Origin of the sequence: Paractinoplanes abujensis (assembly GCF_014204895.1) — a bacterium.
GTDB classification, from domain to species: Bacteria; Actinomycetota; Actinomycetes; order Mycobacteriales; family Micromonosporaceae; genus Actinoplanes; species Actinoplanes abujensis.
In genome coordinates this window covers 3,983,741-4,211,346 of the sequence record NZ_JACHMF010000001.1, presented here as the reverse complement: position 1 = coordinate 4,211,346, position 227,606 = coordinate 3,983,741, and the positions used below count along the sequence as shown (strand labels likewise).

Here is a 227,606-nt window from a genome sequence, read left to right as displayed (position 1 = left end):
CCGACGTCGCCGAACGGGGCGGCCACTGTGCCCGCGGCGCGCATCGATGCGGCCCAGGCGAAGGCGTTGGAGGCGAAACCGCCGGGGCGCAGGATCGTCCACTCCGGACCGGCTTCCCGTACGAGGTCCTCGATGGCCCGCAGGGGAGCGTGCGACACGGAATCGGGTCGTGTGCCGGCTGCCTGCGACGACTGCAACACGACACGTTTCACCCCGGCCTCCTTGGCCACCCGCAGGATCGCGGCCGTGTCGAGGTGCGCCCCGGCGCCCTCCACGAGTAGATACATCGCCTCGGCCCCGGCCAGCGCCGGCCTCAGGCTTTGCGGCTGGGCCAGATCAGCCCGGTGGTGGTGAACCCCGTCCGGCACCGCGATCGGGCGTCGCCCGCGCGACACCGCTGTCACTTCCGCCCCCGACTCGGCGAGGAGGGACACGAGCGTGCGGCCCACGTTTCCGGTAGCGCCTGTCACAACAATCATGCGGGAGAAGTTAGTAGCCTCGGGATAGTAGGTACCTAGAGGAAAGTATCGAGAATGTGATGGAGGGCACGTGCAGGAAACCGCGGATCCCGAACTGGCGTGCCCGGTCGCGCCGGTCGTCGACATCGTGTTCAGCCGCTGGACGACACCGATCCTGTGGAGCCTGCACACCTTCGGCCGCCAGCGGTTCGTCGAGCTGGAACGACGGCTGACCAGCATCACGCCGAAGGTGCTGACGCAGCGGCTGCGTCAGCTCGAACGTGACGGCCTGATCGCCCGCACCTACTACGCCGAGATGCCACCCCGCGTCGAATACGAGATCACCGAGCTCGGCGCCAGCCTCGGCCCGCTCTTCGCTCACCTGGCCACCTGGGCCGACATCCACCTGCCGGAGGTGGACCGGGCGCGGCAGACCTACGACGCCGCACGATAGGGACCCGTACGACGGCCGCCTCAGGTTTCACCTGTCCAGGCGAGGGGCAGACGAGCCCCGGTGCGGTTTTCGTGGTGCGAAGGGACGATCACGTCATGCCCGAGTGGTTGCAGGCTGGAGGATGGGGACTGCTGGCCGGTTCCGCGCTGGTCATCGGCGCGGCCATCGGCTACCTGGTCCGCATTCCGCGTCACGCTGTCGCCTCGGTCATGGCCTTCGGCGCCGGTGTTCTGCTGTCCGCGGTCGCGTTCGAGCTCATCTCCGAGGCCGACGACCGCGGCGGAATGATGCCGACCGTGCTCGGCGCCGTCGCCGGGGCGCTGATCTACACCGGTTGCAACGTCCTGCTGGCCCGGCGCGGGGCCCGGCACCGCAAGCGCTCCGGCGATCAGCAGCCCTCCGAGCAGCAGCAGGCCGGATCGGGCACGGCCATCGCCATGGGGGCGTTGCTCGACGGCGTGCCCGAGTCGATAGTGATCGGGACCAGCTTGCTCGGCGGGGGCGCCGTCGGACTGGTCACGGTGGCCGCGGTGTTCATCAGCAACGTGCCGGAAGGGTTGTCCAGCGCCGCCGGCATGCGCAACGCCGGCCGCAGTCCCCGCTACGTCTTCGGTCTGTGGATCGCGATCGCGCTGATCAGCGGACTGGCCGCCGTCGCCGGATACACCCTGCTGGGCGGGGCCCCGGCTGCGGTCCTGGCCGCGGTGACCGCCCTGGCCGCCGGGGCGATCCTGGCCATGGTGGCCGACACGATGATCCCGGAAGCGTTCGAGTCGGCGCATCTGCTGATCGGGCTGGTCACTGTCGCGGGCTTCCTGGTGGCTTTCGGCCTGTCCCAGGCGGGCCGCTGACGGCAGCGCAGGGTGCATGAGGCCACGGAGGCCGGCCACGTGGTCCGAGACCTGCGCCGATCGGCGGTCTCTTCGCACGGACCGGCCGTTCCGGTGCCGTATGGCCGGGGCCGCTCAGGCGCCGGGCCGCTCGACGTCGCCCCGCCACGAACCGGTGGCGCCGCCACGGTTCTCGATGAACTCCTTGAAGCGCTTCGTGTCGGCCTTGACCTGGTGGCTGTCCACTCCGACGGCGCTGCCGACCTTCTCCACGAAGCCCTCGGGCTCCCAGTCGAGCTGGACGGTCACCCGGGTCTTGGTGTCGTCGAGGCGGTGGAACGTGACGACGCCGGCGTGCTTGGTGTCGCCGCTGGTGCTGGTCCACGCGACCCGCTCGTCGGGGTGCTGCTCGGTGATCTCCGCGTCGAACTCGCGGGTCTGCCCAGCGATCTTGGTCACCCAGTGCGTGTGCGTGTCGTCGATCTGGGTGATCGACTCAACCCCGTCCATGAACTGCGGGAAGTCCTCGAACTGGGTCCACTGGTCGTAAGCGGTACGGATCGGTACGTCGACGTCGACGGACTCGGTAACGGTGGTCACGGTCATCTCCTTACGAGTGTGGTGACCATGCGATACCCCGCCTGAGCCGCTCCAACCCAGTTGCATCGATTCGTGCGTCGTTTTTCCGCGCGTCACCGCCGGGCCAGGAACGTCGCGCCGGTCAGGTTCTCCGAGATGCGCCAGATCCGCTCGGCGTCCTCGGGGCTGCGCAGCCGCGAATACAGTGCCTGCTCGGCGGGCGCGCCACTGAGGTGCCCGAGACCGCTGGGGCCGTAGAAGAGGCCACCGCGCGCCTCGGGTGACGTGGCGGCCATCAGCGCCGGCAGAGCCCCCGAATCGGGTGTCCCGGCCAGAATGCCGTGCCGGGACAGTGTGCGGATGAGCCGTACGGAGGTGGTGTCCTTGGCCCGTCCCATGTGCGGCTGGGCGGCCAGCAAGTTCGTCGGCGCGATGCCGGGGTGGGCGATGTTGCTCGTGATGCCCCAGCCGCCGGCCTGGCTGCGCCGTTCCAGTTCCAGACCGAACAGGCCGAACGCGATCTTCGACTGGCTGTAAGCCCGGCCCGCGTTGTAGGACTTCTCCCAGTTCAGGTCGTCCCAGTTGATCGAACCCGAGTTGGCAGCCACGCTCAGTTGCGACGTCACCCGCGCCCGGCCGGCCCGCAGCAGCGGCAGCAGGTGGGCCACCAGGGCGAAATGCCCCAGGTGGTTGCTGCCGAACTGCAGCTCGAACCCGTCGGCGGTGGTCTGCCGGCTCGGCGGGGTCATCACCCCGGCGTTGTTGATCAGCAGGTGGATCGGCCGCTCCTCGTCACGCAGCGTCGTCCCCAGCGCGGCCACCGACGCCAGCGACGACAGGTCGAGGTCACGCAGCGAGACCGCGGCCTTCGGGTGTTCCTGTTTGATTCGCGCGATCGCCTTCTCGCCCTTGAGGCGATTCCGTACGGGCATGACGACCTCGGCGCCGGCCTTGGCCAGCCGGGCGGCGATGCCCAGCCCCATGCCGTCGCTGGCGCCGGTGACGACGGCGATCTTGCCGGTGAGATCGGGAATGGTCAGGTCGGGAGCGGTGCGGGCCATGGTCTCGCCTTTCTGCGGCAACGGATGCCATTTCAGGCTGCATCGCCCGCGGCGCCGGAACCACGGCCTGCCGATCCCAGGCTGCCCGGCCCGCGAAGGGGGGATCGGCGGGCCGAGGATACGGCCGGGGATCGGTGATAGAACCGAGGCATGATTGACCGAGCCGGGCTGGCCGAGTTCCTGCGCCGCCGCCGCGAGTCGCTGCAACCCGAGGACGTGGGCATGCCGCGCGGGCAGCGCCGCCGCACAGCCGGCCTGCGCCGCGAAGAGGTCGCCACGCTCTGTCACATCTCCGCCGACTACTACAGCCGCCTCGAACGCGAGCGTGGCCCGCACCCGTCCGAGCAGATGATCGCCTCGATCGCCCAGGGCCTGCACCTGTCGCTCGACGAACGCGACCACCTGTTCCGCCTGGCCGGGCACAACCCGCCGGCCCGCGGCGCCACCAGCGAACACATCAGCCCGGGCATGCTGCGCATCTTCGACCGGCTCACCGACACCCCGGCCGAGATCGTCACCGAGCTCGGCGAGACCCTGCGCCAGACCCCACTGGGTGTCGCGCTCACCGGCGACCTCACGCGTTACACCGGGCCGGCCCGCAGCATCGGCTACCGCTACTTCACCGACCCCGCGGCCCGCGAGCTCTACCACCCCGACGATCACGCGCTGCACGCGCGCGTGTTCGCTTCCGGCCTGCGCCGCATCGTCACGTTGCGCGGCCCCCGCTCGTACGCCGCGCACCTGCAAAGCCTGTTGCTGGAGAGCAGCGAGGAATTCCGCGCCGTCTGGAACGACCACGAAATCGGCGTCGGCTACAACCACACCAAACGTTTCGTGCACCCCGAGGTGGGCCATCTGGAACTGGCCTGCCAGGGTCTGTCGGATCCCGACCAGTCCCATGCCCTGCTCGTCTACACCGCCGTTCCCGGCAGCGAGAGCTACGAAAAGCTGCAACTGCTGTCGGTCATCGGCAACCAGGACCTCCTGGCCCGTACGCCCCCGGGGCCGTAGGCCTTCATCGCCGGCGCGGCGCCAGCAGGCCGCGCGGGGGAATGGAGAAGACCTGATTCGGCCGTACGCCGTAGCGGCGCAGAATGGCGTTCGTGGCGATCGCGGCCGAGGCGGCCGAGCGTTCCATCAGCGCCGACGGGAACGGCATGCGGACCCAGTCGCCGGCCAGGAACAGCCCGTCGGCGCCGGTGATCACGCCCGGGCGGGCGGCGTCGCTGCCCACCCCGAACGACGGCGCGTCGTAGCCGATCCGGGTGTCGCGCTCGACCGTTCGCATCCAGCCCGCTTCCCGCCAGATGCCCGACAGCTCCGACCACATCTGATCGGCCGCCGCCTCCGCCTCGACGCCGGGATCGGCCGCGTACGCGTGCAACTCCACGACCGCGCCCCCGGTGCGCCGCGCCCACTGCTCCGCGCCGCGCTCGACGCGGTGGAACAGGCTCACCGAGTCCAGCAGAGGTTCCCCGCCGACACCGCTGAACGCGGCCCGGTCGGCGGCTACGTCCCGGTCGGTCCAGAACCGGCTGACCGCGTACGGGGCGGTGGTGGTCACGGTCTTCATCCGGCGCGCCAGGTCCTGCGGCAGCCCGGCCGAGGCGGCCACGATGTCACCCGTGGACGCCGGGTCGGTGGCCAGCACGACGTGGTCGGCCCGCAGTTCTTCCCCGCCGGTCAGCGTGACGGTCCAGCCCGGTTCGACCCGGTCGACGGTCGCTCCCGTACGGATCTCGGCCCCCAGCGCCCGCAGCCGCTCGCTCAGCGGCCCCCAGATCGTGCTCTGGTAGTCGTCGTCCGGCGCGTCGAAGTCGAGCCCTTCCGGATTGCGCAGGAAATAGAAGTGGAACTGCATGATCATCTCCGCGGCCGACATCTCCGTCGCGGGATTGAAGAACGAATGCGCGAACACGTCGAACAGCAACGACCGGGCCCGTTCCGGCATGGCCAGACGGTCGAGGAACTCCGACGCCGGCATCGAGTCGTACTCGCGGTAGGTCTCGGCCCGCGAATACCGCACCAGCGCCAGCGAGGTGGGCCCGTCGACCTCCCGCATCTCGCGCAGCGGCAGGCTGGGCGAGCGGGCCAGCAGCGCGGCCAGGTTCCACGGGGGTGTGCCGGGCAGCCCGGCGAAATCCTCCTCGGGCCACGAACGGGAGATCACGGGATAACGCCGGGCCGGGCGCAGGAACGACAGCGCCGGGTCGATCCGGCGCAGAACGTGACGCCAGTTGTAGTACTGCCGGAAGAAGGCGTGAAAGCCGTGCCCGACCATCTGGGTCGAGCCGTCCGCCATGCGTCTCGGCCACGCCGCGAGCCGCCCGCCCAGCCGCTCGTCGCGTTCGAGCAGGGTCACCGCGACGCCCCGCTCGGCCAGCAGCAGCGCCGCCGTCACCCCGGCGATCCCACCCCCGGCGATCACCGCGCGCACGGGCTGCCCGACCTGATGGGGCAGCGAGCGGTCGACGCGCACAAGACGCCGGGCATGGTGGCTGACATGGGCGGTGCTGCTCGAAGCCATCATGCCCCTGATGTTCCCGGCCGCCGGTGATCCACGCGTGCCTCCGTTGTCCGCTGAGCCTCGGTGTGCCTTCCAAACCGTAGTGGATCGCTGCCTGACCAGCGCACACGGCTACCGGCAGTCACGGGCGCCAGCGCGGGTTGTGCAGCATCGCCAGGTTGCGCAGAGCGTTTCGCCGAGCTGCCTCCAGCGATTCGCGGTCGTCCCCACGCGGACGACGCCCGTGGCCCAGCGCCGCGGTGGCGTCGTCGAGCAGGGTCCAGTAGATCGGGATCGCCGCGCCCCGGCCGCCGTTCACGCCCAACGTGAAGGCCCAGTTGTTGCGGGCGGCCACGGTGGCGGCGGCCGTCGGACCGAGGCTGGCGGTGCTGACCTCGACGACCGCCTCGAGGATCGACAGGGCCGTGGTCTCGTTGCCTTGCCGGCGCTGCGTCTCCGCGGTCTCGACCCAGCCGAGGACCCAATCCTTCGTGATCTTCCGCGCCCGGATCCGCCGCTCGTACACCGCCACGCCCGACTCGCCCGCCGGCACGTTCCACTCCAGGTGGATGACGATCTTCTCATTTGCCTTGCCTACCACCCACGACCGCAGGTCGTCCCGAACCTGCTGCGGCGTGCGCCCGGGCAGCCGGAATCGGGTGACGACCGGGCCGCGGTGGAACGCCAGCAACGGCTCGGCGCCGCCCGTGGCGGTGATCTCGAGGCCGGTCATCTCGCTCCACGGCAGGTTCAGATGCCCCCAGGCCAGCACACCCCACGACGAGAACCAGATGCTGCGGCCGCGGCCGGCCTCGGCCTCGCCGTCGCGCTGAGGTGCCGCGTCCGGGATCCTCACCGCACGTCCCCAACGACGCTCATCAATGGACGATACCTCGGCTCCGCCACCTCTCACGTCAGGAGACAGCGGGTGGCCGCTGCCGCACTACGTCCCAAGCGGCCTTGCCGCTGGCGAAGTAGTCCCGTACGGCTTTCTCGGCCAGCAACGCCCGCCCGCAGCCGTCGCAGCGGGCCTTCACCCCGTCCGCGTCGAGGCCCAGGCTGCGGCAGACCGTCACCGCGCGCGACAGGTGATACGCCTGGGTGACGACGAGTGCGCGCCGGACCCCGAACACGTCGCGGGCCCGGATGCACGAGTCGTAGGTGTCCAGCCCGTACGGGTCGGCCACCACGCGGGCCGCGTCCACGCCGAGCGGCCCGGTCAGATACGCGGTCATCGCGGCCGGTTCGTCACCGGAGTCGCCCCCGCCGTCCCCGGAGACCAGCACCGTCCGCGCCCGGCCCGCCGCAACCAGCTCGGCCGCCGTCTGCAACCGCCCGGCCAGCCGCGCCTCCGGTTGCCCGCCGGCACCGACCGTCGTCCCCAGCACGATCACCACGTCGGCGGCCGGCGCCTCGGCCGCGTCGTGGACGTGCCCCAGCGCCGCCGTCGTCGTCCACATCCACGGCGCGCTGACCAGCAGCACCAGCACCGCAGCGACGAGCACCAGCCGGCGCGGGCGCACCCACGTGATCAACCTCGACCTCACCGGCGCAGCGTAGGCAGGCCTGTCGAGTTACCGCGTGTTCCCGGCCCGCAGCCACGCGACGTAGTCAGCCGCCGCGGCGGCGGTGTCGTAGCGGGGCTCGAAACCGGTGTCCTCGCGCAGCCGGGTGATGTCGAGCCACGTCCGCGGGCGGTCACCCGCCGACGGAAGCTCGGCCCGGAAGCTCGGCTCGACGGACCGCAACGCGGTGACGACCTCGGCGTTGCTGGTGGCGTGCCCGGAGGCGACGTTGTAGGTCGTGTGCCGCAGGTGCTCGGTGAGCTGCAGCAGGGCCAGGGCGCGACCGGCGTCCCGGACGTAGAGCAGGTCAAGGGCGTCCTCGGCTTGCGGCGGCGCGGGGAAGGTGGACAGGTCCGGTTCGCTGCGCTGCGCCGCGGCGTTGACCAGCACGGACGTGGGGAAGAAGGGGTCGGGAAGGTGCCCGCCGGGTCCCCAGATCGCGGAGATGCGGGCGTTGACGATCGACACGTCGGTGACGGCGGACAGATGCCCGTCGAGCAGCTCGAAGATCTTCTTGAACGTCGGGACGGCGTGCGTGTAGCCCACCGGAAGCGGCATGTCCTCGGTGAGCGCGCCCGTCAGGGCGAGGTTGTAGACGCCGATGGTGCTCGCGGTGACGATGCGGTGCACGCCCCACGCCTGCGCCGCGCGGGCGATGTTCAGGTGTCCCTGCAGGGTCCGGGCGGCGACGTCGACGGCGTCGATGCCCCGCTCCGGCCCCGGCAGGGACATGGCGAGGTGCACGATCCCGGTGATCGGGTGCTGTTTGCCCACCCCGAGCAGGGCGTCGAGGTCGGCCACGTCGGCCTGCACGGCGTGCACGGGCAGGCCGGCCAGGTGCGCGGGGACGTCGGCCGTGCGTCGTTGCAGCAGGACGCTCTCCTGGCCGGCTTCGGCGAGGGCGCGCACAGTGTGCGAGCCGATGAAGCCCGCCCCTCCGGTTACGAGGATCATGACAACTCCTGTCGTGGTTCTGATCGTCAGTACTACTGACGATCAGGCTAGCCCTAGAATGGCGGCATGTCCACCGAGCACAGCGCCACCCCCGACCCGCACGACCTGCTGGGCTATCTCCTCAAACACGTGAACATGCAGTTCACGGCCCTGACCGACGCCGCGCTGAAGCACCTGGGCATCGACAGCAAGGACTTCGGGGCGCTGCGGGTCCTGGCCGGGCCCGAACCGGCCTCCCAGCTGCAGGTCGCGCAACGACTGGGCATCGACCGCACCACGATGGTGGCGATCCTCGACACCTTCGAGCGCCAAGGCTTCGTCCTGCGGCGTCCGGACCCGGCCGACCGCCGCCGCAACATCGTCGAACTCACCGAGCAGGGCCGGCAGACCTTCGACGCCGCGGAAACGGCTTACCAGGAGGCCGAAAACATGTTCCTCGCGCCGCTCGACCCGCGCGCGGCCGACCAGCTCCGCCACACGCTGCGCGACTTGCTGAAGTAGAAGAACTCCCGGTCAAGAGCCGGATGTCCCGGCGGGGTGGGTGGTGCTGACCGTCGCTCGCGCGGGGGCCCGGGCGGGCTTCGCCGGCCGCTGACGCGTCCCAAACGGGTTCTGTAACAGTATGGGCGATAGTCACCCGCCTATGTGGACGCGGGAGGGTGCGAAGCGCCGGTGCGGGGCTGCTTACCGTGTGGGCATGGTGAACACGGCACTGGCTCAGGAACTGATCGACATGACCGACGAGGACCGGCGCCTGCAGCCGGGTGCGCTCGGTGACGACCTCGCGGCCCAGCTGGCCCACCGCCGCGTCACCACCCGCAACGGCGACCGCCTGATCGAGATTCTCGACGAGCACGGCTGGCCCACCCCGGACCTCGTCGGTCCCGAGGCGGCCCGGCGGGCCTGGCTGATCGCGCAGCACGCCGACCGGCAGCTGCACCTGCAACGCCGCGCGCTGCACCTGATGACCGCCGGCCGGGCCGACCCCGCGCAGGTGGCCATGCTGCACGACCGGGTTCTGGTCAACGCGGGCCACAAACAGCGCTACGGCACCCAGATCGCGGGCATCGTCGACGGTGCACCCGTCCCGTGGCCGTGCGACGACCCCGACCACCTGGACGAGCGCCGCGCCGAGGTCGGCCTGGACCCGTACGCGGTCCACATCGCCAAGCACGCCCCGGCCTGATCACTGCCGAGCGGTGTCGCCCGGCGCGGCCAACCGGCGGCCCTCGGCCACCGGTTCCTCGGCCCCGTCCGGCTCGACCGCCTGGCCGTCGCGGGCGCTGAGCTCCTCGAACGATTCCCGCTCGGCCGCGACCAGGTCGGCGAACGAGTCGTGCCGGTCGCCCAGACCCGGGTACCACGACGCCCAGACGTACGCCGCCCACTCGCCCTCGTCGTTGACGTCACCGGGGTCGAGCAGCCAAAAACAGGCGTCCGCGTCGGCTGACACCAGCAGCGCCCGGGCCATCAGCTCGTCGTCCTCGTCGCCCGCGCCGATCATCTCGGGTTCGAGGTCGCGCAGCCACCCGACGTCGGCCGTCGTCCGCATCGTCCACACGAACGGGCTCATCTCGAGCCACCCGTCGGAGGCTTGCAGGAAGGCACGGTATCCCGGCGGCAGCCCCACCCCGAGCCGCTGCTCAGCGGCGGCGAGCGCCGCCGGGCTCGCACCCGCGAACCCGAGCCACCCGGAGGCCACCCGTTCGTCCCCGAGCTCGCGACGCTGATCGGCGTCGGCCACCCGGAGGAAGTCCGCGCTGTACTCGGTGAGGTGGGCCCGCCATTGCTCGGCCGTCCGGGGCCGCCCGCTCGAAGCCACGCCTCACCTTACGAGGTGGCAAGTCTCAAGCGCGGGCCGGCGGTGCCGATGGGACGACCTGTGGGCTCACCGGCGGACGTGATGGTGGCGTCGGCTGCGCACTGGCTGGCCGCCGCGGACCGGGTCGACGAGTTCGAGGTGGCGCTGGCGCTCACGGCGAGCGCAGGCGAGCGGGACGACCTGATGCGAGCCCGGCTCCTGCTTCTCACCGGACGTCCGCGGGAGGCGCTGGGCCTGCTGGCCCGGGAACAGATCACCGAGTTGTCCCCGGAATCGAGAACGTCCTGGCCGCATCTACTGCTGGCCGCGTGCCGCGCCGCCGGCGGCGACCTCGGCGCCTACCGCTGGCTGCTGTCCACTGTCGCGGCCTGGCCCGGGGCGTGGCAACCGCTCTACCTGGTCGGTGCGGCGGCCGAGCAGTGCGGTGACTACGCCACGGCCGATCAGGCTTGGACGGCCCTGGTGCGGGCGCACGGGATCGTCACGTCGTTCACGCTGTCCCGCTTCCTGGGTTCCGTCGTGGCTCGGCGGGACCGGCACGACGGCGCGGCGGCCACCCGGACCGTGCTCGACGTGGTGGAGGAGTTCCTCGCGGCCGATCCCGACGTGGAGGCGCATCCGGAGCCGATCCTGGCCGCGGTGAACTATCTGCGGCGGCGGGGCGACACCGCCGGCTCCGCGCTGCTTCTGCATGTCGCCCACCACCGGTTCCCGGAGGCCGCCGCATTGCGGGCGGTCGTCACTTCAGCACCGATGCGCCGTTTCGGTCGCCGCCGGACCGCGCTGCGCCTGGCGTCCGCCGCCCCGCTGGTTCCGGCGGCCGCCCTGGCCGTGTGGTCCGGCGTTCCGCCCCTCGTGGTGGCCGGGCTCGTGCCCGTTCTGCTGGTGCATCACTTCGGCGCCAGAACTGTGCCCGGCTTCACCGCCGCGGACAGCGCGGTGTGGCGGGCCGGGGCGAAGCTGCGCCAGGGGCCGGCCCGCCGGGAGCTGACCCTCGACCAGCACGTCGGCGCGGCGCTGGCCCTGGCCCTCGTCGTGACCGCGGCCGTGCCCATCGCCGGCGCCTCAACCGGCCGCGTCACGCTCAGCGCCGTCGTCTTCGCCGGGCTCATGGCCGTGGTGACCGCCATCGGGCAGGCCCTGATGCGTCTCGCCCGGTGGCACAACTGGCGCTCCGAGCGCCACCGCAGGCAGCAGGCGGACCGCTACCGCCTCGCCGACGCGGGGGACTGCCGATGCTGGCAGGCCGGCGCCCTCACCGGCAGCTACGCGACCGCCTACCTGAACCGTCATCTGACCGTCGCCGGACCGGCCGGCCGGCTCCTGGGCGCCGCAGTGCTCCGCTGCCCCACGACCGGGACGCTGTGGCTGAGCACCACGGCCGGGCCGAGCGGCAAACACCTGCTGCTGCGCGGAGTCGACCAGCTGAGCATCGATCAGCCGGCCCCGGCCACCGGTGGTTATCTCTGACGGTCCCGGCGGCCGCAGCCGTCTACGCTCGTCGGCGTGCGACGCGACCTCGTCCTGCGCGGACTGGCCCAGAACCCGGCGATCCCCGACGAGGGGCTGCTGCGGCTGCTGCGCGACTGGCCCGTACCGGTGGCCCGGGGTCTGGAATCGCGGGCCGGCCTGCCGCTGATCGTGCAGGAACGGATGGCGGCCCACCCCGAACGTCAGGTGCGGGCCGCGGTCGCCCGCAGCGCGTGGGCGGACCCCGCCGTGCAGGATCGGTTGCTTCAGGACCCGGACTGGCGCGTGCGGATGAACGTCTACGCGTACAAGAAAAGGCGCCCGATGTCCGAGGGGGCCCTGCAGCGGCTGATGACCGAGCTGCTCGACCCGCCCGACGACAGCCCCATGGCGAGCCACGAGTTGTTCGGCGAGCTGTTCTTCGCCGACTGGGGACGGGCCGAGGTCGCCGCCCGGCACCCCGATCCGCGGGTCCGCCTGATCGCCGTGGGACAGGTGCGCCCAGACCGGCTGCCGGCCCTGCAAGCCGACCCGGATCCGCAGGTGGCCGCGGCCGCCGCCGCCGCGATCGCCGAACGTCGACGGCCCATGCAGCCGGCCGACCTGCCGCCGATGCACTGCCACGCCTTCTGGACGGTGCTGCACTCCCCGCTCTCCCCGGCGCTGGCCGCCCAGGTGGCCGCCTCCGATGACCTCGAAGCCATCGCGACGATCGCCGCCAACCCGACGTTGCCGCCGGCCGTCGCCGAAACCCTCGCGCACCATCGCGACGCCGGGGTCCGGGCCACGCTGGCGGCCTGCGCGGGGCCGATCGCTGTTTTCGTCGCCGACCGCGACCCGCACGTGCGGGCCGCGGTGGCCACCCGTGCCGGGCTCACCGCCGAGCAGATAGCCGTGCTGGCCGCCGACCCCGACGACGCCGTACGCCAGGCGCTCACCACCCACGCCTACGTGTCCGACGCCGAGCGCGCGATCCTCGACGGCCAGGCCGACCTCCGTACGGACGAGGCCACGCGCTGGGCCTTCTCGACCAACCCGCGCCTGCGGCGCCGCGCCGCCCAGGACCCGCACCTGCCCCCGCCGGTGGTCGCGCACCTGGCCACCGATCCCGATGAGCCCGTACGGGTGGAACTCGCCCGCCACCACCCCGAGGCCCCGGGCGAGCTGTTGCTGAGCTGCTTCCTGAAGAACCGGAAGCTGTCGGCGTTGCTCGAGCGGCCCCAGTTCCCGCAGGCCGGGCTGGCCGCCCACGCCGGCCACCCCGATTCCCGCGTACGGGCCCTGGCCGCCCGCGACCCCGAGGCGGACCCGGCACTCATCGCGCACCTGAGCACCGACCCCGACCCGCTGGTCCGCAAGGCGATGGCCCGCTGCCCCCGCCTGCCCGCCGACCGCCTGGCCGTCCTGCTCGACGACCCCGACCTGGCCGTCGACGCCGCCGCCAACCCGTCGCTGGACCGGGCGGCGGTGATCACGGCGATCCGGTCCGCCGGTTGACGCCGGCGGCGAGCGTCGTACGGGCGCCCGCGATGACGGCCCCGTCCGGCCGGCCGGCCGAGACCGTGCGCCGACCGGCCGAGGAACCCACCCCGGTTCGGCTCACTCGTCCCGATAGCGGGCCGATGAGCAATTTGTGGACCAAGCGCTGACTCCGGGCACGGCCGCGGCCGCGCCGCCGTGGCGGCTGACCCGCATGCTGGCCGCGGCCATCGGCATCGACGTGGTGGCCTGGGTGTGGTTTCTGATCGGGCTGGCCCGTCCGACGCCGCCGATGGCCGGGTGGGGGCTGCTGGTGTTCGCGGTGCCGGTGGCCGCGGCCGCGTCGTGGCGGGCCGGTGGGGCGGGCCGGACGTTCTGGCGTTACGTGTCGGCCGGCATGGTCGGGCTGGGCCTGGCCTCGGCCGCCGCGGCCCGCGACTATTTCAGCGGTGAGCAGCCCGGCCAGATGATCGGCGGGTTCACCGCGGTGCTGTACGTCGGCAGCTTGATGCTGATGCTGCTGGGACTGTTGCGCATCCCGGGGGCGCAGCGGACCCGCATCGAGTGGACGCGTTTCGGGCTGGATGTGGCGACGATGGTCGTCACCGTCGTGGTCTTCAGCTGGCATCTGGTGCTGCCGCGCTGGGAGAGCTGGACCGACGGCAGTGCCGCGGGCACGGCGTCGGTGGTGGTCGTGGCCACGGCCGCGATCATCGGGATGCTGGCCTTCGTCAAGGTGTCGTTCACCGGCACCGGCTTGATCGACCGCCGGGCCCTCTACATCCTGGCCCTGACCGGTGCGGTGGGGGCCGTCGGCGGGGCTTTGGCGCCGCTGCTGGCCGAACGGCCCTACCTGAACACCGGGCACGTGCTGCTGCCGACGACCAGCCTGCTGGTGTGCCTGGCCGCCGACCGGCAGCTGCGGGCCACGCGGGCCGGACGGCCGGCGCCCCGGCCGCTCCCGCGGCGACCGAGCGTTCTGCCGTACACGGCGGTGCTGGCCACCGGAGCCCTGCTGCTGAGCTGCGTCGACGGCCGTACGGCGGACCTCATGGCGGTCGCTCTGGGCTCGGTCACTGTCACATTGCTGGTCGCGGCGCGGCAGATGGTGGCCCTGCGCGACAACGTCCGGCTGCTCGACGACCTCGACGTCCGCCAGGGCGAGCTGGCCTACCAGGCCGGGCACGACGGCCTCACCGGCCTGGCCAACCGTACGGTCCTGATCGACGCGATCACCGCCATGCTGGCCGAGGGGCGCTCCGGGCTGAGCGTCGCCCTGATCGACCTGGACGACTTCAAAGCCATCAACGACGACCTCGGCCATACGGTCGGCGATGCTCTGCTGGTGGCCGTGGGCGAACGGATAGCCGCCGGGCTGCCGCCCGGCGCGGTGCTGGCCCGGCTGGGCGGTGACGAGTACGCGGTGCTCCTGCCGGACGGCTGCCGGTCGACTCTCACCGCCACGGCGGCGAGTCTGCGCCGCCCGTTGCCCGCCGCCGGGCACGAACTGGTCGTCGAGGCCAGCATCGGGCTGGCCGAGGCCCGCCCCGGCGACACCGCCAGCGAACTGCTCCGGCGGGCCGACGTCGCCATGTACGAGGCGAAAGGGCAGGGCAAGGGCCGGCAGGTGGTCTTCGACGACCGGATGGACCAGCGCACCGCGGAACAGTCCCGGCTCACGGCCGAGCTGCGCAACGCGGTCGGGACCGACCAGTTGTACCTGCTCTACCAGCCGATCGTCGCGATGCCCGGCGGTGAACTGGCCGGGGTGGAGGCCCTGGCCCGCTGGACCCACCCGAGCCGCGGACCGGTCAGCCCGGCGGTCTTCATCCCGGCCGCGGAACGCACCGGATCCATCGTGCCGGTCGGCGCCTGGATCCTCGAACAGGCCTGCCGCCAGGCCGCCCACTGGCGGGCGACGATGGGCGACGCGGCTCCGCGCACCGTCAGCGTGAACGTCTCCGCCCGGCAGCTGCGCGAGGACGGCTTCGCCGAGGAGGTCGCGGCGATCCTGAGCCGTACGGGACTGCCTCCGGCGGCGCTCACGGTGGAGGTCACCGAGACGGCCGTGTTCGACGGGGGAGCGGCGCTGGAGGAGCTGAAGAACATCGCCGGGCTGGGCGTCAAGATCGCACTCGACGACTTCGGCACCGGCCACTCGTCCTTGGGCCTGCTGCGCACCTGCCCCGCCGACGTCCTGAAGGTCGACAAGTCGTTCGTCGACGACGTCACCGCCGACGGTCCGCAAACGGTCGTGGCGGCCGCCCTCATCAGCATCTGTGACGGCATGCGGCTGCGCGCGGTGGCCGAAGGGGTGGAGACCGCGGAGCAGGCCGCCAAGCTGCAGCAGCTCGGCTACCGCTACGCGCAGGGCTACTACTACGCCCGTCCCCTGCCGGCCGAGGACATCGCCGGCTACCGGCCCGCGACCCCGGACGTGCTCAGTTTTCCCGCGCGGGCACCGAAGTGAGCGTCGTGGCGGTTTCGGGGATCCGCGCGCTGTGGATCGGGTACGGCGCGGTCAGCGTCGCGCTGACTGTCGTCCGGGCGGTCGTCGCCGAAGGGTCCACGGCCGCGGCCCTGGTGACGTACTGCTATCCGGTCCTGACGATCGCCGCCATCGCCGTCGGCCTCCGGGTCAACCGGCCGCCGCGCGTGCTGCCCTGGACCCTGTTGCTGGTCGTCACGATCGCGGGCGGGATCGGCAACGTCATCATCTCGGTCTACCTGATCCGCGGCGGGGTGCCGTTCCCGTCGGCGGCTGACATCTTCTTCCTGGCCTGCTACCCGCTGCTGCTGGCGGGACTGATGCTGCTGGTCGACGGCCTGTCCTGGCGCCGCGACCGGGCCGGCATCCTGGACACGCTGATGATGACCGGCGGCCTCGGCCTGGGCCTGTGGATGCTGTTCCTGCGCGACCTGATCGCGCCGGCCATGCCGCTGGAGACCCGGCTGATCACCCTGGCCTACCCGCTGGCCGACCTGCTCCTGCTGGCCGGGGTGATCCGGATGTTCACCTCCGCCGCCCGGCGCGGCCCGTCCTTCTGGCAGCTGGTCGCGTCCCTCGGCGTGCAAGGCCTGGCCCACGTGGGCTGGGTCTGGCAGTCGTCGCACGGCACCAACAACAACGAACTGGCGCCGGCCTTCGTGCTGAGCGCGCTGCTGCTCGGCGGGGCCGCCCTGCACCCGTCGATGGTGAAGGTGGGCAGCGCGGGCGCCCGGCCCACCGCGGGCATCACCCCGCAACGGGTGCTGCTGATCAGCTCGGCCTGCCTGCTCAGCCCCCGTCCTGCTGATCACCGACGGCCTGGCCGGCGCGGGCACGGCCGACTGGATGGCCGCTTCCGTCTGCTCCATCGCGGTCTTCCTGCTGCTGATCGTGCGCATCCTCGGCCTGGTGCGCACCGTGCAGGATCAGGCCGACCAGCTCGAATCCATCGCCTACCTGGACGGGCTGACCGGCATCCCCAACCGCCGGGCCTGGGACGCCGAACTGGAACGCCGGCTCACCGTCGCCCAGCGCCACGGCGCCACCCTCGTCGTCGGGCTGATCGACCTCGACCACTTCAAGCACTACAACGACCTGCTCGGCCACCCCGCCGGCGACGAACTGCTGCGCAACGCGGGCCTGGCCTGGCAGCAGCAACTCCGGGCGGGCGACCTGATCGCTCGCTACGGCGGTGAGGAATTCGGCCTCATCATGCACTGCCGCCTCAAGGACGCGGCGATCATCATGGACCGCCTGCACGAGGCCACCCCGGGCGGCCAGACGTTCTCGGCGGGGCTGGCCCAGTGGACCGGCGGTGAATCGGCCCAGCAACTGACCGCCCGCGCCGACGCGGCCCTGTACGCGGCCAAACGCGACGGCCGCAACCGCTTCTCCGTGGCCGGCCATCCCTCGTACACCGACTTGCAGGCCGACTTCGTGAGCGGTGTTTCCCCGCGTTAGCCGCCCGCGCCGGTGCGGTGCATGATGTGGCCCGTCGCCGCGAAGGACTCGTTGCCGACCAGCGAGCCCGTCCGGGTCTCGGTGATCGTGAAACCCTCGCTGAGGTAGAGCTGCAGCGCGGCCGGGTTGCCGTCGAGCACGGTGACCTCGACCCGGGGCCCCGCGGCGGCGAGAGCATGTCGCAACAGGGCCCGGCCGATGCCCTGGCGGTAGCGGTGCGGATCGACGTAGAGCCAGGTGACCTCGTCGTCGTCCAGGGCGACGAAGCCGGCCACGCCGTCGTCGGTCTCGGCGATCCAGACCTGGCCGTCGAACAGCCCTTCGCCCTCGGCCGTCTCGGCGAGCGTCAGGAACGCCGCGACGCCCGCGGAGTGGCGAAGCTCGTCGAGCCGGGCCGCATCGTGAATGCGCGCGATCGCGTTCCAGTCATCGTCGCGGTAATGACGGATGCGGATGCCGGGCTCGCCCATGCGCATGATCCTCGTAGCCGGCTCCGTGCCCCGCCACTGATTTCCGGTTGGCCGTGCCGGTGCCGCTCGCGACCACGGACGGCCGGCTACCGGGTCGGCCGAGGCTTGCCGTCAGACGGCGATCTGATCAGCACGGGCACGCAGACGGCGGGCGATGCCCGAGCTGGCCAGGTCGTACCCGACGGTGAAGGGGGTCCGGGCAGACAGCTCGAGCGCAGGCAGAACCGACGGTATGAAGAGGGGTCCGTCGGTCCGGCCCGACGAGGGCCGGACACCGTCCGCGCCGGATGTGCGCACCTGCTGCGCTCGAGCCCGCAGGTTCCGCAGGCACGAGTCGCGTCCGGCGCGGAACCCGATGCGAGCCGGATGACGGCGGTTTCCTGCCCCGCATCGTCGCTCGACGGCCATCCGTACCTGGTCGAAGCTCACCGGAGCCGAGGGGTCGAACGACATGCGTCTATGGTGTACGCCTGACGTCGCCGCCGCGAGCCGGAAGCTCGCACCGATGCGACGTTCCTGCGGGTGCCGCCACTACCGCACCGCTCCTGCTCTACTGGGGTCATCGCGTCCGGACGGCGAGCACGGGGTGGCAAACGATGGGCTGGGAAGCACTGCAGCAGTGGGGCGACAACGCCACACGCCTCGAGCGGCTCACCGGTGGGGTCGCCAACGACGTGTGGAGCGTACGGGTCCAGGGGGAACTGGCCGTCGGGCGCCTCGGCCGCCGCAGCGACGCCGACCTGGCGTGGGAGACCGAGCTGATGGGGTATCTCGACCGCGCGGGCCTGACCGTGCCGGTGCCGATCCCGACCACGGACGGGCGGCTCTTCGCCGGCGGCCTGGTGGTGATGACGTTCCTGGCGGGCGGCCCGCCCGCGACCCCGGACGACTGGCGCCGTGTGGCCGACACGCTGCGCGAGGTGCACCGGCTCACCCGGGACCGGCCGCAGCGCCCCGGCTGGCGGTCGTCGGGTGACCTGCTGGACGCCGCGAACGGCACCAAGGTGAACCTGGGCGCGATGCCGCCGGAGGCCGTGGCCCGCTGCCGAGCGGCGTGGGCGCGGCTCGCCGGCCGGCCGACGTGTGTCGTGCACGGCAACCCGGCCAACCCCGGCAACGTCCGCGTCACCGCCGAGCGGGTCGCACTGATCGACTGGGACGAGGCACACGTCGACGTGCCCGATCTCGACCTGGTGCTGCCCGGCAACGCGGCCGGGCTCGACGACGGCGCGCACGACATCGCCGCGCAGGCCTCAGCCGCATGGGAGGCCGCCGTCAGCTGGCCCAGCGACTATGCCGTCCGGCGCCTGGCCGAGGTGCGGACCGCACGCTGATCGTGCGACGCGCGTCCCGTCCGGCGCACAGCGCGGGTCAGGGTGTCGCCCCGCGGTGGGTGAGCCACGGCCCCAGACCTTGCGCGTCCTCCGAGGCGATGAAGGCCCCGGGCGCGTTGATCAGCGCCTCGTCGGCGTGTGTCAGGCACGCCCACACCGTCGCTCCCCAGGTGTCGGCAAGCTTGATCTCCGCGGGCAGAGGGCAGGGGTTGCCTTCCGCGGCGGGCACCTGGCAGGTCGCGGGCGCACCCCCGCGCCGGCTGATGGCCTCTGCCGCCTGTCTCATCAAGGAGAAGCGAGCCTCTTGTGCGCTGGGTGCACTTCGTTCGTCCGCAGCCACCGCCGTGCGCTGACCCACCAGCACCACGTTGCCGTCGGGGTCCTGGGTGCGCAGCTCGCCGCCCGGTGCGTGATCGGGGCGACCGCTCGTCTGGTAGTCGTGGCCCGCGTGGTCCAGCTGCTCGCGTACCTGGCCCAGGTCGGTGACGTACAGATAGATCACCAACGGCAACTCGTGGGTGATCAGGGCCGGTTGCACGCACACCAGCAGGAGGGTGTGCTCACCGCATTTCAGATATGACCAGCGAGCGTCGTCATCACCGCCCGTCTGCATCTCGCGATAGCCGAACAGCGCGTAGAAGGCCTGCGCGGATTCGACGTTACGCACATAGAGCACAGGGACGGCGGCCTCTACCTCAGCTTGCATCCCAGCACCGTATAGCAAGCGCACTGCGCGCCGACGGCCGCTGCTGGGCCGGCGCCGTTCAGGCCAGGTGGGGTACCTCGAGGTGCCGGTGTGTCACCGAGTACGGGAAGTGCAGGCGTACGGCGGTTTCGCCCTGGCCGGTGCGGGTGAGTACCACGTCGGTGAGCTGGCGGGCGACCCAGAGCCCGGTGGGGTCGGCGGGTGTGGCCGGCGGCCGGTATCCGGCGGTGGCCGGGATGGGCCGGCCGCCGTGATCGTCGACGTGGACGATCAGCGTGGCGTCGTGCTCCCAGGCGCGGACCCGGACCGGCGGCCGGCCGTGGTGCACGCCGTTGCTGACCACTTCGCTGGCTGCCGCCACCACCTGCGCGGTTGCGGTGGGGACGAAGTGGCGCGTGGCCGCCCAGCGGGCGATGGCGGCGCGGCAGTCCGCGACCTCATGCAGGTGCTCGAGGGTGATGTCGAGGTCGGTGACTGCGGGAGGTGCCGCCATGGCCGGTTGCCGGGGCCGGGTGAAATAGTCGGCCGGTGTGATGAAGCCGGGGTTGCCCGCGGGGCCGGATGCGGTCCACTCCTGCGGGTGAACCTTGCGGATCTCGTCGATGATCGGGGCTTTCTGCTGGCCGTCGTGCCAGATGCAGGTGATCGGGCAGCCGTAGCCGGCGAGGGTGCTGTTGGCCATGGCCTCGTAGCTGAGGTAGGCGGCGGCCCGGTCGACCGGTGTCTCGGGAACGGTCACGAGGTCGGGCTCGGTGATCAGGTGCACGCGCCGCCGTCGGGCGTGCTGGTCACGTACGTACCGCAGAAACCGTGCGTAGGTGAAGCCGAGCCGCTGGTAGAAGCGGTCGGTAGGGGCCCAGAGCAGCTCGTGGGCGTCGCGGCCCAACCCGTCGCGGACCTCTGCGGCGGTCTGCGGGCCGACGACCATCAGGATGTTCTCGCGGGCGGCGACAGCGCGCCGTAGCTGGGGCAGCAGGACGCGTTCGACGGTGTGCTCATCGTCGGCGATCAAAGCGTAGTGCTCGAGGCGCCCAGCGTGGTGATGATGGTCGCGGAGGGTCATGGCGAGCTCCGAGGTCCGTCATGGTGGTCGTGGTCGAGTTGCAGACGGGGCACTTCGCGGACTCCGCAGACACAACCGTCGCCACATCGACCACAGCACCTTGAGGCACAGACCCGCCCAGCTTCGACCCGCCGTACCGGCATGCGCAACTCCGCCACCACGAAAGGGGGACCCGCACGCCGGGCGTTGTTCGCGTCCGGCCGCTGCGTGCTTGACGTGGCCACACCGGCAGTGCTGCCCGCCCATGGACCGCTGTTCACTCCGGACGGTTGATAATGGCTCGATGACGCAGGCGCTCCCGCACACCGTCGACACCCTGGCCGCCGATCTGCGTGCGCTGGGGTTGTCGGCGGGGGACATGGTGCTGGTGCACTCCTCGATCCGGGCCGTGGGGCCGGTGGCCGGCGGCGTGCAGGCGGTCGTCGAGGCGCTGCTCGACGTGCTGGGGCCGGCGGGGACGCTGATCGTGCCGACGCACACTCCGGCCAACTCGGACCCGGCCGAGTGGAGCAACCCGCCCGTGCCGGAGGCGTGGTGGCCGGTGCTGCGGGGGCAGAGCCCCGGCTTCGACCCGGCGCGCACCCCCAGCCAGTGGATGGGTGTGCTGCCCGAGGTGGTCCGGGCGTGGCCGGGCGCGGTGCGCAGCGCCCATCCGCACGTGTCGTTCGCGGCGGTGGGGGCGCAGGCGGTGGCGGTCACGGAGCAGCACCCCGTGGAGGACGGGCTGGGGGAGCGGTCCCCGCTGGGTGCGCTCTACCGGGCGTACGGGAAGGTCTTGCTCCTCGGGTGCGGGCACGGAAGCAACACGTCGCTGCACCTGGCCGAATGTCGTCGCGCCCGGCCCGTGCCGGCCGAGCACGGCGCCGCGGTCCGGCTGCCGTCGGGTGGCAGCCGGTGGGTCACCTGGACGGCGCCGGAGGCCGACTCCTCCGATTTCGAGCAGCTCGGCGCCGCTTATGAGGCCGGGAACGACGTACGGGTCGGCCGGGTCGGCAATGCGGAGACGCGGCTGATGGCGCAGCGCCCACTGGTCGACTTCGCCACGGCGTGGCTGGACGAGCACCGGTCCTGAACTCCGGTGGGGCCGGCACCGAGTTCAGGCGGCTGCGCGGTGGCGGCCGCCGTTGCGACATCGGCGTTCGCGTACGGCCTGCGGGCGCAGGCGCTCGTCGACCGGTACTGGTTCTTCCCGCAGTTCCGGCCGGACCCCGGGGTCGGCGACTACAGCGTCATGCACCGGCCTCAGCCGGTCAGGTGCCCGGCGATGCGGCGAGCCGCCTTGCGGCCTGCCCGCTGGGGGATGAGGCCCTCCTTGGCCACCCCGCGAACCGTGGCGACGACTTGCCCTTTCTGCTCCCGGACCGTCACCGTGACGACGGCCGGATTCGTGTTCATCGCGCCCGAGCCCAGGAAAGCTTGGGTCTCGGAGATCCGCGCGCCCGTGGCGTCCAAGGTTCGGCCGACCAGTTCCCGGGCCGCCGGCAAGGACAGGGCAAGCTGCACCGTCGTCTCGAAGATGTCGGCTCGCATCCTGCGCGCCGCGAAGCGGGCCCCCCACCCCGCGCCTCGTTTCGTGCTTTCGCCCAGCGCGAAGAGCCCGGCGAGCAGCAGTTCGTTCTCCTCGGGGGTGAGGTCCACGCCCGGCAGTAGATCATGCTGGCCGGTCGGCGCGTGCCGGGCGGGCTGCGTTGTGTGACACTCTTGCGGCCCGAGCACTTCAGCCGGGTGGCGGGCGGCCGATTGTGGCGCAGGTGGATGTGATCCGGGACTACGCGGTGCGCGCTCGCGCCCGATGGTGGCGAGCGGACCCGGACCCTCTGCTGATGTGGCTGGCCGCCGGCACCGCCGCCCTGGTCGCGCTGTACGCCGCCGATGTCGCCTCGGCCGGCGTCCAGGTGGTCGGGGCCTGGGTGTTCGTAGCCGTCATCCACGTCGGCCTGGCCTTCGTCGCCCGGTCGACCGCCCGGATGCCCGGTCTGCCCGCGCCGACCCGCCGGTTCTGGCGCTCGGTCGCGGCGGCCGGTGTGGTCTATCTCGTCGGTGACCTCGCTCAGGTACTCGTGGCCGTACGGGATCCGTCGGCTGCCGTCGCGGCCACCGGCGGCACGGTCCAGGTGGTCACGCTCGCGGCGGGCAGCGCGCTGCTGATGGTCACCCTGCTCACCGTTCCGCTGGGTTTCGGCTCCCGCCGCGAGCGCACCCGCTTCTGGCTGGACGTGGCGACCGTGATGGTGGCCGCGGTGGTGGTCGGCTGGTATCTCGTGGTGCCGGAACGCCCGGCGGCGCTGCTGCAGATGGCGGCGCCGGTTCTGGCCGGGCCCATGATCATCCTGCTGTGCGTGTTCGTGGTGGCCAAGCTCGTCATGTCGGGCACCGCGCCGTTCACCCGGCTGTGCGGGCTGATCGGCGCGGGCGGGGCGGCCCTCAAGTCGGGTGCCGACGCGCTGGGCCGCGACGGGCTGAGCGACGGCCGGCTGCACTGGTTCCTGGCCTGCACGGTGGCCGCCCACGCCCTGCTGACGATCGCGTTGCGGGTCAACCAGCGCCGGCTCGCGGTGCGTCCCGAGGCGTTGCAGCCGCGCCCGCGCAAACCGTACAGCCTGCTCCCGTACGGGTCGATCGCCGTCACCTACGTGCTGCTGACCATCGCGGTGGTGCGCGACGAACCGGTCACCGTGGCCGTCGGGCTGGCCGGCGCCGCGATCAGCACGGTGCTGGTGGTGCTGCGGCAGCTCACCGCGTTCCGCGACAACGCGCGCCTGCTCGCCGAACTGGACGCCAAGGTCCGCGAGTTGCACCTGACACAGGAGGGCCTGCACGCCTCGCTGGCCGAACGCGACGCCCTCGCGGCCCGGCTGCGCCACCACGCCCTGCACGACAGCCTGACCGGCCTGCCCAATCGGGTGCTCTACGCCGAACGCCTGGACGCGGCCCTGGCCCAGGGGCGCGCCGCGGTGGCCATGCTGATCGACCTGGACGGCTTCAAGCAGGTCAACGACGAGCGGGGCCACGCGGCCGGCGACCACGTGCTGCGCGAGGTCGCCCGGCGGGTGCAGGGCAGCCTGCGCGGCACCGACACGGTGGCGCGGATCGGCGGGGACGAGTTCGCCGTCCTGGTGCTGCCCGAACCCGGTGATGACCTGCACGACATCGCGGCACGGATCATCCGTACGGTGGAAACGCCCGTCGCCGTCGAGGGCGGCACGGCCCGGGTCGGGGCCAGCGTGGGCATCGCCGTGGCCACGGAACACACCGAGAGCGGCGACGCCCTGCTGCGTGCGGCCGACCGCGCCATGTACGAGGTCAAGCGGGACGGCAAGGGCTCCTACGCGCTGGCCCCAGCGCACTGACCGCGCCCCCGGGCTGTGGGGTGCAGCGCCTGCCCGTGATCGGGTGAGGTCGAGGTCGTCTTTTCGGTCGATAAGGCGGTGCGTTCATCACCCGTTCGGTCTTCGACTGAAAGGCCCATTTGGTGTTTATGTCCTAAATGATAATTTTGTCGTACTGCGGCGAACGGTTTCGCTGTTCACGGGCCGGCCGCTGCAGCCGGACAAATCCCTAATCAGCGAAGGACCGCAATGTTCAAGGCTCTTGCCACTGGCACCGCTCTTCTCGCCGCCCTTGCCGGTGCCGCTTCACCCGCATCGGCGTCACCCGCACCGACGCCTCGTAACCAGATGACCATCAACGTGGTGGCCGCCAACGGCTCCGGGTGCCCGTGGCGCAGTGCTCAGGTGCTCCCCTCGCGCGACAATAGATCATTTACCGTGACATACAGCCGATTCACCGCTCAGGTGGGTGTCGGCGCACAGCCGATGGACGCTCGCAAGAATTGTCAGCTGGCGCTCGACGTGCGCGTGCCGCAGGGCTTCACCTATGCGATTTCCCGGACCGATTACCGCGGGTTCGCTCATCTCGAGCGCGGTGCGTACGCGTCCCTGAGCGCCTTCACCTACTTCCAGGGTGAGTCGCGTACCGACCTGAGCCGGTACACCTTCTCCGGACCCATGGATGCGAATTGGCAGCGCAGCCGCGCGGTCGGCATCAAGGCTCTCTCGTTCCGCCCCTGCGGGGATCAGAGATACCTGAACGTCAACAACGAACTGCGCGTCTTCGGCGGCTCCTCGAAGGTGAGGAAGACAACGAGTTCTCTCACCATGGACTCCACCGACGGCCGCCTCGACACCGTTTACCACGTGTCCTGGAAGAAGTGCTGATCCGCCTGTAAGGCACCATCGGCCCCTGGCGAAAAGGCACCGCAGACGCGGTGCCTTTCGCTTTCAGCCGGCTGCTCCGTGCCGGTGCCCCACCTCCGGCGCACGGGCCGCGCTCAGCTGAGCGCGGCCCGCCTTCATCCGTCCCGGACCGTCAGCACTTCTTCCAGGACACGTGATAGACCGTGTCGAGGCGGCCGTCGGTCGAGTCCATCGTCAGCATGCTGGTGGTCTTCTTGGTGTTGGACGAGCCGGCGTTGACGCGGAGCTCCGTGTTGACGTTCAGATAGCGCTGCTCGCCGCACGGCAGGAAGGCCAGCGAGCTGATGCCGACCGTGTCGGTGCGCTGCCAGTTGCCGTCGAACGGGCCCCGGAAGTCGTGCCGGATGCGCGTGCTCTGACGTTCGCCCTGGAAGTAGTAGTTCGCGGTTTCGGACGCAGTCGCCCCGCGCGCCAGCTGGGCGAAACCGCGGTAGTCGGTTCCGGAAATGGCATAGGTGTACCCCTGCGGGACATGCACGTCCAGAGCGAGCTGACAGTTCTTGCGGAAATCGGTCGGCTTCGTCCCGACACCCACCTGAGCGGTGAACTCGCTGTAGGTGACGGTGAAGGCCTTGTTGTCCGGCGAGGGGGTCACCTGGGCACTTCCGAACGGACAACCGGAGCCGTTGGCGGCGACGACGCCGATGACCATCTCCTCGTCCGGACGCGGAGTTCCGGCGGCGTTGGCCGGCGATCCGACGGCGACGAGGGAAGCGGCCAGAGAGGCGCCGACAGCAAGAGCTTTGAGCACGGTGAAACCCTTCGGTGCGCGTTTCGATGGATATATTCGGGGCCGCTCAGAAAGGCAGCAGAAATATCCCCCGGTCCGATAAGGGATGCTCTGCGAATTTCCGTCGGCGACAACGGGACAACGACATGGAAGGCCCCCGCGTAACCGTCCGCTGCATATGCGGCCTGAGTAGGCGAACGGCGTTTCGTCCTTTCGGGTCATTCCGCTCGTGGGTGAGCGAATGCGGCAACGCTGACGCTCGCGCCGAAGCCGCCGGGACCGGCCCGAGGTAGGCACGTTCTGCCGGTGCCGTGGCTGGATTCTGCCCCTACGGTGGTGATGATCGACGGGTACGCGGGCCCGGGCCCGCGCGCACGCGCAGACCAGAGGTCGTGAGGCAGCTATGCAGAACTTCGGCCAGGATTTGCCCGCGCAGTTGCTGGCGACCAGCGCCGGGCTGGGCTGGCAGACCGTCGAGGCACGCCAGTACGCCGATCCCGCCGTGGCTGACGAGTTCAGCACCGGCTCCGACCGGTTGCTGCTGGTCCTGGTCACCGGCGGGCGCTACCGGATCGAAAGCCGGAGCGGGCGCTCGTGGCGACGGGCCGGCTACCGGCCCGGCTCGCTCGGCGTCACGGCGCCGGGGAATGTGAGCGTGCTGCGCTGGCGCAGCTCACACCCCGACCCGATGGAGTCGCTGCACCTGCACCTCGACCCGGCCCCGGCCGGCGGCGTCGTCTTCCCGGACGCCCTCACCCTGCACGACCCGTTCGTCCTCTCCGGGGCGCGGGCCCTGGGCGCTGCGCTGCGCTCCGGCGCACCCGGCCTGTACGCGGACTCGGTAGCCCAGGCGCTGGTGACCCACCTCGCCTACGGGGTGGTGCGGCCGCGCCGGGCCGCCCCGAAAGCCGTCGTGCCGCTCAGCGAGTCCGAGGTGCGCCGGGTCGAGGAACACATGCGGGCCCGGATCGCCGACGACGTGACCGTCGACGAACTGGCCCGGGCCGCCAACGTCAGCAAATACCACTTCATCCGCGCCTTCGCCGCCGCCACCGGGCTCACCCCGTACCGCTATCTGCGCCGGCTGCGGATGCGGGCCGCGGCCGAGACGCTGCGCACCACCGCGTACGGCGTGGCCCGGGTGGCCGCGATGAGCGGGTATCGCAGCACGGGACAGTTCGCGGCGGCGTTCCGGACGGAAATGGGTGTCTCGCCGGTCGAGTTCCGCAATTCGCGGTGATCACCGAGCAATAAACCGCGCTCCCGCCCGCGGCCGACGGGTACCTCACCGGCGTTCACCCGCACCCTCGTCATCATCTTTTTCCCGTACGAAAGGCACCGTCATGTCCAAAATCGCGCTGATCACCGGCGGAAACCGCGGCCTCGGCCGGGCCACCGCGGTCAAACTCCTCGACGCCGGGTTCGAGGTCATCTACACCTACCGCGACGACCCGGGGGAGAAGCTCGACGCGGTGGCGCTGCCCCTGACCGTCGGCGACCTGAACACGTACGACGCGTTCGTGACCGAACTGCGCGGGGTGCTGCGCGACCGGTACGGCCGGGAGAACTTCGACATCCTCATCAACAACGCGGGTGTCGGCCTCGGCGCGACGATCGAGCAGGCCACGGTCGACGACTTCGACCGGATGATGAACGTGCACCTGCGCGGCATGGTGTTCCTGACCCAGAAACTGCTGCCGCTGATCGCCGACAACGGCAAAATCATCAACCTGTCGACCGGGCTGGCCCGGTTCACCGGCGAAGGCCTGTACGCCATCTACGGCGCCCTGAAGAGCGCGGTCGAGACGTTCACCCGCTACCTCGCCCGCGAGGTGGGGCCGCGCGGCATCACCGCGAACACCATCGCGCCCGGGGCAACCGCGACCGAGTTCGGTGGCGGTGGTCTGCAGGACGAGAACGTGCAGAAACACCTCGCGGCGGCCAACGTGATGGGCCGCATGGGCCAGCCCGACGACATCGCCGGCGCGATCGTCGCCCTGGTCGGCGAGGGCACCCAGTGGATCACCGCGCAGCGCATCGAGGTGTCCGGCGGCATGCTCATCTGAGCCGGGCGGCGGGCTCACCTGGTGGACGCTGCCCGGACCTCCTTCGCCGCTGAGGCTTCCTCGCTAGCCTGGGTGAAACGAAGGAGGAAACTACGTGTCGGCGTCGGCAGGGCAAACGAGACCGGTCGTGCTCGTGGTCGACGACGATCACGACTTCCTGGACATGGTGTCGCACACCTTGACCGTGCGCGGATTCGATGTCGAGACGGCGTCCGACTCCGACGAGGCCATGACCGTCTGCCGGCAGCGCGCCGGAGGGATCCACGTGCTGCTCGCTGATTTGTCTCTTCCGGGAGATCTCAGCGGCGGTCTCGCCCGCCGGGTCGCCGCTGAATACCCGGACGTCCAGACCATCTTCGTGACCGGAGTGCCGCGTTACATTGCTCTGGGCGGCGGGCTGGTCACCCCGGACGCCCCGTATCTGGAGAAACCGATCAGCCCTGATGTGCTGACCAGCTTGATCCGCAGCAAGCTCCCGCAGTCCGCCCCGTAGCGGAGCCCCACCGCAGCGCTGTCATCGAGGTCTGCCGCCCACGGGACCTCGGCGAAACCCCTTCCCGTCCGGGCAGTTCGGCATAACGGTCATACGTGATTCGCCGCGCATCCCGCCCTCGCTTGCGGAAACGACGCCGGACTGCCGATACGAAAGACATGACCGCGGCCGAGCGCTCAGCCACCGATCCGTCGCCTCGCGAAGGCATGCACCGCACGTACACCGACCTCACCCGAACGGTGGCGTTCGCCGTTCTCTACGCCTTGGCCACCTACGTCGGGCGGCTGACGGTCATGGACACGACCAACCTCAGCCTGGTCTGGCCCGCGGCAGGCGTCGGCGCGGTCTGGTTTGTCGCGCAACGCAGGTCCCGCCTGTTCTGGCTGGACGTGAGCGCGCTGGCCCTGGTGACCGTAGCGATCAACACCGCCACCGGCGCGCCGGCCGCGCTGGCGGGCTGGTTCGTGGCGGCCAACGTGGCGCAGGCCGGCTTGTTCGGGTGGCTGTTCCACCGATGGCTGCCCGATCTGTGGGGAGGCGGCGGAGCCAGGGCGATATCGAAGCTGACCCACCTGTGGCGGTTGCTCGCCATCGCGGCGATCAGCACCACCGCCGGAGCGTGCATCGGTCCGACCGGCGTCTGGGCTGTCTCGGGAACGTACTCCTGGGCCGGCACCGCGGTATGGCTCACCCGCAACACCGTCAGCATGATGCTGATCGGCGCGGCCGGGTTACGCATCGGCTACCTGCTGCACCAATACTGGACGACCAATCCGGGCTGCCGCCGTTCCGCGTTCGCCGGCGCCTGGCGGGCCACACCGACGTGGCACCGGCTCGAGTACGTCGCCGTCACCCTGTTCTCCGTGCTCGCGTACGTGGTCGCCTTCGGGCTCAGCCACGGCTTGCCGCTGGCCTTTCCGCTGCTGGTGATGACGGTGTGGGCGGCGTTGCGGCTGCACACCACCTTCGTCATCGCGCACGATGTGGGTCTGGGCACGATCGCGGTGCTGTTCACGCTGGCCGGGCTGGGCCCGTTCGCCGGGATCGCATCCAACTCCACCCGCGCGTTGATCGTCCAGCTGTTCGTGGGCGTGGTCGCCGTCGTCGGCCTCGCGGTCGCCCTCGGCCGCGACGAACGTGACGCCCTCATGGCGGAGTTGCGAGACGCCCAGCTCGCCGCGGCGCAGCAGGCCCAGATTTTGGGGTCCGTCGTCGATTCGATGGCCGAAGGGCTGGCCGTCATCGCCGAAGACGGGTCGTTCCTGCTGCGCAACCCCGCGGCAGCCGCGTTGCTCGGCGGTATCCGCAGCGAGACAGGCAAATTCAGCACCAGCGAGTTCTACGGCCTCTACCGGCCCGACGGCACCCACATCCCCGCCGGCGAGCTGCCTTTCCGCCGGGCGCTGGACACTGGTGAACCGCACGACATGGACGTCATCGTCCGCAACGCCGCGCTCGCCGAAGACCGCGTCCTGGCTGTCCGTGCCTCCGTCATTCCCGGCCTGATCAACGGCCGCCGGTACGCCGTCAGCGTGTTCTCGGACGTTACGGCCGACCGCCGTCACCGCGACGAACTCACCTCCTTCGCCGGCGTGGTCGCTCACGATCTCATCAACCCGCTCGCCACCGTCGAAGGATGGTCCGAAGAACTCGCCCATGTGCCGGATGCCGCCGACGGCATTGCCCGGATCCAGCGCGCCGCCGGCCGGATGCGTGCCCTCATCACCGACCTGCTCGCCTACACCACCAGCCGCGACGGCCGGCTCCAGCCGGACACCGTGTCACTGACCGACATGGTCGCCGACATCGCCGCCGCACGCGTCGACCAGGCCCAGAGCAACGGGCAGCCCGTACCGTCGATAGCCGTCCGCGACCTCAGCCCGATACACGCAGATGCGGCCCTGACCCGACAACTGCTCGACAACCTCATCAGCAATGCCATCAAATACACGGCGCCGGGCGTCACCCCCCACATAACGGTCACCGGCTCACCCGTCGAAGACGACACCTACATCCGGATCGACATCGCCGACAACGGCATCGGCATTCCGACCGGACAACACGACGCGGTGTTCAACAACTTTCATCGCGCGCATCGCACCGAGGGTTACGCCGGCACCGGACTGGGCTTGGCCATCTGCAAACGGATCGTCGAACGCCACGGCGGGCTGATCACCGCGGCACACAACCCGGCCGGGCCGGGAACCCTCATCTCGTTCACTCTGCCGGCGGCCACGCGCCGGTCTTCCCCCCGGCCAGTAGCCACGAACGTCCGGTGACGGACACGCACAGCATCAGCGCGTTGCCGTCAAGACGGAGAACATCTCAGTGAAAACGCTGAACGAAGCCCAGCGCAGTGTCCGCGACCTCCCGCCAGCCGCTGTCGATGGTGAGCGAGTGACCGCGGCCCGGGATTTCGGCGATCTCGGTGACACTCGAGTTGTCCTTCTGCTGTCGGTAGGCGGCGTGGGCAATGGCCCATGGAACGGTGTGGTCCTTCTCCCCTGAGATGATCAGCAGCGGTCCGCGTTCCGGGTTGCCGGTATCGACCTTGGCCTCTGTCCATGGGTTCAGGTTTGCGGTGGCGGCCTGGAACAGCGGCTCACCGGAGGCCGGAACGGCGAAGGTGGCATACAGATCGCGGGCTTCCTGCTCGGAGACAGCGTTGGCGAAGCCGTACCGGAACTGCTCGTAGGTCAGCGGGACGGCGCGGTGATAGTTGGCCGGGTTCCCGATGACGGCGCTCGCGACCCGCAGTGCGGAGACAGGGAGGGGGAGCACTCCGCGGAACGGGGCGGGATCGATCGCCACCGTTACGCCGGCCAGACCCCGGCCGGCGCTGATCTGGGCGATCAGCCCACCGAACGAGTGCCCGATGATTGCGGGCCGGCGGTCCAGTTTGCCGATCAGGTCGCAGAAGTGATCAGCGACCTGCCCGACACTCTTGTTCGCGAACACCTCGGGGTGTGTATTGGCCTCCTCCACGGTGTCCGGGTCGTCGGGCCAGCCCGGCACCACGGGCGCGTAGCCCGCGTCGCGGAACAGTTGCGCCCACCGCTGCCAGCTCGAGGGCAGCAGCCACAAGCCGTGGATGAATACCACCGGCGGTTTGCCGGAAGCATTGGCGGCGTCGATCTGCGCAAGATCGGTCGTCAAACTCATGTCAGTTCTCCTCGGCGGCTGAGCACGAGTGCGTCTGCCGTGTCGGCGGGGGCGGCAAGCGCCGGCGATCAGCAGCAGACTAGGCAGCGAGGCGGGAAAGAAGTTGGTTGTGAGCGCACAGGTGATGGCTGTGCCGGACCACCGACCGGATGCCGTTGCGCCGCAGCGGCGTGACATGTCACCGTGACGGCGTGGAGGCGATACTCGACACCGTCACCCTGGCTCCGGCCGAGCGGGAGGACGCGATCCGCTGCCTCGTCCGCGACAACGTCGTACGCGTGGAGATCGAGCACCACGTCGCAGCACCGCAGCTGGCGGTCTCGCTCACCCTCGGCCAATACGGTGACGTCGGCGTCTGCGCCACCCGGGCCACCCCGACCACGGTGCGCCGGACCCCACGCCTGGCCCGTGAGGACACCGAGCCCATGGTCTTTCTCAGCCTCCAGCGCACCGGCTCCAGCATCGTCGTGCAACACGGCCGGGAAGCGGTGCTGACCGCAGGTGAGTTCGCCGTCTACGACACCGCGTCGCCGTACAGCCTGCTGTTCGCCCAGGGCATCGACACCGCCTTCTTCCGCCTGCCGCGGGCAGCAATCGGCCTGCCCGACGCAGCGGTCCGCGACGTGTCCGCGGTACGGGTCGGCGCCGGCAATCCGCTCGCCGGCTTGACCTACCAGTACCTGGCGCGCCTCGCCGGCGACCCGACATTGCTGCGTAGCGGCTACGGCACTGCGGTCGCGGCTCCCACCGTCGAACTGATCCGGGCCACCCTGGCCGTGCAGCTCGGCGACGAGCATCTCAGCCGGGACCCCCTGGAGAACACCGCCGCCGCACGAATCCTGGCCGACCTGCGGTCCCACCTCACCGATGCGCAACTGTCGCCGGCCACGGTGGCAGCCCGCCACCACATCTCTGTGCGCTACCTGCATCGCATCCTGCAACGCGAGAACATCCGCTTCGCCGAGTGGGTACGCCATCACCGGCTCGAGGGCGCCCGCCGCGAGCTGACCGACCGGACCCGGACCAATCTTCCGATTGCCGCGATCGGGCGCCGCTGGGGCTTCCCTGATGCCACCCACTTCAGTAAGAGCTTCCGCGCCGCGTACGGAATGAGCCCGCGACAGTGGCGCGACGCCCACTGCACGACCGCCGGCACCTGATCAGGAGAGAACACCACCGGCTGGCATGCTCGTGGCACCCGGGCGGCGGGCTCACATGGTGGCGCCCGCCGCCTGCAATCCGCACAGCGTGTCCAGCGCGGATGAAGCCGTCATCGACGGCGGGTGGAACGACCCACGGTCGATGACGTTGATCGCGCCCATCGACCAGTCGGGGAACAGCCGTTCACCGACCTCCTCGAACGCCATCAGGGTGACCCCGGTGTGCCGGGGGTCGCGGGCGATGGCCAGGAACTTCCGGGTGACCACCTCCCTCGACCCCTCCAGGCACTGCAGGAACCACCGCCGGTCGAAGGCGAGTACACCGGTGATCTGCTCGCGCTGGTTCCCCGCCCGGGCCTCGTCGAGGATCCGGAGCACCCCGTGCACGCCGACGTCGTGTTCCTCGCTGTAGTAAAGGAGGCGGCTGAGCATCACCTGCACACCGTAACCATGTGATCGGAGGTGCCGGGGGTGTTCCGCTTCATCGTGGTGGTATCAGGCCGAGCAACGTCAGGTCGTCCAGGTACTTCGTGATCAGTTCGGCGGTCATGGTGGGGATGGCGCCACCGGCGGCCGCGCGGAACCGGTCGGTGGGGATGGCCAGGGTCTCGCCCGGAGCGGCGAACGCCTGCAGCAGCGGCAGCAGTGAATGCTGTCGCTGCTGCATTGGCTGGGATCGCAGCGCCGCCTCGAAACGGCTGAGCCAGACGCCGTAGTCGTCGATGCGGGTGATGGGCCGGCCCGCCTCGACGAGCCGGTCGACAACGGTGTCGAGGTACGTCTCGGTGACGTGCGGATCGGTCACGTTGTAGGACCCGCCGGCCGCCGCGCCGGCCACGAAGCCGGCCACGAAGTCGACGGGCAGGCCGCCGTAGTGCGCAGGGGTGTTGTGCCCCCGGAACGAGCGCGGTGCGAGACCGGTCGTCACCACGCTCAGCAGCAGACGGGTGAACACGTCGGGCACGTTTACCTGCCCCGGGTGAAGGCTGTGGGCCAGCAGGAGCCCGGGGCGGACGATGGTCACGGGCAGGCCGAACCGGTCGTGGGCCTCGCGCAGCAGCACCTCGGAAGCCCACTTGCTGTTCGCGTAGCCGACGGCGTACCCGTCGTCCACCGGGCGGACCGGATCGGTGACGCGCGGGTCACCATCCTCGGTGGACGCTTCGGTCAGCACACCGATCGTGGACACGTACGTGACCGGTTTGATCTGCTCGCTCACCGCGAGGCGGATCACCTCCGCGGTGCCCAGCACGTTGGGCGCGAACAGCTGCGAGTAGGGCAGCACGTGGTTGACCAGCGCGGCGTCGTGCACGATCAGGTCGACGTCGGCGGCCAGCCGCTGCCACACCTCGGTGTCCAGCCCGAAGCGGTCCTCGCCGAGGTCGCCGGCCAGCACCTGCAGGGTGGTGCCGGCCAGTTCCCGGTACGTGCGGCCGGGCTCGGTGCCGGCGTCGCCGAACGTCGCGTCGAGCCGGGCCCGGGCGGCTTCGTCGTCGCTGCCGCGGACCAGGCAGACGAGCCGGCCACCGGTGGGCTGCAGCCGCCGCAGCCAGGCCAGGCACAGGAACCGGCCGAGGTATCCCGTCGCACCGGTCAGCAACACCGTACGGGGTGGGTCGGCCGCCGCTGGCGGGGCCGGGCTGACGGGGCCCAGGAACTTGTCGAGGGTCAGGTCCGCGGCCCGCAGTTCGGTGGCCGCCGGGCCGTGCACGGTCGCGGGGGTGGGGCGTTCACGGCCGGGCTTCAAGTGCCGCTCGATGAAGGACGCCACCGCGCCGAGGTCGTTGACCGGGCTGATGATCTCGGCGACCGGCACGGTGAATCCGTACGTCTCGCTCAGCAACGTGGACAGCCGCAGCGCGGACACCGAGTCGCCCCCGAGGTCGGCGAAGCGGTCCTTGAGGCCCAGGTCGTCGGCGGGGGAGCTCAGGATCGCGCGGGCGGCGGTGACGACAGTGCCGGGGACCGGGTGGTCGCGGCCGGTGACACGCAGCCGGCGCAGCTCGTCGGTCTCGCGCTCGGCGAGCTCGGCGTAACGCTGTTCGAGCCGGGCCCCGTACCGCTGCTGCAGTTTCGGCCGCATCAGTTTGCGGGCTGCCGACATCAGCCCGTTGTCCGTCGAGAACGGCTCGGTCTCGATCAGGAAGTCGCGCGGGATCTCGTACGCCTCGAGGTTTTCGGCCCGCCCGGTGCGCCGCAGCGAGTCCCGGACCAGGGCGGTGACGCGCTCCGGGTCGCCCGCGGCCTCGGGCGTGGGCACGACGACGGCCAGCAGATAGGAGCGCTCACTGTTGCCGTACAGGTAGATCTGCTGAATCACCGGGCCGGTCGCGAACACGGTCTCCAGGCGGGAGAGCGCGACGAATTCGCCCTGCGACAGTTTCAGCAGGTTCTTGCGCCGGTCCAGATAGCTCAGCGTGTCCGGGGCGAGTTCGGCCACGATGTCGCCGGTGCGGAAGTAGCCGTCGGAGGTGAAAACCTCGGCTGTGGCGCCGGGCTGCTGGTAGTAGCCCGGGATCAGGGTTGCCGACCGGATCAGCAGCTCGCCGCGCGGATGCGGCCGGTCCGTGCCGTAGTAGTTGAGCTCCGGGACGTCCTCGAGGCGGTAGTCGAGCACGTGTTCGCGCATCACCCGGCCGTCGAACAGGACCGCGCCGGCCTCGGTCGAGGCGTAACCGTCGGACAGCCGGATCCCGAGCACGGAGGCGACGAACGCCGACAGTTCCGCGGCCAGCGGCGCCGAACCGCAGACGGACCACAGCACCCGGCCGCCGAAGACCTCTTCCCGCAGCGTCGACTTCGCCGCGTCCTCGTCGATGCCGTCGCTGATCATCAGCTGGTAACGCTGGTGGACCACGTCGACGAGCCGGGGCACGAGCATCAGGATCGTCGGCCGGGCCAGCGCGAAATCCTCGAACAGGGTCGACAGGTCACTGCGGCCCACGAAGAACGAGGTGCCGCCGCGGGCCAGGGTGCTGAACAGGACGGCCCGGCCGGCCAGATGGCTCATCGGCAGGTAGGCGACGTCGATCAGGGGCAGCCCGGGCCGTTCCGGGAAGAAACCGCGCCACAACTCGGCGATCAGCCGGGCCGGGTAGGCCGCCCCCTTGGGTGAGCCGGTCGTCCCCGACGTGTAGATGACCAGGGCCAGCCGCTCCTCGTCGGTGGCCGTCGCCGCCGGAACCGGCCGGGTGCGTCCCCGCTCGAGCACGTCGGTCAGGGTCTCCACGACGATGCCGGTGAGTTTTTCCCGTACGGCCTCGATCCGCTCCCGCTCGTCGTCCACATCGGCGTGGTGATCGAAGACGACCAGCCGCCGCACCGAGGTCCCGGCCTGCAGAATCTCCGCCGCCGTGCCCAGGTGTTCGAGGCTGACGGCCAGCATCCGCGGCTTCGTCTCGTGCAGCAGAGGCAACAGTTGCGCCGGCGACGAACCGGCCGACAAGGGCACACCGGTCACATCGAGCCGGACGTACGCCATCTCGAGCGTGGCGTAGTCCCCGCCGGTGGACCCCAGCGTCGCCACGAAGTCACCGGGCCGGATCGGCTCGCGCTCGTCGTCATGCCAGGCCGCGGCCAGCGCACCCGCCCGCCGCCACAGCTCGCCGTAACTGACCGTGTCGAAGCGCGGCAGCAGCCGCCGGGTGGTCCGCCCGGTCTGCGGGTCGACGACCACCTCGGTGGCCCGCACGCCGTACGCGGGCCGGTCGGCATAGCCCGTCATCACCTCGGCCACCACCGCCTGCAACGGCGTGGACGGACGCCGGACGACCTCGGTGATCCGATCGTCGGGCCGGGCCGCCGCGAACTGCTCGTCTGTTTCCGTCAGCAGAGCGATCCTGTCGGGGTCGACAAGGTCAGTACGAGTCACTGGCTACCTCCGTGTGTCCCGTACGAAGGTAGCCCGCGTTCCGCCGGTCCATTTCCACCGGCAACCTCCCGGCCGGCTGGAACGCGGGCCAGCTGAGTCACACTTTTCACTACGCCGTCCGGGCTTCGTGGCCCGAAGCCCGGACGCCCACGGCCCGCCCCGGTGGTGCACCGGAGCGGGCTCGCCCCCGTCAGCAGAGAGTGCTGGGCAAGCGGTGCACCTGGAGCTGGTAGTCGTAGGCGAAGGACGTCGCCCGGCTGTCCGGACCCCGGAAACTGTCCCAGAAGGACCAGGCGCCACCGGTGCCGGCCGCCCTTCGGAAGGTTCGCACGCAGTATCCGCGGCCGATGTAGTACCTCGAGGCGTGGTCCCAGCCGTACTCGTCCCAGGTGTTCTTGTAGGCGGGCAGGACGGCGTTGTAGATGGGGTCACCGTCGTCGTGCCAGACACCGACCCCGACGTTGCTGTTGTTGAAGATGTAGTTGTCCGGCCGTGCGGCAGCCTGGGCGGCCCCGGCCGGGGCGAGACCGGCCGTGGCCGCGACGACGAGCGCAGCGAACCACGATGAGACGCGGCGAGGGGACATGTCTTCAGCTCCTTGAACGGATGTGACGTATGGGCTGCAGCAGCTGCCGGTAGCTTCGCCGCCGGATGTTGTGGGATTCCTGTGGCCGCAGGCACAGCACGTCCTCGCCCGCATCGGTAAGCGTGCGGTGGCCGTCCGGCGTAATAGAGGTGTGGAACATCGACGGGTGGAGTTCGCCGCCTTCTACGAGAGCGCCCGGGACGACTGCCTGCGGGCGGTGACGGCGTCGCTGGGCAGCCGGCAGGCGGCTGAGGAGGCGGTGGCGGAGGCGTTCGCTCGGGCGTGGGCGCGCTGGCCCCGGGTGGCCGAGCACCCTTCACCCCGGGCCTGGGTGGTGCGCACAGCGCTCAACCTGCACGTTTCCTGGTGGCGGCGGTGGCGGCGGGAGGTTCCCACGCCCGAACGGTTCGACGACTCCGGCCCGGACAGTCCGGAACCGGCGACGTTGGATCCGCGGATGGTGGCGGCCCTGCGGTCGCTGCCGTTGCGTCAGCGGCAGGTCGTGGCGTTGCGCATCTTCCTGGATCTCGACAGCAGGACCACTGCCCGCACGCTGGGCATCGCCGCCGGAACGGTCACCGCGCACCTCGCCCGCGCGACCCAAGCCTTGCGGGCGCATCTGACGTCCGTCACCGAAGAGGAGTAGACGCCATGGCTGACGATGATGACCTGTACGCCCTGGTCCGCAGCGAGTTCGAGCCGGTGCGGCTGCGAACGGGCCTGGCCGACGTCACTGCTCGGGGCCGGGCGTTGCGTCGGCGTCGGCAGGCCGGAGTCGCGGCGGGCCTGACGGCGGTGGCCGCCGTCTCGGTTCTGGCGCTGAACTTGATACCCGAGGTGCAGACCGATCGACCAGCTCCGATGAAACTTGCGGCCTGGTCGGTCGAGGCGGCCCCGGACGGCAGCGTCGTGCTGACGATCCGGCAGTTGACCGACGCCGACCGGCTGACCGACGCGTTGCAGTCCGCCGGGGTGCCCGCTCTCGTCGAGTTCGAGCGGGTCCCTCCGCAAGCGCAGCAAGTGGGGTGCGCCGAGGACGACCAGGCGGCGCTGCCGCAGCTGAACAGCGTCATGCCGGTCGGCCGGAGCGTCGTCCGCGACAACGAGCGGGTGTTCACCATCCGGCGCGATCGGATGCCGCCGGGCACGAGCCTGCATTTCGTGCTCTTCGAGGAGCAAGCCGACGACGGCACTGTGGGACGTAGTGTCAGCACCCGTCTCGTCGACGGAGCACCACTGCCGTGCCGGCCACTGTGGAGCGGTCAGAAGTAGCGGGCCGGCTCCGGCCGAGGACGGAGCCGGCCCGGAAGACCTTTCAGCACTTCTTCCAGGCGACGTGGTACACCGTGTCGAGGTTGCCGTCGGTGGAGTCCATCGTCAGCATGCTGGTGGTCTTCTTGGTGTCCGACCAGCCGGCGTTGACCCGCAGCTCGGTGTTGACGTTGAGGTTGCGCTCTTCGCCGCAGGGCAGGAAGGCCAGCGATCCGATGCCGAGGCTGTCGGTCCGCTGCCAATCGCCGTCGGCCGGGCCGTTGAAGGTGTGCCGGCTCTTGGTGGTGTGCCGCTCGCCCTGGAAGTAGTAGAACGACGTCTGGGTCGCCGAGGATCCGCGCGCGAGGCGGTGGAAGCCGCGGTAGTCGACGCTGGCGATGGCGTAGGTGAAGCCTTGCGGTACGTGGACGTTCAGCCCCAGCTGACAGTTCTTGCGGAAGTCGAGGGGTTTCGCGCCCACGCCCACCTGGGCGGTGAACTCGCTGTAGGTCACGGTGAACGCTTTGCTGTCCGGGGACACACTCACGTCAGCCGAGCCCCACGGGCAACCTGATCCGTTGGCCGAGACCACGTCGATGACCATGTCGTCCTGGGGGCCGGGGAAGGGTGCCGCCTGAGCGGGCGTCGAGGTGAACAGGGCGGCCGCAGCAGTGGCGCCGACGGCGAGGGTCTTGAGCATGGTTTCCCTTTCGAGGTTCAGTGGAGAACGTGCCGACGTAACGTACATATCGGACACCTCGTTTCGCCGGGTTTGCCGAAGGATCGAACGGTGCCGAGCGCGGGCTGAGCTGTCATTCGGCCCGACTGGTGGAGCGCCCCCTCGGCCGATCGGACGGCCCCGTTCGCGAACCGGTCGGCGGCGTACCACGCGACGGCCGGTCCGGACCTGATAGGCCGAAAGTCGTAGGGGTCTTGCCCGCGATCTCTACCCTGGGCCGACGCGACGCCGGGCCGGGCCGGGAGAAGCTGTCCCGACTCCGGACGGATGAAGGTGGCCGACGTTATGGCAGACAGCGCGGTGATGGTGGACAAGCGGGAGCAGCACGCCCCGCAGCGGCCGTCGTGGCGGCCGCCGCCGTCGCGGATCGGTGTGGCTCGCGTCGTCCAGGTGGTGGGCGCGTTCGACGCGGTGACCGCGGTCCTGCCCGGCTGGCACCACCGCATGGCGGCGCTGGCGCATGTCATGCCGACCACCGGCATGCTGACCGCGCGGGCCGCCACCGGTGTCGTCGGGTTGCTGCTGCTCTACCTGGGCGCCGGGCTGCGGCGGGGCAAGCGCCGCGCGTGGCAGCTCACCACGGCGCTGTGCGCGCTCAGCGTGGTGCTGCACCTGGCCAAGGCCACGGTGGCGCCGGCCCTGGTCGCGGCCGGCGTGCTCGGTGTGCTGCTGATCGAACGGGACCGTTTCCACGCCCGCGGCGACGCGCGCAACCGGTGGCGGGCGCTGGGGGTCTGCGCCGGGTTCCTGGCCGCCGGGTTCGTGCTCGGGTTCGTCGAGGTGGCGCTGCGCGCCGGGCAGCTCACCGGCGACGCCGGTCCCCTCCGGTGGGCTCAGCACGTCGTCCTGGGCATGGTCGGCGTCACCGGCCCGCTGCACTTCCAGCACGCGGTCACCGGCACCGCGGTGGCCGTCACCACCGGCACCTTCGGGCTGCTGGGGTTCGCCGTGGGCGCCGTGGTGCTGCTGCGGCCGGGCACCCGGTGCCCCGGGTGGGCCGACGGTGACGAGGCCGAGGTGCGTGAGCTGCTCGGGCGGCGAGGCGACGGCGACTCGCTGGGTTACTTCGCGCTGCGCTCCGACAAGCTGATCATCTGGGCGCCGTCGCGCAAGGCGGCCGTGGCCTACCGCGTGATCAACGGCGTGAGCCTGGCCTCGGGCAACCCGCTGGGTGCCCCGTCGGCCTGGCCGGACGCGATCGCCGCGTGGCTGGCCGACTGCGCCCAGCACGGCTGGACCCCGGCGGTCCTGGCTTGCGACACGGCCGGCGGCACGGCGTACCGGCGGTTCGGTCTCGACGCCATCGAACTGGGCGACGAGGCGATCATCGACGTGCCCGGGTTCTCGCTGGACGGCCGCCCGATGCGCAATGTGCGCCAGGCCGTCGGCCGGGCCCGCCGGGCCGGGTACACCTGCGAGGTGGTGCGGCAGCGCGACCTCGACGAGGCCGGCCTCGAACAGGCGCGGCACTGCGCGGTGGCGTTCCGGCAGGGCGGGGTGGAACGAGGCTTCTCGATGGCGTTGTCGCGGTTCGGCGATCCGGCCGACGGCGACTGCCTGCTGGTGCTGTGCCGCGACACCGACGGCCGGCTGCGCGGGCTGCTGCAGTTCGTGCCGTGGGGCGGTGCCGGCCTGTCGCTCGACCTCATGCGGGCCGACCGGGCCGCCGACAACGGCCTGATGGAACTCATGGTCGTGAGCGCGGTCGAGGCCGCCCCGGCGTTCGGGGTGCAGCGCATCTCGCTGAACTTCGCGGTGCTGCGCTCGGTGTTCGCCCGGGCCGAGCAGCTCGGAGCCGGCCCGGTCACCCGGGTGTGGGCGCGGGTGCTGCGGGCGGGCTCCCGGCTGTGGCAGATCGAGTCGCTCTACCGGGCCAACGCCAAGTACCAGCCGAGCTGGCAGCCGCGTTTCCTGTGCTTCCCGTCCGCCCGTGACCTGTCGCGCATCGCCGTGGCCGCGCTCAGCGCCGAGGCGTTCCTGCCGGCCGGTCGCCGGGGTGCCCGCAAGCCGGGCCCATGAGCCTGATCAGCCTGCCGCTGATCCTGCTGACCGGTGCGGCCGCGGTCACGGTGTCGGCGGCCACCGTCCGGTTCTGGTCCCGCGGGGGCCGCCGTCGCCGGTTGATCACCCGTACGGTGGGACTGCTGCTGGCCGACCTGCTCATCGTCGTCACGATCGGGCTCGTCGACAACCGCGTGCAGACCTTCTACCCGTCGTGGGGCGATCTGGCGGCCGACGCGGGGCGCGCGGGCGGGCCCGCGCTGAGCATCGACTCCGGCGTCACCGTCGCGCTGGCGGCCGTGACGGTGTTGGTCTCGGCGTACGCGCTGGCGCACTGGTGGGACGGGCGGCGGCGGACCGGCCGTACGGCGCTTGTTCTGCTCGTCGTCGTGACCTCGGTGGCCGTGAGCGCCCTGCAGGCCAACCGGCTCACCACCACGTACGAGTCGTGGTCGGCGCTGGCCGGGCGCCCCGCCCCGCTGTCCGCCGGCCCGCCCGCGCCCGGTGGCGGCCGCCTGCTCTCGGTCGTCGTGCCCGGGCCGGCCAGCGGCCTGCACCTAACCATGGGCGTCTACCTGCCCGCCGCCTACGACACGCCCGGCGCTGCGAACCGGCGGTTCCCGGTCGTCGAGGCGTTCCACGGCTACCCCGGATCGCCGACCGTCTGGATCCGGCGGCTCGACGTGGTGCACACGCTCGACCGGGAGATCGCCTCGGGCCGGATGGCCCCGACCGTGGTGCTCTTCCCCAGCCAGACGCCGCGCCGCCTGCTCGACACCGAGTGCACCGACCTGGTCGGCGGCCCGCGCACCGAGACCTTCCTGACCGCCGACGTGGCCGCCTGGGCGACCGCGAACCTGCGTGTGCGCACCGACCGCGGCGGGTGGGGCCTGATCGGCTACTCGGCCGGCGGTTTCTGCGCGATGAACCTCGCCCTGCGTCACCCCGACCGGTACGCCGCGGCCGCCTCGCTGTCCGGCGACGCCGGTCCGGGCATCACCGTCGGCGACGGCAGCGAGAAGACCACCAACAACGTCGCCTGGAGGCTCACTCACCGGCCGGCGCCGCGCATCTCGATGTACGTCACGTGGGCCGCCGACGACACCCAGTCCCGCGACGGTTCGCGCGCGGTCGTGCGCGCGGCCCGGCCCCCGATCGCGCTCACCGCGGTCGAACTGCCGCACGGCGGCCACAGCATGGCACTGTGGCGGCGCATGGAGGGCCCGGCGTTCGCCTGGCTCGCCGACCGGCTGACCGCCGCCGATGTGACGGCGGCCGGACCCACCCGATGACAACCAACCCGGGCCGACCGAGCGGAGTTCTGCGCCGGTAACGCCGCAATCCTCGAGCGCCGCCCCGCACCCCCGGTCAGCCGATCCGACCGGCGGGCGGGGCGTCACCCTTTCGGGCCTCAACCGAACGGACGATTTGGGCGATATGTCCGGATTGCTAAGTTGATCAAGGCGCTCCGGTCGCGACGGTTCGCGTCGCGGGCTGATCCGCAGCACGACGGCATTCTCCTGAGCGAAGGGAAGCTATGGTCAAGGCACTCCGCGCCGTTTCAATGGGCTCCACGGCGGCGGCCCCATATCGACGGCAACGGTATTCCTGACCGGCTTCGGCAATTCGCTCATCATGGATCCGGTTGTGCCCGGGCATTCATCCCGCCGACATTCCGGATTGCTTCCGTCGCGGTTTTCGTAACGGAAACACGAAGGGCTGAAACGTCGGCCGGAAGCGTCAGTCGGCAGTTTTTGGGGAATCTCCCCATCGGAAGTGCAAACGAGAAAGGAAAAACCATGAACCGTATTTCGCGTCTCCTCGCCACCGCGGTCATCGCGGCCGGCCTCAGCACCGCTGTGGCCGCCGGGGCGAGCCCCGCGCAGGCGGCGGACAGCTCCGCTCAGGCCGGCACGAAGAAGAGCTCGGCGACGGCGCGGGTCGGCTGGCGCAACGACGAGGTCGTCGGCTACTTCCGCACCCTGCGGGCCTGCGAGCGGGTCGGCCGGATCGGCGAGTTCCGCGACCGCTGGGACGACTACGACTGCTACCGCGTCCGGTACGGCTTCAACCGGGGCGCCTGGGTGCTCGAGGTCTCGGAGAACGACTGGAACGGCCGCTGGAACAACGACAACTGGTACGGCGGCTGGTACAACAGCTGGCACGGTGGCGACTGGAACAACGGCTGGTTCACCCGCGACCGCGGGCGTTTCCCGTTCATCACGGCGATTCGCTGACCCTGCGGCACGCAGTCGGTGAGGCGGGCCCCGCTCGGATGAGCGGGGCCCGCCCGCCGGGCGTCAGCACCGTTTCCAGGTGACGTGGTAAACGGTGTCGATGTGGCCTTCGGTCGAATCCATCGTCAGCGTGCTGGTGGTCGTCTTGATGCTGCGAGGCGCCGACGGCGGGAGCTTTGAGCACGGAAGACCTCCGATCACAAATGCCGATGAACAGTGTTGCCACTCAGCGGAATTCCGGGCCCGCGCATTCCTGAGGCGACACTGGAGACAACGACGCAGAAGATCGCCACGTAACCGCCCGTCGAATATGCGGCCCGAGCAGGCAAACGGCATTTCGTCCTTTCGGCCTATCCGGCTCGTGGGCAGATATCGCCACTCATCGCCAGCGCAACGGTCCGGGATGCACGCTCCACAGCAGCCGCCGCCACCAGCTGCGACGCCCGCGCAACTCCTCGGCGTACGCGATCGCCTGGTCTCCGGCTCTGGCCGCCTGCCCGTCGTCGGCCGCGCCCGGCGCGAAACCGACCGTGTTGATCCCCGCCACCAGCTCGTCCAGCGGCGGCATGTCCTCGCCTGCGGCGGGCTCCGGCACGGCCTTGCGCAACCGCTTCTGCGGTGGTTGCGGTTTTTGCGCGTACGCCGCCGCCTCGCTCGCCGCCAGGTGCCGCGGCACGGGCTGCCCCGCCAGCCGCAACGCGTCACGGAACTCCGACCACGCCCCGGTGATCCGCTCGTCCGGGCTGCCCGCGGTCAGCCGCCGCCTGCGCAGCGAACGCCGCATCAGCACGATCGTGCCCGCCGCCGCGACCAGCATCAGCAGCACCGATCCCGACGCACCTCCCGCCACCACCGCAGCCGACGGCCCACCGTCCTGCTTCACCGCCGGCACCGCGGGTGGCCCTGACGACGACGGCGTGCTCGACGGCGCGGGTGGCTCCGACGGCGGTGTGGGCGGTTTCGACGGCTTCGGTGTGAAGTCCTCCTCGACCGGCCGCGGGGTCCTGCTCTTGGGCAGCGGGTCGAAGGCCACCCAGCCCAGCCCGTCGAACAAGACTTCCGGCCAGGCCAGCGCGCTCGCCGCCGTCACGACCCCACCGGCGGCCGGCGCGTCGAACCCCACCACCACCCGGCTCGGCAACCCGGTCAGCCGGGCCAGCAGCGCGAACGACGCCGCGAACTGCTCGCTCGTGCCCACCTGCCCGCCCTGCTCCCGCGGCCCGAACAGAAAAAAGTTCAGATTCGGGTACGCGTGCCCGCTCGGTGCGTCGGCCACTTTCCGATAATGCTCGGCCAGGAACTCCTCAATGGCCGTCGCCCGGTCGAACGCCGCCCCGTTGCCGTCCGCGAGCTGATCGGCCAGCCGCTGAACGCCCTCCGGAACGTCGGTCGCCACGGCCAGATACCGCGCCACCGCATCCCCCGACGGCGAATCCGCGGTCGGCAGCAGGTTCAGATCGGGCGTCTGCAGCTGCGACGTCACCGAATACCGCAGCCCCGCCTGCAGCCCTTCCGGCCGGATCATCGTCCCCGTCGTGGCGTCAAAAGCGACCCGAGCCCCCTGTACGCCGGTGGGCGTGGGCACGACCGGCAGCAACCGCCCGGTCAACCCGTCGATCACCACGTCCTGGCGCACCTCGGTCACCGCCGTGTCCGGCAGTTTCGGCTGCGCCGGCAACACCCGGCCCGCATTGCGATACGTCGCCCCGACCCGCCAGGTCACCCCGTCGTAATCCGGCAGCACGGCCAGTCGCAACCGCAGCCTTTTGCCCGGCGAAGCCGACGCCCGCGACACTTTCAGCAGCGGCTCCTTCGGCGTCAGCGCCCACCCCGAGATCCGGTTCAGCGGGCTCTCGTCCAAGCTGTCCACCTGCGGCGGCTCCACATACTGCCGCGGATCCACCGGCGTCGCCCCGACCCGCCCGCCCACCATCGGACCCACCGCGACGATCAGCGCCAGCAGAGCCACCAGCCCCGCCGCGGCCCCGGCCAAAGCCCTTCCCCGTACGGCTCTGGCCACCTCACCTGTGACCTCGGCGCGCTGAGCCGGCCGCGCGCTGACCGCCAGCGCCACCACGCTCAACGCCGCGAAGATCAGCGTCGGCGTGCCCGCGCTGTCCGCGTTGGGCCCCACCACATACAGCGCGCCCCCGTAGAGGGCCGCCACCGGCAGCAGCCCGAGCAGCACCCGCCCCGCCCGTACGGCGATCTCGGCTCCCGCCAGCCCCGCCAGCCAGGCCGCGATCACCGGCACGACCACGGTGTCGGGTGTCGGCTCGACCGGAATCATCGCCGTCAGCAGCCGCGGGATCCCGTTGCGCACACTGTCCCGCACGATGTCGGCCAGCGGATCGGTGATGTCGGCCTGGCTAGCCGCCAGCCGCAGCGCCAGCACCGCATACCCTGCCATGAGCACGGCCGACAGCGGCGCCACCACCCAGTTCGGCACCCGCCGGCAGGCGAGGCTCAGCCCCACCGACCCGGCCGCGGCCCCCGTCATCAGCTGCAGCAGCAGCGACCCGGCGAAGATCCGCCCCAGCACCACCCCGGACAGCGCGATCATCCCGGCCAGCGCCACCGCCACGACAGCCGCGCGAACCCACTTCACCATCCGCGCACACCGTCCCAGGCGGCCGCGAACTCGGAGCCGTCGGCGGCTTCGACGACGATCAGCCCGTCGCCGCCGGACACCGGGGCGCCGTCCCGATCGCCGAGCAGCCCCGCCATCACCACCGGGTACGGCCCGCGCAACGCGCTCACCGCGCCGAGGTCGTCGCGTCCACCCGGCCCGGTGAGGAACACCAGCGTGTCGCCGAGGCGCTGAGCCCGTACGCGCCGAAGGGTCGCCGCCAGATCACCGGGGGACAGGGCGGCCTGGGTCAGCACGTCGAGGTACGGCCCCGACGCCACACTGGTCACCAGGTGCAGGCTGACCGGGATGTCCTCCCGTACGGCCGCCGCCACGATCGACGCCGCAGCCTCACACGCCGACTCGAACGACTCGGCTGTGCCGTCCCGCACCTCCGGATGCGCCGAAGCCCGGTCGTCGAGCAGCACCACCATCGTCGGCTCGGACGTGTCGAGCTGCTCACGCACCATCAGCTCGCCCACCTTGGCGCTGGACCGCCAGTGCACCCGCCGCAACTCGTCCCCGACCACATATTCGCGCAGCGAGTCGAACGTGATCGTCCCGTGCGGCACCTTGTCGATGCGCCCGTCGAGGCTGCGCGCCATCCCCGCCGGCACCGCCCGCAGCAAGTGGATGCGCGGGTGGACCCACACTTCCGCGAGCCCTCCGTACGTCCGAGCCAGGGTGATCAGCCCGAGCGGGTCCCCCCGCGTCACCCGCAGCGGCCCGATCTTCACCACGCCGCGCCGGCTGGTCGGCACCGGATAGTTCGCCGTGGTGTCCCGGCCCGGCCGCAGCCGCAACAAAGGCACCGGCACCGACTGACTGCCACACCGATCCGAGGCCACCAGATTGGCCGCCCGCACCCGGCTGGTGTTGCGCACAGTCAATGTCATCTGCGCAGCCTCACCCCGCGCCACCCGGTCGGGCTCAGCCACCCGCTCCACCCCGAGCCGCGGCCGCCAGAACGCAAACCCCACAGCGCAGAGGAGCGCGATCCCGGCCGCCGCCCCCAGCAGCGCCAGATCGGGATACCCGTACCGGAACCCCGCCGCCAGCAGCCCCACCGCAGCCACAATGACGCCGTAACCACGCGCGGTCACCCCGGTCGTGCGCCGCCACCTCTGCAGTCCACCACTCGCCCGCGCCCCGACGGCGTTCCGCGTCAGGGGAGTAGGGACAGCGGGTCGCGGCTCACCGCTCGAACCGGCTCCCGCCGTCTCTGCGGCCGGGGCGGATGGCCTGCCGCTGGTCGCTGCGTCGTGAGCGGCCCGGGTGGAGGGGCCGCCGGTCGGCGGAGCGCTGCCGACCGGCAGCGGCGGCTCTCCGGCAGGCGGGGGAGTGCTCACGCCCCGGCCGTGACGCGGTTGGTGTCGGGCAGCGGCACCGGCACCGAGCGCACCGCGTCGCCGAGCACCTCGGCCGCGGTCACCCCGCGCAGCTGGGCGTCGGCCGACAGCAGCACGCGGTGGGCGAACACCGGCTCCAGCAGCGTCTTGAAGTCTTCCGGCAGCACATACCCGCGCCCGTTGATCAGCGCGTACGCGCAGGCCGCCCGGGTCAGCGCGATCACCCCACGCGGGCTGACCCCCACGCGTACCTGCGGGTGGTTGCGGGTCGCCGCCGCGAGGCGCACCGCGTACGTGTAAAGCGGGTCGGCCACATGCACCCGCGTGGCCATCCGCACCATCTCGCCGACGATGGTCGTGTCGGTCACCGGTTCGAGCGTGTCGGGGGAGCGCAGCGCCGCCCCGCGCAGCACCTCGACCTCGACGTCCTCGCTGGGGTAGCCCACCGACAGCTTCACCAGGAAGCGGTCGAGCTGGGCCTCGGGCAGCCGGTACGTGCCGTCCATCTCGACCGGGTTCTGCGTGGCCACCACCAGGAATGGCTGCGGCACCGGGTGCGGCACGCCGTCCACGGTGACCCGGCGTTCCTCCATCACCTCCAGCAGCGCCGACTGGGTCTTGGGGGAGGCCCGGTTGATCTCGTCGGCGATGACGATGTTGGCGAATACCGGCCCGGGGTGGAACTCGAACCCACGGCTGGCCTGGTTGAAGATCGTCACACCGGACACGTCGGAGGGCAGCAGGTCGGGGGTGAACTGGATGCGCCGCCACTGCCCCTTGATCGAGGCGGCCAGCGCGCGGGCCAGGGTGGTCTTGCCGACGCCGGGCACGTCTTCGAGCAGCACGTGACCCTGGGCGAACAGGGCGGTCAGGGCCAGGCGCACCACCTCGGGTTTGCCCAGCACGACCGCACCCACCCGGTCGGCGAGCGCGGCCGCCACCTCGGCGAACCCGTGGATGTGCTGCGGCGGCAGTTGTTCCGTCACTGTTGGTACCTCACCATGGAGCGCTAGCAGGTCGGCAGGTCGTTCAGGTCATCCCCGCCTTCGAGGTTGAGCCACGCCCACGGGATGTAGTTCTTGCCGCTGTAGTTGACCTGGATCCACCAGGTGCTGCGCTTCTCGTTGTTGTAGATGTAGGCGTAGATCGACTCGCCGCTCTTCTTGCAGTACGCCTGCAGGCGCGTGCCCGGTTTGGCCCAGCCGACCTGTTTGTCGTCGTCCTGCCGGGTGACGCTGAAGATCTCGTTGCCGTTGCGGCCGCTGACGTCCTTGTCGCAGTAGGTCGCGGTCTCGCCGTTCTGGCCGTTCTTGCAGGTCGCGATGCCGTACAGGTTGTCGGTGGTGCCCTTGGACTGTGCGGTGACCGTGCCCGCCGCGTTCTTGGCGGTGATGGTGAACGTGTACGCCGTGCTGGGCTTGAGGCCCGTCACCTTGAGGCTGGAACAGTTGCCGGACGCGCTGCCGCCGCCGCCCGAGGAGGCTACCGAGCAGCTGGCCGTGCCGCCGCCCGCGTCCACGCTGAACTTGACCGTGGCCGTGTTGAACGTGGCGTCCACACCGGTGCCGGTGATCCGGGGCAGCGCGACCGTCTTGGCGGTGGCCGTGCCCGGTTCGCCCTCGCCGGCCTCGTTGACCGCGCGCACCTCGACCGCGACCGTGGCGCCGGCGTCGAAGCCGGTCAGTGTGGCCGCTGTGCCGTCGGTGACGTCCAGACTCTTGCCGCCGCCGCTGACCACGTACTTGGTGATCGGCCGCCCGTTGTCGGCCGCCGGCTGCCACGCCACCTGGATCGAGCCGGCCTGGTCGCCCGCGGTCGCCGCGTCGGTGCCCTCGGGCGCGCCCGGCTTGGTGAACGGCACGACGCTGCCGCTGACCGGTGACGCCTTGGAGCCCGCGCCGCGCTCGTTGACCGACACGACGGTGAACGCGTACTGCTTGCCGTACTCCAGCTGGCCGTCCTTGATCGTCAGGGACGCCTCGGCGGAGTCACCGATCGGCGCGCTGCCGCCCTCGCTGATCGCGGTCACCGTGTACCGCCGGATCTCCAGTCCCTGGCCGTTGGCCGGGGGCCAGCTCACCACGACCGTGCCGTCCGGCTTGGCCTCCGCGGTCACCGCGGCCGGGGCGTCGGGCACCTCGGACGTCGGTTTCACGGCGTTACTCGTCCGGGAGGGACCTTGACCCTTTTTGTTGACCGCGCTCACCGCAAACTGATACGTCTGCCCGTTGACCAGCCCCGTCACGGTCAGCGCGCGCTGGTCGGCGCCCACCTGGAACGTACGCCCGGCCCCGACCACGACGTAACGGGTGATCACGGCGTTGTTGTCCTGCGCGGCCTGCCAGGTCACCCGCGCCTCGGCGTTGCCCGCGGCGGCCCGCACGTTACGCGGCGCGCTGGGCTTGCTGACCACCGGCTTCTTCGGCTTGGGCGGCGGCGGGGGAGCCTGCGGCGGCACCGGCGGGCGGTCGCTGCCCAGCACGTCCCCGGCGTACTTGTCGACCGTGCGCACCGCGTGCGACGCGTCCACGACCCGCGCGATCGAGCTGCCGGGCGCGTTGATGAACAGGTAACCTTCGCGAACCTCGAGCTCCAGCTTGCCGCCCGGGTTGGGGAAGCTGATGTCTTTCTGGCGCTGCCCGGCCGAGTTGAACACGTGCACCTGGCCCGAGTCGTCGGCCACGTAGAAGTAGCCCTGCCAGGCCACCGCGGGCTGCAGCCCCTCGCCGTCACCGGGCACCTGGAAGTCGGCCGCCACCCGCCGGTCGCCCACGATGTAGACGTGACGCGAGTCGGGCACGGTCACCGGCACCTGCTTGCCGTCCGTACGCGGCGCCAGCGTGCCCGGGCCGGCCAGCGGCAGCGTCGTGTTGGCGAAGCCGGGTTCGCTGCCCTTCACGACGGCCAGGGCATTGTTCGTACGGTTGAGCACCGCCACACCGTCGTCCAGCGTGGAAAGCGTGAGGTCGTGCGCCGCCGGGGCCACCGACTCCGTCCGGACGCGCTGGGGTGTGCTCGCGGTCTGGTCCGTCGCGGCCGACGCGATCGTGGCCGGGGTGACCGCGCTGACGGTGCCCTCGGTCGGCGAGGCGATCCACAGCTTGCCCTCGCCGTCGAACACGCCACCCGCGATGCCCGGCGGGAACCGCAGCGGGTTGCCGACCGGCCCCAGCGTGCGCGGGTCGAGCTGCTGCACCGAACCCTGCACGGCGTCGATCACGAAAACGGAGTCCTCGTGCAGCGCCACCCGCACCCCGATGCCCGAGGTGGACGAGGCCGCCCAGTACTCCTGCAGCGTGGTGAGGTTCATCGACCCGATCGCGCCCGTGGTGACATCGCGCATGATCACAAACTTGTCGTTCTGAACGATCTGCACCTCGTGCCCGCGCGCCTTGGGCACGTCGACCCGCGTGTCCACCTTGGCGGTGACGCCGTTGATGCGCGCCACCTCACCCTTGGCCTTCGACCACACCCACGAGGCGGCGTCGAAACTGGCCACCGCCTGATCGGCCGAACCCAGCCCGAACACGGTCAGCCCGAGACCACCCGCAAGACTGAGCACGGTGCCCATCGTGACCAGATAGCCGCGCCGCCAACGGCGTTTCGGCCGGTCCAATGTCACCCCGTCTGCGCTGGTCACTGCCGCTTCCTCCCCGTCGGACGGCCACCGGAATCCAGAACGCAGGCCATCATAGGGGGATGCAGATGGGTGGTTCTACCCGTTGTGGATAACCCCGATCACCATCAGTGATCAAGCTAGCGCAGAGTGGCCGTGATCTATCTCGGAGTAGCCGACGCCCGGCTCGTGCACGCCTGCGGCGAGGTCGCGAACTTGTTACCGCTGTAGACCGCCACCACGGCGAAGCAGTAGTTCAGATTCGCGTTCAACCCATCCATCTCGAACGACGTTTTGCCTGGCACGAGCGTCCCCGCCGGCTTCAGCTCCTGCCCCGGCCTGCCCATGATGACCATGAACGGCACGGTCCCGCCGGTCGGATCGGCCCACGTGACCGCGACCGTTGTGCCCCTATCGTCCAAGGTCACCTCGCTCGGCGGCGACCCCGCCAGAGTTGGCACATCGCCGCTGTCAGACCCGTCACTCGACCGATTAGCCAGCACAAAAACCAGCGCCGCCACCGCGATCACGGCCGCCATAACCGCAGCAATGGCCGCAAAAACCCCCAACCCCTTACGACCCTTCTCCCCGTACGGCGGGGGGCCGCCCGGGTACGCAGGCGCGAACACTTGCCCGCTGGTCGGCGCGTTCCCCGGAAAACCCGGCGCGCCGCCCGCCGACCCCCCGTACGGCTGGGGTCCACCCGGCCACGGCTGGGCGCTCTCCACCGGCGCCTGCTGCGACGCACCCGTCCACGGCTGCGCGCCCCCCACGGGAAGCTGATGCGGCGCATTCGTCCACGGTTGCGTGCTCTCCACGGGGGCTTGGTGCGGTGCACCCGTCCACGGTTGGGTGCTCTCCGTAGGGGCCTGGTGCGGCGCACCCACCCATGGTTGCGTGCTCTGCGCCGGCGCCTGCTGCGGCGCATCCGCCCACGGCCGCTCGTGCGGGGCCGGCCCTGGCGTGATCGTCGGCTGGGCGACCGTCGGCCCGTCCACCGGGCGCGGCGCAGGCACCCCCGACGCCGGCCGCGTAGCCGATTCGGCCCGGACCAGCTGATTCGCCGAAGTCGGCGGCTGCACCGTCGACGGCCGCGCCTCAGGCCCCATAGCCCCGGAAACGCTGGTCGGCGCCTCTTGAGGTCGAGGCGGCGGCGGATTCACCGCGGCTGCCGGTGGTTGAGGTGGTGCTGCGCTGAAGGCGGGCGCCTGCGAATGGGGCGGAGCCGAATCGAACGTAGGCGTCTGCGGCTGTGCCGGGGCCGGGTCGAAGGCGGGCGGCTGCGCCGGGGCCGGGCTGAAGGTGGGTGCCTGTGGCTGCGCCGGGGCGGGGTTGAACGTGGGTGCCTGTGGCTGCGGTGGGGCCGGGTTGAAGGTGGGTGCCTGCGACCGCGGCACGGCTGAATGGAAGCTGGGCGTCTGCGGCTGCGGTGGCGCTGTATCGGATCTCGGCGTCTCCCGCTGCGCCGCGGCACTGAACCGGAGCGGCGCCGGCGGCCCGGGCTCACCTCGTACAGGGGAAGGCTCTTGATCAGGCCCCAGATAAGCCCGCGCCTTGACCACCGCCGGATGCCCGTCCCCCAGAGTCGCCGGCCCCAGCTCAGCCACCCGCGTGAAGGCCTTACGAGCCTCATGCCGGTTGCCCAGCTCCTCAGCCGCCACCCCGATCTCGTGCGAGATCTGCAGCATCAGCGCGTCAGAATCCCCCAACCGCCACTGCCCAGCCGTATACGCATCCTCCAGAACCCGCCGAGCCGCCGCCGGATCATCCGCCCGCTGCAGCAGCACCCCCAGCTCGTACGCAGTGCGAAGAACGTCCGGATTATCCTCGGAAAGGTTAACTTTCCCCAGCTCAACCGCCTGCTCAAGCAGCGCCCGAGCCCCCGCGACATCCCCCGACGAGGCCAGGGCGTGAGCTCGCTGCCGAGCGGGACCAAGGGGTGAGGGCTGAGACACGCAGGCCATGCTGCCCGCTACCCCCACACCACCGCCATCCCACCCGCATCACAGCACCCAAATGCCCCCAATGTCTCCACCCCACCCTCCCCGCAACCCCCTTGAGGGGCCGTGTAGAGTTCTCTCCTGTGCGGCCCGCTGGGACGCCGATCCACCACGATCGGTTAACCTTCAGGCCGTAGTGCAGGTCCGGGTGGCGGAATGGCAGACGCGCTAGCTTGAGGTGCTAGTGCCCTTTATCGGGCGTGGGGGTTCAAGTCCCCCTCCGGACACATCACAGGTACACGATCGATGTCAGTCGATCGAATCTCGGCCAGGACCGTTCGGGTTCCTGGCCGATACGGCATCTGGAGCCCGATCCGCGCGTAGACCTCTGCGCGGTCATGCTGGTCCGCTTGCCTCAGCAGGCCGAGGAGCCCGCCCAGCGCTTCGACGATCGCGGCGATCCGCTCTTCGCTCATCCGTTCGGGTGGTGCCTCGGTGAAGCCGAGTCGGGTTTGCGCCGCCTTCTTGATCGCGGTGGTCTCGCTGATCCAGCCGGCCAAGAGTGTCGGGTCTCCTCCGGCATCGACGGTGCTCCGGTAGCGGGCGATTTTGGCGTCGCAGTCGTTGATCGTCTCGCGCAGCCTCGGCGCCTCGTCGCCCTCTTGATGCTGAGCGAGCGCAGCGCGGTGGCTGGCATCGGCAATCCGCCTCAGCGTCTCGGTGAGGTTGGCGTTTCCCAGCTCTTCGCTGAGGAAGCGGTCGACTGGATCCGTGATCGCTTCTTGCCGGAGGTAGAGGACGGGCGGATGGGCGATGCCGTGCTGGCTGACGTAGTCGCGGGATGCCTTGCACCGGTAATAGATGCGTCCGTGGTTGACGCTGCCCTCCCATCACGCGGTCGCATAGACCGCATCGCAGCAGGCCACGGAAGAGGTAGGGGTGCCGACTGCGCCGTGGAGCCTTGCCGCCCTCGCCGATGGCACCGCGCGTCTTGACCGTTCGCTGCGCCCGTTCGTAGTGCTCGGTGCTGATCAGCGGCGTGTGGGACTCCGAGCGCGACCATGCCCACTGGCTTGGATCGTTCCAGCGGTGCCGATTCTCATGACCGAGGGCGACGTCATCGACGTCGATCAGGACCTCATTGGTGCGTGCCCGGTTCCATACCTGGCGGCCGGTGTAGCGCGGGTTCTGCAAGATTGCGCGGACCGCGGTCGTCTCCCACACCTGCGTGTGCCGGTGAGGGTAAGCCGGCGCCATTCTGCTGATCCGCCGCTCGGACAACGACAACTGGGCCCTGCCCGGTGGCGGCATGGACCAGGGCGAGTCGCTGCCGGACACCGCCGTCCGGGAGACCGCTGAGGAGACTGGGATCGACGTCGAGATCACCGGCCTGGTCGGCATCTACACCGACCCTCGCCGCGTCATTCTCTACACCAGCAACAACGAGGCCAGGCAAGAGTTCTCGGTGGTGTTCACCGGCCGCCCGATCGGCGGAATACCAACGACCAGCGAGGAGTCAACCGAGGTCCGCTGGGTTCCCCCGGCCGACATCAGCTCGCTGGTCTCGTACTCGATGGGGGTCAATCGGGCTAGCGATCGTTGGCGTCGGCGGCGGTGGTAGGTCCGTTCGATCCAGGTCACGATCGCGGTCCTGAGGGCCTGTCGGGTGGTCCAGGTCCGGCGGTTGAGGACGTTGTTCTGCAGGAGGCCGAAAAACGATTCCATGGCGGCGTTGTCGCCGGCGGCACCGACGCGGCCCATCGACCCGATCACGTGGTGCTGGTTGAGGACCCGGACGAATGTCCGGCTGCGAAATTGCGACCCGCGGTCGGTATGCAGCACGTAGCCGGCCACGTCACCGCGTCGTGCGACGGCGTTGTGCAGGGCGTTGACGGCCAGCCTTGATTTCATGCGCGAGTCGATGGAGTAGCCCACGATCCGGTTGGACCACACGTCCTTGATCGCGCACAGGTAGAGCTTGCCTTCGCCGGTGCGATGTTCGGTGATGTCGGCCAGTCACAACCGGTTCGGGCCGTCCGCGGTGAAGTCACGCTTGACGAGGTCGTCATGCACCGGCGGGCCCGGCCTGCCGCCCTTACCCCGCCGTCGTTTGCGGCTGAACGCGCTCCACCAGCCCATCTGAGAGCAGATCTTCCAGGCGGTGCGCTCGACCATCGGCTGCCCAGCGGCGCGGGCCTCGTCGGCCAGAAACCGGTAGCCGAACTCCGGGTCGTCGCGGTGGGCGCCAAACAACGCGTCCGCCCGGTAGGCCTCGGCTAGTTCGGTGGTGGTGACAGGCCGGGCAAGCCACCGGTAGTAAGGCTGACGAGCGGCACGTCACCGCGACAGGGATACCGTCGGCGGCCAGCTCGGTCACGAGCGGGTAGAGCCTTTTCCCGGCAGGTTCGCCTGTGACAGGTACGCCGCGGCTCGGCGCAGGACCTCGTTCTCCTGCTCGAGTAGCTTGATCCGCTTACGGGCCTCGCGCAGCTCGGCGAACTCACTACGGCTGACCGCGGGCTCGGCGCCTTCGTCGATGCCGGCCTGACGCAGCCATTTGAACAAGGTCATCGGGTGGACCCCGAAGTCCTTGGCGATCTGCTCGACGGTTACGCCGGGCTCGCGCTCACGGGCTACCCGCACGACGTCGTCGCGGAACTCACGAGGGTAGGGCTTGGGCACAGCAACATCCTTCCAGCCTGCCGTCACGGCAAGCCATCTCAGATGTCACCTATCGGTGCAGCAGACCCCTCACTGGTGTCGGTGCCACTCATTGGGTTCCCGATCTGGACGTCAAGATCCTCGGGCAGGAAGCAGCCGTAGTCCTGCAGCGTCGGCACGTCCAGCTCGAACGTGGTCAAAGCGCCTGCCGGTGACAAACCGTCGGGGCGGTCGCTTACCCGGTCACCCGGCAGCAGGCCGAAACCGCCATGCATGGTCGGTCGCGCCGTGCCGGTGGCGGCGACGTCGGGATGCTCAGAAGCCAAGCTTCCGTAGCGTCCGATCAGAGCCTCGGCGGCGTCATAGGCGTCACTGACGGCATGGGCTGCCTCCGCCGCGCCGGCGCCGGGGTGATCGGCCAGCCAGGCGCGCCGGGCAGCGGCGAGGAACCGGTCAGGATCAACAACAACGGCATCCTGACGGACACGGACGCTGATGACCATTCCTGCTCGCGGAGCGACAGCGGCCGGGTCCTCCTCATCGTTGCTTGTCATAGATGTCAGGCTAGGGGAGCGGCGCGGCCAGCGGATGCCCGCAGCGGCGAAGCAATGAATCGAGTGCCGTTCGTTTACGTTTCTCTCCGGGTTGTGCCGCCTGCTTTGGGTCTCGCCGTGACCGGGATGCCATCCCGGATAGCCGTCAGCAGACCGGCCACGCGAGGGTCCTCGAGGGCGCCGGGACGGTGGATGGCGTGGAAAATGACCCGGGGCAGGTCGGTCACAGGACGGGTGACCAGCCCCGGTGCCGGGGTGACGCAGCCGGCAACGACAGCGAGCCCGACTCCAAGAGCAGCGAAGTCCAGGGTCATCGGGAGACCCTCGGCCTCCACCGCGATGGTCCACGGCACGTCAGCGTCGATGAGGGCACGTTCGAGGTTGATCCGGTGCGGGCGGGCCGGTGGCGGGACGATCAGGTCACTACCGGCCAAGTCTCGCAGCCTCAGCGTTCTGCGTCTCGCCAGGCGGTGGTTCTTGGGCATGAGCAGCATCTGCGAGTAGGCGGCGATCGGTGTGGCGACCAAGTCGGTAGGCAGCACGTGCAGGCTGAACACACCGAGCTGGGCACGGCCGGTGCGAACCGCGGCCTGCATCTGCGTCCGGTTGGTGTGCAGCGGGCGGATGCTGCCAGGCCGCTCGGCCAGCATGCGCCGGATAGTCGGCCCGAGCAGATACAGGTAGGCGGTGTGACCGGCGGCGGTCACCAGGGGCTGGTCGGCGGGAACGCCATGCAAGTCTTTGAGGAACAGATCAAGCCGGTTCTGGTGGTCGCGGGCGAACTGCGCGACCCGTTCCCCGCCGGGGGTCAACCTCAGCCGGTTGCCGGTGCGCTGGTACAGCGGCATCCCGAGTTCCCGCGCAAGCGTGGCGATTTTCGAGTGCAGCGAGGGCTGGCTGATGGCGAGTGCCTCGGCGGCCCGGGTCAGATTGAGGTGATCGGCGAACACCACGAACGCGTACAGCGCATCGGATGACACCCGGATCCCGGTCATAGAACAACCCTATAGCCGAGAAGCCAGTTCATAGTTCCTGTGAAGATCCGCAGCAGCGATCATGGAGGTATGACCACACACGACAGGAACCAGATTCTGGTAACAGCGGCGCAGCTTCGAGTGATGCCGTTGCACGCCGTCACGGAGGTCTGCGGTACGGCGGGTCTCTGGCGCCGTCTCGCCGTGGAACTCGATCAGTTGCCGCTGGCGGCTCGCGCCACGATCGCGGATGCGGCCGGCTCGGCTGGTGTGCTGCACGCCCAGCAGCGTCGCACGCGGGAGCCCTACGTGAACCACGTGCTGCGGGTGACCCTGCGGATGCTGTGCCACTACGGGATCACCGACCCGGACGTGCTGGCTGCCGGTCTGCTCCATGACGCCGTGGAAGACCAGTCCCAGGCCATCACCGGCATCACCCGGCACGGCCCGCCCCCGGGTCGAGCAGACCCTGGCGGTGGTCGCTGCACGGTACACGCCGCGGGTGGCGCGGCTGGTCGCCGCGGTGACCACACCGCAGCGACCCGACGGCGTCGACCGGATCGAGCACTACGTCACCCACCTCGCGACCGCCCTTGACGGCGAGCCGTGGGCGCGGGTCATCAAGGTCTCCGACTTCACCGATAACGGGGTCGGCATCATCCACGCCACCGTCGCCCTGGTGGCCCGCTCGGCGCGCAAGTACGACGCCGCCCTGCCAACCCTGCGGGAACTCGTCGACTGGCCGGACACGCCCTTGAACCCGGATGTGAAGGCGCACGTCCAGCGTCAGTTCGACCTGGCCCAGCAACGGTTCGCCGCCATCCTCGCGGCCTGACCACAGCGCAAGGCGACGTAGCGACGGGCTCCGGGCGGCCTCTGCCACCCGGAGTTCCCCGTCGACATCGCTCGCACTTGCGCACCGGAATTCTGGGGTACGACAACGACGCGGTGAATACCATGCCGGGAATGAAGGAGCCTGTGGCTACAAGAGTGCGCGGCCGGTATGGTGTAACGGCGCAAACACCGTCCGGCACCGCCCTAACTGACGCAGCTGCTCTTGTCCAAAAGTGCGCCCGGCGGGTGGCGGGTGGCGCCACAGATAGCCGACGACTACCACGGCATGAGCCGTCAATCCGTCATGGTCGTCGGTCACACACGCCACGACTATTGCCGTCCACCGCCGACGTACGTCGTGGACACCTCACGAGCTGGCGGGTGAGGCTGATTCACTAAACCGCGAATTTGCCGCATCGCAGAGATGTGCTGTTACAGCGGCTCTGCCCACCGCTGGAACCTGGCCACCTACCGGGCCAGCAACAACGGCTATGAGGACCAATACTGGGTCAGCGGCACCACTGAAAAGGCCCTCGACCTAGTCTGCGACGTCCTCATCAGCCGGATCATCGACCAGCTTTATCCACACCCCGAACCGTCAACCCCCAATGGACTTACGAACTGAGGTACTACGGTCCTCATCCTCTTGGATGTAGCTCGCGCCGGCTGGAAGGACCGCCCACGGAGTCGGGCATCACCGACGACCTCGCCCACTACGGCGACCAGGACTCGACGTACTGCCCGGCCCGGGCAAATCAGCTTGGCGGCAGGGACTGAGCCGAACCGCCCGTCCTCATCAGGGGATGCGGCGGGATCCCGGCTCCGACGGCCACAGCGTTTCGTTACCGTTCTGGGCATGGACTCCGCTGACCAGCAATTCGCGTGGCTGATCCGGCTGTCGGATCGGCTCGACCACCTCGACGACGTCCTCACCCGGGATGAGGGGCAGTCTCTGGACTTCTCGGCGGAGTCCCTGGGTGTCCTCGAGCGGTACCTTCACGGCCGGTACGGCGATCAGGAGAGCATCGACGCCGACGAGGAGGCAGAGTGGATCGTCGAGGGCGCCGCCGCGTACACCGGGGAGCTGCTGATGCGACTCGCCGGCGGGCGCTGGGACCAGGAGACCGAACCGGCGACCTGGCGGGTGCCGCCGATCCACGCCGACCCGGCCTTGAAGCTGCCGGCGGTGGCGCCGCTCGAACTGGCGCTCACGGCTGCGCGGGGCGGTGGGCCGGCGCTGACCCGGTCGTACACCGAATGGAATGTGGTCGTAGGGGAGAAGCGGCTCGCCGAGCCGTCATGGGAACCGGTCAAGCAGCCCACCATCGGTGTCGACCCGCCGACGGTCGAGGCGTCCGAGAGTGCGTACCTGGCGGACTGGCTCGCCGCACAGGAACGCGCGTTCCCCGCCTGGGCGGATCGTTTCGGTACGGCCGCCGGCTGGGACTTCTCGCGGGAGTCCCTGGTGGCCCTCGGTGCGCTGGTGCTGCGCGTGCTGCCTGGGCCGGACGCCTTCCGGGACCCGGCGAACCTGCCGTTTCGTGAGGTCGCCGCCTGGTACGGCGGGGAGACCATGCGCCGGAGCGCGGGCGGGCACTGGAAGTACCGGCACGGCGACCCGGAGACGACGCCGTTCGCGGGCTGGCCCTACCTGCGCCGCCGACTCGACGACGGCGCCTTCGGACAGCCCTATCTGGCGATCCAGCTGGGAGTGGACTGGCGGGACCCCGATCTGCTGGTCCAGCAGTACGACCTCTACATCCAGTGACACGTGTGGATAGAGTGGCGGCGTCGGAGGCCACGGATCCGCAGCCGGGGGGACAACGTGATCCGCCAGTCGCTCGCGCACCGGATAGCCACGTTCCTCGTCGTGCTGTGCACGGTGCTGTCTGTCGGCGCCGGGACAATGCCGGTTCTCGCCGACCCGATGGAGCCGCCTGCCGGCTGGTTCGATCCCCTTCCGGGCTATGACCCGAACGACCCCAGCATCCCGACGGAGAACCTGCCGGAATTCGACTATCAAGGCATCGAGCATCTGCGCGTCTGGGCCACACTCGACCCGCCGACCCCGGCGGAACTGCTGAACATTCTGCCGCCCAAGAAATATGCCTACGGCAGCTATCTGTGCATGATTGCCGAGTGGAAGGAGAGGCACGCCGAGAAGTACGCCGTCGAGTCGGCCGAAGCCCGTAAGGCCAAATGGGAGTCCTTCGTCAAGGCGCACATCAGCGGGTACGACAGCAACCGCCGCGGTCGTGCCTTCGAGGACTGGAACTGGACCGACCTCGGCATCGCCGGGTCACCCGACTGGCAGTTCGACCGGCGGATCGACCCCGGCATCCCGTTGAAGCCGGACGCCTGGCCCAAAATCGTGATCCTGACCCGGGCCTATGAGAGCAAAGACGCGCTCAAACTGTCGAAGAGGGCGAAGAACCAGCTGAAGGCGTACGTCCTGGCGGTGAACAAGTACGGCAGACAGATCGTGGTGTTGAGCCGCCGCATGCCGACGAAGACCATGCGCGAGGACATCGAGAAGGCCAACAGAGAGACCGACGTCAACAAGGCCCGCATCGCAGCCGGCCTGCCTCCGGTGCCGGCGATCGTCCTGCGTATCAAGCCGGCCGCCGTACGCATCGTGTCGGCGCCGCCGGACCCCGACCACATCAAGGCCCTCGCCCGGCGCGGCATCACCATCACCATGCCGCCCGCCGGCACCCCGATGGCGCCGCCCGCCGGGACCCCGATGGTGGCGCCCGGCGCGGCACCGCAGACCGTCGCCGGACCGTTGGCCGACGTCGTCGCCGGCTCGGCCGACACCGCCGAGGACGCCGCCTTCGAACAGCAGGTCGTCGATGACGTCGCCGAGGCCACCGGCGATGTGGACGTCGCCGCAGCCCGGGTCGGCGGGGTCGACTTCGCCAGTCTCGAACTGCGCTACGTCTCCGACACCTACGCGAAGCGGGCCGGCCCCGGCTTCGCGTTCAGCGCCCGACCCGCCCCGGAGGACAGCCCCGCCTACGGAGGCCGCCGCAACGCGCTGCTCGCCTCCGACGCGTTCTTCGTCTGGATGGCGCTGCCCACCAGCGCGTTCACCGTCAACCTGCATCCCGATCAACCGGACCGGATCATTGACGCGCGGCTCGGCCGAACCGACGCCGGCCGGGTGCTGCTCGAGGCCGACCTGCAGATGAAAAAGACCGTCGCCAAGCTGATCCACCCGAAATCAGCGACCGGCAAACGGTTCTGGAATGACCTGGCCGGCGACAAGTGCCTGTCGATGCGGCAGTGGATCGTCCCAGGCACCGGCCCTGGTCCACCAGGACGACGACGAGCTCTACATCATCGACGCGCCACTGGACGTCAAGATGGAGACCGAAGTCGTCGGCTCCACCACCCCGGGCGGCTCCGGCGCCGGCGACTGCCGGGCCCAGACCGGGCCGGAGTCCGAGCACAACGAGGCGCTGTTCCGGACCACGATCCTGCCGCTGGTCACCAAGGCGGTGAATACCGCCCCGGAGTACGCCGACCTGCGCCGCGTCTACATGAGCCGGGTCGCCGCCCAGTTCTTCCGCGACCGCAACCGCACCACGACCACCGCCTATTCCACCCTGATCGACCAGGGCAACGCCGACGCGTGGCCGTCCCGCCGGCCGTGGGATCCCAAGCAGGTCTGGCGGCGCTTCGTGAAGTCGTACACCGACGGAGAGTTCAAGGCCGAGATACGCACGAAACGCGGCAACGTGGTCGAGGTGGCCACCTACATCTACGGCGGCGTCGATTTCACCACCATTGCGCGTACGCCGATGGCAGCGGACCAGTTCGCCGGCCGACGGCCCGACCTGCCCCGGGTCGTCAGCCAGGCAGACCAGCAGATGACCGCCGAGCAGGGCCAGAACTTGGTGTGGCTCGGCGGCCGAGCCGAGCCCGGACCACCGCCGGGAACGCAGGCCCGCGCCTCCGGCCCGGGGAGGTTCCGCCAGGTCGTGGTCCCGCTCGTCGGCGCCGTCGGGGCGTTGATCGTGGTCGGGGTCGGTGTGGCGGTGGCCGTGCTCGTCTTCGGCAAGCGGCCACGCCGACGATCCCGCTGACGAGACGGCCGAGCCGTTCAGGACACCTGGGGACGGACCAGCTTCATCAGCTCCATCACGATCTGCCGGGCCTTGCGTTCCGAGATCTCCAGATCGGCGCGGATGAACAGCATGCCGGTGGGGAGTTCCAGGCTCAGGTACGTCTCCTCGGAGTCCCAGATCGCGCGCCGGCCGTCCAGCTTGAAGACGCGGTCCTCGGTGCCCGGCAACATCCGTCTGCCCTCGGTCCACTCGATCTCGACGTACCGGTCGCCCTTGAACGCATACTCGCAGCCGAGGAACCCCTCCCCGACCGTGGGAACCCGACGTGGCAGACCGCCCGCCCGGGCGACGACATCGCCGACCTGCTGGGGGCTCAGATACTGGCAGTCCGGGATCTGCGCGGCCGCCTTCGTCTGCGACGGCGTCGGTGACGGCACCGGACTCGGCTTCACCGCGACACCGGTGAACTCGTCCAACGGGAACGTGACATTGCAGATGCCCAGATTGCTGTCCACGGCGGACAGCACCCCGTTGATGTGGATCGAGCAGCGCAGGTGCGGTGGAATCCCGCTCAGAGGAGAGTCAGCCGGTCCCCACGCCGTCGCGTTGAGAGTCAGAACCGAGCCCTCACCGTGGGTGAACTCGCCGGCGCGCACGAACGCCGGCAGGCCGGCCGGCATCGGCTCGTTCTCGTAGCCGCGGTCGCTGGTGGTGTAGCCGACGTTGCCGTTTCCGACCAGGCCGAAGATCTCGACCATGAAGACGACCTTGCGGGACGGGTCCGTCAAGGGCGAGGCGCCGGGCTCGGGCAGCGCACCTAGGTTCGGAAACTTCGGCAGATCCGGCACGTCCGGAACCCGCTCGACGGCCGACAGGACGGTCGCCGGCACCGAGATCACGATCACCGCGGCGAGCGCCCCGAGGACGAGGCGCAGCCGGGCCCGCGCGGGTGACGGCGCCGCCGGCCGGGGACCGAAGTAGGCGTTCGCCTCCGGGCGGGTGAGGAGCCATACCGCGGCGGCGACCATGAGCGCCGAAACCGTGAACAGGCCGTAGTTGACCGGCGGAAACCAGCCCGGGATCACGTCGGTCTCGTAGACGGTCCGGAACCCGAGCAGGTCGGACAGCGCGTCCAGCCGGGCTCGGAGCCGCTGCTGCGCGACGGTCAGCGCGATCAGCCAGACCACGGCCACGGCACTGAGCGCGGCCAGCGCGAAAACCGTCGTACGGGCCCGGCGGGAGCCCCGCACCACGTGGAACGCCAGAACGCCGAGCACGATCGCCTGGCCGAGCCCCACCACCGCGGTCACGCCGAGCTGCAACCACATGGCCGACAGCATGTCGTCGACGAGCCGCTGCCCCTCCTCGACGCCATCGGCCGTCAGCCGCGCCACCAGCGTGCCGGCCGTGTCCTGGGCCTCGGCGACGGCGATTCCCGCGGCGACCATGCCGATCACCCCGACGACGGGAAGCGTCAGCAGAATCAGGCCGGCATTGGTGACCGTCCGCGGCCGCTCCGCCGGCTCCTGACTGTCGGTCTCCGCTGCCGGCTTCCCCGGTCTCGGTTCGTCTGGTTCCGGCTGCAGGTTCTCCATGTCCGATGTCTCGTCGACCATCAGCTGCCCCTCCGCCCCCCCGTGGCCGCCGCCCACGCCTCAGCTATCGGCCTACGTCATTATTCCTGCACCGGGTCGGCCGGGGTGCCCGGCCGGTGTGGGGCGTCGATTCGCGGCCGCCCGAAGTAGGCCCCGCCTGTGTGGGGCCGGGCGCGGTCGGAACCGGGGAAAGACCTCGCTCGGCCCGGAGCGCCCGGCCGCTGCTGCGGCGCGCCGCCGACGGCGTGTTCGCGGTGTTCGTGGCCGTCGTGGTGGCGGCGGCCGTGGCAGTCTTCAGTCCGGCGGGCGCCGGCGCTGCCCCGGAGACGACCACGGTCACCGGGCCTACGGTGGCCGACGTCGTCGGAGAGGGGCTCGATGTCGCCGAGGAGGCCCTGCGCACAGCGGACATGGAGACCAGCGTCGACGACTTGTCGTCCCTGGACCGTCAGCCGATGATGGACAGCAACTGGGCCGTTGTCGCCACGACGCCGGCGGCCGGGCAGCCGTACGACCCGGCGACTCCCGTCGTCCTGTCGGTGCTGCGGAAGACCGAGGCGGCCTGGTTCAAGGCGCATCCCACGATGCCGGCCATCCGCGCCGGGACCGCGGCCGACCAGCTCACGGAGACGCCGTACGACGAGACCGGACCGCCCGGCGTGCTGGCCGGCGTCGAGGAGCTGGTGCTTTTCCGGTACGCGCCCGGGTACGCCCCGGATTGGGCGTCGGAAGACAGCGAGTACGGCGTCGACGACGACGAGCCGGCCGCCGAGCGGAATGCCCGCGCCGGTCTGAAGGAGGCCCGCCCCGGCATCGACGATCTCGTTCGCGCCACCATCCCTCGCGCCGGCACCAAGCTGCGGACGGGGCAGCTCATCGTCGTCACGGTCCGGACGGCGCCCGGCTCCCCGTGAAACCGGCCATAGTTGATGGTTCAAGGCAGGAGATGAAAGGCGCCAGACCCCTTGATCTGAACTCAAGGTTCGCAGGTTCGAGTCTGAGCCATAGCCGCGGTTCATGGCAGCAAGAGGTCTTCGCTTAACTGCAATATGTAGTAGGGGTTCAAGTCGGGCTCCGGACACGCTTTAGTACATGATCCACTTCCATGACTTTCGGAGGAGTGGTGATTCGTAGGGCGCTTCAGGGTTTTTTAGTTGCCTGATCCGGGCGCTGTGGCCTCTGCCTGTATCAGGTGGAGGCCTGGTTTTTTTGTGAGCTTGATTCCGAGTTGCCGGCAGACCTCGGCTTTGCTGGTGGGGTCAGCGCGGCGGAGAATCGTCACGATGCTGGCCATTGCTTCGACCAGGGTATTGATCTCGTCGGCGGTCATGATGCGACGGGCTGTGGCCTGGCTTAGTTCGGCCTCGGCGATGGCCTTCTCGGCCTGGGTCTGAGCGATCCACTGCTGTACCAAGGCGGGGTCCTACCGGCCTCGAGCGCTGCTCGGTATCTATCGAGCTTGGTCTGGCAGGAGCTGATTTTCGCTCGGGCGGCTGCGGCGCGGTGGTGATCGGTGTCGTCATGTTGGGCGTTGTGTGAATGTGTCGGACGCGAGTCAAGGGCTCTGTCCTGCGCGCCGCAACATCGAGCAGTGGGGTCTGGATCTCGTTCACTGACCATAGGCCGCATGTCGAGGGCTGCGTCTGCGCCCGTGCAACGTGACTGCACACTCTGCATGGTGAGAAAAAGCGTGCGAATGCATCCCCGGGCCTGGCTGGCGGTCGCGGTCGTAGTCGTGGTGGCGGTGGTCGGCGGGTGGGTGGCGGTCAGTGCCGGCGACGGCGCGTCGCCTGATGACGACAGGGCCGTGGATGTTCTGACCGGTCACGACTGGACCCATCTCGCGGGGGCCACGGCCGGCCCGGGCGGGGTGAGGATCGTCGGCCTGGGAGGGCGGATTGTGCGGCAGGACGGCTCTGGCGGTCAGCCGAACCCGCCGGTCAATCTGCGCGGGCCGCGGCTCGCGGTGAGCGGCCCGGTGGAGATCACCGCCGGGATAGATCGGCCGGCCGGTCAGTCGGCCGTGCTCGCCCTGCATGGCGATGTGCCGGTGGTGTACGACGAGTGGCGGCACAATCCGCCCGGGCTGGCCGTCACCGTCACCGACGGGGAGCTGAGCCTGGCGGTCTGGGACGGGCGGGGCAACGAGCCGGCGATCCGCCGCCGGGCCACGACGGCTGCATCGGCCGCGGGCACGGTGACCGTCACCCGGGCCGGTGGGCAGCTCACCGTCCGGCTCGGGGACACAAGCCTGTCCGTCACCGACCCCGGGGTGTTCAGCTCCGGACGGGTGTTCTTCGGCGCCGACGCCGCGCCGTCGACCTCACCCAGCGGTCCGGCCGGCTGGACGTTGACCTCGTTGCGGGCCGCCGGGCTGGACGGGGGCAGCGCCACTGTTGTCGACGCCCCGACGCTCGGCCAGCCGGCGCCCGGGCCCGGGTCGCTGCGAGTGCTCGCCGAGGCCCGCCGCAAGCTGCCCGTCGGCGTCGCCGTGGCCGCCGAGCCGCTGCTGGCCGATGACGGATACCGCCGCCTCATCGCCGCCCAGTTCTCCATGCTGACCACGGAGAACGCGATGAAGCCGCAGTTCGTCCACCCGCAGCCGGATCGCTACGACTTCACCGGGGGTGACCTGCTGGCCGACTTCGCGGCGGCCAACGGCATGGCGGTGCACGGCCACACGTTGGTCTTCGGGGAGGCCAACCCGCGCTGGATGCAGGACGCTCCGGCCGGCCGGCGCGAGCAGATCATGCTTGATCACATCAGCGCCGTGGCCGGTCACTACCGCGGCCGGGTCGCCGAATGGGACGTCGTCAACGAACCGCTGTCCACCGACAGCGAGGACTATGAGGACGGGGGAACGGGACTGCGCCGGCACCTGTGGCAGCGGGCGATGGGCGAGACGTACATCGACAAGGCGTTCGCGGCGGCCCGGACCGCCGACCCCGGCGCCAAGCTATACCTCAACGATTTCGGCCTGGAAGCCGACGGTGAGCGCTGGGACGCGCTGCTCGGCCTGCTCGGGCGGCTCCGGGAGCGGGGGGTGCCGATCGACGGGGTCGGGTTCGAGGCGCACATCCATGAGGCCGGCGACCGGGTCACCGCGGCCGTCCTGCAGGATCACTTCGCGGACCTGGCCCGGCTTGGACTGTCGGCGCGAGTGTCCGAGATCGATGTGTACGGCGATCCGGCGGCCGGGCAGGCCGAGCAGTACGCCACCGCGTTGACCGCTTGCCTGGCCGCCCCGAACTGCACCTCGTACACCACCTGGGGGGTCACCGACCGGTACGGGTCCACCACCGAGTCCGGCACCTACCCACCTCAGGTCGGTGACGACCTGATCTTCGACCGCAATCTGGCGCCCAAGGCCGCGTTCACCGCCCTGACCCGGGTCCTGCGCGGCTGAGTCGGACCCGTGCGGCCGGCCGGGACCGAGCCCGGCCCGGCCGGACGACCAGAGCGAGCGCTCGGCTCACATCCAGTGAAACTCGCGCACGGCGCCGGGGTCAGAAGTCACGCCCAAGCAGGACCGCTGCTCGCGCTCCAACAGGCCGCCGAACTCCGCGTGGTCATCGGCGCCCTGTACGGAGCTCGACCAGATGAAGCATGACCTTGGGTTACGAGCCGATCGTGCGAGCGGTTGAGTTGATGTGACGAAGGCGGTGAGGAGGGACGCCGGCCGCCATCAGTTGGGTGGCGGTGGACTCGGACGGATTGTCGAGGAACACGGCGACGTGATGGTCGTCGCCGAGTTGGCAGGCGGCAGCTAGGGTGCCCAGATTGATGGGGTCGAGCCCGTCCACATCACGCAGGTCGAGCACCATGCGCAGTGGTCGTTCGCGCCGGATCGCGTGAACGATGGTCCGCCGTAGGTGGACGGCGTCGCCGGCGTCGAAGTGGCCGCGTGGGTGGATGACGAGTGTGCCGTCAGCGCTGGTGTCGACGTCGACCGTGGTGTCGGACATCGCGTGGCCTTTCGTAACCCGGTGTTTCCCGCGTTGTCAGGCTAGAGGCTGGGCGTCTCGCAGTCGACCGATGCCGAAATTGTTCAACTGGTAACGGCTATGTCACGGATACCGAAAGCTCCGCGATCGGCGTACGTCTGTCCTGAGTCGCGCTGTAGCCGCTCCAGGTGCCAGTGTTGGCGCGCCCAGGTGCGAGTGCGGTGGCCGGGCGAGCAGGAACCGTCATCACTCCCGTTGAAGCTTGTCCTTCGGCCTAGTTATCTGACGTGGATCGTCAACGATCAAGACTGCTTCCAGCACCGCTCGCCGCAGACGTCCCCGGCCGCAGGGCTGTCATCTGTGGAGCTGACGCGCACGCTCGAAGCAGTGGGTAGGGATGCGGCGGTCATGTCTTGCGTGGCGGTGGCAAGTCCTGATCAGCGTCGCCGCAGCGTTCCTTTGATTTGGGTGGCCGTTCTGGTCGCCCTCGTGATCGCCAAACCGGGCAAGGCTCAGCCCGCAGAAGCGCTCCTGTTGCCCGACCTGCTACGGCTTCTGCGCAGGCTTGCCGACGACCGGGGTTTGCCTGCGGGTGCGAAATGTCAGGCGTCCATGCTCACGGTGGCCGTGCTTAAAGATCCAACGTCCGGCTCTCCTACGTCGCGATGTCGGCCGCGGCAGCCATCGCCGGCCGGTCAGCGGATCCTGGGGCTCAGCTGCTGGATGGCGCCGTCGAAGCAGAGTCGCAGAGATGACCGGGGTTCGCTTGTTCCTGCCGCGGCCGAACCGGCACGTCGAGAGTCACCGCCGGTGCGCGCTGGAACTGGAACGTGAGGCTGATTGTCGTGCCGGCCAGGACCTCGCGCGTCAGGCCGACCAGCCGCAGACTGTAGGACTCGAACGGTGCGGTCGTTGACGGGTTGTCACTGTTGGCGGGTCCGGGACGGCTCGAGGCCGGCGGCAGGGTCAGTGAACTGACGACGGTGGGCGTTCCGTCGCAGTCGTCGTCGGAGCGGATGACCACGGAGCTTGCGGCCGGTGACGACACACCGGTAAGAGTGTCGGGCTGCCTGCCCTCGTTGAGCAGGGTGAGCCACACGTCGGCGTCGGCGCCGGCCGGATACTGCGGCTGGGGAGGTGCGGCGACTCGTACGCCGCGGAGCAGAATGTCGCCGCTACGACCTTCGGCGCCGATCGCGCCGCTGGCGATGACCTGCTGGGGATCACCGCAGGCGGTAAGGGCCGCGGTGAGGGCGATGACCAGAAGGTACAGCGGTCCCGGATGCCGATGTAGCTGTCGGCTGCGGCCGTACGGCTGCTGAGGGGAGGCATCAGGTCTCCTTGCAGCGGCTGGCTCGAGCTGTTGTAGAGGTCGCATGTTCTTGCTCTACCTCGGCGCGGTGCGCCGGAAACTTCCGCCTTCGAAAAATCTTGCTATGTGCAATGTTTGTTGGACGCATCGAGCGGTATTTTGATGGCCATGAAGACGTGTGCTTCTCCGGCGAGGGTTACCTCTCGTGGCAGTGCGCTGGCGCGTCGGAGCGATGATCGCCGGAGCGCCGTCTTCTGCCGTGCCTCGGCGGCCCGCCTGGCTGGTGTCACCGATATGCAGGGTGCGGCCAGGTCTGCGCGTCGACGCCGGCATGCTCACCGAGGAGTACGAACCGGTGCACCGGCGTCATCTCGACAGCACCCCATAGGCGTTCAGCCGTGCTCGGTGGTCAACAAAGCCTGGCAGCTGGCGGGCACCAATGTCCCTTCCCGTTCCCTACCTGACGAGCACCACACCACCACACCGGCTATCAGCGCTTCAGGTGCCCGTTGGACCACTCTCCGGAGGTTTGCGATGACAGCACCGATGTCCGTCGTCAAAGAGGCGCCCAAGGCCGGCAGTATCCGGCTGCGCATCACCGGTGAGATCGACATGTCCACCAGCGACGTTGTCGAAGCTGTCATTGCCACCGCCCTCCGGCATGGCGCACCACCGCGAATGATCATCGACTTGTCAGCGGTCTGGTTCATCGACGCCGCCGGCGTGCAGGCGCTGCTCGACGGGCAGCGATACGCCCGCGCCCACGGGGTGCAGCTCTTTATCGACCAACCGACTGGCATCGTTCTCCGGACCCTCACCATCACCGGGACGCTGTCCGCCCTCAGCGACGCTCATCCTGCGACCAACCGGCCGCTCACTGATGAGGGACGGGGTCAGCGGTCCTGGACGATCGCCCCGCAGCAGCCGGTCACCGCCGTACCGGCCATGCAGGGCGTGTCATGCGCGTGATGTTCATCGGCTGCCTGGCTTTCATCGCGGTCGCACTGACCTACTTCATCGCGCTGGGGCATCGGTGACCTGCCCGGACAACGACCACTGCGGCCATGCCTGCGGCTGAGAGCCGGCTGGCAGACGAGGCTCGTCGTGTCAGCGGTTGTCCAGTTCCGGCAGTTAACGTGACCGGCGGCTGATCGAGGTGATATGGCAGCAGGGGAAATTGGGGGGTGCATCGATGGCGTCGTCGCGGGGGAGTAGCCATCGCGGTGACGCGCACCTGGCCGAGACGGTGAGCAGGCTACGGGCCGAACTTGACGGGTTGCGCGCCAGGCAGCGCTCGCAAGCCATCATCGAGCAGGCCAAAGGGCTGCTGGCCGGGCGCTTGGCCTGCTCGCCCGAGGAGGCGTTCGAACACCTGGCTGCCATGTCGCAGCACACCAACATGAAGGTCATCGACGTCGCCGCGGGGCTGATCGGCATCGCCGCCCCCGTCACGGTGCCGGCGACCCGGCCGTCGGCGCCGCACACCGAGATCGACCTCGGCGTGCCGCGCGACGATGCCGTCGAGCTCAACGCCTCGACAGTTGTGTCGTTGCCGCCCGAGCTGGCCGCCCGGTACCACTTGAGCTGTGCGGCCATGGCCGCCGCCGCGGACGCCAACGAACTCGCCGAGACCATGTGGACACACGGGGTGCAGCAGCTCGGCGCGCACGCCGTCATGCTGACGATTGTCGAACCCGACGGGGCAGTCCGCTTGGTCGGAGCACATGGCTTGCCGGCCACGGTCGTCAGCGCCTGGCACCGGGTCCCGGGATCATTGAAGGTCGCCTTCCTGCGCACGGCCGCTGAAGGCCGCCCCTGGTGGATCAGCCGGGCTGAGGCGGCCGCACTGGGCTACGAGTTCATCGGTGATGGGCAGATGCGTGCCTGCCTGCCGATGCGCCTGGCCGATCACGTGTTGGGCGTCGCTGTGGTGATGTGGCCGCAGGCTCTTGACGTGGACGCCGCCACCCGGAGCTACCTGCAAACGATGGCCGACGCCGCCGGCCGGCGGCTGTCCGCATTGGTGCGCGCAGCCGACGGCCGGCATGCCGTTGCGGCGGCGCACTGGATCGACACGGTCCTGCACGCTCTGCCCGGGTCGGTCGCGTTGCTGTGCCCGGTGCGCGACGACAGCGGTGACATCCTCGACTGGTGCCTGCAACGGTGCAGCCCCGGCGCGGTCGACTCGACCGGCCGGACGGCGGCCGAACTGACCGGTCGCCGGCTGCTCGAGCTGTACCCGCACGCACCGCTGAAGGCGCTGTTCGCCGGCTACCGCGATACGCTCACCACCGGTGAGCCGTTCGAGGTGAACTCGTTACGGCTCGTGTAAACCGCGGAGCCCCGGCCCGTGCCGGTGACAGTGAGCCTGCGGGCGACGCGTTTCGGCTCCGGTCTGCTGCTCAGCTGGCGTTACCACGACCACGATCGACGCCTTGCGGCGCGGATCGACCGGATGCAGCGCGTCGCTGACCTGGGGTGGGCCGAGTGGGACCTGGTGACCGGCCGTACCGAATGGTCGCCGCTGACCTACGAGATCCTGCGTCGCGACCCGCACACAGGACCCGTGAAGCTGACCGGGCTGCACCGTTATGTCCATCCCGACGACGTCGGCGCATTCCATGAGGCGGTGCGGGCGGTCAGCCGCGAGGCGCGGCCGGTGGACGTCCGCGTCCGGTTCCGCCGCCACGGAGGCAGTGTCGCCGTCCGGTTGATCGCTGACGCGGTCTGCGACGTGAACGGCCGAGTGGTGGCGGTCCACGGCGTCCTGCGACCGTTGAATGCGGCCGGCCAGCAATGAGCGAGCCCGGCCACTGGTCCGCTTGTAGCACTGGCTGTCCCTGTGCAACCGAAGTTTCCATGGCGGGATGAGCGCTGACACGTCGCTGTGGGGTAGAGCCCGCCCATCGACGACGCAGGCGTTGCCGGCGCAGGCGGATCCGCACCGGCTGACGCTCGCACTGCCGCCACTTCGGAAGGGACACCCTGCCATGAGCGAACGCAGCGCGGCCACGCTGACCCGTCTCGGTGACACCGACCAAACCTTCGCCGACCCCGCCGACGACATCCGTGGTCGGCGGGTGAAGGACCTTGACGGTGAGGATCTCGGCAAGATCGACGAATTGCTCGTGGACAGCGACGAGCGCCGGGTGCGGCTGCTGCGTGTCGAGCACGGCGGCATCCTCGGCTTCGGCGCCTCGGCGTCGTTCATCCCGGTCGAAGCCGTACGCGACATCACCGAGAACGTGGTGGTGATCGACCAGTCCCGGCAACGGGTGGCTGAGGCCCCGCCGTACGACCCGGATCTGGTCGACCAGGACGCGTACTACCAAGACCTTTATGGCTACTACGGATACACGCCGTTCTGGACTTTGCCGTACGGCATGGCGCCGGCGAGTGTTCCGCCGCCGCATCCGCGAACGATGCCGTAGCACCCTGACGCAGGCGTACACCGGTGGCGGCGCGATGGCGCGTCCGCCCACCGGGTATGCCCGCCTGCTGAGCCGATGGGTCCATCAAAAGTGAGCGCTCAGGAGATGAGTGCCAGACCGGAAGAAAGCGGGTGCGGTGAGCAGCAGCCGGAGGGTGCCGGAAACCACCGGCACGCACGAGCGAGCGACGCCGTACCGGGTGGTGCGCCGCTGCGGTGCAAGGCGTTTTGCTGCGGACACGTTCCGGCGGTTCCGTTACGGCGACGGCTTCAGCCACGCTCGGGCGGTGGGATTACTGCTGTGCCTGGCCGTAGTGCCGTTCTTCATCGCGCTGACCGGCCTGGCCGAGGAGGCGGGTGCGCGCGGCGCGGGCCGGGTGGTCGCCTATACCGCACTTGCTCTCACACCCGGACGCAGTGACGCGCTGGTGCGCCGGCTGCTTTTGGGGGAGGAGAACGGCGACACCGGCGAGTTCGCGCTCGCGACCGGGCTGACCGGAGCCGGATTAGCCGTGGTCGCGGCCATGGCGCAGATCGAGCGGGGTGCGAACAGGCTGTACGGTATCCGCCGAGACCGGCCCGCAGCGCACAAGTACGGCCGTGCGGTGGTCCTGACCGCGACAGCCGGCATCCCGGCGTTCTGCGGCTTCGTGATGATCGTTGCGGGTCAGGCGGTCGGCGACGCATTGCAACGCGTGTACGGGTGGGGTGTGTGGACCGAGCGGATCTGGACGGCACTGCACCTGCCGGTGGCATTGCTGCTGACTGTCGCTGCGGTCGCGCTGCTGTTTCGCCACGCATCGCGGCGACACCAGCCGTCGACGGTCTGGCTGCTGCCCGGGGTGGTGCTGGCCACCGCATTGTGGCTTGGAGTAACCGCGGCGCTCGCCTGGTACGTCAACAGCGGACTTGCTTTCACGCAGATCTACGGTCCGCTGGCCGCAGTGATCGCGGTGCTGCTGTGGGGAAACGCCAGCGGCGTCGCCCTGTTGTTCAGCTTCGCCTGCACCGCCCAGCTGGAGGCGTGTCGGAGCGGCGACTGCCGGCCGTGCGAACCCGACTGCTCGAACGGATGGGCCTGACCTTGCCGTGCCGGGCTACGGACATCGGCGCCCGTCGGGCGTTCGCCGGGTTCCGAGGCCCTCACCCGCCCCGTACCAGCTCTGACTGGTCGTATGACCTTCGCCCACCAACAGTTGTTTGCTCCGGCCTGGACGACGTTTCGGGGGAGACGGTACGGCGACGAGAGCCCCATTCGGTGAGCGGAGCTCAACTGCTCGACGGCAGGGCCGTTGTGGCCCGTCGAGCGGCATCGTCCTGCCCACCCGAACCCGGTGAAGCCGCTGGACGGATGGCCCACCAACAGGCAGTGACCCAACAGATGGCCAGCAGCAGACTGCCACCCAGATCCAGCGGATGATGCACGCCCCAGTACAGCCGGGAAAAACCGACGTAGGCGGGGACCAGGACACCGGCCCCGACGGCGACCCAGCGCAGCCACCCGCGTGACCAGTGCCAGACCAGCAACGCCAGCGCGCCGTACAGGCACAGTGGTGCCGCTACGTGCCCGGACGGGAAACTGGCCGTCGGTGGAATTTCCGGACCGAGGTGAGGGACGTCGGGACGGTCTCGTCCCACGACGGTGGACGCGGCCAGGAACAGGGTCACCTCGCCGAGCATGACTACGGCCAAGAACACCACGGGACGCCAGCGGCGGGGCAGCGCAACAATGAGCACCATGGCCGTCAGCACTGCCGCCATGATCCAGTGGGTGTTGCCCACTTTGCTGCCCAGCGCCGCGAGTGGGCCCAGTGCCGGATCACGGGATCCGGCGATCCACTTCACGATCGCCTCATCGGTCGTGACCAGTCGCGAGCCGGCGAGCGGACCGGTGAGCAGCGACCCGGCGCCGAACAGCATCCCGAACACGAGCATCCAGGCCACGGTCAGCTCCCCGGCGGTGCGCCAGGGATGTGCCAGCACTTCCGGCTCGTGCGGGGCGGCGCGCAGCGCATCACCGGCTTCAGGTGCCAGGCCGCTGCTGATCGGCTGCCACGCCGGCAGCCGATCGCCGCGCCGGCGCCGGAACGCGGCGGCGGTGATGGCCAGCCATGCGATCCCCAGCAGCCAGCCGGCCACGACGGCACTGAGAGAGTGGACACCCAGCGCTACGCGGGTGACGCCGACGACGGCCACCACCAGCGCCGTGGCTGCCATCGCCAGCGTCTTCCTGCGGCCCATGGCGGGCAGGAAGACCAGCAGCAACACACCGTAGGCGACCAGTGAGCCCAAGGCGTGACCGCTGGGAAAACTCGTACCGGAGGCAACAGCCACTGGTGCGTCCAGCGCGGGGCCCAGCGACCCGACGAGAAACTCCCATGAAGGACCCGGTATCAATGCGCCCAGCACCGTCACCACCGCATAAGCCGCCAGGTGGTACTGCCGTCGAATGAGCAGATAAAGAGGGACCAGCAGCAGCACCCGAAGCAGCAGGGTGTGGCCGCCGAAGTCGGTCAGCCCGCGCAGAACCTTCACCGCCACGTCGTTGCCGGCCACCATCGCGTTGAGGGAGTCGGTGACGCGCTGGTCGGCCCGGTGCAGCGGCGTCCACGCCATACGGACCACCGCCAGTAACAGCAGCAGCCCCAGGGCGCCGCCCACCAGCGCCACCGTCTTTCTCTCCGGGTGCTGCACTTCTGAGGGCGTCCCGTATCGTCGCTGCTCGGCCACGTGCCTCTCCTCGATGGCGGGACAGATGGTGGCCGCCACGGCCACCACCTGCGGTCAGCTCTCGCGCATCAGGGACGCGCGGCCCCTGCCGAGCCGCACCGTGTTCTGGTACACCGCGGTGATCTCGTCGGCGGGCGCGTAGACGTCGCCGGTGAACAGACCAGAGCAGTCGATCTTGAGGTAGCCGGTCCGCAGAAGGCGGGCGGCGAACTGGTCAGGCACGTCGGGTTCGCCCCCGCGGATCAGGTCGGCGACCGTCATCCCGGCGAAGGCCTCGGCGATGGGTGGCTGGTTGTTGCGGTCGCTGTGCACAGCCGTCTCCTTTGCGCGGTGTCGACATTGCGTCGTGGCGCGGCCCCTACCCGGACTGTGCAGGACTCAACATCCGTCGATCGAGTAACCGCGTGCACCGAGGTCCAGACAGGCCGACGTCGCATATCCGGCGGCGATCATGACTGTCAGTCCGACATCATTGGGTGAGCTGGCGCGGCTGAGATCGTCGTCGCTCGGGTGCCGCTTCCTGTGGTTGATCCCTCGCGTGACTAGCCGCGGACAGATGCAAGGTGACGTGCGGCGACCGCTGCCGGTCGAGGAATTGCAGTGATCCGGCCCTGCGCCACAGGCTGCGGCGACAACGCGTAGTCCGACGCCGATCGGGTAGCTGCGATCACATGGACGACCTCTTGGGCGAGCAATGGCTGTCGGCCGCCGTGGACCTGCTGGTACGGGTGGTGGAGGCCGCGGGAGCGCTGATCATCTTTGTGGGCGCGATGGTGGCTTTCGTTCGTTTCGTCATCAACGGTGTACGGCATCGACGGACCGAGAGTTTCGTGCCGGTCAGGCTGGGTCTCGGTCGCTTCCTGGCGCTCGGCCTGGAGTTCCAGCTCGCGTCGGACATCCTGCGCACGGCTATTGCTCCGACCCTGCGGGAGATCGCCGAACTGGCAGCGGTGGCGGCCATCCGTACCGCCTTGAACTTCTTCCTCAGCCGTGAGATCAAGGAGGAGCGCGCCGAGTTGGCCCGCCGGCAGGGAGGCGCGCCCGACCCGGCCGATCCCGGCGCCGCTGTTTCGGCGGAACCGTCGCGATGACCATCGTGCTGCAGTACGTATCGCTGGCCTGCGTCGTGGCTGGTCTTATCAGCGGTGCCGTCGCGGTCGCGGTGTCGCACGACGTGCGGATCGGCTTGCAGATCGCGCTGGATCTGTGGGTCGCGGCCGGGCTGATCCGACTGGGGTTGCCTGCCTCCGCTGAGCAACTGCTCGCCGCTGCGGCCATCATCGTCGTGCGGCAACTCGTCGGTTCGGCGCTGCGCCGCCGTCCCGCACTCTCCCGTGACGATCAGTCTCGCGGCAAGCCTGTTCGACGGACTGTGTGAGAGCGTCTACCACGCGTCGAAATGGCGATGATGTCTCAGTTCGGTGACAGACCGATGTTGACGGTTTACCGACACCCGGTTGGGTGAGAACTACGGGCGAAGCTCCCTACCGCGGGTGTCAAGTCACGGCACCGTGAGCCGTAATCGGCTCGTCGACGGCGGAGCGTCGGTTGCTGATTGACGGCCTTCGTCGGTCGTGCTCAGCGCCGCCTCGCGTGAGCGTCTGTTCGTGCGCCGCGCCACCTCCATTCGCCGTACGAGACGTACGCCTTGTCAGGCCGCGTCCTCAGCTTCTTTCGGGAGTCACCATGCTGACTGCTGTCCACCGTGCCCGCCCAGTGTCGCGCCCGTCGCGTCCCGGCGCCCACGCCGCAGCCGAGCGGCGCGACGCCGAGACCGTCAGCCTCATTCGCCGCATGCGTGACCCGCAATGCTCCCATGAACAGCGCCGTGCGCTGCGCGATGAAGCGGTGCGCATCAACCTCGATCTCGCCTACCACTACGCCCGCAGCTACCGCGATCGGGGCGAGGCCCTTGAGGACCTGCTGCAGGTCGCTGCGCTCGGTTTGGTGAAGGCCGTCGACGGCTACAACCCCGCCAGGGGCATCCCCTTCACCGGCTACGCCACCCCCACAATCTTCGGCGAGCTCAAACGCCATTTCCGGGACCGGGTGTGGAGCGTGCACGTGCCACGCACCCTGAAGGAGACCTCGCTGGAAGTGACCCGCACCCGCGCCGATCTGACGCAACGGCTGCAACGCGCACCATCGCTTGCCGATATCGCCGCGGTCCTGGACCTGACTCCCGATCAGGTTCGCGCCGCCGAGGCCGGTGCCGCGGCGTACCGCGCCGACTCGCTCAATCGTTCCTGCGGCCCGGACGGCGACACCGAGCGCCACGACATCATCGGCGACATGGACACCGCGCTCGAGGCCGTCTGCGACCGGATGGCGGTACGCGCTCACATCACCCGGCTCCCGCCGCGAACCCGCGAGGTCATCACTCGCTACTTCTACGCCGGTCGCACCCAACTGCAGATCGCAGCGGATCTCGGCATCTCCCAGATGACCGTGTCCAGGCTCTTATCGGCCGGCCTGGCCGCGCTACGCACCCACATGAGCCACGACCACCGCCCGCCGGCGGCCGAAGCGTCCTCGTCGACATGCCGGATCAGTGAGGTCGCCGGTCGATGCGTCATCGTGGCACCGTCGGCAGTGCCGGACGATACGAGCGCCGCCACGCTGCGCGACACTCTGGTCGACCTGGCCTTCACCCGCCGGCCACGAACCATCGTGGTCGACCTGCGACACCTGCGGCAGGCGCCACGTGCTCTCGCCCGCACGCTGCTGGACGCGTACCGGGCGGCCGGGCACACCGGAGTCAGATTCGTTGTCGTCAACCTCGGCCCGCGAGTGCACCAGCTGTTACACCGGCTGGCCGTCACCCACATCATCCCCTGCCACCCCCGGCCGGAGACGACGGCCGCACCGCACGCCCGAGCAGCCCAACCAAACGCCGACACGCCGACCGGCCGCACTCGACATGATCCGGACCAACCCGTAGCCAGGCGAGCAGCGCATCGGCCGGCCTGCATCGCAACGGCCGGCCCCCACGTACGTCGTCGCCACGCCCACGACACCGCAGAGCCACGCCCGGCCGCGGCCGCTGATGTGCAACCGTCGACACACCTGAACTCTCGGCACGGCATCGGACGGTCGTCACCAGCGACGCCGGGCCAGGGCTTCGTCGCCCGATGCCCACCATCACGACCGGTTCTCCTGCGTCAGCGCCCACCACGCTCGGGTAGGCCCCACGCCATGGCTCGCATCCGCACCAACCTGGCCCTCGGATCCCTCGTACTCATCCTGCCGCTGGCGGGATGCACTGATGACAATCCGGCCGCTTCGCCGCCGTCCAGCTCGGCTGCTCCGCCCGCCGTGGCGGCCGCCGGCCTGCCGCAGATCGTCGCCGCCGTGGAACCATCAGTGGTCACGGTGCTCGTCGGCGAGGGTCTCGGCTCCGGAGTCGTGTTCCGCGACGGTGGACTGGTCCTGACCAACCAGCACGTCGTCGGCGACGCCCGCACCGTCACCCTCGCCCTGGCCGACGGATCACGCGTCGACGCCACCGTCGAGGGCACCGACGCGGTCACTGACCTCGCAGTCCTGCGGGCTGCCCGCACCGACCTGCCGCCGGTGCCGTTGCGTACCGAGCTGCCCCTGCCGGGGGAGACGGTCCTGGCCATGGGCAGCCCACTCGGATTTCGTAACAGCGTGACCGCCGGGATCGTCTCCGGCGTCGGCCGGGAAATTCCCGGCTCCGCGAGTCAGGGCCGGCCTCTGGTCGACCTTCTGCAGACCGACGCGGCTATCTCACCCGGAAACTCCGGCGGCGCCCTGGTCGACACGTCCGGCCGCGTGGTCGGCATCAACGACGCCTACCTGCCCCCGGCAACAGGCGCGGTCTCAATCGGATTCGCCATCCCGGCCGCGACGGCCCTCGACGTCGCCGACGACCTGCTCGACGACGGGAAGGTCACCCACCCCTACCTCGGGGTCGCGGTCGGCCGCCTGACCCCGCAGATCGCCCAGGCCCTCGGAACCGGAACCGACCGCGGCGTCCTGGTCCGCGACGTGGTCACGGGTGATCCCGCCGCCAAGGCCGGCCTCCGCGCCGGCGATGTCATCACCACGTTCGCCGGCGAACAGGTCACCAGCGTCGAGGCGTTCCTCGGCGCGCTGCGTGGCGTCGAACCCGGCGACACCGTCGACATAGGCCTGTTGCGCGGCGGCAAGCAGCAGAGCGTCAAGGTCACCGTCGGCGCGGCGGAACGATAGACCGTGTCACACCCCGTGCTACCTCGACCGGTCCGCACCGCAGTTGTGTGGGCCGGCAGCTTCATCATCGTTCTGACCGGCCTGTACTTGGCCGGCCGGCTCGCTGTGCGGCTGGCACCCCTGGCGCTCGCGCTGGCCGCCACCGCGTTCCTCGCAGCCCTGCTGCATCCGCTGTACCGCTGGCAGCGCCGCCTGCACCTGCCGGGCGCCCTGGCCGCCCTCATCACCGTGTTTGTGCCCATTGCGGCTCTGACGGTGCCCGTACTGCTGGCCTGGCAACGCGGCGCCGCCCAGCTCGACGACCTCACCGCCCAGCTGACCCGAGGCCTGCAACGACTCCGGGACCTGATCATCGGACCCGGGGCGCTGCTGAGCGAACGGCAGGTCGACACCGTCACCAACGAGGCGCTCATCCGCCTGCGGCAGCTGCTGCCCAGCCCCGTCGCAAGCGCACGGCTCACCCTCGAGGTCCTCGCCGCACTGCTGCTCGTGCTCGTCCTGCTGTTCTTTGTCCTCAAGGACGGTCCGGGCATGTGGCGATGGACCGTCACCCACACCGGTAGCCGCCGGGACACCGTCGCCGAGGCCGGCGCAGCCGCCTGGACGACGCTGAGCAGCTACGCCCGCGGCACCGCGGTCATCGCTCTCATCGACGCCACCGGTATCGGTCTGGCCCTGGTGCTGCTCGGTGTGCCGCTGCCCATCCCGCTCGCCTTGATCACCTTCTTCGGCGCCTTCGTGCCGATCCTGGGCGCTACCGTGACCGGCGCCTTCGCCGTCCTGGTCGCCCTCGCGGCCCGCGGACCAGGCATAGCGTTGCTCACACTGGCCGCGGTCATCGTCGTGCAACAAGTCGAGGGCAATCTGCTGCAGCCGCTGATCATGAGGCATCAGATCCATCTGCACCCGGTCGTCATCCTCATCGCGGTCACCGCCGGCACCTTGGCCGCAGGCGTCGCCGGCGCCTTCGTTGCCGTGCCCCTGACCGCCGTCGCCTATCAGGGCATCACCGTCGCGCACCGCCACACACGTAACGAACGCGCTGAGCCCGCACCCCAGGAACCGGCGACCGGCTGACCCTGCCAGTAACCGCGTCATCGACCCTTATCAGCAAAGGAGTGTCACTATGGCGGGCCATCGAGCACGCAGCACAATGATGGCGCTGATCGCAACACTGTGCTTGCTGATCGTGAGCGGATGCGGCCAAGACTCGCCCACGCAGGGCAGCACGACCGCACCGGCCAACAGCAACTTTTTCGGTGACACCTATTTCATCGGCCGGACCGTCACGATCACCGGCATCGTGACCCGCGTGATCACCGAGCAGTCGTTCGTCCTCGACACCCGCGACTTCGGTGACGAGTCGCTGCTGGTGCTCTGCGAACCCAGCAGAGATGTGGCCGCCGGCGACCGCATCCACCTGTCCGGCAACGTGCAGAAGTTCGTCTACGGGGCCTACGCCGAGCAGTACGGCCTATCCACCGACGCCGCCTACAAAATGTTCGCAGGGGAGGAGTTCCTCGTTACGGCGCAAGCCATGCGCGCCGAGTAGCGCAGGAAACGCCGACGTCCCGATGGCGACAACCCGGGTACGCCACGCCGTATCGATTCGGGTTTTTCTTGCGCTGGGGCTGCCTCAATCGTCAGTACCGACCACACGCAGGAGGTCCCGGCCAATGCTGGATGAGAAACCGGAGTGTGCCCAGCCCCTGGCGAATAGGGGAGGTGGAAATCGTCACGACAGAGGTCCCGGGCCGGTGGAGGTTCGTGGCGGTCATAGCTCTTTCCTCGCGCTGATTCCTGCCCTGCTGGCCTTTCTGGCCGCAATCTGGCTGATCACCATGCCGCCGTCGACGCAGTCGTCACCACCGTCGACGACGTGGCGGTTGACGCCGTCGTGGCATTGCTCGCAGCCACCGGCTGGTGCCTGACCCGCTGAACCGACGAGAAGGAAACGACTCGATGAGCAGCCCCACACCTGCCCCGTCCTCCTCGACGTGACCAGTACCGGCTGACTGCGCGCCCGCGAGCAGCGACAAGAGCCTTTGGGACTGCCACGAAGGGACCTTCGACCCTAGGGAAATATTTGCAGTACGCAATTGCTGCGCCGCGTCACCAACATCGTTAATGTGACGATCGCAGAGCCGTGGCGATGACGGCCGCTGTGCGGCCGGGAGGTCAGACGTGGTCAGCAGCACATCACGAGGGTCCGCCGACGAACGCGGGCAGGTCGGTCTCGACGATCCACTCATCGAGGCCCTGGTCGGGACGCGTCGGTTCTTCACGAAGGCACAGGTCTCGCCGGACCGGCGCACGCTGTACCAGATCGGAGGCCGGCAGGCGGACGCCTTCTACCGGGACCGGTGGTCGCATGACAAGGTGGTGCGGTCCACGCACGGGGTGAACTGCACCGGCTCATGCTCCTGGAAGGTGTACGTCAAGGACGGCATCATCACCTGGGAGGCCCAGCAGACCGACTATCCCAGCGTCGGCCCGGACCGCCCGGAGTACGAGCCACGCGGTTGCCCCCGCGGCGCCGCGTTCTCCTGGTACACGTACTCACCGACGCGCGTGCGATACCCGTACGTCCGCGGGGTTCTCCTGGAAATGTTCCGTGAGGCTCGCAGGCGTCTCGGCGATCCGGTGGCGGCCTGGGCGGAGATCACCGGCGACCCGGACAAGGCCCGCGCGTACAAGTCGGTGCGCGGCAAGGGCGGCCTGGTCCGCGCGAGCTGGGACGAGGCGGTCGAGATGATCGCCGCCGCGCACGTGCACACGATCGAGAAGTGGGGGCCGGACCGGCTGGCCGGGTTCTCGCCGATCCCGGCCATGTCGATGGTGTCGCACGCGGCCGGCGCCCGCTTCTACAACCTCGTCGGCGGGGCCATGCTGTCGTTCTACGACTGGTACGCCGACCTGCCGGTGGCCTCGCCGCAGGTGTTCGGCGACCAGACCGACGTGCCCGAGTCGGGGGACTGGTGGGACGCCGGCTACCTGATCATGTGGGGCTCCAACCTGCCGGTCACCCGCACCCCGGACGCGCACTGGATGGCCGAGGCACGCTACCGCGGCCAGAAGGTCATCGCGGTCGCGCCGGACTACGCCGACAACGTCAAGTTCGCCGACGAGTGGCTCGCCCCGGCGCCGGGCACCGACGGCGCACTGGCCATGGCCATGGGCCACGTCGTGCTCAAGGAATTCTTCGCCGACCGGCCGGAACCCTACTTCGCCGAGTACGTGTCGAAGTACACCGACCTGCCATTCCTGGTCACCCTCGACGATGCGGGCGACGGCTCCTACCGGCCGGGCAAGATGCTCACCGCGGCCCAGTTACCCGGAGCGCTCGCCGACACGGAGAATGCCGCGTTCAAGACCGTACTGCTCGACAGCGACGGCATGCCGGTGGTCCCGAACGGCTCGCTCGGACACCGGTACGGCGACGCCGGCGCCGGAAAGTGGAACCTGGACCTCGGCGACGTACACCCCTTGTTGTCCGCCGAAGGCGGTCCGGATCCCGCGGTGACGGTTGTGCTGCCCCGGTTCGACACCGGGAACGGAACTGCGGCGCCGATGCGCCGCGGCGTGCCGGTGCGCCGGATCGGCGAACATGTGGTCACCACCGTCTTCGACCTGCTTCTCGCGCAGTACGGGGTGGCCCGCGACGGGCTGCCCGGCACCTGGCCGACCGGTTACGACGACGCTGCCGAGGCGTACACCCCGGCCTGGCAAGAGACGATCACCGGTGTGCCCGGGCCGGCCGCCGCGCGGATCGCCCGCGAGTTCGCCCGTAACGCCGCCGACACCCGCGGCCGGTCGATGATCATCATGGGGGCCGGGACCAACCACTGGTTCCACTCCGACACCATCTACCGGGCGTTCCTGACACTGACCACGTTGACCGGCTGCCAGGGGGTCAACGGCGGCGGCTGGGCGCACTACGTCGGGCAGGAGAAGGTCCGCCCCATCACCGGGTACAGCGTGCTGGGCACGGCGTCGGACTGGGTGCGGCCGGGCCGGCAGATGATCCAGACCGCGTACTGGTACCTGCACACCGACCAGTACCGCTACGACCCGTTCTCGGCCGCCGCGCTCAATGCGAGCCCGGACGGCGGCACGTTCGCCGGGCGCAGCACCGCGGACCTGATCGCCGCGTCAGCCCGGATGGGCTGGATGCCGTCGGTTCCGCACTTCAACCGCAACCCCTTGGAGCTGACCGGCGACGCCGAGGCCGCCGGGAAGCCGGTCGCCGACCACATCGTCGACCAGCTCAAGTCCGGTGATCTGCGGTTCGCCTGCGAGGATCCGGACGCGCCGGAGAACTTCCCGCGGGTACTGACGATCTGGCGGGCCAACCTGCTCGGCTCCAGCGCCAAGGGCAACGAGTACTTCCTGCGGCACCTGCTCGGCACCGACCACGGTGTGCGTGCCACCGAGGCGCCGCCGCAGGCCCGTCCGAACGACGTGACGTGGCACGAGCAGGCGCCGACCGGCAAGCTGGACCTGTTGCTGACGCTCGACTTCCGGATGACCTCGACCACGATCTATTCCGACATCGTGCTACCGGCCGCCACCTGGTACGAGAAGCATGATCTGAACACCACCGACATGCATCCGTTCGTGCACTCGTTCAACCCGGCGATCGCCCCGCCCTGGCAGACCCGCACCGACTGGGACGCGTTCATGACGATCGCCCGGACGTTCAGTGCTCTGGCGAAGGACCATCTGGGCACGCGTACGGACGTGGTGGCCGCTCCGCTGCTGCACGACACGCCGGACGAGATGGCCAATCCGCACGGACGGGTCGTCGACTGGAAAGCCGGCGACTGCGATCCGGTGCCCGGAAAGACCATGCCCAAGCTGGTCACCGTCGAGCGGGACTACACCGCGATCGCTGACAAGATGGCCTCGCTCGGCCCGCTGCTGGACACCCTCGGCGCGACCACCAAGGGCGTGACGTTCGAGGTGGGCCCGGAGCTCGACTACCTGCGGCACAAGAACGGCGTGGCCCCGAACGGGCGGCCGTCGATCGCCCGGGATGTCCAGGCGTGCGAGGCGATCCTGGCGCTGTCCGGCACCACCAACGGGCGCCTGGCCACCCAGGGCTTCCACCAGGTCGAGAAACGCACCGGGGTGGAGTTGGCGGATCTGGCAGCCGAGCACGAGGGCAAGCAGATCACCTTCGCCGACACACAGTCCCGGCCGGTCCCGGTGATCACCAGTCCGGAGTGGTCCGGGTCAGAGTCCGGGGGCCGGCGCTACTCACCGTTCGTCATCAATGTGGAACGGCTCAAGCCGTGGCACACGCTGACCGGGCGGCAGAGCTTCTACCTCGACCACGACTGGATGGCTGAGCTGGGGGAGTGGCTGCCGACCTATCGGCCGCCGCTGAACATGAACGCCCTGTTCGGCGAGCCCCAGGTGGGGGAGAAGGGCGAGCTGGGGATCACCGTGCGGTATCTGACGCCGCACAACAAGTGGTCGATCCATTCGGAGTACCAGGACAACCTTTTCATGCTCTCCCTCTCGCGCGGCGGGCAGCTGATCTGGATATCGAAGGAGGACGCCGCGAAGATCGGCGTGCACGACAACGACTGGGTCGAGGCGGTCAACCGCAACGGCGTGGTCGTGGCCCGCGCCGTCGTCTCGCACCGCATGCCGGAGGGCACGGTCTACATGCACCACGCCCAGGACCGGCTGATCGACGTGCCCCGCACCGAGACCAACGGGCGGCGCGGCGGTATCCACAACTCGCTGACCCGGCTGCTGATCAAGCCGAGCCACCTGATCGGCGGGTACGCACAGCTGTCCTTCGCCTTCAACTATCTCGGCCCGACCGGCAATCAACGCGACGAGGTCACTGTCATCCGCCGTCGCTCCCAGGAGGTCGAGTACTGATGCGCGTCATGGCCCAGATGGCGATGGTGATGAACCTCGACAAGTGCATCGGCTGCCACACCTGCTCGGTCACCTGCAAGCAGGCCTGGACCAACCGCTCCGGCGTCGAGTATGTCTGGTTCAACAACGTCGAGACCCGGCCCGGGCAGGGCTACCCACGCCGCTACGAGGACCAGGAGACCTGGAAAGGCGGCTGGACGCTCAACCGGCGCGGCCGGCTCACCCTCAAGGGTGGCGGCCGGATCAAGAAGCTGTTCAGCATCTTCTCCAACCCGAAGCTGCCGAGCATCCAGGACTACTACGAACCCTGGACGTACGACTACGAGACGCTCACCAACGCCCCGCTGCAGGAACACACTCCAGTCGCCCGGCCGAAGTCTCTGCTCACCGGCGAGGACATGAAGATCAGCTGGTCGGCCAACTGGGACGACAACCTGGGTGGATCACCCGACCACGGCGACAAGGACGTGCTGCTCAAGGGCATCGCCGACAAGGTGAAGTTCGAGTTCGAGCAGACGTTCATGTTCTACCTGCCGCGGATCTGCGAACACTGCCTCAACCCCTCCTGCGCCGCGTCGTGTCCGTCCGGAGCGATCTACAAGCGCGAAGAGGACGGCATCGTGCTGGTCGACCAGGACCGATGCCGGGGCTGGCGGATGTGCGTGTCGGGTTGCCCGTACAAGAAGGTGTACTTCAACCACCGCACCGGCAAGGCCGAGAAGTGCACGTTCTGCTTCCCGCGCATCGAAGTCGGCATTCCGACCGTGTGCTCCGAGACGTGCGTGGGCCGGCTGCGCTACATCGGCCTGATGCTCTACGACGCCGACCGGGTGCTCGAGGCGGCCTCCGTCGCCGACGACCACGACCTGTACGAGGCGCAACGACGGGTGTTCCTGGACCCGAACGACCCGGCGGTGATCGCCGCCGCCGAAAAGGCCGGCATCGCCCGCGACTGGATCGAGGCGGCTCAACGATCCCCGGTGTACGCCCTGATCAACAAGTACAAAGTGGCGTTACCGCTGCACCCGGAGTACCGCACCATGCCGATGGTCTGGTACATCCCGCCACTGTCCCCGGTCGTCGATGTAGTCCGCGACACCGGCTACGACGCCGAGGACCGCGGCAACCTGTTCGCCGCGATCGAGGCGTTGCGCATCCCGGTCGACTATCTCGCCCAGTTGTTCACCGCGGGCGACCCGGGGCCGGTGGACGCGGTGCTGCGCAAGCTCGCCGCGATGCGCTCGTACATGCGCGACATCAACCTGGGCCGCGACACCGACGAGACGATCCCGGCCGCGGTGGGCATGAGCGGCGAGCAGATCTACGACATGTACCGGCTGCTCGCCCTGGCCAAGTACGACGAGCGGTACGTCATCCCGCCCGCGCACGCCGAGCAGGCCCACAGCCTCGAGGAACTGGCCACGGAGTGCAGCCTCGACTACGACGGCGGCCCTGGCATGGGCGGCTCCGGCCCCTTCGGTGAGATGTCTGGCGCACCCACCCCGATCGCCGTGGAGAACTTCCACATGCTGCGTGAACGCCAGACCAGCGGCGCCTTGACCGACCCGGCCGACAAATCCGCCCGGGTGAACCTGCTCAACTGGGACGGCAAAGGTCGTCCCGAAGGTCTGTTCCCGCCCCGGCGCACCGATGATGCCGGCGGCGACCCGGACGGCGAGGTGGAGCCGAAGCCATGACCGATCAAGCGATGCTGAGCCGGGCCTGGCAGATCCAGTCACTGCTGATCGGATACCCGGACGAAAGCCTGTACGAGCGGGCCGGCCTGCTGCGGCAGGGCGCCGCCGGCCTGCCCGCAACGCTCAGCGACCCGCTGATACGGTTCCTCGACCACCTGACCGCCACCCCGCCGGGCACTCTGGCTGCCGACTACGTCGCCACCTTCGACCACCGCAAACGCTGCTGCCTGTATCTCACCTACTACGCGCACGGCGACACTCGTAACCGCGGCATGGCCCTGCTCGAACTCAAACAGGCGTATGCCGCGGCGGGTCTGCAACTGACCGACGAGGAACTACCGGACCACCTCGCCGTGGTCCTCGAGTACGCGGCCATCGACCCCAGCGCGGGCGTCGACCTGCTCCTCGCGCACCGCGCCGGTCTGGAACTGCTGCGCTTGGCGCTGCACGACGCCACCTCGCCCTGGTCGCAGGTCCTCGACTCGATCTCCGCAACCCTGCCGCCCCTGATCGGCGACCAACGTACCGCCGTGGCCCGCCTCGCCGCTCAAGGACCGCCTGTCGAGCAGGTCGGTCTGACGCCGTACGCGCTGCCGCACCCGGAAGGAGCTCCGCGATGACCGGCACGTTGCTGTTCGTCGTCGTACCGTACCTGTGCCTGGCGATCTTCATCGGCGGCCACATCTGGCGATACCGCTACGACAAGTTCGGCTGGACCACCCGCTCGTCGCAACTGTACGAGCGCCGGCTGCTGCGCATCGGCAGCCCGCTGTTCCACTTCGGCATCCTGCTGGTCGCCGTCGGGCACATCGGCGGGCTGCTCATTCCGGAGTCGTGGACCGAGGCCGCCGGGATCAGCGAGGACGCCTACCACGCGGTCGCGGTCGGGCTCGGCACCATTGCCGGTATTGCCACGCTCGGGGGCGCTGCCATCCTGATCTACCGGCGTCGCACCGTCGGACCGGTCTTCTCCGCGACCACGATCAACGACAAGATCATGTATGTGCTCCTGATCGGCACCATTCTGCTCGGGCTCGGCACGACCGTTCTCGGCAACCTGACCGGCCATCCGCACGACTACCGGCTGACCGTCTCACCGTGGTTCCGATCGATCTTCTACCTGCAGCCGGACACCGGCCTGATCGAGGCCGCGCCCATCGGCTTCCGGCTGCACGCCTTGGCGGCCTTCGTGCTGTTCGCGTTCTGGCCGTTCAGCCGGCTGGTGCACGTCTTCTCTGCCCCGCTGGGCTATCTCACCCGCCCCTACATCGTCTATCGCAGCCGCGACGCCCGGCTCGGCAGCCGGGCGCCGCGCCGGGGCTGGGACCGCGTGCCATGACCGGTGCACCGCCGATCCCGGCGGCCGACCCGTCACAGACTTACCGATGTTCAGGGAGAACACCATGCAGAAGTCGTCGCTGACCGAACTCGCCGGACAGCACCTGGCCACCGCCCGGACCGCCTCCAGCGGCCGTAGCGCGCACACCGTGCACGGCGGGCACGCCACCACCCTGCGGCAGACCCTCATCGCCCTGGCCGGTGGACAGCAACTGGACGAGCACGAGAATCCGGGCGAGGCCACCGTGCACGTGCTGCACGGCACGGTCCGGATGATCGCCGGCGACGACACCTGCGACGCCGCCGCCGGCGAAATGATCGTCGTACCCGACGCCCGCCACAGCCTCGAGGCCCTTGACGACGCTGTGGTGCTGCTCAGCGTCGCCAAAATCGCATGACCGCCGGCACCCGGGCACCGCGACTCGACCTGCCCGCCGCCATGACTCCTGCCGAGCCGTCGGCCTGTCTGCGCCACACGGGGGCGGCGCTGTCATGGCACCAGGCCCGTGCCCGTGCCCATCGGCTCGGACGCGCCGAACCGCTCGGCACCGAGCAACTGTCTGTGCACCATGGCGCGGGACGAACCCTCGCTGAGGCAGTACATGCGCTGGTCATGCTGCCCGGATTCGACAACGCCGCCATGGATGGTTACGCGGTGCGCGGCGTTGGCCCCTGGAAGGTCATCGGTCGGGTCCTTGCCGGCGAGTGCGCTCCTCGGCGGCTTGGTTCCGGCGAAGCGATGGAGATTGCCACCGGCGCTGCGGTGCCCGAAGGCACCGACCGCGTCGTCGAGTACGAAGCAGCGGTCAGGGGCGGCGACATTGTCGACGCTTCTACAAGCGGCCGCGACCATGTTCGTCGACGTGGTCAATATGTAACCACCGGGCAATGCGTTCTGCCTGCCGGGCACCCGCTCACGCCCGCGGCTCTGGGCTTGGCCGCGAGCGTCGGAGCTGACATCGTCACCGTTCGCCGCCAGTCGACCGCTCGGATATTGATCACCGGTGACGAGATCGTCGACAGTGGCGTGCCGTCCCACGGCAAGGTTCGCGACGCGATCAGTCCGGTCCTCAGCGCGCTGCTGAAGAACTGGAACGTCACGGTCGACGGCGTCAGGGTCGACGACCGGCCGGCTGAGGCGCTGACCGCCGCGGTCGACGATGCCCTCGACCGCTACGACATCACGATAGTGTGCGGGTCCTCATCGGTGGGGCCAGCTGACGGGCTTCACGACACTGTCACCGCGGTAGGCGCGCTCACCCACGTTGACGGGGTCGCCTGCCGGCCCGGCCACCCGCAGCTTCTCGCCCAGCGGGGCCGGCACTGGCTCGTCGGCGTGCCCGGCAATCCGTTCGCCGCGGTCGTCGCCGCGGTCACGATCATAGAACCGTTGCTGACCGGGCTCAACGGGCGCGATCTATCGGTTCTGCCGTCTGCTGACCTGCAGGGAACAGTACGGGCGGCGCCGCAGGCGACGCGCCTCGTGCCGGTGCACCTGCGGGGACAGCAGGCACACGTCATCGAAGGCGCTCATCCTGGCTACCTCGGCCCGGCAGCGTACGCCGACGCTCTCGCCGTGATACCGCCCGGCTGGAACCACGAGGCTGTCGACCTACTGTCGTTGACCGGCTGACTGTGGGCCGCTGCCCATCCGGGCCTGCCGCGGCGGCGCAACCCAGCCGGCGGCTCGGCCCGGGCCGGTCTCGAGCGGTGTGGGTCCCGCGACTCCGGGTCCAAAGTCCCTACTGCGCCAGACCCGCGGTCCAGGATGCTGACCTGGTACGAGATGCGTCATCGCGGACATCGCCCTCGTGCCCAGGTGACAGCAGAAAGCAATGAGATGCGAGCCGTTTCACCGACGATCAACAGCGGAGACTTGTCATGAGCAGTGCGTCGGCCCGCAGTGTGCGGGGATCTGACACGTCCGGCCGGGCCGGGATGATGCTGGCCGTGGCCACGATCGGATTCGCGGTCAACTTCTGGGCATGGGCTCTCCTGAGCCCGCTCGCCGTCCGGTTCACCGCAGCTCTCGGCCTTAGCTCGTTCCAGCAGGCCCTGCTGGTCGCGGTACCGGTCGTTGTCGGCTCAGTGGGTCGGATCCCGGTCGGGGCCCTGACCGACCGCTTCGGTGGCCGCATCATGTTCCCACTCGTCTCGCTGGCCACCATCGTGCCCGTGCTGTACCTGGGCCTGTTCGGCCACGACTCGCTGGCCGCTCTGCTGATCGGCGGGTTCTTCCTCGGCATCGGTGGCACCACCTTCGCCGTGGGAGTGCCGTTCGTCAACGCCTGGTTCCCGCCGCACCGCCGCGGCTTCGCCGTCGGTGTCTTCGGCGCCGGTATGGGAGGCACCGCCATCAGCGCCCTCACTACCGTCAAACTCGTCGACGCGGGCAACACAGCCACCCCGTTCCTGCTGACCGCCACCGTGCTCGCCATCTACGCGATCGCCTCGTGGCTGCTGCTACGCGACGCCCCCAACCGGCCGGTGCCGTCAGCTCCGCTGGCCGCCCGGCTCGCCGCCACGCTGCGGCTGCGGATCACCTGGCAAGCTTCTGCCCTGTACGCGGTCGCGTTCGGTGGGTACGTGGCGTTCTCCGTGTACCTGCCTGCCTACCTCAAGACGGCATACGGGCTCACGCCGGCCGACGCCGCGAACCGGATGGCCGGCTTTGTGCTGCTCGCGGTGCTGATGCGCCCGGTCGGTGGGTGGCTGTCCGACAAGATCGCTCCGAGCAGGGTCCTGGCGGCTTCGCTGATCGTCGTGGTGGCCGGGGCGATCGTGCAGGCGTTCACCCCGGGGCTGGCGCCCGTCGGCACGATCGCGTTCCTGGCCATGGCCGCCGCCCTCGGTGCCGGGAGTGGTGCCACCTTCGCCCTGGTCGCTCAGGTCGCGCCGGCGAACCAGGTGGGGTCCGTCACCGGTGTCGTCGGCGCCGCTGGCGGGCTCGGCGGGTTCGTGCCGCCGCTGGTGATGGGTTCCATCTACGGCCAGTTCGAGTCGTACGCACTCGGGTTGGTCCTGCTCGCGCTGGTCGCCGCGGCCGCGCTGCTGCTGGACGTGGTCTCCGTCGGCCGCACCACCACGAACAAGGGCAAGACCGCCCATGTGTGAGTACTGCGGTTGCCAAGAGGTCACCGCGATCGGTGACCTCACCCGCGAACACGACGAGGTCGTCGGTCTGATGAGCGCGGTACGCGCGGCCCACGCCGCCGGAGACATCGACGCCATGGCGGCGCAGGCCCGCCGGATCGCTGACATCCTGGCCCCGCACACCGCAGTCGAAGAAGAAGGCCTGTTCCCGCTCCTGACCGACGACTTTCCGGATCAGGTCGCTCTGCTGCGCGCCGAACACCGGCACGTCGAGCAGATCCTCCGAGCAGCGGCCACCGCGACACCTACGGACCCGGCCTGGCCAGACGCGCTGATTGAGGTGCTGCACGAGCTGCGTGTGCACATCCTCAAAGAACAAGACGGGGTGTTTCCGGCCGCGCTGACCACGCTCGACGGCGACGGCTGGGATCAGGTCGACGCTGTCCGAGCCCGTGTTGGCATCCGGGTGGCACCGACGGAAGTCCGGTAGCGCCTGGCTGCACAGCGCGTCCGTACGCCGGTGCTGCCGGTGCACGGGCGGCCTACTGGCGCCTGCTACTGCTGTTGGCTCGGCGCGCCGCCGAAAGTTTGTGTAGTAGCTCCCAAGCGGTGAAGGGCTTTTCCAGGAAGGTGATGTCTTCGTCGAGGACGTGGGTGGTGCCGAGCAGCCCGTTGCTGTAGCCGGACATGTAGACCACCGGCAGTTCCGGGTCGCGCTCGTGGAGGAGGTCGGCGAGTCGGGGCCCGGACATCTCGGGCATGATCACGTCGGTGAGCAGGAGATCACAGCCGTGCTGTTCATGCAGCTTCAGGGCTTGGGCGCCGTTCGCGGCGACGATGACGTGATAGCCGTGGTTGCCGGCGATACGGGCTACGACGCGGCTCAGCGCTGGTTCGTCCTCCACGGCCAGGACGGTGTACCCGTCGCCGCGAGCGGGTTCTTGTCGGCTGACAGGTGTGTCGACGGCGGCTGGGTTGGCCACCAGGGGTAGGTAGATGCGGAAGGTCGTGCCGAGGTCGGGCTCGGAGTAGATATTGATGCTGCCACCGGCCTGAGTGACGATGCCGTAGACGGTAGCCAGGCCCAGTCCGGTGCCCTTGCCGCGGGGTTTGGTGGTGTAGAACGGCTCGAAGACCCGCGCGGCGGTGTCGGCGGACATACCGTGGCCGGTGTCGCTGACCAGCAGCCGTGAGTAGGTGCCGGCCGGAAGCGGCGGCTGCATGTTGATCTCGTCGCCGTCGAGGGTGGCGATGCCGGCTTCCATCACCAGGGTGCCGCCCTCGGGCATCGCGTCGCGGGCATTGATGGCCAAGTTGAGCAGCACCTGCTGAATCTGGCCGGGATCGGCGTGCACGACCAGCGGCTGCTGCATCGGCAGAGCCATCAGAGTGATGTGCTCGCCGATGGTGCGCTCCAGCATGGCGTGCACTTCGGCTATCGAGGCGTTGAGGTCGATGTCGCGCGGCTGGATGGCGTCGCCGCGGGTGAAGGTCAGCAGCTGCCGGGTCAGGTTGCTGGCCCGTTCCACCGCGGTGCGGGCCTGCTTCAGGTCGTCTTGGACTTGCGGTTTGTCGGTGGTTTCCTCGATGGCGAAGTCGGTGTAATTGCCGATGATCGCCAGGATGTTGTTGAAGTCGTGCGCGACTCCGCCGGCCAGGTTGCCCAGGCTTTCCATCCGCTGGGCCTGGTGAGTGCGTTCCTCGACGGCATGCCGGCGTTCGGCGGCCTCCTTGGCCGCGGTGATGTCCCGGGCGATCGCCGAAACTCCGATCACCGTGCCGGCTTGATCGGCGATCGCGGTGACGGTTACTGCCAGGTCCACCGGCGTGCCGTCCTTACGCAGCCGGCGCGCCTCGTAGGAACGCCCGCCCGCGCCGTGACGGACGTCGGCCAGCAGCTCGTGCTGGTGTTCGGCTCCTTGCTGGTCGGCCAGCAGGGTGGCGGGCCGGCCGAGCATCTCCGCGGCGGTGTAACCGAACACCTTCTCCGCGCCTCGATTCCAGGCGGTGATCAATCCTTCAGGGGTGAGACCGATGATCGCGTCGTCACTGTGCTCCACCACGGTTGCCAGCGTCGCGCGTTGCGCTTCGGCGACGTCGCGGGCGGCGCGTTCGCGGGCGACCGCCTCGTCCAGGCGATGCTGTCCCCACGGGTCGACGTAGATGGCTCCTTGGCCGAGCAGAACTCCGTAGCTGCGGCGCAGAGTCCAGTAGTAGACGCCAACGGCGGCGGTGCCTGCGTCCCACAGTGCTGAGGTCCACGACCAGCCGAGCGTCTCCGCCGTCATGTGATGCGTTTCCGAGCCGCGCAGGATGGCGTGATACGCCATTATCGCGTGCAGAGCGTGTCCCACGGCGCAACTGAAGAAGATCATCGAGGTGGCCACGGCCAGCTTGTTGGTGCGCAGCTGTCCGGCCCGGCCGACCGGGACGAGGATTGCCACCATGATCGACACGTAAGCGACCATGATGACAAGATTCGCCAGGAGAAACATCTGATCCGGCATGGTCCCTACTTCGGCGGCGAACCATAAATACTGAGCGCACCGTCAGCCGGCCCTCGAGGGACACGCCCGGACAGCGGCACAAGGGCCTGACAACCAGCACCTCATGCCGTCTCGCACAGGGGTCCGGCGGACCGCTTCATGGCTGCAGTGCCGCGCTGTTTAGTCCTCGGGCCTAGGTGGTAGTGCCGCTGCACGATGCCGCAAGCGCGGCCGAGACTCATCGTGGAGCCAGTCATGACTACAGCGCCGATCGAGAACCATGAGAAGACCTTCTTCGGCCAGCCCCAGCCGCTGGCGAATCTGTTCGGCGTCGAGCTGTGGGAACGATTCTCCTTCTACGGCATGCAGGGCATCCTGCTCATCTACTTGTACTACTCGGCGGCCGACGGTGGACTCGGCCTGAATCGGGACACCGCGACGAGCATCGTCGGCGCCTACGGCGGTGCCGTCTACCTTTCCACGGTGCTGGGCGCTTGGGTGGCTGACCGCCTCCTTGGGTCCGAACGAGTGCTGTTTCTCAGCGCGGTCCTGGTCATGGCGGGGCACATCGCGCTTGCGGTGTTCCCCGGGTTTCTGGGTGTGACCGCCGGCCTGGTGCTGATCGCCGTAGGCAGTGGCGGCGTCAAGGCGAACGCCACGTCGCTGGTAGGGACGCTGTATCGCGAAGGCGACGACCGGCGCGACGCCGGCTTTTCACTGTTCTATCTCGGCATCAACGTCGGCGCGCTGGCCGGCCCACTGCTCACCGGTTCGCTGCAGAAGAACGTGGGCTTTCACTACGGCTTCGGACTTGCGGCAGTCGGCATGGCGATCGGCTTGGCGCAGTATGCGTTCGGACGGCGTCGGCTGCCGGAGGCGGCCAGCGAAGTGCCGCATCCGTTGCCGGCGCGGCACCGGTCAGCGGTTGTGCTCGTGTCCGGCGTCGCCCTGGTGCTGGTCGCCGTTCTGGTGGTGTTGGGTGTGATCACTGCGGACCGGTTGGCGACTATCGTGGTCCTGCTCAGCGCGGTGGCGGCCGTCGCTTACTTCGCGGTGATCCTCACCAGTCGCGAGATCACCGCCCAGGAGCGGCGGCGGGTACTGGCCTTCATTCCCATGTTTCTGGCCAGCGTCGGTTTCTGGTCGCTCTATCAGCAGCAGTTCACGGTGGTGACGATCTATTCCGATCAACGACTCGACCGGACCATTCTGGGCTGGGAGATGCCGGTGTCGTGGGTTCAGGCCGTCAATCCAATTTTCATCATTGTGCTGTCCGGCGTCTTCGCTGGGGTGTGGACCCGTCTCGGGAACCGGCAGCCGAGCACGCCGGTGAAGTTCGCCGCCGGGACGGTGGTCATGGGGCTCGCCTTCTTGCTGTTCCTGCCTCTGGCCGGTGGCGGCCCCAACAGCACTCCGCTGCTCGCTCTGGTCGGGATCCTGCTGGTCTTCACGATCGCTGAGCTGCTCCTTTCGCCGGTCGGGCTGTCCTTGTCGACGAAGCTGGCACCTCGCGCGTTCCATACGCAGATGGTTGCGTTGTTCTTCCTTTCGGTGGCACTCGGCACCGCCCTGTCCGGCAGCCTGGCCCGCTTCTACGACGTGGATCGGGAGACTTTGTACTTCGGTGTGCTGGGTGCCCTTGCCATCGCGCTCGGGCTGGCTCTCGCGATTGCTGCTCGCTGGATCGTTCGCCTGATGGACGGCGTGCGATGACGCGGCGGCTCCGAGGACTCGAGTGAACGTCGCCCGGCTGCCGCTACGCAAGCACGCCGGGGGTGAGCCTCACGCGGCGTCGACCGCACCGAGCGGTACGCGCAACGGGCTGCCTGTGGCAGCGGGGCGGCTGAGGTGGCTGCGGAACCCCATGCGGCCGTGCTGAGCCGTTCGGGGGTCTGAGTGCAGGTCAGTTGGGCCGGGACCTCGCCTGGTAGCGCAACCTGCGCATGGCCATGCTATGAATAGTTGTTTATGGCAAATATTGCTGTAGCCCCTGGGGTGGGGCACAGTGTTGGCAAAGGTCGTGCAGCAGTGCGACCGCGGTCGGTGTGGATGGCCTGAGGGGAGCGTCGTGGCAGACAGGGTGGCTGACATCTGGGGCGCCGGCATGCCGCACGCCCGGGGCACGGTGTGGCCGGCCCGGGTCGACCAGCACCTGGCGGACGGCGTGACCGAGGATCAGGTCGACCGGTGGGTGGGCAGTGCCTGCCTGCTGTGCAGCAACGGGTGCGGCTGCGACATCGCCGTCAAGGACGGCCGGATGGTGGGGATCCGGGGCCGGGCCACCGACGTGGTCAATCACGGCCGGCTCGGGCCCAAGGGCCTGTACGGCAGCACCGCGTGGGCGCACGCGCCGGACCGGCTGACCCGGCCGATGATCCGCGACGGCGGCCTGCTGGTCGACTGTGACTGGGAGACGGCGATGGGCCGGGTCGTGGAGGTGTCGAAGCGGCTGTTGCGCGAGCAGGGACCGTTGTCGCACGGCTTCTACACCAGCGGCCAGCTGTTCCTGGAGGAGTACTACACCCTCGCGGTGCTGGGCAAGGCCGGAGTCGGGACGCCGCACATGGACGGCAACACCCGGCTGTGCACGGCCACCGCGGCGGCGGCGCTGAAGGAGTCGTTCGGCGCCGACGGCCAGCCCGGCTCGTACACCGACATCGAGCACTGCGACGCGATCTTCCTGTACGGGCACAACATGGCCGAGACGCAGACCGTGTTGTGGGCCCGCATCCTCGATCGCACCCGGGCCGCGGACCCGCCCCGGCTGGTCTGCGTCGACCCGCGGCGCACCAAGGTGGCCGAGGAGGCCGAGCGCACCGGCGGCGTGCACCTGGCCCCCCGCGTCGGCACGAACCTGGCCCTGCTGAACGGCCTGACCCGTGAGCTGTTCGAGCACGGCTGGGTCGACCACGACTGGGTGCGTGAGCACACCCTGGGGGCCGACGACCTGCGGGACATCGTCGAGGCGTACACGCCGGAGAGGACGGCCGAGATCTGCGGCGTCGCGCCGGACGACCTGCGCCGGGCGGCGCGCATCTTCGGGGAGAGCGGGAACGTGCTGTCCACCGTCCTGCAGGGCTTCTACCAGTCGCACCAGGCCACGGCGTCGGCGGTCGCGGTCAACAATCTGCACCTGCTGCGCGGGCTGATCGGCCGGCCCGGTTCCGGCATCCTGCAGATGAACGGGCAGCCGACCGCGCAGAACAACCGCGAGTGCGGGGCCGACGGCGACCTGCCCGGCTTCCGTAACTGGGACAACGAGCAGCACATCGAGCAGCTGGCGAAGCTGTGGAACGTGGACCCGCTGGTGATCCCGCACTGGGCGCCGCCCACCCACGCCATGCAGATCTTCAGCTATGCCGAGGAAGGTTCGATCGGCTTCCTGTGGATCTCCGCCACCAATCCCGCGGTGTCGATGCCGGAGTCGGCGCGCATCCGCCGGATCCTCGACGGTGACCAGTGCTTCGTGGTGGTCCAGGATCTGTTCCTGACCGAGACCGCGCGACTGGCCGACGTGGTGCTGCCGGCGGCCGGTTGGGGCGAGAAGACCGGTACGTTCACCAACGTCAACCGCACTGTGCACCTGTCCGACCAGGCCGTCGAACCGCCCGGTGAGGCCCGCAGCGATCTCGACATCTTCCTCGCGTACGCCGAGGCGATGGATTTCCGCGACCGCGACGGTGAACCCCTGATCACGTGGCGGACGGCCGAGGAGGCGTTCGATGCCTGGCGCGAGGTCACGCGTGGCCGGCCCGTCGACTACACCGGTTTGACGTACGAGAAGCTGCGCGGGCCGACCGGCATCCCGTGGCCGGTCAACGAGCACGCGCCCGAGGGCACCGACCGGCTCTACGCCGACGCGGTGTTCCCGACCGCCACCGAGACCTGCGAGACGTACGGCCACGACCTGCTCACCGGCGGGGCGGTGACCGAGCAGGAACACCGCGCGTTGCGACCGGACGGCCGGGCGTTCCTCAAGGGAGCGCAGTACACACCGGCCCACGAGATGCCGAGCGAGGACTACCCGCTGCTGTACACCACCGGTCGCACCGTCTACCAGTTCCACACCCGCACCAAGACGGCCCGCTCGCGCTCACTGCGCGAGGCGGCCCCCGACATGTGGGTCGAACTGTCCCCGGTCGACGCCGAACGGCTGGGCATCGCCGAGGGCGACATCGTCCGGGTCGAATCGCCCCGCGGCGCGTTCGAGGCGCAGGCGCGGGTCGGTCAGGTGATGCCGGGGGCGGTGTTCGCGCCGTTCCACTACGGCACCCCTGGCCTGCCGGGCGAGGTGCCCCGCCAGGCCAACGAGCTGACCATGACCGTGTGGGACCCGGTGTCCAAGCAGCCGTACTTCAAGACCGCCGCCTGCCGCGTGCGGAAGATTCGCGACGGCGGGGGACCGGCCCCGGCGCCGACCACGGCCGCCTCCGCACCGGCGCAACCGGGTGCTGCGCCCGCGACGGCTGGGGGAGCGCTCACGGTCAGCCGGGCGGTGCCGGTGCCGGCGTACCCGAACGATCCGTCCTGTGCCGCCGAGCCGGGGAGTCGCTGATGTACGTGGTCATCTATCTCGGCCTGGTCCACCGGGCCGAGCAGACGCTGGCCGCCTCGTTGCGCACGGTCGGGCAGGGGCATGCCCAGCACCCGGACGTGCTGTTCACCTGCCAGGCCCTGGCGGCGATGAGCGACGAGCATGTCGAACGACTGACCCCGATCGTTGCCCGGTACGGCGAGCAGCGGCGTGGCGCCGGGGTCGACGAACCCGAGCGGCTGCACGCCGCCGGTCTGGCCGAGGTGCGCAGCGGCCCGGTCGGGCTGCTGCGCGACCTGCAGGACCTGCACGTCCTGGGCACGCTGGTGCAAACCACGTGGACCGTCGTCCGGCAGGCCGCCCAGGGCCTGCGCGACCACGATCTGATCGAGGTCTGCGAGTTCGCCTCGGCGCAGAACTCCCGCCAGCTGTCCTGGCTCAACACCCGCATGAAGGCCGCCGCCCCGCAGGCGCTCATCGTGTCCCGCTGAGCCGGATCGGGTCCGTCACCCGTCCTGGCACAGGACCGGTACGGCTGCGGGCGGTGCAATGATGGGCTTATGCAACCTTCTTCCTCGGACGCCCATGAAGCCGCCGTGCAAGCTCTGATGCTGGCCAGCCGCGCGTTCGTCGGGCTGACCGCACGGTCGCTGGCCTCCGTCGAGGGCGAGGTCACGCTGCCGCAATTCCGGGCGCTGGTGGTGCTGGCCGTACGGGGCCCGCAGCGCAGTATCGACATTGCCGAGGAATTGCAGGTCAACCCGTCGACCGGCACCCGCATGCTGGACCGCCTGATCCGCAAGGGCCTGGTCCGGCGGCTGCGTTCCACGTCCGACCGCCGGGTGGTGCGAGTCCGGCTCACCCCGGCGGGCCGCGAGGTTGTCGACCAGGTCCTCACCCGCCGGCGCGCGGACCTCGAGCGGCTGGTGGCCGCGACGGCACAACTGTGGCAGCCCGCGGTCACTGAAGCGCTGACGGCGTTCGCCACCGCCGCCGGTGAGGTGGGCGAGCACGACTGGTGGCTTGGGTGGGCGGCCCACCGCGACGACGCCGATACCGAGGGCCGGGATTCGGGCCTGCCCGTCGCCGATTCTTCGACGGCCTGACCGCGCGCGTCAGCACCTCCTTCCGGCCGCCGGGAACTACCGTGCTGTAACTAATTGCATAGTGCAAAGATGGTTGTGCGCATGTTGCGGGGGAATCACCGTCTGGACGATGAGGAGGTGCCAGATGGACCGCACGGGCGAACACCACGTGGCCCGCATCGACGACACCGTGACCGCGGACAATCTGCATGCCCGCGCTGAAGCGGTGGCCGTACCGGACTTCAACTACCTGGAACAAACCGTGGAGGCTATCGCCGCTGGCGTTACCCGGGGACGCCGTCATCGCGGAGGCAGCCTCCCGGCTCCCACGCGTGACGTGCCGGAGTCCCGGTGATCGCGGTGGTGCCGGGCCCCGGCATGACGGATCGATGCCGGCTCGTGAGCCGGTCCGGCACCGGCGCGGACGTGCTGGCGATCGCCGAAGCGGGGCGCGATGAGCACTGCGGCAAGGCGCTGCGCCGGCTGGGACGGATACGCCTCGCCCGCTGACACCTATGACGCTGTCGGTCACCGTTGCGATGAAGAAACTCGACCGTGATCAAGCGTGTGACAAGGAAGGACCAGCGTGGGCAAGACGCACATCGTCATCGTCGGAGCCGGGTTCGCCGGCTATCACGCCGCCCGCCGCCTGACCAAGCGGCTGCGGGGCTCCGCGGACATCACGGTGCTCAACCCGACCGACTACTTCCTCTATCTGCCGCTGCTGCCCGAGGTGGCCGGCGGTGTCCTCGAGCCGCGGCAGGTGACCGTCCCGCTCGCCGACAGCCTGCGCGGCGTGCGGGTCGTGCTCGGCGAGGCCACCGGGGTCGACCCGGCCCGGCGCCGGGTGCGCTACCGCGACCCGGAGGGCCGCGCCGCGGAACTGGCCTACGACCGGCTGCTGCTGACCGTCGGCAGCGTGAACAAGCTGCTGCCCATCCCGGGCGTTGCCGACAACGCCCACGGCTTCCGCGGCCTGCCCGAGGCGCTCTACCTGCGCGATCACCTCATCCGCCAGATCGAGATGGCCGCTACCGCTGACGACGTGGCGGAGCGGCAGGCGCGGTGCACGTTCGTCGTGGTGGGCGCGGGCTATACCGGCACGGAGGTGACTGCGCAGGGGCAACTGCTCACCGCGCAGGTGGCCGCGCGGCATCCGACGCTGGCCGGGGTGCACCCGCGCTGGCTGCTGGTCGACCACGGTCAGCGTGTGCTGGGCCACCTGGACCGGCGGCTGTCGGACGCCGCCGCTCGAACCCTGCACGAACGCGGGGTCGAGATTCGTACCGGCACCTCGGTCACCGAGGCCACCGCTGACGGCATACGCCTGGACGACGGCACGTTCGTGTCGAGCCGCACGCTGGTGTGGTGTGTCGGCGTCCGCCCGGACCCGCTGGTCGACGATCTCGGCCTGCGCACCGAGCACGGCCGGCTGGTCGTGGACGCGTACCTGAGCGTGCCCGATCACCGCGACATCTATGCCTGCGGCGATGCTGCCGCCGTCCCCGACCTGACCCGGCCGGGAGAGCTCACGGCGATGACCGCCCAGCACGCTCAGCGGCAAGGGGTCCTGGCCGCCGACAACATCGTCGCCGAGCTGCGCCGGGGCCGGCGCCGGGCGTACCGGCACTCGAGCCTCGGCTTCGCCGTCGACCTCGGCGGGCGCCGGGCCGCCGCCAACCCGCTGGGTCTTGCCTTGACCGGTCTGCCGGCCCTGACCGTGACCCGCGGCTACCACCTCGTCGCGCTACCGGCCAACCGGGTCCGCACCGCCACGGCCTGGCTGTTCGCCGCCGCCGGCCACCGACCCGACACCCAGCTCGGGCTGGTCCCCGCCTCAGCGGTGCCGCTGGACACTGCCGACCCCGAAACCCTGCACACCACCGCCTGACCCGGAGGACACCCATGCGTGCGCTGACCGTGCAACCCGGTACCCACGGCACTGCTCGAGTCGACGAGCTCCCCGACCCCGTCGCCGGCGACAGTGAACTGCTCGTCGAAGGCCTGGCGCTCGGTGTCTGCGGCACCGACCGGGAAATCGTCGCCGGCGACTACGGCTGGTCCCCGCCCGGGCGTGACCGCCTGATCCTGGGCCACGAATCGCTGGGCCGGGTCCGCCACGCCCCCGCGGGCAGCGACTTCACCGACGGCGACCTCGTCGTCGGCGTGGTCCGCCGCCCCGACCCCGTGCCGTGCGGAGCATGTGCGCACGGCGAGTTCGACATGTGCCGCAACGGCCGTTACACCGAACGAGGCATCAAAGAGGTCGACGGGTACGCCGCCGAGCTGTGGACGGTCGAGCTCGACTACGCCGTGAAGCTCGACGAGCGGCTGGTCGATGTCGGCATGCTGATGGAGCCGACCACCGTGGTCGCGAAGGCCTGGGAGCAGATCGACCGGATCGGCGCCCGTTCCTGGTACGAGCCGCGCACTGTGCTGGTCACCGGGGCCGGCCCGATCGGGTTGCTGGCCGCCCTGCTCGGCACGCAACGCGGCCTCGACGTCCATGTCCTGGACCGGGTCACCGACGGGCCGAAGGCGGACGCCGTCGCCGCGCTCGGCGCCACCTACCACCACGAACCGGTCGCCGCCGTGGCCGGCAAACTGCAACCCGATGTCGTCATCGAGGCCACCGGAGCCGGATCGGTCGTGTTCGACGCGATCGCCAACACCGGCACGTACGGCATCACTTGCCTGACCGGGGTCTCCACGCCCGGCCGGACGATCAGCATCGACGCCGGAGCCGACAACCGGCAGATCGTGCTGGAGAACGACGTCGTCGTCGGCAGTGTGAACGCCAACCTGCGCCATTACCGGGCCGCGGCCGACGCGCTCGCCCACGCCGACCTGGACTGGCTGCGCCGGCTGATCACTCGCCGCGTCCCGCTGGAGCACTTCGACGAGGCGCTGACCGCCCGGCCGGACGACATCAAGGTCGTGCTCACCCTGACCGGCGAGGCACGGTGACCCGCATGGCCGCCGCCATCGAGGACTACGCCCTGGTCGGTGACCTGCACACCGCGGCCCTGGTCGGCCGGGACGGCTCGGTGGACTGGCTGTGCCTGCCGCGCTTCGACTCGCCGGCCTGCTTCGCCGCCCTGCTCGGCGACGACAGCAACGGCCGCTGGCGCATCGCCCCGCTCGGAGCGGGCGCCGCGACCCGCCGCCGGTACGCCGGCGACACACTGATCCTCGAGACCGAGTGGGACACCGGCGACGGCACGGTTCGGCTCACCGACTTCATGCCGCCGCGGGGCGAGGCCGCCGACATCGTCCGCATCGTCGAGGGCCTCGCCGGCACCGTGCACATGCGCACCGATCTCACACTGCGGTTCGACTACGGCAACGTCGTACCCTGGGTCCGCCACCACCAGTACGGCATCACCGCCATCGCCGGACCGGACGCCGTCTGGCTGCACACCGACGTGCCTCTGGACAGCCACGACCGGACCACCGCGGGGGAGTTCACCGTGACGGCCGGGCAACGGGTCACCTTCGTCCTGACCCATCAGCAGTCCCACCTGCCGCGGCCGAAGGCGGCGCAACCGGAACAGGCCCTGGCGGACACCCGCGGCTTCTGGGAGAACTGGATCGCCCGGCACCGCTACACCGGGCCGGCGGGAGACGCCGTACGCCGCAGTCTGATCCTGCTGAAGGCTCTCACCTACGCGCCGACCGGCGGCATCGTTGCCGCCGCGACCACCTCACTGCCCGAGCAACTCGGCGGGTCACGCAACTGGGACTACCGCTACTGCTGGCTGCGCGACGCCACGTTCACCCTGCAGGCGCTGCTGGGCACCGGCTACGTCGCCGAGGCGAAGGCGTGGCGGGAATGGCTGCTGCGGGCGGTCGCCGGCGACCCGGCCGACCTGCAGATCATGTACGGCCTCGACGGCGCTCGCCGGTTGCCGGAATCCACCCTGGACTGGCTGCCCGGCTACCAAGGGGCCGGCCCGGTGCGGGTCGGCAACGCCGCCGCCCGGCAGTTCCAGCTCGACGTCTGGGGAGAAGTCCTGGACGGGCTGCATCTGAGCCGCGCAGCCGGTCTCACGGCCTCCGACGACGGCTGGGACGTGCAACGGGCGCTGCTGGAATTCCTCGAGAGCAACTGGCAGCAACCGGACAACGGGCTGTGGGAGGTCCGCGGGCCCCGCCGGCACTTCGTGCATTCCAAGGTGATGGCGTGGGCCGGCTTCGACCGTGCCGTCACCGCTGTCGACCACCACGGACTCGACGGGCCGGTCGACCGATGGCGTCGCCTGCGCGACACCATCCACGCCGACGTGTGCGCGCACGGCTTCGACCCGCACCGCAACACCTTCACCCAGTACTACGGCTCCACCGGACTCGATGCCTCCCTGCTTCTCCTGCCCGTGGTGGGGTTCCTGCCCTACGACGATCCGCGCATCGTAGGCACCGTCGACGCGGTCCGGAAGGAGCTGTGCCAGGACGGGTTCCTGCTGCGCTACCGGCCCGAGCACGAAGGCGTCGACGGGCTGCCGGGCACCGAGGGCGCCTTCCTGGCCTGCACGTTCTGGCTGGTGGAGGCTCTACACGGCATCGGACGCGCCGACGAGGCAAACCGATTGTTCCAGCAGTTGCTCGCCCTGCGCAACGACGTCGGAATGCTCGCCGAGGAGTACGACCCGGCCACCGGCCGGCAGCTGGGCAACACCCCCCAGGCGTTCAGCCTGGTCGGCCTGGTCAACGCCGCCCATCGCCTGGGAACGCACCAGGCGGGTCAGTAACCCGTTGTCCAGCGCAAACATTGCACAGCGCCCTAGGTTTGCTTGCCGGGGCGGTGGGCCAGTCGACGACCATCCAGCACCAGCCGACATCTCGACAGCATGTTCGCTGGGTGCGTTCGTAGAGATCCGTGCTGACCCATGCAGTGGAAAGGAGGCCCCGGCTGACGCGCGGGCCGAGCCGGCCTGACCCGCTCTGGCTCGATGACCCTCTCAACTCTGTCGTGAAGCGCGCTGACCTGCATTTTTCATGACGCTCCAGGTATGAGTACCCGCAGGGCATGGAGAGGCTTCCCGCAATGTGACTGCCGTTCCCGCGGGCGTGAGCCTCCGCGACTTCGGCAAGATCACCGTCGACGAGTTCGACTCGTTCGTCGCCTTCCGCGACTTCCTGCGGCTGACCCTGCTCGGGCTGGATGACGCCCTCAACGACGTTCAGTCCGGACGCGAGATGCTCCCTCTCCGCCCGTGGCGCCGTACTCGGGGCGGCCGGCGCCGAGGTGGGCGCAGCTCAGACTGGCTGGAAGTGGGTGTTCTGCGCGAGAAAGTGCAGCAGTGCCTCGTCCATCGGCCCAGCCTGGAGGAGACCCGCGACCCCGGATGAGCGGAGCGGGTCCCCGTACGGTGGAGAAGTTGTTCACTGCGTGGTGACCATTGCGCGGGAACGATGGCACGCTGTGTTCCCGCCGTTCTTGCACGGTATCCACGTGACGACAACCTCACGACAGACGATGGCGGCCGCCGCGGCGACCGTTGTGATCTCAGCGCTGGCGGTGGTGCCCGCCGCACCCGCCACGGCCGGCAACCCGAAGTCCTGCGGGCCCGACGCCTCGCTGCTCGGCTTCTCCGACGCGCTCGACAAGACCACGTTCCAGGGCACCCAGGTCGCGGGGCTGTCCGCGCTGGCGCCGGCCCGGGGCTCGCGGGCGCTGGCGCTGGTCGACAACATCGGCACCACCCCGGCTCGCATCTACGACGTGGACCTGGCCCGCAAGGCCGTCCGCGGGGTCACTTTCCTGACTCGAGCGGACGGGACGGCGTACACGGGAACCGATTTTGACGGTGAGGGGCTCGTGGTCGAGCGGTCCGGGCGGACCGTGCTGGCCAGCTCCGAGCGGGAACCGTCGATCCGCCGGTTCGGACTCGCGGACGGCCGGGAAATCGCCTCGCTGCCGGTGCCGGCGCGGTTCCAGGTGACGCCGGCCGGCCAGGCGGCGGTCAACCAGACCTTCGAGGCGTTGGCCACCACCCCGGACCGCCGGGTGCTCTACGCCGGCATGGAGGGCCCGCTGGCCGGCGACGGCGGCGGGCACCGGATCATCCGGTACGAGAAGGACAAACCGATTTCTCAGTACGCGTACCGCACCGACCCGGCGCTGGGCCTGGTCGAGCTGGTGGCACTCGGCGACGACCAGTTGCTCGCCCTGGAGCGGGGCTTCACCGCGGGCGTCGGCAACACCGTACGGATCTATCGGGTCTCGGCCACCGGCGCGCCCGACGTGACCGGGGTCGAGTCGCTGACGACGCTTACCGACCCGCGTGCCTGGCTCGGCAAGGAACTGCTGGTCGACCTCGTGAACTGCCCGCCTTCCGGCGCGACCGCGAAGCAGCCGCAGCCCAACCCGCTGCTCGACAACGTCGAGGGGATGGCGCTCGGCGAGCGGCTGCCCGGCGGCCGTCGCGTGCTGCACCTGATCTCCGACGACAACGGCAGCGCCACCCAGATCACCCGGCTCTACAAGCTGGCCGTCACGATCCGCCCGACGGCGACGCTGCGGGGGCGGGCGATCCTGTCCGCCACGGCCTACCAGCCCGGCCCGGTCTCCGGCACGCAGCTGGACCCGGCCACGGTCAACGGCATCACCCCGCCGTTCCCCGGCCAGCCGATCCCCGGTTTCTCCGCCGTGATCCCGGCCGACGCCGGTGACCGGTCCGGCCGCCACCTGCTCGCCATGCCGGACAACGGTTTCGGCGCGAAGAACAACTCGGCCGACTTCCTGCTCCGCGCCTACCGCATCGACCCGGACTACCGCACGCACAAGGTCGACGTCCGCGGCTTCATCAGCTTCCGCGACCCCGACCGCAAGGTGCCGTTCCCGATCGTCAACGCGAACACCAAGGACCGGCTGCTGACCGGGGCCGACTTCGACATCGAGTCGCTGGCCCGGGACTACCGCGGTGACCTGTGGCTGGGCGAGGAGTTCGGGCCGTACCTGGTCCGCACCGACCGCACCGGCAAGGTGTTGCAGGCGCCCGTCCCGCTGCCCGACGGCGGCAAGTCGCCCCAGTCGCCGGACCTGGCGCCGGGGGAGACCGCGACCGTGCCGGCCAGCCGCGGCTTCGAGGCGATGGCGGTCAGCCGCGACGGCAAGACGCTCTACCCGATCCTCGAGGGCGCCCGCACCGACGACCCCGACCAGCGCCGCCGGATCGTGTACGAGTTCGACGTACGGGCCAACCGCTACACCGGCCGCACCTGGACCTTCCGCGTCGACGATCCGTCGCTCGTGGTGGGTGACGCCGCGGTGCTGGACGGCCGGCAGCTGCTGTTGATCGAGCGGGACAACGCGATGGGCCCGCAGTCCGCGGTCAAGCGTCTGGTCGTCACGGACCTCGACGAGGCCGGCGCCGCCGGTGTCCTCCCGCGACGCACCGCCGTCGACCTGATGCGCATCGCCGACCCGTCCGGCGTGTCCACCCCGGCCCGCCCGAACGAGTACGGCGTCGGTCCGCTGTTCTCGTTCCCGCTGCAGTCGGTCGAGTCGGTCCTGCCGCTCTCCGGCGACAAGGTGCTGGTGGCCAACGACAACAACTTCCCCGGCAACGACGGCCGCATTCCCGGCCGTGCCGACGACACTGAGCTGATCGTCGTCGACGTCCCCGGCCTGCGCTAGACACCATCCACGAACCCGCCCGGCCAAGCCGTCCCGGGCGGGTTCCGTACCGCCGGAAGGCACGACAAGATGCGTTACCAGTACAGCTAGGCCGGGCCGCTACCAGTGCAGCCGCAACGTCAACAGGTACGAAGCGGCGGCCGCGTTACGTCCTCCCGCCGGCGTCATGCCGTGCCGCTCTCCACCGTCGTCCACACCGTGGCCATGGTCGCGACCGGCACCCTCATGCTGGTTCTCGCCGCGTTCCTGCTCGGCCTCGTCCTGGCCCTGCAGCGCATTGATCAGCTCGCTGCGGCGGGGACCTTCCGCCGTCCGAGACCAGGACGCCGGAGGGCCGGGCCGGTCAGCTCTGTACCACTGTTCGTCGGCGCGATGAACTTGTAGCCGACCTGCCGGACAGTGCCGATCATCGACTCGCAGCGAGGGCCGAGTTTGGCCCGGATCCGTCGCACGTGCACGTCGACGGTTCGTGTGCCGCCGAAGTAGTCGTAGCCCCAGACCTCACGCAGCAGCTGGTCGCGGCTGTACACCCGGCCGGGCTGCTGGGCCAGGTATTTCAGCAGCTCGAACTCCTTGTAGGTCAGTGCCAGGAGCTCTCCACGGAGCCTGATCGTGTAGCTGTGGGGGTCGATTGTCAGGTCGCCGATGCTGATCAGTTCGTCGGCCGCCTCGCTGCCGGCTGCGTGCCGGTCCGCGATCAGGTTCAGGCGGGCTGCCACCTCGGCCGGTCCCGCGGTGGTCAGTACGAAGTCGTCGATGCACCAGTCGGCTCCGACAGCGGCCAGGCCTGCTTCACGAACCAGGATGATCACCGGGGCGTTGAGCCCGTTCGCGCGGAGAGCGTGGCAGGTGGTACGTGCATGGCTCAACTCGGCGGAGGCGTCGACCAAGACGGCGGACAGGTGGGGATCCTGCACAGCCTCGGCCCATTTGTCATGGGGCGAGACCTGGACGTCGAACGGCAACAGATCCAGTACGGGCAGGACGTCGAGGTGACGGTCTGTCAGCAGGCAAAGTCTCATGACGTACCTTCCGTAGCGGCCCGGACCGCGCCCACGCTAAACGCGAACTGTTTCTGCTGCATATCGCGCCGATGCACGCAGACGACACTCGCAACATCAGACCAGCGGCAGCGGATCGCTCTCGCTCCTCCGCGCTGGACGGCCAGTCCGCGGGCCGGCCCTCCCTACGCTCGACGGCTGGGGGAACGGACAGGCCACTCAGGTTGTCCGTCCCGCGACCGATCAGCATAGGGGTTGGTACTGCGAGCGGGAGGACACGGACGTGTCGGATCAGACAACCACCACGGGGAGCGCGGACGAGCTTCTGGCCGAGCTCCAGAGCCAGGTCGAGGCGTACGAACGCGGATCGGCCACGGCCGAGTACAGCCCGGAGGGCCGGATCCTGCGGGCCAACGATGCCTTCGCCGAGCTGGTGGGCGCCGACCCGGCCGAGATCGTGGGCACCGAACACCGCTCGCTGGTATCGCCCGAAGTGTCCGGGTCGGCCGAGTACGCCGGTCTGTGGGAACAGCTGCGTTCCGGCAGCAACCATACGGGTGAGTTCCGGCTGCTCTGGCAGGGCAGCGGCGACCGGTGGATCCGCTCGAGCTGGGTGCCGGTGAAGAACCGCGCCGGCCAGGTCGTCAAGGTGATCGAGCACGCCCTCGACGTGACCGAGGGCAAGCGGGCCGCAGCCGACGCGCAGGGCAAGATCCAGGCGATTTCCCGCTCCCAGGCGGTGATCGAGTTCGACCTCGACGGCCACATCCTGGACGCCAACGAGAACTTCCTGGCCGTGGTCGGGTACGGCGCGGACGAGGTGATCGGCCGGCACCACCGGATGTTCGTGTCGCCCGACACGGCGGAGTCCGCCGAGTACGCGGACTTCTGGCGCCGGCTGCGGCAGGGCGAGTTCGTCTCAGGGGAGTTCCACCGCTACGGCAAGCAGGGCCGCGACGTCTGGCTTCAGGCCACCTACAACCCGATCTTCGGCCCTGACGGCAAGCCGTGGAAGGTGGTCAAGTTCGCCAGCGACGTGACCGAGGCCAAGACCCGCAACGCCGACTTCGAGGGCAAGGTGACCGCGATCCGGCGCTCGCAGGCGGTCATCGAGTTCGACCTCGAGGGAACCGTGCTGGAGGCCAACGACGTGTTCCTCGGCCTGATGGGTTACCGCTTGGAGGAGATCGTCGGCCGGCATCATCGGATCTTCGTCGACGCCGCGGAGGCGGACCGGCCGGAGTACCGGGCCTTCTGGGAGAAGCTGGGCCGGGGGGAGTTCCACTCCGCCGAGTACCGGCGTATCGCCAAGGACGGCCGGGAGGTGTGGATCCGGGCGACGTACAACCCGATCCTCGACGCCGACGGCAAGCCGGTGAAGGTGGTGAAGTTCGCCAACGACGTGACGGCCGAGAAGCTGCGCAACGTCGAGTACGCCGGTCGGCTGGCCGCGATCGACCGCTCCCAGGCGGTGATCGAGTTCGACCTGGACGGCCGGATCCTCACGGCCAACGAGAACTTCCTGAACACCGTCGGGTATGCGCTGGAGGAGATCGTCGGGCGGCACCACTCGATGTTCTGCACCGACGAGTACGCCGCCTCCGACGAGTACCGGGACCTGTGGGCGCGTCTGCGCAACGGTGAGTTCCGTTCCGGCCGTTTCCACCGGCGCGGCAAGGACGGCCGTGACGTCTGGCTCCAGTCCAGCTACAACCCGATTCTGGACCTGTCCGGCCGGCCGGTGAAGGTGATCAAGTACGCCTACGACGTCACCGAGCAGGTCCGGCTCGAAGAGCAGTTGAACGCCCGCGCCGAGCACCTGAGCGTGCCCGCGTAGCCGAACCGGCCGTACGCCCGAGCCATGGGATGCCGAGGGGTTGTTCACCCACGTCCCGGCCCGAGATAACGCGCTCGACGACGCAGAGCCGGCCGTGCCCGACCCGGTAGAGGCGTGCATCACTCGCGAAGCCTGCGGGTGGGCGGTGCAGGGCACCGCCCTTGCGAGGAATCGGGCCGTAGCCGCTCTCGCCGCCTGCTCGTTCACCGGGTGCAACGACCGGGCGATGGCGGTCGTCGGCGTCCTGCTGGTTGTCGTGCCGCTGGCCTGCTGGCAGATGTTCCGGTACTTCTGGACGGGGGACCACGAACCCAAGGGCCACCCCGGCTGGTACGTCGCAGGTTATGCGGTGCTGTGCTTGATCCTCGCGGTGTCCATCCTCTGGATGCCGGCCCCCAGCCACTCGTCGCGGCGGTCCAGGCCTGACCGGTCGAGCGGGTACGGGGATGGGCACCGCACCACGCCGACGTGGAGAAGGTGGGGTCGTTGCCCACCTCGTATTTGTCAGGCGGAGCGGCTGCGGGCGGCGGGGACCCGGCCGGCGCGGCCGGGTCCCCGCGTCACCTCACGGGTTGACTGTCAGCACGGTCTGACCGATGGGCGCCGTGCCGTCGCCGTAGACGACCGCGCCCAGATACCGGGTCCCGGCTGTAAGGCCGGTCCAGGCGGCGGTCACCCGGGCGGGCTCGCCCCGCGTGACCGGCTGGGTGGCCGGGGTGACCGTCAGGTTCCCCGCGGCGGTGTCGCCGACGACCCAGGAGTGCAGCACCGCGTCCTGCTCGGTCACTCCGGCCGGAACAGCGAACTGCACGACGTAGATGTCGTACGAACCGGCCGGCAGTGTGATCTCCTCCTCCGCGGTCCCGCCGCCGCTCGACCCGGCCGGCGTGTTGGTGCCGGCGCGGTAGGCGAACAGGTCCAGGTCGGTGCCGGCCGGGTGATCGGCGTCGAAGGTGGCCACCCGGGCCAGGCGGGTGCCGGCCGGCACGGTGAGCGTCACCTTGGTCACCGCGGGTGTCTCGGCCGGCGCGCCGGTGTCGAAATCGGTCTCCGTGCCGACCAGGCGGCGCCGCTCGACGGTGGAGGCGACCAGGCCGGCCGGTGCGGCGGTCAGCGTGCCGGAGAACCCGGGCGTGACCGGCAGCGTCGCCGACCCGCTGACGCCGGTGCCCTCGACCTCGGCCGGGGCCGCGAGGGCAACCGGCCGTACGGCGATCGGACTGCGGACGTCGGACGAGACGAGCCCGCCCGACCCGGCCTTGTTGACCCACGTGAGCGCGCCGAAGGACCACTGGCCGACGGGCGCGTCGGTGCGGGTGACGGTGACCTTGTAGGACACCGACTTGCCGGGCAGGATGGCGAACCGCTGGGGCGTGACCGTCACGGTCGTACCGGCCGGCGCCTGGATCTTCGCCTCGTAGAGCCCCGGCAGTTTGCTGACGTTCTTCACCGTACGGGTGATGGTCTGCTTGCCGGCCAGGTCACCGACCGCGATCGACGGGTAGTTGAGATCGCTCGGGTCCCTCGAACCGTACTGATCGCAGGCCGAACCGGTGGCCCCGGCGCCGCAGACGAAGCGGATCCAGTCGGGGTAGGCCGAGTCGTAGACCAGGCCCGGACGGTAGGCCCGGCCGGGCCGCACGTGCCCCGCGCCGAAGTCCAGCGGCGTCGCCGGCGTGCCGGCCCGCTGGATCGGCTGACCGGCGTTGTCCGTCTGACCGGCCGTGGTCATCATCGCCGATTTGATCCACATCGGTGACCAGCCGGGGTTCTCGCCGGCCATCAGGGCGGCCAGGCCGGCGATGTGCGGGCTCGACATCGAGGTGCCGGAGTACGCGTCCCACGTACGGCCGTTGTTGTTGGGCGGGGCGACCGGTGCCACCACGTCGACGCCGGGCGCCGTGATGTCCGGCTTGAGCAGGTCGCCGCCGCCCGCCAGGGCGGGACCGCGGGACGAGAAGGCCGCCATCTCGGGTGCCCGGACCTTGACCTGGGTGCTGGCCGACAGCGACGCGGTGGCCCCCGCCGCGGCCGCGTACGCCTTGATCGCCAGCCCGGCCGCGCTGTTGACGTGGACGGTCGGGACGAAGTGGTAGTCGGCGTTGACCGAGTTGTCGGGGTTGTTGTAGAGGATCATCCCGACGCCGCCGGCCTGTCGCACAGCGAGGCTCTTGTCGGTACGGCTGTTACCGCCGCGCAGGCACAGGACGATCTTGCCGGCCACCTTGGCCGGATCGAGCCGGCCGGAGTAGCACAGCCCGACCTCGTTGGCCGGAGCCCCGGCCAGGCCGGCCTGCGGCGAGTCGATCAGCGGGGCGGACGGCACGGCCGGTCCCTGCCCCACGCCCTGGTAGGTGACGCCGTTGCCCAGCGTCACGGACTTCTCGGCGCCGCGGTCGTGGGTGCTGGCGGCCACGGTGGTGATCCACGGCGAGTTGTGCGCGACGGTGCCGGCGGCCGGGCCGCTGTTGCCGGCCGAAGCGGCGACGAACACGCCCGCGTTGGCCGCGTTGAGGAAGGCCAGCTCGACCGGGTCGACGAACGACGACGTGGAACCCGAGATCGAATAGTTGATCACGTCGACCCCGTCGGCCACGGCGTCGTTGATCGCCGCCACCAGGTCGACGGTCGACCCGCTGCCGCTTCCGGTGCCCTGGTCCCACAACACCTTGTAGACGGCGAGGCGGGCGGCCGGGGCCATGCCCGACGCGTCGCCGACGACGCGGCCGTCGATCGTGGCCGGGACGTCATGGTTGCCGACAGCCGTACCGGCCGTGTGCGAGCCGTGGCCGTTGTAGTCGCGCGGCGACCGGAACTCGCGTTCGTTGGTCTCGTCGAGCGAGCCCTCGGTGTAGTAGCGGGCTCCGATCAGCTTGTTGTTGCAGGTGACAGTGCGCGCCGGGTCGGTCTCCTCGCCCCGCTGGCACACGCCGCGCCACTTCGCGTCGATGGTGCGCTGGTCCGGCCGTGGGCTGGGCAGCGCGGCGAAGGCCGGGTTCTCCGGCCAGATGCCGGTGTCGAGCACGCCGACGATCACGCCGAGGCCGGCCTTGGACGGGCCGCCGAACTCGCGCTGCCACACGCCGCCGCGACCGGTCAGCCCCAGCATCTCCGGTGTGGAGATCGTGTCGGCCTTGTGCACGGTGTTCTTCGACACGGCGAGCACACCGGGACTTTGTCGCAGTGCCTGCGCCTCGCCGGCCGACAACCGCGCCGCGTAACCACTGAACGCGACGTCGTACTCGTAGACCGCCTCCGAGGCTGACAGGCCGACCCGCTTCTGCGTCCGCTGCCGCTCGGATCTCAGATGCGCCCGGTACGCCTTGACGGCGTTGCTGGCCAGGTCGACCTTGCCGCCCGGAGCGGGGCGGGTCGCGGGAATACCCGTCACACCGCCGGTGTACGCGGCGACGGGCGGTGCTGCCAACTGCACGATGTAGAGGCTCGTGGCCACCGCCGGTGCGCTGCGGGCAGCGCCGGCGCCGCCGGCCACGAGTGCCACCGACGCCGCGGCCGCGACGGCGAACTGAACGGATCTTCTGGGTGACACGGGCATCCTCCCGGTTGCGAACAATCGTTCACATTGAGCGGAGCCTATTCGTGTCCATCGAGGTTCGTGAAGATGTGGCGGTGATGCCCGTACGGACGGAGGATGGCCGGGTGACCGCGAAAGTGCGCACTTTGACCGGGACCGTGACGGCCGGGGCCGAGCATCAATGCCTGTTGCTCGAGGGCTATCTGCTGGTCGGAGGTGACCGCGCGGTGATCCGGGCCGGCGCACGCCTCACGGTGACCGGCCGGGTCGTGCCCGATCTGGTGACGACCTGCCAGCAGGGCATCCCATTGGTCGTGACGTCGGTCCGATCCGCCACCGAGTAACGGCTCGGCTCATTTCTGACCGCGGGCGCGGGCGTACTTGGCGCGGAACTTCTCCACCCGGCCCGCCGTGTCCAGCAAGCGGGTGCGGCCGGTCCAGAACGGGTGACTGGCCGCCGAGATCTCCACGTCCACAACCGGGTAGGTGTTGCCGTCCTCCCAGACGATCGTCTTGTCGCTGGTCGCCGTGGAACGGGTGAGGAAGGCATAGTCGGCACTGCGGTCGCGGAAAACCACGTAGCCGTACGCGGGATGGATGTTCTTCTTCATGATGTCTCCCCTGGGGTGACGTGCTGGTAGCGGCGCTCGCAGCACACTTCGGTGATCTGACGCCCGGTCACGATGCGGCTCCTTCCGTGACCGTGGCCGGCTCCTGGTCGCCCTCGAGCGGGAAGTAGCCGGCGAACGGGTCGGGCAGGGTGCGCCAGCCGTCGACCCCGCCGGCGATCTCGGCGTCGGTGAGCAAGCAGCTCTCCAGCAGCGCGGTCATGGCGTCCACGTCGAGGTCGAAGCCGATGAACGACAGGACGGTGGCACGGTCGCCGTAGTACGGGTCCCAGGTGGCGTCGGCGGCCAGCCGTCGCATGTCACTCGCCTCGTCCCAGCGCTGCTGGGGCAGGCTGACGAGCCATCGGCCGAGGTTGCCGAGCATCAGGTCGCCGCCGGCGGACTCCCAGCTGACGGCCGTGCCGGGCTGCGAGGCGATCCACAGCTGGCCGCGACCGCGTAGCGCCTCGCCGGACAGGTCGTCCAAGGCGTCGTGCAGTCGTTGCGGATGGAACGGGCGGCGGCTGTGGAACAGCATCGCGTTGACCCGGTGATCGCCGACCGGGTCGTGGAGGCCGATCGGGTAGCCCTCCAGGGCTCGCCCGGCCATGCCCGGCACGGCCGGGTCGTGCCGGCCGGTACGCAGCAGGCGGGCGGCGAGATCGGCTTCGCCGGCCGCAGGACTGCCGTCCGCGCGGACCCGAGTCGCCCACGGGGCCAACCGGTGCAGCAGTGCCGTGATGTGGTCACGCTCGAGCACGTCAGCCTGCGAGGTACCCCAGAGCACGACCGTGTCGGCGAACTCGATCTGACGGCTGATCACCTCGGCCACGCCACGGCGGTCGTTGCCGGCCGCGTGCCGGCCGCGGTCGCGGAGATCATCGGTGCTGGTCAGGTCGTCGATCAACGTGGTGGCATCCACGACGGTGACGTAGGAGTCGAGACGAACCGCGTCCGTGACGGCTATGCCGTCGCAGGTCGAGACGGCGCAGACGGCGGCGACGGCCTCAGGTTCGACGGCGGGCGGCAGTGCCAGGACCAGGTCGCTGCCGGGGTGCCGGCGACTCGTCCGCACGAGGGTGGGGACGACGTCTTCCCGCAAGGTGCAGGACACGCAACCGTGCACCAGTTCCGTGTGGTCCTCCTCGAGGACCCGGGTCGCGGTGCGGACCGTGCGCCGTACGACGCCGTCGACGATCCCGGCGAGGTCGTGCGTGATGAGGATCAGCGACGGGTCGGTGACCAGCAGGCTACGGGCCACGACGTCGGTGGCTGCGGGAGAGAAGCCGGCGAGCACGGTCACATGCGGACGAGGGTCGGTCATGCCCCCCATCTTGTTGGAAACGATTTTCATTGTAAAGTCACGGCATGTCATTCGTCTGTGATGTCACCGGCAAGCAACCGTCGTTCGGCAACAACGTCTCGCACTCGCACCGCCGCACGCGGCGGCGCTGGAATCCCAACGTGCAACGTCGTCGGTACTACCTGCCCGCCGAAGGCCGGCACGTGCGCCTGAACGTCAGCACCACCGGGATCAAGATCATTGATCGGGACGGCATCGAGGCTGTCGTGGCCCGGCTGCGGGCACGCGGGGCGCAACTCTGATGGCCGCGCCGAGCTCAGCGCCCGGCATTTCGAGCGCCGGGCCGAGCTCAAGCGGGCCATTGCCGCGCCGGCGACGGACCCCGACGCCCGGGCCGAGGCGGTGCGCCGGCTGGCCGCGTTGCCCCGCGACTCGAGCCCGTCGCGGCGGCGTAGCCGTGACATGGTGGACGGGCGGCCGCGGGGAGTGCTCAGCCGCTTCGGGCTGTCCCGGGTGCGCTTTCGCCAGATGGTCCACGAGGGCGAGCTGCCCGGCGTCCGCAAGGCGTCGTGGTGAGGGAATGCAAGAAGCCACGGACCTGATGCAGGAGCGGCTCCGCTCACGGTTGCGCCGCGCCTCGATCGGGCCTCGCCTGCTCGCCGCCCGGTCGGGACCATGGCCCAGGACCGGACGGGACTTTCGGCCCTGACCGGCCGGCGGTGTGATCACCAGACTCGGGGGCATCCGTGGAAAGGACCCCGCCGTGGACGCGCTCGATCTGGCCCGATGGCAGTTCGGCATCATCACCGTCTACCACTTCCTGTTCGTGCCGATCACCATCGGCATGTCGGCCCTGGTGGCCGGCCTGCAGACCGCCTGGGTGCGCACCGGCAAGGAGCACTACCTGCGCGCCACCAAGTTCTGGGGCAAGCTGTTCCTGATCAATTTCGCGATGGGCGTGGTCACCGGCATCGTGCAGGAGTTCCAGTTCGGCATGAACTGGAGCGACTACTCCCGCTTCGTCGGCGACATCTTCGGCGCCCCGCTCGCGATCGAGGGGCTGCTCGCCTTCTTCCTGGAGTCGACGTTCCTCGGCCTGTGGATCTTCGGCTGGGACCGGCTGCCCCGCAAGGTGCACCTCGCGACGATCTGGCTGGCCTCGGCCGGGACGCTGCTCTCGGCGTACTTCATCCTGGCCGCCAACTCCTGGATGCAGCACCCGGTCGGGTTCGAGGTGAACACCGAGTCCGGCCGCGCGGAGCTGCACAGCATCTGGGCCGTGCTGACCAACTCGACCACGCTGGTCACGTTCCCGCACACGATCACGGCCTGCTTCCTGACCGGCGGCGCGGTGCTGCTCGCGGTCAGCGCGTGGCACCTCAAGCGCCGCAACCAGGTCGAGGTGTTCCGGCCCAGCCTCAAGCTCGGCGCCTGGGTCGTGCTCATCGCCGGCGTCGGCGTGCTGATCACCGGTGACCTGCAGGCGCGCATCATGACCGAGCAGCAGCCGATGAAGATGGCCGCGGCCGAGGCGCTCTACGACACGTCGAAGCCCGCGAGCTTCTCGATCTTCACCATCGGGTCGCTCGACGGCGACGAGGAACTGGCGAGCGTGCGCATCCCGTCGCTGCTGTCGTTCATGGCTACCGGCAGCCCGAGCGGTGAGGTCGAGGGGATCAACAACCTGCAGACCGAGTACGCCGAGAAGTACGGCCCCGGCGATTACAAGCCGTACGTGCCGGTCACGTACTGGTCGTTCCGCCTGATGATCGGGTTCGGCGGCCTGGCCGTGCTGGTCGCGCTGGCTGCGCTCTGGGCCACCCGGCGTGGCCGGGCGCCGACCAACCGGTGGCTGTGGCTCGCGGCGATCGCCTCGATCGGGATGCCGCTGGCGGCCAACTCGTTCGGCTGGATCTTCACCGAGATGGGCCGGCAGCCGTGGAGCGTGTTCGGCGTGCTCAAGACCGCGGACAGTGTGTCCCCGTCGGTCGGCGCCGGGACGGTGGCCACCTCGCTGATCGTGCTCACAGTCCTCTACGGAGTTCTTGCCGTCGTCGAGGTCGGGCTTTTCGTCCGGTACGCGCGAGCCGGCGCCCCTGCGGTGGAGGAACACACCGACGACCCCGACCGCCCGCTGGCGTTCGCTTACTGAGAGGCCGGTCATGGAACTCACCACCGTCTGGTTCGCGCTGATCGCGGTCCTCTGGGCCGGCTACTTCCTGCTCGAAGGCTTCGACTTCGGCGTCGGCATGCTGCTGCCCGTGCTCGCCCGCGACAACCGCGAGCGCCGCCTGCTCATCAACACGATCGGCCCGGTGTGGGACGGCAACGAGGTGTGGCTGCTGGTGGCCGGCGGTGCCACCTTCGCCGCGTTTCCCGAGTGGTACGCCACCCTGTTCTCCGGCTTCTACCTGCCGCTGCTGCTCATCCTGGTCGCGCTGATCCTGCGCGGGGTCGCCTTCGAGTACCGGGGCAAGCGCGACGACGACACCTGGCGCAAGCGTTGGGACGCCTGCATCATCGGCGGCAGCCTCGTTCCGGCGATCCTGTGGGGCGTCGCCTTCGGCAACATCGTGCGAGGCGTACGCCTGGACGCGAACCACGAGTACGTCGGCAGCTTCTTCGACCTGCTCAACCCGTACGCGCTGCTCGGGGGACTGACCACGCTGACGCTGTTCCTGTTGCACGGCGCGGTGTTCCTGGCTCTCAAGACCGGCGGCGAGATGCGGGAGCGGGCGGGACGGCTGGCCGAGCGCCTTGCCCCGGCCGCGATCCTGATCGCCGGTGGGTTCCTTGCCTGGACGGCGAGCACCCATCACGACGTCGCCGGCTGGCTGCTGTTCGCAGCGGCCGCGCTCGCGTTGGCCGGTGCCGCGCTCGCCACCCGCGCCCGCCGCGAAGGCTGGGCCTTCCTCGCCACCGGGGCCACGCTCGTGATCGCCGTCGCCGGCTTGTTCGTGACGCTGTTCCCGGACGTGATGCCGTCCAGCATCGCCGCGGCCAACAGCCTCACCGTCGACAACGCGGCGTCCACGCCGTACACGCTCAAGGTGATGACCTGGGTCGCGGTTGCCTTCACCCCGATCGTGCTGGCCTACCAGGGCTGGACGTACTGGGTGTTCCGCAAGCGTCTCACGATCGAACGGATCCCGGTGTGAAGCCCTTGGACCCGCGGCTGTTGCGGTACGCCCGCACCACCCGCACCTACCTCGTCGCCACGGTGGCCCTGGGCGTCCTGCTGGCCGGGCTGATCGTCGCCCAGGCGACGCTGCTCGCCCACGGCATCACCGCCGTGTTCCTCGACGGCGCCGGTCCGGGCGTCCTCCTTCCGCTGGCCGCTGTGGTCGCCGCCCGGGCCGTCGTGGCGTGGGCGCAGGAGGCCACCGCGGCCCGCTCGTCGGCCGCGGTCAAGAGCGAACTGCGCGGACGACTGCTGGCCCACCTGGCCGCGCTCGGCCCCGGCCGCGGTCCGGACACCGGCGCGGTCACCACGCTGATCACCCGCGGGCTGGACGCGCTGGACGCCTACTTCGCCCGCTACCTGCCGCAGCTCGTGCTGGCCGCCCTCGTCCCGGCCGTCGTGCTGGCCCGGCTGCTGCCGGCCGACCTCACCGCCACCGTGACCATCATGGTCACCCTGCCGCTGATCCCGGTCTTCATGGCGCTGGTCGGAATGCACACCGAGGCGGCCAACCGCCGCCAGTTCCGGCTGCTCTCGCGCCTGTCGCACCACTTCCTCGACGTGGTGGCCGGGCTGACCACGCTCAAGGTCTTCGGACGGGCCGGCGCCCAGGCCGCGACGATCCGCCGGGTCAGCGCCGAGCAGCGCCGGCTCACCATGCGGACCCTGCGCGTCGCGTTCCTCTCCTCGCTGGTCCTCGAGCTGCTGGCCACGCTGTCGGTGGCGCTGGTCGCGGTCGGTATCGGCCTGCGCCTGGTCTCCGGCCACCTCGACCTCACCACCGCGCTGCTCGTGCTGATCCTGGCCCCGGAGGCGTACCTGCCGCTGCGCCAAGTGGGCGCGCACTACCACGCCAGCGCTGAGGGCCTGGCCGCCGCCGAGGAGGCCTTCGCCCTGCTGGAAACCCCGGTGCCCGCTCCGGGCACGGCGCCCGCGCCGACCGGCCGCATCGTGTTCGACGACGTCGTCGTCCGGTACCGCGACCGTGAAGCCCTGCGCCTGTCCGCCGCGGTGGAACCCGGCGAGGTCGTGGCGCTCACCGGCCCGAGCGGCTGCGGGAAGTCGACCGCGCTGAACGTCCTGCTCGGCTTCGTCACCCCGGACGAGGGCCGCATCACCGTCGGCGGCGTCGACCTCGCCACTGTCGACGTGGACGCCTGGCGGTCCACAATCGCGTGGGTGCCGCAGCGGCCATATCTTTTCGCCGGCACCATCCGCGACAACATCGCCCTTGGCCGCACGCCGATCCCGATGCCCCCGCCGCCCACCGCCTTCGCCCACTGCTTCACCGGAACCGCCCCCACGGCACCCGGCCCCGATGTGACCGCCGCAGCCCGGCTCGCGGGGGCGGACGAGTTCGTCGCCGCGCTGCCCGACGGCTACGACACTGTGCTCGGTGACGACGGTGCCGGGCTGTCCGCCGGTCAGCGGCAGCGGATCGCGCTGGCCCGCGCCTTCCTGCGCGACGCCCCGATCGTGCTGCTCGACGAGCCCACCGCCAACCTCGACGCCGGCACCGCCGCCGAGGTCATGGACGCGATCCGGCGGCTCGCCCACGGCCGTACGGTGGTCATGGCCGCCCACCGCCCGGAGCTGATCGCCTTGGCCGACCGCAGCATCGATCTGACCCCGTTCCCGGTCAGTGCCGATCCCATCCTTCCGGCCGGTGCCGGTCTCGCTCTTCCGGCAGGTGCCCGATGAGCTGGATGCGCCTGTTGCGTACCGCCGCCGCGCCCGCTACCGGCGGCCTGGTGCTCGCCGCTCTCGCCGGCGCCGGGGCAGCCGGGGCGGCCGTCGGGCTCATGGCCGTCTCCGCCTGGCTGATCTCCCGCGCCGCCCTCCATCCGCCGGTGCTGCATCTCATGGTCGCCATCGTGGCGGTCCGCGCGTTCGGGTTGAGCCGCGGCGTCCTGCGCTACGCCGAACGGCTGGCCGGCCACGACGCCGCGCTGCGCGTGCTCGGCCGGCTCCGGGCCCGCGTCTTCACCCACCTGGCCGAACTGGCCCCGGCCGGGCTCACCGGATACCGCCGCGCCGACCTGGCCCAGCGACTGTCGGCCGACGTGGACGCCGTGCTCGACATGCTGACCCGGGTCCTGCTGCCCTACGCGGTCGCGGCCATCGTCGGCGCCGGCTCGGTGGTGCTGGTCGGCGCGTACTCCGCGGCGGCGGGACTCGCGCTCGCGGCCGGCCTGCTGCTCGTCGGTGTCCTCGTGCCCGTGCTGCAGTCCCGCGCGGCCCGCCTCGCCGACGGTCGCCGGGCGCCGTTGCGCGCCGAGCTCGCCACCGGCACGGCGGATCTCTTGCACGGACTGCCGGACCTGCTCGCGTACGGCGCCACCGGCGACCGTCTGGCGCGACTCGCCGGCGTGGACGCGCGGCTGCGCCGGGCCGAGCAACGCTCCAGTGCCATGGCCGGCCTCGCCGCCGCTGTCACCGCCCTCGCGACCGGCATCTGCGTGCTGGTCGGGCTCGCCGCCGGCGCGGTCGCGGTCCGCTCCGGCACGCTCCACGGTGAACTGCTCGCTGTCGTCGTCCTGACCCCGCTCGCCGTCTTCGAGACCGCCGCCGGCCTGCCCGCCGCGGCGCAGCACTTCGCCGCCGGCCGCGCCTCGATGCGCCGGCTGGCCGACGTGCTGTCCGCAGCGCCGCCGGTCATCGCCTCAGCCACACCGGTCGACGTCCCCGACGGCCCGCACACTCTTCGCCTCGAAGCGGTCGAGGCCGCCTGGACCCCGGGCCGTCCGGTCCTGCACGGCATCGACCTCGAGCTCGCCCCCGGCGACCGGGTTGCGCTGACCGGCCCGAGCGGCAGCGGCAAGAGCACCGTCGCCGCGCTGCTCGTCCGCTTCCTCGACCCCACCGCCGGCCGGGTCACCCTCGACGGCATCGACGTGCGCCGGATCGCCCCCGGACGTCTCCGGCAGATCGTCGGCTACCTGCCCGAGGACGCCTATCTGTTCGACTCCACCATCGCCGCCAACCTGCGGATCGCCCGCCCCGATGCCACCGACGACCAGCTGCGCGGCGCCCTGGCCGAGGCCCGGCTGCTGGACTGGGTCGACACCCTGCCCGACGGCCTCGAGACGCTGGTCGGCGAGCACGGCCGCGAGCTGTCCGGCGGCCAGCGCCGTCGCCTTGCCCTGGCCCGCGCCCTGCTGGCCGACTTCCGCGTCCTGATCCTCGACGAGCCCACCGAACACCTCGACGACGCCACCGCCCGGGCACTTCTCGACGACCTCCTGGCCGCGGCCGGTGATCGCACGGTCCTCGTGATCAGTCACCGGACGGACGTCGCCGCTCGGGTGGACCGCTGCATCGACCTGAGCCGGCGCGCAGTCGCAGCGCCGGCAGCCCTTTGAGCCGCCGGACGACGTGATCGGCCGGCCGGTGCCCGGAGCAGATCAGCACGCCGGCTGTGCCCGGGCGGACGTCGCCCCGCCCGCGACGCCTCGGCCGATGGACGGAGGTCCGGACGGCGGGTCCGGATGGGAACGCTAGTCGCTGGTGCTGCGGTCGCTGATGACCTTCCCACCGAGTCCGGACCGAGAGGTCGGTTGTCCGACCAATTCGACGAGAATTTCGTCGCGACAATCGTCGCCGAACACGGCAGCGACGGCTTCAGTGAAGGCAGAGACGAGTTGCGCAACGACTCGGGCTGCATCCTCGCGTGCGAATACTTCCTCGCGCATGCCGAAGGTGACCGAGGGTGCGGCAGTAGTGAGCACCGCTCCGGCGCGAGCCCATCGCCCGGCAGGGATGCCGAGGAGCCTGACATCCACCGAACTTCGGGCCCACTCGCCATATACGGAGACGACGGCGCTGGTCAGCTCCCTGATAAGCCCGGGTTCACGTCCGGTGAGCTCTTCCTCGAGCGCGTAGAGCGTCACGTGGGGCATCGGCAGCTCCTCAATGTCAGAGAAGAACGGCTGGACTGCGACCGGTTGTCTGCGACCAAGCAGCATAGGCCCGGACCGTGTCATCGGCAGGTTCGGATGTCGCCCCGCCGAGGAACATCACCCCAGGTAGTTCGTCGTCTCAGCTGGATCGGCTTGCTGCGGATGTGATCGTGACTTCGGCGGCGTAGCCGGCCCGGTCGCCGGCCGATGGTGGCGTGGCCTTTGCGGGTGGCGCGACCTCGCGAGCCTGGCGATCGTCCATCGCTGATCGCCGTCAAGGGCGCTGACCGGGCCTTGCCGGCGTCAGGATTCTGCGGCGGTTCAGATCCTGCTGCTGGGCGAGGAAATCGTGAGCGCCTGTTCGAGGCGGACGAGTTTCTCGTCGCGCCCGGGCGGGGCTCCGACGGCCACCAAGGTGAGTCGCAGGTGCTCGAGTGGGCGTTTCGGCAGCTGGTCGAATGCTTCGTGCGTCAGCGGCATCCGCCTGGCGGCGAGGTCCGCCAGGACCGAGGCGGCGGGTTGCTTGGTCAGCCACCGTTTAGCGGCAATGGAGTGTTCGGCGGTGGCTATGTCGTGACGCAGCGCCAACAGACCGACTGGCAGGTCGACTCCGGCCGGGCCCATGATCTCGTCCGGGCGCCGGTTGATCCGGCACCGTTCACGCCGACCCGGCTTCGGATGATCGGGGTCGCTGCAGGCCGGGCAGTCGAGCCAGGCCGGCGCCCTGCACGAGGACGGTCCCGCCGTTCGCGGCCACAGCGGCAGTCCCGTCCGCGCCGTCGCGCAGCCGGCCGGACAGAATGACCGCGATCGTCCGGCCCTCGCGAACCCGCGCCGCGCTGAGCAGCAATGGGTCCACGGGACGGATGTGGTGCACCAGCTAATCGGGCAGCCGGCGGTGGTCCGACGAGGAAAAAGGCAGCGTTGCCCAGGTGACGAGGTCGCCGCCGTCGAGCAGGAAACCCCAGCTGCTGGCCGAAGCGTGAATCAGTGTCAGATCGAGGTTCGTGTCGGCGTGCGGTGAGCCGCTGTCGAGCATGGTGCCGCTTCGGACCGACAGATACAGGACCTTGTCGTGGTGCAGCACGATGACGGTCATCATCGTGGCGACGTGGTCGCACACGTGATTGACCAAGCCACTGGCGATCAACGTGGCCGGGGCGGCCAGGTGCGGCAGATCCCATACGGCGCAGGCGCCTGTCACGATGTCACGGGCATGCCGGGCCGCGCCCGGCAGCGGTAACAAGACATCATGGAACGGAGGAACAAGGGACAGCAGGGCGTAGCGGACGCGAGCTTCTGCGCGGCTCATGCGCTCGTGCAAGGTGCCCGCTGCCCTCGTACCGGTGGTGTGGCTGGTTGTGTCATGGCGGAGCAACGCTGTCGATCCGCACGTCATCGTGGTGACGTGTGGTGCAAGCGCCGACTGGATCACCGAGGCCTGATCAGATTCGGGCACAGCGGTGAGATCGACGGTCACGTCGCGACGCCGCTTGGTGCTTCGGCGACCGAGCAGAGCACGTAGCGTCGCCACCGAACTGGCGTCGGGCCGTCCTTGCAGGGATATGTGAACGCCGATGCCGCCCGAGTCGATGTGCCAGGTCAGAGGCATAGCCTGGCTACCTGGCGGGGACTGTCGGCTGCCGTCGTCAGGCACCATCGATGACGTAACCTCACGACGGCAAGGCGACTTCGTTGCCTGCGGGTGAGGCACCTGTGCCTCGTGGTGAGTCCGACGTGGTGCGTCCGAGTTTCGTCGACATCCAGGGCGCGTACCCCGCCATGACCCGCACATGCCGATCACGCGAGTTCAACGACATATGCTCACCGACGGCTGCCGCTGTCCGCCCCGAGCGCCGCAGCGACCTTCTGCAGCAGCTCGTACGCGGTGAAAGGCTTCTCCACGAACGTTATGCCCTCGTCGAGGACGTGGGTCTTGTCGAGCAGGCCATTGCTGTAGCCCGACATGTACACCACGGGCAGCTCCGGATTCTGTTCGTGGAGCAGAGCGGCCAGCCGGGGGCCGGACATCTCCGGCATGATCACATCGGTCAGCAGCAGGTCGCAGCCGTACTCGGCGTACAGGCGCAGGGCTTCGGGGCCGCCGCCGGCCGCGCGCACGTGATAGCCGCCAGTGGCGAGTATGCGGGTCACGACGCGGGCGAGAGCCTGCTCGTCCTCGACGACGAGCACGGTGCTGCCGTCGCCGGAGGCCGGCGCCTCGCAGTGGCTGGAGCCAGTTTCTGTCGAGGCCGAGGTCGTGACACGCACAGACCCTGCCACCCGCCTCCGTCTCGCTTCGCCGCAGCCGATGAGATCGGCAGGCTCAGCAGTCGACGGTCTTCGAGAAGGCGACAACGCCCCAGGTGCCGTTGTTCTCCTTGACCCGCAGAATGCCCTTGTTCTTCTCAACTGCAAACCCGCAGTACAGCTTGTTGGTCTTGAGGTGCACGAGGCCCGGCTCGGCGCGCAGGGTCAGCGTCTGAGTACCGCTGCTCCACTGCCGCGTGCCGTCGGTCTCCCAGCCCCACTGAGTGGTGATGGAGATCCTGGAGCCGTGGTTGTTGCCGAAGTAGTACATGGCGTTGTAGTTGCCGTCCGCGGTCTTCTGGGCGCAGACCTGGTAATGAATGCTGGTCCGGGCGGTCTTCTGCAGGCCGCAGTTGGGGGCCGCCGACGCGGGGGAGGCCACTGTGAGGGGTGCTGCGGCGATGCCGGCGCCGATCACGAGCGCCGCCACGCGCCGCTGGGCATTGGAAAAGATCATTGCGGCATCATTGCCGGATGTTGATCTTTCTGTCCAGTTCCGAGAAACATGCATAACCTCACACAACATCCTTACGCGTTGCGGATGGTGAGCTGGTCATGCCAGGCGTCAGCGCGAGCATGTGGGGACGAACTCCTGTGTATACCGCGGCATCGCCTTATCCGTTGACGCGTGAGCGTGCCGGTGCGGCCACTACGTCATCGCGACTGTCCAACTGCCTCAGCGGCGGTGGCTGGCCTGCCGGTTTGCGACGCTGCTGGGGGTTACGGGTCGCTACAGATGGCCCTTTGCCTCGCGACGGCCGAGTTCAGGTGGGCGTATGCCCCGCCGGGCTGGGGCGAGACGTCTGAGCTGGACACGACGCCGATACAGAATCGGACTGCCGGTTTTCGCCGGGCATGTCCAGCGGTGGGTCGAACGCAGCTGCGTAGGGGTGCCGTACGGCGAGCGGCACGGTGGCTTGGGCGGTGCCGGAGGCGGTGGCGCCGGCGGCGATGGCGTGGCCGGCTCGCAGGCTCGGTTGGGCGACGTCGACGCCTTCGGGAGTGACGAGGGAAGCGGTAGGCCACCTCGACCGTGGCGTCGACGGGGGCGGTACCCGTGATTCGGCAGTGGACGGACCACATGCACCGTCTGATCAGTTCCGGTCGGGGTGGGCGTGAAGTCATCGGCTCGGTCTGAGCGTGCCCCGCGCACCGGACGGCAAGGCATGGAACCGTCATGCCAGTTAGGGGGCGGCAACCGTGTTCGCGTTCGGCGCGAACTTCTCTCTACAGCGACCACCCAGATGCTGACCTTCTGTTTCCAGACCACCACATAGACCGGGGGGGGGGGCTTCGATGGCGCTTGGTCGCGCGCGCGACGAGCGGACGCAGGTCTTCGCGAATGCGGGCGGGTCGATCACCGCGGAGACGTCTGCCGTGGTGCAGCGAGTGCGAGGCGCCGCCGAGGGAGGCCGGCTGCTGCACCCCCCGGGAGTCTCGTTAAAGAAACTTTAAGGAACGCTTGCTCAGCGTCATGAACTGCTGCCACATCATTGCTCGTACCTCTCGGCACAAGCAGTACTGAGACTAAGAGGAGCCGTGCATGTATCGACGCGGAGTCAGCAGCCGGATGCGCAAGCTGGTGATCGGAGGCGCCGCCGCAGCGCTGCTCGGCTCGGCGCTCGCGCTCGGCACGGGGATGGGCCAGGCCGCCGAACAGGGCAACGCCGGTAACGTCAACGCTTTGGTGCCGGCGCTGGGTTTCAGCCCGGGGGATCCGAACGCGACGGCTGACCGTGTGGGCCCGACCGGGGTGAATGTTCCCGGTCGTTGCCCGCCGACTCAGGCCCAGGTGAACGCGCAGGTGGCGCTCAAGAATGCGAACCTTCCGAGTGGGACGGACTTGGAAAGCCGCATCCAACGTTACGAGAAGACCTTGTCGGCGATTCAAGACTTGAAATGCCCCGCGTCTTCCACGACTTTGCTGGGCCGCTTGAAGTCGTTGACCGCGCTGCGTGGAAACCCGAACGCCGACAACATCCTGCGTGGTCTGGGTGTGAACGAAACGCCGGCGGATAGGGCCGCCGCCCCAGGATCCGGTGACCCGGCCGCGGGTGGAGCCACGGGGAACGCCGGAGCCGGCTCCGGTAACGTCAACGCTTTGGTGCCGGCGCTGGGTTTCAGTCCGGGGGATCCGAACGCGACGGCTGACCGTGTGGGTCCTACCGGGGTGAACGTTCCGGGTCGTTGCCCGCCGACTCAGGCCCAGGTGAACGCGCAAGTGGCGCTCAAGAATGCGAACCTTCCGAGTGGGACGGACCTGGAAAGCCGCATCCAACGTTACGAGAAGACCTTGTCGGCGATTCAAGACTTGAAATGCCCCGCGTCTTCCACGACCTTGCTGGGCCGTTTGAAGTCGTTGACCGCGCTGCGTGGGAACCCGGACGCCGACAACATCCTGCGTGGTCTGGGTGTGAACGAGACGCCGGCGGGATAAAGCCGCGGGGAATGCGGCGCCGCGGGACAACGGCAACCTGATCCTTTGCGGATCCGGATCCACCGCACGGAACCGCCTCGCCGGAGGCCTCGCACCACGGGGGTCTCCGGCGCGTCCGTGTCTGGGCCGTGCGCGCGGTGATCTTCGGCTACTTCGGCACGCTGACCGACCCCGGCGCTGAGGAGTGTCGCGAGCCCCTCGCGTACCGCACCGGCGAGCTGCTCGGCGTCTGCCGGCTCCCGATCCTGGGAGGCGCTGACCGGGAGCTTCGGCGAGCGCGTCATCGGGTCCACGGCGGGACGGAGAGCGGGGCGCCGGTCAGGATGCCGAGGAAGCCGTACGGAGGGTCGCGTTTGGGGTTGACGGCTTGCCGGCCGGGAGGAGATCGGCCAGCAAAGTCTTGACCCGGGTCTCGATCTCGTCGCGGATCGGACGGACGGCTTCGACGCCCTGCCCGGCCGGGTCGTCAAGTTTCCAGTCCTCGTACCGCTTTCCGGGGAAGATCGGGCAGGCGTCGCCGCAGCCCATGGTGATGATGACGTCGGAGTCCTGCGCGACCTCGTACTCGAGGATCTTGGGCTTTTGGTGGGTGATGTCGATGCCGACCTCGCGCATGGCCTCGACGGCGGAGGGGTTGACGGCTTCGGCGGGGGCGGAGCCGGCGGAGCGGACTTCGACGGCGTCTCCGGCGAGGTGGTGCAGCCAGCCGGCGGCCATCTGGGAGCGGCCGGCGTTGTGGACGCAGACGAACAGGACACTGGGCTTGTCACTCATGGCGTTGATCCTTCGACGGAGGGTCTGGTCAGGCGGTGCGGGCGGTGTCGTGCTCGACGACGACTTCGTCGGCGGTCGTCCCTGCGCTGGGATACAGGGCGAGTAGCAGGCCGCATCCCACGAACAGGCCGGTGATCTGGGCGATCACGAAGCCGGGCACCGCCGCGGGTGCGATGCCGGCGAAGGTGTCGGTGAAGGCGCGGCCGATGGTCACGGCGGGATTGGCGAAGCTGGTGCTGCTGGTGAACCAGTACGCGGCGCCGATGTAAGCGCCGACCGCCGCGGGGGCGACGGCGGCCCGGCCGGACCGGACGAGCGCGAAGATCAGCATCAGGAGGCCGGCGGTGGCGACGACCTCACCCAGCCACAAATGTGCGGCGGAGCGATCCTTGCTCGAGAAGGTGGCCGGGGCCAGATCGAACATCAGATTGGCCAACACCGAACCGGCGATGGCTCCGGCGGTCTGAGCGGCGATGTATCCGCCGAGCTCGGCGGGGGTCAGTCCGGTGCGGGTGCGCCGGCCGAGGAACCAGTCGGCGGCGGAGACGACCGGGTTGAAATGGGCGCCGGAGATCGGTCCGAACGTCAGGATCAGGGCACCGAGAGCGAACGCGGTGGCGACCGAGTTCTCCAGCAGCTGCAGGCCCACGTCGTCGGGCGACAGCGTGGTGGCCATGATGCCTGAGCCGACAACGGCGGTGACCAGAGACGCCGTACCGAGGAACTCGGCCAGCAGGCGACGCCACGCGGCGATGGGGGGCATGGATGCAGGGCTCCGGTCTTCACTGGGTCGGGATCATCGGCGCGGGTGCGTGCCGTCGTGCGCAAAACTGTCAGTTCGGCCGGGGAGTGGGGGCAACAGCCGGTGCCACTCGATCGCTGCAGCAGCCTATTCGGTGATGTCGAGCAGGGCGGAGAGCCGGCGCATCAGGCCCGGCCGGGCCCGGTAGTACACCCAGCTCGCCCGGCGTTCGGCGGTGACCAGGCCGGATTCCTTCAGCACCTTGAGGTGGTGCGAGATGGTCGGTCCGGAGATCTCGAAGGCCGGCGTGATGTCGCAGACGCAGATCTCGCCGCCGTCGGCGGAGGCGATCATCGACATCATCTGCAGGCGGATCGGGTCGCCGAGCGCCTTGAAGGCCTGCGCCAGCGGGCCGGCCTCCTCGGCGGGGATCCGGTGCTGGGCCATCGGCGGGCAGCACGGCGCCGCCTCCGGATCGATCACGGCGGCAGGCGCTGATTTCGACATGCTTCGAGGTTGACAGACATCGAATCCGCGTGCAACCGTCGGATTCGACAATCGTCAAGTTCGACAAGTCTCGAATCCACCTCGTGTTGCAGGAGGGCACCCATGGGCACCATTGCTGACCGCAGCACCCCGCTCGACCAGTTGCCCGTCGCCGTCATCGGCGCCGGACCCGTCGGCCTCGCCGCCGCCGCCCACCTCGCCGGCCGTGGCATCGCCTTCCTCGTCCTGGAAGCCGGCGACAACCCCGCCGCGGCCGTGCGGCAGTGGGGCCATGTGCGGCTGTTCTCGCCGTGGCGCTACACCATCGACGCCGCCGCCGCCCGGCTGCTCACCGACGCCGGCTGGGTGCGTCCCGACGACGACAAGCTGCCCACCGGCGCCCAGCTCGCCGTCGACTACCTGCAGCCCCTGGCCGACCTGGCCGCCCTCAAACCGTACGTGCGCTACGGCGCCCGCGTCACCGCGGTGACCCGGCTCGGCCTGGACCGCGTCCGTACCACCGGCCGCGCCGGCACCCCGTACCTGATCCGGCTCGCGGACGGCGAAGACGTCCTGGCCCGTACGGTCATCGACGCCTCCGGCACCTGGGGAAAACCCAATGTGCTCGGCGCCTCCGGCATCCCCGCCCACGGCGAGACCGCAGCCGCCGCGTATGTCGAGAGCGCCCTGCCCGATGTGCTCGGCCGCGACCGGGACCGCTTCGCCGGGCGCCGCACCCTCGTCGTCGGCGCCGGCCATTCCGCCGCGAACACCCTGCTCAACCTGGCCCAGCTCGGCGAGCAGGCACCCGGTACGACCGTGACCTGGGCGATCCGCGCCGCCACCCCGGCGCGCACCTACGGCGGGGAGACCGCCGACGCGCTCCCGGCCCGCGGCGCCCTGGGCACCCGGCTGCGTGAACACGTCGAGTCCGGCGCCATCACCCTGCTCACCGGCTTCAGCGTCCAAGCCGTCACCGCCGGTCCGCACGGAGTCGAGGTGTCCGACGGCACCCGAACCGTGACCGCAGACCGGGTCGTCTCAGCCACCGGCTTCCGGCCCGACCACACCATCGTCAGCGAACTGCGCCTCGACCTCGACCCGATCCTGGGCTCCACCCGCGCCCTGGCGCCGCTGATCGACCCGAACGAGCACTCCTGCGGCACCGTCCCGCCGCACGGCGCCGACGAACTCACCCATCCCGAGCCCGGCTACTACGCCATCGGCGTCAAGTCCTACGGCCGCGCCCCTACGTTCCTGCTCGCCACCGGCTACGAGCAGGCCCGCTCCGTGGTCGCGGCCATCGACGGCGACTGGACGGCCGCCCGCGACGTGCAACTGGACCTGCCCGAGACCGGCGTCTGCAACAGCAGCCAGGACCTCGACAGCGACACCATCGACGCCGGCGGTGGCTGCTGCGGCGCCCCCGCCGCCGCGGCCGTGCAGGGAACGGCCGGACGTGGCCTGGCGACCGGTATCCCCGGCGGGCTGCGCGCCCCGCTCACCGTGATCACCGTGCCAGCCGGCAAGCAGGAGCAGACCGGCGGCTGCTGCAGCTGATCCCCGGATGACCCCATCCGACGTTGTGGCCGCCGATCCGACGATCGGCGGTCACCGCGGACTCGACTCCGGCCGGGCCAAGGCGATCGTCGCCGCCCTCGCGATCACCCAGACGGTCGGCTACGGCACCCTCTACTACGCCTTCGCCGTCTTCCTGGTCCCGCTCGCCGCCGACCTGAACACGTCCACCACGGCGGTCACCGGCACCTTCACCGCGTCGGTCCTGGCCTCGGCCGCCCTGGCTGTTCCCGTCGGCCGATGGCTCGACCGCCGCGGCGCCCGGGCGTTGATGACCGCCGGATCGTTGGCCGGGACGCTGCTGCTGGTCGCGTGGTCGCAGTTACACACCCTCGGGCAGCTGTACGCGGTGCAGATCGGTATCGGGGTGGCCTCCGCGGCCTGCCTTTACGAGGCGGCGTTCGCAGTCGTCATCGCCTGGCACACCGCGCGACGCCGGCCCTCGGCGCTGCTGGCGCTGACCGTCGTGGCCGGGTTCGCCAGCACCATCTTCCTGCCCCTGACCGGCTGGCTGGTCGAGCAACACGGCTGGCGAACAGCCCTGCTCGTCCTCGCCGCCGTCCAGGCCGTGCTCACCACCCCGCTGCACCTCATTGTTCTCCGGGCGGCACCCCGCAACCAGCGGACCGCCCACGGGCCTCAACTTCCCGCCGTACGGCTGCGGGATGTCTTCTCCGACCGGGTGTTCTGGCTCCTGACAGCCGGCTTCACCACCAACATGGCCGCCATCAGCATCGTCACCGTGCACCTGGTCGCCGCGCTGACCAGTTGGGGCCACACGGCCACCTTCGCCGCCGGTGTCGCCGGGCTCTTCGGGATCCTGTCGGTGGCCGGACGCCTGGCCACCACCGGACTGCAACGCCGCTACCGCATCAGCACCGTCGTCGCCGTCATCTTCGCCGTCCAAGCCCTCGCGATCGGCCTGCTGCCGTTCATCGGGCGCAACGCCACCGCGGTCATCGCCGCGATCATCGGGTTCGGGCTCGGCTTCGGCGTGTCCGCCATCGCCAAACCGGTGCTGCTGGCCGACTGCTACGACACCCGCCGGTACGCCACCATCGCCGGCACCATGGTGGTGCCCATGACCATTGCCAAAGCCGGCGCCCCACTGGCCGCAGCCGCCCTGCACGCCCGCTCCGGCACCTACACCAGCCTCCTGCTGGCAACCGCGGCGCTGTGCGCGATCGCCGCGGTCACGCTGTGGACCACCAGCGCCTACCCGCGCCACCGACCGGAAACTGCACATCTCCAAGAGACATCGTCATGAACAGCCCGACCATGCCGCAGGACCTTCCCGCCGTGGTGATCGGCGCCGGTCCCGTCGGACTGGCCGCAGCAGCACACCTGCACGAGCGCGAGGTGCCGTTCCTCATCCTCGAAGCCGGCAAACCATCGTGGCCGGTTCCGGACACTCCGCCGCCAACCCCTGCTCACCCTCGCCCGCCTCGCCGAGACCACCCCGGCGCCCGGATCACCTGGGCCCTACCCGGCACCGCCGCCCGGGCACGGAGCGGCGCCGACCAGCTAAACGACCCGCGGCGCGCTGGGCAGCGGCCTGCGTACAGTGCTCGGCACCGGCCACGTCACTCTGCTCGCAGATCGGCCTGGACTCACACTCTGCCCCGCAGATCGCCGCCTTCGACGACGCACCGGGGGGCTTGTCCAGCGTCGCCGGACCGGTTCCCGGTTGATGGTTCTGGCCGGGGAGTCATGGCGGGCGAGTGCCGATCAGGCCAGCCCGGCGATCGGCGGAGGGACGGCTCCGGCGGCGAACCAGCCGACCAAGGGCCACCGCACCGCGTCGCGGCACCCACCCCTTCGATCTGGTTGCCGGCGGCGCTTTCCGAGCTGGCCAAGACAGTCGAGGCTGCGATCACCGCAGTCGCCGGCGCGCCCCACATCCGCCGCGAACACCTGCCTGCACCGTAGGTGGCCCTGCCCGTCCTTTCTGCCGGTTTCCGTCTTGAAGTCGGGTCTCTCCCCAGGCGGGTTTCGGAGAATTCACCGAGGTCTACGGTTGCCGGTGTGCCGCGGCGCACTGTTTTCGTGACGAACTTCTGCATCCGGCGGCGGCTGCTGCGCCGAAAGCACAAGTATGCCGTCATCCGTGAACTCCTTACTGCGCGAGGTCCGCCGCAGCTCGTCCATGCTTGACGTCCTCCGCGACGATCACGGGCTCGCCCACGAGGCGGCGCGAGCCACGGCGCCGTCGGTGATGACGGTGCTGGCGGCGGCGGTGGACGGGGACGATGATCTGGCGGCGGTGGCCGCCGTGCACGGCATCGGGGCGGTCGTCGACGACGAGGCTGACGCCGTGCTCTCGCGACTTCTGTCGCATCCGCGAACGTTCCTGCGGGAACATGCGGCTTGGGTGCTCCAGTCCCGTCTACCGCGGCTGGACGCCATCGACCGTCTCATCCGCGTCGTCGCCGCCGGCGGGTTCTCCGGCATGCTCGCGCAACGGACCCTGGAGAGCTGGGGCGGCTCGGCAGGTGCCCACATCGCCGCGGCACTGCTGCAAGCCCTGGCCGTTACGCGCGACCCGCAGACCCGGGGGCGGCTCGTCGAAACACTCGGCCTCGTCTTCGCCGAGCAGGCCGAGGAGGCCGTCCGCCTGATCGCTCTGGACCCGGACGAGAGCATGACGGCCCGCATCCGGGCCGTTGCCGCCCTCGGGGACCGTCCCGGAAACCCGGAATCGGTGCGGGTGATCGAGTCCCTGCGGGTAGCGGACGGGGAACTCGGAGCTGTGGTCCGGCTGGCCGCCGTCGACCTCGGACTACTGGCCGGCAGCGTACCCGCCGGCGGCACGACGGGCCTGCGGATCGCGCAGATCTTCTTGCACGCGGACATCGACAGCCGGATGAGCCGGGCCGGCGCGGGCGACAACGGCGGCATCGCCACCCTGCTCGTCCGGCTCGGTGACAAGCTCGCGGCCCAGCCCGGAATCGAGCGGGTGCTGACCATCTCCCGGGGCCCCCACGATCGTGCTCTGGAGGCCCTGACCCGCGACGAGAAGCATGTGCTGGGGGCAGTGCCCATGCCAGGTCCGGCAGTGACCGCGGCCGGTGCATGGCCGGCCCGGGTGGCCGTGCGGCGGGGAATCCGGCGCCTGCTGCGCGCCCACCGCATCGATGCCGTCCACCTCCGGATGGCGGAGGTCGGCAGCCTGGCCGCCGCCGAAGTGGCCGCGGAGATGAACATCCCAGTCGTGTTCACCCTGGCCCCGGACCCGCATGCGACGATCGACGCCCTGGAACGCACGGGCGGTCTGCGTCGCGACAACTTCGGCCTGGTCGACGAGCGGGAGCACTTCTGGTTCCGGGCCCGGCTGGTGCAGCGGCTGGCGGCCAAGGCCGACCACGTCGTTCTCTTCCCCCGCCCGGATCTGGCCCGCGACCTCGAAAGGCTCATGGGCATCGACATCGCCGACGGATCCGGCCGGTACAGCGTCGTCGCGGAGGGTATCGATCTCGACGTCAGCCGAGCCGCCGCTGCCGACCTGGCGGACCGAGCAGATTCGCCGGCCCTGGACGAACTGGATGCGCTCGTCGGTGCTCTGCCGCCGCACCGCCACGGTTTGCCGCTGGCGATCAGCGTCGGCCGGCTGCACCGGGTCAAGGGCATGGCAACCCTGGTACGGGCGTGGGCCCGCGACCCGGCCCTGCGGGAGCAGTGCAACCTGATGATCGTCGGCGGCGACCTGGTGGATCCCTCGCCGGATGAGCGGGAGCAACTCGAGCTCATCGCCGAGGTGCTGCGCGAGTACCCGGAAGCCTCGGCCGGCCTGGTCATGCCCGGCCACCGGCCCAACGACGTGGTCGCGCGCTGGCTCGCTGCCGTACACGCCGGACGGGCGTCCCTGATCGCCCGCGGCGGTGTGTACGTGTGCGCCAGCCTCAAGGAGGAGTTCGGCCTCGCGCTGCTGGAAGCGCTGGCCGCCGGCCTCGTCGTGGTCGGGCCGGACGCCGGTGGTCCCGCCACGTACATCGAGCACGGCGTCACCGGCATCCTCGCCCCGGCCGGTGACCCGGCGACACTGACCGAGGCAGTCCTGGCCGCCCTCGATCTGGCCCGCCGGCCCGCGGCGTCGCGGGTCGAGCGGGCCCGCGCCCGGATCAGCGACGGCCTGACCATCGATTCCATGGCCGGTAACCTGGCCGCTGTCTACGCGTCCGTGACAGCCGAGGAGCACCGGTCATGACCCTCCTGGTGATCAGCCCGGATTACGCCTCGCACCTGCTGCCGCTGGCCACCCTCGCCACCGCGTGGCAGAGGTCCGGCGACCGCGTCGTGGTGGCGACCGGTCCTGCGACCGCCGGGCTGGTCGAAGGATTCGGTTTCGAGCACTACGAGCTTCCGCTGGGCCGGGGTTCCAACCCGGGCGTCATCCGGGCCGAGCAGCAGCCGGTCGGCGAGGACGAGGCGCTGCGCGGGTTCTTCGCGGCGACCTACCGAGGGATGGTCGAAACGCTGCGTTTCCAGGCTGAGGCTCGTCGCAACGACCTGCTCTGGGAGCCCGTCGACCGGGCGCAGGCGGTTCTCCAGGTGGTCGAACATGTCAAACCGGACCACATCATCGTCGACCACCTCGCCTTCAGCGCGCGGCTGGCGTTGACCGCGGGTGGCGTCCCGCACGTGGACGTCGTACTCGGCCACCCGTCGGCTCTGCCCGTCGGCGACGAGGTCTACGGATACCCGACGGCATGGCCGGCCGCGTTCCGCCCGGACGCCGGCGCGCTGGCCGAGCTGAACCGGCTGTGCCGAACCGTGCGGGACGAGTTCACGGCCGAGTGGAACGCCGCGCTGCACACCCTCGCCCCAACCGCCGCGCCATCGAAGGATGCCTTCACGGAACACGGCGACCTGGTGCTCTACAACTACCCCGCCGCGTTGCACGACCCGGCTCGCGCAGAGCTGCCGGTCCCGCATGCCTTTCTCGGCTCCGCGGTCCGCACCGAGACGGTCCCGGCAGACGTACGATCGTGGCTGGAGGCCGATGACCAGCCGTTCGCCTACGTGAGCTTCGGCAGCTTCCTCTCCACCCGGGCGGACGTGCTGAGCACCGTCATCTCGGCGCTGCGGCGCACGGACCTGCGCGTGGCGCTGGCGACAGGGTCGGCTCAGGGTCTGCCGCCGGTGCCGGACACCTGGTTGGTGCGCTCCTACCTGCCCCAGACCGCGCTTCTGGGCCAAGCCGCGATGGCAGTTACGCACGCCGGCAACAACAGCGTCACGGAAGCCCTCACCGCGGGGGTACCGATGCTGGCCCTGCCGTTCTCGACCGACCAGTTCGCGGGCGCGGCTGCGATCGAGACCCATGGTGTCGGCGTGGCCCTGGACCCGAACGCGGCGACGGCGGACGATGTCGCCGCCGCTGTGCGGCGCACGCTGGACAGCGCCCCTGCAGCTCAGGCGATCGGTGAGCAACTGCGACGTACGCCGGGGAGCGAGTTGGCTTTCACCCTGGCCACCAACCACCCGTCCGGGAACCCCTGACCGAGGACGGCCCAGCGTCGACCGCAGCCCGGCTTCCCCGGACGTCGGCGGGACGCGCTGCTCAGCCGACTGCACGACCGGAAACTCCGTAACCTTCGTCCGAGGGCCGCCGCGCGACTTTGACTGCGGCGCTCAGCCGTTCATCAGAACGAGTACGTCGGTGGACTGATCAGCGGCCTGAAGCACACGGGTCCGAGGCTCCAGGCCGCTCGATCAGGATCGACGAGAGGGCGTTCGACCGGTTCTCGCCGAGGGACCGGCGCTGAAGTCAGCCCGTCGTGAGCTGAGGACGGGGTCTACGGACGGCCGCCGCCCGGCTGGCCGCCACTGGGGCGCCCGCCGCCCGGCTGGCCGCCGCCCGGCTGGCCGCCGCCGCCCGGCTGGCCACCGTCCGGCTGCCCGCCACCGTTGGGGCGCCCACCGCCCTGCTGGCCTCCACCGTTGGGACGGCCGCCACCTTGCTGGCCGCCGCCCTGCTGGCCGCCACCCTGCTGGCCGCCACCCTGCTGGCCACCCTGCTGGCCGCCACCCTGCTGGCCGCCCTGCTGGCCGCCGCCCTGCTGGCCGCCACCTTGCTGGCCGCCACCTTGCTGGCCGCCACCTTGCTGGCCGCCGCCCTGCTGGCCGCCGCCCTGCTGGCCGCCGCCCTGCTGGCCGCCGCCCTGCTGGCCGCCGCCCTGCTGGCCGCCGGGGTGCCAACCGCCCTGCTGGCCGCCATTGTTGGGACGCCCGCCGTGCTGGCCCCAGCCGCCCTGCTGTCCGCCGGGGGCGCCGGTGTGGCTGCCAGGACGGGAATCGCCCGGTCGGCCGTGGCCGAACCCACCCGCCGGCCCGTGCCCGAAACCGCCCGGACGACCGTGTCCGATACCGCCCGGGCGTCCGGGGTTGAAGCCGCCCGACGGCCCGTGTCCGATACCGCCCGGGCGTCCGGGGTTGAAGCCGCCCGACGGCCCGTGCCCGAAACCGCCCGGACGCCCGGGGTTGAAGCCGCCCTGCGGCCCGACGAAGTGCGCCGGGCGGAGGCGTCCCGGCCGCACCCATCCGGGCCGCCCGGGCAGGAACGGAGACGGTGCGACCAGGCCCGTCCGGAACGGCCGGAAGCCGGGGTTCAGCCAGGCGCCGTCGGTGAGGACCCGCAAAGCCCAGGACCCACGCCGCGGGCCGACGGTCACGAGGGTGATCTCGAAGTCGCCCCAGTCGTCGCGGTCGAGGCCGAACCGGCCCGCCGACTGACATGCCTGCCGGGAGGAGTACCAGCCGACGACCTGGCCCCACTCACTGGACTGGGGGACACCGGCCGCCTGTTTGTGTGTCGCCGGCCGGTTCGTGTCGGTGGCTTGAGCGGCGCCGCTGGTCGTGGCGAGAGCAGCCAAAACACCGAGCCCACTGATCGACACCATACGAGCGATCTTGTTCATCACCATCTCCGTCCTGATTCCTTTCCCGGCAAAACGCGCTTTTGCCCACACCTGAAATCGGACTTGTATGCGTCGCTGAAGTCGGAACGAGGGACGGCGGATGGGCTGTTCAGAGGATCGTTTTCAGCGTTGTCGGAGCTCCGGGCGGAGTCCGGGCCACCGATCGGCTTCGTATCGCGGCCTGGCCGGCAAGCGTTGTCGAAGGCCGGGGACCGACCCGTCCAGGCCGTGGCAGGCCAGCAGGCGTACGGAATCGCCTCGGTGGTGCGGGGCGTCGATGAGCTGTATCGAGCGCTGCGGCGACGCGGACGGTCCCCGCCGCACGGGTCCTTCGGCCCTGCCCCGGCCGGTCCGACGGCGCGAGGCTGAGGGGGAGACAGGGAAGGGGATGACGACGATGACCTACCGCATCGCCATCAACGGATTCGGCCGGATCGGCCGCAACTACCTGCGCCGTCTGACCGACAAGAAGCTGGCCAACGCCGGGCTCGAGGTCGTCGCCATCAACGACCTGTACGACGCCGGCACGCTGGCGCACCTGCTGGAGTACGACTCGGCCTTCGGGCGCCTCGACGCCGAGGTGGGCTACGACGACGGCGCGCTCAGCGTCGGCCGGCACACCATCGCGACGTACGCCGAACGCAGCCCGGACGCGTTGCCGTGGGCTGACCTCGGCGTCGACCTGGTCATCGAGTCCACCGGTAAGCGGCGCACCCGCGACGACGCCGCGCTGCACCTCAAGGCGGGCGCTGGCCGGGTGCTCATCTCGGCCCCGGGCAAGGACGTCGACGCGACGCTGGTGCCCGGGGTGAACGCCGACACGTACGACCCCCATCGCCACCAGATCGTGTCCGCCGCGTCGTGCACCACCAACTGCGTCGCCCCGCTGCTCAAAGTGCTGCACGAGGCGTTCGGTGTCGAGCAGGGCTACCTGACCACCGTGCACGCGTACACCAACGACCAGAACATCCTCGACGCGCCGCACAAGGACCCGCGGCGCGCCCGCGCCGCCGGGGTGAACATTATTCCGACCAGCACCGGCGCCGCCAAGGCGGTGGGCCTGGTGCTGCCCGAGCTGGCCGGCCGGCTCGACGGCGTCGCGCTGCGGGTGCCGGTCATCGACGGCTCGATCAGCGACCTGACGCTGCGGTTCGCCACCGGCGTCACCGCCTCGCGGATCAACGAGGTCGTCGCCGCCTCCGCTGGTGAAGGGCAGCCGATGCAGGGCATCATCCGCTACACCGAGGCGCCGCTGGTCTCCACCGACATCATCGGCGATCCGGCGTCGTGCGTGTTCGACGCGCGGCTGACGCAGGCACAGGGCCGGCTGGCGAAGGTGTTCGGCTGGTACGACAACGAGTGGGGCTACACCAACCGCCTCGTCGACCTCACCCTGCAGATGGCCAGGAGGTGACATCATGCGCGCCCGAGACATCATGTCCAGCCCCGTTCACACCGTCGTACAAACCTCCTCCGTGGAGAGCGCGGCTCAGCTGATGGCCGCCAAGGCCGTCACTGCGCTGCCCGTGGTCGACGGCAACGGGCGTCTGGTCGGCATGGTCAGCGAGAGCGACCTGCTGTGGCACCGTGTCCCGATGGACCCAACCGCCCACGTGCGGCGCATCCCGGACACTGACCCGGCCGAGCGGCCCGGGATTGTGTCCGAGGTGATGTCGCCGTACCCGCTGACCACGTACCCGGACGTGGACGTCGCCGAGGTGGCCGAGGCCATGCTCGAGAACGACGTCCGCAGCATCCCGGTGCTCGACGACGGCGCCCTGGTCGGCATCATCAGCCGGCGCGACATCCTGCGCGCGATGGTCCGCAGCGACGAGGTGCTCGCCCAGGAGGTCCAGCACCGGCTCGACGAGTACGCCGACGGCCGGCACCGCTGGACAGCAACCGTGGACGGCGGTGTGGCCCGGGTCGCCGGTGATTTCCTGAACGACACCGAGGAGGCCGTGGTGACGGTGCTCGCGAGGACGGTGCCGGGCGTCGCCGGAGTTCAGGTCGTGGCCATCGCCTCGTGAGGCGATGCCGGAGGTCCGAGTGGGTGAGTCGCCGTTCCTCAAACGGCCTCTCACCCACTTCGGTCAGGTCGGTGGCGGCCCGGTGAACAGGCTGAGGAGTTCACCGATGCTGTGGTCCGCCTCGGCGGGATGCCGGAACCGGCCCGCCGGGTTGACGGTGTACTGATTGCGGCGCCCGACCCGCTCGCGGCGCAGGTAACCGGCGGCCTCCAGGTCGGCGACGATGGCCTGCGCGGCGCGTTCGGTGATGCCGACGCCGTCCGCGACGTCACGCAGCCGGGCGGTCGGTTCTCGAGCGATGGCCAGCAGCACGTGGGCGTGGTTGGTCAGGAACGTCCACTCCTTGGCCCCGCCGGCCGACCCGGCCTTGGCTGCCTGCGACACGTGATCACTATCCCTGCGGTCGAACCGGCGTATGCGGCTTCCCAATGTACGCAGTCGGAAGTATGAAAACAGCATCGCATTTCCGGCGGCCGACCCATTGACATACGAAGAGTGCTTCGCGAATCATTGAACGTAGTTCGAGGGGGAGTACCCGACGCATCACGCGCCGCCGTCAGTACGGACCCGGCAGATCCAGGTCCCGGTGGCGCAGCCGCCGGTGCGGTGGCCCGGGGAGACCTTCGTCCGGCAGTGCCGGCCCGCCGCCACGGGCTCGGCTGGGCGAAAGGTCTCCCCTTGTCTGTCTCCTGGTGGGTCTGGGCCATCCTCATGCTGGTGATCGCGGCGATGCTCGCGGTCGACCTGTTCCTGCACCGTGACAACCACGTCATCGGGTTCCGCGAGGCGGCGGTCTGGTCCGGCATCTGGATCGCCGCCGGCCTGCTGTTCGGCGTGGTGCTCCTGGCGTGGCAGGGCGGTGAGGTCGCCGGCACCTACTACGCCGGCTACCTCATCGAGAAGGCCCTGTCGATCGACAACGTCTTCGTCTTCGCGATGATCTTCACCTACTTCGCGGTGCCCGCCGCCGTGCAGCACAAGGTGCTGTTCTGGGGCGTCATCGGCGCCCTGCTGTTCCGGCTGGTGTTCATCTTCGTCGGCGCCGAACTGCTCGAGACGTTCTTCTGGACCGCGTACGTGTTCGGCGCCTTCCTGATCTACACCGGCTACAAGATGGCGTTCCGCCACGACGAGCAGACCCCGCCGGACCGCAACCCGGTCGTCCGGCTGGTCCGCCGCGTCATCCCCACCGATGCGAAATACCACGGCGACAAGTTCTTCACCCGCATCGACGGCAGACGCGTCGCGACCCTGCTGTGCGTCGTGCTCATCGCCGTCGAGGCCACCGACCTGATCTTCGCCATCGACTCCGTGGCCGCGATCCTGGCCATCACCACCAGCACGTTCCTCGTCTGGACGGCCAACGCGTTCGCCATCCTCGGCCTGCGCAGCCTCTACTTCTGCCTCGCCGGACTGCTGCGCCGCTTCGTTCACCTGCACTACGGCCTCGCGGTCCTGCTGGCCTTCGCCGGCGCGAAACTCATCCTGTCCGAGACCCCGGTGGGCAAACTGCCCATACCCGTCACCCTGGGCGTCATCGTGGTGACCATCGCGGTGTCGATCGCGTGGAGCCTGCGCAGCACCCGCGGCGCCACCTCGGCGGCCACCGGCCACACCCCCGACGACGCCGGACCTTCTGCGCTGTCCGGCACCACGGCGCCCCCGGGCCGGTCCTCGTCGAAGCCGCATCCCTGAGATTCCAGGACGGAGTACGGCAATGCCCATCCACCTGCCCATACCTACCGAACTGCCGACCGGTGCGGGCACCAGCGTCGGTGACTATCCGACCTACGCCGCGGCGCAACAGGCCGTGGACTACCTGTCCGACCACGGCTTCCCGGTCGAGCACGCGACCATCGTCGGTACCGACCTGCGCCTGGTCGAGACCGTGACGGGCCGGATGACCGTGGCCCGCGCCGCGCTGGCCGGTGCCGGCGGCGGCGCCTGGCTCGGGCTGTTCATCGGTGCGGTGTTCGCTCTGCTGGCCACCACCGGCTGGTGGCTGATCATCGCAGCGTCCACCGCCGCGGGAACCGCGTGGGGAGCGACCACGGCCGCAGTCGCGCACGCCGCGACCCGCGGACGCCGCGACTTCAGCTCCCACCGGCACCTCGCCGCCGTGCGCTACCACCTCACCGTCGCCGCCGAGCACGCCGAGCACGCCAACCGGCTGCTTCTGCAGCAGTACTGGCGCTCGGCCTGACCCGGTGCCACGCCACAGGAGGCGATCAGCTCATGACCAGCATCGCGGTACGCCCCCGCATCTACGACGTCGCCGGCCGCACCCGCGGATCAGGACCCGTGCTCGTCGTGCTCACCGGCACCCGCGCCGACCTGCTCGTGGCAGCTCAAGCCGCTGATCTCGCCGCGCGTACCGGCACCCTGCTCATCGTCGCCGCCGCCGTTCCCACGACCGGGCGCAGCGTCAACGCGCTGATGCATCAGTCCCGCGACCGTCGCATCCGGTCGAAGAGCATCGCCGTCGTCGCCCGCGTCACACCGATCCTGCGCGCGGCCGGGGTCGCCTACTTCCGCTCCACCCTGCCGGTGCCGACCCGCGCCGACACGCGGCTCGCAGTACCGACGGCCTCGGTGCGCAGTGTCGTCGACAGGTTCGGAGCCGTCGCCGTCGTCACGGCCCTGACCCTGCACGACCGCACCGGCGTTCTTCGGCCCAGCCCACACCATGATCAACGCTCGAGTGCCGCACCGACCGGGCAACAGCCGAAGGGCACGCTCTCAGCTGAAGAAGCTCCCGCAATCCCGTCACCCGTGGAGGAATGAGCGATGACCACCGCCACCGCATCGACACCGGCAGCCGCGCAGATCACCGCCTTGCAGCAGGTCCGCGAATACCCGGCGATCAGCGTGCTGCTCACCACTGCTCCGGCGGCACAGCTTGGCCGCGCCGACGCGCTTCGTCTGGACGCGCTGGTCGACCAGGCCGTCGACCGCGTACGCGCGGAGCTGCAACCCGCCGCGGCGGCGCCTGCCGTCCGCCGGCTGCAGGCATTGGCCGAGCAAGCGCGCCGCGGTCCCACCACTCACGCACTCGCCCTGTATGCCTCCGCCGGCACCGACGCCCTCCTCCGGCTGCCTGTCCCGGTCCGTGACCGCGCCGTCGTGGACCCCACCTTCGCCACCCGCGACCTCGTACGGGCCTTGCATCGCACCCCTCGTCACCTCGTTCTGGCCCTCAACTCCGCACATGCCCGGCTGTTCGACGCCGCCGGCGACACTCTGCTCCCCGCCTTGTCCGGCGCGTTTCCCCTCACCGCCGAGCGATCGGGCACCCGCAGCCGAGGCCGTGCCGATCGGCCGGCTCGGGCCACCGGCAGCGACGACGTTGACTTCTACCGCCGCGTCGACGCAGCTCTCGGCACGTACCTGCGCCTGCACCCCGCGCCCTTGGTTCTCGTCGGCAGCGAACACGCCACCGCTGCATTCCGCCGCGTCTCGACCAACTGCGCGCGGCTGGCCGGCACCGTCCCCGGCAATCTCACCCACGCCAACACCGGCCACCTGACCACTCGCATCCGGACCGTCCTCGATGCCTACCTGCATCGCCGCCAACAGGAAGCTCTCGCCCTCATCGACCAGCGTGCCGCCGCCGGCCGCGTGGCCTCCGGCATGCCAGCCGCGTGGCTCGCCGCCCGCACCAGCCGCCCCGAAGTGCTCGCCGTCGACGAATCGCTGTTCTATCCCGCCCGGCTGTCCGACGACGGCGACACCCTCAGCCCCGCCCGAGACGTCGACCATCCCGACGTCATCGACGACGCCGTCGACGAACTCATCGAACTCGTCCTCATCCGGGGCGGCTGGATCGCTTTCACCGATCCCGGTGCCCTCGACCACCACGATGGCGTCGCCCTCGCCATCCGCCGCTGACGGCGGACCGCGGCGAAGGAACGGGTGGCACCTGTGGTGCCCCCCGCCGGACTCAACCCCTGCTGTGAGCCACGACGGTGCAGGCGGAGTGGTGCAGCACGTGCTGGCTGACCGCCGAGCACCATTCCGACCACGGCGCCGTGGCCGCGGGTGCCGACCACCAGCAGCATGGCGTTCCGCCAGGGCGAGCAGGCCCCGCCGGAGCGCAACTCGTCGTCCGGCTGGTGCGCCGGCTCGTACCGCCGTCGGAGGTGAGGGCGTCGAGCGCCATGACGGCCTCATCAGGCCGATCGCGGCCGGGTGACGTAGACCGGAGCACCGGCGTGGTGCAGCAGCTGCAGGGTGGTCGAGCCGAGGAACGCGCCGGCGAGCAGCCCGTGTCCGCGGTTGCCGACGATGACCAGGCGGGACCGCCGGGATTCGCGTTCGAGGGCGAAGGCGGCGCTCTCGTGGGTCACCACCGTCTTGACCGGCACGTCCGGGTACTTGGCGCGCCACGGCGCGAGCTGCTCGTCGAGCCGTTCGCTCTCGGCGGCGTCCTGCTCGGGCGTGTCGACCGTCGGCGGAGCCACGTCGGACAGCCACAGGGGAATCACGGGAAGGTAGGCCCGGACGATGGTGAGCGGGCAGTCGTGTTCGGAGGCGGCGGTGAAGGCGGTCTCCAGCACCAGGTCGGCGGTGGGGGAGTCGTCGACGCCGGCCGCGATGGGCCCCTCGGTGGTCGTGGCGTGGCCGCGGACGACGACGACCGGGCAGGGGGCGTGCGTGGCGACGCGCTGGCTGACCGAGCCGAGCAACAGGCCGGCGAAGCCGCCGCGGCCGCGGCTGCCGAGCACGAGCAGTTCCGCACTGTGGGCCGCCTCGAGCAGCCGCGGAGCGGCGTGCCCGATGAGCGTTTCGGTCTCGATCGTGATGTCGGGGGCGATGTCGCGGGCCCGGTCCCAGGCCGCGGCCACGACAGCCTCGGCGACTTTGCGGGCCAGGTCGACGACTTCGGTGCCGACGTTGTAGCGGGCGCCCTGCCACTCGAAGTCGAAGGCGTGGACGATGCGCAGCGGCAGGTGGCGGCGATGGGCCTCGTGGGCCGCCCAGTCGACGGCGATGGCGCTCGGTTCGGTGCCGTCGGTGCCGACGACGATGGGCTTGTTGTTCATGGCCTTACCCCTCTCTCCTCTCCCCTCATCGTCGGCTTCATCGATGCGAGGGGGCAGAGCGTCAGGTCCTCGCCCGGCGGGCCGAAAGTCCCGCCAGCAAGCCGTGGACGACGCGCAACGCGAGGCCGGGAACGACCGCGACGGCCGCGCAGGCCAGGAGCACAGGCAGCGACAGCGCCTCGGTGCCGAGCAACGTGCGGAGCGTCGGCAGCAGGACGCCGGCGACCTGGAGGATTCCGGAAACCGCGACGGCGGCGAGCAGGGACCAGTTGCGTGGAGTACCGGGCGCCGGCTTCACCCGTACGGCGAGGGCGACGCCGAGCTGGGCGAGGCCGAGCACGACGAACATGACGGACTGCCACGGCAGGCCCATCCGGCCGGCGGTCACGCCGGCGGCCAGGACGACCGTGGCGAGGCAGAACCCACCGGCCAGCACGCTGGCGAGCAGGCCGTCGCCGAGGACCGACTCCTGCGGTGAGCGGGGTTTGCGCCGCAGCACGCCGCGTTCGGCCGGCTCGGCGCCCATCGCCACGCCGGGGATGCCGTGCGTCAGCAGGTTGACCCACAGGAGCTGGCCCGGCAGCAGTGCCACCGGCATGCCGAGCAGCGGCCCGGCGAGCATGACGAGCAGCTCAGCGATGCCACCGGAGAGGGCGTACCGCAGGAACCGGCGGATGTTGTCGTAGATGCGGCGGCCCTCACCGATGGCGTCGGCCACGGTGCCGAGGTTGTCGTCGACCAGCACGAGCTCGGCGGCCTGGCGGGCGACCTCGGTGCCGCTGCCCATGGCCACGCCGATGTCGGCGCGCTTCAGCCCGGGCGAGTCGTTCACGCCGTCGCCCGTCATCGCGACAACCTCACCACGACGCTGCAGCCCGGCGATGATGTCGAGCTTCTGCTCCGGCTGGGTACGTGCGAACACGCGGGCGTGCTCGAGGTCGTCGGAACTCGGTGGGCCGGCGTCGCCGACGACGACGCGATCGCCAGGCTCGAGGATGCCGAGCTGAGTGCCGATGGCGGCCGCGGTGGCCGGGTGGTCACCGGTGATCATCAGCAGGCGTACCCCGGAGGCCTCGAACGCCGCGGCGGTCGCCCGCGCGCTCGGGCGCAGCGGGTCGCCGACGCCGACCAGTCCGGCGGCTCGCAGCCGCGGTGGGTCCGACGGATCGGGCTGTTCCGCCGTGACCGCGGTCGCCACCGCGAGGACGCGGAGTCCTCCCTCGGCCAGCTCGGCGGCCGCGCTGAGCAGGTCGGCGTCGGTCACCGGCTCCAGGACGCTTTCCGGCGCGCCCTTGCGCACGACCAGGTACGTGCCGTCACTGAGCCGGTGCACGGTCGTCATCCGGCGCGTTGCCTGGTCGAACGGTTGCTCCGCGACGCGGGGCGAGGCGGCACGGCAGGCGCTGGTTTCGAGGCCGCACCGGGCCGCGAAGGCCACCAGCGCCGCCTCCATCGGGTCGCCGGCGGCGGTCCACTCGGTGCGCTCGCCGCCGGGCGGGATCAGTTCCGCGTCGTTGCAGAGAAGACCGGCGTGGGCGAGGCGACGCAGCCCGTCCCGATCTCCGCCGGTCGGCCGGATCTCACCTTCCGGGGCGTAGCCGGTGCCCGCGACGGTGTAGCGGGCACCGTCCGCGGTGACGGCCTGCTGCACCGACATGCGGTTCTGCGTGAGGGTGCCGGTCTTGTCGGACGCGATCACGGTCACCGAGCCGAGGGTCTCGACCGCGTGCAGCCGTCGAGGAATCGCCTTCGTGCGGGCCATGCGGCGGGCGCCGAGCGCCAGGGCGAGTGTCACCACGGCGGGCAGGCTCTCCGGCACGGCCGCGACGACGAGGCTGACCGCGGTGATGGCCATGCGGATGAGCGGCTCGCCGGCGAGCACGCCGATCGCGAAGACGACGCCGGACACGGCGATCGCCGTGAGGCCCAGCACGCGCCCCAGGCCGGCGATGCGCCGCTGCAGGGGCGTCGGGGCCGGCTTCGTACGGGAGACCAGCGCGGCGATGCGGCCCAGTGAGCTGGCTGCGCCGGTCCGGGTGACCGTCCCGGTGGCGCGGCCCGTGGTGAGAACCGTGCCCGAGCCGGCATCCTGCCCGGCCGAGCGGTGCACGGGCACCGATTCGCCGGTCAGGGCAGACTCGTCGAAGGCTGCCCGCTCGGCCTCCACCAGTCGCAGGTCCGCCGGGACGACATCGCCGGCCTCCAGCCGCACGAGATCGCCCCGGACCAGTTCCGCGGCGGGCAGCACCACATCGCGACCGTCGCGCACGACACGCGCTGTGGGCGCAGCCAGGCGGTCCAGCGCCGCGATGGCGGCATCGGCCCGGATCTCCTGCAGCACTCCGATCAGCGTGTTGATCGTGACGACCAGAACGATGACGGCCGTGTCCGGGACGTCCCCCAGAACGGTGGTCACCACGGCGGCGGCCAGGAGCAGCGCCACCAGCGGGTCGGCGAGCTGGCGGCCGATCCGCCCGGCGAGGCGGCGGGGAGCAGGTGCGGCCACCGCATTGGGTCCGTCGGCAACGAGTCGCCGGTTTGCCTCAGCAGCTGTCAGCCCGGCCCGGGCATGACCGACAACAGTGGTTTCCACGGCTGCTCCTCGCGTTGGTCTCAACCCTCACGATCCGTCGAACAGAGCCCCGCCCGGCACGGCCGGAAGTCCTCCGGGCGACTGCGACTGCCGCTGAATCCACGCGGTGATGAGACCGACGGCGATCGCGCTTCACACCTTCGAGCCGGTTGGGCTGGAGTGCTCGATCTCGGCCTCGTCACCGGGGAAGATGAGCGACTTGCGGCCGTCGTCCAGCCAGCGCACCTCGTAGGGCGGAGCGCCGTCGGCGTGCCGGACGGCGGTGATGACGCCAGCGCGACGGTCGCCTTCGTGGTGTATGCCGTCGACCACGATCCGGTCACCGACCTGAGCGAACATGATGAACCTCCAACCGCGCTCTTCCGACGCCCTTACCGGGGGTCGATGACCAGAATCCACGGTGGCCGGCCAGGGCGTCAGAGGCGTATGGCCTCACGTTCCGGGGGACCGAAGGCCTGTGCGCTCATCGGCGAGAAGAACGTCAGCGACGGCGCGCCTCGGCGTGGCGCTTCGAGGTGTGCCGTAGCCGATGCGAAGCGTCAGCTGTGGGAAGCCCGTGCGGCCCAGTGATCGGCGCAGCTGGTCGCGTGCCGTCGGAACCTCGATCGGCTGCGAGATCATCGAGGCGGACAGACCGGCGTCGGTCGCCGTCAGCAGCACCCTCTGCAAGGCCTGGCCGGCGGTGATCTGGTCGATCGGCCGGTCGCCGGAGACCCCCAGGACGGCGATGAGGGGCTCAGGCTCGTAGTCCCGGCCGGGAGCGCGGCGCCGGTCACCGAAGGACCTCTGCGGGAGCAGATCCTGGGGTTCGGCCCGGGGTGCTCCGGCGGTGACGGGTACGCCGTCCGCTGCGTGGTCGGCGTGCGTCCAGCTGATCAGCTCGGCCTGATACCGGTCGTCACGGCGCAGTACCCGGTCGGCGCTACCGGCGATCTCGGCGAAGCCGGCCAGCGCGGTCATGCCGACGAGCAGGTCCAGCCACGCCGACTCGATGCGGGCGGCCTCGATGAGGCGGACCCGGGCGTCGGCCGGCACCGGGTCGGGCCAGAACGGCGCGCGGTTGCTGTGCCGGCGCGGGATGGCGGCGTGCAGATCCTGCTCGGCGTACGTCGGTGGCCGTTCGCGTCCGGGCGTGAGCCGGGCAATGACATTCGGTTCCCCGGAGTCGGGGCGCAGGCTCACCTCGGCGGGCCGGCCGTGCACGGCCAGGGCGAGGCGGGCGTTGTAGGTGGCCGCGCCGCACGCGAGCCGGGCGGCCCAGCCCGACCAGTCGGCGACGCCGAGTTGCCGGGCCGGGTCGGCGAGCACCTCGATGGCGCCATCACGCAGCCGGAACTGCCAGGGTTGACTGTTGTGCATGGAGGGGGCGCGAATGCCGGCCTCCGCGGCCGCCCGCAGCTCCGCCTCGCCGTAGCCGTTCACAGCAGGTCTCCTTCGTCATGCTCGGCCGGGATGACCGCGACCGGCCAGGCGGCTTCGGTGGCGACGGTCAACGGAACGTCGCCGGTGCGGGCGCTCCCGATCACCCCACGGCGTTTGTCCACCGGACCGTGCAGAACGGCTCGACGGGCGGTTACGTCGGGGTACTTCAGGTTCCACAGCTCCGTCTCGGCCGCCAGCAGCTCGAGTGCGGCCGGCTCGACGGTGAGGTGCGTGGACAGGGTCACGTCGTCGTTGAAGTAGTCATCTTGCTCGGCCGCGGATGTGTCCGCGGCCGCCAACGGCAGCTCGTGTTCGGCTGCGTACGCGAAAGCGAACTCGACTGCCGCCCGGCCCGCGGGGCTGCCGTCCACGCCGACCACCACATGTCCCGCGAAGGGCGCACAGGCGTCACGCCGGTCGGGCGCGAACCCGGCACACAGACGTGCACGATGGTCAGCTGTGCACCACTTCGCTCGGCCTGCTCGGTGGCCCACACCAGCGCTTCGGATCCGCCCGCGCCGCCGACACCCACCGCGATGGAGCCGCCCATGATGGCCACCTACCTCGTCGTGGTGATGACGTCCGCGGTGTCGCGGCGCGGCGCGGCGGGCACCGGCTGACGATCGTGGCGGTAGCCGAGCCGGACGACCAGGTACGGCTCGCCGATGCCCGCGATAAGACCGCGTACCAGGTGGCGGGGCCACTCCACCTCGACGGCGTCGCTCAGCGGGGCAGTGGCCAGGCCGTCGGCGGTGGCCAGCAGCAGCAGGGCGGACAGGGCCTCGCCGCCACGGAGAAGGTTCTTGGGCTCGTCGTCCAGCCCGAACAGTACGACGTACGCCGCGCCCTGATCGTGGGCGGCGCCGGCCTCGAGCTTGGCGGTGGCGTCCGGGAAGAAGTCGCGGACCGGCACGCGGCGCAGTTCCGGCTTGACCGCTGTCCCCGGCGGCACGCCGTCGCCGGCTTGGCTCGGCCGAGCGGTCCATCGGTGGAGGTCCTGCTTGTAGGCGGGGTCGTCCAGCTCGGCGCCGGCGGCGATCTCGGTCGAGATGGCCAGCATGGCGACCTGGTCGGGTCGTACGGTGTGCAGGTAGGCGCCCTCGGACTCGACGAAGCGGCGCAGCTTGGTGAGCTCGAACTCGGTCACCGGCCGGTCGTCGAAGGCGCGCCGGTCGGTGCGCCGCCGGGCTATCGCGGCGGCCATGCGGGTCGACTCAGGGTCGGGTGGGATCGGGTGGCCGAGGGTCACGCGGGCCAGCAGCTGAGGCCGCTCCGCGTCGGGCATGCGCTCAACGGTCACCGACCACCCGGCGGCGGCCAGATACGTACGGGCGTGATGCAGGGCGGCGCCGCAGCTGAGCAGCAGCAGCCGGCCGTCGGGGTCGATGCTGTCGACGCGGCGTCCCGGATCGGCGAACAGCTCGAGGGTGTTGCCGGTGATCTGCCAGTTCCACGGCTGGGTGTTGAAGACCGACGGCGCGTGCTGTGCTGCGCGGGCGGCCTGCTCGAGCGGTGTCATGGTGGGAACCTCCGTCGTCCGGTCTCCCCACCACCGTGCCGCCTACCTCGGGCGACTGTTCAGGGCCGAAGGTCCCTTATTCAGCCGCCGATCGGAACGCGCCAGGTCAGCAACGTCCCGCTGCCGTCCCGCGCGGCACCGATCTCGAAGCTTCCGCCAAGATCATGGGCGCGCTCACCCATGTTGACGACGCCACCCCGGGCGCGGGCCGGGTCGAAGCCGACGCCGTCGTCCTCGACGCCCAGGATGACCTCACCGCCGGCTACCCGCAGCGAGACCCGGGTGCTGCTGGCCTCGGCGTGCCGGGCGATGTTCGACAGGGCCTCGCGGAGGACGGCCACCAGTTCCGGCTTGATGTCGTCGGGGATGGCGCTGTCCACCGGTCCGGAAGTGTCCAGCACGGGCCGGAACCCGAGCGCCTCGGCGGCGGCCTCCGCCGCCTCGTTGAGTTCGGCGCGCAGCGACGGTCCGGTCGGGGCGCGTAGTTCGAAGATCGAGCGGCGGATGTCGCGGATGGTCGCGTCGAGGTCGTCGACCGCGGCGTTGATCCGCTTGGCGACCTCGGGCCGCCCGGCCTGGTGCACGGCGCCCTGCAGGTGCATGCCGGTGGCGAACAGCCGCTGGATGACCACGTCGTGCAGGTCGCGGGCGATGCGTTCGCGATCCTCGAGCACCACGAGCTGCTGACGTTCCTCCTGGGCGCGGACCCGCTCGAGAGCCAGCGCCGCCTGACCCGCGAAGGTCGACAGCTGCGCGGCGTCCTCGTCGCTGGGCGGCTGCCCGGCGGGCTGGGTGACGATGAGCACGCCGTGGAGCGTGTCGGGGCCGGCCAGCGGGACGGCCATCGCCGGGCTTTCCGGGACGGGGCCGGGCCATTCAGCGACGGCGCGAAGGTTTTCGACGGCCCGGTACTTCTCCCGCCCGAACTCCGCCGCGGCGGCCGGCTCCACGGGCACGATCTTGCCGGCGAGCGCATCGCACGAGGGATCGGCTGCGTCGGCCACCTCGATCGTGTAGCGGGCGTTGTTCTCGTCGTAGAGCATGACGAGAACAAGGTCGGCGCCGGAGACCTCGCGGGCGCGCCGGGCGATCAGGCGTAGCGCGTCGGTGCGCTGGACCGTGCCGAGAAGCACGCTGGTGATCTCGGTGGTGGCGGCGAGCCAGCGTTCCCGGCTTTGGGCCAGTTCGTAAAGCCGCGCGTTGTCGATGGCCACGCCGGCCGCGGCGGCGAGGGCGACGACGATCTCCTCGTCGTCCTGGCTGAACTCGTCGGCGCCGTGTTTCTCGGCGAGGTAGAGGTTGCCGAAGATCTGGTCGCGGGTGCGCACAGGCACGCCGAGGAAGCTGTGCATCGGCGGGTGGTGCGGCGGGAAGCCGTACGAGTCGGGGTGCTTGGTGATGTCCGGCAGCCGGACCGGCCGTGGGTCGGTGATCAGCACACCGAGGACGCCGCGGCCGTGCGGCAGGTCGCCGATCTTCGCGTGCGCGGCCGGGTCGATGCCGTGGGTGATGAAGTCGGACAGGGTGGCGCGGTCGGCGCTGAGCACCCCCAGCGCGCCGTAGCGAGCGCCGGCCAGCGCGCAGGCGGCCTCGACGATGCGCTGCAGGGTGCTGCGCAGGTCGAGGTCGGTGCCGATGCCGACCACCGCGTCGAGCAGGGCGCGCAGTCGTTCCCGGCTGGCCATGACGTCGCCGACCCGGTCGAGCATCTCCTGCAGAAGCTCGTCGAGGCGTACGCGGGAGAGGGGGGTGAGACCGAGCGAAGGTGGCTCGAGCCGGTCGTCCCCCGGGAGACGTTCGACCATGACGGTGAGAATAGTGCTCAGCCATGCGTCGCGAAACGGGCGACAGCGATGCCCCGAAGGGCCATTAGTCCCTACGCCGGACCGGGCGGACACGGTAAGAAGTACCGATGATCCGTGTCTTTCTGCTCGACGACCATGAAGTGGTGCGTCGTGGCCTGGTCGATCTGCTGCAGGCCGACGGCGACATCGAGGTGATCGGCGAGTCGGGTCTCGCCCAGGAGGCGACCCGGCGCATCCCGGCCCTGAAGCCCGACGTGGCGATCCTCGACGCCCGGCTGCCCGACGGCAACGGCATCGACGTGTGCCGCGACGTCCGCGCCGTCGACTCGTCGATCAAGGGACTGATCCTGACCTCGTACGAGGACGACGAGGCGCTGTTCGCCGCGATCATGGCGGGCGCCTCCGGCTATGTGCTCAAGCAGATTCGCGGCAACGACCTGCTCGATGCCGTACGCCGGGTGGCCGCCGGCCAGTCGCTGCTGGATCCGGCGGTCACCCAGCGGGTGCTGGAGCGCATCCGCCACGGAGTCGAACAGCCCAAGGAACTGGCCTCGCTGACCGACCAGGAACGCCGCATCCTCGAGTTCATCGCCGAAGGGCTCACCAACCGAGAGATTGCCGGACGTCTGTTCCTGGCCGAAAAGACCGTCAAGAATTATGTTTCGAGTCTTTTGGCGAAGCTCGGCCTGGAAAGGCGTACTCAGGCGGCAGTGCTTGCCACCCGACTGCTCGGCGAGCATCCGCACCGCTGACCGGTAATCTCACCGGTGCCGGCCCCACCAGAGATACAGCATCGGCCCGACCGGTTGCACGAAGACTACCGGCCACCAGACCGCCTTGGGTCCGCGTCGCGGTCAGTGCCAGCTCCACCGATGCCAGCACCGTGGTCGCCTTTCTCTGCCAACGTGGCAACGCGAAGACCTCACCGTCGCGGACAGAGAAGCTCACCTGGTCGACGGCACGCACTTGCCCGTATGTCTTGCTCAGGTCCTGCCCGGCGGTGCGGCACGCCGGATCGCCCGGCCGCACTGGCTGCGGCCGGGCGAGGGTGTCCCGTCGATGGGTGCGCATGGCGTCAGATGAGCCAGCGGTTCTTCTGGACGACAGGCAGGGAGGCCCACCACTTGCCCAGCCCCCAGGTGTGACCGGCGTACGTCAGAGCCAGGACGATGCCGGCGAGGCCGTAGATGATGTGGTAGTCGACAATCGGGTTGGTCGACATGCTGGGCTCGCCCGCGGCGGTGGTCTTGTCGAGCGGCCATTCCGCGGCCCACATGAGCAGCATCATGAGCGCGCCGGCGCCGGCGGCGAGACGCATGCCGATGCCGAGCGTGAAGGCCAGGCCGATGGCGAGCAGGCCGAGCATGAACAGCCAGTTCGCCCAGGGGTCGCCGGCGATGTTGTGGAAGAAGGTCTGGAGCCAGCTCGGGCCGACGTCGACGCCGGACAGGAAGCCCTTGGTGGGGGAGCCGCCGTTGATCCAGGCGCGCTCCGAGGTGGTGGCGAAGCCCCACCCGAACAGCTTGTCGAAGAACGCCCACAGGAAGACGAAGCCGGTGGAGATGCGCAGCACGGCCAGCGCCCTCGCGGCGGTCTTGGTGAGCATGGAGCCGGGAGCCTCGACGTGCTCCAGGTGAGCGGCAGTGTCCCGGCCGATGGTTGTCATGGTGTCCTCCCTCATCGATGTCTATGCCCTGAGCCTGCGCCGGTCGGCTGACGGAGTCCCGAGGCGATGGCCCTGATCTGGAAAGGACGAAAGTCCCGCTCCAGGCAGGACGCTCGGACGGCAGGGCCGGACGGCCCGATCGATGGTGCCTACAGCCCGTGACGCAGGCCGCTCCTGCGTGCCTAGGTTGCGACTATGCCCAGCGATGTGTCGACACTCCGGAACCGGCCGGTCATGGTCGGTGTCAATGGCTCGCGTAACAGTCCGGCGCTGGTCGATCTCGCGGTTGCGGAAGCGGTTCTGTACCGGGCCCCGTTGCTCGTCGTGCATGTCTGGCCGGGCCGGTACACCGGCGCCTACCGGGGACGGGGGACCGTGCCGTCCCGCTACGACGCCCAGCGGCTGCTCGATCTGGTCGCCAGCCGCGCCCGGCTGACCGCGCCGGATCTGCCGGTCGCCACCGAGCTGCTCGACGGGGGCGCCGCCAACCTGCTGACCCAGCTTTCGGGACGCGCGCGGTTGCTCGTGCTGGGGCACCGCGACGAGGCGTACACCCGACCGGCCTGGGGCTCGACCACTGCCTATCTGGCCTACCACAGCGCCTGCCCGCTGCTCGTCCACCGCGGCACCATGCCGTCCGACGGGCCGATCGTCGTGGCGACCTCGGCCCGTCCGGAGGGCGATGCCACGCTCGGGTTCGCGTTCGAGCGCGCTGCACTGGCCAAGGCCCCGCTCACGGCGGTGCACATGTGGACGCGACCCGGCGCTGCGGACGGTGTCCCGCCCGCCGTGCAGCCGGGCGCGTACGCCAAGGAACGGGCGGCCGCCGGGCAGGCGCTGGCCGAGGCAGTGGCCGGCTGGGCCCGGCGGTTCCCCGATGTCCCGGTCAAGCCTCTCGTCGTCAACGATTTCGAGATGGCGTACACCATCGAACGTGCGCTGCGTCGCAGCCGCCTGATGGTCGCCGGGATCGGCCGCAGCGGCAGCTTCGCCGAGCTCCTCTGCAGTGCCCGGGAGGCCTACGCGGGGGCGCGAAAGACCAGTCCGACGGTGCTGATCCCGACCGGACGGCCGGTCACCGCCGACACCACGACGGCGTCGACCGGACACGCGTCGGCGATATGAGGAGGAACGATGACCACGACGATCGCGCCGCCTGTTCGGGAAGTCCTGCTCGACTGCGTGCGCACCGCGACGGCTGCACCGTCCCTGCACAACAGCCAGCCGTGGAAGTTCCAGGTCCGGGGCGGACGCGTCGACGTGTACGCCGACCCGTCCCGTCGTCTGCACGTGCTCGACCCGGACGGGCGTGAACAGCTGATGAGCGTGGGCGCCGCCGTGTTCACGCTGCGCCTCGCGATCCGGAACAGCGGCTACCGCTCCGACTTCACGCTGTTCCCGGAGGCCGACGAACCCGGCCTGGTCGCCCGGGTGATCGTCACCCGCCCCTCGCCGGTCACCCGGTCTGCGGAGGCACTCGCGGCCGCTGTGCCGCATCGGCACACCAACAGATGGCCGTTCGCTCAGATACCCGTCCCGCGCGTGGCGCTCGATCGGCTCCGCGACGCCGCTCGCCGCGAGGGGGCCGTGCTCGCCACCGCCAACCCGGCCGGCCGGGACGCCGTGCTGCGGCTGGCCCGGTTCGCGGACGCGGAGCTGCGGCGGCGTCCCGGCTACCGCGACGAACTCGCCCGATGGACCGGCGGCAGCGTACGGAACGACGGTGTCCCGCTGCGGGCCGCCGGACCGTGGGACGCACTGGAATATGTGCCGATGCGCGACTTCACTGAAGCGTCGGCTCAGCAGCGGACCGGCGAGCCGTTCGAGCCATACCCGACGATTCTGGTCCTCGCCACCGACGGTGATCGGCGGGTGGATGGGGTTCGCGCCGGGCAGGCCCTGCAACGAGTGCTTCTTACGGCAACGTGGCAGGACCTTGCGACGACGCCGATCAGCCAGCCCGTCGAGGTGCCTTCGGTGCGCCGCCTGCTCATCGAGCCCGGCTCCGGCCTGTTCGCCCAGATGATCCTGCGGGTCGGCTACGGACGCGGCGCCGAGGGATCACCGCGGCGGCCGTTGTCCGAGGTGCTCTTGCCGTCGAGGCCCGGCGACACTGCACGGCGCCGGTGGTCTGAGTAAGAGCTGACAGGTCGTATTGCCTCTTGCTGATGTCAGCGCGGGCGCCTCCGGCCGGGACCAAGGTCCCGCTGCTGCGGGACCGTCAGTTCTGTCCCGGCCGGGAGGCCGGTCCTAGCGTCGGAAGTGACGAGACCGCGGAGGCGCCGACATGAAGACCCGGACCGGGAACGACGTGATGAACGCGGAGGTCGTGTCGGTGAGCACCTTCGCTGCCTGTCGCGAGCCCGTCGATCTGCTCACCCGTCACCGGTTCAGCGCCGTACCCGTCGTCGACGCCTTCCAGGGAGTGGTCGGTGTCGTGTCCGAGGTGATCGAGCCGTTCTTCCTCCAGAACTCGGCCAAGGTGACGGCTGCCGCGGTCAACGGCGTTGTGATCCTGAGCGGCAAGGTGGACCGGGGTTCTTCGGGCGACATCGCCACCAGTGTGACCCGGCGCATCCCGGGTGTCGTGGACGTGATCTCCGCGCTCAAGTTCGCCTACGACGACCGCGAGGCGCTGACCTCCGGCATGTTCTTCGGTGGCGCGTGACCGCGACCGCCGGGAGAGGAAACGTCATGACTGTGCAGACTCTCGTGGCCCAAGGGTTGCGGGCCCTCGACGAGTACGCCGCATACGACCAGGAGCAGATCGACCGGATCGTCAAGAAGGCTTCCGTGGCGGCCCTCGACCAGCACGCCATGCTGGCCCGGCTCGCGGTCGAGGAGACCGGCCGTGGCGTGTTCGAGGACAAGGCGGTCAAGAACCTGTTCGCCTGCGAGCACGTCACCCACAGCATGGCCAAGCTGCGTACGGTCGGGGTGATAGCCGAGGACGACATCAACGGGATCGTCGAGATCGCCGACCCGGTCGGGGTCGTCGCCGGCATCACGCCGGTCACCAACCCCACCTCCACGACGATCTTCAAGGCGCTGATGGCGCTCAAGACCCGCAACCCGATCGTCTTCGCCTTCCACCCGGCGGCGCAACGGTGCAGCGCCGAGGCGGCCCGGGTCGTGCGTGACGCCGCCGTCGCGGCCGGTGCACCCGAGCACTGCATCCAATGGATCGAAGAACCGTCCGTGGAGACGACCACCGCCCTGATGCACCACCCGGGCATCGCGACGATTCTGGCCACCGGCGGCAACAGCATGGTGCGGGCGGCCTACTCCGCGGGGAAGCCCGCGCTCGGCGTCGGTGCGGGCAACGTTCCGGCGTACGTGGAGGCGAGCGCGAACCTCCGCCGGGCCGTGCACGACATCGTGCTGTCCAAGTCGTTCGACAACGGCATGATCTGCGCCTCCGAACAGGCCGTCATCCTCGACGACGCCATCTACGACGACGCGCTCGCCGAGTTCGGCCGGCTGCACGCCTACGTCGCCACGCCCGCCGAGAAGGCGCAGCTGGAGCAGTTCATCTTCGGCGTCGCGGCCGACGGCACCGGATGCGACGACGACCGGCTCAACCCCGACGTCGTGGGCCGGACCGCCTCGTGGATCGCCGAGCAGGCCGGCTTCCGGGTGCCACCGGAAACCTCGATCATCCTGGCCGAGGTCAGCGAGGTCGGCCCGCGCGAGCCGCTGACCCGCGAGAAGCTCGCCCCGGTGCTGGCCGTGCTGCGCGCCCGCTCCCGCGCAGAAGGGCTGCGCTACGCCGCCGAGATGGTGGAGTTCCACGGGCTCGGGCACAGCGCGGTCATCCACACCGAGGACGACGAGCTGGTCAAGGAGTTCGGCAGCCGGATGAAGGCCGTCCGGATCATCTGGAACTCGCCGGCCTCACAGGGCGGCATCGGTGACATGTACAACGCGTTCCTGCCGTCGCTCACCCTCGGGTGCGGCAGTTACGGCGGCAACTCCGTGTCGAACAACGTCTCCGCGGTCAACCTCATCAACGTCAAGCGGATCGGCCGGCGCACCAACAACCTGCAATGGTTCAAGGTGCCCTCGAAGATCTACTTCGAGCCGCATGCGATCCGCTACCTCACCGACATGCCGGACGTGCAGCGGGTCACGGTGGTCACCGACGAGACGATGACCCGCCTCGGCTTCGTCGACCGCGTCAACCGGGTCCTGCAGAGCCGGTCCAACCGGGTCGCCTTGCAGATCATCGACGACGTCGAACCCGAGCCGCGGATGACGACGGTCGACCGGGGCGCCGCGCTGATGCGCTCGTTCCGGCCCGACACGATCATCGCGCTCGGCGGCGGGTCGGCCATGGACGCGGCCAAGGTGATGTGGCTCAAGTACGAGCACCCCGAAGTCGACTTCGACGACATGCGCGAGAAGTTCTTCGACATCCGCAAGCGCGCGTTCGCCTTCCCCGCGCTCGGCGCGCTGGCTCAGCTGGTCTGCATCCCGACCACCTCGGGCACCGGGGCCGAGGTCACGCCCTTCGCGGTCATCACCGACCACGTCACCGGCAAGAAGTACCCGCTGGCCGACTACGCGCTCACCCCCACGGTCGCCATCGTCGACCCGGAACTCACCGCCAGCCTGCCTCGCGCGATCGCGGCGGACAGCGGCTTCGACGCGCTGACTCACGCGATCGAGGCGTACGTGTCGGTGTACGCCAGCGACTTCACCGACGGCCTGGCCCTGCACGCCATCCGGCTCATCTTCGCCAACCTCGAGCAGTCGGTCGTGGCCGGCGACCCGGAGGCGCGCGAGCACATGCACAACGCCGGCACGATCGCGGGCATGGCGTTCGGCAGCGCCTTCCTCGGCATCGTGCACGCCATGTCGCACACGCTCGGCGCCACGTTCCACATCGCCCACGGCCGCACCAACGCGGTGCTGCTGCCGCACGTGATCCGTTACAACGGCGCCATGCCGTCGAAGCTGTCCGGCTGGCCCAAGTACGAGAGCTACCGCGCACCCGAGCGGTTCGCCGACATCGCCCGGATGCTCGGCCTGCCCACCGCCACGCCGGAGTCGCTCGCCCAGGCCGTCGAGACCCTGCGGGACGCGGTCGGTATCGAGCCCTCTTTCGCCAAGCTGGGAGTTGACGAGGCCGACTTCCTCGCCGCCCTGCCGCGGCAGGCTCTCAACGCGTACGAGGACCAGTGCGCACCGGCCAACCCGAGGATGCCGATGCTGGACGACATGCAGCAGCTGATGAGGGACGCCTACTACGGCTGACCGGATGGGGCCGGCGAGCATGGCCACCGTCGGCCCCGCGCAGTCATCCTCTCGCGATTCCGCCGGAGCCGGGTCCGGGCGGTGGATAAGCGTGGGTGCGTCGCGTCGGCTGCGCAAGATCGCCGCGCATCTCAGGTGTTTCTGTCATGGAAGTAATAGCGTGCTTGTCATGCCTTCGGTGGAGGCTGGGCCGCACATCGAGCGCGAAGCTGAGTCCGTCGGCGCCGCGGATGACGGGTGGTCGGATTCATGAGGGGTTGAGCACGTTGACGACTGCCGGGCAGATCGCCTCTCCTGGTCGGGGGCCGGCCCCACGGGTCGGACGTTGGATCCTCGCGGTGACCGCACTGGCGCAACTCGCCAGTCCTGCTGTAGCGGGATTCGATCAAGGCAGTGCCGAGGACCCCGTCGTTGTCCCACCCGGACCGTTCTTCGCCGTGTGGGGAGTCGTGGTGCTCGGGTGCCTCGTGGTCGCCGTGCGCGGGCTGCCGGAACAACGGGCCGGCTCGGACGACTACCGCAGGCTGCACGTGCCTCTGAGCCTGGCCCAGGCCGGTTTCGTGGCATGGTTGCTGGCCGCGGCGACAGCGCCGGTGATCACCGTTCCGGTCTTTGTGCTCATGTTGGTCGCGATCGGCGTCGCCCTGTTCCGCGCGCGTTCGGTGAGGTCGGGCACTCGTGGCCCAGTACCCGGCGCAGGAGCGCTGGTGGAGTCGGTCCTCGGGGTGTACGCCGGGTGGACCGCCGCAGCGGTCTGGATCAACACCGCCACGCTCCTGGATCGTCCGTCCGCCTCCGTGCTGACCGGTCTGTTGCTCGGCGCCGTGGCGACCGCTGTGCTGGTGGTCAGCGTCGTTGCTCGCACCGCTGTGGCCCGTCTGGCCGCAGGCGTGAGCAGCGCCTGGGCGCTGTGCGGCGTTGCGATCTCCACCTCCACCGCCGGCGCCGAAGGACTGCTCGCGGTGGCGGTGGCAGGTCTTGTGGCGGTGATCGGCGCATCGTTGGTCGCCGCCGGGCAAGCGCGCCGCGCCGCCCGGAGGAACGGGCACCAGCCAACAGCTGAGTCGGTGTGATCCGTCGCTGGAGCGCGCTCGGTGGCGAGCCGAGCGGACGTTCAGGTCAGTGCATGCCGACTGCCGGCGCCCGGGTCGCACGGCGCCGGTGTCGAGCCTGGCGATGGCGTCGGGGAAGAGGTCGCGAAAGGGTACGCGGAGCAGCTCCCGCCTGACCGCCGTGGCCGACGGCACACCCGTCCCCGCTGTGTCCCGGGCGGCTAGCGGATCCGGCACGGCGTCGAGCAGCCGCGGAAGCTGGCCTCGCTGATGTCGGCCGGGAGCGACGCACCCAGCGCACGGTCCGTACCACCGCAGCAGTCTTGTCCATCGATGTCCGTCCTCGACGGCGAGGGTGACGGATGGCAACGCCAGCAGTCCTTGAACCGCCGAACGGCGTGATCGGCCGACTCGTGCCGTGAGCTGATCGGCATGCGGAGGCGGGACCCTGGTCCCTGTTCGCCACCTCCACGACGGACGAGCATGGGTGATCGGGAGGTGAGGAAGATGGTACGCGGCCAACGCAGCCGGAAAGCCTCGAGGGAGTCCTGGCGGCGCAGCTGACCTCGGGGGAGATCACCAAACCTCAGTACCTAAGAGCCATGGCGAGGCTCGCCGCCCGGGACGACGAGCGTCACCCCTCGCAGTCCCGCCGGAGTCGGGCGCGGCAGGCGTTTGAGCAGTGTGCCGCGCCGCCGTGTTGCTGCCCTGACTTCTCCGGGCGAGCCCGGCGGCACGGCATTCCTGCATCGGGATCAGGTGGTTGCTCCTTCATGCGGTGTGCCGCAGGGCGAGCCCGGCCGCGGCGAGTTCCCTGGCCCACGTCCGCGCCCGCTCCAGTTCGCCGGCCACCAGTGGACCGGTCGTGCCGTCGACCTTGAAGCTCTCCGGTGGCCGGGCCATGCGGCAGCCGAGCCGACGCAGCCGGCGGTGTGCCTTGTGTGCCGCCGAGCCGCGCGGCAAGGGCTTATCAACCTTGGTGTCGAAGGTGGCGGCCGTAAGGCCGGTGAGCATCGGCGACACGTCCAGGTACTCGCGGATATCCACGTCAGCTGTGCTGGGTCGGACGTCGCCCTGCCGTGCCGCGTCCTGACGCGTACCGGGCCTGCTCAGGCCGAAGGCGTGCGTCGGCCCGCCGACGACCAGCAGGTCGAAGCCCTCGGTGGAGGGGATCTCCCGGGCCTCCGCGAGACGCACCTCGAAGGCCTCGCCGAGTCCGTCCGCGACGACGCGGGCGACGACTTTCGATTCGTAGACGACCAGTGCTTTCACGGCGTACCTCCGTTTCCGGCGCGGTGTGATGCGGCGCGATCGGAGAGGACCTCGGCGATCGGGCGTCGCGGGGTGGCGGGTGCCGGTGGTCCGTAGCCGAGCCGGATCACCATTTGTGCGAAGCGGCCGGCCCGCCGGTCGGTCAGGACCTCCCGGATGCCCGGAATCTCCACCGGCTGGCTGATCGGGGTGGTGGCCAGGTGCCGGCGGGTCGCGACAAGCAGGACCCGCTGCAGCGCCTGCCCGGCGCGTATCCAGTCGGCTGGCCCGTCGGCGCCAGTGGTCAGCACGGCGATGGTCGGCCATTTCTCGAACACTTCCGACCGGCGCTGACGGGGTGCGTGCACGAGGCCGAAGTCGCGCATCGGCAGCCGCTCCAAGGCGTCCCAGGGGCCGTACGCAGCAGATGGAACACCGTCGCGGCGGTGGGCGACCGGGCGGGTCCAGCGGCCCATTTCCGCCCGGTAACCGTCGCGGGCCCGCAGGCGCCGCTCGGCCTCGCGGCCCAATCCGGCGATGACGGTGCGACTTGCGGCGCCGGCGATCGTGAGGGCCGCCCCCTCGTGACCGGCCGCCGCACGCAGCTCTTCGATCGCGTCGGCCGGCACTACCTTGGGCAGGAACGGTTGCCGGTTGGTATGGCGGCGTTCGATCGCGTCGGCGAGCTCCAGCACCGCGGCCGAGGGCTGGGCGGCGGAGCCGGGTCGGATCACCGCCACCAGGTCGGGACGGCCGGGGTCGGGCAGGACGGCGAGCTGGGGGATCCGGCCTGCGCGGCGCAGCGCCAGCCGGAGCGTGAAGACGGCCGCTCCGACGCTCACCAGGAGTTCCCGGCCGTCGGGGTCGAGGACGTCGAGCTGTCGGTCGTGGTCGGCGTACACCTCGATCTCCTCGCCGGTCAGCCGGAACCGCCAGGGCTGGCTGTTGTGCAGGGACGGGGCCAGGGTGGCCGTCTCGATGCAGCGGACGAGCTCGGGAGAGTCCATGGTTGCCTCCTCTCCCTTCACGCTAGGGACGGCCGGTTCCGGCGGGCAGAGTCGGAGGACCTGACTCCCCGGGACACAGGTCTATCAGCCCTGCTTGTACCGCTCAGGTCTTGCGACGATCAGGTCGTACGGTGATCGGAGGCGCTGCCATGCGGATCGAGCGGATAGAGCCGATGGACTTGACCGTGTCGGCCGCTGACCGTGGGGCGGTGCCCACCAACCTCGGTGTGATCCTCATGCTCGACGGATCGGGACCGGTGCCGACCGAGCTGCTCGATCTGCTGCGTGCACGGATTCCTCGCATACCGCGGTTCCGTCAGGTCCTGCTGAGCGTGGCGGTGTCTCTGTTGTGCCGGCCGCTCGACTTGCGGCGGCCGCTGTGGCACGCGGTCTGGCGGCCGGCCGTGGCCGGCAAGCGCTGATCGTCGTGGTGCATCATGTCGTCACGGACGGCATCGGCGGTCTCGCGGCTCTCGCCGCGTTGGCCGACGAGTGGCCTGGCAACGATCCTGACCGGCCTTTCCCGCTGCCCGCACCGTCGCCGCGGGAGCTGGCGTTCGACGCGACCTGCGGTCGGCTCCGAGCACTCCGCAGGCTACCCGGCGATCTGCGGCGTGCAGCGGCGGGCCTGCCCGTACGTCTGCTTGATCGGCGGCGCGGAACAGCTGGACCTGGGTCGAGTCCATGAAGTAGTACTGCTGGCCGCGATCGACGTGAAAGTACCAGCACGATGCGCGGTCCACCGCCGCACAACAGTCCCTCGAGCCCGGTAGCCTCCCGGCCTGGCCGCGGCGGCCAGTCGGCATCCGGACCTCCTGGAGCAGCTCATCGGCGAAGATGATCGTCATCGGCCGGCGGTACAAGGCGCGCAGTTGGTCCTTGCCCTCCTCGGTCATCCGATCCCAGGCGTGGTTAGCCAGTTCTTGATCGCCAAGGCGCCATTCCGGCCGTGCCACCGGCGAGCCCGCGCAGCGATCGCCTCGTCAACGATGCGGTAGCGCCGGGCCACCTCCTGCAACGCCGCCTCGCGGTGCGCTGGGATGTCGACGGTAACCGAGATCACCATGCTGACCAGTACACGGTTCTTGTGTTACCTGGTCAACGCCGCGCGACCTGCTCAAACCAGACGGTGCAGTAAGCCGGCCGGCCGGAGTGACGAACCACCGGCCGAACCGGAATCGAGCATCGTCGGAAGCAAGGCCGGACCGGCCGATGACAGTCAGCGTCGCCTGCAGCGAACCCGACGACGGCTGGTTCAGTACACGGTCAGCCCGTGGTCGCGGAACTGGCCGTGCACCCGCTGGAGCAGGGCCGGGTCCGGCGGCGGTGTTTCGGCAAGCGGGAAGGGCAGACCGAGGGCGGCGTACTTCTGCGCGCCAAGGCGGTGGAACGGCAGCACCTCGACCCGTTCGACGGTGGGCACGGCGGCCGCGATGGCCGCGACCGCGTCAACGTTCGCGGGGTCGTCGGTGAGGCCGGGGACGAGTACGAACCGGACCCAGATGGGCATGCCGCGGTCGGCGAGGCGGTGGGCGAAGCGCACCGTCGGTGCGAGGCGGCCGGTGCGGGTCACGGTGCGGTACGTCGCCGGGTCGCCGGACTTGATGTCGAGCAGCACCAGGTCGGTGGCGTCGAGCAGGGCGTCGTCGGCGTGGTCGCCGAGGAAGCCGCTGGTGTCCAGGGCGGTGTGCAGCTGCATCTCCTTGCACCCGCGCAGCACCTCGCGGGTGAAGGCGGGCTGCTGCAGCGGTTCGCCGCCGCTGAGGGTGACGCCGCCATGGGCGATCTTGAGGAAGCGTTCGTACCGGCGTATCTCGGTGAGGAGCTCGTCGGCCGTCCGCGAAGAGCCATAGCGGCGGTATTGCGTGTCGGGGCTGTGGCAGTAGAGGCAGCGCAGCGGGCAGCCGGCGAGAAAGGCGACGAACCGGGTGCCCGGCCCGTCCACTCCGGTGGAGACGTCGAAGGAGTGGAGCGAGCCGGTCACCGGCGCCGTGACGGGGGCGGTCATCACAGCGATCCGTGGAAGGTGCGGGAGATGACGTCGCGCTGCTGCTCGGGCGTGAGCTTGACGAAGTTGACCGCGTAGCCGGAGACCCTGATCGTCAGCTGCGGGTAGTTCTCCGGGTGGGCCATGGCGTCCTCGAGCGTGGCGCGGTCGAGCACGTTGACGTTCATGTGGAAGCCGCCGCCGTCGGTGTAGCCGTCGAGGACGCCGGCCAGGTTGGCGATGCGTTCGTCGCGGGCGTGGCCGAGGCCGTCGGGGGTGACGGTGATGGTCAGCGAGATGCCGTCGCGGGCCGACCGGTAGGGCAGCTTGGCGACCGAGAGCGCGGCGGCGACCATGCCGTGCTTGTCCCGGCCGTTCATCGGGTTCGCGCCCGGTGCGAACGGCTCGCCGGCACGGCGGCCGTCGGGCGTGTTGCCGGTGTTCTTGCCGTAGACCACGTTCGAGGTGATCGTGAGGACCGACAGCGACGGCTCCGCGCCCCGGTAGGTGGGCTGCCGCCGGATCTTGGCCATGAACCGCTCGACCAGGTCGACGGCGATGGCGTCGGCGCGGTCGTCGTTGTTGCCGAAAGTGGGGAAGTCCCCGTCGACGGCGTAGTCGACGGCCAGCCCGTTTCCGTCGCGCAGCACCTTCACCTGGGCGTGCTTGATGGCGCTCAGGCTGTCGGTGGCGACCGACAGACCGGCGATGCCGGTGGCCAGGAACCGGTGGACCGGGTAGTCGTGCAGGGCCATCTCGATGCGCTCGTAGGAGTACTTGTCGTGCATGTAGTGGATGACGTTGAGCGCGTCCACGTACGTCTCGGCGAGCCAGTCGAGTGTTTTGTCGTACGCGGCGAGCACGGTGCCGTAGTCGAGGACGTCGTCGGTGACCGGCGGCGACGGAGGGGAGATCTGCTCGCCGGTCAGCTCGTCGCGGCCGCCGTTGATCGCGTACAGCAGGGCCTTGGCCAGGTTGGCGCGGGCGCCGAAGAACTGCATGTCCTTGCCCACGCGCATGGCCGAGACGCAGCAGGCGATCGCGGTGTCGTCGCTGTACGCGGGTCGGATCAGGTCGTCGTTCTCGTACTGGATGGCGCTCGTGTCGATGGAGACCTGGGCGCAGAACCGCTTGAACCCCTCGGGCAGCGCCGGCGACCACAGCACGGTCAGGTTGGGCTCCGGCGCGGGGCCGAGGTTGTACAGCGTCTGCAGGTACCGGAAGCTCGTGCGAGTGACCAGCGGTCGCCCGTCGCAGCCGATGCCGCCCAGCGATTCGGTCACCCACGTCGGGTCACCCGAGAACAGTTCGTCGTAGGACGGGGTGCGCAGGAACCGGATGATGCGCAGCTTGATGACGAAGTCGTCGACCAGTTCCTGCGCCTGCTGCTCGGTGAGCCGGCCCTCGGCGATGTCCCGCTGCAGGTAGACGTCGACGAAGGACGCCGTCCGCCCGAGCGACATCGCGGCGCCGTTCTGCTCCTTGGTGGCGGCGAGGTACGCGTAGTACAGCCACTGGATGGCCTCGCGGCCGGTGGTCGCCGGGCCGGAGATGTCGTCGCCGTACCGGTCGGCCATGAACCGCAGCTCCTCGAGGGCGCGGATCTGCTCGGCCAGTTCCTCCCGGTCGCGGATCACGTCCTCTGACGAGAGCCTGTCGTCGAGCGCGGCCTTGAGCGTCCGGCGGTCGGCGATCAGGCGGTCCACGCCGTAGAGGGCTACGCGCCGGTAGTCGCCGATGATGCGGCCACGGCCGTACGCGTCGGGCAGCCCGGTGATGATGTGCGAGCGCCGGGCGGCTTTGACGTCGGCCGGGTAGGCGTCGAACACGCCGTCGTTGTGGGTCTTGCGGTACTGGCTGAAGATGGCCTTCACGTGGGGGTCGAGCTCGAACCCGTACGCGGCCAGGCCGTTCTCCACCATGCGCAGGCCGCCGTTGGGCATGATCGCGCGGCGCAGCGGCGAGCTCGTCTGCAGGCCGACGATCAGCTCGTGGTCGCGATCGAGGTAGCCGGGCTCGTGTGAGGTGATGGTGGAGGGCGTGTGGGTGTCCACGTCGTAGATCCCGCGCCGGCGCTCCTCGACGAACATCCGCTGCAGCTGCCGCCAGATCCGCTCGGTCCGGTGCGTCGGCCCGGTCAGGAACTCCGGCCCGCCGGTGTACGGCTCGATATTGTCGTGGATGAACCCGCCGACGTCGATCGTCTCGCGCCAGCCGGTGCCGCGGAATCCGCGCCAGGCGTCCTGGGGTGTGGTGGCCATGGCCCCTCCTTCGTCTTCCTTCAGCCTGGCCGAGCGATGACCCGCCCGGCAGGGCCAGAGGTCCCGGACGACCGGGACCGCCCGGAACCTCGGGCCGGGTCAGGGGACGAGCACGAGACGGGCCGGGACCCGGCTGGCGAGGACGTCCTCGATGGCATCGTTGATCTGCTCGAGCGGACGGGTCTCGTAGAACACCTTGGTACGCCCGGCGGCGTGCAGCCGGAACACCTCGGCCAGGTCGGCGCGGGTGCCCACGATCGAACCGATGACCTGGATGCCCTTGAGGACGGTCTGGAAGATCGGCAGGGACATGGCGTTGTCCTTGGGCAGCGAGACCAGGATCAGCCGGCCGCCGCGGCGCAGCGACGCATGTGCCTGCTCGAGCACCTTGGGGTCGGCCGCGAGCACCACGGCGACGTCGGCGCCGCCGAGAGCCTCGATCGCGGCGACCGGATCGGTGGTGGCGGCGTTGACGACATGGGCGGCGCCGAGGTTCTTGGCCAGCTGCAGCTTCTCCTCGGTCACGTCGATGGCGATGGTCTCGCCACCGAAGATCTGCGCGTACTGCTGGGCGAGGTGGCCGAGTCCGCCGATGCCGAAGATCGCGACGCGGTCGCCGGGCGTGACGCCGCCGACCTTGACGGCCTTGTAGGTGGTGACGCCGGCGCAGGTCAGCGGGGCGGCCTCGGCCGGGTCGATGCTGTCCGGCACCGCGACAGCGAAGCGCGCGTCGGCGACCAGGTACTCCGCGTGGCCGCCGTCGATCGCGTAGCCGGTGTTGAGCTGAGCCTCGCACAGCGTCTCCCAGCCCGTGATGCAGTACTCGCACGAGCCGCAGGCATGTCCGAGCCACGGGATGGCGACGCGGTCGCCGGGCCGGTGCAGCGTGACACCCGGGCCGACCATGTCGACGATGCCCACGCCCTCGTGGCCGGGGATGAACGGGGGAGCCGGCTTGACCGGCCAGTCGCCGCGGGCGGCGTGGATGTCGGTGTGGCACAGGCCGCTGGCCTCGATGCGGACGAGGATCTGCCCGGCACCGGGTTGCGGGACCGGCACCTCCTGGACGGCCAGCGGTTCGGTGAAGCTTGTTACGACTGCTGCGCGCATGACGGTCTCCTTTGGTCGCTGATCTCAGCGTGATCGGCTGCAAGCGTCGTCAGTAGGGCCGAACGACCCGCTCAGCGCTCCACGACCAGCCGGCGGGCACGGAGAAGGCGAGCCCACCACGGCCTCGCCGGGCGGCCTGCTTTCAGCGCCGGCCGCGTCGTGCGCTTGAGGCTGACCCAGCCGCCGGGGCCCATCGTGACCGTGCCGATCGCGGGGCGTCGGCGCAGCGCGAAGCCGACGGAGATGCCGGCGGTGGCAACCGCCGCGGTGGCCAGGGCGGCCAGCGCGACGGTGGTGGCGTCGACGGCGGGCACGAACCGGCCGTCGATGTAGGCGCCGATCTCCCGGTCACCGCGGCGTACCGGCGTCACCGTGATCGGCGTCGTCATGGTCGGTGCCATCGTGGTGGTCGTCATCGTGACCTCCTTATCGGCTGTCCGAGCCGGTCGCCGCGCTCGCGGCGCGCCCGGCTTCGAGGCGGGCGATCGGGACGCGGAACGGCGAGCAGGACACGTAGTCGAGGCCGGCGTCGTGGAAGAAGCGGACCGAGGCCGGATCACCCCCGTGCTCGCCGCAGACGCCGACGGTCAGGTCGGGCCGGGTGGCCCGGCCGCGCTCGACGGCAATGCGGACGAGCTCGCCCACGCCGTCGCCGTCGATGGTCTCGAACGGCGAGACCGCGAAGATGCCGAGCCCGAGGTAGCGGCCGAAGAACGCGCCTTCGACATCGTCGCGGGAGAAGCCCCACGTCATCTGGGTCAGGTCGTTGGTGCCGAACGAGAAGAACTCGGCCGCGCCGGCGATCTGCCCCGCGGTCAGCGCGGCCCGAGGCACCTCAATCATGGTGCCGATCCGGATCGGCGGCGCGCCCGGCACGCTCGCCAGCACCGACTCCGCCTCTGCCCGTACGGTCTCCAGCTCTTGTACCGCACCGACCAGCGGAATCATGATCTCGGGCCGTGGGTCGCCGCCCGCGGCGACCCGAGCGGCCGCCGCCTCCGCGATCGCCCGGACCTGCATGGCGAACAAGCCGGGAATCACCAGGCCGAGGCGGACCCCGCGCAGGCCGAGCATCGGGTTCTGCTCGTGCATCCGGCGCACGGCCGTCAACAGCGTGCCGTCGCGACCGGGATCCTGACCGAGTGCCTCGGCGCGGGCGACCCGCGCGGTCAGCTCCTCCAGCGGCGGCAGGAACTCGTGCAGCGGCGGGTCGATCAGCCGCACGGTCACGGGCATGCTGTCCATGGCGGTGAACAGCTCTTCGAAGTCGGCGCGCTGCAGCGGCAGCAGGTCGGCCAGGGCGCCGTCGTCGCCGAGGATCAGCCGCTCGATCAGTACGCGGCGGTCGCCGAGGAACATGTGCTCGGTGCGGCACAGCCCCACACCGGTGGCGCCGAAGCGGCGGGCGCGGGCGGCATCGGCGCCGGTGTCGGCGTTGGCGTGCACGGCGAGCCGCGCTGTGTGGTCAGCGTGGATCATGAGCCGTTCCACCGCGGCGAGCAGGGGGTCGCCGTGGGCGGTGAGCTCGCCTTCGAAGTAGCGCACGACGGGGGAGGGCCGGACGGCGACGGCGCCGGGGTACACCTTGCCGGTGGTGCCGTCGAGGGAGATCACGTCCCCGGCGTGCAGCGTGCGTCCGGCCACGGTGACCAAGCCGTCGTCGATGACGAGTTCCTCGGCGCCGCAGACGCAGGTCTTCCCCATGCCGCGGGCGACGACGGCGGCGTGCGAGGTCTTGCCGCCGCGCGAGGTGAGGATGCCCTGGGCGGCGATCATGCCGGGCAGGTCGTCGGGGTTGGTCTCGCGGCGCACCAGGATGACCGGCTCGGTGGCTGCTGCTGCGGCGGCGGAGTCGAAGACGATCGCGCCGACGGCCGCTCCGGGCGAGGCGGGCACCCCGGTGGTCAGCGGTTCGGGTGCGGCGGCGGTGTCGAAGCTGGGGAACATCAGCTGGGCGAGCTGCTCGCCGGTGACCCGCTGCAGGGCCTCGTCGAGGGTGATGGTGCCCTCGTCGACGAGCTGGGCGGCGATGACGAACGCGGCGGCCGGGGTGCGCTTGCCCACGCGGGTCTGCAGCATCCACAGCCGGCCGTTCTCGATGGTGAACTCGATGTCGCACAGATCGCGGTAGTGCTGCTCGAGCCGCTGCATGATCGACAGCAGCTGCCGGTGGCTCGCCGGGTCGATGGTGGCGAGCTCGGCGAGGCTCATCGTGTTGCGGATGCCGGCGACGACGTCCTCGCCCTGGGCGTTGCGTAGATAGTCGCCGTAGACGCCACGCCGCCCGGTGGCCGGATCGCGGGTGAACGCCACGCCGGTTCCCGAGTCGTCGCCGCGGTTGCCGAAGACCATCGCCATCACGTTGACCGCGGTGCCCAAGTCCTGCGGAATGCGCTCCTGCCGGCGATAGAGGGTGGCCCGCTCGGCGTTCCACGACCGGAACACCGCGCCGATCGCGAGGAACAGCTGCTCGTGCGGCGCCTGCGGAAAGTCACGGCCGGTGTGGGCGTGAAACACCTTCTTGTACGCGAGGACGAGGTCCTGCAGCTGAGTCACGCTCAGGCCGGCGCCGATGCCTCCAGCCGCCGCGAGCTCTTCATCGAACGCCTCGCCGGGGACGTCGAAGACCGTCTTGCCGAACATCTGGATCAGGCGCCGGTAGGAATCCCAGGCGAAGCGCTCGTTCCCGGTCTGCCGGCCGAGGCCCGCGACGCTCGCGTCGCTCAGACCGATGTCGAGGATGGTCTCCATCATCCCGGGCATGGAGAACTTGGCGCCGGAGCGGACCGAGAGCAGCAGCGGGTCGTCGGGGTCGCCGAAGGTCTTGCCGATCTGGTTCTGCACCATTCGCAGGTGATGCTCGACCTCTCCGAGGAGGCTCGTGGGCATGCTTCCGGTGCGCAGGTATGCGCGGCAGGCGTCGGTGGTGACGGTGAAGCCGGGCGGCACCGGCAGACCCATCCGGGTCATCTCGGCCAGGTTGGCGCCCTTGCCACCGAGCAGGTCCTTGAGGTCCATGTTGCCCTCGACGAAGTCGTAGACGTATCTGGTCATCTCCTCTTCACACCCCTCTCGTCTCGTTGGTAGCGCGGCCGACGGCGTGTGCCGTAGGGCCGGACGTCCCTACCCGACGGGTCGGCAAGGGCCGACCGTGAAACCGACGGCAGAGAAAGGAGTCGGTCATGAAAGGCCTCATGTACGGCGGTCCCGAGCTGGTGTTCCTGGTCGCCGGGGCCGCACTGGCGGTGGCCGTCTCCCCGTGGGCGCGCCGCCGGTACGTCACCTGGGGCGCTCTGCGCCCGGACGGAGCCGGGACCCGGCTGATCAGCCGCAACCGCATCACACCACCGGGCGGCAACCCAGCGGTCCGGGCCCTGTACGACGTGGTGATGGCACCCGGCAGCCTGATCATGGAACGCCGGATGCTGCAGGGCATCAGGCAGCGAGCCGAGGGTCTTTCGGCCCTGCCCGACCCGGTTACTGGCTCGTAGCGTCAGAGCCGAGAAGCGAGGAGGCTGCCATGACAGCGTGGAAAGTGGACGACGTGATGACCGAGGCGGTCGTGTCGGTGCAGCCGGCCGCCTCGTACCGGGAAGTGGTGGACCTGCTGATCGGGCACCGCTTCAGCGCGATGCCGGTCGTGGACGAGTACCAGCACGTGACGGGGGTGATCTCCGAGGCGGATCTGCTTCGCAAGATCGAGTACGCGGGCGACGAGCAGCCCCGGCTGTTCGAGGGACGCCGGCGCCGCGGTGAGCGCGCCAAAGCGTACGCGGGAACCGCCGCCGACCTGATGAGCGCTCCACCGGTCGTGGTGCTCACCGGGACCCCCATCGCCTCCGCGGCGCGGGTCATGGATGCCGAGAACGTCAAGCGGCTGCCGGTCGTCGACGACCTCGGCCGGCTGGTCGGTATCGTCTCCCGCGGCGATCTGCTGAAGGTCCACCTGCGCCCCGACGACGAGATCGGCGCCGACATCAGCAAGGACGTGTTCGACACGCTGCTGCACGAAGGCGCCGACCGAGTCGGCGTCGCCGTCGACGGCGGTGTGGTGCGGCTGACCGGCGAGGTCGACCGACGCTCCACCGCCAACCTGGCCGTCCGCCTCACCCGGCAGGTGCCCGGCGTCGTAGAAGTGATCGACAAGCTCCAGGTCGCCTTCGAGGACACGGACACCACCGGCGCGGGCGTCTTCTACGTCGCCTGATCGTCGCGCGGAGCCCGGCCGCCACCGGGCTCCGCCCTCTGCGGGGAGGTTTCATGCTGAGTGTCTTCGACCTGCTCGCCCTGAACGACTTCGTCGCCGACCTGCCGGCCGGCTGGTTGCAGCGGCTCGCGGTGACCGGACGGCCGGTGTTCCACGGCGTCGGGCACCGGCTGTGCCGCGAGGACGCACACGCCGACCGCTTCTGGCTGATCAGCTCCGGGGCGGTCGCGATCGATTTCTCCGTACCCGGGCGAGGCGACATCACGGTCGACCGGGCCGGGCCGGGCGCGCCGGTCGGCTGGTCGTGGATGCGACCGCCGTTCCGCTGGCAGTTCGGTGCCGTGGTGGCCGACGACGTGCATGCCGTCGAGTTCGACGCCGCACGGGTGCGTGCACTGATCACCGACGACGCCGATCTCGGGCGTGAGCTGACCGGCCGGATGCTCGACGTCGTGTCGCACCGGCTGCAGGCCGCCCGCCACCGTCTGATCGAGCTCTACGCGTACCCGGAGGCACCGGCATGCTGATCGTGAGCCCGTTGAAGCGCTGGATGTATCGCGGCGGGCGCCCGCACGCTCTGGCCCGCCTGCTCAACCGCATCTCCGCCGCCCAGTACCGGGCCGGGTTCCTCGCTCCTCGCACGTGGGTCACGCTCGAAGTGCCGGGGCGTCGCACCGGCCGGACGGTGTCCTGCCCGCTCGTGGTCGTCCGGCACCAGGACAGCGAGTACCTGGTGTCGATGCTGGGCAACGACGCCAACTGGGTTGCCAACGTGCGAGCCGCCGGTGGCGAGGCGGTCCTCAGCCACGGCCGCCGCGAGCGGATCCGTCTCAGCGAGGTGGCCGTGGAGCAGAGACCACCGATCCTGCGCCTGTACCTGTCCAAGGCGCCCGGGGCGCGGCCGCACATCCCGGTCGATCGGCGTGCCCCGATCGCTGCCTTCGCAGCCGTCGCGGCCGACTACCCGGTGTTTCTGGTGACCCGTCTCGGTAGTCCCGTCCCGTAGGGCCGAAGGTCCCGTCGGTTGCGGCTTGCGGCCCTACGGGAGCCGGTGGCCCCCGCCCTACGGTCGAGGCGACGACAAAGATCCGTGAAGGGAATTGCCGTGACCACGGTTGTCTCCGACCTGCTGCAGACGCTCGCCGAACCGGACGAGGCCGAACTGGCCCGCCTCGACGCCTGGTGGCGCGCGGCCAACTACCTCACCATCGGCCAGATCTACCTCAAGGCCAATCCGCTGCTGCGCGAGGCGCTGACCGCCGAGCACATCAAGCCCCGCCTGCTCGGCCACTGGGGCACCAGCCCGGGCCTGTCGCTGATCTACGCGCACGTGTCGCGGCTGATCCGGCACACCGGCCAGCAGGCGATCTACCTCGCCGGTCCCGGCCACGGCGGCCCGGCGCTGGTCGCCGCCGGCTACCTGGAGGGCACCTACTCGGAGATCTACCCGCGGATCAGCCAGGACGCCGAGGGTATGCGGAAGCTGTTCCGCCAGTTCTCGAGTCCCGGCGGCATCCCGAGCCACGTCTCGGTCACCACTCCGGGCTCCATTCACGAGGGCGGCGAGCTGGGCTACGTGCTGGTCCACGCCTTCGGCGCCGTGATGGACAACCCCGACCTGCTGGCGATCGCCGTGGTCGGCGACGGCGAGGCCGAGACGGGCCCGTTGGAGGGCTCGTGGAAGGGCGTGTCGTTCCTCAACCCGGCCCGCGACGGCGCGGTGCTGCCGATCCTGCACCTCAACGACGCCAAGATCTCCGGCCCCACCGTGCTGGGGCGCAAGCATGCCGACGAGGTGCAGGAGCTGCTACGCGGCCACGGCTACGACGTCATCGAGGTCGCTGGTCAGGACCTGCCCGGCATGCACCTGCGGTTCGCGGCGGCGCTCGCGCAGGCGTGGGGACGCATCCGCGAGATTCAGACCGCGGCCCGCACCGGCACGTGGGACGGGACCCGGCCGGTTTGGCCGTTGATCGTCCTTCGGTCGCCGAAGGGCTGGACCGGGCCGGCTCAGGTGGACGGGGTGCAGGTTACCGGCACGTGGCGGTCGCACCAGGTGCCGCTGGCCGGCGTCCGGGACAACCCCGCGCACCTCGCACTTCTCGAGCAGTGGCTCAGGTCGTACCGGCCTGAGGAGCTCTTCGACGAAGCGGGCGCGCCCGTCGGCCTCATCCGTGAGCAGGCACCCGAGGGCGATCTGCGTATGAGTGCGTCGCCACACGCCAACGGCGGCGTCCTGACTCACGCCCTCGAGCTGCCGGACTTCCGCGACTACGCCGTCGAGGTGGCCGCGCCGGCCACCGAGCGGGCCGAGTCGACGCGCCGGCTCGGCGAGATGATGCGCGACATCTATGCCCGCAACGACGACCGGTTCCGGCTGTTCTGCCCCGACGAGACCAACAGCAACCGGCTCGGCGCCGTCTTCGAGGTCTCCGACCGGGCCTTCATGGAGCGAGTCATGCCCAGCGACGTCGCCCTCAGCCGCGACGGCCGGGTCATGGAGGTGCTGAGCGAGCACAACTGCCACGGCTGGCTCGAGGGCTACAACCTCACCGGCCGGCACGGCATGTTCGCCACCTACGAGGCGTTCGCCATGGTCAGCGCCTCGCAGACGATCCAGCACGGCAAGTGGCTGCAGGAGGCCAAGAACCTGCCGTGGCGGGCCAAGGTCCCCAGCTTCAACGTGCTGCTGACCTCAACGGCGTGGCGCAACGACCACAATGGGTTCTCGCACCAGGGCCCCGGCCTGATTCAGACCGTGCTCACTCAGCGCGGCGACGTCGCCCGGGTCTATCTGCCGCCGGACGCCAACACCCTGCTGTCGGTGGCCGACCACTGCTTCCGATCCCGCTCGTACATCAACCTGATCGTCATCGACAAGCAGCCCCAGCTGCAGTATCTGACCATGGACGAGGCCGTTGAGCACTGCGCCCGCGGCGCCGGGATCTGGAACTGGGCCGGCACCGACGACGACACCAGCGACCCCGACATAGTGCTGGCCTGCGCCGGCGACGTCGTCACCATGGAGACCGTCGCCGCGGCGCAGATCCTGCGCGACCGGCTGCCTGGCTTCAAGGTCCGCGTCGTCAACGTCGTCGACCTGATGACCCTGCCGCGGCCCAAGGACCACCCGCACGGCATGAGCGAGACCCAGTTCACCGAGCTGTTCACCGACACGGTCGACGTGGTCTTCGCCTTCCACGGCTACCCCGGCGCGATCCACCAGCTGGTGCACGGCCGGCCCGACGCCGACCGGTTCCGGGTGCGCGGCTTCATCGAACAGGGCACCACGACCACCCCGTTCGACATGACCGTCCGCAACCGCGCTTCGCGCTACCACCTCGTCATGGACGCCATCAACAACGCCCACCGCCTACCCCGCGGTGCGGCCGACCTCAAGGCCTGGTGCGAGGTGCAGCTCCGCCGGCACGAGACCTACGTCGTCGAGCACCTCGAGGACATGCCCGAGGTTCGCGACTGGTCCCTCATCCACACGATGGAGTAGTCGGCAGCGATGCTCGGCGGCGGCTCCGGTTCCGGGGCCGCCGCCGGCGTTGCTCTTAGTCTCCCCATGGTGCGCTTGCGGCCTCGACGTCGGTTCGTAGTTGCGGGCGGAGGCCGCTCGGTAAGGTCGTGATCACTCATCGACCTGAATAACGTCGGCGGGTGGCCGGCGAGGTGACGGAGGCACTACGTCCGATGCTTCCACGTAACCGAGCCTGACGACCAGGTACGGCTCGCCCACTCCGGAGAGCAGCCGACTCAGCAGCCGGCGGGGCCAGGCAACCTCGACCGCCTCGCTGATGGGAGCCGTGGCCAAGCCCTCGGCGGTGGCCCGCAGGAGCAACGCGGACATGGCCTCACCGCCGCGCAGCAGATCGACCGGCCGATCGGCGGTGCCAAAGATGATCACGTACGCGGCGCCTTCGTCGTGGTCCGCGCCGGCCAGCATGCCGGTGGAGCCGTCCGGCAAGAAGTTGCGCACCGGCACACGGCGCAGGCTCGGCTGCACGGCCGTGCTGGGCGGCACGCCGTCGCCGGTCCAGGACGGCCGGTGCGTCCAGTCAGTGAGCTCGGTGCGGTGCGCAGGATCGAAGTAGTTGGCGTCGGCGGCCTCGTCGACGGAGACGGCCAGCTCGGGCACCCGGTCGTCGGGAACGACATGCAGGTAGGCGCCCTCCGCCTCGACCAGACGCCGCAAGCGGGTCACCGTTTCCTCGGACACCGGACGGTCGCCGAAGGCACGGCGGTCGGTGCGACGCCGGCTGATGGCGTCGGCGAGTTCTGCCGCCTCCAGATCCGGCTCGGCGCGACCGGCGATGCGGATGCGGGCGAGCAGATCCGGGCGCTGCGCCTCGGGAAGGCGTTGCACGTCGGCACGCCACCCGGCGGCGGCCAGATAGAGCCGAGCGTGGTGCAAAGCGCCGCCGCAGCTCAGCAGAAGCAGGCGGCCCTCGGCGTCGGTCACGCCGAGCCGGCGTGCCGGGTCGGACGACAGCTCGAGCACGTCGCCGGTGAGGCGCCACTTCCAGGGCTGAGTGTTGAAGACCGAAGGCGCCCGCAGCGACGCGCGAGCGGCCATCTCCAAGGCGGTGCGGGTCTCGTCCTTCTCCGGCCCGGTCATGGCAACCTCCGAACTCGTGGCCGTCTGCTCTCATCGGCTCGTGTACGCCGTCTTCTCCGTCTCGTGGCACCGGCCGCACTTGTGGAACTGTGGTGAGTTGAACTCCACGTTCGCGTACAGCCACGGGCCCCAGTCGTGCGCGATCCGGGACTCGGTCGTGCCGCACCGTTCGCAGCGGCGAACCTGTCCACACCGGTCGGCGTCGACGTAGACGAACCCGCCCCAGGTATGGCGGACCTTCTCGCCGGCTCTCCCACAGCTGACGCAGACTCGTACGCTCGCGCATCGCCGGCCCGGCAGGGACCACTGCCCCGAGTGCAGACCGGCACCGCACATCAACTTCTTGAAGACCTTCATCTCGACTCCCGATCGAGGAGTTCTCGAGCCGAGGTTAAAGCGTCGGTAGGAGAGGACGTCAGGGCCGAAGGACCCGAAACAGATAGGCCCACCGGAGCAGCGTCGATGGCCTTCGGCTCTGTGTGCGCCTGCGGTCGAGGCGGTCTCCTGAAGGTGTAACCGAAGGAGGTCGGTCATCATGCTGAAGCGCAACCTGATCGCGGCGGGATACGCCATCCTGCTGCCCGTGTCCAGTACGGTCCTCGTCATCCTGGTAGCCGCCGGCGTCAAAGGCGCTGCCTCGGGCGTTCGTCGTCTTGCCCATCGATGACGCCGCGTCAGCTCGGCAGCACGGGTCGCCGCGGACAACGGTAACCTGATCCTTTGCGGATCCTGATCCGCCGCACGGGTCTTCTCATGACGTTGGATGCGGCTTTCCAGGTCCGTCCCACCCGGAACGTTCGCATTCTTGAGCGCCACCTGAGCGTTCACCTCGGAACCACCTCGCCGGAGACCCTTGCACCGCGGGGGTCTCCGGCGCGTCCGTTCGCGGGCCGTGCGCGCGGTGATCTTCGGCTGCATCGGCACGCTGACCGACCCGGCGCTGAGGAGTATCGCGAGCCCCCGAGCACCGCACCGGCGAGCTGCTCGGCGGCTGTCGGCCGCGGTTCTGGGAGGCGCCGGCGGGGAGCTTCGGCGAGCGCACCATCGGGGTCGACGGCGGGGCGGGGAGCACGCTGAGGGCGGTGGCGCTTTCCTGCGGAGCGAACCCGTCATCCGTCCACCACCCCGTCGCGCTCGCGCATGACCGGAGCGGTCATGCCCGCGTTCCGCAAGCCGCAGCACCACGCGCTCGACGTCTGGCGGTACTCCGGCGGTGCCCGCTCAGGGACGAGTGGGTCAGCGGGGGACGAGGTCCGGCGGCGGCAAGGGTGCGGATGCCGCGCACATCGGCCCAGCCGGCGAGCACCATTCCTTTTCTGATCGGCGCCGCGGCTGGATCGCTGCCGGCCTTGCTGTGGTATCGCTCCTGACGCTGGCTCCACAGCTCCCGGAACTTCCGATCTCTCTGCATTCTGCCCGCTGCAGCCCGGGTTGGCCGGGATCGCGGCGACGGGGCGGAGTGTCCAGACGGTGGCGGTCCGGAGCCGGATGCGGTCCGGGACGAGTGCGGTTCACGACCGCTGGGGTGTCATCGACGGATGAGAACACGTTCCGGGCGGGTGCTGCGACCGGCCGCTACCCGAGCGCCTCCACCTGCGGCGATATGTACGGCAACAAGCGCAGCTGGTTCGCGCCGTCACACGAGGTCGAACAGAGTGACGTCGCCACGCCGGTGGCCCGCCGGGCCGGTTCCGGCGCGCTGGAGGCCAGGTCCTTATCGATAGGAAAACTCTATCGTCCGCTGCGCGAACACGTATTGGACGCTCGCCCGATGGTGATCTTAGTGTCCTTCTGTGAGTCGGAGGCGTTCCGGCGCTTTCGGATCGGCGGGGAAGAACCATGAACATCGCCGTGATCGGACGGGGCATCATCGGCGATGGACTGGCCGTCCTGTGGGAGCAGGCCGGGCACATGGTGGAGCGGCTCGGGCCAAGTCGACAAGGTGTCGTCTGGGTGAGCCGACGCTTGAGGCGTGGACGGCATTGAACCGCGTACCCCCTGCCTTGTTCGACCGATGGTCGGCCATGCCATCGCCGACGGACGACTACCCGCGAGACGACGGCAGCCCGCAACGCTGTGAAGGCCACAACCGTAATCAATGCGCCAAGAAGAGGATGCAAGTCATGAAGAAGCTCATGGAATCCGCAGACGCCACTTCGGTCCAGGCTGACATCGAAGAGGTTCTGCAGACCTACGAGACGGCGTTGAACGCCTCGGACGCCGAGACAGTGCTGACCGTATTCGCACCTGACGGCGTCTTCATGGCCCCGAACAACCCTTCGGCGGTCGGCGCCGAGGCGATCGGTGCCGCTTACAAGGGCATCTTCCAGACGATCACCTTTGATACCGAGTTGACGGTCCAGGAGGTGGTGCAGGTCGCTCCGAACTGGGCATTCGTCCGCACGAACTCGAACGGGCACGTGACCGTGAACGCCATCAACGAGCGCGTCCCCGACGCCAACCACGAACTGTTCATCCTTCAGAAGGGCGACGACGACGCGTGGAAGATCGCGCGCTACTCGTTCGCGACGACGAACCCCCTGCCCCAGTGATCAGTACGGCAGCCGCCGTTCGTGAGATGACGCCGGATCCCGCGAGAAAGAAGACGGCCACCGCCTGATCGTCTGTGCGTTGAGGGTGGCGTCGGCTCCACCGGCGGTGCCGGCGTCCGTAGGGTCTCATGCGCCTGGCTGCCATCCAGGCGGGAGAGGCGGGCGCGCTCAACCGAGCTGTACGACGCCGCTGTCCACCCATGACGGAGCCGGACCGTTCAGCCGTACGGCATCGGCAAACGCCCCCACCATTCATGCTCATCGCTGTAAAGTGCGCTCATCGTCCACGGTGGACCAACCGCGGACGGATCGAGCAGGACTCGACACACGGGGAGCAAGAATGTCCAGAATCAAGAAACTCTTCGGCGTGGCCCTGGCCACCCTCATCGCGACGATCGGAGCGCTGGTCGTCGCGGCCTCACCGGCCCAGGCCGATCTGGTCTGCCGGACGCCGCCTTACGTTTCCGGCGGATGGAACATCGATGTCTGCATCTCCAACCAGACGTCGGAGTGTCCGGCCGGCCAGGCCTGCTACGAGACCGTCTCCGGGTTCGGCCACATCTACGCCCGGCCGAGCGCGTGCTCCACGGTCCGGGTGTACATCGTCGACGAGAACAACACCCCGCGGTTCTCCACGAGCGCCCGGCCCTGCGTCGTCGCTTCGGTCAAGCCGGTCGAGGTGTGGGACGGCCAGTTCGGCAACGGCTTGGTCAAGGCCCGGCTCGTCGCCTACAACAGCAGCGGCACCCAGATCCGGTCGATCGACTCGGCCTGGGTCTACGCGCTCGGCGACTGAGCCTGCCGCCGCCTGACAGGCTTTCGCGCTCGTCAGGCGGCACCACAACCGGTTTCCCCTCGACGGTCTGCCGGGTTGACTCAGGCCGGCCATCGGCCGGTGGCTTTGCGGATGCCGGCCGCGCCGGCCCGCTCGACCGTGGCCTTCACGGCGGCGAAGATCGCGCCCTGAATCGCCGCGGCGAGCAGGACCTCGCTCCAGCCGCGGTCCTCGTCGGTGGCGTTGGGCGCGTCGTCGTCGTGCCCGGCGATTTTCCAGACCTGCTTGAAGATCAGACCGGAGATGACGCCGGCGCTCGCGCCGAGCAGCAACCCGACCGGCTTGTAGGCGATCTTGGCGGCTTTACCGCTCATGCTGTCCTCCGCCGGGCCACGACGATGACGACGACTACGGCGGCCACTGCGGCGGCGATGGCGGCCAGCGGCAAGGGCCGGCGCATGGGGGCGGGCAGGTCGGAGCCGGCGAGTTGCTGTTTGACCGTCGAAGCCCGCTCGGCTACTGCGCCGGTGGCCTGCCCGGCTTGACCCTTGACGTCGCTGAGCTTCTGGCGCACCTTGGCCGCGGTGTCACCGGCCGCCTGCTTGGCGCGGGCTTTGACGTCGGCCTTGGCCGCGAGTTCCTGCACCGTCTCGCCGAGCTCGGCGCGGGTCTGTTCGATCTCGGCACGTAGCTGCTCCGGATCGGTGGGCGTGTCGGGGTCGGTCATGACGAGCGTCCTTCCTGGACGGCGTTCTTCACGGTTTGCACATCGGCCTGGGCGCTGGCGATGGCGTCGCTGGGCATCGGCGGTGTCGCCGCCGCGAGCTTCTGCTTGCCCAGCAGGGCTGCGACTCCGGCCGCGGCGAAAACGACCACCATCACGACCAGGACGGCCAGCCAGAGCGGCCAGGCCAGGTCGAGCAGGACGACGGCGAGGACCAGCAGCAGGCCCAGCCCGTACAGGGCGAGGACCGCGGCGCCTCCGAACAGGCCGCCGCCCAGACCGGCCCGCTTGCCCTTCTCGGTCAGCTCCAGTTTGGCCAGCGCCAGTTCGTCGCGCACCAGCGTCGACACCTGCGCGGCGGCCTGGCTGACCAGATCGGACGTGGAGGCTGACGACGGCGGCGGCTCACGAAATGATTCTTGCGACATGGTGTTCATCCCCTCTCGGAGGCGTGGGTCGTACGTTCCGGACGGACGCGGTGGCCTCCGCCGCCGAGCGTCTCCGGGTGCGGGACGTGCTGCTGGCGACGACCCGGCCGGTGGGGGCGAGCAGGAGGAACTGCAGCTGCCCGTGGCTGATCTTCTTCACCATCAACTTCATGGCCGGTCTCCCGAGTTGGCGTCTTGCCGATGCGGTCAGGCGGAGCCGAGGCCTTGCTCGCTGCCCTTCTTGATCTTGCGGTCGTCGCGCAGCTGGAGGAACGGCTCATCGGTGGGGTCCTGACCGGCGGCGATGGCGCGGCCGCGTTCGAGTTCGGCGTCGAGCTCGGCGCCGAGCAGGACGGCGATGTTGCTGATCCACAGCCAGACGAGGAAGGCGATGACACCGCCGAGGGCCCCGTACGTCTTGTTGTAGTTGGCGAAGTTGGCGAGGTAGATCGCGAACGCGACCGAGGCCAGCAGCCACAGCATGACGGCGAAGATGCCGCCCGGGCTGACCCAGCGGAACCCGCCGGTCTTGGCGTTGGGCGAGGCCCAGTAGAGGATCGCGAACATGAGGCCGACCAGGATGATCAGCACCGGCCACTTGGCGATGTTCCAGGTGGTGACCGCGGCCGAACCGAGACCGATCTGGTCGCCGACCACCCGGGCCAGGTCGCCGGTGAGGATGACGATGGCCACCGAGACGACCAGCATCAGGCCGACGACCGCGGTGACGCCGACCCGGATCGGCAGCGTCTTCCAGATCGGACGGCCCTCGGGTACGTCGTAGATGGCGTTGGACGCCCGCATGAACGCCGCGATGTAGCCGGACGCGGACCAGAACGCGGCGACGATACCGATGACGGCAGCGATGCCGGCGGTCCCCGGATCCTTGACCTGCCCGAGCACTGTCTGGACGAGGTTCTGCAGCTGCTCGTTGGGGGCGACCTGCCCGACTGCTTCCTGGACCGTCTGCTGGCCGTTGTTGCTGAGCATGCCGAGCACGGAGACGAGCACGAGCACGCCGGGGAAGATCGACAACACGCCGTAGTAGGTCAGGGCGGCCGCCCAATCCGACACGTTGTCCTGCGAGAACTGCTTGAAGGTGCGCTTCAGTGCGGCGAACAGACCCTTGCCGCCGAGCTTGGCCGGATTGTCGGGGCCGGCATCGGGGGAGACGGCGGTCAGGTCGTTCGGCCTGTCGTCGCCGGTCTTGGTGGTGGCGGCCGCGTCGAGGTCGAGGTCGTCGCGGGCCGGTCTCCGGTCAGAGTTCATGGCAATGTCCTCCGGGCGTGGTGCTCGCTGCACTGAGGCAGCGCGGCCCCTCGCCGGTCGATGGTTACTCACAGTTGTCGTCGGCGGCGGCCGTCGATGCTCGTAGGAGTCCCCACCCGGTCAATTCGCTAATCCCGTTGCGGCGACATTTTCCGTGGCGTCGTCAAGTCCACATTGCCACGATCTTGAACGCTGAGAGGCGAGGTGATCCGCCGTAGAGTTTATGTCCTAAACACAGACCTGAGAATGAATCGCATAGGGGGAGCCGGGAGGCGCCGGGCCGACTCGATCGGGGGCCGGTGACCCGGTTGCAGCGTCGCCCGGCGCCGCCTGGGCAAGCTCTGGCAGACTTGGACGGCATGCCGTAGCCGACGTGGTGGGAGAGGCGCATCGTGACCGAGCCCAACCCGCCTGAAGCACACGGAGGGCCTGCGGCCGTGCCGTTCACCGGTGGCGGCTCAGGATCCGGGCGCAGCGCCCTGGACCAGCGGCGCATCATCGACGCCGCGGTGCGGTTCATCGACGAGCACGGCCTGCGGATGCTGACGATGCAACGCCTGGGCGCCTACCTGGGCGTCGAGGGCATGGCGCTCTACCGGCACGTGCCCGGACGCGAGGCGTTGCTCGACGGGGTGGTGGAGTCGGTCGTCGACGAACTGTTCGGCGACCCCGACGTGCACCTGGAGGCCCACGCCGGGTGGGTGGACTACCTGCAACGGCTGGCCCACGGTCTGCGCCGCATCGCGCTCGCCCATCCCGAGGTCTTCCCGCTGGTGGCGACCCGTCCGCCCGCGGCACCGTGGGTACGACCGCCGCTGCGCAGCCTTCGCTGGATCGAGTCGATGCTCGAAGTCATGACCGACGCGGGCTTCTCCGACGAGAACGCCGCCGCGGTGTACCGGGCGTTCAGCAGCTTCCTGCTCGGCTACCTGCTCCTGGAGGTCTCCGGCCGAGGTGTGGAGACCGGTCCGGTCGAGGAACCTGACGTCACGCCGATGGAGGACCTCGCCGGCTACCCGCTTCTGCAGCGCCTCGAGCCTCACCTGTCGGTCGACGTCGCCGCTCAGGACTTCGAGGAAGCCCTCGAGGCTTTGCTCGACCGGGTCGCCCTGTTGCTGCCGCGCCGGCGCCGGCCACCCCGGCTGACCGAAGGAAAATGAAGCCGAGCGGGCCGGGAGGGAAAATCTTCCGCCTGCTGTTTATCACGTAAACGGCCGGGCACCTCTCCGAGAGTCAAGGCGCTGCGACACCATCGATGGCGATTATTTCATCGTCTCCGACGCTGTCGGAACCCTCGTTCCGCGCCTGTGTCAATCCCTCGGAAAGGACAGACTGTGATCACGCAGAACGACCTCGCCCGGCTCAACGACGCCGACGTGTACGGCCCCGACGGTGACAAGATCGGTTCGGTCGGCCAGATCTACCTCGACACCGACTCCGGCGACCCGGAGTGGGTGGCGGTCCGCACCGGTTTGTTCGGCACCAAGGAGACCTTCATCCCGCTGCAGCGGGCCACGCTTTCCGACGACCGGATCACGGTCGCCTACGACAAGGCCACCGTGAAGGACGCCCCGCGGATCGAACCGGACGGCGCCCTCAGCTACACCGAGGAGAACGAGCTGTACACCTACTACGGGGTGCAGTCGACCGGCGCCGAGTCGGGAAGCAGCAGCTACGACACCGGCACCGCCGAGCGTACGGGTTACGCCCGGCAGGACGACACCGGCCACCGGAGCCAGTCGTCGGCCGGCGACGACGCCATGACGCGCTCGGAGGAGCGCCTGGTCACCGACACCCGTACCGAGGACGCCGGCAAGGCCCGGTTGCGCAAGTATGTCGTCACCGAGCAGCAGCAGGTTCGCGTACCGGTGGCGCACGAGGAAGTTCGCCTGGAGCGCGAGCCGATCACCGAGGCCAACCGTGGTGACGCGTACGCCGGTGCCGAGATCACGGAGGCCGAGCACGAGGTGACCCTGCGGGCCGAGCGACCCGTGGTCGACACCGAGACAGTGCCCGTCGAGCGGGTCCGGCTGGGCAAGGAGACCGTGCGCGACGAAGAGACCGTCAGCGGCGAGGTCCGCAAGGAGCAGATCGAGTTCGACGGCCCCGACAGCCGGCGCTGATCCCGCACCTTCATCGGCCGGTGTCTCATTGCTGCGGCGGCGAGACACCGGCATCGGCAATGGCGTCACGAGGACAGTCCGACGACCGGCGGAGATGACATGGACCCCACAGAACCCGAGACGACGACCGGCGCCGACACCGACGACGCGATGACCCGTTCCGAGCAACGCCTCGTAACAGGTACCGAGGTGTTCGAGATCGGCCGGGCCCGGCTGCGCAAGCACGTCGTCACCGAAGACGTGCAGATCACCGTGCAGGTCCGCCGTGAGGAGCTCCGTCTGGAGCGCGAGCCGATCGGTGAGAATCACCGCACACCGGTCGAGGACCCCGACGTATTCGGCACCTTGGACGAGTTCGGCGGCCCCGACGGCGGCGTCATCTTCACGGTCACCCTGCACGAGGAGCGCCCCGTCATCACCACCGAGATCGTGCCGGTGGAGCGGGTCCACCTCACGAAGATCGTGCGGACCGAGCAGCACGTCGCCTCCGGTGAGGTGTTGAAGGAACGTATCGAGGTCGATGTGCCCGGTCGTCCACCGACAACGCTCGGCTGAGCCGGCTCAGCCGTCGATCGACCGGCAACCTCACCTGCCTGATCGGTGAGTGCCGCTCACCAGGCCACCACGCCTTGGGTGCTCGGTTGCAGGGTGCCCAGCCGCAGCGAGCCGATGGTGATCTGGCTACGGCTGGGGTCGGGGAAGCCCAGCAGTTCGGCCACGACTCCCGGTGACGACCGGTCCAGGCTGCCGCGCAGCGTGTTGCCGGTCGGGCAGTCGCTGCTGTCCCGGTCACAGGCCTGCCACTTCATCCCCTGGAAGGCCCCGCCGCCGGGCTCCAGGAGGATGTCGACGGCCGGTCCGGGTTCGTCGACCGTTGTGGTCGGCACGGTCACCGGCTCGTCGGCGGCGTTGTAGAGCCGTACGAAGGCCCGGCCGTCGACCCGGCACGGCGTGCCCGACCGGTTGGCGACCGAGATGAGCCCGCGCTGGGTGCCGACGGCGGTGGGGTTCTCGTTCTGGGCGCTGATCGAGACCTCGATGTCGGCGTTGGTGCACAGCCGGGCCGTGGCGGACGGCAATGGCTCGGCCGTCACCCCGGCGCCCGCCGGCTTTGTCGTGGCTGGGCGGGCCGGGGTGGGCGAGCCGTCCGGTGTGGCCGAGCGCGTCGGTGTGGCCGGGCGGGTCGTCGTGGCCGGGCCGGCCGGGGACGGAGCGCCGCTGGAGGGCGGTGGGGCGACGAGGCCACCCGCTTCCGGACGGCCTTCCGCAGCCAGGTCGCGTCCCAAGCCGATGGCCAGCATCGCGGCGGCGACCGTGGCGACCGACCCGGCCGCCAGCACGGGGACCACCCAGCGCCGGCGCCTCGGCCCGCGCTCCGCGGCGACAGCGGCCGCGGGGCTCCCGGCCGGCGGGCTCGGCCGGATCACCGCCGCCGGTGCCGGTGGCCCGCCGTAGGCCACGAGAGCGTCGATGAGCTGCGCCGCGGTCGGTCGCCGGCCCGGGTCCTTGGCCAGCGCGGCGGCGACCAGGTCACGCAGGGGAGTCGGCAGGTCACCGAGATCCGGCGGCTGGGTGAGAATGCCGGCTGCGGTTGCTACCGGGGAGTCGGCGGCGAACGGGGTACGCCCGGTGCCGGCGTAGGTCACGACGACGCCCCAGGCGAAGACGTCGGCGGCCGGCCCGGCGACCCGGTCGGTGGCGGTGTCGAACCGCTCCGGTGCCATGTACGCCACCGTCCCGACCATCTGATCGGTGGCGGTGTGATGGCTGGTCGCCTCGAACGCCCGCGCGATGCCGAAGTCGATCACCTTCGGGTGTCCGAGCGCGAACAGGACGTTACGGGGTTTCAAGTCACGATGGATGACCCCGGCGCCGTGGATGGCGGCCAGTGCGGTCGCCACCCCGACCGCCACACTGTGCAGGTTCCCGCCGGTCAGCGGGCCCTGCTCGGCCACCACCTCGGCCAGGCTGGGCCCGTCGACGTACTCGGTGACCAGGTAGGGGATCTCGTGGTCGGCGTCCGCGTCGAGCACTTCGGCCGTACAGAACGGCGGCACCTGGCGGGCCCGGTTGACCTCGCTGCGGAACCGGGCGCGAAACTCCTCGTCGTACGCGAACTCGGCTTTGACGGCTTTGATCGCGACCGCGCGGCCGTCGCGGCCGCGGCCCAGATAGACCGTGCCCATGCCGCCCTGCCCGAGGCGCGCCTCCAGCCGGTACTGCCCGAGCCGGCGGGGATCCGCCCGCCTCAACGGACTCCTCATCCGGTCGCCGCTCCCCGGGTCCGGTCGATCACGACGGACGAAACGATACCCGTCCCCCGGCGCCCCGCCTTCCGGCCCAGGTGGACGCCCGATGGGTGGGGGACACTCCAGGCTTCCGGGGCGCTGTCGGCAGCACCACATCGGCTGCGAAGGGTCCCGGTGTGCGAGCTGGTGCCATGGCTGCAAACGTTGACGGTTGCCGGCGGGCGGCCTTCGTGGTTCTACCGGCTCCGGTCGTGCGACGCTGTCGTTCATGGCAGGCGAGGGACGGGTCGTGATGCAGGTGTACTGCCGGATCGAGGTTGTTGTCGACGATCCGGTTGCCGTCGCGGAGCGGGCGGCTCAGACGCTGCGAGAGGCGGACATCGACTGGTCCGCGGAGCGGGACTCCCTGGAGGGGGCGGTTGCCGAGATCCGGGAGGACCTTTCGCAGGCCCTGGCGAGCCTGGTCGAGCCGGACCGGATGCTGCAGGGCGTTCCAGGAACGCAGGTGCGGGGTGGGCGTTGGTGGGCCGAACCGGGCGCTCCCGCCGAACGATTCACCCCGGGTTTCGGAGAACCCGGCTCGCCGCCGCGATCGGTGCCCTGAGCACGCGATGTGATCCGCGCGTGGTCGGTGGCCGACTCGTGCGACGCGGCCGGCGCTCGACCGACTCGTAGTACTGGAGGCCCGGCCTGAGACGAATCTCAGGCCGGGCCGGATGACAGGCTTACGCGCAGGCCTTGTCGGTGGCGGGCAAAGCTCCGGTGGTGAGATAGGAAGTGAGGGCGCCGATCGCGCAGGCGTTCGGCTTCGGGTGGATCAGCACGCCGTGGCCGCCGGCGTCGACGGTGACCAGCACGGCGTCCGAACCCATCGCCCGGCGCATGCCGCGGGCCCCGTTGAGCGGGGTGGACGGGTCCCGCTCGTTCTGCAGAATCAGCACGTCACGCCGGCCGATCGGCTCGACCGCCGGCTCCGGTCCGGCCGGCTGCACGGCCCACGCCGAGCAGGGTGCGACGTTCGCGGGAGCACCGGCGGTCAGTGGGAACGCGGCCCGGTCGGCCGCGACGTTGCGGGCGTACGTTCCGACGTTCCGGGGCCAGGCCTTGTCGCCGCAGCTGTACGCCCACCCGACCGAGAGGAGGTTGTCCTGCGGGACGTTCGGGAGCGTGCCGCCGGCGACCAGGCCGTTGGCCAGGCCGGCCAGGAACGCACGATCGGCGCTGGTGGCGTGTCCCGCGGCAACAGCACCGGCAGCGCGCCACAGCTGAGCCATCTGCGGAAGTGGCTCTTCCTCGGTGGCGATGAGGGCGGCGTCGTTGTAAGACAGCAGCCACGTGAACAGCCGGACGAAGTTGCCGTTGATCGGAGCCAGGGTCTCGGTCAGCATGACTGGGTGGCGGTCGAGCTGCGCCGTCAGCGCCAGATAGTTCTTCCGCACCTGTCGTGCGGTGGTGCCCAGACGTACGGAGCCGGCGTTGGCGACGCCGAACGCGGCGAGGTCAGGCCAGCGGTCCTCCAGCGCGACGCTGAAAGTCCGGAAATCGTCGTAGCCGCGGACATACGGATCGACCGAGCTGTCGAGCACCATCCGGTCGACGGTGCGCGGGAACAGGGCCCGATAGAGCGAGCCGAGGTACGTACCCCAGGAGAGGCCGTAGTAGGAAACCGTGCGCTCACCCAGCGCCCGGCGGATCCGGTCCATGTCGCGGGCGACGTTCGCGGTGGTGATGTGCCTCAGCAGGTCACCGGAGTTCGCGGCGCACTGCTTGGCCATCCGCTTCGCGAACGACACGTTCGCGCCGATCGAGCCGTCGGCGGCGGGGAAGGAAAGCAGTGACAGCTGCACGTCACGGATCAGCTCGTCGGCGCCGCGGCCGCAGCTCATCGGCGTGCTGTAGCCGATACCGCGCGGGTCGAAGGCCACCAGGTCATAGCGGTCACGCACTTCGGCGGGCAACAGGGCGCCGAGGGAGGCCGGCACGTCGAGGCCCGCGCTGGGGCCCCCGCCGTTGAGCATCAGGACGCCTTTGCGTTTCCCCGGATCGGCTGCCGGGATGCGCGACACCTCCACCGAGATGGCCCGGCCGTGCGGGTGGCGGTAGTCGAGCGGCACCTGCAGCGTTGCACACTCCTGTGGAGCCGGCGCACCGGTGGGACAGGCACCCCACCGCAACGTGGACACCGCGTCCACAGTGCGCTGGACGGGGGAGGTGCCGGCGTGGGCCGCGGGCGCGGCGACGAGGCCGGCGCCGACGGTCAGCAGGGCCGCCAGGACGCGATGAAGAACACGGGGCATCGGGATCTCCTGTCAGAAGGATTCATCACCGTGACGTCTTCCGACATGAGAAACGGGGTTCCCACAACACAGTCAAGCCGAGCAGCGGCATTCGACCCTGTTCCAGTACCAAGGTGGCATCGACGTCGGCCACCCTCCTCTGCCGCTCGGCCGACGTCCCTTGGGGACGTCCGGATGGCAGTACGTCACTGGCTATGACGGGGACCCGAAGGCCGTGCTGGTCGACGAGGCATTCATCGTCGCGTCGGCCACCGCGCGTCCGAGCAAGCTCGGACGCGCGTTCACCGCTGAGGCCGCGCAGTGCGAGATCGTGACCGACCCGCCTGCAGCCTGAGTTTTCCTCCTGGCGGCGCCGGCTATCCGAGGCCTTGAGCAAAGGCGATGAGGTCGCCCATGCGGAATTCGCCCTTGGTGGTCGCGATGGGCGCCGCCGGGGTGAATGGGGGTTTCGCGTGGAGGTAGGAGGCCTTGTCGGCCTCGAGGATGCCCAGGATGACCTCGGCGACCAGGCGGCCTCCGACCGTGCCGAGGCGTTCGCCGCCGGTTTGCAGTTCGGATTCGCGCAGGATGTAGAACCACAGCGGTGCCTTGCCGGACCAGCCCGGGTTCGCCGGGTCGGGCAGGCCGAGCTGGGTGTTGGTCAGCGCGGTGACGCCCATGCGGGTGGCGACGTCCTGCCCGGCGGGCAGCCCCAGTCGCTTGCCGCGGATCAGGTTGCGTTCGGCCAGCGAGGTCATGGCGTCGGATACGACCGTCGGGGGCAGGTCGAACAGGGGGAGCGAGAGCTTCGTGTCGATGCGGCGGGCCTGGTTGCGCGGGCCGGCCGCCCGGCCCGGCACCTCGAAGAAATGCCACCAGTCGATCTCCAGCCGCGCGGGTAGCGGTCGCGAACCACGCAAGTCTGTGTCTTCGGCGCCGAAGATCGGGGCGATCACGGGCGGGGTGGTGCGAGCGTTCATCAGGTAGGCCGCCCGGACCATGCTGTGGCCGAACCGGTAGGCCGCCACCGAGTACTCGATCGGCATCATCGGCCGGTGCGGGTTCTTGGGCTTGTAGAACTCCCGTTTGACTTTCCCGCGCCCGTCGAGGAAGCGGGGGACCACGTCGGCGCCGACGAGGCGGTCGAGGAAGTCGTGCACGATGACCCACTGGAAGTGCCAGCGGGTGAGCCGCTGCGCCTCGGCCAGGGAGCGGGCGAGTCCGGTGTCGAGGCACCGGTTGTGGAACTTGGCGAACAGCAGGTGCAGCTGGCTGATGATGAGGTTCTCGTCGTTGCGGTGGTCACCGATCAAGGCGGTGCCGTCCGCCTGCCGCGGCAGGTCGTCGACGCCGTGCTCGTTGCGGACCACCCGCATGCGGCCGGAGCCGCCGGGCTCGTACAGGGCGGGGTCGCGGTCGGGCCCGCGGCCGTAGAGGGATCCCAAGTCGAACAGCGGGGTGTCGAAGTTCGTCAGCGCCAGCGGGTCGACCTCCTGCTCCGGCACCGGCGTGCGATCGAGGGTCATGTCGTGGTCGATGAACTGACCCAGGAACGTGAAACCGGCCGGGACACGCGGATTGTCCAAAGCCGGGGTGAGGCCGGCCGGTTCGCCCATCTGTGCGGCCAGCGACTTGAGCAGGTCGTCCGGCGGAGCGAAGCCCTCGGCGTTCTTGAACATCACGCCGAAGCGGCCTTCCTTGTCGCGCCCGGCCCGCACCGCCACGTCGCTGCCGCGAAGCACTCCTGCCGCGTGGGTCCAGGGCTTGGCCGCGCCTGCCGGTCCGGGGCCGGCCGCGGAAACGGTGGCGGCACCGGCATGTGAACTCAAGCCACCCACCGACGCCGCCACCACCGCACCGGTCGCCCCGGCCAGCAGTGCCCTCCGAGGCACGGCGGCTGCCGCCATCGGACACCGTGCCGGAGCTGCCTCGCGGTTGTGGGAAGGCTCCGTGATCTGCTCGTCCATCTTGCTTCTCCCGAAGTCACGTCAGCGGCAGCTCTGCCGCAGGTACTGGCGTTGCTGGGAGAAACGCGTCTTTCCGATAAAGGACACGATGGGCCAAATGTCTGACCATGTGTTCCCCCGGCCAGGTTCAGCCGTCCGACCTACTCACTCCTTCGCCGCGCGGCTCGCGCTCGTGGACCGCCGCCTGATCGCCACCGCTCTTTCCCCAGGGCATCGGCAGGCTCCCCTCCAGTCCTGCTGGTGCTCCCGCAGCCCCAGGGACTCCGGAAGCGGGAAGCTCGCCTATCCGATGGGCTGGACGTCGATGCGTGACCGGAGGTTGCACACCTTCGCGATTTCCTTGCCTTCCGGGAAGATCCTGGCCGGGCCGGTCTCGCCGGCATTGCTGGCATACTCGGCCAACTCGTCCGCGAAGCTCAGGAACGCCTTGCGCTGTGCGGGTTCGCCAGTTGTCGCCAGGTCGCGCATCAGCTGCTCGTGGTGCGCGTAGTAGGCCTGCCGCACGGCTGTCTTCTGCTGGAGCGTGTAGGCATCGGGGTTGTGTCGCATGTGGTCGTACTCACCGACGGCGGTTTGGCTCCTGTCCCCGGGGAGGTCTGCGAGCCAGGCCACGAACTTGCCGCAGGGATCAGCGGGGGTGGGCGCCCCGGACGTGAAGGCGGGAGCAGCGACGTTTGCCGGGGGTGCGGCCACCTCGGTCCGATAAGTGCAAGCTCCGGCCGAGCCGCCGATGACCAGCAGGACGGCCGTCAACCGCAGCGGACGCATCGGTGCTCCTTCCGGTGGTTCGACAGAGCCGGACCCTATCAGCGGCAACGCCTCTGAGACGGCACCCCGTTCCGGCAGGCGCCGGCGGCGCGAGTCCTCGTGGCTGTCCAGGTCGGCGAGGACCGCGGTGTGCGGGCTGCGGATGTCCGGTTGCCGGAACGCCACGAGCCGGCTGACGGCATCGCGGAGTGCGATCAGCCGACCCGGTCAGGTTCGGGCGAGGAGGTCGCCGGCCTCGGAGCGTGCTTGGTCGATCTCGGGCTGGGAACAGCCGCACAAGCGCAGGCAAGAGGCTGCGATGGTCTGAGCGTCGGTGTTGTCCGGCTCGCGCGAGCGGCGGATCTGGATCACGACCTCGGTGAGCTGGATGAGGAGTTCGCCGAGACGTTGCGGGCCGGTGCCGTCCCGGACGGCGGGCCATGCCGCCTGGGCGCCCAGACGGCTGTACGCGTCCTGCAGCTCTTGCCGTTCGGCGCGGAAGGAGTCGTAGCGTTCGTGCTGCACTTCGGGGAGCAGATAGAGCGTGCCGACGTTGTGGGGCGTACGGCTGAGGGTCTCGACGTCGATCAGAGCGAGCAGGTACAGCGCCGCGGCGGCGGTGGCCCGGTCGGGGACGAGCGCCTCGATCCGGCGTACGGCTTCCAGGCTGGGACGAACCGAGGTGTGCAGCAGTTCGATGAGCAGCTCGTCCTTCCCGGCGAAGTGGTAATACAGCGAGGCCTGCCGGATGCCGACCCGCTCGGCGATCAGCCGCGTCGTGGTGGCGGCGAAGCCGCGCTCGGCGAAGAGGGCGGCCGCGGCGTCCAGGATCTGCTCGCGCGGGGTGGCGGTGGCCGGGCCCGAGCCGGGGGCGTGGCGTGGCCGCCCGGGTCGAGCCTGCTGTGCCATGTCGGTCATTTTCGCACGGGGGTCCCGGTGGGGGAGGCGAGGTAGGCGCGCCACCCGCCCAGGTGGCTGATGTCGGGGGCGCTCGACAGGGCGGCCGGTTCCACCAAGAACCCACTGACCGAGGTGTCGTCGATCAGCATGACCTTGCCGATGGCCATCGGGGCCGGGATCGCCGCGACGAACGTTCCGAAGCCGTCCGCCGGGAGCCGCCACAGCTCGCCCTCGATGCTGCAGCCGCCGTCACCGACCCGGACGAGTCCCGGCTTGGGCGGGTCGGTGTCGAGCGCGTGCAGCGCGTAGGCCGGTGCGGTGGCGGTGGCCGCGACGAAGGTGCCACCGGCCGTGGTGAGCTGGACGTTCAGGGGTTGGCCGGTGAGGTGGGCGCCGACCACGAACAGGTCGATGCCCGGGTTGGCGGCCCGGCGGGCCAGCTCGGCCAGCGCGCGGTCGGTGCAGGCCGCCCCGGTGAGCATGACGCCGAACGGCAGCCCGTCGACGAACCCGGCGGGCACGGCCAGGGAGGCGTAGTCGAGCAGGTTGGCGAAGTTGGTGAAGCGACCCATCCGCGCGTTGGCCCCCACCGGGTCGGCCGCCACCTCGGCCAGGGTGGGGTGCCAGGTGGTGGTGGGAGTGAGCAGGGCATCGCAGCCGTCCAGCACCTCCCGGCCGGCGGCGGCCAGGGCGGCGAGCCGGGCGGTGTCGGTGGCCCAGTCGGCGGCGGTGCGCTCCTTGCCGCCGAGGATGATGCCGGCCACGGTCGGGTCGAGGCCGGAGCCGATGAGGTCGGCGTGCTTCTCCAGGTGGGCTCCGACGCCGGCGTAGCGTTCCGCCACGAACGCGCCCCCGTACAACAGGGAAGCGGCTTCCAGCAGGGGCGTGACGTCGACCTCGACGATCTCGGCACCGCTGAGGGCGAACTGCCGCACCGCCGCCGCGAACGCTTCCCGCCACCCCGGAGCCATGCCCTCGAGGTGCTCGGCGGTGGGGGTGGCGAGCCGGGGCCGGGCCGGCGCGGCCAGAGGTGGGGACGCGGCCCGGGACAGCGGATCCGACGGGTCGACGCCCTCCATGATCTCGGCGACCGTACGGGCGAGAGCGAGGTCGCGGGCGAAGACGGTCACACAGTCGAGCGTGTAGCAGGCGGGCACCACGCCCGTGACCGGGACCAGCCCCTTGGTCGGTTTCACGCCGACGATCCCGTTGAGCGCGGCCGGTACCCGTCCGGAGCCTGCGGTGTCCGTACCCAGGGCGAAGTCGACCTGGCCGAGTGCGACCGCCACCGCGGACCCGGACGAGGATCCGCCGGAGATGCGGGCCGGGTCCCAGGCGTTGCGGACAGCCCCGTACGGGCTCCGCGTGCCGACCAGGCCGGTGGCGAACTGGTCGAGGTTGGTCTTGCCGATGACCACGGCGCCCGCCGCCCTGAGCCGGGCCACCGCGGTCGCGTCCGCGGCCGGGCGGTAGGCGTAGGAGGGGGCGGCGGCGGTCGTGGGCAGACCGTACACATCGATGTTGTCCTTGACCGCGAACACCAGCCCGGCCAGGGGTAACGACGGGTCCACCGCGGAGGCCTCGGCGAGCACGGAGGCCCGGTCGCGCAGCGAGATCCAGATCTCGGGCCGGTCGGCCGTGGCGATGCGGTCGAAGGCCGCGTCGACGCGGTTCACGGCCGCACCGCCGCGAGGATCTGGCCCGGCGCTACCTGCTCGCCGGCCTTCACGTACAGCTCCACCAGGGTGCCGCTCACCGGTGTGGTCACCTTCGCCTCCATCTTCATCGCTTCCAGGGACAGCACAGGATCATCGGCCGACAGCACGTCGCCGGGTGCGGCGGACAGCTGCCAGACGGTGGCCGTGAACGGTGCGGTCACCGCCGTGGCGCCCTCGGGCAGCGTCACCTCCGAGGCCGGCGCCACCGGTTCCGTATCGCGCCGGTCGAACTCGCCGGAGACCCGCCACCGTTCCTTCTCGGCCTCGAAGGCGGCCGTCTGCCGGGCTCGGAAGTCCGCGATCGACGACGCGTTGGCCGCCAGGAACGCGTTGTAGTCGGCCAGCGAGAACGTCCCCTCGGTGGCGTCCAGGGGTAGGCGTCCGGCGTCGCTTTCGGCCCGCAGTTCGAGCAGCTCGTCCGGCGTGACCGGGTACCACTCGATCCGGTCGAAGAACCGCAGCGCCCACGGCTGCTCGCGATAGCGGAAACGGTTCCAGATCTGGACCGTACGGCCGACGAACTGGTAGCCGCCGGGCCCCTCCATGCCGTAGATGCACAGGTAGGCCCCGCCGATGCCGACCGAGTTCTCCGCCGTCCACGTCCGGGCCGGGTTGTATTTCGTGGTGACCAGCCGGTGCCGGGGGTCCAGGGGGGTCGCGACCGGCGCGCCCAGGTAGACGTCGCCCAGCCCGAGCACGAGATAGCTGGCGTCGAAGACCGTGCGGTAGACGTCGTCGGGCGTGTCCAGGCCGTTGATGCGGCGGATGAACTCGATGTTCCACGGGCACCAGGGCGCGTCGTCGCGGACGCCGGCCATGTACCGCTCGATGGCCAGCCGGGTGGCCGGATCGTCCCAGCTCAGCGGCAGCCGCACGGTGCGCGAGGGCACGACCAGCTCATGTGTGGGCGGCACCTCCGCCTCGAGCTCACGCAGCAGGCGGGCGACGTCGCGGGCCTTCAGCACGCTCGCGTCGGTGTGGACCTGCAGCGACCTGATGCCGGGCGTGACGTCGAGGATGCCGGCGGGCCGGTGCCGGGCCAGGGTCTCCTGCAAGGCGTGCACCCGCATGCGCAACGCCAGATCGAGCTCCATCGGCCCGTACTCGACCAGCACGTTGTCGTCGCCGTCACGCCGGTAGGTGACGGCCGGGCGGTTCGCGTCCCCTTCGGCCCTGCCCAGTACGCCGTCGTCGCCGTCGCCGCCGCGAGTGGTGACCGTGGGGGCGCTGCGCCGCTCGACGAGGCCGGCCGCGTCCGCCTCCCGCACGGCCACGAACCGTACGGTGTCGCCGGGACGTAGCTGGCCCAGCTTCCACAGCTCCCCGCTGGCCACCACGGCCGGGCAGACGAAGCCGCCCAGGGAGGGGCCGTCGGGTCCGAGGATGATCGGCGTGTCGCCGGTGAAGTCGAGGGCCCCGACCGCGTACGGGGTGTCGTGGATGTTCGACGGGTGCAGGCCCGCCTCGCCGCCGTCGGTACGCGCCCACTGCGGCTTCGGGCCGATCAGCCGGATGCCCGTCCGTGCGGAATTGTGGTGCACCTGGTAGTCGGTGGCATAGAGCGTGTCGATGTCCGCGCGGGTGAAGAACTCCGGCGCGGCGTGGGGACCCTCGGTGACGCCGATCTGCCAGCTGCCGGTCAGGTGCGGCCGTCGTGCGGCCGGAGTCGGGCCGGGCGGATCGTCGAGATCGTCGGGCGGGCCGGGACGCAGCACGTCGCCGGCGAGCAGCGCCCGCCCGCCGTGGCCGCCGAACCCGCCCAGGGTGAAAGTGGCGGCGCTGCCCAGATAGGACGGCACGTCCAGACCCCCACGCACAGCGACGTAGGTGCGCAGTCCGGGCCCGGCGGGCGAGCCGAGGGTGAGGACGCCGCCGGCCGGGACCTCGAGCGCGGTCCACAGCCCGACCGGCTCGCCGTCGAGCGTGAGCGGCGCCGCGGCGCCCGTCACCGCGACCAGCGACGGCGTGGAGAACCGGACCGACAGGCCACCGGCGGTGACTTCGAGGGCCGGTCTGCCCGCCGGGTTGCCGACGGCCAGGTTGGCCTCGGCGAACGAGACGGCGTCGAACGGCCCGCTCGGTGGCACCCCGACGTGCCAGTACCCCAGCCGTCCGGGCAATTCCTGGACGGTGGTCATCGGGCCGGGCGCAAGCACGTCGATCCGCGGCCGTGGGTCGGTCGTGAACTGCAATGTCGTGGTGGAGTGGGCGGCGGCGCGCAGGTCGGTGTCGTCGGTCAGTGAGCGCAGCAGCCCCACGTTGGTGACGATGCCGTCGATGCGGGTCGCGTCCAGCGCCTCACCGAGCCGGTCGAGGGCCTCGTCGCGGGTGGCGCCGGTGGCGATGACCTTCGCCAGCATCGGGTCGTAGTACGGCGACACTTCCAGGCCGGTCTCGATGGAGGCGTCCACCCGCACGTCCGCGGGAAACTCCGCGCGGGTGACCAGGCCGGAAGAGGGCAGGGAGTCCTTGGCCGGGTCCTCCGCGTACACCCGCGCCTCCACCGCGAACCCCGACGGCTGCCAGTCCCGCTCGAACACCGCGGGATCGACCGAGCCCGTGCCGGCCAGCTCGAGCTGCAAGGCCACCAGGTCGACCCCGAAGACCTCCTCGGTCACCGGGTGCTCGACCTGCAGCCGGGTGTTGACCTCCAGGAAAGCGGCCTCCTGGCGTACGGGGTCGTACACGAACTCGACCGTGCCCGCTCCCCGGTAGTTCACCGTGGCCAGCAGTGCCCGGGCACTGCTGTGCAGCCTTTCCCGTACGGGCTCGGGCAGTCCGGGCGCGGGTGCTTCCTCGAGCACCTTCTGGTTGCGCCGCTGCAGCGAGCAGTCCCGGTCGCCGAGCACCGCGATCCGGCCCGCGCCGTCGCCGAAGACCTGCACCTCGACGTGACGAGCGGGCCGTACGAGGCGTTCGAGGAAGACCCCGGCGGAATCGAAGTTGGCCTGGGCCAGCGCCTCGACCCGGGCGAAGGCCGCGCGTACCTCGTCGGCCGAGGTGCAGGCCTGCATGCCGATGCCGCCCCCACCGCCGGTTGCCTTGAGCATCACCGGCAGGCCGATCGCCTCGGCCGCGGCCACCGCCTCGTCGGCCGAGCCGAGCAGCCCGGTCCCGGCCAGCAGCGCCACGCCGGCCTGCTCGGCGATGGCCCGGGCCGTGTGTTTGGCCCCGAACGCGACGATCTGCTCGGGCGTCGGCCCGGCGAACCGTAGCCCGGCCTCCTCCACCTCGCGGGCGAACGCGGCGTTCTCGGAGAGGAACCCGTAACCGGGATGGACGATTTCGGCACGGCTGGTCCGGGCGGCGGCCAGGATCAGGTCGCGGCGCAGGTACGAGTCGCGGGCGGGCGCCGGGCCGAGCCGGACCGCGGTGTCGGCTTCGCGCACGTGCGGCGCGGCCCGGTCGGCGTCGGAGAACACCGCGACCGTGGCCAGGCCGAGCCGGCGTGCGGTCCGGATGATCCGCCGCGCGATCTCGCCCCGGTTCGCGACGAGAACCGTACTCATGAAGGCTCCGTCACGATCATGCGCAGCGGCGTGGGGTTGAAGTCGTTGCACGGGTTGTTCATCTGCGGGCAGTTGGAGACCACCACGAGCACGTCCATCTCGGCTCGCACGGCCACCCGCTTGCCCGGCCCCGACATCCCGTCCACGATCCCGAGCGCGCCGTCCGGTTCGATGGGGACGTTCATGAACCAGTTCAGATTCGAGACCAGGTCCCGTACGCCCAAACCGTGCTTGGACCCTTCACTGAGAAAGTTCTCCCGGCAGCCGTGGTGGAACATGACGTGGTGCCCGTACCGCAGGGTGTTCGATTCTTTGCCGCAGGCCCCGCCGATGGTGTCCTGCCGGTCGATCTCGTTGGCGACGACGGTCATCAGCGGGCGGCCCTCGTTGCTGCGCAAAACCGTTCCGGTACGGACGTACGCGTTGCCTTGCCAGGCGAGGGTGTCGGGCACGCTGTAGCGCTCCTGCGGATCGTGCGCGTTGTAGATCAGGCAGTCGGCCGACTGGTTGCCGCCCACGTCGACGATCGTGAGCACCTGCCCGGCCGCGACGACACCCGACCAGGGCGCGTTCGGCACCACCAGTTCGTTCTTGACGGCGGTGCCTTCGACGAGCGACTCCGTCATAGTCCTCGTGCCTCCGCGTAGTCGATGGTGTTCAGGTAGGCGCGATTCAGCTCGGGGGTGGCGTCGAATCGCGGGTCGGCCGGGCCGGTGGCCTTCCCCCGCCAGGCGTGCACCCGCAGCGGCCCGGCCACGTACTCGGGCCGGGGGTCGCGCGGATGGGCGACGTTGGCCAGCAGCACCAGCAGCGGAAGCTCGGCCACCAACGTCACGTGCGTACCGGGTCCGGCCGAGCCGAGCCAGTCCAGCGAACCGTCCGCGGCGACCCGGACCCCCTGGAAGAAGCTGACGCTGGGCGGCAGGTCACGGCGGGTGAGGCCGTGCTTGGCGGCGGCCTTGACGAACAGGCTGCGCCCGGCCGGGGAGGGGCCTTCCGGCCGGGCGTCACCGTACTTCGCCGCGTTCCAAGCCTCGGTAGTGGTGCCACAGAACGCGTCGTGGCGCCCCGACGTGTCCTCGACCAGGCTGGCCAGCACCCGCCCGTCGCCGGAGAGCAGCGGCGTGCCCGCAGCCAGATACGCCTGCCATGGAATCTTCAGTGTGTCGGCCACGTTCAGCCGCTCCACCGGTTCCAGCGCGTTGTAGACGAGCAGGTGCGCACACGCCTGCCCGGTCGGATCGTCCAGCCGCAGGCGTGTGCCCCGGGCCAGCACCTTGTGCGTGTACCCGCCCGGCGCCACGGTCTCGGCCCAGGTCAGCCCGGCCGGATCCACCCCGGCCGGCACGTGCGGGCTGCTCGACGCGGGCAGATAGGGCATCCACTCGCTGGTCAGCCCGCTCTGGGCGCGGGCGTCGTTCCGTGAGTTGAGGACACTGTCGGTCCGGTGCTCGGCGCGGACGCTCATGAGTGGGCCGTCTGCGCGACCGGGGCCGGCGTGTGGCTGTGCGGAACGTGGATCAGCTCGACGTTCTTGTGCAGCCGCTTGAATCCGAAGTAGCCGGCACCGACCGCCACCACGGCCGCGACGAACAGCAGCGCGCTGTACTGCAGAGCCCAGTTCCCGTCGGGGGAGAGGTCGTAGATCTCCGCCCGCGGCCACATCAGGTTGACCACCATGATCGCCTGATAGATCACCGCGACGATGTTGACCGCCGGCCCGAACCGGCCCATCGAGAACAGTGGCCTGCCCTCCTCGTCGACACCGGCCGGGAACCGATCGGTGCGGCGGTGCCGGATGCGCACCACGAGCAGCGGCAACGTGACCCCGAGGTAGGCGATGTAGAGCATCGCGATGCAGATGCTGGACAGCGCGGTGAAGATCGTCGTGGAGTTGATGTTGACGAGCAACGCGATCACCGCGCCCGCGCCCACGACGATCGAGGTGAGAATCGGCGTTCCCGTACGCGGCGACACCCTGCTCAGCGCCCTCGCGAAGGGGAAGGCGCCTTCGCGCGACATGGAAAACATCATCCGAGCACCGGCGGTCTGGCAAGCCAGCGTGCAGGCGAAGACCGCGACGGCGACACAGCAGAGCAGCAGCCGGCCCAGCACACCGCCGAGCCGCTCGGTGAGCACCCAGGACAGGCCGAACGAGGAGAGGTTGCCGTCGGTCAGGCTCGGCGCGGCCATCAGGGCGGCCAGGATCAGCAGGCCACCGCCGAGGCCCGAGGTGGTCAGCGCACGGATGATCGTCTTCGGCGTGGTCTTGCGAGGCGCGTGAGTCTCCTCGGCCAGCTCACCGGCCGAGTCGAAACCGACCATGACGTACGCGGCCATCAAGCCCGAAGCCAGCCAGGCGAAGAAGTAGCTCCCACTCCCGGTCCAGCCGGTGTGGTGCAGAACCACTGCCGGGCCCCGCTCGGAGAGCGCGAACAGCACACCGATGAGGACAACCACCCCGACTATCTCGATCGCGACGCCGAAGCTGGTGGCCGCGGCCATCTGCCGGATGCCCAGCACGTTCACCAGTGTGGTGACGGCCAGCAGGACGACGCCGAGGATGATGGCGTTCTGCGCCCCGGTCGCGGACAGGATCGACGAGTCGGCGCCCGAGCCGCCGACGATCTGGAAGCCCGACCAGATCGCCGGGAGCACAGCCTGCATGGCGATCGCGGCGACAGCCAAGGTCAGAATCTGGCCGATCACCATGATCCAGCCGGTGAAGAAGCCCCAGCTCACCCCGGCCAGCCGGCTCGACCACTGGAAGATCGCCCCGGAGACCGGCCAGCGACCCGCCAGTTCGGCGAAGCACAACGCGACACACAGCTGGCCGGCGAACACCACCGGCCAGGACCAGAAAAAGGATGCCCCGCCCAACAGGAAGCCCAGCCCGAACAGCTGGAACACCGTGGTCAGGATCGAGACGAAGGAGAAACCCGCGGCGAAGGACGCGAACGTCCCGACGCCCCGGTGCAGTTCTTGTTTGTAGCCGATATGACCAGGATCGAGGGGGGTTGCGCTCACGACTCCACCTCCGGCGGGTCTTAACTGTCGGATGACAGGTAATGAGCCTGAGGTTGGATTCCGGGTGTTCCGCCGGCGGTTCGACATCGTTTCGGCCAGGTTCCGCCGCGTTAATTCCCGATGACCGAGGGTGAATCCGCTCAGCCCTGAGGCGGGTCACGTACCACTGCTCGTCGAGGACATTCACCCGGCACGCCGGCCGCGAATGTGCCTACTGGCGGAACCGCTGGGAGAGCAAGCGCAGCTGCTGGGCCAGAGATGCCAGCTCGGTGGCGGCCGCTTCGGTCTGCGTGGCGGCCTCGTGGGTGAGTGTCGTGGTGCTGGCCACCCGGCCGATCGAATCCGACACGTCCGTCGCCGAGCGGACTGCGGAATTGATGCTCGTGACGATCTGACCGGTCGCCTGCGACTGGCTCATGACCGCCGCCGAAATGGTGCCTTGCAAATTGTCCACGCGATCGATCACCTCGGTGATCCTGGTGATCGCCTCCAAGGCGCTGGTGGTGTCGCGTTGCATGGCTGCCACCTTGGCGGTGATGTCGCCGGTGGCCGTGGCGGTCTCCCTCGACAGATCCTTGACTTCCCCGGCGACCACCGCGAAGCCTTTGCCTTGCTCGCCGGCCCGAGCCGCTTCGATCGTGGCGTTGAGGGCCAGCAGGTTGGTCTGCTCGGCGATGGCGGTGATGATGCTGACGACTGCGGACACCTGCTCGCTGGAGACACGCAGATGCTCGATCGTCTGGTTGGTGACGTTGGCCAGCTCGACTGCCTCGCGGGCGACGGAACCGGCCTCGGCGACCGCCGCGGTGATGTCGCCGATCGACATCTCGAGGCCCTGCGCGGCGGCGGTGGCGCCGTCCACGCTGGCCGTGACCTCGGTGATCTGCGCGCTGGCCTGAGCCGCCTCCGACGAGGCGGTGCCCGCGCCCCCGGACAGCTGACGGCTGGTGGCGGTCAGCTCCTCGGACGCCGCAGCCACCGCATTGGCGTTGCCCCCGATGTCGGTCATGGCGCCCCGCAGGGAATGAACGATGTCGTTGAGGCTGGTGCCCAGCTGCGAAAGCTCATCGCCGCCCGCGAGCGTCGGGTCGGCGGTCAAGTCATAGCCGGCAATGGCGCGTGCGGCCGTGAGGCTGTGGTGGACCCGCCGGGCGATACGGCGCGCGAGCAGCAGCGCCGCCCCGCCCAGCAGAAGAGCGGAGAGGAGGCCGGTCACCAAGGTGAGCCGCTGGGCGTTGGCCGCCACCGTCGCCGCGTGTGCGGACGCCTGCTCTACTCGTTCGTTGATGGCCGCGGTGAGGGTGGCCACCGCCTGCCCGGCCTCAGCGTCGACCTTGTCGTACGCGGGTCGAGCGGCCAGTGCAGCCGTACGGCGGGGGTCGGAGGCCACCCGGCTGGCCAGCGTGACCATACGCTGGCCGGAGGCGATCAGCTCGTCGAGGACCGGCAGCACCGCGTCGGCGGGCGCGCGCAGATCGGGTACGAAGCGGATCACCTGGTCGACACCGGCGCGGGCCTGGGTGACATTGTCCCCGAGGCGATCCAGAGATGTCTGACGTTCCGTCGCGTTGTTGGCCACGAGCGTCGCCAGCACATTGCCTCGGAACAGCGCCCGGGCGATGTCGATCGACTGCGCCGCCTGCAGGCCGCGAGCGGCCGCACCGGCCAGCTTCTGCTGGTCGGCGATGGAAGAGGTGCCTTGGTACCCGATGGCTCCGGCCGCGATGACCAGCACGAAGCCGGCCACCGCGAGGGTACCGATCTGACGGCGAATGGTGAATTTCACGTCGTCTCCTCTCCTTCGACGCACGCTATCGCCGTTACTGGTCCGGCATGACCGGATCGGCTAAGGGCCTGCCGCCGACGGTCGATAAGAGCCGGGAAGGCGTTCCGGAGAGGGGTCCGTCGTGCGAATCGTCAACGTTCCGGTGCTCCTCGTCGCCGCAATCGTCGCCTTGACCGGATGCGCCGGAACCGAGCCGGTCGAGCAGCCCGTCGACCGGCTCGCGGAAGCCCGGGCGGCTCTGGCCGGCTCGGTCGACCGAGGCGACGTTCTGGTGTTCGGAACCGACCCGACCTTCGAACCGATGACCTTCAAGCGTGGCTCCGCCTACGCCGGGCTCGACATCGACGTCGCGCAGGCCGTCGCGGCCAAACTCGGTGCCCGCGTCGAATGGCGCACCGTGGCCTTCGGCGATCTGCTCGAGCAGGTCAGGAGCAAGAAGATCGACGCGTCGATCTCGTCGATGTTCGACCGGGCCGAACGGCAGAAGAAGGTCGACTTCGTGGACTACCTCAACGCCGGCACGTCCATCGTCGTGCGCAAGGGCACGGGCGACATCGGCGGCATGCCGGGCCTGTGTGGCCGGCGGGTGGCGGCTCAGCCGGACACTGTCTTCGTGGAGATGGCGACTGCGCAGGGCAAAGCGTGCGGCCGTCGCAAGCTCACGGTGGTCAGCACCGACCGGCCCTCTGCGTCCGTCCGTGACGGGAAAGCCGACGCCGCGCTCAACGACTTTCCCATCGCGGCGCTCGACGTGGAGAAGATGACCACGTTGGAGCTTTCCGGACCGCAGATCGAAGCCATCCCGTACGGCATCGGCGTGGCGAAAGATCGTAAGCCGCTCACCGCCGCCATTCAGACAGCGCTGTACGCGATGATCAACGACGGCACGTACGACGCCCTGCTCACCAAGTGGAAGGTCAAGGAGGGCGCCCTGCGCACCGGCGCCATCAACGGGGGAGCCTGAAAGCCGGTGTTGTCGACGACCGCCGAGCCCGCCGACCTCAGCCGGGGGCGGGCCTGGCGCCGGCGGCGCGGCTGACCTCGGCCAGGCGCTGCTCCAGGAAAGCGCGCTCCGCGGAGTTCGCCGTGAGTTCCATCGCGCGCCGGTACGCGCTCGCCGCTCCGGCGGCGTCGCCGAGGCGGCGCAGCAGGTCGGCGCGGGTGGCGGGAAGGTAAGGGTAGTCGGCGAGCCGGGGATCGGCCGCCAGCTCGTCGAGGAGCGGCAGGGCGGCGGCCGGACCGTCGGCGAACGCCACGGCGGCGGCCCGGTTGAGCGCGACCACCGGGGTGTTCCACACCGCCAGCAGCCGGTCGTAGAGATGCACGACGCGCGGCCAGTCGGTTTGCTCCAGCGACGGCGCCGTCGCGTGCACGCCGGCGATCGCCGCCTGCAGGGTGAACCGCGCCGGTGGGCCGGACGCCAGTGCCCCGGCCGTCACCGTGAGCCCCTCCAGAATCGCGCGCTGGTCCCAGCGCGTCCGGTCCTGGTCGGCGAGCAGGAGCAGCCGGCCCTGCTGGTCGGTCCGGGTGGCCCGGCGCGCGTCGGTGAGGAGCAGCAGGCCCAGCAGGCCGCGGGTCTCGGGCTGCTCGGGGAGCAGCGCGGCGAGGGTGCGCGCGAGGTGCATGGCCCGGTCGCAGATTTCCTCATCGACGAGCGTGTCGCCCTTGCCGGCCGTGTGGCCGGTGCTGAAGAGCAGGTGGACAGCAGTGAGCACGCTGTCCAGGCGTTCGGGCAGCTCCGCCCGGCCGGGAACCCGGTAGGGGATCCGTGCTTCGGCGATCTTCTTCTTGGCCCGGGTGATCCGTGCCGCCATCGTCGGCTCGGACACCAGGAAGGCCCGGGCAACGTCGGGCGTGGGAACGCCGCAGACCAGGCGCAGGGTGAGGGCGACGCGGGCCTCGGGGGCGAGGGCGGGGTGGCAGCAGGTGAACACCAGCCGGAGCCGGTCGTCCGGCACCGTGGCGTCGGGCCGGTCAAGGTCGGCCGGGTTGTGCGGATCGACGGTCGCCGGCTCCACGAGCAGCGGGAGCTTGCGCCGGAGGGTGATTTCGCGACGCAACCGGTCCAGCGCCTGATTCCGCGCCGCCGTGGTCAGCCACGCGCCGGGCCGCTCCGGGACGCCGTCGCGGGTCCAGGTCTGCAGCGCGCGGACGTACGCCTCCTGCGCGCACTCCTCCGCGACGTCCAGGTCGCCCGCGACGCGCACCGTGGCGGACAGCACGAAGGCCCACTCGGAGCGGTGGGCTTGCGCCAGCGCGGCAGCGACCGCGTCCGCTTGCCTGGCGGACGCGGCCGGCTCGTCGTGGGGAGTGATCAGAACGGGTTGGTCGTCGCGTCCACGACCGGGCGGACCTCGACGCCGCCGCCGGGGGCCGGGCACAGCTTGGCGATCTCGATGGCGTGGTCGAGGTCGCGCGCCTCGACGACGTAGTAGCCGCCGAAGGCTTCCTTGGTCTCGACGAACGGGCCGTCCGTCACCGTGCCGGCGCCTTTGATCGTGGTGGCCGTCGTCGTGGGCGCGAGCGCCTCTCCGCCCGCGAGGGACCCGCCGAGCTCGGAGACCTGCTTGACGAACGTGCTGTGCGCGTCGAGCACCGCGGCCCACGCCTCGGGCGATGCGTTCGCGTAGAAGGCCGGGTCTTCGTAGATGAGGATCGCGTACTTGGCCATGGAGCTGCCTCCTGCACTGGGTCGCGGGCCGGCCTGTCCGGCTCCGTCATCAGCGACGACGAACATCGTGCGTCCGGATCGACAGCCAGACCTGCATTTCTTCAAGATTCTCCGCGCCGCCGTATGTGCGGAGTCCGCTTTACGTACTGAAGTTCATGCCAGCGGCCCCTTCTGTGCGATAAACCGGACCAGTCGCCGCTGATCGAGGTCCCGAACGGCGGTAGGACCGGCAATGCCGTGCCGGCTTGCTGAGCTCAGATGGACGGCGTCTCGTGTGTGCCCTAGTGCACACACCCTCGGGGGTTGCGATGCGGGCACGGGCGAGTATGTTTGGCACTGCCAACAAAATGGTGGCGGCGGTGGCGCTGACTGTCGTTCCCAGTAACTCACCGGAGGTAGAGGTCATGTCTCACCATCTCGATTCCCCGCTCGCTCGCCAGGACCCGCGGCTGAACATCACCGACCAGTACGTCTTCGACGCGCCCGGCGCGACGGTGTTCGCCATGAACGTCCGTACCTCGCTGGCCGGGGACGGCGTGCCGCTCGGCTTCCACGACGAGGGCCGCTACGAGTTCAAGGTCCACCTCGACGGCTCGACTGTCGAGAACCTGACCTTCCGCATCGTCTTCGACGCCCAGGACGACGCCGGGCAGAGCTACCGGGTGTTCCGGCTCAGTGGCGCCGACGCGACCGATGACACCGCCACCGGTGTCGAGATCGCCGGCGGCCGCACCGGCGAGGCGGTGGCCGGCGACGGTGGCCTGCGCGTCTGGGCCGGGCGCGCGGCCGAACCCTTCTCCCTGGACCTGCGCCAACTCGGCGCGATCGACCAGGTCGTCCAGCACGGGCAGAGCGTTGATCTTGCCCCGCCGGCCGACGTGGCCAGCACCTTCGCCGGCTCCACCGTGTCCACCATCGTCCTTCAGGTGCCGGACACCGACGCCGACCTCAGCGCCGGGCGCAGTATCCGGGTGTGGAGCGTGGCCAAGCTCGCCACCGACGCGGGCGGCTGGCGGCAGATCAACCGGGCCGGGCTGCCGATGATCTGGCCGATCTTCCGCGACCATGACTCCGAGGTGTCCAGCCGCGCCAACGAGACGCAGCCCGCCGGCGACCGCGATGCCTACGGCAAGGCGACCGAGAACCTGATCCGCGCGACGGTCCAGCTGCTCGGCACCACGACCAGGCCCGATGCGTACGCGGCCACGGTGGTGGAGCGCATCTTCCCCGACACCCTCCCGTACGTCACGGGCACCGCGGCCGCCTTCTCGTTCGCCGGCTTCAACGGCCGCCGGCTCGGCGACAACGCACCCGAGGTGATGTTCTCGCTGGTGACCAATGCCGCGGTCAGCACGGGTCTGACGGCGACCGCTTCATCCGAGCAGTTCCCGTACGTGATCCCGGCCTGATCACGTGTCAGGACGGTGGACCGTGTACGGCCGTACGGGAAGGAATCTGACCGCGTGAACACCCGAACCGAGGCGCCCGAGTGGACCACCACGCAGTGGTTCAACAGCGAGCCGCTGAGCCTGACCGCGCTGCGCGGCCAGGTGATCGTCGTCGAGGCATTCCAGATGCTGTGCCCGGGCTGCGTGGCACACGGCCTGCCGCAGGCCGCCAAGCTGGCCCGCGTGTTCGGCGGCGACCTGGCCGTCGTCGGACTGCACAGCGTCTTCGAGCATCACCAGGCGATGACGCCGGTCAGCCTCGAAGCCTTCCTGCACGAGTACCGGGTCACCTTCCCGGTCGGCGTCGACGCACACGAGGAGGGCAACCCCACGCCGGTCACCTTCGGCCGGTACGGGATGCGTGGAACCCCCACTCTGCTGCTGATCGACCGCGACGGCGTGCTGCGCGCGCACCACTTCGGCGCGGTGGACGACATGGAGATCGCCTCGGCGGTCACCCGGCTCATCGACGCCAAGTCCGCGCCTGTGCCGGGGACCGTCCCGGCCGGTGCGACTGAAGCATCCTTCTGCAGCGTGGATGGCGTCTGCAGCTGAGGCGCCGGTACCGTCACACGGTGATGGAGACGGTGCACCGGACCCTGCTCGCCACGCCGGTGGAACGGCTGGTTGCCCATCCGCGCCTGGCTCTGGTCGCCGGCGTGGATGTGACCCGGCCGGCGGTGAACGTGTGGGATCTCAGCCTGCGGCCGGTCGGCACAGTCAGCGGCGACGCGGACAGCTACGGCAACTTGCCTGCTTGGGAGCGGCGCAAACAAGTACCGGAACTCGCGTGGCACCCGTACGAGCCGGTGCTCCTGGTTACCGCGGGCGGCGTGCTGTGGCGGTGGACGCCCGACGGGGTTACGACCTGGCCCACCGAATACGGGAGCCTGGCCTTCAGCCCGGACGGCGGCACTGTGTGGGCATCACCCGCCAGTGACGGCGGTGAGGACGCCTGGCTGGCCTCGGACGTGGTCGAGCATGACGCCGGCGTGGTCGGCGCCGGGCCGCGCTGGGACACCGGCGTTGCCGAGCATCCCGCCGGTGGCCTCGTCCTCACCCTGGCCAGCGACCAGGGCGCGACGCTGGTCCTGTTCGCCCGGGCCGAGGATCGAAGGATGCGGATCCGCAGCCGAGCGCTCGTGCTCGACGCTGATGGCTACGAGACACCGGTATGGAGTCCGGACGGGCGGCACTTCGCCGTGCGCGGCAACGCCTACGGGCAGTCACTGGAGGTGTATTCGTTTCCGGCGCTGGAGCGGCAGGTGGCCCTCACGCTGCGGGAGCCGGCTCCGGTATCGACTCCGCCGGATTGGACTGAGTTCGCGCTGAACTGGCTGCGGAACGACATCGCGTTCGGCCCCGACCCGGACGTCCTGTGGATGGGCACTCCTGAGGGCGCACTGCTCGCGCTCGGCCTGGCCGCCGGGACAGCCACCGTTCACCCCGTGGGCGGCGCTGGAGTAACCGCGCTGGCCCGTACGGCGAGTGGCCAGTTGGTCATGGCTGACCGCGACGGCGGCCTCGTCCTGTTGTCTGTTCCGGGTGCCCCGGTCACCCCGGATGCCGCCGGAGTAGCCGCCTTCCTCGCGGGTACCGAGCCGATCGACGCCACCGGCTACCTGTGGGACGAGCTCGAGCGCACCGACGGCGTGCGCACATGGCGTCACGGCGACCTTGACCGCGTCGTCGAGACCCATGACCACGACCCGACGTGGCTGCGCCTGCAGGCCGCCATCAATCAGGTCAGAAACGGTCGCACCGATCAACCGTAACGAGCGCGGCGCATCCGGGCGGCCGAAGGCAGGCCGGCTCGACGGGCGTGTGGCCCCGGACCAGGCCCCGGGGCCGCGCCGGCGTGCTGATCGGCAGTCCGGCTCCGGTCGCGCGCGGAGCGGCCCGGGGTGGGGCGTCAGGCGGGCGGAACGTGCTCGATCCGAATGCGGCTCAGGAAGCCGGGGAGGTCGCTGAGCACGTACAGCTCGCCGTGCACGTCGGCGGCGAAGGCGGTCGGCTGGGTGGGGAAGGTGCCGATCGTGGCCGAGTCGTAGCCGCCCCCGGCCCGGGGACGCACCGCGAACGCGCGAGTGTTGCAGTAGTCGCTCGCGAGGTAGACGCCCCGCGCCTCGGGCGTGCGGGATCCTCGATACACCACGCCGCCGGTGACCGAGCAGCCCTCGGTCATGAAATGCTCGTACTCGAAAACCGGGTCGACGTAACGCACACCCGGCCGGCACTGCTCAGGGTCGAATATCGGAGTGCCCTCCTTGCACGACCAGCCCAGGTTGGCCCCACCCTGCCCGGGGCGGACGTGGTTGACCTCCTCGACCAGGCCCTGGCCGACGTCCCCGATCCACAGCGAGTTGTCGACGTCGATGGAGAAACGCCACGGGTTGCGCAGACCGTAAAGCCAGATCTCCGGACGGGCGCCCGGCTTACGGACGAACGGGTTGCTCGCGGGAACGCAGTACGGCCGCGACCCGCAGGCCCGGTTCACGTCGATCCGGATGATCTTGCCGAGCAGGGTGCCGAGGTCCTGACCGGACTTGAACGGGTCGCCGGAGTAGCCGCCGTCGCCGGTGGACCAGTAAAGGTAGCCGTCGCGGCCGAACGCCACCTGTCCGCCGTTGTGGTTGCCGTACTCGGCGTGCTCCTGCGTCAGCAGCACCTGCAACCGCTCCGGGGCGCTGATCGGCAGCCGGGCCACCGTCAGCGCGCCGGCCGGCCGGCTCGTGTACGACACGTACAGCATGCCGGTGCGAGCGAAGTCCGGGGCCGGGGTGATGCCGAGCAGGCCGCGTTCGTTGTCGGACGTCTCGATCAGGGCGCTCAGGTCGAGCACCGGGTCGGCGGCCAGGCCGGTGTCCGGGTGGTAGGAGCGGACGGTGCCGTCCTTCTCGGCGATCAGCATCCGCCCGTCCGGGAGCCCGGTGATGGCGATCGGACGCTGCAGACCGAAGGCCACCTGCTCGGACACCACGGTCAGTTCGGTCAGGGGGACGGGGCGGACACGGGGCGCGCCGGCCGCCGGCCCCGCGCTCGACAGCGGTGCCGACAGCACCAGTAACAGCAGGCCGGCCAGCACAGCGACCGTACGACTACGTCCGAGCGTCATGGTAGGGCTCCTCGAGCGGGGGTGGGTTACACGTTCCGGGAGCGCTCCCATCATACATAGATGAATGCCAATGCCTATAACGTCCAGCCGACTCCTGCCCGGTGGCCCTGGGCGTGCCTCTACGACCTGGCCTCACCTTGACATGCAACCGATGTGTGTAAAGATGATTGACGGCTAGGCGCTCTGTGTAAAGCGAGTAATCGCTGACGACGAGAGCGTTGCGGCTGTCCTGACAGATCACCCGCCCCCCGATCTGTCAGGGAGATGCTCGGACGTGTCAGCCGGGCAGGCGGTCGGCGCGGTTCCTCAGTTGCCGCCACGGTGCTCCGCGCCGACCGCCCCTTGCGTTGCGGGCGGTGGATCGAAGCGGCCCAGGATCTCGGCTGCGAGTGCCGGATCCTCGGCGTGCCGGCGGTCCGTACCGCATGGCCGACGCCGGCTCGTTCACCACCGTGCGCACGGGCGGCCTACGCCAGCTCGCCGCCGGATCACCGACTGTCGCCGTGAAGGTTGTAGCGGGGATGCGCCGGTCGCGGTCGATAGCCGGGCACGGCGTTGGCCGATGACACGTCGCCTCGATAGTGGGCGATGACCCGTTCGTCCATGATCCGGTGCCACACCGGCGGAATCAGTGCGGCCAGCAGCATGGTTGCGTAGCCGGCCGGCAACTGTGGCGAGACGTCGAAGCTGCGCAGGGTCTGATAACGGCGCAAGGGATTGGCGTGGTGGTCACTGTGACGCTGAAGCTGGAACAGGAAGACATTGGTCGTGAGACGGTCGCTGTTCCAGCTGTGGCGTGGGTCGACCTTCTCGTAGCGGCCCGCCGCGTTGTGTTGCCGCAACAGCCCGTAGTGCTCGAGATAGTTGACGGCTTCCAGTATCGATATCCCGACGAGCGCCTGCGCCACGAGGAAGGGCAGAACGCCGGGACCCATGACGGCTGTGAGGGTGCCGTAGAGCACCACGGTCATGGCCCACGCGTTGAGGACATCGTTGCGCCAGGTCCACCGGCTGCGCCCGCGCAGGCGGTGTTTCGAGGACTCCAGATGCCACGCCGAGCGCAGGCTGCCCACCACGGTCCGCGGCCAGAACCGCCAATAACTTTCGCCCAGACGGGAACTCGCGGGGTCTTGCGGGGTGGCCACCCGGACATGGTGACCACGGTTGTGCTCGACGAAGAAGTGCCCGTAACCCGCCGGTGCCAAGGCGATCTTGGACAGCCACCGCTCGGCCTTCTCCCTCTTGTGGCCCAGCTCGTGCGCGGTGTTGATGGCGATGCCATTGACCAATCCCGCGGTCAGCACCAGGCCCGCGCCCCCGGTCAGTCCCGGGTTCCGCAGCCACGCCAGGCAGGTGAGCACGAGGGCGGCGAACTGCGCCGGCAGAAAGAGGTAGGTGATCCAGCGGTAGTACGGCGAGGACTGGAGGGCCGGCACGACCTCTTCCGGCGGGTTGGCGTGATCATCGCCCACCAGCAGATCGATCACGGGAATGACGCCGAGGACGACCACCGGTGTCAGCCACCACCCCCACGACGCGCCGCTGACTGTGACCAGCAGCAGAGACGCGAACGGCAAGCCGGGTACCACCAATGCCAGCGGCCAGAGCGGGCGTTTGGTGTCGCGCCAGGCGGCAGCAACGCTGTCCATGCTCTGAATGCTTTACACGCAATGCCGCCGTGTCAACTCTTTTGCCAAGATCGTGCGCCGGTACGGGCGGGCGGACGACGACCGGCCGGAGGGTGCCGTCTATCCCAGCAAACGCATGAACACGCCGGACAAGGCCTCAGCCGAGGCTGCTGACGACTCACCCGGCATGACGATGTGGCTGATGACAAGGCGAATGATCACGTCGGCGGCCGCTGCCGCCGCGCCGTCGTCCAGTTCCGGCCGCTGGACACGTACCCATCCGGCAACAACCTCGCCGGCGGCGTGCAGCACGATGTTCGATCGGGTGGTCAGATAAGGCATCAGCTCGCCACCGCCACGATCACCGGTGAGGATGGCGCGCACCAGAGGGTTGGCGGCTGCTTCGGTCAGCACGCGCTGGATGGTGGCGTGGACCGCGGCGTGCACGTCGTCACCGTGAGCGGACAACTCCCGGCCGACCATCTCCGCGAAGCGTTGCACCTCGGCGAGGGCCAACTGCTCGGCCAGCCCGGCCCGGTCGCCGAACTCGTTGTACACCGTCTGGCGGCTGACCCCGACCGCGGCGGCGACATCCGCCATGCGAACGCCGTCCCAGCCGTGAGCGGCGGTCAGATCGCGTGCGGCGGCGACCACCGATTCGCGAAGTCTGGTGCGGTTGATGTCGCGTACGGAGGCCTTGGTCGTCATGGTCAGTGCAGCCTAACCGCCCCGGCGCCGGCCCAGGCCACCGTGGTTGCTCGAACGCGGAAACCGAGTCCGCCGGGAGGAACGCACACGCCGGTCGGGCCGAGCCCCCCTCCGCAACGCGTAGTACCGGAAATTCTCCGATCCGGTGCATCCATCCGGGACACCCGGTGCGAAGTACGGGGTGGCGGCACCGGTGCCGCCGTCCCGTATCCGGAAAGGACGCCTGAAGATGAGGTTCACCCGAGCCGCCGCCGTCGCAACCGCCGCGATCGTCGCCTCCGCCCTCACCGCCGCACCGGCCTCCGCGCACGGCAAGACCAAACCGCTGGGCACCAAGTCCCTCGCGGCCGTGCTGACCGCGGACAAGAGCGGCTTCGACCGCAACGGCCACGACTACGACATCCTCACCGCCGCCGTGCAGGCCGTCCTCAAGGCCAAGCCGGCCAGCCCGGTCAAGGTGCTGGCCGACGGCAAGACCCCGGTCACCGCCTTCATCCCCAACGACCTGGCCTTCCGCCGCCTCGTGGCCGACATCCAGCACACCAAGCGGCTGCCCGGCGAGAAGGCCGCCTTCACCGCCGTGGCCGGCCTGGGCATCAACACCGTCGAGTCGGTGCTGCTCTACCACGTCGTCCCCGGCGCCACGATCACCCGCAAGGCCGCGCTCAAGTCGGACGGCGCCAAGCTCAAGACCGCGACCGGCGCCACGATCAAGGTGGACGTCTACGGCCGCTGGCACAAGCGGATCGCGCTGATCGACGCCGACCGCAGCGACCGCAACCCGCGGATCAACCGCTTCGACATCAACAAGGGCAACAAGCAGATCGCCCACGGCATCGACCGGGTCCTGCGCCCGATCGACCTGCCCTGACCTTGCTCGCACCGAGGGGGCGCGGACGGCATGGTCCGCGCCTCCTCACCATGCGTTCCCCGAAGGGTGCGCCACGTCCTGCCGTCACCGGAGATCATCCTGACGCGAGGATGCGAGTCGCGTCTCACTCCCAGCTCAAGGCCTATGCGGAGCAGCGGATCTCAGTAGGGTCCGAGGTGCGGTTCGCGCGGGAAGGCATCCCGCACGGCTCCGCGTACCGAAGGGATCACATGATGGCCGCCGAAACGTCAGGGGTACGCCCCGATCACGTACCTCAGCTGCACCCCCGTCGCTGGGCCGCACTCGGCGTGATCGCCATCTCCCAGCTCATGGTGGTGCTCGACGCCACCATCGTGAACATCGCCCTGCCCAGCGCCCGGGCCGACCTGGGCATCACGGTGGCCGACCAGCAGTGGGTCGTCACGGCTTACACGCTGGCGTTCGGTGGGCTGCTGCTGCTCGGCGGCCGCATCGCCGACTACTGGGGCCGCAAGCGGACCTTCATGGTCGGCGCCGTCGGCTTCGCGGCCGCGTCCGCGGTGGGCGGCCTCGCCACCACGGGGCCGCTGCTCTTCGGCGCCCGAGCCTTGCAGGGTGTCTTCGGTGCGCTGCTGGCTCCGGCTTCCCTGGCGCTGCTCACCGTGCTCTTCACCGAGGCTCGGGAGCGGGCCAAGGCCTTCGCGGTGTACGGCGCCATCGCCGGCGGTGGTTCGGCGGTCGGCCTGCTGCTGGGTGGCGTGCTGACCGAGTACGCGAGCTGGCGCTGGTGCCTGCTGGTCAACATCCCGATCGCTCTGCTCGCCCTGATCCTGGCCATCCCGCTGGTGCCCGAGAGCAAGGCCGACGGCGACACCTCCTACGACATCCCCGGCGCGGTTGTCGTCACGCTGGGCCTGGCCTCGCTGGTCTACGGCTTCACCGAGGCGGCCAAGCCGGAGAAGGGCTGGAACTCCGGCACCACCTGGGCCTTCATCGGCGCGGGCCTGGCCCTGCTGGTCATCTTCGTGCTGATCGAGCGGTCCAGCCGCAACCCCCTGCTCCCGCTGCGGATCGTGCTCGACCGCAACCGCGGCGGGGCCTACCTGACCTCGATGCTGGTGGGTGCGGGCCTGTTCGGGGCGTTCCTGTTCCTCACGCTCTTCCTGCAGAACGTGCTCGGCTACACCCCGTTGAAGGCCGGCTTCGCCTCGCTGCCGACCACGGTGGGCGTGCTGATCTCGGCGGCCGTGGCCTCCAGCCTGCTTCCCCGGATCGGTCCCAAGATCCCGATGCTGGTCGGGCCGGTGCTCGCCGCGGCCGGCATGATCTCGCTGCGCTTCATCGATCTGGACACGTCCTTCTGGGCTCATCTGATGCCCGCGCAGCTCCTGCTGGGTCTGGGTCTGGGCTTCACCTTCGTGCCGCTGTCCAGCCTGGCGCTGGTGGGCGTGCCCGCCCACGACGCAGGCGCGGCCAGCGCCACGCTGAACGCTACCCAGCAGGTCGGCGGCTCCCTGGGCACGGCCCTGTTGAACACGATCGCGACCAGCGCCATCACGGCGTACATCGCGAGTCACCTCACCGCCAACCAGCCGCCGTCGCCGCAGGTGCAGCTGGAGGCGCAGGTCGACGGCTATGCCGACGCGTTCACCTGGGCCGCGGGACTGATCCTGCTGGCCGGCGTCATCACCGCGGTCCTCATCAAGGTCAGCAAGGATGATCTGCCGAGCGGGGAGACCGCCGTCCACGTCGGCTGAGCGAGATCGGCCCAGCTCACGCCGGGTCGGGTGCACCAGCTCTACTGTACCGTCCGGACGGTACAGTAGGAGTATGGGAACGGCACGGGAGCGCATTCTGGATGCCGCTGAGGAGCTGATCACCGCGGGTCAGGTGCCGCCGCCATTGGACGCGGTGGCTGCGGCGGCGGGTGTGAGCAAGGGCGGGCTGCTCTATCACTTCGACAAACAGACGCTGTTGCAGGCGCTGGTGACGCGGGCGGTGCACCGGTTCGACGAACGGTTGACGGCGGCTGCGGCGCAGGGGCTGATGGCCGTGGCCTGGTTGCGGTTGTCGGTCCCCACGCCGGGGGAGCGCACAATGTACCGGGCGATCATGTCGATGATGCGGTTGACCGCCACGGGTGAGTTGGACCTGCCGGGCGAGGTGGGCGCCGCCGAACGGCGTTGGCAGCAGATGCTGACGGCCGAGCTGGGTGACCCGGTCCGGGCCCGGCTGGTGCGGCTGGTCGGCGACGGGTTGTTCCTGGCCGCGCTGACCGGCCCGCCTCCGACGTCAGCCGAGGTGGAGGAGCTGCTTGACCACCTCGGCCTGAGCGTGACCACGGGCGAGGCCGGTTCGTGACTGCCGGGCTGCTGGCCGGGGTCGTCGGCCTGGCCCTGCTCGACGCGCTGAACCCCGCGACGATCGCCGGGGTGGCCTTGCTGCTGCTGGCCCCCATGGCACACCCGGTCCGGGCGGCGGCCGGGTTCGTTTCCGGCGCCTACCTGACGGTGCTCGCGCTCGGCGCCGCGGTGTACGCCGGCGCTGATGTCGCGGCCGGCGCCGTCGGCAACGGTCTGGTCTGGGTGCGCCGCATCGCGTTCACGGTGGCGGCGGTGGGGCTGGCCGTGGCCGGGCTGCGCCGGTTGCGGGCCAGGATCCGCCCGGCGGTCACCGTGCCGGGCTGGGTCAACCCGGGCAGCGCCGCGCTGCTCGGGGTGGTCATGACCGGAGCGGATCTGCCCAACGCGTTCCCTTACTTCATCGCCATCGAACGCATCGTCAACGCCGGCGCCGGCGCCCTCCGCTCGTTGCTGATCATCGCCGGTTACGCAGTGGTCTACTGCCTGCCCTGCGTGCTGTTGCTCATCGCCGGCGCCGCCCGCGGCGACCGGGTGCGCCGGCGTCTCGGCCGCCTCTACGACAGGCTCGGAGCGGAGAAGAAGCAGCCGCGCAGCGTGCCCATCGCGGCCGGGTATCTCATCGCTGCCGCGGGCGTATTCGTCATAGCTGTGCTGGCGTGATGCGAGCCCCCCGCCGGGCTCGGCCCGCGGGGAACCGGAAGGCAGGTGGAGCAGTGGACGAGCGGGAAACCCCGCCGACCGGCGGCGGGGGCGGGTGGATCGAGTTCGACGGGCCGCTCGAGGTGCTTGCGTGGGGTCGTAACACGTACACCGTCGTGTACCTCGACGGCTCGCTGCGGGACGCTGTCGTCGCGGCGGCCACCCGGCGTGTGGAGGGGTGGTTCGACGCGGTCGCGGTCAATCTCGGGGTCAACAAAGCCGACGTCGCGCCGAACCCGTTCCTGTACGTCGGGGCCGCGCTGCAGCGCCGACTGGACGCCCGGGCGGGCGACGTGGTGACGTGCCGGCTGCGACCGGCCGACCCCGATCATGTGCCGGTGCCCGACGACGTCCAAGCCGCCCTCGACGCTTCGGGCGGCACCGCCGCCTTCGCGCGCCGCCGTCCCGCCGAACGCCGGCGGCTCCTGCAGCCGATCGAGAACGCCACCCAGGAGGCGACACGGCGACGCCGCATCGAAGCGCTGATCACGACGTTGGCGCCGGACAATCGCGGCTGAGCAGGGTCGACGAGTCGCGGGCTCTCCGGGCAGGCGAATTCAAGCAACTGCTTGACGGATGTCCCGGCGTCCCGTTCAATCAACTGAGTTAATCAGTTGATTGAGTCGGCGAGGCGGCTGCGGCCATGGTGCGCACATCGTTGCGCACCATGTCAGCCAACGCCTGATCCTTGCCCCGTCAGTGCGGAACGGAGCTCGGATGAAGTGGTTGTCCCGATGGGGTGAGGGAGCCGCGCGCCATCCCGTCCGCATCATCGTCGGTTTCGTCCTGTTGCTCGTCGTTCTGGGCGGGGCGGCCGGTGGAGCCGGGGCCGCTTTCAGCAACGGCATCAGCCTGCCCGGGACCGACTCGCAGAAGGCCGCGGACCTGGTGTCCGAGCGCTTCCCGGCTCAGGCCGGCGACACCGCCACGCTCGTGTTCGCCTCGGACGCCGCGAACGCCCTCCAGCAGCCCGGCGCTCAGGTGAGCGCCGTCGAACAGGTGCTGGCGCGAGTGCGCACCCAGCCCGAGGTCGCCGCCGTGGCCCCGTTGCAGGTCTCGGCCGACGGTCGCATCGCCTACACCACCGTGCAATACACCAAGGTCGCAGCCGACCTCGAACCGTCGAGCCTGAAGAGATTGGAGGAGGCGCAGACCGTGGCCGCTCGTGCCGGCTTGGAGACCTCCTTGCGCGGACCGGTCGTCAACCAGTTGCGGGAACGCGCCGCCCCCGTCGGTGAAGTCATCGGCTTGCTGGCCGCGCTGGTCCTGGTCACCTTGCTCTTCCGGTCGTTCTGGGCGACCGTCGTCACGCTGGCCGCTGCCCTGGTCGCCCTCATGGTCGGCGTGGTGGCCCTGACCGTCGTCGCGGGCTTCGTCGATGTGCCCAGCGTCGCCCCGACCATCGCGGTGATGCTGGGTCTGGGTGCTGGGGTGGACTACGCGTTGTTCGTGGTGGCCCGCTTCCGTGACCGTTTGCGAGCCGGCGACGACCCCGTCCGTGCCGCCGCGAACGCCACCGGCACCGTCGGCGTATCCGTGCTCACTGCCGGGGCCATCGTGGTCATCAGCATCTGCGGTCTCTACGTCACCGGCATCCCGGTCATCGGCCGGATGGGCATGGCGGCCGCGCTGGTCGTAGCGGTGGCCGCGATGACAGCCGTGGTTCTGGTCCCGGCGCTTCTGCGCCTCGCGGGCCGGCGGGTCCTGCCACGTGCCGAGCGGTCGGTTCCGCTGGCCGGCGCCGGCACCGTCCCGGTGGCGTCCCCCGCAGCGGCCGACGCGGCACACCATTCGTGGGCTGCCCGGTTGGCCGTGCTGGTCGCCCGGCGTCCCTGGACCTGGGCCACCGCGGTGATCGTCGCCCTGCTGGCCCTCGCCTCGCCCACGCTGAACCTGCAGCTGGGTCAGCCGGACGACGGCACGCGCCCGGCCGGGGACACCATGCGCACCGCCTACGACCGGCTGGCCGAGGGCTTCGGCCCTGGCTTCAACGGGCCGCTCCTGGTCGTGGCCGACCTGCGCGGCAGCGCCGACCGCCAAGGCGCCGTCAGGAAGCTCAGTGACGCCATCACGCGCAACCCCGACGTGGCCGCTGTCGGCCCGGCGCAAGCCAACGCGACCGGAGACACGGCCGTGCTGACGGTCATTCCCAGGAGCGCCCCTCAGGCGCGGGCCACCTCTGACCTGGTCGGCGCTCTGAACGAGGAGATCGCGCCGGACGCCCTGGCCGGCACCGGTGCCCGTGCATACGTCGGTGGTGCCACCGCCACCTTCGACGATCTTGCCGCCCGGGTCGCCGAACGGCTTCCGCTCCTGCTCACGGTGGTCATCGGCCTGTCGCTCATCCTGCTCGGCGTCGTGTTCCGCTCGGTGCTGCTGCCCGTGGTCAGCGCCGTGCTGAACCTGCTGTCGATCGGCGCGGCGTACGGGGTCGTCACTCTGGCCTTCCAGACGTCCTGGGGCACCGCGCTGCTGGGCGTCTCGCAGCAGCCGATCGTCTCGTTCGTGCCGATGCTGATGTTCGCGATCCTCTTCGGCCTCAGCATGGACTACAACGTCTTCCTGCTGTCCGCGGTACGCGACGAGCGGCGGCCCGGCGTCGCCGCGGGCACGGCGGTCGTCCGCGCCGTGGGTCGCACGGCTGGGCTCATCGGGACTGCCGGAGCCATCATGACGCTCGTGTTCGTCGGGTTCGTAGCCGATGGCGAGACCGAGGTCAAGATGATCGGCCTCGGACTGGCCACGGCGGTGCTGATCGACGTCACCCTGGTACGTCTCGTGCTCGCCCCCGCCATCCTCGAGGTGCTCGGCGAGCGCGCCTGGTGGGTGCCCCGCTGGCTGGACCGCCGGTTGCCCCATGTGGCGCCGGTGGGGCACTGAGCAGGGGTGCGGAGCCGCCCGGGCCGGCCGGAACCTTGCCCGGAGGGGGAGCGGAGGTGCCGATGATTGAATGTCATCATGCGGGACACTCCTAGCCGTCTGCGCGACGCGGCCGAGCGTCTGCTCGCCGACCGCCCTGCCGCCCGCATCTCCCTGCGCGACATCACCGAGGCGGCCGGGGCCAACGTCGCATCCGTGGGGTACCACTTCGGATCCAAGGACGCTCTGCTCGACGAAGTCATGCGCGGCGCTCTGACCGAGGTGTTCGAGCACCGGCGGGCCCGGTTGGCTCAGCTGCCCGATGACGCGGATCTCGCCGACATCGTCCGCGCCTGGGTGCTGCCGAGCTTCCCCACCGGCGAAGGCGGCCCCCGCGAGCACGACCGTCGCCGGCACCAGGTCCTGCAGCACGTGCTGGCGGCGCCCTCGCCGGCCACCACCGCCCTGTTGGAGGAGATGGCCGGACCGGTCCAGGAGCACCTGCTGAACCGCATCTCGCACTTCATCCCTGAGGTGTCCCCCGCCGAGCTGCGGCTGCGGCACGCCGCCGTGATCGCCGCGTTGGGCGCCCTGAACAACGGAAGCTTCACCGCTGTGCTCGCCGGCACCGATCCGGCCGCCATCCCCGAACAGCTCGTCACCTGGATCGTCGGCGGTCTCACCGCACCGCCGACGACATGCGACGACTTCCGCACGCAGGCCTGACGTCTGGTCTTTCCGGGTGCGTCGCCAGCCGGCTCGGATGGGGCCGGTTCAGCTGCGGAGCGGGTCGCCGGCGGGCGGGACGATCAGTTCGGTGTCGGAGTGTGGTGGTGCGGGGCTGCGCCATTCGGCGAGCAGGACGGTGGCGTCGTCCTGCAGGCGGTCGTCCTGGTAGCCGAGGATCGCGTGGACCAGCCGCCGGGTGGCCTCGGGGGCGGGCAGGTCGTCGGCCATGGCTTTGACGGCGAAGTCGATGAGCCGGTCGATCCCGAAGTGCTCGCCCTGCGGGTTGCGGGCCTCGATGATGCCGTCGGTGTAGAGCAGCAGCCGGTCGCCGGGTTCGAGGGCTTCCTCCACCACGACGGGCGGTCGCTTGTCGCCGAGAGTGACGGGCAGGGCGGTCGGGGTGGGCAGAACCTTGACGACCTTGCCGTCGCGCAGCACTATCCCGCTGGGGTGCCCGGCCGAGATGACCCGCAGCAGCCCGGTGCGCTGGTCGATCTCGGCGAGCACGGCGGTGATCATGCCGTAGCGGTCGTGGGCGCGGACGGCCTGGTCGATGTGGTGGTAGGTGTCGATGAGGTCGAGGCCGGAGCGGCGGGCGTTGCGGTAGGCGCCCAGGGCCAGCGAGGCGAGGATGACCGCGCGCATGCCGCCGGCCGAACCGTGCCCGGCGGCATCGAACAAGGCCAGGTGGGCGGTGTCACCGTTGACGGCGTAGTCGAAGGCGTCGCCGCCCACGTCGTGGCACGGCTCCAGGATGCCGCTGATGAGCAGATGGCCGGTGGAGAACGTCAGCGGGGGCAGCTGGGCGCGCAGGATTTCGGCGGCCAGCTGCATCGGCTGCAGCCGGCGGTTCCGTTCGATGGTGTCGCTGTAGTGGCCGCGCGTGACCACCAGTTCGGCCAGCAGGGAAGCGACCGCCGAGCAGTCCTCGACAGCGCCGTCGTCCAGGGGTGCCTCAGAGACGACTTCGAGGACTCCCATGCGTTCACTGCCGTTGAGCAACGGAAGCCACAGGTGTGCCGGTCCGTCGTCGGCGTAGCCGGTGCAGGGTTATGCCCGACCCGCCAGGGTGCCGTCGACGCCGATCGGCTCGCGGGCCGGTGCCGTGCCGGCCAGCAGTGGCAACAGCCGGCGCTGTTGGTGATCCACCAGGTAGATGATCATCGCGGTGGCGCCGACCGGGCCCGCGGCGCGCATCGCCATCTCCGGCAGGTCCTCCGGCCGGGCGTGATGCGACTGCCGCAACAGGTGCCGCAGCACCTCCACACCGCTCATCAATACTCCTCAGCTTCGGTTGGACCCGTCGATGGTGCCTTCCGGCGGTCCGCGACCGGGTCTGCTGGCGTGAACATCACAGCAGTCGGCGCCGGCGGCTCGCTCGGCATCCACCGTTCGGTGGCGTCGTCGAGCTGTTCGGATGAGTTTGAGCAGGTGATCAAGGTGGGCATAACGGTGGGACGCGCCTGGCTGTTGGGCGGCGCCTGGATCACGAGGAGTTTTTCCATGACGGTTGTCGACGCCAGCCCTGCCATCAGCACCGTTGATGCTGCCGAGGGGCCGTCGACGACCGACCGGGCCAGTGAGCTGATCGCCGCACTGGCGGCGCTGCCGGCCGGGCACCCGTCGCGGCCGGCGGTGCGGGAACGGACCATCGAGGCGTGGATGCCGATGGCCCGGCACCTCGCGAACCGTTACGCCGGGCGGGGCGAGCCGAGCGACGACCTGTTCCAGGTGGCTATGATCGGCTTGATCAAGTCGGTGGACCGGTTCGAGGCCGACCGCGGGGTGGAGTTCGCCGGGTTCGCCATCCCGACGATCGTGGGGGAGCTCAAGCGGCATTTCCGCGACCGCACCTGGTCGATCCGGGTGCCGCGCCGGCTGCAGGAACTGCGCTTGGCGATCACCGGCGCCAACACCACGCTGAGCCACACCCTGGGTCGTTCGCCGACGGTTGCTGACATCGCGGCCTACCTCGACGTCAGCGAGGAAGACGTTCTGGAAGGCCTCGAGGGCGCTCGCGCGTACAACGCGACCAGCCTGTCGACGCCGGTGAGCGCCGACGGCACCACGGAGCTGGGGGAGACCCTCGGCGGCGAGGACCGCGAGTACGAAATCGCCGAGACCCGGCTGGCCCTGGCCCCGGCGATGGCGGCGCTGGACGAGCGGGAGCAAAAAATCGTCAGTCTGCGGTTCTACGGAAACCTGACCCAGTCGCAGATCGCCGAGCAGGTCGGTGTCTCGCAGATGCACGTCTCGCGGCTGCTGACCAAGGCTCTGGCCAAGATGCGCGGCCACCTGGGCGCCACCGTTTGAGCCTGACCGGCGGCCATGGCCGCCGGTCAGGCGGTGGGCCAGCGCAGGTAGAGCACGGCGGTGTCGTCGCTGTGCCGCCCGGCGTCGACGCGTTGAATGTCAGCGAGCAGGGCGTCGACGTACTCGTCCGGGTCTGCGATGCCGGCCAGGTGGCCGGCGATCTCGATGAAGCGTTCCTCGCCGAGCCGGGTGCCGTCGTCGGCGAAGCTCTCGATGACGCCGTCGGTGAACAGCAGCAGGCCCGCTCCCGCCGGAACGGTGATCCGCGACTCCCGCCACCGGGCCCGCCCGGGTGCCATCCCCAAACCTGGACCGTAGGTGATCGGGGCGGGGTGGGCGCCCTCCGCGCTGATGATCAGCGGCGCGGGATGTCCGGCGCTGAGCAGGATCACCTCGTCGCGGCCGGGCGTGATGCCGACGGTGCACGCGGTGGCGAACATGCCGTCGTGGGGCCGTTCGGCGACCAGCACCTGTTCGAGCAGCCGCATCCGGTCGGCCTTGCGCAGACCGGCCAGGGTCAGGGTGCGCCAGCCGTAGCGGAGTCCGACGCCGAGCGCGGCTTCGTCGGGCCCGTTGCCGCAGACGTCACCGATGAGTGCGTGCAAGGTGCCGTCGGGGGTCTGCACGACGTCGTAGAAGTCGCCGCCGAGCAGTGATCGCTGCTGGCCGGGCAGGTAGCGGCTGGCGACGGTCACGGTGGGGTCGCTCAGCAGCGGTGTGGGGAGCAGGCCGCGCTGCAGCCGGGTGTTCTCGTCGGCTTGCAGCCGGCTGTCACTGAGCCGGCGTTCGGCGGTCTGGACGCGTTTGCGCTGCACCGCGTACCGGACGGTGCGGGCCAGCACCGCCTCGTCGACCTGATCTTTGACCAGGTAGTCCTGGGCGCCCGCGGCGACAGCGGCCGAGCCGGTCGCGGCGTCGTTCAGACCGGTCAAGACCACCACAGCGGCCTGCGGCCAGCGCAACAGCACCTGCCGTAGCGCGTCCAGGCCCTGGCCGTCAGGCAAATGCAGGTCCAGCAGGATGCACTCCGGCTCGCCGGCGAAGTCCTCAGCCTGCCGCAGGGTACCGACGTCATGCAGGCGGGCGTCGAGGTCGCTGTCGGCCAGGTATTCGCGTACCAGGACGGCGTCGCCGAGGTCGTCCTCGACCAGCAGGATCACCACCCCGGCGACCGACGCGTCAGCCTCGGAAACGCCCTGCGGCAAGCCACCGGTAACCGGCGCTGACGTGACGACACCACGCCCGTCAGCGGTCACGATCCCTACCCCTTCGTCAGCCGGTTGCCGAGGTCAGTATGACGGAGCGGAACCGCCGGCCTCGACATGGCGGGGCGTTCGGTACGGCCTGCCGGACGATACGAAAGGGCAACCTGCGGTTGGTGACCCGCGGTCGGGGTACTGGTGGTGAAGCACTTCGCCCCTTTCGACAGCCTTGATGGAGATCTTGTGCCCGTCAGCGAGCCGGCGTTCCTGGCCGAACCGTCCGGCCGCCCGGCGGGCAGGCCGACGGTTACGGGTAGCGCACTTCTCGTATGGTTCAACGATGTGCACGGCGACGCCGGATCGCCGCGCACCCGTGCGAAGGACTGCAGGACATGACGTGCACGATCATCGGTGAGGCAACGGTGACAGCCGGGCCGCCTGCGAAACGATCATGACGTCGGCACAGCAACGAAGCGACGGCACGGCCCATTCCGCACTCATTGTCGGCTCCGACGACGAGCTGTCCACCGTGCTGATACCGGAGCTGCGCCGCTCAGCCGGCCGCTACGACGAAATCCTGCTCGTGGTCGGCCAAGACACCCGCATGGCGCTGGCCGAGCACATCGGCGATGGCGGTGGTGCGCTGCGGTGGGGCGACCCGTCGGGTTTCTACCAGCGGCTCGGCATGGCCTATGAAGGCTTCCGCCGCTACCTGGCCCAGCAGCACGCCGCCGGTCGCCGGGTGCACGTGATCGCCGAGCCCGACCTGGGCGGGAGCAGCGGCTCGCACACGACCCGCTCGATCGCCTACCTGGCATACGAGGCGGTCTGCAACGACACCTACGCCCCTTATGACGCGACGGTCACCTGTATCTGGCATCGGCGGCATCATTCAGCAGATGTCCTCGACGGAGTCGGCGCCGCCCACCAGTACTTGCTGTCGCCCGCCGGCCGCGTGCCGTCCCCGGCCTACCTCGACCCTGAGCGCTACTTGGCCGAACGGCACGTTCTGCCGCTGCCGCCCGTACCGGACGATGTCGACCATGACATCACCGTGACCGAGGTCGCCGGCCTCAGCCGGCTACGTGCGATGCTGCACCCGTGGGCCGACCGGCACCACTTCGCCGACGAGCCCGCCGATGACCTGGTCGTAGCCGCCGTCGAAGTGGCCGCCAACGGCCTGCGTCACGGCGCCACCCCGGTCCGCGTGCGGGCCTGGCATCGCCACGACACCCTCATCGTCCAGTGCGACGACACCGCAGGCCGCCCGATCCCGGCCGCGGCCGGTTACCGCCGCCCCAGCCCGGCCGCCGCCACTCCGGGCGGTCGCGGGCTGTGGCTGGCCCGGCAACTCGCCGACGTCGTGATCACCGACTCCGAGCCGGGCCGCACCTCGGTGCGGCTGCATTTTCCGTACGAGATCATGCATCGGCCCCCGGCTGCATGACGCCTCCTTGAGCAGGCGGCTCAGGATCACGTCAGCTCGGTCGCCGGCTCCAGGACAGGGACGGTAGCCATGGCAAGCAGCAGTTCGGCCACTCCGCCGAGCGGGACGACATGGTCGGTGATGGAGTCACGGTTGATGGTGGCTTCGGGCATGGCCGGGGCGGTGGAGGTTTCGGTGCTGGTGGCGATGACGGTGCCGCCGAAGTGGTGGACGGCGGTGGCGCCGGTGGCGGCGTCGTTGCCTTGGCCGGAGAGCACGACGGCGATGACCCGTCGGCGGTCGAAGTGACGGTTCCGCCGGCTGGTCAAGTGGCCTTCCATGAGCAGAAATTGTAGAGACGCCTCAGCTGTGCCGGCGGCCACGGTGGACGCCATGGTCGCGGCCGCCATCGACACCGTTCCCGGAGCGCGGCATGCGAGCCTGACCGGCGTACGGGCTCGGCGCACAGTGGAAACTCGGGCCGGGCCGCACCTCGGTCCGGCTCCGTTTCCCGTACGAGGTCATGCACCGGACCCCGGCACAAGGAAGAGTGACGCCATACGTCACTGCGGGCGTTGCCCGGCCGAAGGCCGCCTGGTGAGGAGGCGCTTGTGGATCATCTCGGCGTCGTGGCGGACCCGGTCGGCCTCGTCACGATAGGACCGGCCGGCCTGTTGCCTCCCGGTGCTCTCGGCGCTCGCGGCGAGGGTCAGCAACATCGTGGCCTTCTCCTGCATGGCGCTGATCGCGGTCCACAACGCTGCCTCGATGCCGTCGTCACTGGCAGCGATGAATGTCTGCGGGGAGTAGGAATGGCCCACATGACAGGCATAGTGCACGGCTTGCCCGGTGCGGATCTCGTACATGCCGCCACCGCACTCGGGGCAACCCAGGCCGATCGGCCTGCCCGGCACGGCACCGTGCGTACAGCTTCCGGCGATCATGTCCGTCTCCCAGATCAAGCCGTCCTGCGGCGCTCCGATGTCGTCGACCGGCTGCCCGGCCATGTCACCGACCAGCCGGGCGAGTTCGGCTGCCGGCGCGGTGACCGCGGTCGGCACTGCCGTCAGCGCCGCGGTCGGCATGCCCGGGAACCGGGCGTCCTTCGGGTCCTGGACCAGTGCCACGCCGCCGTGCTGGGTGATGGCTGACAGGCCGGCCGCCCCGTCGTCCAGGGTTCCGGACAGTACGACACCGGTCACGCGCGGGCCGTACCATCGCGCTGCCGAGCGGAACAGTGTGTCCACTGCTGGTCGTACCCGGTTTTCCCGCGGCCCGGCCGTCAACCGCAGCACCCCCTCGGCGACGACAATCAGATGCCGATCGGGCACCGCCACATAGACGTGACCGGGAAGCGCGCGCTCACCGTCGGTCGCGGTGGTGATGGGCAACACGCAGTCCTTGTTCAGTGTCTGCGCGAGCGTGCTGGGGCTTTCCGGCCCCAGGTGAGTGACCACCAGTACGGCCGCGGGAAGGTCCCTCGGCAATCGCGCCAGCAGCTTGCGCAGTGCCGCGTGGGCACCGGCAGAACCACCTATGACCACGACATCGCGTCGCACCATGTGGCGCAGCACATCGGTCACGGACGGCCACTGGCTCGGGACGGCACCTCTGCCGGGCGGTTCGTGGCCGGTAACGCAGCGTACGAATGCGCTCTCAGCCGGTGGTTCGACGAGGCGAGCACGACTTCGGAGCGGCGCAGGCGGGTATCGGCGCTTCGCAGCACGGCGGCCACCCTCCGGCGCAGCTCTTTGGCCTGCTGGACGGGGCCGCTCGCGGGGGCCGGCGCCGATTGCCCGTCGCACTCAGGCACAGTCGTCTGCGAAGCCTGCTCACCGGCCGTGACCGAGGGCCGGGCTGGGCTTTCCTGCTCAGGCATGATCGCACCTCTGCAGCTGACAGTAGGGAACTGTTCCGGTATACGGTGCGTAGATGGCCACGGCATCGTCGGCGAATCCACAGCAGGTCGGCACCGACGACGCTCGGCAGCTGTCAGCGCGGGCACGGCGTCCAGTGATCGGGTTTGTCGACGACGAGTCCGACCTGGTCGCGATGAGCGCCGACTACCTGATCCGGGACGGGTTCTCGGTGGTGACAGCCGGTGACGTCCGCGGTGCCGACGCGCTGCTGCGAGCGCATCCCCTCGATCTGCTGGTCCTCGATCTGATGCTGCCCGACGGCAGTGGGCTGGATCTGCTGCGCGGGGTGATCGCCGGCCGGCACCTACCGGTGATCATCCTGACCGGGCGGGCCGAGGAACACGAGCGGATCGTGGGCCTCGAGCTCGGCGCCGACGACTATGTCGTCAAACCGTTCTCCCTGCCCGAACTGGGGGCGCGTATCCGGGCGGTGCTGCGCCGGGCCCAGTCCGCCGGCGCCGAGACGGTGCACCGCGTCGGCACCCTGACCGTGGACACCCGGTCGCGGCAGGCCGGCGTCGACGGCCGGGCCGTCGACCTGACCCCGCTGGAGTTCGACCTGCTGGCCACATTCGCCGCGGCGCCCCGGCAAGTGTTCACGGCCGGTCAGCTGCTGGCCGCGGTGTGGGGCTCGACCTCCGGGGGGCGCGAGCGTTCCGCGGTCGCCGAGCACGTCTACCGGCTGCGCCGCAAACTCACCCGGGCCGGCGTCGTCCGGCCGCGGATCGTCACCGTCCGTGGCGTCGGCTACCGCCTCGACCCGTGACCTGGCAAGGAGGCGAACCGACATGACGCCGGTGGTCGACTATCAGCGGCTCTTCGACGCGCTGCCGTCGCCGTACCTGATCATGACGGCGGACTTCACCATCGTCACCATCAACGACGCTTACGCCGCCGCCACCATGATCGACCGGGAGTCGGTGGTCGGGCGGCCGATGTTCGAGGTGTTCCCCGACAACCCGGACGATCCGGAGGCCGACGGGGTCCGCAACCTGCGCCGATCCCTGCAGACCGTGGTCGACACCGGTAAACCTGATGCCCTCGCGTTGCAGCGCTACGACGTGCGCGCCCCGGACGGGACGTTCGTGCCACGCTACTGGAGCCCGGTCAACACCCCGCTGCCGGCCGAGGACGGCACCGTTGCCTACATCGTGCACCGGGTGCAGGACGTCACCGACCTCGTCGAACTGCGCCGCGCCGGCCGCGAACATCAGCAGGCCGCCGACGCGCTGCGCACCCGTGTCGACCAGATGGAAGCCGACCTGTTCACCCGCGGCCGCGAACTGCAGGACTCCAACCGGCAACTGCAGCAGG

Annotated in this window: 207 protein-coding genes, 1 tRNA gene and 5 pseudogenes (2 of these 213 running past the window's edge); 115 read left to right on the top strand and 98 right to left on the bottom strand. The window is 70.1% G+C overall.

What is annotated here, in order from left to right; all coding sequences use genetic code 11:
• Positions 1-479 carry the 5' portion of an NAD(P)H-binding protein gene (locus BKA14_RS18740; RefSeq protein ID WP_184952220.1) on the bottom strand. The gene continues 364 nt to the left of window position 1, outside the view, so the window shows 479 of its 843 coding nt (coding positions 1-479); the start codon lies at positions 477-479; the stop codon falls past the left edge of the window.
• Positions 480-549: 70 nt separating this feature from the next.
• Between BKA14_RS18740 and BKA14_RS18735 the strand changes: the two genes are divergently transcribed.
• A complete protein-coding gene (locus BKA14_RS18735; RefSeq protein ID WP_184952219.1) occupies positions 550-912 on the top strand; it encodes a winged helix-turn-helix transcriptional regulator in 363 nt (120 codons plus the stop codon).
• A 95-nt stretch (positions 913-1,007) separates the two neighbouring features.
• Positions 1,008-1,763 (top strand): ZIP family metal transporter, encoded by a 756-nt coding sequence (locus BKA14_RS18730; RefSeq protein ID WP_184952218.1) that lies wholly within the window; start codon positions 1,008-1,010, stop codon positions 1,761-1,763.
• Between the two features lie 114 nt (positions 1,764-1,877).
• Here the strand turns inward: BKA14_RS18730 and BKA14_RS18725 are convergent, their stop codons facing one another.
• Positions 1,878-2,342 (bottom strand): SRPBCC family protein, encoded by a 465-nt coding sequence (locus BKA14_RS18725; RefSeq protein ID WP_184952217.1) that lies wholly within the window; start codon positions 2,340-2,342, stop codon positions 1,878-1,880.
• A 92-nt stretch (positions 2,343-2,434) separates the two neighbouring features.
• Positions 2,435-3,382 (bottom strand): SDR family oxidoreductase, encoded by a 948-nt coding sequence (locus tag BKA14_RS18720; protein WP_184952216.1) that lies wholly within the window; start codon positions 3,380-3,382, stop codon positions 2,435-2,437.
• A gap of 150 nt (positions 3,383-3,532) precedes the next feature.
• Here BKA14_RS18720 and BKA14_RS18715 point away from each other — a divergent pair, with 150 nt between their 5' ends.
• A complete protein-coding gene (locus BKA14_RS18715; protein WP_184952215.1) occupies positions 3,533-4,393 on the top strand; it encodes a helix-turn-helix transcriptional regulator in 861 nt (286 codons plus the stop codon).
• Between the two features lie 4 nt (positions 4,394-4,397).
• On the opposite strand, the gene BKA14_RS18710 is transcribed toward BKA14_RS18715, so the two are convergent.
• The 4 genes from BKA14_RS18710 to BKA14_RS18695 form a co-directional block, all read right to left on the bottom strand.
• Complete coding sequence (locus BKA14_RS18710) at positions 4,398-5,912, bottom strand: FAD-dependent oxidoreductase (protein ID WP_184952214.1); 1,515 nt, start codon at positions 5,910-5,912, stop codon at positions 4,398-4,400.
• Between the two features lie 118 nt (positions 5,913-6,030).
• Positions 6,031-6,744, bottom strand: a complete 714-nt coding sequence (locus BKA14_RS18705; RefSeq protein ID WP_184952213.1) for a hypothetical protein — start codon at positions 6,742-6,744, stop codon at positions 6,031-6,033.
• Between the two features lie 58 nt (positions 6,745-6,802).
• Positions 6,803-7,435: a SanA/YdcF family protein gene (locus BKA14_RS18700; protein WP_239093051.1), complete on the bottom strand. Its 633-nt coding sequence runs from the start codon at positions 7,433-7,435 to the stop codon at positions 6,803-6,805.
• A 27-nt stretch (positions 7,436-7,462) separates the two neighbouring features.
• Complete coding sequence (locus BKA14_RS18695; RefSeq protein ID WP_184952212.1) at positions 7,463-8,407, bottom strand: NAD-dependent epimerase/dehydratase family protein; 945 nt, start codon at positions 8,405-8,407, stop codon at positions 7,463-7,465.
• A 66-nt stretch (positions 8,408-8,473) separates the two neighbouring features.
• On the opposite strand from BKA14_RS18695, the gene BKA14_RS18690 reads away from it, so the two are divergent.
• Positions 8,474-8,908, top strand: a complete 435-nt coding sequence (locus BKA14_RS18690; protein ID WP_184952211.1) for a MarR family winged helix-turn-helix transcriptional regulator — start codon at positions 8,474-8,476, stop codon at positions 8,906-8,908.
• A gap of 196 nt (positions 8,909-9,104) precedes the next feature.
• Entirely contained in the window at positions 9,105-9,593 is a 489-nt protein-coding gene (locus tag BKA14_RS18685; protein WP_184952210.1) for a DUF6624 domain-containing protein, read from the top strand.
• Here BKA14_RS18685 and BKA14_RS18680 read toward each other — a convergent pair whose 3' ends face one another.
• Positions 9,594-10,229 (bottom strand): SMI1/KNR4 family protein, encoded by a 636-nt coding sequence (locus BKA14_RS18680; protein WP_184952209.1) that lies wholly within the window; start codon positions 10,227-10,229, stop codon positions 9,594-9,596. It abuts the gene before it with no gap.
• A gap of 48 nt (positions 10,230-10,277) precedes the next feature.
• Here BKA14_RS18680 and BKA14_RS18675 point away from each other — a divergent pair, with 48 nt between their 5' ends.
• From BKA14_RS18675 to BKA14_RS45115, 3 genes are all read left to right on the top strand, one after another.
• Positions 10,278-11,699: a tetratricopeptide repeat protein gene (locus tag BKA14_RS18675; protein WP_184952208.1), complete on the top strand. Its 1,422-nt coding sequence runs from the start codon at positions 10,278-10,280 to the stop codon at positions 11,697-11,699.
• 36 nt (positions 11,700-11,735) lie between these two features.
• Positions 11,736-13,196, top strand: coding sequence for a hypothetical protein (locus BKA14_RS18670; protein ID WP_184952207.1), 1,461 nt, complete (start codon positions 11,736-11,738; stop codon positions 13,194-13,196).
• 136 nt (positions 13,197-13,332) lie between these two features.
• On the top strand, positions 13,333-15,648 hold the full coding sequence (locus BKA14_RS45115; RefSeq protein WP_184952206.1) for a putative bifunctional diguanylate cyclase/phosphodiesterase: 2,316 nt from the start codon (positions 13,333-13,335) through the stop codon (positions 15,646-15,648).
• Here the strand turns inward: BKA14_RS45115 and BKA14_RS18660 are convergent.
• On the bottom strand, positions 15,594-16,535 hold the full coding sequence (locus BKA14_RS18660; protein ID WP_184952205.1) for a hypothetical protein: 942 nt from the start codon (positions 16,533-16,535) through the stop codon (positions 15,594-15,596). The two genes, BKA14_RS45115 and BKA14_RS18660, sit on opposite strands and share 55 nt — an antisense overlap.
• On the opposite strand from BKA14_RS18660, the gene BKA14_RS18655 reads away from it, so the two are divergent.
• Positions 16,513-17,127 carry a GGDEF domain-containing protein gene (locus tag BKA14_RS18655; RefSeq protein WP_184952204.1) on the top strand — a complete coding sequence of 205 codons (615 nt, stop codon included), beginning with the start codon at positions 16,513-16,515 and terminating at the stop codon, positions 17,125-17,127. The genes BKA14_RS18660 and BKA14_RS18655 overlap by 23 nt on opposite strands.
• Here the strand turns inward: BKA14_RS18655 and BKA14_RS18650 are convergent.
• Together BKA14_RS18650 and BKA14_RS18645 are read right to left on the bottom strand one after the other, a co-directional pair.
• Entirely contained in the window at positions 17,124-17,597 is a 474-nt protein-coding gene (locus BKA14_RS18650) for a GNAT family N-acetyltransferase (RefSeq protein ID WP_184952203.1), read from the bottom strand. The two genes, BKA14_RS18655 and BKA14_RS18650, sit on opposite strands and share 4 nt — an antisense overlap.
• A gap of 111 nt (positions 17,598-17,708) precedes the next feature.
• Positions 17,709-18,050 carry a hypothetical protein gene (locus BKA14_RS18645; protein ID WP_184952202.1) on the bottom strand — a complete coding sequence of 114 codons (342 nt, stop codon included), beginning with the start codon at positions 18,048-18,050 and terminating at the stop codon, positions 17,709-17,711.
• Between the two features lie 143 nt (positions 18,051-18,193).
• Here BKA14_RS18645 and BKA14_RS18640 point away from each other — a divergent pair, with 143 nt between their 5' ends.
• Entirely contained in the window at positions 18,194-18,931 is a 738-nt protein-coding gene (locus BKA14_RS18640) for a phosphotransferase enzyme family protein (RefSeq protein WP_184952201.1), read from the top strand.
• 37 nt (positions 18,932-18,968) lie between these two features.
• On the opposite strand, the gene BKA14_RS18635 is transcribed toward BKA14_RS18640, so the two are convergent.
• Together BKA14_RS18635 and BKA14_RS18630 are read right to left on the bottom strand one after the other, a co-directional pair.
• The gene (locus BKA14_RS18635; protein WP_184952200.1) at positions 18,969-19,637 is read right to left on the bottom strand and encodes a VOC family protein; all 669 of its coding nucleotides are present in this window, start codon (positions 19,635-19,637) and stop codon (positions 18,969-18,971) included.
• A 58-nt stretch (positions 19,638-19,695) separates the two neighbouring features.
• Positions 19,696-20,700 (bottom strand): MEDS domain-containing protein, encoded by a 1,005-nt coding sequence (locus tag BKA14_RS18630; RefSeq protein WP_184952199.1) that lies wholly within the window; start codon positions 20,698-20,700, stop codon positions 19,696-19,698.
• Positions 20,701-20,983: 283 nt separating this feature from the next.
• Between BKA14_RS18630 and BKA14_RS18625 the strand changes: the two genes are divergently transcribed.
• A complete protein-coding gene (locus BKA14_RS18625) occupies positions 20,984-21,772 on the top strand; it encodes an AAC(3) family N-acetyltransferase (protein WP_184952198.1) in 789 nt (262 codons plus the stop codon).
• Between the two features lie 170 nt (positions 21,773-21,942).
• Here the strand turns inward: BKA14_RS18625 and BKA14_RS18620 are convergent, their stop codons facing one another.
• Positions 21,943-22,338 (bottom strand): hypothetical protein, encoded by a 396-nt coding sequence (locus BKA14_RS18620; RefSeq protein WP_184952197.1) that lies wholly within the window; start codon positions 22,336-22,338, stop codon positions 21,943-21,945.
• A gap of 113 nt (positions 22,339-22,451) precedes the next feature.
• Here BKA14_RS18620 and BKA14_RS45110 point away from each other — a divergent pair, with 113 nt between their 5' ends.
• Together BKA14_RS45110 and BKA14_RS18610 are read left to right on the top strand one after the other, a co-directional pair.
• A complete protein-coding gene (locus tag BKA14_RS45110; protein WP_184952196.1) occupies positions 22,452-24,050 on the top strand; it encodes a GGDEF domain-containing protein in 1,599 nt (532 codons plus the stop codon).
• A 228-nt stretch (positions 24,051-24,278) separates the two neighbouring features.
• Positions 24,279-24,917 carry a DUF4360 domain-containing protein gene (locus BKA14_RS18610; protein ID WP_184952195.1) on the top strand — a complete coding sequence of 213 codons (639 nt, stop codon included), beginning with the start codon at positions 24,279-24,281 and terminating at the stop codon, positions 24,915-24,917.
• Between the two features lie 151 nt (positions 24,918-25,068).
• On the opposite strand, the gene BKA14_RS18605 is transcribed toward BKA14_RS18610, so the two are convergent.
• Complete coding sequence (locus BKA14_RS18605) at positions 25,069-25,707, bottom strand: DUF4360 domain-containing protein (RefSeq protein WP_239093054.1); 639 nt, start codon at positions 25,705-25,707, stop codon at positions 25,069-25,071.
• A 382-nt stretch (positions 25,708-26,089) separates the two neighbouring features.
• On the opposite strand from BKA14_RS18605, the gene BKA14_RS18600 reads away from it, so the two are divergent.
• The 4 genes from BKA14_RS18600 to BKA14_RS18585 all read left to right on the top strand — a co-directional run bounded on the left by BKA14_RS18600 (position 26,090) and on the right by BKA14_RS18585 (position 30,524).
• Positions 26,090-26,926: a helix-turn-helix domain-containing protein gene (locus tag BKA14_RS18600; protein WP_184952193.1), complete on the top strand. Its 837-nt coding sequence runs from the start codon at positions 26,090-26,092 to the stop codon at positions 26,924-26,926.
• A gap of 103 nt (positions 26,927-27,029) precedes the next feature.
• Entirely contained in the window at positions 27,030-27,752 is a 723-nt protein-coding gene (locus BKA14_RS18595; protein ID WP_184952192.1) for an SDR family NAD(P)-dependent oxidoreductase, read from the top strand.
• Positions 27,753-27,879: 127 nt separating this feature from the next.
• The gene (locus BKA14_RS18590) at positions 27,880-28,245 is read left to right on the top strand and encodes a response regulator (RefSeq protein WP_184952191.1); all 366 of its coding nucleotides are present in this window, start codon (positions 27,880-27,882) and stop codon (positions 28,243-28,245) included.
• A 476-nt stretch (positions 28,246-28,721) separates the two neighbouring features.
• Positions 28,722-30,524, top strand: coding sequence for a sensor histidine kinase (locus BKA14_RS18585; RefSeq protein ID WP_369076720.1), 1,803 nt, complete (start codon positions 28,722-28,724; stop codon positions 30,522-30,524).
• 46 nt (positions 30,525-30,570) lie between these two features.
• Here the strand turns inward: BKA14_RS18585 and BKA14_RS18580 are convergent, their stop codons facing one another.
• Positions 30,571-31,407: an alpha/beta hydrolase gene (locus BKA14_RS18580; protein ID WP_184952190.1), complete on the bottom strand. Its 837-nt coding sequence runs from the start codon at positions 31,405-31,407 to the stop codon at positions 30,571-30,573.
• Between the two features lie 191 nt (positions 31,408-31,598).
• Between BKA14_RS18580 and BKA14_RS18575 the strand changes: the two genes are divergently transcribed.
• On the top strand, positions 31,599-32,567 hold the full coding sequence (locus BKA14_RS18575; protein ID WP_184952189.1) for a helix-turn-helix domain-containing protein: 969 nt from the start codon (positions 31,599-31,601) through the stop codon (positions 32,565-32,567).
• Positions 32,568-32,618: 51 nt separating this feature from the next.
• Here the strand turns inward: BKA14_RS18575 and BKA14_RS18570 are convergent, their stop codons facing one another.
• The 3 genes from BKA14_RS18570 to BKA14_RS18560 form a co-directional block, all read right to left on the bottom strand.
• A complete protein-coding gene (locus BKA14_RS18570; RefSeq protein WP_239093098.1) occupies positions 32,619-32,999 on the bottom strand; it encodes a BLUF domain-containing protein in 381 nt (126 codons plus the stop codon).
• Between the two features lie 49 nt (positions 33,000-33,048).
• On the bottom strand, positions 33,049-36,438 hold the full coding sequence (gene car / locus BKA14_RS18565) for a carboxylic acid reductase (RefSeq protein ID WP_239093056.1): 3,390 nt from the start codon (positions 36,436-36,438) through the stop codon (positions 33,049-33,051).
• Positions 36,439-36,628: 190 nt separating this feature from the next.
• Positions 36,629-37,024: a hypothetical protein gene (locus BKA14_RS18560; RefSeq protein WP_184952187.1), complete on the bottom strand. Its 396-nt coding sequence runs from the start codon at positions 37,022-37,024 to the stop codon at positions 36,629-36,631.
• Positions 37,025-37,190: 166 nt separating this feature from the next.
• On the opposite strand from BKA14_RS18560, the gene BKA14_RS18555 reads away from it, so the two are divergent.
• Both BKA14_RS18555 and BKA14_RS18550 read left to right on the top strand, forming a co-directional pair.
• Complete coding sequence (locus BKA14_RS18555; protein WP_239093057.1) at positions 37,191-37,670, top strand: sigma-70 family RNA polymerase sigma factor; 480 nt, start codon at positions 37,191-37,193, stop codon at positions 37,668-37,670.
• A 5-nt stretch (positions 37,671-37,675) separates the two neighbouring features.
• Entirely contained in the window at positions 37,676-38,296 is a 621-nt protein-coding gene (locus BKA14_RS18550; RefSeq protein WP_184952185.1) for a hypothetical protein, read from the top strand.
• Positions 38,297-38,339: 43 nt separating this feature from the next.
• On the opposite strand, the gene BKA14_RS18545 is transcribed toward BKA14_RS18550, so the two are convergent.
• Positions 38,340-38,975: a DUF4360 domain-containing protein gene (locus BKA14_RS18545; protein WP_184952184.1), complete on the bottom strand. Its 636-nt coding sequence runs from the start codon at positions 38,973-38,975 to the stop codon at positions 38,340-38,342.
• A gap of 324 nt (positions 38,976-39,299) precedes the next feature.
• On the opposite strand from BKA14_RS18545, the gene BKA14_RS18540 reads away from it, so the two are divergent.
• The 3 genes from BKA14_RS18540 to BKA14_RS18530 all read left to right on the top strand — a co-directional run bounded on the left by BKA14_RS18540 (position 39,300) and on the right by BKA14_RS18530 (position 43,252).
• Positions 39,300-41,033, top strand: coding sequence for a phosphatidylglycerol lysyltransferase domain-containing protein (locus tag BKA14_RS18540; protein ID WP_239093059.1), 1,734 nt, complete (start codon positions 39,300-39,302; stop codon positions 41,031-41,033).
• The gene (locus BKA14_RS18535; RefSeq protein ID WP_184952183.1) at positions 41,030-42,307 is read left to right on the top strand and encodes an alpha/beta hydrolase; all 1,278 of its coding nucleotides are present in this window, start codon (positions 41,030-41,032) and stop codon (positions 42,305-42,307) included. The genes BKA14_RS18540 and BKA14_RS18535 overlap by 4 nt, the downstream gene beginning before the upstream one ends.
• A gap of 507 nt (positions 42,308-42,814) precedes the next feature.
• Positions 42,815-43,252, top strand: coding sequence for a hypothetical protein (locus tag BKA14_RS18530; RefSeq protein ID WP_184952182.1), 438 nt, complete (start codon positions 42,815-42,817; stop codon positions 43,250-43,252).
• Between the two features lie 379 nt (positions 43,253-43,631).
• Here the strand turns inward: BKA14_RS18530 and BKA14_RS18525 are convergent, their stop codons facing one another.
• From BKA14_RS18525 to BKA14_RS45585, 6 genes and pseudogenes are all read right to left on the bottom strand, one after another.
• Positions 43,632-45,863 carry a transglutaminase TgpA family protein gene (locus BKA14_RS18525; protein WP_184952181.1) on the bottom strand — a complete coding sequence of 744 codons (2,232 nt, stop codon included), beginning with the start codon at positions 45,861-45,863 and terminating at the stop codon, positions 43,632-43,634.
• Complete coding sequence (locus BKA14_RS18520; protein WP_239093060.1) at positions 45,857-46,957, bottom strand: DUF58 domain-containing protein; 1,101 nt, start codon at positions 46,955-46,957, stop codon at positions 45,857-45,859. The genes BKA14_RS18525 and BKA14_RS18520 overlap by 7 nt, the downstream gene beginning before the upstream one ends.
• Positions 46,958-47,226: 269 nt before the next feature.
• Positions 47,227-48,216, bottom strand: coding sequence for an AAA family ATPase (locus BKA14_RS18515; protein ID WP_184952179.1), 990 nt, complete (start codon positions 48,214-48,216; stop codon positions 47,227-47,229).
• Between the two features lie 23 nt (positions 48,217-48,239).
• On the bottom strand, positions 48,240-50,801 hold the full coding sequence (locus BKA14_RS18510) for a fibronectin type III domain-containing protein (RefSeq protein ID WP_184956818.1): 2,562 nt from the start codon (positions 50,799-50,801) through the stop codon (positions 48,240-48,242).
• Positions 50,802-51,007: 206 nt separating this feature from the next.
• Complete coding sequence (locus BKA14_RS44110) at positions 51,008-51,385, bottom strand: fibronectin type III domain-containing protein (RefSeq protein WP_239093062.1); 378 nt, start codon at positions 51,383-51,385, stop codon at positions 51,008-51,010.
• 1,197 nt (positions 51,386-52,582) lie between these two features.
• Positions 52,583-52,810: pseudogene (locus BKA14_RS45585) on the bottom strand (tetratricopeptide repeat protein); the annotation flags it as partial.
• 178 nt (positions 52,811-52,988) lie between these two features.
• Here BKA14_RS45585 and BKA14_RS18500 point away from each other — a divergent pair.
• Positions 52,989-53,073, top strand: a tRNA-Leu gene (locus BKA14_RS18500).
• On the opposite strand, the gene BKA14_RS44105 is transcribed toward BKA14_RS18500, so the two are convergent.
• Both BKA14_RS44105 and BKA14_RS44100 read right to left on the bottom strand, forming a co-directional pair.
• Positions 53,038-53,346: a hypothetical protein gene (locus tag BKA14_RS44105; RefSeq protein ID WP_239093101.1), complete on the bottom strand. Its 309-nt coding sequence runs from the start codon at positions 53,344-53,346 to the stop codon at positions 53,038-53,040. The two genes, BKA14_RS18500 and BKA14_RS44105, sit on opposite strands and share 36 nt — an antisense overlap.
• Positions 53,347-53,830: 484 nt before the next feature.
• Positions 53,831-54,043 (bottom strand): annotated as a pseudogene (locus tag BKA14_RS44100) (recombinase family protein); the annotation flags it as partial.
• Between the two features lie 52 nt (positions 54,044-54,095).
• Here BKA14_RS44100 and BKA14_RS18490 point away from each other — a divergent pair.
• Positions 54,096-54,407: an NUDIX hydrolase gene (locus BKA14_RS18490; protein WP_239093064.1), complete on the top strand. Its 312-nt coding sequence runs from the start codon at positions 54,096-54,098 to the stop codon at positions 54,405-54,407.
• On the opposite strand, the pseudogene BKA14_RS18485 reads toward BKA14_RS18490, so the two are convergent.
• From BKA14_RS18485 to BKA14_RS45105, 4 genes and pseudogenes are all read right to left on the bottom strand, one after another.
• Positions 54,347-55,468 (bottom strand): annotated as a pseudogene (locus tag BKA14_RS18485) (IS3 family transposase); the annotation flags it as partial. The gene BKA14_RS18490 and the pseudogene BKA14_RS18485 sit on opposite strands and share 61 nt — an antisense overlap.
• 38 nt (positions 55,469-55,506) lie before the next feature.
• Entirely contained in the window at positions 55,507-56,001 is a 495-nt protein-coding gene (locus tag BKA14_RS18480; RefSeq protein ID WP_184952176.1) for a hypothetical protein, read from the bottom strand.
• 74 nt (positions 56,002-56,075) lie between these two features.
• Positions 56,076-56,996 carry a LysR family transcriptional regulator gene (locus BKA14_RS18475; protein WP_184952175.1) on the bottom strand — a complete coding sequence of 307 codons (921 nt, stop codon included), beginning with the start codon at positions 56,994-56,996 and terminating at the stop codon, positions 56,076-56,078.
• 9 nt (positions 56,997-57,005) lie between these two features.
• A complete protein-coding gene (locus BKA14_RS45105; RefSeq protein ID WP_308441594.1) occupies positions 57,006-57,419 on the bottom strand; it encodes a hypothetical protein in 414 nt (137 codons plus the stop codon).
• Positions 57,420-57,450: 31 nt separating this feature from the next.
• On the opposite strand from BKA14_RS45105, the gene BKA14_RS45100 reads away from it, so the two are divergent.
• Positions 57,451-57,810, top strand: a complete 360-nt coding sequence (locus tag BKA14_RS45100; protein WP_308441595.1) for a hypothetical protein — start codon at positions 57,451-57,453, stop codon at positions 57,808-57,810.
• A gap of 855 nt (positions 57,811-58,665) precedes the next feature.
• A complete protein-coding gene (locus BKA14_RS18465; protein ID WP_184952174.1) occupies positions 58,666-59,577 on the top strand; it encodes a hypothetical protein in 912 nt (303 codons plus the stop codon).
• Positions 59,578-60,197: 620 nt separating this feature from the next.
• Here BKA14_RS18465 and BKA14_RS18460 read toward each other — a convergent pair.
• Positions 60,198-60,680 (bottom strand): hypothetical protein, encoded by a 483-nt coding sequence (locus BKA14_RS18460; RefSeq protein WP_184952173.1) that lies wholly within the window; start codon positions 60,678-60,680, stop codon positions 60,198-60,200.
• Between the two features lie 377 nt (positions 60,681-61,057).
• Between BKA14_RS18460 and BKA14_RS18455 the strand changes: the two genes are divergently transcribed.
• Entirely contained in the window at positions 61,058-61,897 is an 840-nt protein-coding gene (locus BKA14_RS18455) for a hypothetical protein (RefSeq protein WP_184952172.1), read from the top strand.
• A 17-nt stretch (positions 61,898-61,914) separates the two neighbouring features.
• Here the strand turns inward: BKA14_RS18455 and BKA14_RS18450 are convergent, their stop codons facing one another.
• The gene (locus BKA14_RS18450; RefSeq protein WP_184952171.1) at positions 61,915-63,495 is read right to left on the bottom strand and encodes a hypothetical protein; all 1,581 of its coding nucleotides are present in this window, start codon (positions 63,493-63,495) and stop codon (positions 61,915-61,917) included.
• Between the two features lie 95 nt (positions 63,496-63,590).
• Between BKA14_RS18450 and BKA14_RS18445 the strand changes: the two genes are divergently transcribed.
• Positions 63,591-64,388 carry a PASTA domain-containing protein gene (locus tag BKA14_RS18445; RefSeq protein ID WP_184952170.1) on the top strand — a complete coding sequence of 266 codons (798 nt, stop codon included), beginning with the start codon at positions 63,591-63,593 and terminating at the stop codon, positions 64,386-64,388.
• Positions 64,389-64,624: 236 nt separating this feature from the next.
• Here BKA14_RS18445 and BKA14_RS18440 read toward each other — a convergent pair whose 3' ends face one another.
• Positions 64,625-64,888, bottom strand: a complete 264-nt coding sequence (locus BKA14_RS18440) for a hypothetical protein (protein WP_184952169.1) — start codon at positions 64,886-64,888, stop codon at positions 64,625-64,627.
• Positions 64,889-65,170: 282 nt separating this feature from the next.
• Between BKA14_RS18440 and BKA14_RS18435 the strand changes: the two genes are divergently transcribed.
• Positions 65,171-66,880, top strand: a complete 1,710-nt coding sequence (locus BKA14_RS18435) for an endo-1,4-beta-xylanase (protein ID WP_239093100.1) — start codon at positions 65,171-65,173, stop codon at positions 66,878-66,880.
• A 211-nt stretch (positions 66,881-67,091) separates the two neighbouring features.
• On the opposite strand, the gene BKA14_RS18430 is transcribed toward BKA14_RS18435, so the two are convergent.
• Both BKA14_RS18430 and BKA14_RS18425 read right to left on the bottom strand, forming a co-directional pair.
• Entirely contained in the window at positions 67,092-67,439 is a 348-nt protein-coding gene (locus BKA14_RS18430) for an STAS domain-containing protein (RefSeq protein ID WP_184952167.1), read from the bottom strand.
• Positions 67,440-68,130: 691 nt separating this feature from the next.
• Positions 68,131-68,796 (bottom strand): copper chaperone PCu(A)C, encoded by a 666-nt coding sequence (locus BKA14_RS18425; RefSeq protein ID WP_184952166.1) that lies wholly within the window; start codon positions 68,794-68,796, stop codon positions 68,131-68,133.
• A 468-nt stretch (positions 68,797-69,264) separates the two neighbouring features.
• Here BKA14_RS18425 and BKA14_RS18420 point away from each other — a divergent pair, with 468 nt between their 5' ends.
• The 5 genes from BKA14_RS18420 to BKA14_RS18400 all read left to right on the top strand — a co-directional run bounded on the left by BKA14_RS18420 (position 69,265) and on the right by BKA14_RS18400 (position 73,242).
• Positions 69,265-69,699, top strand: coding sequence for an STAS domain-containing protein (locus BKA14_RS18420; protein WP_184952165.1), 435 nt, complete (start codon positions 69,265-69,267; stop codon positions 69,697-69,699).
• Between the two features lie 223 nt (positions 69,700-69,922).
• Entirely contained in the window at positions 69,923-71,062 is a 1,140-nt protein-coding gene (locus BKA14_RS18415; RefSeq protein ID WP_184952164.1) for an ANTAR domain-containing protein, read from the top strand.
• 18 nt (positions 71,063-71,080) lie between these two features.
• Positions 71,081-71,530: a PAS domain-containing protein gene (locus BKA14_RS18410; protein WP_184952163.1), complete on the top strand. Its 450-nt coding sequence runs from the start codon at positions 71,081-71,083 to the stop codon at positions 71,528-71,530.
• Between the two features lie 190 nt (positions 71,531-71,720).
• A complete protein-coding gene (locus BKA14_RS18405; protein ID WP_184952162.1) occupies positions 71,721-72,161 on the top strand; it encodes a PRC-barrel domain-containing protein in 441 nt (146 codons plus the stop codon).
• 136 nt (positions 72,162-72,297) lie between these two features.
• On the top strand, positions 72,298-73,242 hold the full coding sequence (locus tag BKA14_RS18400) for a YihY/virulence factor BrkB family protein (protein WP_184952161.1): 945 nt from the start codon (positions 72,298-72,300) through the stop codon (positions 73,240-73,242).
• A gap of 187 nt (positions 73,243-73,429) precedes the next feature.
• Here the strand turns inward: BKA14_RS18400 and BKA14_RS18395 are convergent, their stop codons facing one another.
• Together BKA14_RS18395 and BKA14_RS18390 are read right to left on the bottom strand one after the other, a co-directional pair.
• Entirely contained in the window at positions 73,430-74,929 is a 1,500-nt protein-coding gene (locus BKA14_RS18395) for a phosphatase PAP2 family protein (RefSeq protein WP_184952160.1), read from the bottom strand.
• A gap of 15 nt (positions 74,930-74,944) precedes the next feature.
• The gene (locus tag BKA14_RS18390; RefSeq protein WP_184952159.1) at positions 74,945-75,202 is read right to left on the bottom strand and encodes a hypothetical protein; all 258 of its coding nucleotides are present in this window, start codon (positions 75,200-75,202) and stop codon (positions 74,945-74,947) included.
• Between the two features lie 359 nt (positions 75,203-75,561).
• Between BKA14_RS18390 and BKA14_RS18385 the strand changes: the two genes are divergently transcribed.
• The 13 genes from BKA14_RS18385 to BKA14_RS18325 all read left to right on the top strand — a co-directional run bounded on the left by BKA14_RS18385 (position 75,562) and on the right by BKA14_RS18325 (position 91,618).
• Positions 75,562-75,981 (top strand): DUF1622 domain-containing protein, encoded by a 420-nt coding sequence (locus tag BKA14_RS18385; protein WP_184952158.1) that lies wholly within the window; start codon positions 75,562-75,564, stop codon positions 75,979-75,981.
• The gene (locus BKA14_RS18380) at positions 75,978-76,268 is read left to right on the top strand and encodes a hypothetical protein (protein WP_184952157.1); all 291 of its coding nucleotides are present in this window, start codon (positions 75,978-75,980) and stop codon (positions 76,266-76,268) included. The genes BKA14_RS18385 and BKA14_RS18380 overlap by 4 nt, the downstream gene beginning before the upstream one ends.
• A gap of 170 nt (positions 76,269-76,438) precedes the next feature.
• Complete coding sequence (locus BKA14_RS18375; protein ID WP_184952156.1) at positions 76,439-79,105, top strand: sigma-70 family RNA polymerase sigma factor; 2,667 nt, start codon at positions 76,439-76,441, stop codon at positions 79,103-79,105.
• A gap of 3 nt (positions 79,106-79,108) precedes the next feature.
• Positions 79,109-80,182 (top strand): AI-2E family transporter, encoded by a 1,074-nt coding sequence (locus BKA14_RS18370; RefSeq protein ID WP_184952155.1) that lies wholly within the window; start codon positions 79,109-79,111, stop codon positions 80,180-80,182.
• A 76-nt stretch (positions 80,183-80,258) separates the two neighbouring features.
• The gene (locus BKA14_RS18365; RefSeq protein ID WP_184952154.1) at positions 80,259-80,657 is read left to right on the top strand and encodes a hypothetical protein; all 399 of its coding nucleotides are present in this window, start codon (positions 80,259-80,261) and stop codon (positions 80,655-80,657) included.
• A gap of 707 nt (positions 80,658-81,364) precedes the next feature.
• Positions 81,365-85,000 carry a nitrate reductase subunit alpha gene (locus tag BKA14_RS18360; RefSeq protein WP_203722488.1) on the top strand — a complete coding sequence of 1,212 codons (3,636 nt, stop codon included), beginning with the start codon at positions 81,365-81,367 and terminating at the stop codon, positions 84,998-85,000.
• Positions 85,000-86,697, top strand: coding sequence for a nitrate reductase subunit beta (narH, locus tag BKA14_RS18355; RefSeq protein ID WP_184952152.1), 1,698 nt, complete (start codon positions 85,000-85,002; stop codon positions 86,695-86,697). Before BKA14_RS18360 ends, narH begins: the two co-directional genes overlap by 1 nt.
• Complete coding sequence (gene narJ, locus BKA14_RS18350; protein ID WP_184952151.1) at positions 86,694-87,317, top strand: nitrate reductase molybdenum cofactor assembly chaperone; 624 nt, start codon at positions 86,694-86,696, stop codon at positions 87,315-87,317. Before narH ends, narJ begins: the two co-directional genes overlap by 4 nt.
• The gene (gene narI / locus BKA14_RS18345) at positions 87,314-88,036 is read left to right on the top strand and encodes a respiratory nitrate reductase subunit gamma (protein WP_184952150.1); all 723 of its coding nucleotides are present in this window, start codon (positions 87,314-87,316) and stop codon (positions 88,034-88,036) included. The genes narJ and narI overlap by 4 nt, the downstream gene beginning before the upstream one ends.
• 64 nt (positions 88,037-88,100) lie before the next feature.
• Positions 88,101-88,433 (top strand): cupin domain-containing protein, encoded by a 333-nt coding sequence (locus BKA14_RS18340; protein WP_184952149.1) that lies wholly within the window; start codon positions 88,101-88,103, stop codon positions 88,431-88,433.
• The gene (locus BKA14_RS18335; RefSeq protein ID WP_184952148.1) at positions 88,430-89,668 is read left to right on the top strand and encodes a molybdopterin molybdotransferase MoeA; all 1,239 of its coding nucleotides are present in this window, start codon (positions 88,430-88,432) and stop codon (positions 89,666-89,668) included. The genes BKA14_RS18340 and BKA14_RS18335 overlap by 4 nt, the downstream gene beginning before the upstream one ends.
• 248 nt (positions 89,669-89,916) lie before the next feature.
• Positions 89,917-91,149: an MFS transporter gene (locus BKA14_RS18330; RefSeq protein ID WP_203722458.1), complete on the top strand. Its 1,233-nt coding sequence runs from the start codon at positions 89,917-89,919 to the stop codon at positions 91,147-91,149.
• Positions 91,142-91,618 carry a hemerythrin domain-containing protein gene (locus BKA14_RS18325; protein ID WP_184952147.1) on the top strand — a complete coding sequence of 159 codons (477 nt, stop codon included), beginning with the start codon at positions 91,142-91,144 and terminating at the stop codon, positions 91,616-91,618. The genes BKA14_RS18330 and BKA14_RS18325 overlap by 8 nt, the downstream gene beginning before the upstream one ends.
• Before the next feature lie 52 nt (positions 91,619-91,670).
• On the opposite strand, the gene BKA14_RS18320 is transcribed toward BKA14_RS18325, so the two are convergent.
• Positions 91,671-93,635, bottom strand: a complete 1,965-nt coding sequence (locus BKA14_RS18320; RefSeq protein WP_184952146.1) for a hybrid sensor histidine kinase/response regulator — start codon at positions 93,633-93,635, stop codon at positions 91,671-91,673.
• Positions 93,636-93,869: 234 nt separating this feature from the next.
• Here BKA14_RS18320 and BKA14_RS18315 point away from each other — a divergent pair, with 234 nt between their 5' ends.
• The 11 genes from BKA14_RS18315 (at position 93,870) to BKA14_RS18265 (ending at position 106,872) form a co-directional block, all read left to right on the top strand.
• Positions 93,870-95,327 carry a peptide MFS transporter gene (locus BKA14_RS18315; RefSeq protein WP_184952145.1) on the top strand — a complete coding sequence of 486 codons (1,458 nt, stop codon included), beginning with the start codon at positions 93,870-93,872 and terminating at the stop codon, positions 95,325-95,327.
• A 367-nt stretch (positions 95,328-95,694) separates the two neighbouring features.
• On the top strand, positions 95,695-98,169 hold the full coding sequence (locus BKA14_RS18310) for a molybdopterin oxidoreductase family protein (protein WP_239093068.1): 2,475 nt from the start codon (positions 95,695-95,697) through the stop codon (positions 98,167-98,169).
• Complete coding sequence (locus BKA14_RS18305) at positions 98,169-98,639, top strand: hypothetical protein (protein WP_184952143.1); 471 nt, start codon at positions 98,169-98,171, stop codon at positions 98,637-98,639. The genes BKA14_RS18310 and BKA14_RS18305 overlap by 1 nt, the downstream gene beginning before the upstream one ends.
• Positions 98,640-98,744: 105 nt before the next feature.
• On the top strand, positions 98,745-99,254 hold the full coding sequence (locus BKA14_RS18300) for a MarR family transcriptional regulator (protein ID WP_275412390.1): 510 nt from the start codon (positions 98,745-98,747) through the stop codon (positions 99,252-99,254).
• 124 nt (positions 99,255-99,378) lie between these two features.
• Positions 99,379-99,588, top strand: a complete 210-nt coding sequence (locus tag BKA14_RS18295; protein ID WP_184952142.1) for a hypothetical protein — start codon at positions 99,379-99,381, stop codon at positions 99,586-99,588.
• Complete coding sequence (locus BKA14_RS18290) at positions 99,585-99,743, top strand: hypothetical protein (RefSeq protein ID WP_184952141.1); 159 nt, start codon at positions 99,585-99,587, stop codon at positions 99,741-99,743. Before BKA14_RS18295 ends, BKA14_RS18290 begins: the two co-directional genes overlap by 4 nt.
• Before the next feature lie 76 nt (positions 99,744-99,819).
• A complete protein-coding gene (locus tag BKA14_RS18285; RefSeq protein ID WP_184952140.1) occupies positions 99,820-101,124 on the top strand; it encodes an NAD(P)/FAD-dependent oxidoreductase in 1,305 nt (434 codons plus the stop codon).
• 14 nt (positions 101,125-101,138) lie between these two features.
• On the top strand, positions 101,139-102,200 hold the full coding sequence (locus BKA14_RS18280) for a glucose 1-dehydrogenase (RefSeq protein ID WP_184952139.1): 1,062 nt from the start codon (positions 101,139-101,141) through the stop codon (positions 102,198-102,200).
• 5 nt (positions 102,201-102,205) lie between these two features.
• Complete coding sequence (locus BKA14_RS18275) at positions 102,206-103,981, top strand: glycoside hydrolase family 15 protein (protein ID WP_184952138.1); 1,776 nt, start codon at positions 102,206-102,208, stop codon at positions 103,979-103,981.
• A gap of 298 nt (positions 103,982-104,279) precedes the next feature.
• On the top strand, positions 104,280-104,582 hold the full coding sequence (locus BKA14_RS18270; protein ID WP_184952137.1) for a hypothetical protein: 303 nt from the start codon (positions 104,280-104,282) through the stop codon (positions 104,580-104,582).
• Positions 104,583-104,685: 103 nt separating this feature from the next.
• The gene (locus tag BKA14_RS18265; RefSeq protein ID WP_239093070.1) at positions 104,686-106,872 is read left to right on the top strand and encodes an esterase-like activity of phytase family protein; all 2,187 of its coding nucleotides are present in this window, start codon (positions 104,686-104,688) and stop codon (positions 106,870-106,872) included.
• A gap of 281 nt (positions 106,873-107,153) precedes the next feature.
• Here BKA14_RS18265 and BKA14_RS18260 read toward each other — a convergent pair whose 3' ends face one another.
• A complete protein-coding gene (locus BKA14_RS18260; RefSeq protein ID WP_239093072.1) occupies positions 107,154-107,894 on the bottom strand; it encodes a response regulator transcription factor in 741 nt (246 codons plus the stop codon).
• Positions 107,895-108,156: 262 nt separating this feature from the next.
• Here BKA14_RS18260 and BKA14_RS18255 point away from each other — a divergent pair, with 262 nt between their 5' ends.
• Entirely contained in the window at positions 108,157-109,710 is a 1,554-nt protein-coding gene (locus tag BKA14_RS18255) for a PAS domain-containing protein (RefSeq protein WP_184952136.1), read from the top strand.
• A 565-nt stretch (positions 109,711-110,275) separates the two neighbouring features.
• Here the strand turns inward: BKA14_RS18255 and BKA14_RS18250 are convergent.
• The gene (locus tag BKA14_RS18250; RefSeq protein ID WP_239093074.1) at positions 110,276-113,260 is read right to left on the bottom strand and encodes a S8 family peptidase; all 2,985 of its coding nucleotides are present in this window, start codon (positions 113,258-113,260) and stop codon (positions 110,276-110,278) included.
• 128 nt (positions 113,261-113,388) lie between these two features.
• Here BKA14_RS18250 and BKA14_RS18245 point away from each other — a divergent pair.
• Positions 113,389-113,589: pseudogene (locus BKA14_RS18245) on the top strand (hypothetical protein); the annotation flags it as partial.
• Between the two features lie 9 nt (positions 113,590-113,598).
• Here BKA14_RS18245 and BKA14_RS18240 read toward each other — a convergent pair.
• Both BKA14_RS18240 and BKA14_RS18235 read right to left on the bottom strand, forming a co-directional pair.
• A complete protein-coding gene (locus BKA14_RS18240; protein ID WP_184952133.1) occupies positions 113,599-113,856 on the bottom strand; it encodes a type B 50S ribosomal protein L31 in 258 nt (85 codons plus the stop codon).
• Between the two features lie 67 nt (positions 113,857-113,923).
• Positions 113,924-115,186: a CobW family GTP-binding protein gene (locus BKA14_RS18235; RefSeq protein WP_438861945.1), complete on the bottom strand. Its 1,263-nt coding sequence runs from the start codon at positions 115,184-115,186 to the stop codon at positions 113,924-113,926.
• A gap of 35 nt (positions 115,187-115,221) precedes the next feature.
• Between BKA14_RS18235 and rpmB the strand changes: the two genes are divergently transcribed.
• From rpmB to cydC, 6 genes are all read left to right on the top strand, one after another.
• Positions 115,222-115,458 carry a 50S ribosomal protein L28 gene (gene rpmB / locus BKA14_RS18230; protein WP_184952131.1) on the top strand — a complete coding sequence of 79 codons (237 nt, stop codon included), beginning with the start codon at positions 115,222-115,224 and terminating at the stop codon, positions 115,456-115,458.
• Positions 115,418-115,732 carry a 30S ribosomal protein S14 gene (gene rpsN / locus BKA14_RS18225; RefSeq protein ID WP_184956813.1) on the top strand — a complete coding sequence of 105 codons (315 nt, stop codon included), beginning with the start codon at positions 115,418-115,420 and terminating at the stop codon, positions 115,730-115,732. Before rpmB ends, rpsN begins: the two co-directional genes overlap by 41 nt.
• Positions 115,733-115,919: 187 nt before the next feature.
• A complete protein-coding gene (locus BKA14_RS18220; RefSeq protein ID WP_184952130.1) occupies positions 115,920-117,308 on the top strand; it encodes a cytochrome ubiquinol oxidase subunit I in 1,389 nt (462 codons plus the stop codon).
• Positions 117,309-117,318: 10 nt separating this feature from the next.
• Positions 117,319-118,314 carry a cytochrome d ubiquinol oxidase subunit II gene (gene cydB, locus BKA14_RS18215; RefSeq protein WP_184952129.1) on the top strand — a complete coding sequence of 332 codons (996 nt, stop codon included), beginning with the start codon at positions 117,319-117,321 and terminating at the stop codon, positions 118,312-118,314.
• Positions 118,311-120,038, top strand: coding sequence for a thiol reductant ABC exporter subunit CydD (gene cydD / locus BKA14_RS18210; RefSeq protein WP_184952128.1), 1,728 nt, complete (start codon positions 118,311-118,313; stop codon positions 120,036-120,038). The genes cydB and cydD overlap by 4 nt, the downstream gene beginning before the upstream one ends.
• Positions 120,035-121,699 carry a thiol reductant ABC exporter subunit CydC gene (cydC, locus tag BKA14_RS18205; protein ID WP_184952127.1) on the top strand — a complete coding sequence of 555 codons (1,665 nt, stop codon included), beginning with the start codon at positions 120,035-120,037 and terminating at the stop codon, positions 121,697-121,699. Before cydD ends, cydC begins: the two co-directional genes overlap by 4 nt.
• A gap of 135 nt (positions 121,700-121,834) precedes the next feature.
• Here the strand turns inward: cydC and BKA14_RS18200 are convergent, their stop codons facing one another.
• The 6 genes from BKA14_RS18200 to BKA14_RS18175 all read right to left on the bottom strand — a co-directional run bounded on the left by BKA14_RS18200 (position 121,835) and on the right by BKA14_RS18175 (position 125,003).
• Positions 121,835-122,302 (bottom strand): hypothetical protein, encoded by a 468-nt coding sequence (locus tag BKA14_RS18200; protein WP_239093078.1) that lies wholly within the window; start codon positions 122,300-122,302, stop codon positions 121,835-121,837.
• Positions 122,303-122,557: 255 nt separating this feature from the next.
• Positions 122,558-122,860, bottom strand: coding sequence for a hypothetical protein (locus tag BKA14_RS18195; protein ID WP_184952126.1), 303 nt, complete (start codon positions 122,858-122,860; stop codon positions 122,558-122,560).
• A gap of 34 nt (positions 122,861-122,894) precedes the next feature.
• The gene (locus BKA14_RS18190; RefSeq protein WP_239093082.1) at positions 122,895-123,095 is read right to left on the bottom strand and encodes a chemotaxis protein CheB; all 201 of its coding nucleotides are present in this window, start codon (positions 123,093-123,095) and stop codon (positions 122,895-122,897) included.
• A 21-nt stretch (positions 123,096-123,116) separates the two neighbouring features.
• Positions 123,117-123,848: a hypothetical protein gene (locus tag BKA14_RS18185; RefSeq protein WP_184952125.1), complete on the bottom strand. Its 732-nt coding sequence runs from the start codon at positions 123,846-123,848 to the stop codon at positions 123,117-123,119.
• 212 nt (positions 123,849-124,060) lie between these two features.
• The gene (locus BKA14_RS18180) at positions 124,061-124,507 is read right to left on the bottom strand and encodes a response regulator (RefSeq protein ID WP_239093083.1); all 447 of its coding nucleotides are present in this window, start codon (positions 124,505-124,507) and stop codon (positions 124,061-124,063) included.
• A gap of 55 nt (positions 124,508-124,562) precedes the next feature.
• Positions 124,563-125,003, bottom strand: coding sequence for a hypothetical protein (locus BKA14_RS18175; protein WP_184952123.1), 441 nt, complete (start codon positions 125,001-125,003; stop codon positions 124,563-124,565).
• A gap of 1,113 nt (positions 125,004-126,116) precedes the next feature.
• Between BKA14_RS18175 and BKA14_RS18170 the strand changes: the two genes are divergently transcribed.
• Positions 126,117-126,983, top strand: coding sequence for a hypothetical protein (locus BKA14_RS18170; RefSeq protein ID WP_184952122.1), 867 nt, complete (start codon positions 126,117-126,119; stop codon positions 126,981-126,983).
• A 318-nt stretch (positions 126,984-127,301) separates the two neighbouring features.
• On the opposite strand, the gene BKA14_RS18165 is transcribed toward BKA14_RS18170, so the two are convergent.
• The 3 genes from BKA14_RS18165 to BKA14_RS18155 form a co-directional block, all read right to left on the bottom strand.
• A complete protein-coding gene (locus BKA14_RS18165) occupies positions 127,302-127,757 on the bottom strand; it encodes an arsenate reductase ArsC (protein ID WP_184952121.1) in 456 nt (151 codons plus the stop codon).
• Positions 127,758-127,785: 28 nt separating this feature from the next.
• Complete coding sequence (locus tag BKA14_RS18160; RefSeq protein WP_184952120.1) at positions 127,786-128,520, bottom strand: aquaporin; 735 nt, start codon at positions 128,518-128,520, stop codon at positions 127,786-127,788.
• A gap of 126 nt (positions 128,521-128,646) precedes the next feature.
• Positions 128,647-129,006, bottom strand: coding sequence for an ArsR/SmtB family transcription factor (locus tag BKA14_RS18155; RefSeq protein WP_184952119.1), 360 nt, complete (start codon positions 129,004-129,006; stop codon positions 128,647-128,649).
• A gap of 102 nt (positions 129,007-129,108) precedes the next feature.
• Between BKA14_RS18155 and BKA14_RS18150 the strand changes: the two genes are divergently transcribed.
• The 5 genes and pseudogenes from BKA14_RS18150 to BKA14_RS18135 all read left to right on the top strand — a co-directional run bounded on the left by BKA14_RS18150 (position 129,109) and on the right by BKA14_RS18135 (position 136,062).
• Positions 129,109-130,545 carry an FAD-dependent oxidoreductase gene (locus tag BKA14_RS18150; protein WP_184952118.1) on the top strand — a complete coding sequence of 479 codons (1,437 nt, stop codon included), beginning with the start codon at positions 129,109-129,111 and terminating at the stop codon, positions 130,543-130,545.
• Between the two features lie 7 nt (positions 130,546-130,552).
• A complete protein-coding gene (locus tag BKA14_RS18145) occupies positions 130,553-131,830 on the top strand; it encodes an MFS transporter (RefSeq protein WP_184952117.1) in 1,278 nt (425 codons plus the stop codon).
• An 11-nt stretch (positions 131,831-131,841) separates the two neighbouring features.
• A pseudogene (locus BKA14_RS45720) lies at positions 131,842-131,949 on the top strand (NAD(P)-binding protein); the annotation flags it as partial.
• 760 nt (positions 131,950-132,709) lie between these two features.
• Positions 132,710-134,767 carry a glycosyltransferase gene (locus tag BKA14_RS18140; RefSeq protein ID WP_203722460.1) on the top strand — a complete coding sequence of 686 codons (2,058 nt, stop codon included), beginning with the start codon at positions 132,710-132,712 and terminating at the stop codon, positions 134,765-134,767.
• Entirely contained in the window at positions 134,764-136,062 is a 1,299-nt protein-coding gene (locus BKA14_RS18135) for a glycosyltransferase (RefSeq protein ID WP_184952115.1), read from the top strand. The genes BKA14_RS18140 and BKA14_RS18135 overlap by 4 nt, the downstream gene beginning before the upstream one ends.
• A gap of 296 nt (positions 136,063-136,358) precedes the next feature.
• On the opposite strand, the gene BKA14_RS44095 is transcribed toward BKA14_RS18135, so the two are convergent.
• Positions 136,359-137,480, bottom strand: a complete 1,122-nt coding sequence (locus BKA14_RS44095) for a hypothetical protein (protein WP_184952114.1) — start codon at positions 137,478-137,480, stop codon at positions 136,359-136,361.
• A 397-nt stretch (positions 137,481-137,877) separates the two neighbouring features.
• Between BKA14_RS44095 and gap the strand changes: the two genes are divergently transcribed.
• Together gap and BKA14_RS18120 are read left to right on the top strand one after the other, a co-directional pair.
• Positions 137,878-138,894 (top strand): type I glyceraldehyde-3-phosphate dehydrogenase, encoded by a 1,017-nt coding sequence (gene gap, locus BKA14_RS18125; protein ID WP_184952113.1) that lies wholly within the window; start codon positions 137,878-137,880, stop codon positions 138,892-138,894.
• Positions 138,895-138,898: 4 nt separating this feature from the next.
• Positions 138,899-139,510 (top strand): CBS domain-containing protein, encoded by a 612-nt coding sequence (locus tag BKA14_RS18120; RefSeq protein WP_184952112.1) that lies wholly within the window; start codon positions 138,899-138,901, stop codon positions 139,508-139,510.
• Between the two features lie 63 nt (positions 139,511-139,573).
• On the opposite strand, the gene BKA14_RS18115 is transcribed toward BKA14_RS18120, so the two are convergent.
• Entirely contained in the window at positions 139,574-139,894 is a 321-nt protein-coding gene (locus BKA14_RS18115; protein ID WP_239093084.1) for a helix-turn-helix transcriptional regulator, read from the bottom strand.
• Between the two features lie 294 nt (positions 139,895-140,188).
• On the opposite strand from BKA14_RS18115, the gene BKA14_RS18110 reads away from it, so the two are divergent.
• The 4 genes from BKA14_RS18110 to BKA14_RS18095 are packed head-to-tail and all read left to right on the top strand — an operon-like array spanning position 140,189 to position 143,398.
• Positions 140,189-141,205: a TerC family protein gene (locus BKA14_RS18110; protein WP_184952110.1), complete on the top strand. Its 1,017-nt coding sequence runs from the start codon at positions 140,189-140,191 to the stop codon at positions 141,203-141,205.
• 22 nt (positions 141,206-141,227) lie between these two features.
• Positions 141,228-141,713 carry a YflT domain-containing protein gene (locus BKA14_RS18105; RefSeq protein WP_184952109.1) on the top strand — a complete coding sequence of 162 codons (486 nt, stop codon included), beginning with the start codon at positions 141,228-141,230 and terminating at the stop codon, positions 141,711-141,713.
• 32 nt (positions 141,714-141,745) lie between these two features.
• Positions 141,746-142,294 carry a hypothetical protein gene (locus BKA14_RS18100; protein ID WP_184952108.1) on the top strand — a complete coding sequence of 183 codons (549 nt, stop codon included), beginning with the start codon at positions 141,746-141,748 and terminating at the stop codon, positions 142,292-142,294.
• Positions 142,295-142,297: 3 nt separating this feature from the next.
• On the top strand, positions 142,298-143,398 hold the full coding sequence (locus BKA14_RS18095) for a baeRF3 domain-containing protein (protein WP_184952107.1): 1,101 nt from the start codon (positions 142,298-142,300) through the stop codon (positions 143,396-143,398).
• 281 nt (positions 143,399-143,679) lie between these two features.
• Here BKA14_RS18095 and BKA14_RS18090 read toward each other — a convergent pair whose 3' ends face one another.
• The 7 genes from BKA14_RS18090 to BKA14_RS18060 form a co-directional block, all read right to left on the bottom strand.
• Positions 143,680-144,552 carry a universal stress protein gene (locus BKA14_RS18090; RefSeq protein WP_184952106.1) on the bottom strand — a complete coding sequence of 291 codons (873 nt, stop codon included), beginning with the start codon at positions 144,550-144,552 and terminating at the stop codon, positions 143,680-143,682.
• A 61-nt stretch (positions 144,553-144,613) separates the two neighbouring features.
• Entirely contained in the window at positions 144,614-147,145 is a 2,532-nt protein-coding gene (locus BKA14_RS18085) for a cation-translocating P-type ATPase (protein WP_184952105.1), read from the bottom strand.
• A gap of 132 nt (positions 147,146-147,277) precedes the next feature.
• Positions 147,278-147,484: a DUF1918 domain-containing protein gene (locus tag BKA14_RS18080; protein ID WP_184952104.1), complete on the bottom strand. Its 207-nt coding sequence runs from the start codon at positions 147,482-147,484 to the stop codon at positions 147,278-147,280.
• A 93-nt stretch (positions 147,485-147,577) separates the two neighbouring features.
• Positions 147,578-148,567, bottom strand: a complete 990-nt coding sequence (locus BKA14_RS18075) for an Acg family FMN-binding oxidoreductase (protein ID WP_239093088.1) — start codon at positions 148,565-148,567, stop codon at positions 147,578-147,580.
• Entirely contained in the window at positions 148,564-148,938 is a 375-nt protein-coding gene (locus tag BKA14_RS18070) for an adenine nucleotide alpha hydrolase family protein (protein ID WP_184952103.1), read from the bottom strand. The genes BKA14_RS18075 and BKA14_RS18070 overlap by 4 nt, the downstream gene beginning before the upstream one ends.
• Before the next feature lie 188 nt (positions 148,939-149,126).
• Positions 149,127-150,086, bottom strand: a complete 960-nt coding sequence (locus tag BKA14_RS18065; protein ID WP_184952102.1) for an Acg family FMN-binding oxidoreductase — start codon at positions 150,084-150,086, stop codon at positions 149,127-149,129.
• A gap of 80 nt (positions 150,087-150,166) precedes the next feature.
• Positions 150,167-151,891: a sensor histidine kinase gene (locus BKA14_RS18060; protein WP_239093090.1), complete on the bottom strand. Its 1,725-nt coding sequence runs from the start codon at positions 151,889-151,891 to the stop codon at positions 150,167-150,169.
• 107 nt (positions 151,892-151,998) lie between these two features.
• Between BKA14_RS18060 and BKA14_RS18055 the strand changes: the two genes are divergently transcribed.
• Positions 151,999-152,643 (top strand): response regulator, encoded by a 645-nt coding sequence (locus BKA14_RS18055; protein ID WP_184952101.1) that lies wholly within the window; start codon positions 151,999-152,001, stop codon positions 152,641-152,643.
• Positions 152,644-152,966: 323 nt separating this feature from the next.
• Here BKA14_RS18055 and BKA14_RS18050 read toward each other — a convergent pair whose 3' ends face one another.
• A complete protein-coding gene (locus BKA14_RS18050; RefSeq protein WP_184952100.1) occupies positions 152,967-153,557 on the bottom strand; it encodes a DoxX family protein in 591 nt (196 codons plus the stop codon).
• A gap of 234 nt (positions 153,558-153,791) precedes the next feature.
• Here BKA14_RS18050 and BKA14_RS18045 point away from each other — a divergent pair, with 234 nt between their 5' ends.
• The 5 genes from BKA14_RS18045 (at position 153,792) to BKA14_RS18025 (ending at position 159,886) form a co-directional block, all read left to right on the top strand.
• Complete coding sequence (locus tag BKA14_RS18045; protein WP_184952099.1) at positions 153,792-154,682, top strand: universal stress protein; 891 nt, start codon at positions 153,792-153,794, stop codon at positions 154,680-154,682.
• Positions 154,683-154,691: 9 nt separating this feature from the next.
• Positions 154,692-155,696, top strand: a complete 1,005-nt coding sequence (locus BKA14_RS18040) for an Acg family FMN-binding oxidoreductase (RefSeq protein WP_184952098.1) — start codon at positions 154,692-154,694, stop codon at positions 155,694-155,696.
• Between the two features lie 148 nt (positions 155,697-155,844).
• Positions 155,845-156,225, top strand: a complete 381-nt coding sequence (locus BKA14_RS18035; protein ID WP_184952097.1) for a BON domain-containing protein — start codon at positions 155,845-155,847, stop codon at positions 156,223-156,225.
• A gap of 26 nt (positions 156,226-156,251) precedes the next feature.
• Complete coding sequence (gene adhE / locus BKA14_RS18030; RefSeq protein ID WP_184952096.1) at positions 156,252-158,813, top strand: bifunctional acetaldehyde-CoA/alcohol dehydrogenase; 2,562 nt, start codon at positions 156,252-156,254, stop codon at positions 158,811-158,813.
• A gap of 338 nt (positions 158,814-159,151) precedes the next feature.
• The gene (locus BKA14_RS18025) at positions 159,152-159,886 is read left to right on the top strand and encodes a TspO-related membrane protein (protein WP_184952095.1); all 735 of its coding nucleotides are present in this window, start codon (positions 159,152-159,154) and stop codon (positions 159,884-159,886) included.
• A 750-nt stretch (positions 159,887-160,636) separates the two neighbouring features.
• On the opposite strand, the gene BKA14_RS18020 is transcribed toward BKA14_RS18025, so the two are convergent.
• Together BKA14_RS18020 and BKA14_RS18015 are read right to left on the bottom strand one after the other, a co-directional pair.
• Entirely contained in the window at positions 160,637-161,137 is a 501-nt protein-coding gene (locus BKA14_RS18020) for a flavodoxin family protein (protein ID WP_184952094.1), read from the bottom strand.
• Positions 161,134-162,123, bottom strand: a complete 990-nt coding sequence (locus BKA14_RS18015; RefSeq protein WP_184952093.1) for an Acg family FMN-binding oxidoreductase — start codon at positions 162,121-162,123, stop codon at positions 161,134-161,136. The genes BKA14_RS18020 and BKA14_RS18015 overlap by 4 nt, the downstream gene beginning before the upstream one ends.
• 149 nt (positions 162,124-162,272) lie before the next feature.
• Between BKA14_RS18015 and BKA14_RS18010 the strand changes: the two genes are divergently transcribed.
• Together BKA14_RS18010 and BKA14_RS45580 are read left to right on the top strand one after the other, a co-directional pair.
• Entirely contained in the window at positions 162,273-162,545 is a 273-nt protein-coding gene (locus tag BKA14_RS18010; RefSeq protein WP_184952092.1) for a hypothetical protein, read from the top strand.
• On the top strand, positions 162,473-162,811 hold the full coding sequence (locus BKA14_RS45580) for a wax ester/triacylglycerol synthase domain-containing protein (protein ID WP_369076893.1): 339 nt from the start codon (positions 162,473-162,475) through the stop codon (positions 162,809-162,811). Before BKA14_RS18010 ends, BKA14_RS45580 begins: the two co-directional genes overlap by 73 nt.
• 204 nt (positions 162,812-163,015) lie before the next feature.
• On the opposite strand, the gene BKA14_RS18000 is transcribed toward BKA14_RS45580, so the two are convergent.
• The 6 genes from BKA14_RS18000 to ppdK all read right to left on the bottom strand — a co-directional run bounded on the left by BKA14_RS18000 (position 163,016) and on the right by ppdK (position 170,535).
• Positions 163,016-163,189 carry a hypothetical protein gene (locus BKA14_RS18000; protein ID WP_184952090.1) on the bottom strand — a complete coding sequence of 58 codons (174 nt, stop codon included), beginning with the start codon at positions 163,187-163,189 and terminating at the stop codon, positions 163,016-163,018.
• A gap of 189 nt (positions 163,190-163,378) precedes the next feature.
• A complete protein-coding gene (pflA, locus tag BKA14_RS17995) occupies positions 163,379-164,131 on the bottom strand; it encodes a pyruvate formate-lyase-activating protein (protein ID WP_184952089.1) in 753 nt (250 codons plus the stop codon).
• The gene (gene pflB / locus BKA14_RS17990; RefSeq protein ID WP_184952088.1) at positions 164,131-166,371 is read right to left on the bottom strand and encodes a formate C-acetyltransferase; all 2,241 of its coding nucleotides are present in this window, start codon (positions 166,369-166,371) and stop codon (positions 164,131-164,133) included. The genes pflA and pflB overlap by 1 nt, the downstream gene beginning before the upstream one ends.
• Positions 166,372-166,470: 99 nt before the next feature.
• Positions 166,471-167,481 (bottom strand): alcohol dehydrogenase AdhP, encoded by a 1,011-nt coding sequence (adhP, locus tag BKA14_RS17985; RefSeq protein ID WP_184952087.1) that lies wholly within the window; start codon positions 167,479-167,481, stop codon positions 166,471-166,473.
• A gap of 71 nt (positions 167,482-167,552) precedes the next feature.
• A complete protein-coding gene (locus tag BKA14_RS17980; protein ID WP_184952086.1) occupies positions 167,553-167,897 on the bottom strand; it encodes a hypothetical protein in 345 nt (114 codons plus the stop codon).
• Between the two features lie 10 nt (positions 167,898-167,907).
• Positions 167,908-170,535: a pyruvate, phosphate dikinase gene (ppdK, locus tag BKA14_RS17975; protein WP_184952085.1), complete on the bottom strand. Its 2,628-nt coding sequence runs from the start codon at positions 170,533-170,535 to the stop codon at positions 167,908-167,910.
• 128 nt (positions 170,536-170,663) lie between these two features.
• On the opposite strand from ppdK, the gene BKA14_RS17970 reads away from it, so the two are divergent.
• From BKA14_RS17970 to BKA14_RS17950, 5 genes are all read left to right on the top strand, one after another.
• A complete protein-coding gene (locus tag BKA14_RS17970; protein ID WP_184952084.1) occupies positions 170,664-170,972 on the top strand; it encodes a hypothetical protein in 309 nt (102 codons plus the stop codon).
• Positions 170,973-171,001: 29 nt separating this feature from the next.
• Complete coding sequence (locus BKA14_RS17965; protein WP_184952083.1) at positions 171,002-171,688, top strand: CBS domain-containing protein; 687 nt, start codon at positions 171,002-171,004, stop codon at positions 171,686-171,688.
• A gap of 53 nt (positions 171,689-171,741) precedes the next feature.
• The gene (locus BKA14_RS17960) at positions 171,742-172,215 is read left to right on the top strand and encodes a Crp/Fnr family transcriptional regulator (RefSeq protein ID WP_184952082.1); all 474 of its coding nucleotides are present in this window, start codon (positions 171,742-171,744) and stop codon (positions 172,213-172,215) included.
• Positions 172,209-172,694 carry a nitroreductase/quinone reductase family protein gene (locus BKA14_RS17955; protein WP_239093092.1) on the top strand — a complete coding sequence of 162 codons (486 nt, stop codon included), beginning with the start codon at positions 172,209-172,211 and terminating at the stop codon, positions 172,692-172,694. The genes BKA14_RS17960 and BKA14_RS17955 overlap by 7 nt, the downstream gene beginning before the upstream one ends.
• Before the next feature lie 99 nt (positions 172,695-172,793).
• Positions 172,794-175,193, top strand: a complete 2,400-nt coding sequence (locus BKA14_RS17950; RefSeq protein WP_184952081.1) for a phosphoketolase family protein — start codon at positions 172,794-172,796, stop codon at positions 175,191-175,193.
• Between the two features lie 132 nt (positions 175,194-175,325).
• Here the strand turns inward: BKA14_RS17950 and BKA14_RS17945 are convergent, their stop codons facing one another.
• Positions 175,326-176,312 (bottom strand): Acg family FMN-binding oxidoreductase, encoded by a 987-nt coding sequence (locus BKA14_RS17945; RefSeq protein WP_184952080.1) that lies wholly within the window; start codon positions 176,310-176,312, stop codon positions 175,326-175,328.
• A gap of 535 nt (positions 176,313-176,847) precedes the next feature.
• Here BKA14_RS17945 and BKA14_RS44090 point away from each other — a divergent pair.
• The 4 genes from BKA14_RS44090 (at position 176,848) to BKA14_RS17930 (ending at position 179,660) form a co-directional block, all read left to right on the top strand.
• Entirely contained in the window at positions 176,848-176,979 is a 132-nt protein-coding gene (locus tag BKA14_RS44090) for a hypothetical protein (RefSeq protein ID WP_260416526.1), read from the top strand.
• Between the two features lie 837 nt (positions 176,980-177,816).
• Positions 177,817-178,155: a hypothetical protein gene (locus BKA14_RS17940; protein ID WP_184952079.1), complete on the top strand. Its 339-nt coding sequence runs from the start codon at positions 177,817-177,819 to the stop codon at positions 178,153-178,155.
• Positions 178,156-178,435: 280 nt separating this feature from the next.
• Positions 178,436-178,864, top strand: coding sequence for a YybH family protein (locus BKA14_RS17935; RefSeq protein WP_184952078.1), 429 nt, complete (start codon positions 178,436-178,438; stop codon positions 178,862-178,864).
• A 340-nt stretch (positions 178,865-179,204) separates the two neighbouring features.
• On the top strand, positions 179,205-179,660 hold the full coding sequence (locus BKA14_RS17930; RefSeq protein WP_184952077.1) for a hypothetical protein: 456 nt from the start codon (positions 179,205-179,207) through the stop codon (positions 179,658-179,660).
• An 80-nt stretch (positions 179,661-179,740) separates the two neighbouring features.
• Here the strand turns inward: BKA14_RS17930 and BKA14_RS17925 are convergent, their stop codons facing one another.
• From BKA14_RS17925 to BKA14_RS17910, 4 genes are all read right to left on the bottom strand, one after another.
• A complete protein-coding gene (locus BKA14_RS17925) occupies positions 179,741-180,013 on the bottom strand; it encodes a DUF4235 domain-containing protein (protein WP_184952076.1) in 273 nt (90 codons plus the stop codon).
• Positions 180,010-180,366 (bottom strand): DUF3618 domain-containing protein, encoded by a 357-nt coding sequence (locus BKA14_RS17920; protein ID WP_184952075.1) that lies wholly within the window; start codon positions 180,364-180,366, stop codon positions 180,010-180,012. The genes BKA14_RS17925 and BKA14_RS17920 overlap by 4 nt, the downstream gene beginning before the upstream one ends.
• Positions 180,363-180,791, bottom strand: coding sequence for a phage holin family protein (locus BKA14_RS17915; protein ID WP_184952074.1), 429 nt, complete (start codon positions 180,789-180,791; stop codon positions 180,363-180,365). The genes BKA14_RS17920 and BKA14_RS17915 overlap by 4 nt, the downstream gene beginning before the upstream one ends.
• 207 nt (positions 180,792-180,998) lie before the next feature.
• Complete coding sequence (locus BKA14_RS17910; RefSeq protein ID WP_184952073.1) at positions 180,999-182,060, bottom strand: YihY/virulence factor BrkB family protein; 1,062 nt, start codon at positions 182,058-182,060, stop codon at positions 180,999-181,001.
• A 437-nt stretch (positions 182,061-182,497) separates the two neighbouring features.
• Here BKA14_RS17910 and BKA14_RS17905 point away from each other — a divergent pair, with 437 nt between their 5' ends.
• From BKA14_RS17905 to BKA14_RS17895, 3 genes are all read left to right on the top strand, one after another.
• Positions 182,498-183,220, top strand: coding sequence for a TetR/AcrR family transcriptional regulator C-terminal domain-containing protein (locus BKA14_RS17905; RefSeq protein WP_184952072.1), 723 nt, complete (start codon positions 182,498-182,500; stop codon positions 183,218-183,220).
• A 174-nt stretch (positions 183,221-183,394) separates the two neighbouring features.
• Positions 183,395-184,183 carry a PRC and DUF2382 domain-containing protein gene (locus tag BKA14_RS17900; protein ID WP_184952071.1) on the top strand — a complete coding sequence of 263 codons (789 nt, stop codon included), beginning with the start codon at positions 183,395-183,397 and terminating at the stop codon, positions 184,181-184,183.
• A 99-nt stretch (positions 184,184-184,282) separates the two neighbouring features.
• A complete protein-coding gene (locus BKA14_RS17895; RefSeq protein ID WP_184952070.1) occupies positions 184,283-184,738 on the top strand; it encodes a YsnF/AvaK domain-containing protein in 456 nt (151 codons plus the stop codon).
• A gap of 56 nt (positions 184,739-184,794) precedes the next feature.
• On the opposite strand, the gene BKA14_RS17890 is transcribed toward BKA14_RS17895, so the two are convergent.
• Positions 184,795-186,435 (bottom strand): protein kinase domain-containing protein, encoded by a 1,641-nt coding sequence (locus BKA14_RS17890; protein ID WP_438861889.1) that lies wholly within the window; start codon positions 186,433-186,435, stop codon positions 184,795-184,797.
• Between the two features lie 265 nt (positions 186,436-186,700).
• On the opposite strand from BKA14_RS17890, the gene BKA14_RS17885 reads away from it, so the two are divergent.
• The gene (locus BKA14_RS17885; RefSeq protein ID WP_184952068.1) at positions 186,701-187,036 is read left to right on the top strand and encodes a hypothetical protein; all 336 of its coding nucleotides are present in this window, start codon (positions 186,701-186,703) and stop codon (positions 187,034-187,036) included.
• A 121-nt stretch (positions 187,037-187,157) separates the two neighbouring features.
• Here the strand turns inward: BKA14_RS17885 and BKA14_RS17880 are convergent, their stop codons facing one another.
• From BKA14_RS17880 to BKA14_RS17835, 10 genes are all read right to left on the bottom strand, one after another.
• A complete protein-coding gene (locus tag BKA14_RS17880; protein WP_203722470.1) occupies positions 187,158-188,729 on the bottom strand; it encodes an alpha/beta hydrolase in 1,572 nt (523 codons plus the stop codon).
• Positions 188,730-189,085: 356 nt separating this feature from the next.
• Entirely contained in the window at positions 189,086-190,615 is a 1,530-nt protein-coding gene (locus BKA14_RS17875; RefSeq protein ID WP_184952067.1) for a peroxidase family protein, read from the bottom strand.
• Between the two features lie 342 nt (positions 190,616-190,957).
• A complete protein-coding gene (locus tag BKA14_RS17870) occupies positions 190,958-191,443 on the bottom strand; it encodes a hypothetical protein (RefSeq protein ID WP_184952066.1) in 486 nt (161 codons plus the stop codon).
• Between the two features lie 207 nt (positions 191,444-191,650).
• Positions 191,651-192,331, bottom strand: coding sequence for a TetR/AcrR family transcriptional regulator (locus tag BKA14_RS17865; protein WP_203722472.1), 681 nt, complete (start codon positions 192,329-192,331; stop codon positions 191,651-191,653).
• A gap of 5 nt (positions 192,332-192,336) precedes the next feature.
• On the bottom strand, positions 192,337-193,998 hold the full coding sequence (atzF, locus tag BKA14_RS17860) for an allophanate hydrolase (RefSeq protein WP_184952064.1): 1,662 nt from the start codon (positions 193,996-193,998) through the stop codon (positions 192,337-192,339).
• On the bottom strand, positions 193,995-197,549 hold the full coding sequence (uca, locus tag BKA14_RS17855) for an urea carboxylase (protein ID WP_184952063.1): 3,555 nt from the start codon (positions 197,547-197,549) through the stop codon (positions 193,995-193,997). The genes atzF and uca overlap by 4 nt, the downstream gene beginning before the upstream one ends.
• Positions 197,546-198,175, bottom strand: a complete 630-nt coding sequence (locus tag BKA14_RS17850) for an urea amidolyase associated protein UAAP2 (RefSeq protein ID WP_184952062.1) — start codon at positions 198,173-198,175, stop codon at positions 197,546-197,548. The genes uca and BKA14_RS17850 overlap by 4 nt, the downstream gene beginning before the upstream one ends.
• Complete coding sequence (locus BKA14_RS17845) at positions 198,172-199,017, bottom strand: urea amidolyase associated protein UAAP1 (protein WP_184952061.1); 846 nt, start codon at positions 199,015-199,017, stop codon at positions 198,172-198,174. The genes BKA14_RS17850 and BKA14_RS17845 overlap by 4 nt, the downstream gene beginning before the upstream one ends.
• Positions 199,014-200,576, bottom strand: coding sequence for an APC family permease (locus BKA14_RS17840; RefSeq protein ID WP_239093094.1), 1,563 nt, complete (start codon positions 200,574-200,576; stop codon positions 199,014-199,016). Before BKA14_RS17840 ends, BKA14_RS17845 begins: the two co-directional genes overlap by 4 nt.
• A 211-nt stretch (positions 200,577-200,787) precedes the next feature.
• Complete coding sequence (locus BKA14_RS17835; RefSeq protein WP_184952059.1) at positions 200,788-202,362, bottom strand: methyl-accepting chemotaxis protein; 1,575 nt, start codon at positions 202,360-202,362, stop codon at positions 200,788-200,790.
• A gap of 121 nt (positions 202,363-202,483) precedes the next feature.
• On the opposite strand from BKA14_RS17835, the gene BKA14_RS17830 reads away from it, so the two are divergent.
• On the top strand, positions 202,484-203,326 hold the full coding sequence (locus BKA14_RS17830; RefSeq protein WP_184952058.1) for a transporter substrate-binding domain-containing protein: 843 nt from the start codon (positions 202,484-202,486) through the stop codon (positions 203,324-203,326).
• 37 nt (positions 203,327-203,363) lie between these two features.
• Here BKA14_RS17830 and BKA14_RS17825 read toward each other — a convergent pair whose 3' ends face one another.
• Together BKA14_RS17825 and BKA14_RS17820 are read right to left on the bottom strand one after the other, a co-directional pair.
• Complete coding sequence (locus tag BKA14_RS17825; RefSeq protein WP_184952057.1) at positions 203,364-204,584, bottom strand: RNA polymerase sigma factor; 1,221 nt, start codon at positions 204,582-204,584, stop codon at positions 203,364-203,366.
• A gap of 92 nt (positions 204,585-204,676) precedes the next feature.
• Positions 204,677-205,033 carry a YciI family protein gene (locus tag BKA14_RS17820; RefSeq protein WP_184952056.1) on the bottom strand — a complete coding sequence of 119 codons (357 nt, stop codon included), beginning with the start codon at positions 205,031-205,033 and terminating at the stop codon, positions 204,677-204,679.
• Positions 205,034-205,437: 404 nt separating this feature from the next.
• On the opposite strand from BKA14_RS17820, the gene BKA14_RS17815 reads away from it, so the two are divergent.
• From BKA14_RS17815 to BKA14_RS17805, 3 genes are read left to right on the top strand one after another with little or no spacing between them, the layout of a single operon-like run.
• A complete protein-coding gene (locus BKA14_RS17815) occupies positions 205,438-206,442 on the top strand; it encodes a DUF4331 family protein (protein ID WP_184952055.1) in 1,005 nt (334 codons plus the stop codon).
• Positions 206,443-206,496: 54 nt separating this feature from the next.
• Positions 206,497-207,036 carry a redoxin domain-containing protein gene (locus BKA14_RS17810; RefSeq protein ID WP_184952054.1) on the top strand — a complete coding sequence of 180 codons (540 nt, stop codon included), beginning with the start codon at positions 206,497-206,499 and terminating at the stop codon, positions 207,034-207,036.
• Between the two features lie 20 nt (positions 207,037-207,056).
• A complete protein-coding gene (locus BKA14_RS17805) occupies positions 207,057-208,256 on the top strand; it encodes a TolB-like translocation protein (protein ID WP_203722475.1) in 1,200 nt (399 codons plus the stop codon).
• 137 nt (positions 208,257-208,393) lie between these two features.
• Here the strand turns inward: BKA14_RS17805 and BKA14_RS17800 are convergent, their stop codons facing one another.
• The 3 genes from BKA14_RS17800 to BKA14_RS17790 all read right to left on the bottom strand — a co-directional run bounded on the left by BKA14_RS17800 (position 208,394) and on the right by BKA14_RS17790 (position 211,878).
• Complete coding sequence (locus BKA14_RS17800) at positions 208,394-209,596, bottom strand: PQQ-dependent sugar dehydrogenase (RefSeq protein WP_184952053.1); 1,203 nt, start codon at positions 209,594-209,596, stop codon at positions 208,394-208,396.
• Between the two features lie 488 nt (positions 209,597-210,084).
• Positions 210,085-211,245, bottom strand: coding sequence for an alkane 1-monooxygenase (locus BKA14_RS17795; protein ID WP_184952052.1), 1,161 nt, complete (start codon positions 211,243-211,245; stop codon positions 210,085-210,087).
• A 99-nt stretch (positions 211,246-211,344) separates the two neighbouring features.
• The gene (locus tag BKA14_RS17790; RefSeq protein WP_239093096.1) at positions 211,345-211,878 is read right to left on the bottom strand and encodes a TetR/AcrR family transcriptional regulator; all 534 of its coding nucleotides are present in this window, start codon (positions 211,876-211,878) and stop codon (positions 211,345-211,347) included.
• Positions 211,879-212,161: 283 nt separating this feature from the next.
• Between BKA14_RS17790 and BKA14_RS17785 the strand changes: the two genes are divergently transcribed.
• The 7 genes from BKA14_RS17785 to BKA14_RS17755 all read left to right on the top strand — a co-directional run bounded on the left by BKA14_RS17785 (position 212,162) and on the right by BKA14_RS17755 (position 219,429).
• Positions 212,162-212,803, top strand: a complete 642-nt coding sequence (locus BKA14_RS17785; protein WP_184952050.1) for a fasciclin domain-containing protein — start codon at positions 212,162-212,164, stop codon at positions 212,801-212,803.
• A 233-nt stretch (positions 212,804-213,036) separates the two neighbouring features.
• Positions 213,037-214,539, top strand: coding sequence for an MFS transporter (locus BKA14_RS17780; RefSeq protein WP_203722921.1), 1,503 nt, complete (start codon positions 213,037-213,039; stop codon positions 214,537-214,539).
• Between the two features lie 73 nt (positions 214,540-214,612).
• Positions 214,613-215,143, top strand: a complete 531-nt coding sequence (locus tag BKA14_RS17775) for a TetR/AcrR family transcriptional regulator (RefSeq protein WP_184952049.1) — start codon at positions 214,613-214,615, stop codon at positions 215,141-215,143.
• Positions 215,140-215,805 carry a GAP family protein gene (locus BKA14_RS17770; RefSeq protein ID WP_184952048.1) on the top strand — a complete coding sequence of 222 codons (666 nt, stop codon included), beginning with the start codon at positions 215,140-215,142 and terminating at the stop codon, positions 215,803-215,805. Before BKA14_RS17775 ends, BKA14_RS17770 begins: the two co-directional genes overlap by 4 nt.
• 53 nt (positions 215,806-215,858) lie before the next feature.
• Positions 215,859-216,362: a YdeI/OmpD-associated family protein gene (locus tag BKA14_RS17765; protein ID WP_184952047.1), complete on the top strand. Its 504-nt coding sequence runs from the start codon at positions 215,859-215,861 to the stop codon at positions 216,360-216,362.
• 199 nt (positions 216,363-216,561) lie between these two features.
• Complete coding sequence (locus tag BKA14_RS17760) at positions 216,562-218,724, top strand: MMPL family transporter (RefSeq protein WP_184952046.1); 2,163 nt, start codon at positions 216,562-216,564, stop codon at positions 218,722-218,724.
• 78 nt (positions 218,725-218,802) lie between these two features.
• A complete protein-coding gene (locus BKA14_RS17755) occupies positions 218,803-219,429 on the top strand; it encodes a TetR/AcrR family transcriptional regulator (protein WP_184952045.1) in 627 nt (208 codons plus the stop codon).
• A 48-nt stretch (positions 219,430-219,477) separates the two neighbouring features.
• Here the strand turns inward: BKA14_RS17755 and BKA14_RS17750 are convergent, their stop codons facing one another.
• From BKA14_RS17750 to BKA14_RS17745, 3 genes are all read right to left on the bottom strand, one after another.
• Positions 219,478-220,413 (bottom strand): PP2C family protein-serine/threonine phosphatase, encoded by a 936-nt coding sequence (locus tag BKA14_RS17750; protein ID WP_239093650.1) that lies wholly within the window; start codon positions 220,411-220,413, stop codon positions 219,478-219,480.
• Between the two features lie 69 nt (positions 220,414-220,482).
• Positions 220,483-220,707: a hypothetical protein gene (locus BKA14_RS44085; protein ID WP_239093647.1), complete on the bottom strand. Its 225-nt coding sequence runs from the start codon at positions 220,705-220,707 to the stop codon at positions 220,483-220,485.
• The gene (locus BKA14_RS17745; protein ID WP_184957299.1) at positions 220,707-220,937 is read right to left on the bottom strand and encodes a hypothetical protein; all 231 of its coding nucleotides are present in this window, start codon (positions 220,935-220,937) and stop codon (positions 220,707-220,709) included. The genes BKA14_RS44085 and BKA14_RS17745 overlap by 1 nt, the downstream gene beginning before the upstream one ends.
• On the opposite strand from BKA14_RS17745, the gene BKA14_RS17740 reads away from it, so the two are divergent.
• Positions 220,936-221,745, top strand: coding sequence for a SigB/SigF/SigG family RNA polymerase sigma factor (locus BKA14_RS17740; protein ID WP_184956804.1), 810 nt, complete (start codon positions 220,936-220,938; stop codon positions 221,743-221,745). The genes BKA14_RS17745 and BKA14_RS17740 overlap by 2 nt on opposite strands.
• A 26-nt stretch (positions 221,746-221,771) precedes the next feature.
• Here the strand turns inward: BKA14_RS17740 and BKA14_RS17735 are convergent, their stop codons facing one another.
• Positions 221,772-223,001: a PP2C family protein-serine/threonine phosphatase gene (locus BKA14_RS17735; RefSeq protein ID WP_203722903.1), complete on the bottom strand. Its 1,230-nt coding sequence runs from the start codon at positions 222,999-223,001 to the stop codon at positions 221,772-221,774.
• 397 nt (positions 223,002-223,398) lie between these two features.
• On the opposite strand from BKA14_RS17735, the gene BKA14_RS17730 reads away from it, so the two are divergent.
• A complete protein-coding gene (locus BKA14_RS17730; protein WP_184952044.1) occupies positions 223,399-224,394 on the top strand; it encodes a sensor histidine kinase in 996 nt (331 codons plus the stop codon).
• 26 nt (positions 224,395-224,420) lie between these two features.
• Here BKA14_RS17730 and BKA14_RS17725 read toward each other — a convergent pair whose 3' ends face one another.
• Entirely contained in the window at positions 224,421-224,714 is a 294-nt protein-coding gene (locus tag BKA14_RS17725) for a chemotaxis protein CheB (RefSeq protein WP_184952043.1), read from the bottom strand.
• Between the two features lie 222 nt (positions 224,715-224,936).
• Positions 224,937-225,956, bottom strand: coding sequence for a chemotaxis protein CheB (locus BKA14_RS17720; protein ID WP_239093645.1), 1,020 nt, complete (start codon positions 225,954-225,956; stop codon positions 224,937-224,939).
• A gap of 349 nt (positions 225,957-226,305) precedes the next feature.
• Here BKA14_RS17720 and BKA14_RS17715 point away from each other — a divergent pair, with 349 nt between their 5' ends.
• The gene (locus BKA14_RS17715) at positions 226,306-227,058 is read left to right on the top strand and encodes a response regulator (RefSeq protein ID WP_184952042.1); all 753 of its coding nucleotides are present in this window, start codon (positions 226,306-226,308) and stop codon (positions 227,056-227,058) included.
• 22 nt (positions 227,059-227,080) lie between these two features.
• Positions 227,081-227,606: the 5' end (the start) of a hybrid sensor histidine kinase/response regulator gene (locus tag BKA14_RS17710; RefSeq protein ID WP_184952041.1), read on the top strand. 1,169 nt of this gene lie beyond the right edge of the window; 526 of the gene's 1,695 nt are visible here — the first part of the coding sequence; it begins with the start codon at positions 227,081-227,083; its stop codon lies beyond the right edge, outside the window.

What these genes read in the sequence shown, in the direction of transcription:
- BKA14_RS18475 (WP_184952175.1), bottom strand. Translation starts at nt 56,996, where the DNA reads ATGACCGGGATCCGGGTGTCATCCGATGCGCTGTACGCGTTCGTGGTG.
- BKA14_RS17820 (WP_184952056.1), bottom strand. Translation starts at nt 205,033, where the DNA reads ATGGCCAAGTACGCGATCCTCATCTACGAAGACCCGGCCTTCTACGCG.
- BKA14_RS18480 (WP_184952176.1), bottom strand. Translation starts at nt 56,001, where the DNA reads ATGACAAGCAACGATGAGGAGGACCCGGCCGCTGTCGCTCCGCGAGCA.
- BKA14_RS17970 (WP_184952084.1), top strand. Translation starts at nt 170,664, where the DNA reads ATGAAAGGCCTCATGTACGGCGGTCCCGAGCTGGTGTTCCTGGTCGCC.
- BKA14_RS18000 (WP_184952090.1), bottom strand. Translation starts at nt 163,189, where the DNA reads ATGGTGATCTCGGTTACCGTCGACATCCCAGCGCACCGCGAGGCGGCG.
- BKA14_RS18610 (WP_184952195.1), top strand. Translation starts at nt 24,279, where the DNA reads ATGTTCAAGGCTCTTGCCACTGGCACCGCTCTTCTCGCCGCCCTTGCC.
- BKA14_RS17760 (WP_184952046.1), top strand. Translation starts at nt 216,562, where the DNA reads ATGAAGTGGTTGTCCCGATGGGGTGAGGGAGCCGCGCGCCATCCCGTC.
- BKA14_RS18330 (WP_203722458.1), top strand. Translation starts at nt 89,917, where the DNA reads ATGAGCAGTGCGTCGGCCCGCAGTGTGCGGGGATCTGACACGTCCGGC.
- BKA14_RS18200 (WP_239093078.1), bottom strand. Translation starts at nt 122,302, where the DNA reads ATGCTGCTTGGTCGCAGACAACCGGTCGCAGTCCAGCCGTTCTTCTCT.
- pflB (WP_184952088.1), bottom strand. Translation starts at nt 166,371, where the DNA reads ATGGCCACCACACCCCAGGACGCCTGGCGCGGATTCCGCGGCACCGGC.
- BKA14_RS18320 (WP_184952146.1), bottom strand. Translation starts at nt 93,635, where the DNA reads ATGCCGGATCAGATGTTTCTCCTGGCGAATCTTGTCATCATGGTCGCT.
- cydC (WP_184952127.1), top strand. Translation starts at nt 120,035, where the DNA reads ATGAGCTGGATGCGCCTGTTGCGTACCGCCGCCGCGCCCGCTACCGGC.
- BKA14_RS17755 (WP_184952045.1), top strand. Translation starts at nt 218,803, where the DNA reads ATGCGGGACACTCCTAGCCGTCTGCGCGACGCGGCCGAGCGTCTGCTC.
- BKA14_RS17715 (WP_184952042.1), top strand. Translation starts at nt 226,306, where the DNA reads ATGGCCACGGCATCGTCGGCGAATCCACAGCAGGTCGGCACCGACGAC.
- pflA (WP_184952089.1), bottom strand. Translation starts at nt 164,131, where the DNA reads ATGACCGCCCCCGTCACGGCGCCGGTGACCGGCTCGCTCCACTCCTTC.
- BKA14_RS18690 (WP_184952211.1), top strand. Translation starts at nt 8,474, where the DNA reads ATGTCCACCGAGCACAGCGCCACCCCCGACCCGCACGACCTGCTGGGC.
- BKA14_RS18035 (WP_184952097.1), top strand. Translation starts at nt 155,845, where the DNA reads ATGAAGACCCGGACCGGGAACGACGTGATGAACGCGGAGGTCGTGTCG.
- BKA14_RS18530 (WP_184952182.1), top strand. Translation starts at nt 42,815, where the DNA reads ATGAACCGTATTTCGCGTCTCCTCGCCACCGCGGTCATCGCGGCCGGC.
- BKA14_RS18315 (WP_184952145.1), top strand. Translation starts at nt 93,870, where the DNA reads ATGACTACAGCGCCGATCGAGAACCATGAGAAGACCTTCTTCGGCCAG.
- BKA14_RS18385 (WP_184952158.1), top strand. Translation starts at nt 75,562, where the DNA reads ATGGACGACCTCTTGGGCGAGCAATGGCTGTCGGCCGCCGTGGACCTG.
- BKA14_RS18640 (WP_184952201.1), top strand. Translation starts at nt 18,194, where the DNA reads ATGGGCTGGGAAGCACTGCAGCAGTGGGGCGACAACGCCACACGCCTC.
- BKA14_RS18050 (WP_184952100.1), bottom strand. Translation starts at nt 153,557, where the DNA reads ATGACAACCATCGGCCGGGACACTGCCGCTCACCTGGAGCACGTCGAG.
- BKA14_RS17740 (WP_184956804.1), top strand. Translation starts at nt 220,936, where the DNA reads ATGACGGTTGTCGACGCCAGCCCTGCCATCAGCACCGTTGATGCTGCC.
- ppdK (WP_184952085.1), bottom strand. Translation starts at nt 170,535, where the DNA reads ATGACCAGATACGTCTACGACTTCGTCGAGGGCAACATGGACCTCAAG.
- BKA14_RS18120 (WP_184952112.1), top strand. Translation starts at nt 138,899, where the DNA reads ATGCGCGCCCGAGACATCATGTCCAGCCCCGTTCACACCGTCGTACAA.
- BKA14_RS17895 (WP_184952070.1), top strand. Translation starts at nt 184,283, where the DNA reads ATGGACCCCACAGAACCCGAGACGACGACCGGCGCCGACACCGACGAC.
- narJ (WP_184952151.1), top strand. Translation starts at nt 86,694, where the DNA reads ATGACCGATCAAGCGATGCTGAGCCGGGCCTGGCAGATCCAGTCACTG.
- BKA14_RS17885 (WP_184952068.1), top strand. Translation starts at nt 186,701, where the DNA reads ATGGCAGGCGAGGGACGGGTCGTGATGCAGGTGTACTGCCGGATCGAG.
- BKA14_RS18380 (WP_184952157.1), top strand. Translation starts at nt 75,978, where the DNA reads ATGACCATCGTGCTGCAGTACGTATCGCTGGCCTGCGTCGTGGCTGGT.
- BKA14_RS18260 (WP_239093072.1), bottom strand. Translation starts at nt 107,894, where the DNA reads ATGAGACTTTGCCTGCTGACAGACCGTCACCTCGACGTCCTGCCCGTA.
- BKA14_RS18455 (WP_184952172.1), top strand. Translation starts at nt 61,058, where the DNA reads ATGACCTGGCCGGCGACAAGTGCCTGTCGATGCGGCAGTGGATCGTCC.
- narI (WP_184952150.1), top strand. Translation starts at nt 87,314, where the DNA reads ATGACCGGCACGTTGCTGTTCGTCGTCGTACCGTACCTGTGCCTGGCG.
- BKA14_RS17980 (WP_184952086.1), bottom strand. Translation starts at nt 167,897, where the DNA reads ATGACGACCACCACGATGGCACCGACCATGACGACGCCGATCACGGTG.
- BKA14_RS18720 (WP_184952216.1), bottom strand. Translation starts at nt 3,382, where the DNA reads ATGGCCCGCACCGCTCCCGACCTGACCATTCCCGATCTCACCGGCAAG.
- cydB (WP_184952129.1), top strand. Translation starts at nt 117,319, where the DNA reads ATGGAACTCACCACCGTCTGGTTCGCGCTGATCGCGGTCCTCTGGGCC.
- BKA14_RS18510 (WP_184956818.1), bottom strand. Translation starts at nt 50,801, where the DNA reads ATGGGCACCGTGCTCAGTCTTGCGGGTGGTCTCGGGCTGACCGTGTTC.
- BKA14_RS17865 (WP_203722472.1), bottom strand. Translation starts at nt 192,331, where the DNA reads ATGGCACAGCAGGCTCGACCCGGGCGGCCACGCCACGCCCCCGGCTCG.
- BKA14_RS18195 (WP_184952126.1), bottom strand. Translation starts at nt 122,860, where the DNA reads ATGGGCCCGGCCGGAGTCGACCTGCCAGTCGGTCTGTTGGCGCTGCGT.
- BKA14_RS18695 (WP_184952212.1), bottom strand. Translation starts at nt 8,407, where the DNA reads ATGATCCTCGTAACCGGAGGGGCGGGCTTCATCGGCTCGCACACTGTG.
- BKA14_RS17850 (WP_184952062.1), bottom strand. Translation starts at nt 198,175, where the DNA reads ATGACGGAGTCGCTCGTCGAAGGCACCGCCGTCAAGAACGAACTGGTG.
- BKA14_RS17800 (WP_184952053.1), bottom strand. Translation starts at nt 209,596, where the DNA reads ATGACGCTCGGACGTAGTCGTACGGTCGCTGTGCTGGCCGGCCTGCTG.
- BKA14_RS18065 (WP_184952102.1), bottom strand. Translation starts at nt 150,086, where the DNA reads ATGACACCGCTCGAGCAGGCCGCCCGCGCAGCACAGCACGCGCCGTCG.
- BKA14_RS18175 (WP_184952123.1), bottom strand. Translation starts at nt 125,003, where the DNA reads ATGATCTTTTCCAATGCCCAGCGGCGCGTGGCGGCGCTCGTGATCGGC.
- BKA14_RS18235 (WP_438861945.1), bottom strand. Translation starts at nt 115,186, where the DNA reads ATGGGGGGCATGACCGACCCTCGTCCGCATGTGACCGTGCTCGCCGGC.
- BKA14_RS18550 (WP_184952185.1), top strand. Translation starts at nt 37,676, where the DNA reads ATGGCTGACGATGATGACCTGTACGCCCTGGTCCGCAGCGAGTTCGAG.
- BKA14_RS44095 (WP_184952114.1), bottom strand. Translation starts at nt 137,480, where the DNA reads ATGAACAAGATCGCTCGTATGGTGTCGATCAGTGGGCTCGGTGTTTTG.
- BKA14_RS18165 (WP_184952121.1), bottom strand. Translation starts at nt 127,757, where the DNA reads ATGAGTGACAAGCCCAGTGTCCTGTTCGTCTGCGTCCACAACGCCGGC.
- BKA14_RS18060 (WP_239093090.1), bottom strand. Translation starts at nt 151,891, where the DNA reads ATGGTCGAACGTCTCCCGGGGGACGACCGGCTCGAGCCACCTTCGCTC.
- BKA14_RS18660 (WP_184952205.1), bottom strand. Translation starts at nt 16,535, where the DNA reads ATGGAGCAGACGGAAGCGGCCATCCAGTCGGCCGTGCCCGCGCCGGCC.
- BKA14_RS18090 (WP_184952106.1), bottom strand. Translation starts at nt 144,552, where the DNA reads ATGAACAACAAGCCCATCGTCGTCGGCACCGACGGCACCGAACCGAGC.
- BKA14_RS18570 (WP_239093098.1), bottom strand. Translation starts at nt 32,999, where the DNA reads ATGCTCAGCCGCCTCCTTTACTACAGCGAGGAACACGACGTCGGCGTG.
- BKA14_RS17915 (WP_184952074.1), bottom strand. Translation starts at nt 180,791, where the DNA reads ATGTCGCAAGAATCATTTCGTGAGCCGCCGCCGTCGTCAGCCTCCACG.
- BKA14_RS17965 (WP_184952083.1), top strand. Translation starts at nt 171,002, where the DNA reads ATGACAGCGTGGAAAGTGGACGACGTGATGACCGAGGCGGTCGTGTCG.
- BKA14_RS18155 (WP_184952119.1), bottom strand. Translation starts at nt 129,006, where the DNA reads ATGTCGAAATCAGCGCCTGCCGCCGTGATCGATCCGGAGGCGGCGCCG.
- BKA14_RS18240 (WP_184952133.1), bottom strand. Translation starts at nt 113,856, where the DNA reads ATGAAGAAGAACATCCATCCCGCGTACGGCTACGTGGTTTTCCGCGAC.
- BKA14_RS18055 (WP_184952101.1), top strand. Translation starts at nt 151,999, where the DNA reads ATGATCCGTGTCTTTCTGCTCGACGACCATGAAGTGGTGCGTCGTGGC.
- BKA14_RS17925 (WP_184952076.1), bottom strand. Translation starts at nt 180,013, where the DNA reads ATGAGCGGTAAAGCCGCCAAGATCGCCTACAAGCCGGTCGGGTTGCTG.
- BKA14_RS17750 (WP_239093650.1), bottom strand. Translation starts at nt 220,413, where the DNA reads ATGGGAGTCCTCGAAGTCGTCTCTGAGGCACCCCTGGACGACGGCGCT.
- BKA14_RS17875 (WP_184952067.1), bottom strand. Translation starts at nt 190,615, where the DNA reads ATGGCGGCAGCCGCCGTGCCTCGGAGGGCACTGCTGGCCGGGGCGACC.
- BKA14_RS18430 (WP_184952167.1), bottom strand. Translation starts at nt 67,439, where the DNA reads ATGTCCGACACCACGGTCGACGTCGACACCAGCGCTGACGGCACACTC.
- BKA14_RS18105 (WP_184952109.1), top strand. Translation starts at nt 141,228, where the DNA reads ATGCCCATCCACCTGCCCATACCTACCGAACTGCCGACCGGTGCGGGC.
- BKA14_RS18650 (WP_184952203.1), bottom strand. Translation starts at nt 17,597, where the DNA reads ATGGGCGAGCCCGGCATCCGCATCCGTCATTACCGCGACGATGACTGG.
- BKA14_RS17910 (WP_184952073.1), bottom strand. Translation starts at nt 182,060, where the DNA reads ATGAACTCTGACCGGAGACCGGCCCGCGACGACCTCGACCTCGACGCG.
- BKA14_RS44110 (WP_239093062.1), bottom strand. Translation starts at nt 51,385, where the DNA reads ATGGCGGCCGTGATCGCGGTGGCGGCGCTGGTTTTTGTGCTGGCTAAT.
- BKA14_RS17870 (WP_184952066.1), bottom strand. Translation starts at nt 191,443, where the DNA reads ATGCGTCCGCTGCGGTTGACGGCCGTCCTGCTGGTCATCGGCGGCTCG.
- BKA14_RS18525 (WP_184952181.1), bottom strand. Translation starts at nt 45,863, where the DNA reads ATGGTGAAGTGGGTTCGCGCGGCTGTCGTGGCGGTGGCGCTGGCCGGG.
- BKA14_RS18435 (WP_239093100.1), top strand. Translation starts at nt 65,171, where the DNA reads ATGCATCCCCGGGCCTGGCTGGCGGTCGCGGTCGTAGTCGTGGTGGCG.
- narH (WP_184952152.1), top strand. Translation starts at nt 85,000, where the DNA reads ATGCGCGTCATGGCCCAGATGGCGATGGTGATGAACCTCGACAAGTGC.
- rpmB (WP_184952131.1), top strand. Translation starts at nt 115,222, where the DNA reads ATGTCATTCGTCTGTGATGTCACCGGCAAGCAACCGTCGTTCGGCAAC.
- BKA14_RS17935 (WP_184952078.1), top strand. Translation starts at nt 178,436, where the DNA reads ATGAAGAAGCTCATGGAATCCGCAGACGCCACTTCGGTCCAGGCTGAC.
- BKA14_RS18710 (WP_184952214.1), bottom strand. Translation starts at nt 5,912, where the DNA reads ATGATGGCTTCGAGCAGCACCGCCCATGTCAGCCACCATGCCCGGCGT.
- BKA14_RS18540 (WP_239093059.1), top strand. Translation starts at nt 39,300, where the DNA reads ATGGCAGACAGCGCGGTGATGGTGGACAAGCGGGAGCAGCACGCCCCG.
- BKA14_RS17795 (WP_184952052.1), bottom strand. Translation starts at nt 211,245, where the DNA reads ATGGACAGCGTTGCTGCCGCCTGGCGCGACACCAAACGCCCGCTCTGG.
- BKA14_RS17845 (WP_184952061.1), bottom strand. Translation starts at nt 199,017, where the DNA reads ATGAGCGTCCGCGCCGAGCACCGGACCGACAGTGTCCTCAACTCACGG.
- BKA14_RS18545 (WP_184952184.1), bottom strand. Translation starts at nt 38,975, where the DNA reads ATGCTCAAGACCCTCGCCGTCGGCGCCACTGCTGCGGCCGCCCTGTTC.
- adhE (WP_184952096.1), top strand. Translation starts at nt 156,252, where the DNA reads ATGACTGTGCAGACTCTCGTGGCCCAAGGGTTGCGGGCCCTCGACGAG.
- BKA14_RS17960 (WP_184952082.1), top strand. Translation starts at nt 171,742, where the DNA reads ATGCTGAGTGTCTTCGACCTGCTCGCCCTGAACGACTTCGTCGCCGAC.
- BKA14_RS18150 (WP_184952118.1), top strand. Translation starts at nt 129,109, where the DNA reads ATGGGCACCATTGCTGACCGCAGCACCCCGCTCGACCAGTTGCCCGTC.
- BKA14_RS18135 (WP_184952115.1), top strand. Translation starts at nt 134,764, where the DNA reads ATGACCCTCCTGGTGATCAGCCCGGATTACGCCTCGCACCTGCTGCCG.
- BKA14_RS18340 (WP_184952149.1), top strand. Translation starts at nt 88,101, where the DNA reads ATGCAGAAGTCGTCGCTGACCGAACTCGCCGGACAGCACCTGGCCACC.
- BKA14_RS18630 (WP_184952199.1), bottom strand. Translation starts at nt 20,700, where the DNA reads ATGACCCTCCGCGACCATCATCACCACGCTGGGCGCCTCGAGCACTAC.
- BKA14_RS18325 (WP_184952147.1), top strand. Translation starts at nt 91,142, where the DNA reads ATGTGTGAGTACTGCGGTTGCCAAGAGGTCACCGCGATCGGTGACCTC.
- BKA14_RS18560 (WP_184952187.1), bottom strand. Translation starts at nt 37,024, where the DNA reads ATGTCCCCTCGCCGCGTCTCATCGTGGTTCGCTGCGCTCGTCGTCGCG.
- BKA14_RS18305 (WP_184952143.1), top strand. Translation starts at nt 98,169, where the DNA reads ATGTACGTGGTCATCTATCTCGGCCTGGTCCACCGGGCCGAGCAGACG.
- BKA14_RS18420 (WP_184952165.1), top strand. Translation starts at nt 69,265, where the DNA reads ATGACAGCACCGATGTCCGTCGTCAAAGAGGCGCCCAAGGCCGGCAGT.
- adhP (WP_184952087.1), bottom strand. Translation starts at nt 167,481, where the DNA reads ATGCGCGCAGCAGTCGTAACAAGCTTCACCGAACCGCTGGCCGTCCAG.
- BKA14_RS18600 (WP_184952193.1), top strand. Translation starts at nt 26,090, where the DNA reads ATGCAGAACTTCGGCCAGGATTTGCCCGCGCAGTTGCTGGCGACCAGC.
- BKA14_RS18715 (WP_184952215.1), top strand. Translation starts at nt 3,533, where the DNA reads ATGATTGACCGAGCCGGGCTGGCCGAGTTCCTGCGCCGCCGCCGCGAG.
- BKA14_RS18490 (WP_239093064.1), top strand. Translation starts at nt 54,096, where the DNA reads ATGGACCAGGGCGAGTCGCTGCCGGACACCGCCGTCCGGGAGACCGCT.
- BKA14_RS18280 (WP_184952139.1), top strand. Translation starts at nt 101,139, where the DNA reads ATGCGTGCGCTGACCGTGCAACCCGGTACCCACGGCACTGCTCGAGTC.
- BKA14_RS17745 (WP_184957299.1), bottom strand. Translation starts at nt 220,937, where the DNA reads ATGGAAAAACTCCTCGTGATCCAGGCGCCGCCCAACAGCCAGGCGCGT.
- BKA14_RS17780 (WP_203722921.1), top strand. Translation starts at nt 213,037, where the DNA reads ATGGCCGCCGAAACGTCAGGGGTACGCCCCGATCACGTACCTCAGCTG.
- BKA14_RS18685 (WP_184952210.1), top strand. Translation starts at nt 9,105, where the DNA reads ATGGTGAACACGGCACTGGCTCAGGAACTGATCGACATGACCGACGAG.
- BKA14_RS18635 (WP_184952200.1), bottom strand. Translation starts at nt 19,637, where the DNA reads ATGCAAGCTGAGGTAGAGGCCGCCGTCCCTGTGCTCTATGTGCGTAAC.
- BKA14_RS44085 (WP_239093647.1), bottom strand. Translation starts at nt 220,707, where the DNA reads ATGAGCGGTGTGGAGGTGCTGCGGCACCTGTTGCGGCAGTCGCATCAC.
- BKA14_RS44090 (WP_260416526.1), top strand. Translation starts at nt 176,848, where the DNA reads ATGCTGAAGCGCAACCTGATCGCGGCGGGATACGCCATCCTGCTGCCC.
- BKA14_RS18080 (WP_184952104.1), bottom strand. Translation starts at nt 147,484, where the DNA reads ATGTTCGCTCAGGTCGGTGACCGGATCGTGGTCGACGGCATACACCAC.
- BKA14_RS18625 (WP_184952198.1), top strand. Translation starts at nt 20,984, where the DNA reads ATGACGCAGGCGCTCCCGCACACCGTCGACACCCTGGCCGCCGATCTG.
- BKA14_RS17955 (WP_239093092.1), top strand. Translation starts at nt 172,209, where the DNA reads ATGCTGATCGTGAGCCCGTTGAAGCGCTGGATGTATCGCGGCGGGCGC.
- BKA14_RS18335 (WP_184952148.1), top strand. Translation starts at nt 88,430, where the DNA reads ATGACCGCCGGCACCCGGGCACCGCGACTCGACCTGCCCGCCGCCATG.
- BKA14_RS18010 (WP_184952092.1), top strand. Translation starts at nt 162,273, where the DNA reads ATGCGGATCGAGCGGATAGAGCCGATGGACTTGACCGTGTCGGCCGCT.
- BKA14_RS18405 (WP_184952162.1), top strand. Translation starts at nt 71,721, where the DNA reads ATGAGCGAACGCAGCGCGGCCACGCTGACCCGTCTCGGTGACACCGAC.
- BKA14_RS18295 (WP_184952142.1), top strand. Translation starts at nt 99,379, where the DNA reads ATGGACCGCACGGGCGAACACCACGTGGCCCGCATCGACGACACCGTG.
- BKA14_RS18095 (WP_184952107.1), top strand. Translation starts at nt 142,298, where the DNA reads ATGACCACCGCCACCGCATCGACACCGGCAGCCGCGCAGATCACCGCC.
- BKA14_RS18415 (WP_184952164.1), top strand. Translation starts at nt 69,923, where the DNA reads ATGGCGTCGTCGCGGGGGAGTAGCCATCGCGGTGACGCGCACCTGGCC.
- BKA14_RS17775 (WP_184952049.1), top strand. Translation starts at nt 214,613, where the DNA reads ATGGGAACGGCACGGGAGCGCATTCTGGATGCCGCTGAGGAGCTGATC.
- BKA14_RS17725 (WP_184952043.1), bottom strand. Translation starts at nt 224,714, where the DNA reads ATGGAAGGCCACTTGACCAGCCGGCGGAACCGTCACTTCGACCGCCGA.
- BKA14_RS18365 (WP_184952154.1), top strand. Translation starts at nt 80,259, where the DNA reads ATGATGGCGCTGATCGCAACACTGTGCTTGCTGATCGTGAGCGGATGC.
- BKA14_RS17730 (WP_184952044.1), top strand. Translation starts at nt 223,399, where the DNA reads ATGACGTCGGCACAGCAACGAAGCGACGGCACGGCCCATTCCGCACTC.
- BKA14_RS18040 (WP_184952098.1), top strand. Translation starts at nt 154,692, where the DNA reads ATGACCACGACGATCGCGCCGCCTGTTCGGGAAGTCCTGCTCGACTGC.
- BKA14_RS17930 (WP_184952077.1), top strand. Translation starts at nt 179,205, where the DNA reads ATGTCCAGAATCAAGAAACTCTTCGGCGTGGCCCTGGCCACCCTCATC.
- BKA14_RS18580 (WP_184952190.1), bottom strand. Translation starts at nt 31,407, where the DNA reads ATGAGTTTGACGACCGATCTTGCGCAGATCGACGCCGCCAATGCTTCC.
- BKA14_RS18675 (WP_184952208.1), top strand. Translation starts at nt 10,278, where the DNA reads ATGGGACGACCTGTGGGCTCACCGGCGGACGTGATGGTGGCGTCGGCT.
- uca (WP_184952063.1), bottom strand. Translation starts at nt 197,549, where the DNA reads ATGAGTACGGTTCTCGTCGCGAACCGGGGCGAGATCGCGCGGCGGATC.
- BKA14_RS18185 (WP_184952125.1), bottom strand. Translation starts at nt 123,848, where the DNA reads ATGCCTCTGACCTGGCACATCGACTCGGGCGGCATCGGCGTTCACATA.
- BKA14_RS18595 (WP_184952192.1), top strand. Translation starts at nt 27,030, where the DNA reads ATGTCCAAAATCGCGCTGATCACCGGCGGAAACCGCGGCCTCGGCCGG.
- BKA14_RS18100 (WP_184952108.1), top strand. Translation starts at nt 141,746, where the DNA reads ATGACCAGCATCGCGGTACGCCCCCGCATCTACGACGTCGCCGGCCGC.
- BKA14_RS18535 (WP_184952183.1), top strand. Translation starts at nt 41,030, where the DNA reads ATGAGCCTGATCAGCCTGCCGCTGATCCTGCTGACCGGTGCGGCCGCG.
- BKA14_RS18045 (WP_184952099.1), top strand. Translation starts at nt 153,792, where the DNA reads ATGGTCGGTGTCAATGGCTCGCGTAACAGTCCGGCGCTGGTCGATCTC.
- BKA14_RS18140 (WP_203722460.1), top strand. Translation starts at nt 132,710, where the DNA reads ATGCTTGACGTCCTCCGCGACGATCACGGGCTCGCCCACGAGGCGGCG.
- BKA14_RS18015 (WP_184952093.1), bottom strand. Translation starts at nt 162,123, where the DNA reads ATGGACTCTCCCGAGCTCGTCCGCTGCATCGAGACGGCCACCCTGGCC.
- BKA14_RS17880 (WP_203722470.1), bottom strand. Translation starts at nt 188,729, where the DNA reads ATGCCCCGTGTTCTTCATCGCGTCCTGGCGGCCCTGCTGACCGTCGGC.
- BKA14_RS18425 (WP_184952166.1), bottom strand. Translation starts at nt 68,796, where the DNA reads ATGCGACCTCTACAACAGCTCGAGCCAGCCGCTGCAAGGAGACCTGAT.
- BKA14_RS17920 (WP_184952075.1), bottom strand. Translation starts at nt 180,366, where the DNA reads ATGACCGACCCCGACACGCCCACCGATCCGGAGCAGCTACGTGCCGAG.
- BKA14_RS18450 (WP_184952171.1), bottom strand. Translation starts at nt 63,495, where the DNA reads ATGGTCGACGAGACATCGGACATGGAGAACCTGCAGCCGGAACCAGAC.
- BKA14_RS18170 (WP_184952122.1), top strand. Translation starts at nt 126,117, where the DNA reads ATGCGCAAGCTGGTGATCGGAGGCGCCGCCGCAGCGCTGCTCGGCTCG.
- BKA14_RS18730 (WP_184952218.1), top strand. Translation starts at nt 1,008, where the DNA reads ATGCCCGAGTGGTTGCAGGCTGGAGGATGGGGACTGCTGGCCGGTTCC.
- BKA14_RS18160 (WP_184952120.1), bottom strand. Translation starts at nt 128,520, where the DNA reads ATGCCCCCCATCGCCGCGTGGCGTCGCCTGCTGGCCGAGTTCCTCGGT.
- BKA14_RS17815 (WP_184952055.1), top strand. Translation starts at nt 205,438, where the DNA reads ATGTCTCACCATCTCGATTCCCCGCTCGCTCGCCAGGACCCGCGGCTG.
- BKA14_RS18275 (WP_184952138.1), top strand. Translation starts at nt 102,206, where the DNA reads ATGGCCGCCGCCATCGAGGACTACGCCCTGGTCGGTGACCTGCACACC.
- BKA14_RS18655 (WP_184952204.1), top strand. Translation starts at nt 16,513, where the DNA reads ATGGCCGCTTCCGTCTGCTCCATCGCGGTCTTCCTGCTGCTGATCGTG.
- BKA14_RS18645 (WP_184952202.1), bottom strand. Translation starts at nt 18,050, where the DNA reads ATGTCGTTCGACCCCTCGGCTCCGGTGAGCTTCGACCAGGTACGGATG.
- gap (WP_184952113.1), top strand. Translation starts at nt 137,878, where the DNA reads ATGACCTACCGCATCGCCATCAACGGATTCGGCCGGATCGGCCGCAAC.
- BKA14_RS18465 (WP_184952174.1), top strand. Translation starts at nt 58,666, where the DNA reads ATGGACTCCGCTGACCAGCAATTCGCGTGGCTGATCCGGCTGTCGGAT.
- BKA14_RS17785 (WP_184952050.1), top strand. Translation starts at nt 212,162, where the DNA reads ATGAGGTTCACCCGAGCCGCCGCCGTCGCAACCGCCGCGATCGTCGCC.
- BKA14_RS17945 (WP_184952080.1), bottom strand. Translation starts at nt 176,312, where the DNA reads ATGACCGGGCCGGAGAAGGACGAGACCCGCACCGCCTTGGAGATGGCC.
- BKA14_RS18145 (WP_184952117.1), top strand. Translation starts at nt 130,553, where the DNA reads ATGACCCCATCCGACGTTGTGGCCGCCGATCCGACGATCGGCGGTCAC.